Consider the following 218,373-nt stretch of genomic DNA (forward strand, 5'->3'; position numbering starts at 1 on the left):
GGTGTTGATCACGCCGACTATCTGGGCAATACCCGCGAGTCTGTGGCCTATGAAAAGGCCGGGATCTTCCGCCAGAGCAGGCCTGCGCTGTGTGGCGACCTGGATCCGCCGCAACCTTTGCTGGACAAGGTGCGCGAGCTGGATTGCCCGTTCTACCTGCGCGGTCGTGAATTCAATCTCGACATCGGTGCAACCCATTGGCAATGGCGCGGGCGTGATGCCCGTGGCAAGGTGGTAGAGCTGCTTGATTTGCCGCTGCTGAACCTGCCGATGGAAAACGCTGCGCTCGCGCTGCAAGCCTATTTGCTGCTGGATCTGCCGTGGGATGCCGAGCAGATCGGCGCAACCCTGCGAGCGACGAAAGTGGTGGGGCGCCTGGATCGCCGGGTGCTGGACTGGCAAGGCAAGCGCCTGAACCTGTTGCTGGATGTGGGGCATAACCCCCATGCAGCTCACTATCTGGCTCAGCGCCTGGCGCGCACACCACCGGCCGGCCGCCGCCTGGCGGTGTTCGGGTTGCTGGCCGACAAGGATCTGGATGGCGTAGTAGCGCCGTTGCTTGGCAGCGTACAGTCGTGGGCCGTTGCGCCGCTGGATACGCCGCGCAGCCGGCCGGCGGTTGAGCTGCAAGCCGCCTTGCAGAACCTTGGCGCACCCGTGACGTCGTATGCAAGCATCACTGCCGCCCTTGAGGCGCAATGTGCGCTGGCTACGGCCGAAGACGAAATCCTGTTGTTCGGATCATTTTATTGTGTTGCCGAGGCGCTCGAATGGCTGGCCCGGCGCTCCACGGAGGAAGCTGCACATGGCATTACTGGATAGCGCATACAAGCAGCGAATGGTTGGAGCCCTGGTGTTGGTGGCGTTGGCAGTCATCTTCCTGCCGATGCTGTTTTCCCGTCAGGACGAGCAGCGCCAGGTGGTGGTTGAAGCTCCCGCTGCGCCCCAGGCGCCGGTGGTGCCCCAGGTTCAAGTCGAACCGGTGGTGGTGCCTGAGCCTCAGGTGTTGCCGGAAGAACCTGTGCCCGTCGAGGAGGAGGTCATCACCCAACAGGCACCTTCGCAGGCTCCTTCGATGCCGGTGCAGCCAAGTGTGCCGGTGGTCAAGCCAGCGCCGGCCCCGGCTGTCGCCGCCAAACCGGCTGCACCGGCGCCAGCGCCCAAGCCTGTGGCCCCGCAGCCTGCCGCACCGGGTAAGCCGGATGTGGGTCAGAGCCGCATCGACCCCAATGGTCTGCCGATCAGTTGGTCGATCCAGCTGGCCAGCCTGGCCAATCGCGAAAGCGCCGACGCCTTGCAGAAAAAGCTGCGTGCCCAGGGGTATAACGCCTACATCCGCAGTGCCGATGGCAAGAACCGTGTGTTTGTCGGGCCCTTGATCGAGCGTGCCGAGGCTGATCGCCTGCGGGACTTGTTGGGCCGCCAGCAAAACCTCAATGGGTTTGTGGTGCGCTTCCAGCCGGAGCGCGGCTGAACTGGCAATACGCTCTAAATGTGGGAGCTGGCTTGCCTGCGATGGCGGTGGTTCAATCGACAGCGATGTCGAACGTGCCGCCCTCATCGCAGGCAAGCCAGCTCCCACATTGGTTTATGGTGGGCTTGAAATGGCGTTCACACCGCCCAATCTATTGATTTGCAAAGCAGCCGCAATCATCGCTTACCGATAGCCCGACGCTCTGCTAAAATGCGCCGCCTTATCCGTACGTAGGCTGCACTGTGCCATTTACCTGGGTTGATTGGGCGATCGTTGCAATCGTCGCCATCTCCGCTTTGATCAGTCTGAGCCGCGGCTTCGTAAAAGAAGCACTGTCGTTGCTGACCTGGATCATCGCAGGAGTCGTAGCCTGGATGTTCGGTGGTTCACTGTCGGTCTACCTGGCCGGGTACATAGAGACACCTTCGGCTCGCGTCATCGCGGGCTGCGCCATCATGTTCATCGCCACGCTGCTGGTGGGGGCAATGGTCAATTATCTTATTGGCGAGTTGATACGTGTCACCGGCCTCTCCGGAACCGATCGATTTCTCGGCATGGCCTTCGGCGCCGCGCGTGGCGCGTTGCTGGTGGTCGTGGCGGTCGGGCTGTTGAGCCTGGGGCCGGTACAGCAGGATTCGTGGTGGCAAGAGTCGGTACTCGTGCCAAAATTTCTATTGGTTGCAGATTGGTCCAAGAACCTCATATTGGGGTGGAGCAGTCAGTGGCTGGCCAGCGGAATCAGCGTACCCGCTGATCTTCCGTTCAAGGAACACCTCTTGCCGGCGCAAACGCCTCAGTAAGCTGTGTTCAGTCAAGATTCATTAAGTAGGGGTTGCGTCGCATGTGTGGCATCGTCGGTATCGTCGGTAAGTCGAACGTCAATCAGGCGCTGTATGACGCGCTAACCGTCCTCCAGCACCGCGGCCAGGACGCTGCCGGTATTGTGACCAGCCACGACGGCCGGTTATTCCTGCGCAAGGACAATGGTCTGGTGCGTGACGTGTTCCATCAGCGTCACATGCAGCGCCTCGTCGGGCACATGGGCATTGGTCATGTGCGTTACCCGACTGCCGGTAGCTCGACCTCGGCCGAAGCTCAACCGTTCTACGTCAACTCGCCTTACGGCATCACCCTGGCGCACAACGGTAACCTGACCAACGTTGAACAGCTGGCCAAGGAGATCTACGAATCTGATCTGCGCCACGTCAACACCAGTTCCGACTCGGAAGTGCTGCTCAACGTGTTCGCCCACGAGCTGGCCCAGCGCGGCAAGCTGCAGCCGACCGAAGAAGACGTGTTTGCTGCCGTGATCGACGTGCACAACCGTTGCGTCGGTGGTTATGCGGTGGTGGCGATGATCACTGGTTACGGCATCGTCGGTTTCCGCGACCCCCACGGCATCCGCCCGATCGTGTTCGGCCAGCGTCACACCGACGAAGGCGTCGAGTACATGATCGCGTCCGAAAGCGTGTCCCTGGATGTACTGGGCTTCACCCTTATCCGCGACCTGGCCCCGGGCGAGGCTGTTTACATCACTGAAGACGGCAAGCTGCACACCCGCCAGTGCGCCGTGGCGCCGAAACTGACCCCATGCATCTTCGAACACGTCTACCTGGCGCGTCCGGATTCGATCATCGACGGCGTCTCGGTCTACAAGGCGCGTCTGCGCATGGGCGAGAAGCTGGCCGAGAAGATCCTGCGCGAGCGCCCCGAGCACGATATCGATGTGGTTATCCCGATTCCGGACACCAGCCGTACCGCTGCGCTGGAACTGGCCAACCACCTGGGCGTCAAGTTCCGCGAAGGCTTCGTCAAGAACCGTTACATCGGCCGTACCTTCATCATGCCCGGCCAGGCCGCGCGCAAGAAATCGGTGCGCCAGAAGCTCAACGCCATCGAACTGGAGTTCCGCGGCAAGAACGTGATGCTGGTGGACGACTCCATCGTGCGCGGCACCACCTGCAAGCAGATCATCCAGATGGCCCGCGAAGCCGGGGCGAAGAACGTGTACTTCTGTTCCGCTGCGCCTGCGGTGCGTTACCCGAACGTGTACGGTATCGACATGCCGAGCGCCCATGAGCTGATCGCGCATAATCGTTCGACCCAGGACGTGGCCGACCTGATCGGCGCCGACTGGCTGATCTACCAGGACCTGCCGGACCTGATCGAAGCGGTTGGCGGAGGCAAGATCAAGATCGAGCAGTTCGACTGCGCCGTGTTCGACGGCAAGTACGTGACCGGGGATGTCGACGAGGCCTACCTGAACAAGATCGAGCAGGCGCGTAACGACTCGTCCAAGATCAAGACCCAGGCGGTCAGTGCGATTATCGACCTGTACAACAACTGAGTAGACACCGGCCCTGAGGGGCCGGTTTTGTATCTTAAATAATGATTGAGTAAGGAGTCGCAGCATGAGTCAGGAATGGGATGCCGGTCGGTTGGACAGCGACCTCGATGGCGTAGCTTTCGATACCCTGGCTGTGCGCGCCGGCCAGCACCGCACCCCGGAAGGGGAGCACGGTGACCCGATGTTCTTCACTTCAAGCTACGTGTTCCGCACGGCGGCCGACGCTGCGGCGCGTTTTGCCGGTGAAGTGCCGGGCAACGTCTACTCGCGCTACACCAACCCGACCGTGCGGGCGTTCGAAGAGCGCATCGCGGCGCTGGAAGGTGCCGAGCAGGCCGTGGCGACCGCGACCGGCATGGCGGCCATCCTGGCGGTGGTGATGAGCCTGTGCAGTGCTGGCGACCATGTACTGGTGTCGCGCAGTGTGTTCGGTTCGACCATCAGCCTGTTTGAGAAGTACTTCAAGCGCTTCGGTATCGAAGTGGATTACGTGCCCCTGGCGGATTTGTCCGGCTGGGATGCGGCGATCAAAGCCAATACCAAACTGCTGTTCGTCGAATCACCGTCCAACCCATTGGCCGAGCTGGTTGATATTGCTGCGTTGTCCGAAGTCGCTCACGCCAAGGGTGCAATGCTGGTGGTGGATAACTGCTTCTGCACCCCGGCCTTGCAGCAACCGCTGAAGCTGGGTGCGGACATCGTGGTGCACTCGGCGACCAAGTTCATCGACGGCCAGGGCCGTTGCATGGGCGGCGTGGTGGCTGGACGCAGCGAGCAGATGAAGGAAGTGGTGGGCTTCCTGCGCACCGCCGGCCCGACCCTGAGCCCGTTCAACGCCTGGATCTTCCTCAAAGGCCTGGAAACCCTCAGCCTGCGTATGAAAGCCCATTGTGCCAACGCCCAGGCCCTGGCCGAGTGGCTGGAGCAGCAGGACGGTATCGAGAAGGTGCATTACGCCGGCCTCAAAAGCCACCCGCAACACGCCTTGGCCCAGCGTCAGCAGCGTGGCTTCGGCGCGGTGGTGAGTTTCGAAGTCAAGGGCGGCAAAGACGGTGCCTGGCGCTTTATCGATGCGACGCGGTTGATCTCCATTACCGCCAACCTGGGTGACAGCAAAACCACCATCACCCACCCGAGCACCACCTCCCACGGGCGCCTGGCGCCGCAGGAGCGTGAAGCGGCCGGTATCCGTGACAGCCTGATCCGCATCGCGGTGGGCCTGGAAGATGTAGCAGACTTGCAGGCAGACCTGGCCCGCGGGCTGGCGGCCTTGTGATCGAGTGGTCCATGGAGGCCGCAGCGGCCGGTAACGGGCGCGTTGCGCTGGTGACGGGGGCGGCGCGAGGCATCGGCCTCGGGATTGCCGCGTGGCTGATCAGCGAAGGCTGGCAGGTGGTGTTGACCGACCTTGACCGCGAGCGCGGCGCCAAGGTGTCCAAGGTGCTGGGTGATAACGCCTGGTTCATCACCATGGACGTGGCCGACGAGAAGCAAGTGGCCCAGGGGGTTGCAGAGGTGTTGGGGCAGTTCGGGCGACTCGACGCGCTGGTTTGCAATGCTGCCGTGGCTGACCCGCGCAATATCACCCTGGAAAGCCTCGACCTGGCGTACTGGAATCGCGTGCTGGCGGTGAACCTCGGCGGGCCGATGCTGTTGGCCAAGCATTGCGCGCCGTACCTGCGCGCCCACGGCGGTGCGATCGTCAACCTGGCCTCGACTCGGGCGCGACAATCCGAACCCGACACCGAAGCCTATGCAGCCAGCAAGGGCGGGTTGTTGGCCCTGACTCACGCCTTGGCCATGAGCCTGGGGCCAGAGGTTCGGGTCAATGCGGTCAGCCCTGGCTGGATTGATGCGCGTGATCCTGCTGCACGGCGTGCTGAGCCGCTCACCGATGCTGATCATGCCCAGCATCCGGCGGGCAGGGTCGGTACGGTAGAGGACGTGGCGGCAATGGTGGCCTGGTTGCTGTCGCGTCAGGCCGGGTTCGTCACCGGGCAAGAGTTTGTCGTGGACGGTGGCATGAGCAAGAAGATGATTTACAGCGAGTAGGGCAAGCAGCCGCGTTGAAGTCATTTTGTCTTTTTCAGAAAAACTTCAAGCGGGCTATTGACTTAGGTCCGCTACCTGCGTAAATTTCGCGGCCTCAACGAAGCAAAGGGTGATTAGCTCAGCTGGGAGAGCATCTGCCTTACAAGCAGAGGGTCGGCGGTTCGATCCCGTCATCACCCACCACTTCTTGAGAGTTTTGCCCTTGTGGCAAGACGCAACGTTAAAGGTTGCACCGACGCGCAGCGGTAGTTCAGTCGGTTAGAATACCGGCCTGTCACGCCGGGGGTCGCGGGTTCGAGTCCCGTCCGCTGCGCCATATTTTCCAGGTTCGATAAGTCGGGCTTGAGATTGAACAACCCAGGTTGATCGATCAGATGTTTAAAGGTGGTTGAGGGTTTATGCTCAATCAGCCAAGCGATACGCAGCGGTAGTTCAGTCGGTTAGAATACCGGCCTGTCACGCCGGGGGTCGCGGGTTCGAGTCCCGTCCGCTGCGCCATATCTGCCTCAAGGCCCACTGAACGCCTTGAAGCACAAGGAAAGCCACTGGCTGACTTGATCCGATAGCAAAGACCCTGGTCGAAAGACCGGGGTTTTTTGTGTCTGGCGTTTGAAAAAACGTCGTGGCGTTCGTGGTAGCGGACGCTCAACATCGCCCTCATTAATAGGCAAACGGCCGACAAATCGTCTCGATCTTGTCGGCCGTTTTGCGTTGTTGTGTCAAAAAATTTCAATGTGGTTATTTGCCGCAGGCGCAGAAACCTTTAAAGTTAACCCTTCGGTCAACTTTGCACTGTCAACATGGCCTTTTGATTCGTCGAAAAAGGCTTCTGCAAGTCTCGATATTCGGTGTACTTAACCATAAGGGCGGATTTATAACCGCTCAGAGGATGATCCATGTCCAACCGTGAAATAACCCGGCGCTCGTTCCTCCAGGGCGGCCTGGTGGCGGGTGTGAGCGTTACGCTGACACCGCTGAGCACTCAGGCGCTGGCCGCCCTGATGGAAAACAGCGTGACCGTGCCGTCTGAAAAATGGCTGGGCAATAACGGCAAGGCGCGCCAGCGTAACGATGCGTTGTCCAAAGTGTGCGGCAGCAAAGTCTTCGCCCGCGACATCCGCTCCAGGGACATGCCCGGCTGGCCTGCGCAGCAAGGCCACGCCATGCTGCTCAAAACCATCAAGGCCGACCATATTTATGCGGGCTACGACCTGTCGTGGCTGGGCGCCGAGTTGCAGCCGGATCGTATCGTCACCGCTGCCGACCTGGACAAGGACGGTATCGTGTTTCCCGAGGAGCATGCGCCGGATCCGCTGCTGCCTGAAGGCAAGGTGCCGATGTTTATCGGTCACCCGGTGGCGATCCTGATCTGGAACGATTTCGAGCGTTTCCGCCAGGCCAAGAACAAACTCAAATTCAACGACAAAGCGATTCGTTACGGCGCCAAAGTGCCGTACTACGAAGGCGACCCTTACGGTAGCTTCCGCTATGTGCGCGTTGGCGGCCCGACCTCGGCGGATGCAGACGAATTTGCCAGCCTCAAGGACTCGATTCTGTTTCCGATGCTGAAAAACCGTCGCCCGGTATGGAATTCCCAACCGAACCTGCACGGCAACCTGACCGAGCGCGGGCTGTTCTACGCCGACCGTATGAAGAGCCAGATCAGCACGCCGCCGGACAACTGGCTGGTGTTCGACGAGCGCTACAAGACCCCGTCGATCGAGCCCGCGGCCATGGAGCCGGACAACGGCAACGGTTGGTACGATCCGGCAACCAAGACCCTGCACTTCGTGGTGGCCACTCAGTGCCCATTGGAGGTTGCGACCGAGACCGCGAAAATGATCTCGCCGTCGCGCTTCGGCCTGGCCAACCTGAACATGCATCCGGGTTACACCGTGGGTTACGGCTCCAAAGACCACAACATCTTTGTTTACTACGCTGCCCTCGCTGCGTTGTACGGCGCCGGCGTGCCGGTGCGTCTGGCCAATGACCGTTACGAGCAGTTCCAGAGCGGTATCAAGCGTCACCCGTTCGACATTCGCTACCAACTGGCTGTCGACAAAAACGATCACAGCTTCAAAATCTTCCTCGCGGACATGAGCGTCGACGGTGGTGGCCGGATCAACTACAGCCCCTCGGTAGCCGCCGTCGGCGCCACGGCCGCGCAGTCGATCTACTACATGCCGCAGAACGACCTGCAAGTCACCGCGTATCACTCCCGTGGCGTCGAGGCGGGTTCGATGCGTGGCTACGGCACCCTGCAAAGCATGGCCGCCACCGAAATGATGGTCGATGAAATCGCCGATCGCCTGGGCATTGATGCCATTGAGCTGCGCCGCAAGAACGCACTGCGTTCGGGCATGAAAAACACCCAGGGCGCCATTCCTGCCGGTGCGTTGCGCCTGCACGAAATTCTCGACAAGGCCGCGGTGCACGACGTGTGGAAAAACCGCGATGCGATCAAGCAGCAGCGTGAAGCCGCAGACCCGGATAACTGGTACGGCGTGGGTTTCGCTATCTGCCAGAAAGACTTCGGCACTGGTTCCGAAGCACCGATGGCCAGTATCGAATTCAGCGCTGACGGTCGCATCAGCCTGCGTCATATCGGTATCGAAATCGGCACCGGTATGTCTACCTCGCAATCGCTGGTCGTCGCCGATTTCCTTGGCAGCCCGGCACACGAAGTGAAGACCGGCGAAACAGAGTGGAAGGAAATGCAGCTGATCACCAGCAGCAACCCTTACACCATGAGTCAGGCCGAGCAGGACAACCTGCTGCGCAACCCGCGTTGGGTGGGCAAGCTCGCTTCGGCGTCTTCGGCGACCAACTCGGCTTACTACTTTAGCCACGCCACCCGTGAAGCGGCGCGCGTGCTGTTCAACCACGGCCTGTGGCCGGCGGCGCTGGAGATCTGGCGTCAGGGCCCGTTCGGCGGCCAGGCCAACCCATATGTGGTGCGCCGCGAAGATGCGCACTGGGTCGATGGCAAGCTCACCGCCAACGGTATGCAGCCGCTGAGCTTTGAAGAACTGGCCAAGCACGCCCACGCACGCGGTCTGGTCACTGCGGCCACTGTGCACGGTTTCAACCGCTGGAGTTGGGCCGAGGCTGAATACAGCATTGACGGCGTACGCGAGCGCCTGCCGCTTGACGGCCTGGCCGTGAAGTACGGCGACGGCGCGCCGAAAGCCAAGCAGGCGCTGATGAGCACTGCCGGCTTCCATCTGCTGGATCGGCAGAACATCAGCTACCCCGCGACGCAGTTGAACAACGCTGCCGTGACGTATTACAGCCCGGTCGCCACCTTGGTCGAGCTGAAGGTCAACAAGGGCTCGGCGCAGGTGGAGGTGCTCAATCACCATTCCTGGGTCGAGTGCGGTCGCGTGTTGGTTGAGGAGTTGGTCAAAGGCCAGCTTGAGGGCGGTGTCGCTATGGGCATCGGCCACGCCTTGATGGAGGAAATGCCGCTGTACGAAGGTGGGCCGGGGGAGGGTGACTGGAACTTCAACCGTTACCGTCTGCCGATGGCGCGTCATGTTGCCGTGTGGAAACAGACTTCGGAAATTTTGCCGGCGCTGTCGCCAAGCGATCCATCCAAGGGTATCGCCGAAGTGGTGATGATCCCGATCGTCGGGGCCATCGGTAATGCCGTGGCGCACGCCATCGGTAAACGTGTTCGCGACCTGCCAATCACGGCTGCCCGCATCAAGGAGGCCCTCAATGGCTAACCGTCCGCTTCAACTGACCCTTAATGGTCAATCCGTCGGCCCGGTGGACATCCCTGATGACCTGCCGATGATCGACTACCTGCACGAGTACAAGAACCTCACCGGCTCGCGGTTGGGCTGCGGCCAAGGCATTTGCCACGCTTGCGTGGTGATCGTCGACAACCCGGACGGCACCAGCGAAGAAGTGCGCACCTGCATCACCGGCGCGCATTACTTTGAAGGCAAGCAAGTGCGCACCATCGAAGGCCACGCCAAGCGCGATGAGTCGGGCCAGCTCACTGAGCTCAACCCGATCCAGCAGCGCTTCGTGGATGAGTTCGCGTTTCAGTGCAGTTACTGCGCGCCGGGCTTCGTCAATGCGGCCACCGTGTTGGTGGAGAAACTGCAACGCCAGCCGACCGTGCACAGCAAGCTGGAACAAGTCATTGAGGACAGCCTCGGGCATCACGTTTGCCGTTGCACCGGGTACGTGCGTTATTACAACGCTACCCGCAACGTGCTGACCGATCTCGGCCTGGTCAAGGAGGGTTGAGCATGAAGCTATTTCTGACCCGTCTGGCCCTGGCGGTCGGCCTGGCTGCGCCGGTGGCATTTGCCCAAGCTGACGATCAGGTCAAACGCGGCGAATACCTCGCCCGCGCCGCTGACTGCATGGCGTGCCACACGGCACCGGGCGGCGCGCCGTTTGCGGGCGGTCTGCCGATTGTCTCGCCGTTCGGCACCATCTATGGCACCAATATCACGCCAAGCAAAGAACACGGCATCGGCTTGTACAACGATGACGAGTTCTTCGCTGCGCTGACGCAAGGCAAGCGTCGCGACGGGGCGAACCTGTACCCGGCGATGCCGTACACCTCCTATCACCTGATGCCGCGCGAAGACTCGGATGCGATTCATGCGTACCTCAAAACCATCGAGCCAATCGAACGCGCAGCGCCGGTCACGAGCCTGAGCTTTCCGTTCAACGTGCGCCTGGGCCTGATGGGCTGGAATGTGCTGTACGGCAAAGCGCTGAAACTGGAACCGGCCCAAGGCAAAAGCGAAGCCTGGAAGCGCGGCCAGTACATGGTCGAAGTGCTCGGCCACTGCGGCGAATGCCACACGCCACGCGGCCTGCCGGGTGCGATGGAACTGGACAAGCGCCTGACCGGCGGCATCCTCAATGGTTACCTGGCGCCCAGCCTGCTCGCCACTGACCTGGCAGCCCGCGGCTGGAATGAGCAAGACCTGGCCACGTTCCTCAAGCACGGCATGAGCGCCCAAGGCACGATGTTCAATGAGATGTTCCCGGTGTTCCATAACAGCACCCAGGGCCTGAGCGATCCGGATCTGGCTGCGATGGCCACGTTTTTGCTGGGCGATAACCCGCCGACAGCCAAGGCGCTGGTTGAAGTGCCGGTGGATCAACTTAGCCAGAGCGCTCAGCGCGGCCGTCAGGAATACCTGAACGTCTGTGCCGGTTGCCACGCCGTGGGTGGCGAAGGCAAGCCGCACATCGCGGTGGCCATGCGCGGCAACACCACGCTGCGACTGGAAGACTCGCGCAACCTGCTGCGCGTGATCGAGGACGGTATTGGTGAGCAGAAATTTTCCGGGTTCGAGCACATGCAGCCGATGCCGGGTTTTTCCGACAAGCTCAGTGCGCAACAGCTGACGGATTTGCTTAATTACCTGCGTCAAGGCTGGGGCGGTCAATCGGCTGAGCTGGCCGTAAGCGACGTGCAAAAGCTGCAAGCCGAGGCGCCGTCCGTCGAACATAAGGCGCATTGACGGCAGCGTATGAAGAGCACAGCCCAAGTGGGAACGAGCAATTCGCTCCCACTCGGGTATGTGTTTACATGCCGAATTTATCGCGCAATCCGTAGTACCAAGCCCCCAGCGCCGCAAACGGCGTGCGCAACATTTGCCCACCCGGGAACGGGTAATGCGGCAAATCCGCAAACGCATCAAAACGCTCAGCCTGCCCTCGCAATGCCTCAGCCAGTACTTTGCCTGCCAGGTGCGTGTACGTCACGCCATGGCCGCTACAGCCTTGCGAGTAGTAGATGTTGTCGCCAAGACGGCCGACTTGAGGCAGTCGCGACAGGGTCAGCAGGAAATTGCCGGTCCAGGCGTAGTCGATCTTCACGTCTTTGAGTTGTGGAAATGCCTTGAGCATTTTCGGCCGGATGATCGCTTCGATATTCGCCGGGTCTCGTGCGCCATACACCACGCCGCCGCCGAAGATCAGGCGCTTGTCGCTGGTGAGGCGGTAGTAGTCGAGCAGGTAGTTGCAATCCTCGACGCAGTAATCCTGCGGCAACAGCGTCTTGGCCAGATCATCGCCCAGTGGTGCGGTAGTGATCACTTGGGTGCCACACGGCATCGACTTGGCCGCCAGCTCTGGTACCAGGTTCCCCAAGTAAGCGTTACCGGCAACGATAATGAATTTGGCCCGGACCCTGCCTTCGGCGGTGTGTACCACAGGGTTGGCGCCGCGCTCGATGCGCACCGCTGCCGATTGCTCATAAATCGTACCGCCCAGGGATTCCACCGCCGCCGCTTCGCCCAGTGCCAGGTTGAGGGGGTGGATATGCCCGCCGCTCATGTCCAGCAAGCCGCCGACATAGTTGTCACAGGCCACCACCTCGCGGATGCGGCGCTCGTCGAGCAACTCCAGCTGCGTATGGCCGTAGCGCTCCCACAGGCGCTTCTGCGATTCCAGATGACCCATGTGCTTGCTGTTGAGTGCGGCAAACACACCGCCGTCCTTCAAGTCGCACTGGATCTGGTATTTCGCCACGCGCTCACGAATGATCTTGCCGCCCTCAAAGGCCATTTGCCCCAGCAACTGAGCTTGTTTGGGGCCGACACTGCGCTCGATCACATCGATATCGCGGCTATAGCTGTTGACGATCTGCCCGCCATTACGCCCCGACGCACCGAAACCCACCTTGGCGGCTTCCAGCACCGTGACGCGAAAGCCGTTCTCCAACAAAAACAGCGCGCTGGAAAGCCCGGTATAGCCGGCGCCAATCACACACACATCGGTTTCGACTTCACCTTGCAGGGTTGGACGGAGTGGGGCTGCATTCGCGGACGCGGCGTAATACGACTGGGGGTAGGGGGTGTTCGCCATCCTGGAACCTCTGTTTTATATTTTTTACGAGTGCGGCGATCCTACCTGAGTTGAAAATTGCCTGCCAGCCACCCGAAACTCCCAGGTGTACCCGGCACAAATAAAAAATTCGCATATTCATAGGGTTAGCTGCAAAAAAGATGTTGACACCCCTTCGGAATTCCGTAGAATGCCGCCTCACAGCAGGCACGTAGCTCAGTTGGTTAGAGCACCACCTTGACATGGTGGGGGTCGTTGGTTCGAGTCCAATCGCGCCTACCAAACAAAATCCGCTCTGCTGGGCGGTCTAGAGGGGTCATCGGAAACGGTGACCCCTTTTTGCTTTCTGAGATTTGCAAAACTTTTGCAAAACTTTTGCAAAACCCCCACCTCAAAACGCCAACTCGGCGCCCACCTCGACATACTCGATCTTCTTTTCGTCGTGCCCCTCCTGATAATGCTTCGTCATCTTCTCGTCCGCGTGGCCCATGAGCGCCTGGATGTACTCCTGTGGGAAGTTCTGCTGCTCGTACAGCCACGCGCCCAATGCGCGGATCTCGTGAAAAGTGGGGCGCTCACCAGCCGGCACATGGTCGTAGGCGTGCGCGGCGTCCCTGGCCTTGCTGAACTCTTTGGTCAAGTAGTCCGGCGTCACGGATGTCCAGTGATCCTTGGCGTCTATCTGTTCCCGCCGGCGGGCCTTGGGCTTGTAGTGGATCAGGTAGGGCGAGGCGAGCGGCGACCGCAGGCACTCCCCAACCACCTCCCGCAGCGCAGCGCCCATGGTGATTTTTAGGTGCACAGGGTTTTCATAACCCTGGGTCTTTCCGGGGGAGACGGTCAGCGTGTTCTTTTCCATGTCGGCTGCTGATTTTAGCCAAGTGACGATGTCGTCCCGGCGCTGAAGACTGGCCAAAGCCAGGCGGATTGCGCGCTTCAGCCATGGCGGCGTTGTCGCGGCATCGATGATCAGCTTCAATCCGTCGAGCGTGTGGCGCTGGCGCTTCTTCTCGGCCTCCTTCTTGATCAGGGTCAGCTCTGCGTTGTTGCGCTCGGCCAGGCCCTTGGCCACCGCAAAGGCGAAGATCTGCACCCATAGCCCGCGGTGCTTCGTGTAGGCGTTGTTGCTGAAGTTGTCGAGATACTCGGCCATCGCCAGCACGTCCAGTTGACCTATCAGTCGGTCGCCCAGGTCCTGCCGGTACCGCTCAAGCTTGAACTTGATTTCCTCCAGTGTGCGGGCCGCGTATGACCGGTCAGGTAGCCATTCCTCTTCGAAGCGCGTCAGCAGGTTGCTCACCATGGGAAGCCGGTCTCCGGTCAGCACGGCCAGTAGCGAGCCGTCATCGACTACCAACTCGGCGAACTTGAGGTTGGCCGCCCGGGCCAGCTTAATTGCTTCCTCCAGTGGGCGGTTGATGCTGGTCATCACGCCGGTGACCGGGTTGCGGTACCGCCAATACTTACCGTTCGGGTAAAGGTTTGGGGGCAGCTTTCTGTTTTGCAGCGTGCGGGGGCGGGCAGCCATCACCCAATCTCCAGCATCTTGGCCAGCAGCGGGTCACTTGATCCCATGACCGCCGCCTGCACGTCGACGAAATACATCCCGCCCTTTACCTCTCCAATCACTTCGCCTTCCTCAATCCATTTCTTCAACTGCTGCAGGCTCGGCTTTCCACCGACGTACCGCAACTTCCTGTATTCCCCCGCCTCCATGAGGCGCGGCAGCTTGACCGTAATTTGCGCCAGGACTTTTGCCATAGCTACCTCCCGCCCACCGTGGGCCGCGCTGTCTTGATTATGTGAATTGCCAGGCCGAAGCTGATCAGCAGCCAAGCGCATGTGCCGGCGAAGGCGTAGAGCAGTGCCTCGGTGGTGCCCGTGCCGACGAGCCCGGGCCCGACCCAGAAGAACCAGCCGAGTGTTCCTACCAGGTACAGCAAAGCGCCCAGCAGTATCAGGGTGAGTTTCATAGCGAACATGGGGTGTCCTTGCCGCGCTGGGCGGCAGAAGGTGGGTTAGATGGCCATCTCGGCCTGAGTCTCTCGTTGCCAGATCGGCGAACTGTTGTGCGATTCGATGCGATCGGCGATTACGTTGGCGCGCTGGCCGGCAGTTGGCGGGGCGTACATGCCGAACCTGCTGATGCTTCCGCCGTTCACAGCGGCGTTCGTGCTGTCGGCTGATGCGAATGGCAGATGCTGGAATATCGCGGGGTCTAGCATTCGAAGGCCGTGAAGCTTGCATGCAGGGCGGCCTTGGTCATCACAGATCGCGTCCATCGCGACGCCCATCCGCTTCCACCATGCTCCTGTGCCTGGAGAAGCCCATTGTCCAGAACTGCCTAGAGCAACCGTACGCCAGCACCTGGCCAGCCTCTGCAGCCTCTCTAGCGATTCGTGCAAGTGCCAGACCGGCACCCCGCGAAGCTCCTCTGGCCACTGCCGAACGAGGTCATCGTTGGCCTCTTCGTCGCCATCGATGACATCCGGGATGAGCGCCCAAGTGAATCCGGGGTGTCGGTGCCAGTCTTCTACCCAGCGTGTGTAGCCCTCTACGTCTACTTGCCCTCCCTTTTTCCACACCGTGAACGCGCCGTTATCGAAAACAAACGATTTGCATACATCGGCGACAATCCCAAGATCGTCCTTGCGTGGGAATGGAACCAGTGCGTGCCGGCCGGCCAGGAACTTTGCTGCATCCTCTCGCTTACCTCCAACAGGCGTGCCGTGGTAGTGGATCATCCGCTAAGCCTCGTTGTTTCGATCTCGATGCCCTGGTGCGTGGCGATGATGGTTTGATCGCCGCCCAGGGATTCAGCTAGGCGGTCGGCGATCTGCTCATGCCAGCCCTTTTTGATCAGTGCCGTCGCCGCCTTGATGTGCTCGACGTGAATCATGGCGTTCGACCGCAACTCAAGCCGGTAGATGATCGTTTCGCCGTCGGACGGGCAGACGGCCGCGAAGGTGTGTCGATAAATATTCACGCGCATACCTCGCCCGCCGCTCACCGGCAGGCATGTAGGGGGATTGGGGTTAGGCTGTTGCTTTGAAGGGGATGCCGAGCTCAGTAAGTGCATTGCGTACATCAATCACCGGCACCAGCCCGATTGCACAATCCGCCGTGTCGTCTTTCTCGCGGTCCAGGCGCCCGTCGTTGTCCCAGGCCTCGACGGCTGGCAGCTCAACCACCAGCGTCTCGCGGGATGCGCTCCAGCCAATCCAGCACATGCCTACGTACAGATTGATGTACTCACCATTTGTCCGTTTCGACAGACTTGCTCCCGGGTACCGGGTCAAATGCCACGCCTCGAACTTTTCCTGCGCTGTCTGCATCATGGCTTGGGCCCTCGGTAGATGAAGACGTAGGCGAACCATAGGGTGGCGATCATGGCGTCACCGCCTGCTGTTCCTGGCGCAATGCCTGCTGCACGGATTCGACAATCCGCCGTAGGTAGGTGAACTTGTGGTTTTCTTCCACAGCCTTACCTTCGAGCGGGTAATGCCATTCATCACCGAATAACTCGGTCAGCAGCCTGCTCTGATGCCAGCACTCATTCGAGCTCTCGATACCGCGCAATGAGTCGATGTCATGCCAAAGCTCGCGGGCCTCGTCCTTGCTCAGCTCGCCCAGCTCCCAGTCGTGTCGCCCTGTCTGTTGCCGGCGGCGCTGGACGATGCACTTCTTGGCCAAGGTATGCAGCGCGTTTCCGCTGAAAACCGTGGGGCTGATGCCGCGATCCAAGCAATTCAGGACATAGTCCCAACCGCAGTTCGTGACGAACTCGGCGACGGTACGTGGGCCCATGCCGCCCCAGTACGCATTCCAGCTGTTGTCCCAGCAGGTGATGGTGATCTTGCCCTGGGCCGTCTGGTAGTTCGGATCGGATTCGGTAGGGCAGTCGCGCCGCCCGAAGTCCTCAAGGAACACGGTAATCGGATCGAGGTGTGGGGCACCGGTGATCACCAGTTTCGTTACTGTCGATCGCTCCACCTGGAGAGGCTTGGCGACTTGGCTTTCTTCAGGCATGCCGGGTTCCTTGCCGCTATAGCGGCTGACTTTGAAGGGGGAGGGGTTACAGGTTTTGCGGGTGGAGTACGAATGTACTCCTATGCGGCTGGCGCTGAATTTTGCTCATGCTCCAGCTCAGAGGTTATCGATTCAATCTCGGCGAACAGCTTCTGCTGCTTCAGGTTTCGTTCTTGGTAGATCGCCTTCAAGTTGCGACTCAAGGCCGCCAGCGCCGATGCGCGTGAGATGTAAACCTGGCTTGCGTGGAGCATGTACGTCCGGCCTGGTCCTTGGTAGCACTTCGGCCCATTCAGCCGCGCCAGGTTCGCCCGGGCATGCAGCTCAATTTCCTCAACTCGTCGCATCCGGATGTTGATCATCCATAATCCGTTCACGATTCCCGCTCGCTCTCTGGTTGATCCTCGTCCACCACCAGAGCCATCCCGCAGGAGTGGCAGAAGTGCATGCCGTTTTCAGCCGGCAACCCGCCATCGGTGAACTGCCATTCTTTGCCGCAGCCGGTGTGCCAGGAGAATCCGCCTTCAGTCCAGGTGCAGGTTGGTGGCTTGGTGCGCTTTAGTGCTTCAAAAACTCTTCCGCGCATCGCATCAATCGACGAAGACGGCACCGCACCCGGGTCACCCTGGATCGCATAGAGCAGATCGTTGGTCCGGAACAACAGCCCCTCCAGCACATCCGCTCGCTCATCTGTCACGGTTAGGCGTTGTTGCAGCTCATCTGCACGTCGCCAGTCGTTAAAGTTCGGCACGGGCTTGCCCGCCATGCGGTGCTCAATCATGGCCCAGACAAGGTGGTACTCCGGCCAGTCGTGCTCCACCACCACGCACTCGATCTGGGGAACACGGTTTTCCCTTAGGAAGTTGCGCAACGGTGCCTGCTGAAGGCCTGCCAGGTGCTTCAGCTTGACGACGATGTAGCGGTCTTCGCGCTTGAAGTCGCTCATACAGCCTCCCTCGTTACCAGATCATGGGCATCCAAAACGGTCATGCCGAGTTTCTCGGCGATCAGTACTTCCAGCTTTGCGCCCTTTGAATTCTCCCAGCCGGGCAGGGTGGCCACGGTGTCGCAGTCCATCAGGGCGGCAATGTCGCGGCGCATACAGTCGGTCCAGGTTCCGCCTTCTGGGTTTATCTCGGCGGGGTTGGTGACTGTGTGGCCGCTGGCGCGGAGGCTGGCGGTCATGCTGTGGAAGGTGGGGAAGTTCAGCCCGGGCAAGCCGCTCATGGGCCCGCTGAGGTAGATGCGCTTCATGCTGCCACCTTCGGTGTGTAGGTCAGCGTGCCGGCAATGATCGCTTCCTTGATGGCTTCGAACTCCCAGGCGTAATACTGCGACTCCACGTAGACGCGCATCTCGCCGTAGTCGTGCTGCTTGCGGCGGATGAATGCCTCGGCCGCGTCTTTCGTGAAATGGCTGTTCACGATCTCCCAGCGCTTGTTCCAGCCAGTGACGGTGTGATCGTCAAGCTCTCCGATCAACTCCCACTGATCGTCGACACTGAGCTCCAGGAAGTCGCACTCGAAGTCTTGTTGCACCCTGGCGTTCAGTTCGGCCTGGTCTTCCTCGTCGCAGTCCTCCCAGTATTCTTCAGGGCTGAACCACGAGCAGTCCTCGCGGCAAACCACCAGGCCTTCCGCGTAGTCCGGCTCATAGCCGTAATCAATGCGCTTGGTCTGCACGGTGAACAGCGCTGCCGCTGTGTGGTGCCATTTAACGCCGGCGCCGTTGCAGTCATGGCGAAGACGGGTCACGAAATCGGCCCAGGTAGCGGCGTCCAGGCCGTGGCCGCTTGCCAAGCTCGGCGCGGGCTCAGCGTTTTGGTTTTCTGTAGGCATGGGGAGTCCTTGCCGGGCCATGCCCGGGCGGTGGAGTGGGGGAGTTGGAAAGAACCCAAGAGGAAGGGCAGGCCGAGCTTTGAATTAATTGGGCACTTATAGACTACGAAGCCATATCGTTGGCTTTGAGTCTTCCAAGGAAGCTCAAGATGAAAAAACTTACCAAAGTGATAGACCTGGTCATCGCCATTATTCGGCTGGTCGATTTGATTATCCGTACGGGCTGGTTTTGAGTTGCATCAGGAGGCGCCGCCCGATCCAGCGAACCACGGTGACGGCCTTGCTGTTGCCGATCGCCTTGTAGCGGGGACCGTCCGGGCATTCGCTGGCAGGCTTGCCCCGCCAGGGGATCAGCGTGTAGTCGTCGGCCATGCCCTGGAGGCGTTCGCACTCGACGGGAACCAGACGCCGAACCTGGGTGGGCGCAAGCAGGGCAGGTGGCGGGCTGCAGGCATCCAGAGACGCCGTGTATTCTTCGTACCACTTTCCAGCACCGAGAGCCGCAGTGTGGTGCAGCTTCGTGCTGTAAACCGCAAAAGTCTCGCTCTCAACATCCAGCCGGCTGTCCTTTGCGGTGAGCGTCGCCGCTCGCTCGATCGATCCTCCCAGGCTGTGGCCGCCGAATGCAGGAATGCCCCCGAACATATCGACCGCCGGACCTTCATCGCCTTCGCAGTTCGGGCAACCGTACTGCCCTAAGGATTCGGCGTAGACATATCCACATCCACACTGGAGCGCAGGGCCGAAAGGAGCTGTTCCGGTAACATCTTGCCCCTCACCTCGGCGCGGCGCAGTATCCCGGCGCACGCCTTCTCGCTCAAAAAGTACCTCGGTGGGATCGAATCCGTCACGAGCACTTGCGACAACGAACACACGACGGCGTCGTTGGGCCAGGCCGAAATATTGGGCGTCCAAGACCCGCCACGCGATTGTTCTTTTGGGTCCATACACACAACCAGCGTCCTGCCATTTTTTCCCTGGAGGCTGCAGCTCGCAGTCTTCCCCAGCAAGCGCGCCAAGAAAGCATCCGAAGGCGTTCCCTTTGTCACTGAGGACGCCAGGGACGTTCTCCCAGACGATGACGCTGGCGGGCTTTCGCTGACCGGCGCGAACATAGTCAACTGCATCTGCAAGCTCCACGTATTTGATGGTGAGGGCGCCGCGCGGGTCGGTGAGGCCTTCCCGCATACCGGCGACCGAGAAGGCCTGGCATGGTGTGCCGCCGACCAGCACGTCGGGCGCTGGGATCTTGCCGGCCAGCACCAGCGCTGCCAGCTTGGTCATGTCGCCGTGGTTCGGCACTTCGGGGTAGTGGTGAGCCAGGACCGACGAGGGGAACGGCTCAATCTCGGCGAACCAGGCGGCCTTCATGCCCAGCGGGTGCCACGCTTGTGTCGCGGCCTCGATGCCGCTGCACACGCTTCCATAAGTGATGGGCATGATGGCTCCTCGCCGGTATATTGAATTTTTGTTAAGCCGGAAATATTTCGATGTCGTTCAAAGAACCAGTGGATGATGATTTGCAAAATAGCTTGAAGGTCGCTTGGTGCTTGATCGCATTGGCTATCCTCGCCCCCGTGCTCTCTTTGATAGCTCCCTACCCACCACTTCCCGGGGTTGATCTTGGGGGGTGGTTTAGCAGAAGCGGGGCAGTTACCACCGTGTTTGCTCTTTTGGCCGAAGCCGTATTGGTCAGAGCAAGACTGTCAATAACGCCTGCTGGTTTTGGCTGGGAAGGCCTGAATGAACAGAGAGATAAGTTCGTGCCTTATTTCAACAAGTCCGATAGGGCACTGTTTAGTTTAGTAATTGCGGGGACGCTGATCTGGGCCTATGGCGATCTGCCTTTCAAGATTTTCGGCATTTAGGTTCTGGCTGGCGCTGTCCAGTGATATGGGGTATTACGGGTGACCGGCATGGGCCGGAAGGTCGAAAACTTTTTGAGGTGACGCTTGGAAGCATGGATAGCTGGGTTGATTGGTACGCTTGTTGGCGCAACGGGATCCGTGGCGGGTGTCTGGATTCAGAGTTACTTTCAAACTCGGCGCGAACGCCTGAAGCTTGTGATGGACATCGCCGTCCAGGACCGTAACGATACAATTCGTTTGGCAAAAGAACTGGGCCAGGCCCAGGGCGCCATCGCACCGATTGCGCTTTTTGCTCACTATCATGCCGAGCTTTTTCGACTGATTGAGAGCGGAGATCTAACCGAGAAAACCATGACAGATCTATATCGTTCTAACACCATCCTGGGAGGGATCATTAAGGATGTAGATCGCAAGAGAAAGACCACAGGGCTATGAGCTCTGCAAGATTTCGTCGTCGGGCTCGGGCGGGTCGTCGGCGAGCGACTTCAGGCCGGCTGCCTGAATAATGCGCGACACCTTTTCAGTAACGACAAAAGGTGTCGTGACACACGTGAGCATCTGCGCCGCAGTTTCGAAGTCGGCGGCGATTACGTTGCGCAGCAGTGTCTGGTGTACCTCCTGCTGGTTGTTGAAGCCGTGCTGCTTCATCAGGCGTTTGAGGTCGGCCTTGAAGATGCCGGCCAACTCAATCGTAAATTTCTCGACGCCCAATGCAGCATCCTTCGCTGCCGCTTTCTCGCGCTTGCGGCGTTGCTTCAAGGCTTCCGCCGTCGGCTGCTGCTCTTCCTCGGCCATGGCCTACCTCTTCGATTTCATGTGCTGGCAAATCAAGCCATGCCTGGCGCCGGCGTTGTCGCACCTGGTTGTTGATCCGCCTCATGGGTTGCTGGGCAGCTTGAAGTTGTTTTCGCTGGCAATGAGCCTGGCGCGCTTGTAGTCAACGCCGGCTTCCAGGCAAGCCTCGTGCAGCGAATACCCCTCATCGACAAGGCGCTTTAACCGCGGCGCTATCTTGTCCCGCACGGCGCGCAGCTTCTCGCTACGAGTGCTTTTGATTGGTCCGCCTTTCTCGCCTGATACGCCGCTGGCGATCTCTTCAACTGACTTGCCCGCGCCGAAGAATGCATCCATCTGGCGGTTAAGGTCGGCAATCACAGCGTCTTTCGGGTTTGGCATCGGTACGCCGATCATTGAGCACCGCCTGACAGCGTCACCTTCACGCCGTCTGCACGAGATTCCAGGGCCTGGGCGAAGTTGCTGGCCTCTTTCCATGTCCAGCGGAAGCCCTTCACCTTGTCGGTGGCAATCTCCACGATGTGGTAAGCGTTGCCGACATTGCGGATCTGGAATCGAATTTTCTGCGCCGGCGGCTCTTTGCCGATTATGGCGTAGAGCTCGGCAGTGGCCAGACGAGAGCGCATGTGCAGGGCCGCAACCCCGTCTACGCGCTGTTGAATTGATGCGTGCATGGTGGATACCTCAGTGGGTTGCGTTTATTCGTCAGCACCCTGACCGCCTGGTATGTGCAGGTGGGCCCAGGGGAGGGTGCTGACGGGTAAAGGCAAGGCGTAAAAAAGCCCAATCGAAACTGGGCTTTCAGTGCGCTTCGTAGACCTCCCTACGTCACGCGGTCGACGCTGTAGCGTCTAGGGTTCGTTGTGGTTCACATAGCTGCCAATCCTCCGTGCTGGGTGGGTTAAGGCTCCCGGCCAAGTCACCACTGCCCAGGTGACGGGCTTTGCGATAGGCTGATCGCTCTCACACAACGCAGCCTGCAAAGGAGGGCGATCTAATGCCGACTTACAGCATCAAATACGATCGAGACATGGGTGATGGTCTGCCAAAAGCTTACGAGGCCGCACGCGCAGTATCAGAAGGAGATGTGATCGAGCTAGAAAACGGGATGTGGCACGGTGTCAGGCAGATTCGAAAAACTCAGAAAGGTAATCAGCTAGTTCTTTCTGAATCTGGCCAGAGCGCTCAGCAGGCAGAGCTTCTACTAAGGCAGCAATTGTCCGAGTAAGAACTATCGTCGCGAACTTATTGCACCCTGACGAGCCAAGCTCTGGGCTGGGGTGCATTAAAGACATTTTTGTCGCTAGCCCAGGGTTTCCTTGACACGCCAGTGTCATCAAAGCTGCTTCGATTCTGCCTACAAGGCTTGGCGCACTAACCGTCGGCTTGCCAGGTGAGTTGGGGTGTGGGTGGTGCATGTTAATACTCCTTTTTTCCAACCTGCTAAATGATGCTCTGTTTAGGCGGTAAGGCTTGGCCGTTCCGCCTGGCGAAGCACTCGAACCTGGGCGGTGCGCCGCTCTGGTGCCCGGCGATCACGGCGCATTGCGTCATCACCGATCATTGCGTGTATGGCGATCAGGCTCGCCAGGACGAAGCACATCGGCGAGATGATGTGCCGGCGCATGGCTTCGGCGACCGCCGCTGTCTGGCGGGTCACGCCAAGCTTGAACATGGCGCAGGAAAGACGCTTGGCCACTGTGCAGGCCGCCACGTCGAACTGGCGGGCTATCTCTTTTGCTGTCTTGCCCTGGGCGGTGCCCAGCAGGTACTGAACTTCCTTTGGCGCAAGGCCGCGTCCGAGATGACCCTTCCATGCGCCGCTGACGATTGTTGCTTCCATCAATGTGACTCCCGGTTGGTTTCCCGTTAGGCCCTGCTGCCAAGGCCTATCGGTGAAACCCCCGGTCACGCTACTGGCGTCAGACCGGGGTTGTTGCGTCATCGGTGTTGGCCAGTTACCCGCCGCTGATTGCAGGGCTGGCCGTTCGTCTTCGTGGGTGGGCTTCGAGCTTCCTACGCACAGCGTCAAACAGCATCTTTTCGCCGTGGATCACAGGTCCTTACAACATGCACGCTACAGCTCTGAATGCCCTGATTGAGTGGGGCAGGGTGCATGAGGTCCGGCGCGCCCAGCCGAAGCTATCGGGCCCGCTAATTCAAATCGTTTGGAGCTGGCCGTGACCCGCTACTGGCGTCGGTCACCGGCTCAATCAAGTTGTTACTCCAGCCGCGGGCCTTTCGGCTTGTTCTCCCGCTGGATAACTCGTTTCGGTGTTTTACGCTGCACACCCGGGTCAGTTGCCAACCCTCTGAACCGTTGAGGCCGATTCATCGCTGCCTTCCATCTGGCCGGTTGTTATCCGGCGACGGAGCAAATATGTACCAATGGTTCATATTGGTCAAGTACCAAAAGTACATATTTTGTTTGGAGGCAACAAAAAGCCCGCTCGGTGGCGGGCTATGCGTTCAGATCGATGAGGTAAGAAAAAAGCCCATCTTGGGCCGGGCCTACTATGGCGGCTTAATGATCAGTGGATCAGCCGCGCCACTCCAAAGGCGACCGCAGAAAGCGCGGCCGCAGTGCCTACAAACCACTTAAGTAGCCTGGTTTCAAGCGATTGAATGTCTGTTCTGAAATTGGCTATGGCTTGGTTCAGCCCGCCAGTCTCTTCCAGAAGGTCGGCCTTGGTAACCATATGCTTTTCAATCGAATCAATTTTTGTCTCGACGCGCGCCAACCGCTCCTTTATTTCAGGGAGTGACTTCTCAATAGACTCAATTCTCTTTTCCATAAAATCACCGCCACCAGTACCGCTGCCCCCTCCGCCGCTCCCGCCATGCTTGTCTGGATGGGGAAGAAATTTTTCGGCATTTTTGAAGCGCTCTTCTAGGTAATGAATATTGTCACTCATTTTTTTGCGCTCCAGCATTCAAGAGTATACGACCTTTGGTATCCCCGTACGTTTTCAGCAACTCAATGACACCTTTAAGCTCCTCAAACGCGGACTCGCCCAGGGCTTGTATTTGCTCGTCATCTGAGTGATTTCTATGGACGACCGCAAGGTCTAACGCGGCGCTCGTTAGCTTAACGATTGCATCCTCCAATGGGCTGAAAAGCTCGAACAGTTCGCCATGGGTAACATTCTTACTGGCGATTTCGGGTGGTAGCTGTTTCATCGTTACTCCGTTTGAGTCAGGAATGCCTCTTGGCGCCACTATCCAAAGTTCGAGAATTTACGCATCAAAGCATCCCGCCACGCCAAACCACACGTCCAATTACTCGAACCTCGTGAATCTCACCGTCCCGGAGCGTCTCGTCGCCATAGCGCGCTTTGTCCGGGTTGTCACTACGGACAATCCATCCATCAAAGTCTGACTTCACCAGGCGCTTCACGATGGTACCTTTCGATTCGCTCTGCATAGCGAATATCTGGCCGTCCTTCGGTTCAATCTTCGACTCATCCACCAGCAGTACGTCGCCGTCATTGATCGTCGGCTCCATGCTATTGCCGCTAGCGTAGATCACGTCCAGATGCTTCTGGTTGAGGTTATTGGCTCGCAGCCACGCCGACTTGAACGCCATGACGCCGCGTATCTCAACATGCGGATTGTCATCACCGTCACCTGTTGAGCCGCGCGCTGTGAGTTGCAGGACGCCCGTGTAGCCGGGCTCATTGTTTAAATCGAAGCCTCGCGGTGGGGCGCGAGGATCTTCAGGCGTGAGGGCTGCTGATTCACGCATTTCACCCCGACCGTATTCCAGCCACTCAACTCTCACGTTCAGCGCGGCAGCTAAGGCAAGCATCTTGGCTCCCCCAGGCATTGATTCTCCGTTGAGCCACTTACTACAAGCCTTCGGAGTCACTTTTGCCATTTTTGCCAAGCGCACTCCCGCCCCCCACTCAGGAATCCCTGCATCGGCGAGGGATTGCTTTAAGCGAGCCACGAAAGAATTGCGGATTTCTTCTATTTGAACCATGGGTTCATGTTCTCACGGGCTTGCATGTACTTTCAGTTCCGAATTAAGATGTACCGTAAGTTCATATTTGAATTGGAGGCCAAATGCGGCCGCTCAAGAAAACGATCGACGACGCAGGTGGCGTTCCAAGCGTGGCTTTGGCGTGCGGAAAAACCCCTCGCGCCATTTACAAGTGGCTGGCTGCCGACGCGTTACCACGTACCGAGTACACGGGCGAAACAAATTACGCCAAGAAGATTGCTGAGCTTGCCGCGGCCAGAGGTAGGCCCTTCGATCCAGCATGGCTGCTTACCGAGGCTCATCCCAACAAATCTGCCGCTTAACCGTTCGATGTGGCCATTTTCCGCTGAAGCGGGGAGGGCGAATAGAGATTTTGGATCAGCTGTTAATTCATACAGTGCATAGGAAGGGAATAGAGATGGCAGACGAGAACACCTTGATCAAGACGGACGTGCGGAGCCGTGCTGAGTTTTACGTGGCAATGCTCTGCCAGGGCGTCCTCGATTCGCGGAGATTCAAATGATTTCCTCCGGAGTCCTGATCGCTTGTGCCGTCTTCGGCGCAGGTGCGTTTGGCTTTTTCGTAGGGTTTTTCACTTCCAGCGCGAAGGCACCTCGAGCTGAAGTTTTCCCGCTGACACATGTGTCTTTCGACTCCGGAATGTCCAGGCTGGAAAAACTTCGATTTCTCGATATGGCTGCTGAATTGGTGCGGAAGGGTGCCTTAGGCCAGCCCGACAAGCTTGGTGATAACGCCACCAGCAATGACAAGGAATAGCCAAATGAATGCCTTCTTGATGCTTGGTCCGTGCTTTTCCCAGAACGCTCTCAGCGGAGGGCTGTTGAACCCAAGCATCCCGAAGTCACCGCCATCGTACGTGTACACGCTCTTGTCCCAATGCTTGACCTTCCAGCGCGCCCAGAGCGCTTTGATCTTTTTCATGTCCGGTCTCCGTGACCTTTTCGTGTGGAAGCAAAAAGCTACCACGGATGCGCCGGACACCCATAACGCCTGAATCGCAGGCATAAAAAAACCGCCTGGCAGGGCGGTCCTTTCAACAACTTGTAAAACACAGTGGGGCCATTATGAACACCAATACCGCTCCAGGCAATACCCCCCATGTCGCGACACTTTTTCGGCATGAACAAAACGTGTCGCGACACTTCAATCATGCGCATGTGGCTCGTCCACTCCCTGCGAACTACCGGGAGGAGGCGTAATGGCCCGCGCTCGTAATGTGAAACCTGGGCTGTTCAGCAATGAACTTCTCGTAGAGCTCCCTGCGTTCGACCGGCTGATGTTTATCGGGTTGTGGTGCCTTGCGGATCGCGAGGGGCGCCTCGAAGATCGTGTGAAGCGTATCAAGATCGAGCTGCTTCCATGCGACGATTATGACGTTGATGCCGGGCTGAACCGGCTGGCTTCTGCGGGCTTCATTTCCCGCTATCAAGTAGCTGGTCAGTCAGTAATCGAGATCGTCAACTTCCAAAAGCACCAGAGTCCTCATGGTTCGGAGAAGGACAGCACGTTGCCAGATGTTAACGGCTATCTGACTGTTAACGAACGGAAAAAGAACGTTGTAGTCGCAGGTGCGCAACGCAAAGTCCATGTATCTGAACACGGTTTTAACGTTAAGCCACCGTTAGAGCCTGTTAACACACCAAACGATAACGCCCTGATTCCTGATTGTGGATTCCTGATTCCTGATTCACTGAATCAAGATCAACACCACTCTCTCTCAGCGGGCGAGGGCAATTCGGATTCAGCCGAGCAGATTCTGGAAAACGTCCCAAGCCCAGCGGTTGATCCTGTCGACCCAAAGGCACCTGTGGAGATGACGCTGGACTGGGTGCCTGACGTCAATCTCCTGAAAACCTATTGCGTGCACTTCGGCGTTTCGCCGGACCTATTCACGCACGAAGCCATGGCCTCGTTCACAGCTCACCACGAGTCCATCGGTGGCCTGAACACCCAAGCCAAATGGGTATCGCTGCTGGTCGGCTGGGTGAAGTCGGACAGGGCCAAGGCCAGCAACGTTCGTCAACTGAAACCTCTTCAGCCTTCGCGACACAGCGGGTTCGCCGAACGTAACTACACCGCTGGCCTGACCATGCGAGAGGACGGTACCTATGGCATCTGAAAACGTAATCACCATGCCTAGCGGGTCCCCGGCGCCGCACAAGTCAACAGGAATCTGCGACGAGCACGGTCAGTACCCTCAGACCATCAATGTCATCTTTGGTCGTGAATTCAAGACCGCGTGCCCTCAGTGCCAGGTCATTGCGAAGGCAGAAGAGCAGGAGCGCATCAGGGCTCAGGCGCGGCAGGAGCTGGCGCTCAAACTTGGGTCTGCGCTGATCCCCAAGCGGTTCTCCGGGAAAACCCTCGCTGGGTATCGCGCTACTTCCCCGGCTCAAAAGGAGGCGCTCAGGATCTGCACGAAGTACGCAGACAAGTTTTCCGAGATCGCCCCAACGGGCCGCTGTTTGTTGCTGCTGGGGAAGCCGGGCACGGGCAAGACGCACCTGGGCGTCGCTATCGCTGCCGAAATCATGAAGAAAACAGACGCGACAGCCGTATACCGAACCCTCGGCACCGTGTTGCAGGAGATCCGCTCAACCTACTCGAAGGGCAGCGAGCGCACCGAAAGCCAGATTCTTTCTGGGCTGATCGGTCCATCGTTGTTGATCCTTGACGAAATTGGCGTGAGCAAGGAAACCCCAAGCGATTTCGAGTTGACGACTTTGTTCTCGATCATCAACGGCCGGTACGAGCAGATGCGCCCCACGGTAGTCATTTCAAACCTCGACGCCGCCATGCTCCCAGGGGCTATGGGTGAACGTTGCTTTGATCGACTGAGGGAAGGCGGCGCGATTGCCGTCCCATTTGAATGGGAATCCCAGCGCGGCAAGGAGGGTTTCTGATGGCTGACCGGCGCCTGGCTGTTCCCGAGATCGATACCTACCGATTCGCGGTGTTCTGCTGCTCGTTCAAGGTTGATTTGAGCTCTCCACCTGATCACGCACTGGCGCTGTTCGCCGACGAGGCTATGGCCAGACGTTATGGGGCGTGGATGTGGCCGGGTACCTACGAAGTCGTCGACGTCCTCACGGGGCAGCCGGTATGCGCGTGACCTCAAAGAAACTCCGAGCTTCGGCCAATGGCCAAGAGTGCACGGTCCGGATCCCGGCCATCTGTAACCACAATCCAGAAACCACTGTTCTCGCGCATCTGCCGTGCGGGCAAAAGGGCATTGGCATGAAGGGCTTCGACACCGTTGCGGTGTACGCCTGCAGCGCCTGCCACGACGTCATCGACGGCCGCGCCGCCGGCGACATCGACTGGCAGGACATGCCGCGCGCCATTGCTGAAACCCATGAAGGCCTGATTCGGGCTGGAATTCTGACCGTGAAGGGGGCTGCATGATCGACATGACGCTGCCATGGCCGCCGAAGGAGTTGAGTCCAAACGCGCGCGTGCACTGGCGGCAAAAGCACAAACACGCGAAGGCGTACCGCCGCACCTGCGGCCTTATCGCGCTGGCGCTGGATGCACCGCACCTCAGCGGCAAGAAGTACTTCTGGGTGACGTTCTGCCCGCCGAATCGCCGCTCATACGACGATGACAACCTGCTGGCGCGCTTCAAGGCCGGCCGGGATGGTATCGCCGATGGCTTGGGCATCGACGACAAGAACTTCGTCACCACCATCAACGTCGGAGAGCCGGTCCCGGGCGGTGCGGTGCACGTGCACATCCGGGATTATCCCATCGACGCCCAACCGGCAGCGGTGGGCAAATGACTACCGCCGCAGTGAAGATCACCGAAGCTGAGATCAAGCGTCAGGCCGTCGGCACCGTGCAGGACGTGCGTGACCTCGAAAACAAGGGCCTGTATCTGCGCTTCAACAAGGCCCGAACCGGTGGCTCGTGGTACCTGGTACTAAAAGGCGAGTGGAACCAGATCGGCACCTTCCCCGAGCTGACGCATAAGCAGGTGGTGGCGGCGCTTCCGTCGATTCGCCTGCGCCTGTCCGCTGGCGAAGGCGCGAGCTTGTCGAAGTGGATCACCGTGGGCGAGCTGCTTGAGTGGTTCGCGGATCGCATGTCGCGCGATCGCAATCTGTCGACTAAGCGCAAGAACACCGGCGCATCGATCATCAAGTGCCACCTGAAACCGCGACTCGGCGAACTGCCGCTGATCGGCATCAACAAGGCTGCCCTCGACACACTGCTGATGTGGCCGCTCCAGGAGACGGTTTCCATCGACTACGTGCGTTCGGCGTTCCAGTTGCTGGCCCTGGCATTCCGGCAGGCGGCCAAGCTAGGGATGATCACGTCCAATCCGATGGCGACGATCCGATTCAACGACTTCTCCAAGGCGAAGGTCGGCATCAAGCCGTCACGGCTGCGCGGCGTTCAGTTGGAAGGCCTGCTTGCACAACTCGCCGATGTGATGGCCAAGGCGCCGATGGATTCGATGCTCGCGCTGATGATGCTCTGTCATGGCACGCGGATCGGCGAGACCCGGATGGCGCGCTGGTCGCACATCAGCCTGGCCGAACGGGAGTGGTTCATCCCGGCTGAGAACACGAAAACCGGCGTTGAGCATCAACTGCCACTGACCGAGCAGGTTTGTACGCTGCTGGCCCGGTACCGCGAAGGCCAGTTCGCCCGAGGCTATGAGGGTCAATACCTGTTCCCGGCGCGCAACGGCAAGGCGCTGGGCGAGGCTCAAGGTTGCGCCGTGTTCCGTCGGTTGGGTCAGGGCGAGTGGACCAGCCACGACCTGCGCAAGGTGGCTCGCACTGGCTGGGCAGACCTCGGCATTGACCACCTGATTGGCGAGCTGCTGATCAACCACGCGATGGGCCACAACGTGAAGGTGTACATCCAGTCGGACGTGATGAGTCGCAAGCGTGATGCCCTCGAACAGTGGCACGCACATCTAGATCGGAAAGGCTTTACAGCGATTCACGGATTGACCGGCTTTAGATTTGAAGATTCCGGTACTTCGCTGAAAGCCACAGAGCATAAGGCCTGCGAGGCCAATCAATATTCAACCATAGGCGAGGTTTAAAAATGGACAATCAAGCGCAAATTCTCGATCTGGCCCGCCTGCAACAGTTGGCCGAAGCGGCCAATGCCAGCGGATGCGAGCTTCGCGAAATCCTCGGTGATACATGCGCTATGTACACCGCCGAGGGCTCACTGATCGAGTTCTTCGAGGCTGCTACTCCTGCCGTGGTTCTGAAGCTGATCGCTGAAGCCCAGGCTTTTCGGAAGGATTCCGCGCGCTATCGGTGTCTGCGCAACCCGCGCCGCGGCCAAATCGAGGTTGTGGAGTGGATTGGCCCGCACGCGACAGCTATGACTGGTGAAGACCTGGACGAACTGCTCGACGCCGAAATGGGAAGGGGTGAGCAGTAATGAAAGGTCACCTCAAGAAGTCCCACGGCCCCGCATTTCGAGCAGCCCAGCTCGACCTGGCCAAGTGCCTGACATGTCGCGGCAAGGCGGTGATCGAAGGCGTTTTCCATCAGCTGCCATGCGTGCAGTGCAATGCGTCGGGCTGGGTCACTGCCGAAAACGGCGAGGCGCTGCCGCTGGAGGTGCTGGTGACGCAGCTGAGCATCCGTCTCCAGGCTGCCGAGCAACAGATCGCGCAGCTCAACTGCTTCAAGCCTGGGGGTGCTGAAGCGCAGTACAACGAGAACAACCGCCGCGGCGCCGGCGGCACCAACTACACAGGGGATTGAGCCATGGCTATGTATAAGGACGTGATGGGCACCCTGGTGCGGGTGCTGGCAGCAGACAACATCGACAACAGCACCAAGCAGTCATGGCAGAAGCTGATCGACGCTGATCTGCGCCAGGGCGGAACGGGTAGCACGCTGTCGGTCCGGGACAAGTTCGATTACGACTGCTGCCTCTACGCACTGTTGCATCGTCAGCTCGACCCAGCGCAGTGGGATGTGCTGGTGGCCAAGTACTCCACGCACAAGGCCAACAAGGTCGGTGCCATAGGCAGACTGGTGGCTCGCATGGTGTCACCGGCCCCACAGCTGTTCATCTATAAGGCGCTGACTGCCTGGGCTATACCGAAGCTGAAGGGTGTACAGGTTGGCAAGCGTTCCACCGACATGATCGTGCTGCCAGCTGAGTTCTACGACATGAATACCTGGGACTTGGCCGGCTCTCCGGAGCGCACGCGCCGCAACTGGAGAGGCGGAATCCACAAGCGCTTGGAGAAACTCGAAGAGCAGGCCGTGATCCATGCGACCGAGATATTCGACAGCGAACAAATCTTTGTAGATGCCGCTTGACCTGTTGGCCGACTGGCCGTAAATTAATCCCATCATGTCGATCTTGCGCGTTATGAGAGACAGTAAGCAATAAAGAAGCCCCGCCAATGTGCGGGGCTTTTTAGTTTCTGTACTACTCAATCAGATGCGAGTCGCTATCTCTCCTGTGGCTACAATTTCGAACTCTGTTGTGCTTTTCTTGTTCGCATGGCCACCACCGGACACCCGATATTCCTTCATGCCATCCGCCCAGCCGTTGTCGGCAGAGTTTAGAAGCTCCTGATACATCTGTTCTGTGAACTCAGTTATGCCATAGACCTTCCCGGATTCGGTTTTAACTTGGAAAGCATCAGTCTGTTGTTGCCGAGTTTTCATTGGTTCTTCCTTGTTGGTTGAGATTGCGAGACAACGATAGCACGCAGCTACTGCCCGCCCTGAGCGGGCATTTTTATTCATCACTCCCCTAAAGGGAGGAACCTGAGATGCCGAACATGCCAGATAAGCCAGACACCTGGGCGTTGATGCTTGCGTGGCTGAGCCAGCATTCGCCAATCATCTATGCGGCTCTGCTGTCCTGCGCTATGGCTGTCCTGCGTATCACCTACGGCGGAGGTACGCGGCGCCAGATGTTGGTGGAGGGCGCGATCTGCGGCGGCCTGACGCTAACCATCATCAGCGGTCTGGACTTCTTCGGGTTGCCTCAGAGCATGGCCACCTTCGCAGGTGGCTGGGTTGGCTTCCTGGGTGTCGAGAAGATCCGAAACATCGCGGATCGGGTCACTGACTTCAAGCTGCCCAGCCGTAAGGTGGAGTGATGGCTAGCACGTCTGCCTGGCACCACCTCTACAAGACGAAGGAATGGTACCGGCTCAGATGGAGCCAGCTCCAGGCAGAGCCGCTGTGCCGCCGCTGCGCTTCACAGGGCCGCGTGGTAGCCGCCAACATCGCTGACCACATCAAGCCACACCGTGGTGACGTGACGCTGTTCTTTGACGCGATGAACCTGCAAAGCCTCTGCAAGCTTTGCCATGACAGCGCGAAGCAGCGAGAGGAGAAGTCGGGCGTAGTGGTCGGGTGTGACGTCAATGGGCTGCCCATCGATCCGAACCATCACTGGAATCGTTCGAAGTCTCGGAAATGAGAATGGTTTTCACGATCCTTGCGTCGTTCTGGTGTGGCACGCCATTGCCCCTAGGGGGAGGGTCAAAAGTTCGGGAATCCGCTGTATAGGACCGCCCTCGACCCTCTTTACGCATAAAGCCAGAATTGGAGAGTTTTTTTTGAAGGGAAGAACCCCCGCCCCGACGACCCAGAAAAGGGTCACCGGCACATTGCGTGCCAGTCGGGAAAATAAGCGGGAGCCTCAGCTCGCGGTCGCATCGTACCAGTCGGCGCCCGCATCGATGACAGCCGAAGGTAAGGCAGTGTGGAAAATATTCTGCCCGCTCGCTGCATCGATGGGCGTACTCACTGAGGCCGATCTGCAAACGCTTGAGCGTCTATGCGAGGTCGCCGCCGAGGTTCGCCGCTTGACCAAAGTTATTTCCGAAGAGGGCCATACCTATTCGACCGATGCCGGGCTGATAAAAGCGCACCCGGCCGTCGCGATGGCGGCTGACGCCGACCGCCGGTTGCTCTCTTACCTTACCCATTTCGGCATGACACCCGCCGCCCGATCCAAGGTCCAGGCCATTGGCGAACCTCCAAGCAAAGACCCGGAAGACGAGTTCTTCAATTGAGGTCAAGAAGGTTTCCTATGCGGTCGACCCAGTAACGGCCTGGGCTCAAGAGGTTTACTCCGGCAAGGTGCTGGCCGGTCCCGATATTCGAAACGCCTGCGGTCGCCATTTGCGAGACCTGGAAGACGGGCCGAAGCGCGGGCTTACCTGGGATCTCGACAAAGCCAACCGGGCGATCCGATATTTCAAGACCGTGCTCAAACTCAACGGTGGCGAGCACGAAGGCCTGCCGTTCGTTCTTCTGCCCTGGCAGGCGTTCATCGTCGGATCGATCTTTGGCTGGATGGCCCCGGATGGGTTCCGTCGTTTCCGTACCGTGTACATCGAGTCGGGTAAGGGCTCCGGCAAGTCGCCTCTGGCGGCTGGCATAGGCCTCTATTGCCTGACCTCTGACAATGAGCCGCGGGCTGAGGTGTATGCCGCAGCGACGAAGCGTGACCAGGCAATGATCCTGTTCCGCGATGCGGTGGCGATGGTTGATCAGTCGCCCACGCTGAAGAAGAAAATCAAGAAGTCGGGCCGCGATGAGAAGGTCTGGAACCTGGCCTACCTGGCAACCGGTTCGTTCTTCCGCCCGATCAGTTCCGACGATGGGCAGTCTGGCCCGCGGCCCCACTGCGCACTGATCGACGAAGTTCACGAACACAAGAACAACAAGACCGTCGAGTTCATGCGGGCTGGCACCAAAGGTCGCCGCCAGGCGCTGATCCTGATGATCACCAACAGCGGTCACGATCGTAACTCGGTCTGCTACAGCTATCACCAACTCGGTGTGAACGTCTGTGAGGCCGGCGCCAAGGGCGTGACAAAACGGCACCGCCACTTCAACGACGGTTTCTTCTCGTTTATCTGCTCCTTGGATAAGGGCGATGACCCGTTCAAGGATGAGAAGTGCTGGGGCAAGGCCAACCCATCGCTGGGCCATACGTTCCAGCCGAAGTATCTGCGGGAGCAGGTCACTGACGCGAAGGGGATGCCGGCGAAGGCGAGCACTGTTCGCCGCCTGAACTTCTGTCAGTGGGTGGATGCGGCAAACCCATGGGTTGATATCGATACCTGGCTGTCTTGCTGCGCGAAGTTTGACCCCGAGAAACTGGCCGGTCAGATCTGCTATGGGGGGCTCGACCTTTCAGGCAAGCGAGACCTCACCGCGTTAAATCTGTACTTCCCCGAGCAGGGCAAATCAATTGCTGAGTTCTGGACGCCCAAGGACACGCTACTCGACCGCGCTGCGATTGATGGCGTGCCGTATGACATCTGGCTTGAGGATGGCCACATCCACGCGCCGCCAGGGAAGGCGATCAACTATGCCTTCGTCGCAAAGCGTCTGGGCGAACTGGCTGCGAAATACGAAATAAAGGCGTTGGCCTTTGACCCGTATCACATGACCTACCTGGAAGTTGAGCTTGAGGCTCAGGGCATCGAGTTGAACCTGGTACCCCACGGCCAAGGCTTCCGCCCGGCGCGCGAGTCGAATCTCTGGATGACTCATTCCATTGACCTGGTGGAGGACTTGATCCTCACCGGCCAGATTCAGGTTCTGGCAAACCCATGCCTTACCTGGAACGTCGCTTCCGCTGTGATGGAGGCCGACGCCCAGGAGAACAGGATCTTTTCTAAGCGCAAGAAGACGGGCCGTATCGACGGCGCTGTCGCCATGGCTATGGCTGTGGGGGCTGCAAACGCGACAGAAAAGGTTGCCGAAAGTCTTTCTGATCACATCACAAAACACGGAATTCGAACCCTATGACCGAAGAAATCAAGCAGCCAAAGCTGGAGGCGCTGAAAGAGGCCTTGCCCGATCTCGTCGGCGTGCTTGGCCTGGCCTTGCTGACTCGAGGGTTGTGGGTGTGGATGGGTGAGCCTTTGGCATTGACTGTATGTGGGGCGCTACTGATCACCCTGTCTGTGTACTCAATCGTGCGAGGTGGACGCTGATGCTTCGTTCACTTCTTGGGAGGAAAAACGACACACAGGTCATTGATACGCCGGAGAAGCTTGCCCAGGCGCTGGGCGCTGGCTATGAAAGCAATGCCGGCCAACGGGTAACAACCACCAGCGCTATGCAGCAACTTGTTGTATTCAACTGCGTGCGGGTGCTGGCCGAGTCGATGGGGATGCTGCCTTGTAGGCTTTTGAAGCAAACGGGCCGCGTCCGATTGCCTGCTACAGGGCACCGGCTCTACCCCCTGATCACCATGGCTCCCAACAGCTACATGACCGCCCAGGAGTTCTGGGAGATGTTGGTGGCGTGCCTTTGTCTTCGCGGTAATTTCTACGCCTATAAGGTGAAGGCGCTGGGCAACGTGGTTGAGCTTCTACCGCTCAACCCGGACATCGCTACGCCAAAGCTCAAGGATGACTGGACAGTTGAATATAAGGTCAATTTCAAATCGGGCGTTCAAACGCTAACCCAGGATGAGATTTGGCATGTTCGTTTGTTCACGCTGGATGGGCTCAACGGGCTGAATCCGATTGCCTATGCGCGTCAGGCGCTGGGGCTGGGCCAGGCGATGGACGCTCACGCCGCCAAGCTGTTCACCAACGGCGCCGTAACTAGTGGTGTCCTGCGGACCGAGCAACAGCTTACAGACGAGGCGTTCGGTCGACTGAAAGAGGATTTCCAGGGACAACACATGGGGGTGGCAAACGCCTACAAGCCCATGATCCTGGAGATGGGGTTGGACTGGAAGCCGATCAGCCTCAATGCCCAAGACACCCAGTTCATCGAATCCAAGAAGCTAACCGAGGCGCAGATCTGTGGCTTGTTTCGCGTGCCACCGCACCTGGTGGCCAGCATGGAAAAGATGACGCTTAACAACATTGAGCATATGGGCATGAGCTTCGTGAACTACTCGCTGGTTCCGATCATGACCCGCATTGAGCATCGCATTCAGGTCGGACTGCTCAACGAGAAAGATCGCCTAACTCACTACGCCAAGTTCAATGCCGGCGCCCTGATGCGCGGCGACCTGAAGGGGCGGTACGAGTCTTACGGCAAGGGCATCCAGTGGGGGATTTTGAGCCCCAACGACTGTCGAGAACTGGAAGACGAAAACCCCCGCGAAGGCGGCGACATATACCTCACCCCAATGAATATGACCACCAACCCAGAGGCTGCCGACGATGCAGACAAAACAGCGTCTTGATCTGCCGCTGACCATTAAATCAGTCAGCGACAGCGGTGAGTTCGAAGGCTATGGCTCGGTGTTCGGAGTCGAAGACAGCTACGGCGACGTGGTAATTCGCGGCGCATTCGCAGCCAGTTTGGCCAAATGGAAAGAGAAGGGGCGTCTCCCGGCGATGCTCTGGCAGCACAACATGAGCGAGCCGATCGGCATCTACACCGAGATGCGCGAGGACGACGTTGGCCTGTACGTCAAAGGTCAGTTACTCGTTGATGCGGACCCGCTGGCCAAGCGAGCCCACGGCCATATGAAGGCCGGCAGCCTGACCGGCATGTCCATCGGCTACATGCTCGATGACTACGAATACGACAAGGAAAAGGGCGTCTGGATCTTGAAGGCAATCGACCTGTGGGAAGTATCCCTGGTCACCTTTCCGGCGAACGACGAGGCCCGTATTACTGATGTGAAATCTCTGCTGGCTCGCGGCGAAACACCGCCGCCCAGCAAAGTGGAGCGAGCCCTTCGAGAGGTTGGGTTTTCTGGCTCACAAGCCAAGGCCTTTATGGCTAAGGGCTACGGCGCAGTGTCACCGCGAGAGGCGGATGCCGACGATGCAATGCAATCCCTCAAATCACTATTGACCCGCATTTAAGGAGCCTCTCATGGCTGTTGAAAAGAAAGATATCGATGACGTCGCTGAAGCCCTGGGCAAGAAGTTCGACGAATTCAAAAAGACCAATGACAAACGCATTGATGGCCTGGAAGAAGAAAAGGGCAAGCTGTCCGGACAGGTCGACACCCTCAATGAAAAGTTGAGCGAACTGGATGAGCTGAAAAGCAATCTGGAAAAAGAGCTGCTGGCCCTCAAGCGTCCAGACGGTACCGGCACCAAAGCTGCCAGCGAGCACAAGGCTGCTTTCATGCAGTTCGTGCGCAAGGGTATCGAAACCGGCCTTGGCGAACTGCAGGCCAAGGCATTGCAAGTAGGCGTTGATGCCGATGGCGGTTTCGCGGTTCCTGAAGAGCTGGATCGCAGCATCATTGAGCTGCTGCGCGATACGTCTCCGATGCGCCAAGTGTGCAACCAAATCACCGTTGGCAGCCCGGACTACAAGCGCCTGGTAAACCTCGGCGGTAACGGTGCTGGCTGGGTTGGTGAAACCGATCCGCGCCCAGCTACCAATACTCCGAAGCTGGGTAACATCTCTGCCTTTATGGGTGAGCTGTACGCCAACCCACAAGCGACTCAGACCAGCCTTGACGACATCTTCTTCGATGCCGAGGGCTGGCTGAATGGCGAGGTTGCCCGCGACTTCGCCGAGAAAGAAGGGAATGCCTTCCTGGTGGGCGATGGCGTTAACAAACCCAAAGGTCTGCTGGCTTACGGTCTGGATTTGAAGGCCGACGACGAACGTGCGTTCGGTGTTCTGCAAAAGCTCGTATCTGGCACCGCTGGCGCGATCACTGGCGACAGCCTGATCAACCTGATTCACGCCCTCAAGGCAGGCTACCGCGCTAACGGCACCTGGATGATGGGCAACCTGACCGTTGCTTATGTCCGCAAGCTGAAGGACAGCGAGGGCAACTACCTGTGGCGCCCAGGCCTGGAAGCGGGCGCTCCTTCGGTCCTTCTGGGCTACGGCATCACCGAAAACGAAGACATGCCGGATGTCGCCGCCGATGCCAATGCCATTGCATTTGGCGACTTCAAGCGGGCTTACACTGTTGTCGACCGTATCGGCACCCGCGTGCTGCGCGACCCCTACACCAACAAGCCGTTTGTTGGCTTCTACACCACCAAGCGCGTCGGCGGCATGCTGGTCGACTCCCAGGCCGTGAAGATTCTCACCCTGAGCGCCGCTGCCTAAATCGGCGGGCGCCTACGGGCGCCCAGCCTACCGGAGGATTTATGCCGATTATTCTTGTGAAGAAGCCGTTCCCATTCTCTGCGGACGGCAACCATGTGGTTGAGGTTCCTGCTGGCGAGCAGGAAGTCTCGGATCGGTGCGCGCTGGTGGCGGTCGAGCACCTGGGGGTGGCGTCTTACCCCAATCAACTGGACGCCAATGGTCTGAAACTGGACGGCCCGACCATTGCTGATTTTTTAGCAGCCGGCTACCTGGCAGTGAATTACCCGCCCGAGGGTTACGCATCGCGCAGCTCTCAGGAAGAAATCGACGCTGCGATCGATGCGCAGAAAGAAACCGATCCGCTCAAGATGAAGGTTGCCGATCTTAAGGCCTGGCTCGCTGGTAAAGGGATCGAGTTCGATCCATCTGCCAACAAAGAGGCACTTCAGGCGCTGGTGCCAAAGAGTGATTGATCTTCCCATCGTCAAGGCTCACTTAAAGGTCGACCATGACGATGAGGATGCGTTGATTCAGGGCTACACGGATGCAGCCTTCAGCGCGTTTGAGACCTGGACCAATCGCACGCTAGTCGATCCTGAGACGGCTTTGCCAGATCCAGTCGGCAATGCGCTGTTGATGACCAAGGCGATTAAGCAAGGAGCGCTATTGCTGATCGGGCACTGGTATAGCAGTCGCGAGACGGTGGTGATCGGAACGATCACTGCGGAACTGCCAATGGCAACGAATGCCCTCTGGAAGCCGCATCGCTGGGTGAATATATGAGAGCAGGTCCAATGCGTCACCGCTGCACTATGCAGAAGCCAGAGCGAGCGCCAAACGGTTCTGGAGGTTTCACCGTCACCTGGCCCGAGGTAGGCAAGCTGTGGGCAGAGATCACGATGCCCACCGGCCGGGTTGCTCCGGTTGCTGAGAAGCTCACCAGGGTCGTAACCGCCGAGATCCGCATCCGCCCGCGGGTGGACGCGATCGCCGGTAATCGCCTGGTGCACGTTTCGAAAGGGGTCAGCACCACTTACCTGATCGAGGCGGCGCTGGTCGACAACGAGAACACTATGCTCCGGTTGCTGTGTTCGAACGTACCCAATCCATAGAGGTGAATCATGAAAGTAATTGCCCTGGGAACCCTTTCCGGCGCCACAGGCGATCGGGAGAAAGGTGAAGACTTTGTGGTCGACGCCAAGCTTGGCGCTGACCTGGTGGCGCGCGGCCTGGTAGAGGAAGTGTCTGTTCCCGCCCCAGCTGCTGAAAAGGCCGCCAAGGCCAAGGAGTAGGCCATGGCTGCGCGCCGCTCGCGCATGTCCGGCGACTTCAAACTGCGGCGGACGCTACGCAACATCCACGCGACCATGGATAACGAGCTGGCGCCGGTGATGCGCGACAGTGCTGAACGTATTCTTTCCACCATGAAGACCCTTATCCCGAAAGACACGGGTGCGGCTGCTGCTGCTCTGAAGGTGTTTGTGTCCAAAAGCGGGCTTGATGCGCAGATCGGCATCCGTGGGAAGAAGGACAGCAACCGGTTTTTCTACCTGAAGTTCGTTGAATACGGCACCAAGGGATATTCAGGCACCAAGCGGTCTGGCGGGAGAAACCGGCGGTCGACCAACAAAAGCGATGGTGCCGACTTCTTCGGCAAATATCCGGATATCCCGGCACGCCCGGCACATCCATGGCTTCGGCCCGCGAAGGACGTGAACCGGGAATATGTAATCGCCAACATCCAGGCCGCAATAAGTCGGACACTCAGCAAGGCAAGCAAGGGGCTATCCAATGGCTGATCCATCTGTTGCGCTGCAGGAGGCGCTGTTCACCAGGCTTGCGGCTGAGGTTTCATGCCCAATCTACGATGGTGCCCCCTTGGATTCTCCAATGCCTTACGTCTCTATTGACCGGGAGATATCCGTCAACGCCTCGCCCATCTCGGGCAGGAAGCGCGAGCAGCGCCTGGTCTACCTGTCGGTCTGGTCAGATGCCCACGGCCAGGCCGAGGTAAAACGCATCCTCGGCGAGGTTGTGGCCGCCCTGGACGAGCGCCGCTTGCCGATGACAGTCGGACGCGCTGTGTCGGTCAGGGTCGAGCAAGCAGACGCCCAGCGCGAGCCTGACGGCGTCACGTATCAAGGATCGCTCACGGTCCGCGTTATTACCACCCACTAAACCCAACACCCGGCCGCACCGCGGCTTTATCCAATGTGCCCTTGGAGGAACCCCCATGGCCGAAGACAACCTCAATACAGCCGCCGGCTGCCGGATCGGTATCGGCAGCAAGAACGGCGCGGACACTGAAGCGCTCTACAAGGCGGACACCTATGTCGATATTGGCGAGGTGGAAGACCTGGGCGAGTTTGGCGACACGTTCAGCTCTGTGACCTTCACGTCGTTGCGCGATGGCCGCGTGCGCAAATACAAGGGCACCGCTGACGCCGGCGACCTGACCCTGGCTGTCGGCCTGGACAACGGCGACCTGGGCCAGGCCAAGCTGAAGATCGCTCACCGGGATCGCAGCAAGGGCGATTACAACATCAAGATCACCTTGAACGATGGCGATCCAGATGCCGCCCCGGCCGTGCTGCCGACCACGTTCTACCTGCGCGGCAAGGTGATGAACAACACCGTCGCCGCCGGCGCTGCTGACAACGTGGTTCGCCGCAACGTCACCATCGGCATCAACTCCGATATCCTGGAAATCCTCCCGGCGCCCGTCACCCCTTAAACATAGGGGCTCCGGCCCCGAACCCAAAGGATTCGCCACATGAGCAAAACCCTTTACGGAACCGTCGACATCAAGCTTGGCGACGAGACCTATACCCTGACACCCACGCTCGGCGCCGTGCGTGCGATTGAGGCCCACTTCGGCGGCCTGCGTGGTGCGTCCCAGGCCATCAATGCATTGAGCATCGACGGTTGCGCCGTGATCATCGCCGGCGGCGCTGGCTTGAATGGCAAGGCGGCCGAGGCCGTGGCTGAGCAGGTGTGGCAGGCGGGCGTGCTGGATGTGTCCGTGCAGCTGAACGCCTACCTGGTGGCGCTGTACAACCCGAAAGGCCCCGATGCGGGAAAGGAAAAGCCGGCGGCGGCGTAAGTGCTGTCGAGGACGGCAGCTACGTCGACCGGCTTTACGCGGTGGCCACGGGCTGGCTCGGTTGGCCCCCTGATATGGCTTGGCGCACGCCGATGCCTGAACTGTTCCTGGCCATGGACGCCAAGATCGAATGGGCGCAGATGACCAACCCGTTCGGCACCGGCAAGACAAAAACCAAGGCCGAGAAGCCTTCGCCGTCGACCGTGGCGGATAAGCTGCGCCAGGCGCTTACGGGACGCCAGGTGAGTTAGCTTGATATAGTTTTGGATTTCCTAGGAGGAAATCTGATGAGAATGTATGCAGTGATGGTGCTCGCTATTTTCGTAATGGGCTGCGAGAAAGAAAAGGATCAGGATGTGCTTGCCGGGTTGCCATACTGGAAGTGGACTCACTTTGAAAGCAAAGATGAACTCACCGATGCGATTTCTAGATCCTCTGTTCTTAATTCAGGCCCGATTTCGGATGGTAACGCCGCTCCGGTCGAGATGCACTTCAGGTGTTCTGCGGGTAAAATGGACTTCTACCTAAGCTGGAATCGGCGTATAGATCCAAATTCATTGGTCGATACCAGAGTAGATAGCGATTCACATGAGCCGAACAAGTGGGGATCGTCAGGAGATAGAACGTCATCCTTTTATCCTTTTTTGACTTCCGCCTTTCTCGATAGATTGGCAGCCAGCAAGTCTTATGTCGCCAGGACTTCAACATCATCCGGTGAGATCACCGCTAAGTTTGATACGTCTCAAGTTTTGAAGGAAACGCAGAAACTTCGCGCCGACTGCAAGATTTAGATCACCTACCAACATTTAAAGCCGCCTCCTGGCGGTTTTTTGCTTTCTGGAGAAAAACATGGCCGACACTGACGTACAGGGGATGCTTGTTCGCATTGAGGCGACCACCGCCCAGTTGCGTCAGGAAATGGCGCGAGCCGACTCCAGCGTAGGTCAGGCATCAGGAAAGATTGATAAGAGCCTTGGGCGTATCGACACTGCTTTTGATCGTGCGGGGGAGCGGGCGCTTCACGCATCCGGGCTGATCAAGAGCGCATTGGCCGGAGCTATTGGCGCGGTCGGTATCGGGAAGATCATTGAGGCGGCCGACTCATACGGGCAGATGTCCGACCGTATCGGCATGGCCACATCCAGCGTTGGTGAATACGATCTAGTTCAGCAGCGCTTACTGGATACCGCCAAGCGCACGTATCGCCCACTTGCTGAAGCACAAGAACTCTACATCCGGACCTCTGGCAGCCTGAAGTCCATGGGCTATAACACCAGCCAGGCGCTGGATGTTATGGACAGCTTCAGTTTCCTGTTGGTGACCAACTCGGCATCCGCTGACAGAGCTAAATCGGCGATTGATGGTTATTCAAAGGCCTTGCAAACGGGGAAGGTCGATGCTGATGGTTGGCAGGCAATGCTTGCCGCAATGCCTTCTATTGTCGAGACCGTAGCTAAAGCCACCGGCAAGACCGCCGAAGAAATTCGGGCGCTTGGTGCCGAGGGTAAGCTTGGTCTCGATGTGCTTACCAAAGGCTTGCAGAACACCGCCGAGGCCAATGGAAAGCTCGCCGACAGCATGACAGTCGCTGTCCGTGATGCTCTGCAAAACTTGACCAACGCTTTCGATGTTTATGTCGGTCGTCTGGACGAGAGCACCAGTTTTACTGGCGCTCTAGGGAAGGCTATCGGCGCGGTTGGCGACAACTTCTCTACCTTGGCGGATGTATCGATCATCGCTGCCGTGGCTGCGCTTTCTCGATACGGTGCAATGGCTGCCTCATCGGGTGCGACGGCTGCTTATTCGGCGCTCAAAGATGTGGCGGCAAGAAAAACCCAAGCGACGTCGGTTTTGCTGGTCGCGCAGGCAGAGCTACAGAAGGCCCAAACATCTGTTTTCCTAGCCGAGAAGGAGGCCATTGCGGCTCGCGGTACAGCAGTTCAGACGCAGATGTCGCTTCAGCTTGCAGAGGCTCGAATGGTCGAGGCTCGCGCGACCAATGCTGTGGCTGTCGCGCAGGTCGGCGTGAGCCGTGCTGGTGTTGGTCTCATCGGGATGATGGGCGGCCCCTTGGGTATTGCAGCTTTAGCAATTGGTGCCGCTACAGCATTCCTAACATTGCGAGACAACACGAGCGTCCTTGAAGAAAAACTTGGCGATTTGTCAAAGCCGATTACTGAGCTGATCAAGAAGTTCAACGAGCTTGGACGTGCAACCCAGTCTGTAACACTTCGCGAGCTGAGGTCTCAAGTCGAGGATCTGCAATCAGATCTTGGGCAAATGTCCGGAGCAATTGCCGATAAGTTTGAAAGCGACTTGCGCGGAATGGGTGCGGCCGGTGCCGACGGCCTCATGGCGGGGCTTGCCCCGTTGCCGGCTGAAGCTCAGAAAGCACTGGATCTGGTTCGCAAAGCCTCGAAAGAACAGTCGTCGGGTATAACGGTTGACTGGCAAGCGGTGGCCGACCAGTTGCGCCTTATTCCTGGCGTCACAGAGGCAATGGCCCAGTCCATAGAGCAGAGTGAGAAGTCTGTTTCGAAGCTGTCTGGCGAGCTGGTTAAGCAGAAGGAAGTCATTGCAGCCCTTACGGGCGAGACGGATGCCAATACCAAGGCCCAGCGTGAGAACGCATCAGCGAAGGCAAGCGCTGCTCAGGATGGGAAAAAGTATCTTGACCAGCTCCTGAAGGAGCTTGCTTCTGCCCAAGACAAGACAAGTCTCGCGGCCGCGAATCGATATATCGCCGAGCACAAGTTGCTTACAGAGGCTGATATTGTCGCGATCCGTTCAGCTGCTGCAGCAAAGGACGCGCAAAAAGAGGCCGATGAGGCTGCCACCAAGGCCACGCGGAAGAATGCCAGCGAAGGACAGTCCGCCGCTAAGCAACAGCTAAAGTCGTTCGATACCGCCGAGGAAGGCTATAAGCGCCAGATCGAGCTGATCAACACCACTGGCGACAAGCAGAAAGACGCGACCGAGGTGATGAAGCTTTCCTTTGAGCTGCAAGAGGGGAAGCTCGGCAAGCTGAGCGAGGCTCAAAAGAAAAAGCTTATGGGCATGGCTGCCGAGCTGGATGCGCTGAACAAGCTGAAGAAAGCCAACGAGGACGATCTAAAGCTGACGGCGTTTAGGAATGCCCAGGGCGTCGGTACTCAAACCATGAAAGATGGGTTTGACCAGGAGCTGAAAGGCGTAGGAATGGGCGATAAAGCCCGGGACCGTATGCGCGCTGATTTGGCGCTTCAGCAAAAGTACGCTGCCGATGTCGCCAGCCTCAACGAACAGTTGCAGGCGAAAAGCATTGATAAGTCGCTTTACGATCAAGAAACGACTGTCCTCGAGGAGGCGCTGGCCGAGCGGATCGTTGCGCAAGAGCTGTATTACCAGGCTGTCGATGAGCAACAAGCCAACTGGATGAACGGCGTCAATGAGGCGTGGGCGAACTACGCCGACGCCGCCCGTGATTATTCGGCCCAGGCCGCAGACTTCACCAACACGGCTTTGAGCGAAGCCACCAGTGGGCTGGGCACGTTCTTCTCTGACGTGGCCAGCGGCGCCGAGGATGCCGACGACGCTCTCGGCGACATGGTCGGCAACTTCGCCAAGTCGATGCTCAAGACGCTGGGTGACATGGCGGCGCAATGGTTGATCTACCAGGGCGTACAGTTGCTTGTGGGCAAGACCACTCAGGCGAGCGCTGCCGGAACTTTGGGTGCCAATGCGCAAGCCATGTCCCTGACGGCAGGCCTTAACGCCTATGCCGCCACTGCGGGCATTCCCATCATTGGCCCTGCGGCCGCGCCGGCGGCAATGGCCACTGCCATGGCTGTTACCGGGCCTTTGGCTTCGGCTGTTGGTATGACTGCGCTTGCTGGTATGGCGCACGACGGTATCGACTCGGTGCCAGAGGACGGGAGTTGGTTCCTGCAAAAGGGCGAGCGGGTCACCACTGCTCAAACCAGTGCGAAGCTTGATGCAATGCTGTCTAGGATCGACAACAGCCTGAGCGGCGCGCAGCCCGAAGCGCGCATAGGTGTCGGTAGCCTGGAGTCGGCTGGCAATGGCCGTGCTGCACTGGTGGGTTCTTCAACTGATTCGTCGCCGAGCGGACCTTCACAAATCATCTTCAGCGCACCCGTCACTGTTCAGGCCCAGCCGGGCATGAGCAGCCAGGAGGCGCAGATGCAGGGTGATTCCATCGGATCGGCACTGGAGGCTCGTATGGGTAAGTTCCTGGATGCAGAGATGCGGCAGGGCGGCCGGCTGTGGAGGCGTTGATGGCTGAGACATTTACGTTTGACGTTGAGGTCGGCGCCGACGGTGACGTCAGCCAGCGGACTTGGGAGAACGAGTTCGGGGACGGCATGGTTCAGGCCGGGGGCATTGGCATCAACACCAAGAGCCAGGTGTGGAACCTGGTGCACACCGGTGAGGATCTGCCGGGCGAGGAGTTGCCCGAGTTGCTAGCGTTCCTGGATCGGCACGAAGGCTACAAGGCCTTTCGATATGCGCCGCCAGGCGAGCCGGAAGGCTGGTACCGGGCGAACGGCTACAAAAAGAAGGCGCTCGGCGAGGAAATCTACACCGTCACCTTCACCGTTAAGCAGGTGTTCAACCCCCGACCTTAACCGTCACCAAGCCCCGCCAAGTGCGGGATTTCTTGTTTTTGGGGCCCTATGAATTACAACACTGATCTTCAAAAGCTCGAGCCCGGTAACCAGATCAGGCTCTACGAGTTGGACGCTACACGCCTCGGCGCTACGGTCTGGCGCTTCCATGGTCACGCCCATGAGGGTGACATCATCTGGCAGGGGCAGCTCTACTCGCCGCTGCAGATTGAGGCCAAGGGCTTTGACATCCGTGGCGACGGCCGCCCAGCTACGCCAACGCTGCAGGTAGATGATGAGCTCGGCGGCGTGCGCGGTGCGATCACCGCTCTGTGCTTCCAGTTCCGCGACCTGGCTGGCGCCCGGGTCAAAGTGATCGAGACGTTTCGCCACTTCCTGGATGCCGCCAACTTTCCCGACGGCAACCCGGAGGCCAGCGACCAGTCGAAAACGAACCTCTGGTTTATCGAGCAAAAAACCGAGGCGTTGCCCAGCATCTCGGTCACGTTCTCGCTGTCGAGCCCTACTGACATGGAGGGGCAAATGCTACCTGGTCAGCAGATCACCAAGCTCTGCCGGTGGGCCTGCCGTGGCGGCTACCGGCAGGAGGCCTGCGCCTACACAGGGGCCGCGATGTTCGACAAGAAGAACCAACCCACGGACAGCCCCGCGCTCGACCGCTGCGGGGGCTGGTGGAGCAGCTGCAAGATCAGGGGTAACACCCGCCGGTTCGGTGGGTCCATGGGCGCAAGCCTCATCGCAAGTTCGAGGTAGTCATGCGCATCAATCAGAAATTGCAGGACGAGATCCGCGCACACGCCGAGCGCGCTTACCCGGCCGAGGCTTGCGGGGTTTTAATCAAATCTGCCGAGGGCCGCGAGTACGTGCCGTGTGCGAACTTGGCGACTACACCGCGAGAACACTTCCAGATCGATCACAAGGATATGGCCCGCGCCGAAGATCGCGGGGAAGTGCTGGCGATTATCCACAGCCATCCGGATAAAGCACCGGCGCCAAGCATGGCCGACCGGGTCAGCTGCGAACTGCACGAACTGCCCTGGGGCATCGTCGGCTGGCCCGGCGGCGACATCGAGTGGTTCAAGCCGTCCGGCTTCCAGGCGCCGCTGCTGGGCCGCGACTTTTCCCATGGGTTGCTTGATTGTTGGGCAGCTTGTCGGGATTGGTACGCACGCGAGGCCGGCCTGCAGTTACCGAACTTTGAACGTGCCGACTTATGGTGGGAGTGCAAGGACGGCCCGAGCCTCTACGAGGACAACTTTGCAGCCACCGGCTTCTACCAGGTCAACGAGGCAAGGCGCGGCGACATGCTCGTGTTGCAGATCCCTACGCCAGGGCGGGAGTGCTATTTCCCGAACCACGCGGTGATTTATCTGGGTGATGAACCCGCGCTGCTCAGCGAGCCGACACCGAAGCTCGGCGGGTCAGGCCCGTTCATTTACCACCACATGCCCGGCCGCCTGGCTGCCCGTGAAATCTACGGCTGGTCAATGGCCAACCGGGTCAAGCTGATCCTCCGGCACAAGGACTACCGCCCATGACGATGCGCACCATCAAGCTCGGCGGGGTGCTGGGCAAGAAGTTCGGCAAAGAGTATTGCCTTGATCTGAATGGTATTCATGATGCCACCGCAGCGCTGTGCGCTATGAAGCCAGGCTTTGAGAAGTTCATGCGAACCGCGCACGAGCGGGGCCTCGTGTTCGCCGTGTTTGTTGATGAGCGGAACATCAGTGCACAGGAGCTTGAGCTTGTTGGGCGTGCCGAAGGCGACATCCGGATACAGCCGATTATCCAGGGCAGCAAGCAGGCGGGTATGTTTCAGACATTGCTCGGCGTGGTGCTGATCGTGGCCGGCTTGTTCACCGGCGGCACCACCTCGACCCTGGGTATGGGCTTGCTCGCCGCCGGCGCAGCTGTGGGCCTGGGCGGGGTGGTGCAGATGCTTTCCCCAACCACAAAGGCTACTGCCGAAGGGAAGAACGACGACGGCAACAACCCGAGCTACGGCTTCGGCAGTGCGGTAACCACCATTGCCCAGGGCAACCCTTACCCGCTGCTTTACGGTGAGCGTGAGGTGGGCGGCGCCGTCGAATCTGGCGGGGTGTACACGCAAGACAACATCTGATTCAGCTTAAACAATGAACCCGCTCAGGCGGGTTTTTGCATTCTGGAGGGCGCATGAGCGCAGTAGCAAAGAAGACGTCCCGCGCCGCAGCTCGCACCCGCCGCGCCGTGATCGGCAGCAAAGGCGGCCAGGCCAAAGAGAAAAAGCCAAGTATTGCGCAGAATAGCGTTCCGTCGATTTCTACAGCGCGCATCCTCTACATGTGGAGCTGGGGGCCAATCGTTGGGCCGGTTGACGGTTTGCGCTCGATCAAGCTGGACGGCACGCCTATTCAGGGGCCGGACGGCACGTTGAACTACCCTGGCGTCAAATGGCAGTTCCGTAACGGTGAGCTGAATCAGGCTCGTCTGGAGGGCAATACCGAGTCCAGCAACGAGATCGACGTCAAGCAAGAGCTGATCTTTGGCACTCCCTGGCTGCACAGCATCACCAACCCGGTTCTGGACGCGGTGCGGCTGCGCCTGAGTTGGCCAACGCTTCGCAGCCAGGATTCCGCTGGCAACATCAACGGCGTGCGCATTGATTACGCCGTGGACATCTCCACGGACAATGGCCCATATGTGGAGGCTCTGGTCTCATTTGTCGATCGGAAGAACGTTACCGAGTACGAACGAGCCCATCGCCTTGAATTGCCCGCCGGCACCCGGTGGACGGTTCGTGTCCGCCGGTTGACCCCGAATGCCAACTCCGACCTGGTGGCCGACCAGATGGTGGTCAAGGCTATCGCAGAGGTGGTCGATAGCGATCAGGAATACCCGCTCACTGCAGTCAGCAGCATCGAGTACGACGCCCAGACCTTCGGCGGCGACATCGCCAAGATTGCCGTGCTGATGCGCGGTCGCATCATTCGAGTTCCCGCCAACTACAACCCGGAGACACGCACGTACTCAACATCTGGCGCGGGTACAAGCAACGGTATTTGGGATGGCACATTCAAAGAGGCCTATACCAACAACCCGGCCTGGATCTTCTATGACCTGGTGCTGCACCCATACTACGGCCTCGGCGACCGCATCGACGCAACAATGGTTGATCGCTGGTCGCTCTATCGAATCGCGCAGTACTGCGACCAGATGGTGCCGGACGGAAAGGGGGGCATGGAGCCACGCTTTACCTGCAACTTGTACTTCCAGAAGCAAGCCGAAGCTTATGCAGTGCTCCAGGACCTGGCCTCTATCTTCCACGGCCTGGCCTACTGGGACGGCAGCCAGATCGTGGTCAACGCCGATATGCCGGGCGACCCGGTGTTCACCTACAACCAGACGCAGATCCTGAACAACGGCGCAATCAAGTACGAAGGCACCCGAGCGCGTGATCGGCACACGCTATACATGGTCGGCTGGGACAACCCAGACCAGGGCTTTGAAACGGACAAGGAGCCTGTCTTCGACGATGAGGCCATGATCGAGCTGGGCGGTATCGTTCGGGAAACCTCGGTCGGCGCCATTGGCTGCACATCCCTGGGCCAGGCACAGCGTGCAGGTCAGTGGGCGGCGCTCACCGAGAAGCTACAAACCCAGGGCGGAGTGTTTCGTGTTGGCCTTGATGGTGACATTCCCAAGCCTGGGCAGGTCATCGCTGTGGCCGATCCAATGTTGGTGGGCCGAAAAAACGGCGGACGTATTGCCGCAGCGGCTGGCCGGGTGGTCAGTCTGGATCGCGACACAGTGGTGCCGGTTGGCGCGCGCTTGATGGTCAACCTTCCCAGCGGCAAGTCCGAAGGGCGCGTGGTCAAATCTGTGGCAGGGCGAGACGTGACCGTCATGGCTGACTTCAGCGAGCAGCCGCAGGCGGAGTGCGGGTGGATTCTCGACTACGAAGACCTGAAACTGATGCAGTTTTACGTCCGCAACGTCACGCGCCCGGAGTGGCACCAGTTCCAGCTCGAGGTGATCCAGCACGACCCGAGCAAGTTTGACGCTATCGACAACGGCGCCGTAGTGGATCCTCGTCCAATCACTGGTATACCGATTGGCAGCCAGGACGCACCGGCCCGCGTCATGCTCAGTCAGCACGTCGTGATTGAGCAGGGCATAGCCGTCACGGTGATGTCGATCGCCTGGGACGCAGCGCCAAACGCTGTCGCTTATGACGTGGAATGGAAGTGGGGCGCCCGGGAGTGGATCAGGGTTCCGCGCACCGCCGAGCAGATGGTCGACGTCCGCGGTATTTACTCGGGCCAGTACATGGCCCGGGTGCGGGCTGTGAGTGCGCTCAACGTTTCGTCGATCCCGGTAACCTCTGCGCTGACCAGCCTGGAAGGCAAGACCGGCCTGCCGCCGGCGGTGTCGTTCCTGACCACCACCAGCGAACTGTTCGGCATCGGCATCAAGTGGGGCTTCCCTGCTGGCGCCGAGGACACCCAGCGCACCGAGCTTTGGTACGGTCCGGCGAACAACCTGCCGGCCGCGACGAAGCTGGCCGACCTGGCATACCCGCAGGCCGACTATCGGATGCAGTCTCTCCTGGCGGGCGCAACGCTGTTCTTCTGGGCGCGCCTGGTGGACCGTACCGGCAACATCGGTCCGTTCTATCCGGTGGTGAGTGGGGTGATGGGCCAGGCCAGCTCGGATGCCGGGCCGATCCTTGAGCAGATCAAGGGGCAGATTGACGAGACGTCCCTGGGGCAACTGCTGAAGGAGCGCATTGACCTTATCGACGGCAACGGCCCTGGCTCGGTCAATGGGCGCATCGAAGCGGCCAAGGATGAGCTGGAAGGGCTGATTGATCAGATCGTCGACGCGCTTGAGTACGACCCTGCGAAGGCGTACGCGCTTAACGAGATCGTGCGCATGGGCCAGCACCTGTATCAGGCGAAAGGCCCGGTACCGGCGAATAATCCTCCACCGAACGCGACCTACTGGACCGATATCGGCACTGTAGCCCAGACGGTGGATGCGTTGGCCATCCAGGTACAGCAAAACAGCGCGACCATTACGCAGCACGGCCAGGACATCACCGCTCAGGCGCAACAGCTCAATGCGGTGAAGGTGACGGTCAACGACCCAGTCACCGGCGTGAACGCTACAGCCAGCGGGTTAAGCACCCTCAAAGCCACGGTAACCACGCTCGACGGCAAGGTCACCACCACGGCGCAGCGGGTTGACGGCATCTACTTGCAGGTCAACCCGCCGCTCCAAGGGGATGACAGTGCGCTGATGGGTTCTGAGGCCAGCTATGTAGGTGTCTGGTCCACTCAGTCTGCCCTGATCGAGGGTGACCTGGTACAGGGACAGCGAACCGACACAGTTGAAGTGAAGGTGGCCAACAACGCCGCCGCGGTCGCTGCTGAGCAAACCGCCCGCATCAATGCCGTTGGCGCTCTGTCGTCCAGTATTGAAACCGTCAAGAACTCGGTCAACGGCAACACCCTGGCCATTCAGACCAACACCACGGCCATTCAAACGGTCGATGGAAAGGTAACGGCGAACTGGTCGGTTCGGATGCAGTACGAAACCGCCACCGGGCTATACAAGTATGCCGGTATCGGCCTTGGGTTAGAAAACGGCCCTGGCGGGCTGCAGACTCAGTTCATCATCGATGCGGACAGGTTCGCCATCGGGCAGGCTGGATCTGTGCCGTTCGCAGTGCAGGGTGGGCAGACGTTTATCAATGCTGCATTCATCCAAGACGGCACTATCACCAACGCCAAGATCGGGGCTTACATCAGCTCTACAGACTACATCGCTGGTCAACAAGGTTGGATTCTAAAAAAGGACGGCACCTTTGAAATTAACGGCGTCGTTCCAGGGCAAGGGCGCTCGATAATGACGAATCGATCTTTGCGGTTCTGGGATGTGAACAACGTCAAACGCGTTCAAATCGGAGATCTTACCGAATGAGTTCCGGAATAAGAATTTGGGGGGCTGCGGGCAATCTACAGATGGACGAAAACTCGTTCACTGTGAGGGTCGTCTATTCGGCCCTGGTAACTTCTGTTGGGGCTGCTTCGAGAAGTATATATATCGCAATACCCGGAGTGGCTATTGGTACTCATGTTGGTGTGTGTCTCCCCAATGAGCCATGGCGGTTTTCTCAAGATCCTAGGAACTCGCAATTTGATGTACAAATTATGAGTGATGGAGTTACTGTGTGGTTTGGGAATAGAAACATGCCGGATGGTAAAATGGGGTTCTCCACGCAGCGACTTTTAGTGTTCAGGTACAAATAATGGCATACGGACTCGTATTTAAAAATAACTCTGATGTTGTTGCTTTGGACTCTGAATTTGCTAGGTTGGTGGTGCTGCATTCGGCAAGATATACACAATCAGGTGCAATGTTCCCAGCTCCAATTACCTCACAAGAACCGCCACTAATTTTTGCAAGGCCAGATGCTACTGCTACTTTTCAAGAAGTCCAGTTGTTAGGGGGGCCCGGTAATTGGACCGGTTGGCAAAATGGATCTTCTGTAAATGTGCCAGGAACATATTTCCTAGCCGCTTATGAGGCCAAACCCTCAGAAAGTTACGGGCTCAGGTTATGGGGTGCAAATTCAAAGCTACTCTTTGATAATGGCAATCCCTGTGCTCAGTTTACAACTGTGATTACACAATGGACATTTTTGGGAGTAGTGAATACATCTCCTGGCAGATGGCAGTATTCTTGGTCCTCGCCAGCTCCGATTCTTGAGGGTGGCTATATATTGGTTAACAATGTTGCAATGGATATGCCTGCAAGGAATAGCTACTCATGGCTTACCTGTGGATGGAGTTATGAAACAAATACAGTTTCAATTGGGCTTCAAAATATAGGCGACTTCAATCAAAATAATTTCTTCTTTTCGCTGCTCTTCGGAAAGCCGATGCTCTGAATAACTAATAGTTTGAGGATATAAAATGCCTAGACAGGAAATTAACATCGGCACAGCGCCAACAGGTGCTGGAGGCGATACTACCCGAAGCACCGCTGTAAAAATCAACGCGATGACGGCTGAGCTTTATGCAAAGACAAATAGTCTGGGCAGTGCGGCAACTCGGAATGTAGGCATCGCATCGGGAAACTTAATGGAGATTTCACCATCGCAACTGGTCGATGGAAACTCAGCGTTTATTGTTGAGGGTAGTCGGTTCCTATCCTACGGGGAAGGGACCACAGGTGGCCCACCTGGCGTTACCTATGCCTCCGGCATCCGTTCAAGATTCTACGATGGCTCTTTTTTTGCTGTTGATATTGTCGGGAATATTCTGAACGGCAACCTTTACTGGCGAACAGTTAACTCAGTGGGAGTGCAGAACGGCTGGAGAACCATTTACGACACCGGAAACACCACCCGTGCCCAAGATGGCACATTGAAGGCTATCTAATCATGGCAAGAGCAGCAATCAACATCGTGGGCGAAACCGGCGCCCTGTTTGACATTACATCGCTCGGAGGTAAGGACGTAGATAGTTACCGTTCTGGTGTCGGCGTGTACTGCGTCACGGGCACCCAGGGCATGGTTCCTTTTCCCCCGGTAGATCAGGGCTGGGGCTACTCGCTTCATCCGTCCGAGAACACCGCCAAGGTAGATATCGCTTTCGCTGATGATCTGCTGACCGTGACGGTCACAATGAGCGGCGAACCCTACGATCTGAAAACGATGGTCACGCTTCACATCCTGGTGCCCGATATTCCGCTGGAGGAAGTGCCGGAGCTTCCGTCGATTGTCGTTGATCCTCTGGAGGCTGCCCAGGCCGAGATCATCCGTCTTCGGGCCATCGCAGATTACGCCGTTGCGCCACTACAGGATGCGGTGGACGTCGACGAGGCCACAGATTCAGAGGTTGCCCAGCTTAAGGGCTGGAAGAAGTACCGCGTTGCGCTGAGCCGAGTGCCCGAGCAAGAGCATTACCCGGACGCTATCGAGTGGCCCGTCGTTCCGGCCTGACCGCCGATCTGGAAACCATCACCGCCTTGTGCGGTTTTTTTTCGTCTGGAGAAAAGCATGAACGCAACCGAGAAAGACCGGGACATCCTGGCGCGCACGCTGTACGGCGAAGCCCGCGGTGAGGGGCTGGACGGGCAGATCGCCGTGGCCTGGACCATCCGCAACCGTGTGTTCGACGGCAAGGCCAAGTCGTGGTGGGGCGAGGGCTACGCCGGTGTGTGCCTGAAACCCTGGCAGTTCAGCTGTTGGAACCAGAACGACCCGAACTACGCCTACCTGAGCGGTGCCAAGCAGATCCCGGCCGCGCAGTTCGCCCAGGCCCAGCGTGCGGCTGACCAGGTGATGTCTGGTGCGGTACCGGATCCAACTGGCGGTGCCACGCACTATTACGCAACCACAATGCCCAAGGCCCCAGCCTGGGCCGCAAAGGCCACGCAGACGCTGCGCCTGGGCCACCATGTCTTCTTCAAGGATGTGCCGTGATGACGTCGGTACAGAAGCTGATCGGCCTGGCGCTGACAATCCTGCTGGCGCTGGGCATCGGCTTTGGCGGGGCATGGCAGGTTCAGGACTGGCGCCTGGGCAAGGAGATGGCTGAGCGTATCGCGGAGCAGGGCGCCCGCCACCAGAAGGAACTGGATGCAATCACTGGAGAGGCCTGGCGTCAGCAATCGGCCGAGCGGGACAAGCGCCTGGCCACCGAGGAAAAGCTCGCGCGCCAGGACCAAAAGCACACCGAGGAATTATCCGATGAGAAACGCAAGCAGGCTGTTATCCGTGATCGCCTTGCCACTTCTGATCTGCGGCTGTCAGTCCTCCTTGCCGAGGATCCAGCCAGTGGCTGCAACCTGCCTGCCACCTCCAGCACCGTCGGCGTGGTTCATGCAGCCCGTCGAGCCCAACTTGACCCAGCGCATTCTCAACGAATTATCCGCATCACCGACGACGGGGATAACGCCATAATTGCCCTGCGTGCGTGCCAGGCGTACGTCAGGGCTGTAACTCCTTCAGCGCCCTGAGTTCCGCCAGCAGCCGTTGGTTCTCCCTGAACAGGTGGTCACGCTGACCGGTAACTAGATCGATGCTTCGAAAACTACCGGTCTCATCGGGCTCTTGATTCATACCTGACATGCGTTCGAGGGCGCCCTTGAGCGCCGCTTCTGCGCGAGCCTTGCCTATCAAAAGCGCGTCATTCATCTGAACCAGGCCAGCTATGTTCGCTCGCGCTCGACTCAACATGCGCTCGGTTTCAGCCAGTTCATCTACGAGGATTGAGCACTGGTGCTGATACATCTCAAGTGGGGTAGGGCAGCCGAGCCAATCATCGGTGTCCATGTCAACGTTCATAGCGTGAATCTCAGATACTGTATGTGTGTACAGTAATCTGAATGCAACGATGCCTGGACTGAAGACCGACGAAATGCAGGTTCACCCGACGATCAGTCGGGAGCGCTCAGGACGGCCAAGGTCAGCTTGATGAACTCCTCGTTATCGTCGATAGCTTGAAGAGCGCCGCGAACATTTTCTGCTACATCGGCGGAGCCACGCTGCTCCACCCAGTTGGACAATTCCAGGATGGACGCTTCGAGGGCGAGCTGGTTTTCGTAGAGCTTAGAAAGCAGGGAAGGGAGTAGATCTGAATTCGGCATCGGTGTTCCTCCGGAGAGTGAACAGAGTAGTAGCGGGTGTGTTTTTTGGGTAGTTGTGTTCGTTTGGCAGGACGCCGGGGAGGGTGACTACTGTAGGAATATACAACGCTAAGTTATTGATTCTTATAGGGTGAAACGCTGGTTTTAGCACCTCCGTAAATTGGTGTGTTTGCTTTATACATCAATAGGTTACGAGTGTTCCGGGGTCACCTTGACATGGTGGGGGTCGTTGGTTCGAGTCCAATCGCGCCTACCAAACAAAATCCGCTCTGCTGGGCGGTCTAGAAGGGCTCACCGAAAGGTGGGCCCTTTTTTGTTGTCTTGGATTTTTGCAGAACGTTCAGACACTATCGAGTTCGCTCACAGAGGGCAATGTGAACGCCGAACGCGTCTCTTCATGTAATAGGCCCCATCGATGACCAATAAATAACGATAGTTCTCTGGGGATTACAGATCTCTCCTGCATACAGCAAGGCCTTTACCGGCTAAATAAGCTGCTTGAAAATTATTGATGGTATTTTCTGTGCGTCTTTTTATCTGGTGTGGGGTGATCCTGTCGCCGCTACTTTCGATTATGGCTGCCCAAGCCAGTAGCAAATACTTTGATATCCCGGCTTGGCCTGGTGATGAAGAGTCATGCCCTGCCCCTGGAAACATACACAGCAGCCATGGGGTGTTTAGGGCACCGTCCAAATCCGAGGGTGTTGATTGGGTGGGCATGTCGCAGGGCGACGTGGGCGAGAATGTCTTGGCGTTTACAAAAGCGATTTTTGTTCTTGCTGAACAAAACTCCGAATCCCGAGGTTTTCTGGCTAGCTGTATTTATCGCACTTCTGCGGGTAGATACCTGAGCATGAGGCTTGATGGTAACGAATATAGTCACATCATGTGGATTGCCCGGTCAGCGTCATGGCGGCAGTCACAAGACTTCTCATCGAAAACCATTTTGGAGTGCACAGACAAAGGCACGCGAGCATGTGGTTTTTTCATCAAGTAACAACTGCGGGATGAACAGCTCAAGCCCTTTGTTCAATACCAGCATCGGTTGGAAGCACCAACCTTTTTTGATGACACTGAAGTTTGGGCAATACCTATCCAAACATGCCTCCCGGCACGCTTTTCAGGTTCGAATGCTCGATCAGCAGAACAGCGTAGCCACCGACAGCAGGCAAATTATTTGCACGAACACCTGGCAGCGTATCTCGCCAAACGTGGTCGCCATATCAGTCATTTGTCCGGCATACATAGCGCGAGCCCTCATTATCGGCATATCACCGTGAACGAACTGCAGGTACACACAGCTGCATGATGGAGTATAGGTTCTGATCGGGAATCCACACGCCTGCATCGATTTTGAGCTTTTCGGCAAGCTACCTGCGCTCTTTCTCCCATAAAGCCTGGACTATCTCCCCATGGTGCCCGACCGTGGGCGCCATCCCCCCACAAAATTTATTGGTTTGCAGCAACAATTTTTCTTGTTGGACACCCTCGGTCTCCAGACAGCAAAGTTGCCGCCACTGACGCTCGACCTTCCAGGTCAACAATAAAAAACCGAGCCGACTGCACGCCACTTTCAAGCTGTGAGCCCTTGGCCCACATCCTGCTGTTATGGCGCCGCAGCGCGCACTAAAGGACCTCTTCGCCATGCAAACAGTTGTGAACCTATGGCCGTTGATCGGCGTACTTGTCATCGTGGTCGGCTTTGTATTGCGCTTCAATCCGCTGTTGGTGGTCACCGCCGCCGCCATCGCCACCGGACTTGCCGCTCAGTTCCCGCTGGAAAAAATTCTGGCCACCATGGGCGATGGCTTCCTTCAGACCCGTGCCCTGCAATTGATTCTGTTGTTGCCGCTGGCGGTGATTGGCCTGTTGGAGCGCCATGGCCTGCGCTTGCATGCGCAGAACTGGATCGCGCGCTTTGAGCGGGCCACGGTGGGGCGCTTGCTGATCATTTATCTGTTTGTGCGTGAGTCCACGGCAGCCATGGGGCTGACCAGCCTGGGTGGGCATCCGCAAATGGTACGACCACTGTTGGCGCCGATGGCCGAAGGTGCTGCGGAAAAACGCTACGGCAAGCTGCCCGACAAGCTGCGCCACAAGGTCTTGGCCATGTGTGCGGCCACCGATAACGTCGGGCTGTTTTTTGGTGAGGATATTTTCGTTGCTTTCGGTGCGATTGCGTTGATGCACACCTTCCTGCTCGGCTCGGGGATTGATGTGGAGCCGCTGCACATTGCGGTGTGGGGCATCCCGACGGCAATCTGTGCCTTCATCATTCACGCTATCCGGCTGCATCGTTTCGACCGGCGCTTAACCCGCGAAATGAGCTCGGCCACCACCCCGGTGGAGGCTGCTCAATGATTATTTCCATTCAATACCTTTACTGGCTGGCGGGCGTGCTGTTGCTGATCACCGCGGGCATGATCCTGCTTGATCGAACCCATCCCAAACGCTGGTCCAGCGCGCTGTTCTGGTTGTTGTTCGCCATTCCGTTCCTGGTGGGCGAGCGTCTGCCCTCGGTGGCCATCGGCATCGGTGTGGTGGTGATGGCGTTGATCGCCGGCCTGGGCGGCGTTGGGCGCGGCCAGCACGCCGAGTTGCATGACAAGGCGTCCCGCGCCAGTGCCGGGCGTCTGGGCCACAAATTGTTTATCCCGGCATTGGCGATTCCGCTGACTACGGTGATTGGCTCGGTAGTGCTCAAACACACCGAAATCGGCGGTGTACCGTTGCTGGACCCGAAGAACACCACCTTCGTCTCCCTCGGCATCGGCTGCCTGATTGCGTTGGGCCTGGCCTGCTGGTTGACCCGCGATACGCCAGTACAAGCCCTGCGCGAATCCCGTCGCCTGACCGAAGCCCTGGGCTGGGCCATGGTGTTACCGCAGATGCTGGCGATGCTCGGGTTGTTGTTCAACGAGGCGGGGGTGGGCACGGCGGTTGCCCATGTCACCACCACCTATATCAACCTGGACTACAAGTTGGTGGCGGTGATGGTCTATGTGCTGGGCATGGCCTTGTTTACCGTGATCATGGGCAATGGTTTTGCGGCGTTCCCTGTAATGACCGGCGGCGTCGGCGTGCCGGTACTGGTGGGGATCTACGGCGGCAACCCTGCGGTGATGGCGGCGATCGGTATGTTTTCCGGTTACTGCGGCACGTTGATGACGCCGATGGCGGCTAATTTTAATATCGTACCGGCGGCGTTGCTGGAGTTGCCCGACAAGAACGCGGTGATCAAGGCGCAAATCCCCACGGCGCTGATGATGTTGGTGGTCAATATCGTGCTGCTTTACCTGTTGATGTGAGGTCATTATGCAAACCGTACTGCTGACGGGTTTCGAGCCCTTTGATAACGCTCTGATTAACCCCTCGTGGGAGGCGGCTCGCCAGTTGGAGGGTGTGCCACTGGGCGAGGGTGCACGTATTGTCGCGCGTTGCCTGCCCTGTGCATTTGCCACAGCAGGCGAACACCTGACCCGATTGATCAGCGAGTTAAACCCGGCGATGGTGATTGCCACCGGCCTGGCGCCAGGGCGCAGCGAGGTGTCTATCGAGCGGGTAGCGATCAATATCAATGACGCACGCATCCCCGACAACCTCGGGCAGCAACCGATTGATACGCCAGTGGCAGTCGATGGCCCTGCGGCCTATTTTTCGACGTTGCCGATCAAGGCCATGGTCAAGGCGCTGCGTGACGCGGGCGTGGCGGCTGCCGTTTCGCAAACCGCGGGCACGTTCGTGTGCAATCAGGTGTTCTACCTTTTGCAGCACCGGCTCGCCGGGTCCGAAGTGCGCAGTGGGTTTATTCATGTGCCGAGTTCGCCACCGGCCGACCAGCCGTCTCTGGTTGAGGCCTTGCGCCTGGCGGTCTTTACGGCCTGGCTAACTCACGCAGATGTGGTAGAAACAGGCGGGCAGGTGAGCTGACAGCCGGGATGCGAATGGGGTCATTCCTGGGACATCTTCGACTATAGTTCACAAGCGTATCAACCTTGGAAAACCATCATGATCAAGTACCCGAAGTTCGTGTCTGTCGCGTTGTCCCTCGCGCTGTTTGCAGGTAGCGGTCTTGCCCTGGCTGATCCTGGTAATGGCAAGGGCCAGGGTAATAACCAGGGAGGGCAGGGTCAGGGTAATAACAAAGGTAATCAGGGCGGGCAGGGCAATAACAAAGGCAATAACCCCGCAGGGCAGGGCTACGACAAGCCCAAAGGCAAGGGCGGCTCAGGTGGTCACGGCCCCAGCGTTGACCGAGGGAGCGTATTGAATGTGCTCGGCGGTTATCGCGATTACTGGAGCCCAGGGCCTGCATTGCCGCCGGGCATCCAGAAGAACCTGGCACGCGGCAAGCCGCTGCCGCCCGGTATCGCCAAGAAGCTTGACGGTCGCCTGTTGGGGCGGCTGCCTCACTACGACGGTTATGAGTGGCAGCAAGCGGGAACTGATTTGATATTGGTCGCTATCGCCAGCGGCATCATCTACGAAGTACTCAACGGGGTTCTTGATTGAGGCGTTACTTTTTAAGTAGACCCCAAAGTGCGGTTGATTGGGGCCGGGAGTTTCCCGCCTGACTTGCCGATAGGTGTGGTTGTCCTAAATGGGTCGAGAAGCTCAGCGCGTTACCGGACGAAAATTTTGCCAAGCCGAATGCCAGGTTCGAGCAGTACTCGTAGCTAAAAAACATGGAGTTAAAGCCACCCAAAAAAATTGCGTTGTGCTGAAGATCAATATGCCTGGTAGCAAGAAAGCCGCGGTGATTATTAAAAGCCCGTGTCTATATACTTGGGGTGCTCGTGCCAAATGCGCGAAGATGATCAGGGATGCGTGGTTAAGAATGCTGAGCGCCAGGATAATCATCCATAACGCCTGCATTTTCGGGTGCACAGCTGCGGCAATTGAAACCAGCGCAAATGTCAGTAGGAAAGGCCAGACCTGCCTTGCAACTCCGGTAATCGTAACCAGTCGATAAACAGCCGCGCCCAGAATCGCGGTGCTGATAACGAAAAGTAGCGCTTCGATCCCTGAGACGTACTCAACTATTTGATATGAAAGAATATTGATCTCCGGGAGCAGGCAGGCAAGCATGTAGAATGCACTGAAGAAAACCCCCTCTACCGGCCCTATTCTGGGTAGGTTAAGTTGACCTGTCATGTACTGTTCGCCCCACAGAGTCACTGTAGCTATTCCGAGGCTACTAATGAAGTAGACAGAGTATTGGGGGGCAATATCCTTCGCGGGGCCACTTATTAATACGGCTGACGCGACCAGACCGACGACTCCCGCGTCGACGCCGTGATCGAGAAACTCTCCCCATGGCGTGCTCTGTTTGAGTCTGCGTGCCCTTTGACCGTCGACATGGTCCAGGATGCAATAAGTCATTATCAGGAATGCACCACTGGGGAGTGCTGCGATCGACCAATCTGAGGGCGCCAGGAAGAGGATGACGGTCATGGCTATTGCCAAGGATGCGGCGCTGGCAGTGATTTGATTTGGTGTGATTGTGGACGGTATCCAAGCGTCAACGTGAGGCGCTATCTTCACCGATATCCAGCGTGCGAGTGCTGATCGATCATTGCAGTGATAAGTGTAGTGTTCAATTATAGAGTTGTAGTGAGCCAGCATCATTCACCATCCTTGTCTGAGCGCTGAGATACGATCCTTGGGACGCTACTGCGTCTTTGCGACCTCCACTTATTTATGGCGCAAACGACGATTTCCTTCGACTGTCAAAACTGACAGTTTTTTAGAGCTTTTTTGGCTGCTTTTCTCAGTTTTAAGGATGAAAATTTGAGCAGAGCCCGGTTTTTACGTATTAGTACCGCGGAAAGAACAACTCAAAGCACGTCACGCCGTCTGCACTGCTGACGCCATACCGACCGTTATGCAGCTGCATGATGGTCGCCACGATCGACAATCCCAGCCCATTGGACTGGGATGAACATTCACGGGATTCATCCACCCGGTAAAAGCGTTCGAACAGCCGGGGCAAATGCTCTGCGGCAATGGTTGCCCCCTGGTTGATGACCTTGATGCAAGTGCCTTCGGGCGCCGGGATGGCCTGGATACTCAGCTCGGTGTTCGGCGCGCCATACTTGATGGCATTGGCGCAGAGGTTCGCCAGGGCCCGGCGCAGCAGCATCGGTTCCGCCCAGATGACACCTTCGCCCGTGCCAACAATGTGCATGCCCACGTCACCGGCCAAGCCCTCGAAATAATCGGCGATGCGCTCCACTTCATCTGCGGCGTCCAGTTCCTGGCGCTGACGCAGGGCGCTGGCAGGATCGGTGCGGGCCAGGAACAGCATGTTGTCGAGCATCCGCGCCAAGCGTTCTAGCTCTTCAACATTGGAGGCCAGCAGCTGCTGATAGTCTTCAATAGTGCGGCTCTGTTGCAGCGCGACCTGGGTTTCACCGAGCAAATTATTGATGGGGGTCCGCAGTTCATGGGCCATATCGGTGGACACCTGGCCCAATTGAATAAAGCCTTTGGCCAGCCGTTCAAGCATGGTGTTGAACGCATCAATCATCGGCAGCAACTCTTTGGGCGCCCCTTGACTGTCCAGACGCTCGGCCAGGTTGTTCACGCCGATGCCCTGTGCGTGGCCGGCCAGGCGCCGCAAGGGCACCAGCCCACGGTGTACCAGCACATAACCGACCAACGCGAGAATGACCGCCGCAATGCTGGCCAGGATAAAAACACTTAAGCGATAACTGGCGAGCATGGCTGTGCGTTCGGCCATCAGGCGCCCGACGGTGACTTGCAGGCTGCCCAGGTCACCGGTGTCGATGGAGGCCGCCACCGTGGCGAAGGGCACGCCATTCACGCCGGGCAAATGGTGGACATCGGCGAGCCCAAGGGCATGATCTTTTGCCACGGCAGGTACGGCCGGAATTTGAATATTGCTCGGGTTGACCAGCAATAAAGGCGTCTGCCCAGGTGCTGCGATGCTCAGTACCGACTCACTGTTGCCCAACATGTTCTGGAACAGCTGCGGCTTGGTTTTGATCAGCTCCAGGGTATTGCCATCATTGAGCACGTTGCGCAGTTGGTTGGCGCGCGAGATCAGTGCGGCGTCGTCACGCTTGATCAGCTCACGCTCCAGCTCGTGGTACAGGGTTACGCCCAACGTTGCCAGCAGGGCGAAGGCGAGCAGGGCAAAGATCAATGCCAGGCGCAGGGTCAGGGAATAATGGCGATCTCGCTTCATGGTTGGGTATCGAAGCGGTAGCCAATGCCGCGCACGCTATGGATCAGCTTGAGCTGGAACGGGTCGTCGATTTTCAGGCGCAGGCGGCGTACGGCGACATCCACCACATTGGTGTCGCTGTCGAAGTTCATGTCCCACACCCGTGAAGCGATCAGCGAGCGGGACAGCACCTGATCCTGGTGGGTGGCAAACAGGTGCAGCAAGGCGAATTCCTTGTTGGTCAGGGTAATGCGCGTACCGGCGCGGGTTACACGGCGCTTGAGTACGTCAATGTGCAGGTCGGCGATGTGCAGTTGTTCTTCTTCGCGGCTCGGGCCACGGCGGTTGAGGGTGCGCAGGCGTGCGACCAGTTCGGCGAAGGAGAAGGGTTTGATCAGGTAGTCGTCAGCTCCCAGTTCAAGGCCCTTGATGCGGTCGGCGATGTCATCGCGCGCGGTGAGGAACAACACCGGTGTGTCGGCCTCTTTGCGCAGGCGGCGCAGCACTTCCCAGCCATCCATTTTCGGCATCATGACGTCCAATACGATCACGTCGAATGGCGTTTCCAGGGCCAGGTGCAAACCCTCTACGCCGTCGCGTGCCAGGCTCACCGAATGGCCCAGCTCCTGCAAGCCATTGAGCAGGTAATTGCCGGCCTTGGGTTCGTCTTCGACTACGAGGATGTTCATGGAAAGTGTCCTGCTTCAATAAGTGGCGCAAGTGTAGCCCGATCAATTGTCACTGGCGCAACCGATGCCCTGGACCTGGTAATCGAGTAGGTGTTCGCGGCCCTGATGGTCCAGGTAGCGCAATTGCGCCGGGACGATCCCGCATTGGCCGCAGATGTCGGTGCTCGACAGCACCTTGGCCACATCCAGGTGCACGAAGAAGCCGGTTTTGTCATGGATGACGTGACTGGAGGCTGCGTCGGCAGCGAAGGCCGAACCGGTGGCGAGCAAGGCGGCAAAGCCGAGGGCAAACAGTTTCATGGTGGTCTGTCTCGTGATTGGGTGGCTGCCGGGATGGCAGTGAGTTCACAGTAACCAGGCGACCCCAACAGCCAACCAACAGGATCATGACAAGTTCGTCATTCTTGGTTCGAGCCTGGTGCGTGGGCGATGAGAATCCGTTCGAGGTGGGCTCTACGTTTACAAGCGTCGAGGTGATCCGTAGATTGCACGGGTCCAGCTCATGAGGAAGCCGCGCAGTGTCCATATCAACTTCATCCGTGTTTAACCGGCGCTACGGCGCTTTCCTGTTCGATATGGACGGGACCCTGCTCAACTCCATCGCTGCGGCCGAACGTGTATGGAGTATCTGGGCTGAGCGCCATGGTTTGGATGTGGACGCGTTTCTGCCTACCATTCATGGCGCGCGTGCCGTTGATACGATCACCCGCCAGGCGTTGCCAGGTGTCGATCCAGAAGTTGAAGCCCAGTGGATTACCGACGCGGAACTCAACGATGTCGATGGCGTTGTAGCGATTCCCGGCGCAGTGGAGTTTTTGAAAGGCTTGCCCACTGATCAATGGGCGCTGGTCACGTCTGCCCCCAAGGCGCTGGCGTTACGTCGACTGCAAGCTGCAGGCATTCCCGTGCCGGCCGTGTGGGTGACGGCCGAAGATGTGGCCAACGGTAAGCCCGATCCGGCGTGCTATTTATTGGGCGCGAAACGCCTGGGGGTGTCGATCGAGGACTGCCTGGTATTTGAGGACGCCACGGTGGGCATTCGAGCGGGTGAAGCAGCGGGTGCGGATGTTGTAGTTGTCACCTCGGCACACCTGGAACCCATGGTAACTGCGCACGCTTGCATCAAGGACTACGGCGATTTATACGCCGAGCGTGGCGCTGATGGTTTGTTGTCTTTGCACAAACTGGCGCTGTGATACGCGGTGGGCCTTCAGCGTGTGGTTTTATGCCGTTCGCGATGCGCTGCGCGCTGGCACAGCTTGCGCAAGATAACTTTCTGGATGGGTTTGAGGCAGAACACCAGTAGATAGGCGCAAAGAAGGAGCGCCAGGTCCAGCCAGGAATGGGCGTCGGAATCGGCCGCCTCCACTTCGACTCTCAGCCCATACCCGAGCGCCAGGAAGGCCACCCCGATCAGCAGGGCGATCATCCAGGATCTGGAAACAAGAGGTGGCGTCGCGGCTGGCCTCATCGACGTATCCCTGAATGCACTCGGATGGCAGGAGAAAGTGTCAAAAATTGGGCTGCGAATACTTCAACAAGTTCCAGGTGCCCAGACAGTTTCATCTTGCAGCGAAGAGGCGTGCTCAAAGCGCACTGGTCAGTCTGGAAGACACGAGCAGGCCGATTGGGTTTTCGCCAGCCATTACAGTGAACGAAAAGGCTGGCTACTGGAGGCGTTTCAAGGCGTCTGGTTTTTGTCGGGTGCAGTCAGACCAGCCTGGATGCGCTGGTAAATCTCCTCGCGATGCACGGCAACGTCCTTGGGTGCGTTGATGCCGATTCGTACTTGCTGGCCGCTAACGCCCAGAATGGTGATCGTAATGTCATCACCGATGTTTATGCTTTCACCAACTTTGCGGGTGAGTATAAGCATGGACTTCTCCTTGATTACTTTTAAGGACACATGTTTCAGACAGGGCAGGTGTCGGATGTGTGTAGCTTACTGCGAAGCGCTTCCCTGTGGCTGCCTCTTTTAGGACGCATAGAGGCGACATTAATTCCCATGGCGGCATCATACAGGTCGCGATACATGATTCGCATTGTTTAAGCCAACGTTTATGACGGCCAGAATAGACAGTGAATGGTAAAGTCGCCTCTTTATCCTCAAAGGAGCAGGGCAGTGCGTAAAGTAGCGATGGCAATTGTGGTGTTGGCGTTGGCCGGATGCGGTGAAGGCAAGTCGGTCGATGCGCCCAAGGCCAAGCCTGCCGTGACCGAAAGCCTGCCACAAACCGGCGCGATTGCCGCTCAGGAATGGGACGTGCGCGTCGGCCCGCCAGACCACAAGCTGCAGGCGATCACCGACCTGACCGCCTGGTTGCTGGAGCATGGTTTCAATTTTTATATCGTGAAGGTCGACGGCAAGGATGAGGTGCTGTTGGGGCCGTTCGCAACCAGGGCAGAGGCCGAGGCCAGGCAGGCTTTGCTCAACGAAAAGATGGCCCGCGCAAAGAAAACCGACACCGTGTCTGAAATTATCGAACACAACGCCGCGCAGTGACGTGCCAAGTGGGCGGCAACCCCGCCCACGTTCAGCCGCAGGCTTTGAGATTCACCGGGCCGACAAACTCGTTGCCCCGCCCCATCACACAGGCCACGGTCTGGTTGCGCTGACGCTCCCAGGTCTGCACCGGGTAGGTCTTGTTCCAGGCTTCATACAGCTGCCGGTCCTGTTTTGACAGGCGCAGGCCGTATTGCTTGCTCATATAAAAATACGTCCGTGCGATCATTCCTCGAATGGACGGGCGCGGCATGACCTTTTTTGCCTTGAAATCCACTTGAGTCAGGCATGAGCCGTACTGCCCGCTTTGCACGGGCAGCCAGCCAAAGCTGAAATTGTTACGGTCACCGTTCACTTCACCGATGCTCGGCACCAGATTGTGCAGGTCGGCCTCGGCGCGCTTGAACACATCGTCATGGCGTGTGCAGTTTTTTCGCCCGCCGTTCTGCCAGCATTGGCGCTGATGCCCGATTTGCCAGGCCGGCACGATGTGTTCCCACTCGATGCGCGCGGCGCGGTTGGCGTTCTTGCGCGGGATGTAACCGCAGGCTTTCAAATTCACGCGGTTACCGGTGTATTTGCAGCCGCAATAGAATTCGGTCGATTGCGGCGCGTAAAGCTTCCAGGCGATTTTCTTGGCTTCGCTGAAGGTGCGAGGGGCTTGGGCATTGGCGGTTACGCTTAAAAACAGACAGCACACAGCAATAAAACGGGCACTCACAATCAATCTTCCTTCGGCACAACCCAAAAAATCTGCACGCCACCGTCATCCCGATAGGCGAGGGTGACGTTGTCGTTTTCTGCAATTTCTTCCAGTAGACGTTGCCACTCGTCTTCCGGCTCATCGGGTAAACGGAAGATCAAGGCTGCTTTGGCTTTCTGTGCGTTGGTCGAATTGATGATCTTTTGCACGCGAATGGCCAGGCGCTGATAGGCGTCAGGCGCTTCAGGTGCTGCGGAAGAGGGCTTTGCCACGGAGCATTCCTTAATTTGCTGTACGCACATACAGTATTTAACTGTAGGCGATTTCGCAACTGCTTAAATTTCAAGAAGTTCGTCTGACAGCGATTCAGGAAGTTTGTTAAGGGCGGGAAAAAGGAACTGTAGGAGCGAGCTTGCTCGCGAAAAACCTGATAGCGCCGCAGTGAGTCAGGCTTTGCGCTTTATCGTTAGCGTTCTTCGCGAGCAAGCTCGCACCTACAGGTAGATCAACAGGTATCAGTATTCCCAGAACATGCGTTGCAGCTCTTTGCTGTCCTGAGTCTTGGTCAGGGCGACCATGGCCAGGATGCGAGCTTTCTGCGGGTTCAGGTCATGGGCGGCAACCCAGTCGTATTTGTCGTCCGGTTGTTCCGCGTTACGCAGAACGAAACCGCCGGCATTGACGTGGGAAGAACGAATGATCTGCACACCTTGCTTGCGCAGTTCCTGCAGGGCCGGGACCACCTTGGCCGATACCGAACCATTGCCAGTGCCGGCATGGATGATGGCTTTGGCGCCAGCTTGGGCCAGTGCCTTGACGGCAGTGTCGCTCACGTTGCCATAGCCGTAGGCAATTTCAACGTCAGGCAGGCTCTTGATGGTCTTGATGTCGAATTCAGAATCCATGGTGTGACGCTTGGCAGGCAGGCGGAACCAGTAGGATTTGCCTTCAACGACCATGCCCAGCGGCCCCCACGGGCTCTTGAATGCTTCGGTCTTGATGTTGATCATCTTGCTGACGTCGCGACCCGACTGGATCTCGTCGTTCATGGTCACCAGCACGCCTTTGCCCCGTGCATCCTTGCTGCCTGCTACGGCGACTGCGTTGTACAGGTTGAGCATGCCGTCGGCCGACATGGCGGTACCCGGACGCATGGAGCCGACCACGACGATAGGCTTGTCGGTTTTTTCTACCAGGTTCAGGAAGTAGGCCGTTTCTTCAAGGGTGTCGGTGCCGTGAGTGATCACGATGCCGTCCACGTCCTTGCTGTCTGCCAGATCGGCGACGCGGCGACCCAGTTGCAGCAGGTTTTCGTTATTGATGCTTTCCGAAGCAATTTGCATCACTTGTTCGCCGCGTACATTGGCGATCTGGCTAAGCTCAGGAACGCCGGCGATCAGTTGTTCGATGCCGACTTTGGCTGCCTGGTACGTAGCACTGTTGGCCGCACTGGCGCCGGCGCCAGCAATGGTGCCGCCGGTGGCAAGGATCACCACGTTGGACAGTTTGGTTTTGTTTTCGACTTCTTTTGCCTGAGCGGCAAGGGGAAACAGCAGCAGCAGGGCCATGGCGCCCGGGACAAAGTTCTTCAATGCAGATTTCATTATTTTTCTCTCTGGTTTTTGATGAGTGCTGTAGCAGGTTCATCTAGAACACCCGGGCGGTTCTGAACGCCGCGAGGTGCTGAGAAAGAGCAGGATTTGTACCAGGCTGAGTGTGTTGGTTTTTTTAAATTAACTTATTGATTTAAAACAATTTAAATGAGGGTCTCAATCTGTTTGGGCTGCACGCTGTCCGGCTTTCCGAACGGGACGGGGTGTGGCGTTCGGTTGTCCGAAAGCCATCACGAATTGTCCGGGCTCCTCCGTGTGACGTTCGCAATGCGGCCTGTCGTTTCGGTGAGCGCCAGAGCAGGCCTGTTTGCTTAAACGTATCAGCGGTCGATAGCAGATTGGGGTGCTTGGACGGCGTCCATGAAAGGCTGCTTTCTACCGTTGACAAATCCCGACAAGGTTCTCATAGTTTGCTCAACGCAAACGTTTGCGAGATGTTTCACGTGCACTCCTTGAGTCTCGTGACAGCTCGTATGAGCCGCCCGGGTGGGAAGGCTGCCGAAGATGCCTTCGGTGCAAGCGTTGCTCACAATAATCATAAGATCGGAGTGAACCCATGAAGCTGCCATTCGCTGGACGCCTTCTTGCTGTCGCTGTGCTTGCCGCATCCGCCGCTTTGCCTCTCTCTTCTGCATTTGCTGATGACGCTGCCAAAACACCTACCGTGGGTTTGGTCATGAAGTCCCTGGCCAATGAGTTCTTCGTCACCATGACCGACGGTGCCAAGGATTACCAAAAAGCGCACCCCACAGAATTCAAGTTGATCTCCAACGGGATCAAGAACGAAACCGACACCAGCGCCCAGATCGCCATTGTCAACGAAATGATCAACGCCAAGGTTGACGCGCTTGTCATTGCGCCCGCCGACTCCAAGGCACTCGCCAGTGTGCTGAAGAAGGCTTCCGATGCCGGTATCAAGGTGGTCAACATCGACAACCGTCTGGACCCGGATGTACTCAAAAGCAAAAACCTCGATATCCCGTTTGTAGGTCCGGACAACCGCAAAGGCTCCAAACTGGTGGGCGACTACCTGGCCAAGCAACTGGCCGCCGGTGACAAGGTTGGCATCATCGAAGGTGTACCCACCACCACCAATGCCCAGCAGCGCACCGCAGGTTTCAAGGATGCGATGGACGCCGCAGGCATGAAGATTGTTTCCACCCAATCCGGTAACTGGGAAATCGACCAGGGCAACAAGATTGCCGCGGCGATGCTGAGCGAAACGCCGGATATCAAGGCGCTGTTGGCCGGTAACGACAACATGGCGCTGGGCGCTGTCTCCGCCGTGCGTGCGGCAGGCAAGGCCGGCAAGGTACTGGTAGTGGGCTACGACAACATTGATGCGATCAAGCCAATGTTAAAAGACGGTCGTGTGTTGGCCACTGCTGACCAGGCGGCCGCGCAACAAGCGGTATTCGGCATCCAGAACGCGTTGAAGCTGGTCAAGGGTGAGAAGGTCGATGCCAAAGATGGCGTGATCGAAACACCGGTCGAACTCGTCATCAAGCAGTAATCCCGCAGTACCCAACAGCGCTCGCTCGTCCTGAGCGGGCGCCTGGAGATTTTCCTATGTCATCTTCCGCCCCGAACGCTGTCCTCTCGGTCAGCGGTATCGGCAAGACCTATGCCCAGCCGGTTCTGTCCGACATCACCCTGACGCTCAATCGTGGGGAAGTGCTCGCGCTGACCGGTGAGAACGGCGCAGGCAAAAGTACCTTGTCGAAGATTATCGGCGGCCTGGTCACACCGACTACCGGGCACATGCAGTTCAATGGTCAGGATTACTGTCCCGCCAGCCGCACCCAGGCCGAAGCTTTGGGCGTGCGCATGGTTATGCAGGAACTCAACCTGCTGCCGACCCTGACGGTGGCTGAAAACCTGTTTCTGGATAACCTGCCGAGCAGCTGCGGCTGGATCAGCCGCAAGCAACTGCGCAAAGCTGCGATCGAGGCCATGGCCCAGGTTGGCCTGGACGCGATCGACCCCGACACCCTGGTTGGCAGCCTGGGCATTGGCCACCAGCAAATGGTCGAGATTGCGCGCAACCTGATCGGCGACTGTCACGTCCTGATTCTCGACGAACCCACCGCCATGCTCACCGCCCGTGAAGTCGAGATGCTGTTTGAGCAAATCACCCGCCTGCAGGCCAGGGGCGTGGCGATCATTTATATTTCACACCGGCTCGAAGAGCTGGCCCGTGTCGCCCAGCGCATTGCGGTATTGCGCGATGGCAAGCTGGTCTGCGTCGAGCCGATGGCCAATTACAACAGCGAGCAACTGGTGACCTTGATGGTCGGCCGCGAGCTGGGCGAACACATTGACCTGGGCCCGCGCACCATCGGCGAACCGGCCTTGACGGTGAGGGGCCTCTGTCGTTCGGACAAGGTTCGCGATGTGTCCTTTGAAGTGCGCGCCGGTGAGATCTACGGTATTTCCGGGCTGATCGGCGCTGGCCGCACTGAGTTGCTGCGCCTGATCTTCGGCGCCGACCAGGCCGACAGCGGCACCGTTGCCCTGGGTTCGCCGGCGAGGGTGGTCAGCATTCGTTCGCCAGTGGATGCGGTGGGTCATGGCATCGCCCTGATCACCGAAGACCGCAAGGGCGAGGGCCTGCTGCTGACCCAATCGATCAGCGCCAATATCGCCTTGGGCAACATGCCGGAAATTTCCGCAGGCGGCGTCGTTAATAGCCACAACGAAACCGCCCTGGCCAAACGCCAGATCGATGCGATGCGTATCCGCAGTTCCAGCCCGGGGCAATTGGTGTCCGAGTTGTCGGGCGGCAACCAGCAGAAAGTGGTGATTGGCCGCTGGCTGGAACGTGATTGTGCCGTGATGCTGTTCGATGAGCCCACTCGCGGGATCGACGTCGGCGCAAAGTTCGACATCTATGCCTTGCTCGGAGAATTGACTCGCCAGGGCAAAGCCTTGGTGGTGGTGTCCAGCGACCTGCGTGAACTGATGCTGATCTGTGATCGCATCGGGGTGTTGTCCGCGGGGCGCCTGATCGAGACCTTTGAGCGTGACAGCTGGACCCAGGACGAATTGCTCGCCGCCGCCTTTGCCGGCTATCAGAAACGTGATGCGCTGCTCAATGAGGCAGCGCCTAGGAATACCCCATGAAAACAAACATTTCCCCCGGTAAAACTGGCGGCAACTTCTATGGCCTGGGTACTTACCTCGGGCTGGCAGGTGCCTTGCTGGCGATGATTGCGCTGTTCTCGGTGCTCAGCGACCACTTCCTGTCCTACGACACCTTCAGCACCCTGGCCAACCAGATTCCGGACCTGATGGTGCTGGCGGTGGGCATGACCTTCATCCTGATCATCGGCGGCATCGACCTGTCGGTAGGTTCGGTGCTGGCACTGGCGGCATCGGCGGTCAGCGTGGCCATTCTGGGTTGGGGCTGGAGTGTGCTGCCGGCTGCGCTGCTGGGCATGGGCTGCGCCGCATTGGCAGGGACCATCACCGGCTCCATCACCGTGGCGTGGCGCATTCCTTCATTTATCGTGTCGTTGGGTGTGCTGGAGATGGCCCGGGGCGTGGCCTATCAAATGACTGGCTCGCGTACCGCTTATATCGGTGACTCGTTTGCCTGGCTGTCCAACCCGATTGCTTTTGGTATTTCCCCGTCGTTCATCATTGCGCTGCTGGTGATTATTGCGGCCCAGTTGGTGCTGACCCGTACCGTGTTCGGGCGTTACCTGATCGGCATCGGCACCAACGAAGAAGCGGTGCGCCTGGCGGGTATCAACCCCAAGCCATACAAGATTCTGGTGTTCAGCCTGATGGGCCTGTTGGCCGGTGTAGCTGCGCTGTTCCAGATCTCGCGCCTGGAGGCGGCAGACCCGAATGCCGGTTCGGGCCTGGAGCTGCAAGTAATCGCCGCGGTGGTGATCGGCGGCACCAGCCTGATGGGCGGGCGCGGTTCGGTCATCAGCACGTTCTTCGGCGTGTTGATCATTTCGGTATTGGCAGCGGGGCTTGCACAGATCGGCGCTACGGAACCGACCAAACGCATCATTACCGGTGCCGTGATCGTGATCGCCGTGGTCCTTGATACTTACCGCAGCCAGCGCGCCAGTCGGCGGGGCTGAACCATGGCAACGATCAAGGATGTGGCAGCGCTTGCAGGTATTTCCTACACCACCGTGTCCCATGTGGTGAACAAGACGCGCCCGGTCAGCGAGCCGGTCCGCATCAAGGTCGAGGCGGCGATCAAGCAACTGGACTACGTGCCCAGCGCCGTGGCGCGCTCGCTCAAGGCCAAGACCACGGCCACCATCGGCCTGCTGGTGCCCAATAGTCTCAACCCGTATTTTGCCGAACTGGCACGGGGCATCGAGGATTACTGCGAGCGTAATGGCTACTGTGTGATCCTTTGCAACTCCGACGACGACGCGGAAAAACAGCGCAGTTATTTGCGCGTGTTGCTCGAAAAGCGCGTCGACGGCTTGATCGTGACATCGGTAGGCGGCGATGACAGTGGCCTGGCCGCTGGCTTGAGTGCGGTGCGCACGCCCATGGTGATTGTCGACCGGGCCCTGGATGGCATCGATGTCGACCTGGTGCGCATCGATCACGAACAGGGCGCCTACCTCGCGACCCGGCACTTGCTGGAGTTGGGCCATCGGGACATCGCCTGTATCGGCGGCCCGGGGCATACCCGCGTGGCACAAATGCGCCTGGCGGGTTACCAGCGTGCCTTGCGCGAGGCGGGTGTCGAGGTGTTGGCCAGTCGTATCCTGGAAAGCGACTTCACCAGCACAGGAGGGTACGCCGCAGCGGTGCAGTTGTTGGCGCAAAACCCGCCCAGCGCGATTTTCGCCAGCAACGATATGATTGGTTTCGGTGTGCTGCGCGCAGCCGCGGAACGTAGTATTCGCGTACCGGGCGAGTTGTCGGTGATCGGTTTCGATGACATTCAGATGGGGCGCTACGTTTATCCTGCGCTAACCACGGTCGGGCAATCGATCCTGCAATTAGGCGAGACGGCGGCCGAATTATTATTGCAACGAATAGCAACACCCCAACGGTCGATCGATCAACGCATCGTGACGCCAAGTATCGTTTTGCGTGAGTCGACGGCGCCATTGGCCGGTGTGTTCGCCCAATACCGCTGAACCGAATTGATGAGTACTGATGTATGCCAGCAAAAGTAGTGGTAATAGGCAGCTTGAACATGGACCTGGTCACCCGGGCCAGTCGCTTGCCGCGTGCCGGTGAGACCTTGATCGGCCAGAGCTTTTCCACCGTTCCCGGTGGCAAGGGCGCCAATCAGGCGGTGGCGTCGGCGCGCCTGGGCGCCGGCGTTGCGATGATCGGATGCGTGGGCGCCGATGCTTACGGCACTCAGTTACGTGATGCGCTGCTGGTGGAGGGGATCGATTGCCAGGCGGTGAGCACCGTAGAGGGCTCCAGCGGTGTGGCTTTGATCGTGGTGGATGACAGCAGCCAGAATGCGATTGTCATTGTGGCCGGCAGCAACGGCGAGCTGACACCTGCATCGCTGCAAACCTGTGACGCTGTGCTGCAGGCGGCAGACGTGATCATCTGCCAGCTGGAAGTGCCGATGGACACCGTTGGCCATGCGCTCAAGCGCGGCCGCGAACTGGGCAAGACGGTCATCCTCAATCCGGCGCCCGCCAGTGGGCCTTTGCCCGCTCAATGGTATGCCTCGATCGATTACCTGATCCCCAATGAAAGTGAAGCCACCGCACTGAGCGGCATAACAGTCGATTCGCTCGACAGCGCCAAGGTTGCCGCAACCGCGTTGATCAAGGCGGGGGCGGGTAAAGTCATCATCACGCTTGGCGCTCAGGGGGCCCTGTTTGCCGACGGCAGCAGCTTCGAGCATCTGTTGGCGCCGAAGGTCAAGGCAGTGGACACCACCGCCGCTGGCGATACCTTTGTCGGTGGCTTTGCCGCTGCACTGGCCGCAGGCAAGAGCGAAGCCGAGGCGATCCGTTTTGGCCAGGTGGCGGCGGCGTTGTCGGTAACCCGCGCCGGTGCTCAGCCTTCCATTCCTACGCTGCACGACGTCCAAGGTTTTGTGCCCTCATGAAAAAGACACCTTTGCTCAATATCGCCCTGTCCCGCGTGATCGCGTCCCTCGGCCATGGTGATGTGCTGGTCATCGGCGATGCCGGCCTGCCGGTACCTCCCGGCGTCGAGTTGATTGACCTGGCGCTGACCCAGGGCATTCCGGATTTCATCAGCACGTTGCGCATTGTGCTCAGCGAGATGCAGGTTGAAAGCCACGTGCTCGCCGAAGAAATCCTGCTCAAGCAACCGCCGGCGCTGAGCGCGCTCAATGCGCTCACAGATCAGGCTGCGTTGGGCGAGCGGCGCTTGCTCAGTCACGACCAGTTCAAGCAACTGAGCCGCACAGCCCGCGCGGTTGTGCGCACCGGCGAGTGTCAGCCTTACTGCAATATCGCGCTGGTATCCGGCGTAACGTTCTAGCGTCCCCCCAATGACAAGGAGTGCTTTATGCAACGTGGTCTACCTACCCTGAAAAACCTGTTCCGGAGTGTTCTGCTTTTGTCCGCACTCACAGCTGCAAGCGCCCAGGCGGCGGAAAAAATCGACCTGATCATCGATACCGACCCTGGGGCCGATGACGTGGTGGCGCTGTTGTTCGCCATGGCCTCGCCAGAAGAGTTGAGTATTCGTGCGCTGACCACCGTCGCCGGTAACGTGCGCCTGGACAAAACCTCCCGCAATGCGCGCCTGGCGCGCGAGTGGGCAGGGCGTGAGGATATTCCTGTGTACGCAGGTGCGCCCGCTCCTCTGCTGCGCAAGCCGATCTACGCCGAGAATATCCATGGCAAAGAGGGCATCTCCGGCGTCACCGTGCACGAGCCGAAAAAAGGCCTGGCCGAAGGCAATGCCGTTGACTACCTGATCAAGACCCTGAGCACCGCCAAACCGCACAGCATCACCATCGCCATGCTCGGCCCGCAGACAAACCTGGCGCTGGCACTGACCCAGGCACCCGAAATCACTCAGGGCATCAAGGAAGTGGTGGTCATGGGCGGTGCGCACTTCAATGGCGGCAATATCACGCCAGTGGCCGAGTTCAACCTGTTCGCCGATCCGGTGGCGGCTGAGATCGTGCTCAAAAGTGGTGTGAAGTTGACCTACCTGCCGTTGGACGTGACTCATAAAGTCCTCACCAGCGACGCCCGCCTGAAAAAGATTGCGGACCTGAACAACAACGCGAGCAAGGTCGTCAGCAGTATTCTGAATGAGTACGTCAAAGGCGACATGGAGCATTACGGCATTCCAGGCGGCCCGGTTCACGACGCGACCGTGGTTGCCTACCTGCTCAAGCCATCGCTGTTCAGCGGGCGTCAGGCCAATATGGTTGTCGACAGCCGCGAGGGCCCAACCTTCGGCCAGACCATCGTCGACTGGTACGACGGCCTCAAGCAGGAGAAGAATGTGTTCTGGGTTGAGAACGGCGACGCTCAGGGCTTCTTCGATCTGCTGACCGAGCGCCTGGCGCGTTTGAAGTAATACGGTTTACCGGTCGGCGTTCGTCGGCCGGTTCTTATTCTTGTGCGCCCATGTAGTCGGCCGGGTATTTCTCGAATATCTGGCCGATGAACGCTTGTGCCGCCTGGGTCCCCAGTTCCTTGACCAGCAGGTCGATACCAATGATCGCCAGTTCTTCGGGACTGCCGGGGCTGTAGGAGCTTTGCCCCTGGGGCCACTTGGCTTTGATATCGGCTTGAAGCGTTACGGTGGTCATGGAAATCTCACGGCTGAAAGTACTGGGCAATGCACTGGAATGCGGTTCCAGCGGCGCAGTTAACCATTTTGCGCGGCATTTGGCACTGCTACTTAGGCATGGGGGAGGGGGTGTGCGACACTGTTGGCTTGTTTAACAGCCGGGAAACACCGCGTGCAGATTGATCTGAACAAGCCTGAGAACCTGACGCTGGATGCCGTGCGCCAACTGCTCGCTGGCGCCAGTGACGATGAACACACCCAATTGCGGGTATCCAGGGCCGGTATTGCCTATATTTCTTCCGGCGTAGTCGGGGGCGTTGAAATCGATGGCCTGCTGTTTCGGCTGGAGACCTGGGCCAAGGGGGCTGGCTATGTCGGAATTGTGGCGGCCAGCGATGAGGTCTGGGTCATGCAGATTTTCAACGCGTTGAAACAGAACTGGCCACGCCCATCATCTGACTACATTGACATCTACTGAGTGCGTTCATATCTAGTCACGATTGACCGGGCGATAGCCCCGCGCGAGTCAGGCAGACTTGCGCGCAGGCGATTAACGTCTTGAAACCAATCGTTCATATCGCTGTCGCACGATCTCTGTCCATTTTTAATCATAGGAGGCTTCATGCCTTGGAAGCTCGCTTCATTCGGTACTTTGTTGGCAGCACTCGCATTGGCGGGTTGCAGCACCCCGGGTGCCTCTGAGCCAGGCAAAGACGCCACCGTGACCGATGCCGGTCATAGCCGCTGTGAGTCGAAGGCCGCCGAGTTCGCAATCGGCCAGAAAGCCTCGCCTCAGCTGCTGGAACAGGCTCGTACCCGTGCTGGCGCGCAGAATGCACGCATTCTCAAGCCCAACGATATGATTACCCTGGAATATCGTTCTGACCGCCTGAACCTCAACACTGACAACAACCTGGTGATCACGCGGGTCAATTGCGGCTGACAGCGTTGTGCTTTTGCATCGCCCATAAAAAACCCCGTCACATGGACGGGGTTTTTTTAGCTCAGCGGAGAATTACTCGCCGCGAACCTGTGCAGCTTGCATACCCTTTTGGCCTTTCTCAGCCACGAAGGAAACGGTTTGGCCTTCTTTCAGGCTTTTGAAACCGTCGCTTTCGATAGCTTTGAAGTGTACGAACAGGTCGTCACCGCCACCTTGAGGAGTGATGAAGCCGAAGCCTTTTTCATCGTTGAACCATTTAACGGTGCCGGTTTGGCGATTAGACATGGTGTATCTCCAAGAAACATATATTTTCAGTAGTGCTGTGCTGCTCAGGCCAACTGGGCACACTGGGCTATCATAGTCGAAATGTTCGACTTGGGAGCCCCCCCAAGGCATTGTTTGCTAATCAATCGCGTTGCATCTGGTCCCTGGTTCGGCGCAAAGCCCCGATCTACGGGGCTTTGCGCCGAAATATCAGCTGTTAAAAAAAGCCGAAAAACCTGCATAATTTGTGTGAAATGGCAGTTTTCAGGCCGTTTTTCCAGCGATATGGCCGTCGGATCAGTGGTCAAACTTACTTTTTCTTCACCACTTTGCAGGACGAAATAGCCGCTACCGCTTTGTTCTTAAGCTCGGGGCTGGCGTTCTGATTGGTCATCAGTTCCTTGATCTCGGCAGTGCTCAATTCGGCATTGATCTTGTCGGCACCACATTCGCAATGGGCCTTGGCAGTCTTGACGTCCACGTTCTGGCTGGCGGCCGCACTGCAGTCATTGACGAAAGCGTCACGGGCACCGGCTGGCCAGTTGGAAGGGGCTGCAGCCTGCGCGCCGAGGGAAAGGAGGCTCAGGGTAGCGGCGACAGCGAGGGTAGAGGTAAAACGCATCATGGGATGCTCCTTTGGGTCGAGGACGAACGGCGATTCTCAGTGGGTTGGAGGCCTGACGTACAGCTCAAGTTCACTTTCGCAGCTATAAAGCCTTGAATTGCGCTATACACAGAGCTTCGTCGGCGCGATGACCGTTCATCTGTGCTAGCATCCTGGGCTTGGCTAATTTCAGGCGCGTCAACTACCGCCTTGCCAGGTTTCTTTTTAGCTCAATCCAGTCACTCTGGTTCGATTATCGGTTGGCCGAAAGGCTCCTGCCGCTGTAAGGCAGGCGTTCATCGCTGAACGGCCTGGTGTTGGATCTTGTACTGGCTCATCCCAACCCACGTGACCTTTGGTAGGGGTCACCACTAGGAGAGGAGGCGCCATGCCAACTATTACTCTACCCGACGGCAGTCAACGTTCATTCGATCATTCGGTTTCCGTAGCCGAGGTCGCCGCATCCATTGGTGCAGGCCTGGCCAAGGCCACTGTGGCCGGCAAGGTCGACGGCAAACTGGTCGACGCCAGTGATCTGATCACTCGCGATGCCAGCCTGCAAATCATCACGCCCAAGGATCAAGAGGGGCTGGAGATCATTCGCCACTCTTGTGCGCACCTGATTGGCCACGCGGTCAAGCAGCTGTACCCAACCGCCAAGATGGTGATCGGCCCGGTAATCGAAGAAGGCTTCTATTACGACATCGCCTATGAGCGTCCTTTTACTCCGGACGACCTGGCGGCCATCGAGCAGCGCATGCACGCGCTGATTGAAAAAGATTACGACGTCATCAAGAAGGTCACCCCGCGTGCCGAAGTGATCGACGTGTTTACTGCGCGTGGCGAAGACTACAAGCTGCGTCTGGTGGAAGACATGCCGGACGAGCAGGCCATGGGCCTGTATTACCATGAAGAATACGTCGACATGTGCCGTGGCCCGCACGTGCCGAACACGCGCTTCCTCAAGTCGTTCAAGCTGACCAAGCTGTCCGGTGCCTACTGGCGCGGTGATGCCAAGAACGAACAGCTGCAACGGATCTACGGCACGGCGTGGGCTGACAAAAAACAGCTGGCCGCCTACATCCAACGCATCGAAGAAGCCGAAAAACGCGACCACCGCAAGATCGGCAAGCGCCTGAACCTGTTCCATCTCCAGGAAGAAGCGCCGGGCATGGTGTTCTGGCACCCCAACGGCTGGACGTTGTACCAGGTGCTTGAGCAGTACATGCGCAAGGTTCAGCGCGACAACGGTTACCTGGAGATCAAGACCCCTCAGGTCGTTGATCGCAGCCTGTGGGAGAAATCCGGGCACTGGGCCAACTACGCCGACAACATGTTCACCACCCAGTCGGAAAACCGCGACTACGCTATCAAGCCGATGAACTGCCCATGCCACGTGCAGGTGTTCAACCAGGGCCTGAAGAGCTACCGCGAGTTGCCGATGCGCCTGGCCGAATTCGGCGCCTGCCACCGCAACGAGCCATCCGGTGCACTGCACGGCATCATGCGTGTGCGCGGTTTTACCCAGGACGACGCCCATATCTTCTGCACTGAAGAGCAGATGCAGGCTGAATCCGCTGCGTTCATCAAGCTGACCATGGATGTTTATCGCGATTTCGGCTTCACCGAAGTCGAAATGAAGCTGTCCACTCGTCCGGAAAAACGCGTTGGTTCCGACGAACTGTGGGATCGCGCCGAAGCGGCACTGGCCGCAGCGCTGGACAGTGCGGGCCTTGCGTACGATCTGCAGCCGGGGGAGGGCGCGTTCTACGGTCCGAAGATCGAGTTCTCGCTCAAAGATTGCCTTGGCCGCGTCTGGCAGTGTGGTACCCTGCAGCTCGATTTTAACCTGCCGATCCGTCTGGGAGCCGAATACGTCTCCGAAGACAACAGCCGTAAACACCCGGTTATGTTGCACCGGGCGATCCTCGGTTCGTTCGAGCGGTTCGTCGGTATCCTGATCGAGCACTACGAGGGCGCGTTCCCTGCGTGGCTGGCTCCGACCCAGGCAGTGATCATGAATATCACTGATAAACAGGCAGATTTTGCCGCCGAAGTTGAAAAAACTCTCAACGAAAGCGGATTTCGTGCCAAGTCCGACTTGAGAAATGAAAAGATCGGCTTTAAAATCCGCGAGCATACTTTGCTCAAGGTTCCCTATCTTTTGGTTATCGGAGATCGGGAAGTCGAGATGCAGACTGTCGCTGTGCGTACTCGTGAAGGTGCTGACCTGGGCTCGATGCCCGTCGCCCAGTTCGCGGAGTTCCTCGCGCAAGCGGTTTCCCGGCGTGGTCGCCCAGATTCGGAGTAATTATTATTAAGCGTGAAATGAGACAAGATAAACGAGCTGCACCGAAAGCCCCGATCAACGAGAATATCTCGGCACGCGAGGTTCGGTTAATTGGGGCTGAGGGTGAGCAGCTTGGGATTGTGTCAATTGAAGACGCGCTTCTTAAGGCTGAAGAAGCCAAGCTCGATTTGGTGGAAATTTCCGCCGATGCTGTACCACCTGTCTGCAAGCTGATGGACTACGGCAAATCGATCTTCGAGAAGAAGAAGCAGATTGCCGCAGCCAAGAAAAACCAGAAGCAGATCCAGGTTAAAGAAATCAAGTTTCGTCCAGGGACGGAGGAAGGGGATTACCAGGTAAAACTGCGCAACCTGGTACGTTTCCTGAGTGATGGGGACAGGGCCAAGGTATCCTTGCGATTCCGCGGCCGTGAGATGGCCCACCAGGAGTTGGGGATGGAACTCCTCAAGCGGGTTGAAGCTGACCTGCTCGAGTACGGTTCGGTCGAACAGCATCCTAAGATGGAAGGACGCCAACTGATCATGGTCATCGCCCCGAAAAAGAAGAAGTAATCAACAGGGCACGGCAGGCCTTCTGATTATGTTTATCAACTGAATGCGGAGTATCCGAACATGCCAAAGATGAAGACTAAAAGTGGTGCTGCTAAGCGGTTTCTGAAAACCGCTAACGGTATCAAGCACAAGCACGCTTTCAAGAGCCACATTCTGACCAAAATGTCGACCAAGCGTAAGCGTCAACTGCGCGGTAGCAGCTTGCTGCATCCGTCTGACGTGGCAAAAGTCGAGCGCATGCTGCGCCTTCGTTAATTTTGGATCAAGAATAGAGGAAGTAACTCATGGCTCGTGTTAAGCGTGGCGTCATGGCCCGTAAGCGTCACAAAAAAATTCTGAAACTTGCTAAAGGTTACTACGGCGCGCGTTCACGCGTATTCCGTGTTGCCAAGCAAGCGGTAATCAAGGCAGGCCAATACGCCTACCGTGACCGTCGTCAGAAAAAACGTCAGTTCCGCGCTCTGTGGATCGCTCGTATCAACGCTGGTGCACGTGTTAACGGTCTGTCCTACAGCCGTTTCATCGCTGGCCTGAAGAAAGCGTCCATCGAAATCGACCGTAAGGTTCTGGCTGAACTGGCCGTGAACGAAAAAGCGGTGTTTGCTGCGATTGTCGAGAAAGCTAAAGCCTCCTTGGCTTAAGTACCCCCGACAGTCACCCTGGGTTACTCCTGTAGCCCAAGGTGGTAAACGTCATAAATAGGGGAAGAGCCTTCAAGCTCTTCCCCTATTTTGTATCTGGAGTCTGTACATGGAAAACCTGGACGCGCTCGTTGCCCAAGCCCTTGAGGCCGTGCAAAGCGCTGAAGATGTAAATGCCCTGGAGCAAATCCGGGTTCACTACCTTGGCAAAAAAGGTGAATTGACTCAGGTGATGAAGACCCTGGGGAATTTACCGGCTGAAGAGCGTCCGCAAGTCGGTGCGCTGATCAACGTTGCCAAGGAGCGTGTCACAGAGGTGCTCAATGCGCGCAAGGCGTCGCTCGAGGAGGCCGATCTAGCGGCCAAGCTCGCCGCCGAGTCCATTGACGTGACCTTGCCTGGCCGTGGCCAGGCCTCGGGCGGTCTGCATCCGATCACCCGGACTCTGGAACGTATCGAACAGTTCTTCACTCACATCGGCTACGGCATTGCCGAAGGCCCTGAGGTCGAAGACGACTATCACAACTTTGAGGCGCTCAACATCCCAGGCCATCACCCGGCCCGGTCGATGCACGACACCTTCTATTTCAACGCGAACATGCTGCTGCGCACCCATACCTCGCCGGTACAGGTCCGCACCATGGAAGCGAACAAGCCGCCGATCCGCATCGTCTGCCCAGGCCGTGTGTACCGCAGCGACTCGGATATCACCCACTCGCCGATGTTCCACCAGGTCGAAGGCCTGCTGGTGGATCGCGATATCAATTTCGCCGACCTCAAGGGCACCATCGAAGAGTTCCTGCGGGTGTTCTTCGAGAAAGAATTGGCCGTGCGTTTCCGTCCTTCGTTCTTCCCGTTCACCGAGCCATCGGCTGAAGTCGACATGGAATGCGTGATGTGCAGCGGTAAAGGCTGCCGCGTCTGCAAGCAGACCGGTTGGCTGGAAGTCATGGGTTGCGGCATGGTCCACCCTAACGTGCTGCGCATGTCCGGCATCGACCCGGAAGAGTTCTCGGGCTTTGCCTTCGGCATGGGCGTTGAGCGTCTGGCCATGCTGCGTTACGGCGTGAACGACTTGCGTCTGTTCTTCGACAACGACTTGCGGTTCCTCGCGCAATTTCGCTAGTCGTAACGAATCTTTAGGAGAGCAGGATGAAATTCAGCGAACAATGGCTGCGTGGCTGGGTAAGCCCGCAGGTAGATCGCGACGCGCTGGTTGCGCGTCTGTCGATGGCCGGTCTTGAGGTCGATAGCGTTACCCCGGCCGCCGGTGTTTTCAGCGGTGTGGTTGTGGGCGAGGTGCTGAACACCGAGCAACACCCGGATGCCGATAAATTGCGTGTGTGCCAAGTCAGCAATGGCGCGGAAACCTTTCAGGTCGTGTGCGGAGCGCCCAATGTGCGCCCGGGCCTGAAGATCCCGTTTGCCATGATTGGTGCCCAACTGCCTGGCGACTTCAAGATCAAGAAGGCCAAGCTGCGTGGTGTTGAGTCCAACGGCATGTTGTGCTCTCAGGCTGAGTTGCAGGTAGGTGAGGGCAATGATGGCCTGATGGAGTTGCCGGCTGACGCGCCTGTGGGTCAGGACATCCGTGTTTACCTGGAGCTGGAAGACGCCAGCATCGAGGTCGACCTGACCCCCAACCGCGGCGACTGCCTGTCCCTGGCTGGCCTGGCCCGTGAAGTGGGTGCGCTGTACAACGCGCCTGTCACTCGTCCAGTGGTTGCTGCCGTGCCGGCGGTACACGACGAAGTCCGCTCGATTGAAGTATTGGCGCCCAACGCTTGCCCGCGTTACCTGGGGCGTGTGATCCGTAACGTCGACCTGTCCAAGCCAACCCCGCTGTGGATGGTCGAGCGCCTGCGTCGCGCTGACGTGCGCAGCATCGACGCCGCCGTCGACATCACCAACTACGTGATGCTGGAACTCGGCCAGCCGTTGCACGCCTTCGATCTCGCCGAAATCAACGGCGGCATCCGCGTGCGTATGGCCGAAGAAGGCGAGAAGCTGGTGCTGCTCGATGGCCAGGAAGTCAGCCTGCGTGCCGACACCTTGGTGATCGCCGACCACGCTCGCGCCCTGGCGATTGCCGGCGTGATGGGGGGCGAGCACAGCGGTGTATCCGCGACCACCCGTGATGTATTCCTTGAAAGCGCGTTCTTCGACCAGATCGCGATCGCTGGCAAGGCCCGTTCCTATGGCCTGCACACCGATGCGTCGCACCGCTACGAGCGTGGCGTAGACTGGAAGCTCGCCCGTGAAGCCATGGAGCGCGCCACCGGCCTGCTGCTGGACATCACCGGCGGCGAAGCCGGCCCGATCACCGAAACCGTCAGCGAACAGTACCTGCCGTCGATTGCGCCGATCACCTTGCGTGCCAAAAGCGTTGAGCAAATGCTCGGCCTGGTCATCGAGCCGGCTGAAATCGAGCAACTGCTGTCCGCTCTTGGACTGGGTATTTCCTCGAATGGGGAAGGGCAGTGGCAGGTTGCAGTACCTAGCCATCGCTTCGACATCAGCCTGGAAGTCGACCTGATCGAAGAGCTGGCACGCCTGTATGGCTACAACCGCTTACCGGTTCGCTACCCGCAAGCGCGCCTGGCGCCGCAACCCAAGGCTGAAGCGCGTGCGCATTTGCCTGAGCTGCGCCGCCTGCTGGTGGCCCGTGGGTACCAGGAAGCCGTGACTTACAGCTTCATCGATCCAAAGCAGTTCGAGTTGTTCAACCCAGGTGTTGAACCGTTGCTGCTGGCCAACCCGATTTCCAACGACATGGCCGCCATGCGTTCGTCGTTGTGGCCGGGCCTGGTGAAGGCGCTTTCCCACAACCTGAACCGCCAGCAAGACCGCGTGCGCCTGTTCGAAAGCGGCCTGCGTTTTGTCGGTCAACTCGATGGCCTCAAGCAAGAGCCGATGCTGGCTGGCGTGGTTTGCGGTAGTCGCTTGCCGGAAGGTTGGGCACAGGGCCGCGACGTGGTGGACTTCTTCGACGTCAAGGCTGATGTGGAAGCAATACTGGGCTTTGCCGGCGCGTTGGATGCCTTTACCTTTATGCCGGGCAGCCACCCAGCCTTGCATCCGGGCCAGACTGCGCGCATCGAGCGTGAAGGTCGCCTGGTAGGTTTTGTCGGCGCCATTCACCCGGAACTGTCGAAAACGTTGGGGCTGGACCGTCCAGTCTTCGTATTTGAGCTAGTCTTGGCTGAAGTTGCGTCGGGCAAGATGCCTAAATTCAGCGAGTTGTCGCGCTTCCCTGAAGTGCGCCGCGACCTGGCCCTGATCGCCGACCGTGACGTCGCCGCCACTGCCGTTCTGGATGTAATCCGTGAAAATGCAGGGGAATGGCTGACAGACCTCAGGCTATTTGACGTCTATCAGGGTAAAGGCATTGATCCGCATAGAAAAAGCCTTGCAGTCGGCTTGACCTGGCAGCATCCATCGCGCACTCTTAATGACGATGAGGTGAATACCACGACGCAAAATATCCTCACCTCGCTCGAACAAAGGTTGAACGCCACGTTAAGGAAGTGACGTATGGGGGCTTTGACGAAAGCTGAGATGGCGGAACGTCTGTACGAAGAGTTGGGTCTGAACAAGCGCGAGGCCAAGGAATTGGTCGAGCTGTTTTTTGAAGAGATCCGCCACGCTCTGGAAGACAACGAACAGGTCAAATTGTCCGGTTTCGGCAATTTTGACCTGCGAGACAAACGCCAGCGGCCTGGCCGCAATCCAAAAACGGGAGAAGAAATCCCGATCACGGCTCGCCGTGTGGTCACCTTTCGTCCAGGGCAGAAGTTGAAGGCCCGAGTTGAGGCTTATGCTGGAACCAAGTCATAACGACGAGCTACCCGTCATCCCAGGCAAGCGCTACTTCACCATTGGTGAAGTCAGCGAGCTGTGTGCGGTCAAACCGCACGTGCTGCGCTATTGGGAGCAGGAGTTTCCTCAACTCAACCCCGTCAAACGCACCGGGAACCGTCGGTATTATCAGCGCCAGGACGTGCTGATGATCCGACAGATCCGCGCGTTGCTCTACGACCAGGGGTTCACCATCAGCGGCGCACGCCAGCGTATGTCCGGTGATGAAGCCAAAGACGACACCACCCAGTACAAGCAACTGATCCGCCAGATGATCTCCGAATTGGAAGATGTACTGGTGGTGCTGAAGAAATGATTCAAGCTTTAAAAATACTTCCACATTTCAAAAGCTTGCGGTATATTCCGGTTCGCTTCGTTAAGAAGCGAACCCAGTAACACGCCTAGTCGGGGCGTAGCGCAGTCCGGTAGCGCACTAGCATGGGGTGCTAGGGGTCGAGTGTTCGAATCACTCCGTCCCGACCATTATTCCTGAGTAAAATCAGACACTTAAGCCGATCAGATGGATCGGCTTTTTTGTGCCTGCGCAAAACCCGCGCAATACTTGCGCAAAACTACCCGGTGATTTTGTAAGGAAGCGTCGGATTTGGCACCGCCTTGCAGGATGTTTGGCACAGGGTGTCTGTCTTAGGAGCGCGGGATTTCTCCGAATTTTTGGCACCGCAATGGTGTCACTCAGATTCGGGTTTCGATGGCCGAGGAAACTGTGCATTTGATTACCAAGAATTCGAGCCGGTTTTTGCCGCATTTAATAGTGGATTGAGCACGTCTGTGGGGAACGGCCTGGGCGCAGGCTTGATTTTCAATGGCCAGCAGGGCTGGCCATTGACTGTTCAGCGAGTCTGAGCCGGCTTTGCGTTGATTTTCACTCGTAGCAGACTGTAGGGTTTTTCCCGCAGGTCTCTGCCTCGATGAAACCCCGCTTGGCGATGCACCTGGTTAGCGATGAAGTAGAGATAGCCGTCTGGCCCTACGGACAGAGTATCCGGCCAAAGTATCCGTGGGTCGTGAACTACGGTCTGCCAGGTCCCGTCTGGGAGTCGCTTACGAATACTGTTGTCTTCGTAATCGCCAGCATAGATCGCGCCTTCAGCATCAGCCTCTAACCCATCGGACGCCCCTTTTTCACCAAGGTCCTGAACCGCCGCAGCAAGCTGATCTTCGGAAACGGTCGGATCACGCAACAGCTTTGTAGGCACTGAGTACAGGTGTCGACTGGACAGTGGGCAGAAGTATAGGGTTTGGCGATCCGCCGATAGAGCGATACCGTCAGAAGCGACGGTAAATGGTTTACTGCTACCGTCGGCATTGCGGAACATGAGCATCTGACCTTCAACCTTCGGTATGAAGTCCCGATCTGCTGAAGTCGAGGTGGCGCCATTCAGTCGACGTACAGCTTTTCCAGTAGCGATATCCATGACAATGATTGCGCCCGGCCCGTTGAGAGAAGAGTCGGTGATATAGATCACGCCCTTCTCGCCCGCGCCGAAGTCAAAACGCATATCGTTGACGTAGGTACTAGGCAAAATGACATTGTCTGGAAAAACCAGTGTCTTGACTACTTTGTTCGTCTTCAGGTCAACCGCCACCAACTTGGCGCCGCCAGCAATCGGTGTGGAGAAGCTAGGCGAAGCTGTATCCAGGATCCATAACTTCCCTAAACCATCGGCCACGATGCTCTGAACGCTGATAAAACCTTTGCCTGGGTGCTTGGGATCTGCCTGGTTCACCTCAAGGTTGGGGTAGGGGAATACCCTATTCTCGCGTATTTCCCCGACAGTGAATGGAACCTTGTCGCCCCAGCGAGGGAAGTTGACAAAAACTCGGCCTTTTTCGCTGACGCTTACGCCCGTCGGCATGGCGTCGTGGAAGGCAAAAACCTGCTCAATTTCTCCCAGGGACTTATCTTTTGGGAGATTTTCAGGCGCGGCCGCTTGAACAGCTTGAACGCTGAGCGCTGCCATTAAGGCCAAGAAGGCCCATGAGATTGAGGTTTTGACGTGCATGAAAGATCTCCTTGCCCTCCCGTCAGGCGGACCTTAGGTGAAGGCGGATGGTGAGCGTCTTGTAAAGGTCCAGGTCACGGCGGTGGCAAAAGGTATCTGCCGCGGATCTTGGCCTCAAACCCGGTAAATGCGTTAGCACTGTTGCTGAAAGTAGAAAATATCTTGCTGCTGATTGACTTGACACCCTATGGGCGGGCTTTAAGTGATCACGCAACGACGCCTGATGAGCTCGCCGGATCAGGCAGCAGATGCATAATGGGAGCTGAAAGCGAGAACCGATATGCTTGGAACGCCGGACTTTGTTCGTCATCGTCCAAGCGTTTTGAGTGAGTGAATTACTTTTAAGGCGTTACCTTTTCCAAAAAGTGACGCCCCGAAATGGTAGTTGCGATTGCGCTTCCAGAGACTGTGTTAACGTGACTTTGAACGCCTGAGCGGTCGCCGACAGAGGCGTGTTTGGCAATATGAAGCCAATATCTCTTATTATGACCGGGTCGCACATCGGGCGATGATGGAATTTTTCCGACGCGCCAGGATAAGCAAACGCCAGCGCTGGCAAAACTGAAACGCAGTCACTTTGCTCCAATATTTCCAGAATTGAAGGTATTCGGGAGACTTCGTAGGTTGAGTGCGAAAATACTCCTCCAGTGGGGAATTGCCTATCTATCAGCCTCCGAATGCCTGATCCTTGGGCCAACGCAACCACGTCAAATGATGCAATATCAGACCATTCAACTTTCTCTTTTTGAGCAAGTGGGTGATCAGCTCTGCATACAAAATGTAAAACGTCCTGTATTACAGGCTCAAACACGACGCCGCCATCCTCTTCAAACATCGCTGAAAATGCGAAATCAACCGCTCCAGATTTCACACGACTAATAATGCCATCTGGATCCTCATCACGAACCCTGACCACTGCCCCTGGAAATGATTTTCGAAATAATGACACTGCTCGTGGCAACAGCCGAGTGGCAACGGAAGAAAGGCATGCGACGTCAACACGCCCGTTGCGCGGGTCACTGTCTTTGGATAATTCAGTGAGCGCCTCGCCAAGCTCATTAAGTATTGCATCCACTCGGATTAAAAATCTTTGGCCAGCAGGCGTAATGCTTACAGCCCGTTTGGTTCTTACAAATAACGCCGTGCCAATTACGATTTCCATCTGACTAACCGCTTGGCTAAGTGCTGGTTGTGACATGTGCAAAGCTTCGGCGGCACGTGAAAAATTTTGAGTGCGCCCAAGGGTCCGAAAAATTTCCAGTTGTCGCAGTGTGGGAGTTATTGGCATGGCTTATTATTCTATTCAATTAATCCATTGGACGAATATAGCGCCGTTCTTTTAGGTTACACAACCCCCCCCCGGTACTTTTGTCGGGGCGGCAAGGTAACCGGAGAAAATATGTCAGCTACAGCATTTGCGTGGCCGGATGGAAATCGCATTGCAGTCATCGTTACTGTATTACTTGAGAATTGGTCTGAAGGAAAGGCGCCGCCTTACGGTCCAATGACAACCTCACTCAAGCCGGGGACTTATGACCGTGCAGGTGTTACCTGGTCCCAATACGGCGGTAGAGAAGGCATTTGGCGATTGGTTCGAATCCTCCATGACCACGGGATCAACGCGACAGTCTGCGCCAACATCAAGTCGATTGAAATGTACCCAGAGGCGATGAAGACAGTTCTGGAGTACGGCCATGAAATTGCAGCTCATTCATATACGCAGGATAAAGTTCACGCTTATATGGAGCCTGCGGAAGAGGAGCAAAACATTCGCGACTGTAAGCGAATATTTGAAGAACAGTTGGGGCATTCTCCGTTAGGGTGGTTATCTCCTGTGGTCGCGGCAACCGATCGAACCGCAGAATTCTTGGCTCAGGAGGGGTTTCTTTGGCATGGGGATTACAATGATGCCGACCTTCCTCGTATGGTTGAAACGCCCAAAGGCTCCATTGTCGGGCTGCCCCATACTGATTTTGCCGACAACCGTGTATTACGGCAAAGTCCATCGGATTATCTTAATGCCTACCAGGAAACATTTGATTATTTATATCGGCACGAGCCCGGCTCACTTATAAATCTGACGCTTCATTGCCAATTTGGTGCGCGTCCATTAATTGCGTCGGTCTTCAATAAGATACTTCACCATTTTAAGCAGTTTCCGGATGTCTGGTATCCCCGACATGATGAGTTGGCATCCTGGTTCAAGAAGCGCGGCTTCAGCGAGATTACCTATGCTGAGCGCTTCTTTTCTGAATAAGGCGATCCGTGTGGCGTAGTGCTGGAGACATGCGAGAAGCCAGCATTCAAGCATTTAGCGGGAGGGAATATGTCATTAATACAAGAAGTGAGCACCCCTGCACAGCAAAATATTACTGATGAAATAGAAAAGAAGCTATTCGCAAAAATCGCGTGGCGGTTTCTTCCGATTCTCATGATTTCTTATGTTTTCAACTATATAGATCGCACCAGTATTTCAGTCGCAGCGTTAACCATGAATGAAGATATCGGGTTAACGTCATCTCAATTCGGTTATGGCGCGGGCATTCTATTTTTGGGATATTGTCTCTTTGAGGTGCCCAGTAACCTAATTCTCTATCGCGTAGGGGCCAGGCTGTGGATCTCCAGGATAATGATATCCTGGGGTCTGGTATCTGCCGCCATGGTATTTGCATCAGGGCCAATGAGTTTTTATATACTGCGTTTTATGCTGGGGGTCGCCGAAGCTGGATTCTTTCCCGGTGTTGCATATTATCTGTCATGTTGGTTTCCATCGAAATACCGTGCTCAAATCATTGGCTGGTTTTTAATCGCTATCCCTGCGTCTTCTTTTATAGGCGCACCCGTCTCCGCTTTGTTGCTCAATCTTGATGGTGTATTGGGTCTCGCGGGGTGGAAGTGGATGTTTTTAATAGAGTCACTCCCTTGCGTTGTACTTGGATTCTTCGTCGCAAAACTACTGGCAGACTCTCCCGGCAAAGCGTCATGGCTCAAGCCCCACGAGCGGGAACTCGTAGTCAGGCTGGTAGCTAACGAGCAACGTGTAAAGCCCGCAACCAATATGCGATCTGTACTTTCCGATATTCGTGTCTGGATACTCAGCGGTATATATCTGGGGTTCTCTATCGGATCATACGGCGTGCAAGTTTGGTTGCCACAGATTATCAAGCAGGAGAATTTTTCGAACGTCGCTGTCGGCTTCCTGACCGCCATCCCCTATCTATGTGCTGTCGTTGTAATGATCGCCTGGGCTGCGTACGTCGACAAGAACGGCCGTCGGATCAAAAATGTAATGCTCACCTGCGTGATCGCGGGCTTAGGGTTCTTTGTTTCTTTCCTCACTCAGTCGTTTGTATTTTCATTAGCGGGGTTGACGATTGCATTGGTAGGCGTGAACGCCGCCCGCGCCGTTTTTTGGGCAATCCCATCGCGCTATCTCGTAGGCGTTGCGGCGGCGGGCGGGCTCGCGTTAATCAATTCGATTGGCACTCTTGGCGGGTTTTTAGGCCCGTGGATTATGGGATGGTTGAAAGAGGAAACGGGAAACTTCACGGCGGGTCTCGCAGTGATGGCGGCGTGTCTATTTATTGCAGGCCTCTTGGCGCTAATTCTGCAAAAAATTGCGAGCGAAGATTGAGGCACGCCTTATTCCATTCGACGGACAGCCAATAGTAAAAAATCAATGAATGCTGTCATTTGATAGTGTGTTTTCAATTTGAATGGGAGATTAACATGCTGAGCGAAATAGAACGCCATAGCGCCGCCGTTCAACTTATGCAAGCAGAGATTGAACGAAAGCCAATTGCGCAATTGAGCAAGACCTTCCCACATATAGAAATCGAGGATGCCTATCAAATACAAGCGCTTTGGACGGACTTCAGGATAGCTAAAGGTGCCCGCGTAATCGGGCACAAGATCGGTTTGACATCCAGGGCTATGCAGCAGGCATCAAACATGACCGAGCCGGATTACGGCCGCATTCTTGACGATGCTCTTTACAACGATGGTGCCTGCATCGACGCTGCCGGATTCTTGAAACCACGTCTTGAAGTTGAGCTGGCATTCATTATGGGCGAGGATCTCGAAGGGCCAGGCATCCGAATTCACGATGTCTTGCGTGCTACCGAATTCGTTACACCTGCCATGGAAATAATTGATTATCGGACCGAGGTGCCGCGGGCGATCACCGACACTATTGCCGACAATGCCGCCTTTGGAGCGATAGTCATTGGCGGACGCACAATTCGCCCAATGGATGTTGATATCCGGTGGATAGGCGCCACGCTTTCGAAGAATGGCATCATCGAAGAGTCTGGTGTATCAGCCGCAATCATGGGGCACCCGGCGGCTGGCATCGCATGGCTGGTGAATAAACTTCATGCCGTTGGCGGGAAACTGGAGAAGGGCCAGATTGTGCTCTGCGGCTCGTTTACGCGACCAGTCGATATTTCTAAAGGAGATGTGATTCATGCGGATTTCGGTCCACTTGGGGCTATTGGCGTATCATTTAAATAGAGAGGCGCCACATGCAAATTCCGGTCAATCACTTCAAGTATGCTATTGCGCAAAGACGCAAACAGATTGGATTATGGTGCAGCCTGCCCGGAAGTTACGCGGCGGAGATTGTTGCCGCAACAGGGTTTGACTGGCTTCTTTTAGATACAGAACATTCACCGTCTGACGTATTGAGTGTTCTTCCTCAACTGCAGACGCTGGCGCCTTACCAAGTAAATCCGATTGTCAGGCCTGCGAGCAATGATCCGGTTTTAATCAAGCGTTTTCTGGATATTGGTGCTCAGACCTTGTTGATTCCTTACGTCCAAAATGAGGTAGAGGCTGAACGTGCTGTCGCGGCCATGCATTATCCGCCTGCAGGTATCCGAGGTGTTTCTGGCCTGACGCGCGCGACCCGGTTTGGTCGGATTGACAATTATGCAAAGCGTGCGCATGAGGAGCTTTGTCTGTTGGTGCAAGTAGAAACGGCAGAGTCTCTCGAAAGATTGGAAAAAATCGCCTTGATTGAAGGCGTGGATGGCGTATTTATCGGGCCAGCGGATCTTGCTGCCAGCCTTGGTTTCCCCGGAGAGCCCAATTGTGCTGTGGTTGTTAATGCAATTGAAGATGCAATCAAGCGCTTGGAGCGAGTTGGAAAGCCATCAGGCATTTTGACACTCGATGTTAACTTTGCCCGAAGATGCCTTATGCTGGGGGCTACATTCGTGGCGGTTGGAGTCGATGTTGGCATCTTGGCCCGTAATGCAGAGACGTTGGCGAGAGAGTTTTCGCCGGTATCAGAGGGCAGTGGTGAGCGTCAGCTAAGCTGACTAAGTCGTTTGTGCTGATCGGATGTATTCCAGGTATTAAAAAGCCGGTTTGCGATACGCCCATTTACTGATGTTAAACAGTAGATAAAGTACTCCCACAGACAAACACATGAGGGTAGTAAGATGAACACTATCTCAGGAAAAGTCGTTGTGATCACCGGCGCAAGCAGCGGTCTTGGAGAAGCCACCGCAAGGCATCTGGCGGCGAAGGGGGCCAAGGTGGTCGTCGCAGCGCGTAGAAAAGCTCGTCTTGACGATTTAATCCGGGAAATCGTTGATGCCGGGGGGATTGGATTGGCGCTGCAGGCGGATGTGACGAACCGCCAGGATGTCGAAGCGATCATCGCTATGGCTGTTAGGCAATTTGGTAAGATCGATGTATTGATCAACAACGCGGGGCTGATGTCGATTGCTCCGCTCAATGCCGTGAAGGTTGATGAGTGGGAGCGGATGATCGATATCAATGTTAAAGGGGTGCTTTACGGCATCGCCGCGACGTTGCAGCTGTTCGAAAAACAGCAATTCGGTCATTACATCACTATTTCCTCTATCGCCGGCAAGAAAGTGTTTAGTCCCGGAGGGACGGTCTATAGCGGCACAAAATTCGCAGTAAGCGCTATAACCGAAGGTTTACGCCATGAGGTCGGCGGGAAGATCAGAACCACGATCATTTCTCCGGGCCTGATAGATACCGAACTGAAGATGGGCAGCTCGCACGCGGAGAGTTCGAAGGCCGTTAGCGAGCTTTACCAGAGCCAGGCAATTTCTGCCGATGCGATCGCGCGTGCCATAGCGTATGCGATCGAGCAGCCTTTGGACGTTGACGTGAGTGAAATCGTTATCAGGCCGACAGTGCAGGAGTTCTAATTGATTAGAGGGATATTCTTAGTTCATGTCCCTTGTTACATAGAATTTTTAGGTATTTCCTTCTTCAATCTACGAGGTTCTCTATGCGTCGCAATATACTCATTGGCGCGTTTCTCGCCATTTTTTCTACCGCTTCAACCGCCGCAGCGCCTTTTTCTAAAATAGAAAATCCGGGTTTCTACAGGATAATGCTTGGCGATTTCGAAGTGACGGCGTTATCTGACGGAATAAGTCCCATGCCCGCAGATAAAATATTGATCAATACTCAGCTGAAGCAGCTTGAAAAGGCGATGGAGGTCAATAACCTATCGTTACCGCTGCCGACATCGGTGAATGCCTATCTTATTAACACCGGAGAAAAGTTAGTTTTAGTCGATGTCGGCACCGGCGCGCTGCATGGTGAAACGCTGGGCAAGATGATGAAAAACTTGAATGCTTCGGGCTATAAGGCGGAGCAGGTGGATGAGATTTATTTAACCCATTTGCACCCCGATCATGTGGGGGGGCTGGTGGCGCAGAATAAAATCGCTTTCCCGAACGCCATTGTCAGAGTGGAAAAAGAAGAAGTCGCTTTTTGGCTTAATGAAGAAACAAAACGGCAGGCGGAAGAGAAAGATAAGCGCTTCTTCGATGCCGCGATCGCCTCATTGAAACCCTATGAAACGGCGGGGAAACTGAAGACGTTCGAGGGCGAAAAGGAACTAACCCCGGGTATTTCGGCTATCGAAACGCGCGGCCACACGCCAGGACACAGCGTGTTTGCCGTCGAAAGCAAAGGGAAAAAGATGGTGATACTGGGGGATATGATCCACGTCGCCTCCGTGCAATTCCCTGACCCGAATGTCGCCATCGCCTATGATATTGACGCCTCTGCCGCCGTTGCGCAGCGCAAGAGGCTGTTTGATGACCTTGCACAGCAAAGAGCGCTTGTCGCGGGCGCCCATTTGTCCTTCCCTGGCCTGGGCTACATCAGTAAAAAGGGAGATGGCTATGACTGGCACCCTTTGAACTACGGTGTGATTAATAAACATTAATCTGCATGCTAGTTAACAAGGAACGAATGCCAACATAATGTTATGGGGCCCAGCGGCCCCTTTTTTAAGTTGCTGCGCAAGCATTTTCAATGCTGAGCTGCGGGCTTTCACGCTGCGTGTTGTGTGTTATTTTGGCCTACGGTGGCAACGATTGTTCGGGTAAAAATGTAATGGGAAATTCGGCATTCATGCATCGTTTTGACGCGTTGGGCGGTCTTGAGTTGCTGATAGCGGACTTTTCGGACCAACGATTTGACGTGCACTGGCATGATACCTGGTCGATTGGCGTTGTCCTGCGTGGCGCCAATAACAACAGCGCCAAAGGAGACTCCGACGGTATCGTCCGCCGTGGGCAAATCAGCATCATCTCGCCAGGGCAGATGCATGCCGGGACACCTCTGGGTGAGGAGGGCTGCCACTATTTTATGTTTTATCCCAGCAACGAGATGCTGCTCGGCGCAGCGGAAAGCATGGCAATGCATTTACCGGCTATTAAGGGGAAGCACATCGAACATGCGGCTTTCGCCAGAAAGTTGTGTGAAACCGCTTCGGTACTGATTGAAACGCAATCCAGTCATTTTGACCGTGAAGTGGTATGGAGCGACTGTGTGGCGGAGCTGCTCCAGGTGTTTTCTCCGTGGCAATCATTAACTGAGGCCAGCGACATCACGCCAAGCTTGCGAAGAGCAAGAGAATATCTGCACGATCATAATACCCAGGAAGTGCGTCTGGATATGCTGGCACGGGAAGTCGGCATATCGAAGTTCCACCTTTGCCGTCAATTCTCGGCGAAATTCGGTTTATCACCGAGTCGCTATCAGCGGCAGCTTAGATTGCAGCAGGCTAAGGTATTGCTTTCCCGGGGCGGAGATATCGCGGAAATCGCTATCGCTTGCGGGTTTGCCGATCAGTCGCACATGGGCAGGGTATTTAAGTCAACTTACGGCGTCACGCCATGTAGCTATCGCAACCGACGCATGTGAGCAATATCGTTCTATCTCGCCGACTAAGAGGGGCCGACTATGTGCCTTTTTGACGAGGAGATGAAAACGTGTTCATCGATATTTCTACGCTGGGTTTATTTGCTATTTCGGCTGCTGCGTTAACGTTGATCCCTGGTGCCGACATGCTTTGCGCATTGTCTAATGCCATAACCCAGGGAACGAAAGCGGGGCTGATTACGGTATTGGGCGCTGTCACTGGGGTGATGTGTCACATCGGTCTTGCGATTGCCGGCGTTACGGCACTGATCGCCTCTTCGCCTGTGTTATATGAGTTTTTCGTCATCGGTGGCGCGCTCTATATCATGTGGGTAGGCCTTGGCATTTTTAACAACAAAAACACGATTAGCCTTCAAAACAACAGCGAGCAGAAAAGCCTTAGTGAACTTTATTCGCAAGGATTACTGACCAACGTGCTGAACCCTAAGGCCATCATTTTTACATTGGTATTTATCCCGCAGTTTATTCAGGTTGAAGCGGGTATGCCGGGTATGCAGATGCTGATTTTGGGCGTTGAGCTAATCTTCATTATGTTCTTGATTGAAACTCCTCTGATGTTTCTGGCTGGTGAAATTGCAATGAAAATAAAAAGGCGTCCGGCCATAGGGGTCTCTATTAATAAATTTTTTGGCGCTGTTATTCTGCTATTGGCCATTGCCATTCTGGCTGCGCGGTTATTCTAGGGGCTTAAATAAACACAGGGTAAGGCAGTTTTTGATAGATATGGTTTTTTTGTTCCATTGTCCAGTATGGCGTGAAATTGAAGTTGACTACTACAATACGACTACTGGCTCAGAACGCTTTGGGCAGGTTAAGGCCTTGAAAGGCGACCTTCTCGTCGTCGAAAGCAATCAGAGTGCGGGTGTTACTTGGGAAGTCGAAGAAAAACTCTGTTTTCCAGATTAAGCTGCTGAATTCGACCGAGTCGGTCTTGAGCTGAGAGGATCAAGCCCGTCTTGCTGAATTCTTCCAGCTGTCGCGGCTGCTTTTCTGTTATCTCGAAACTCGGTCGCGACATGATTACGAGGCGTGCAGTCTCTTCGGCAGGTGCTGCCGCTAAGTTGATCAGGAAGGTTACTGTCTCATGCCATTCCTCGAAATCGTGGCGCACGCCCAGCAGTGCATCATCGAGCGCTTTCGAGACAATCAACGAGCGCTTCTCGGCCCCGATCTTGTCGAGCAGCGCCTTCTCTTTCGGGCGCTTTTCCCGCTGGATCTGCGCGTTGTCCTTGGCCCTGGCCTGATTCCTCTATTCCACTTGCCGGCAACGCCAGCCAGGTCGGTCTGCGCCGTGCGGCAGCTCTCTTGCTGATGCGCCTCATGGGGTGTCGGCAAACTTGAAGCCGTTCTCCTGGGCGATCAGCGTCACGCGCTTGATGTGCATACCCAGGTTCTTCGCTGCCGCGCTGGCTACGACGCTCTTAGCTACTTCGGCGAGCACGGACGGTGCGAGCTTGTCGCGTTCTTTGCGCAGGCGTTCGGGATGAACTGGGCTTTCTTGCCAGAGCCGAAGAACACTTCCATCTGCTGGTTCAGCTCGTCGATGATCGAGCGCCGTGGATCCAGTATTGGTTCGTCGATCCTGGGGTAAGGGTGGAGCAGATTGACGCCCTGATTCCAGAGACCTGTGGCTACCAGCAGCTTATCGAGCTACTGACTGAGGCAGATCGCCATGCGTAAAACTAACACCGAAGACTCCAGTCTACTGGCCGATTTCTTCAGTAGCGCCTCCTACGTGACCAAACGTGAAGTTTTCCAGGAGGTGCTTCACAAGGCAAGCGCTTCCCAGCGTGAAGTGGTCGCGCACGCGGCAAAAATCAAATGCTCACTCTCCGCTGGTGATTCTGGCAGGAATAAAACGGCTGACGCCTAGTTTGGAGTAGCCGGTAAAAGTCCGGTTTGTCTGCTGGGCTTTTTCGTTTTGCGCATCCGTTGACGTAAAGCTGAAAAGTGAGGTGGGAATTGAAACGCAGCCTGTTTGCCGAGCTGGTGCAAGGTGTGGAGGATATGAGCGAGCACCGAAAGGGAAATATTACTCTTCGTCAGTACGAAATTAGCAAAGTCAGGGTTTGTCTGGCGGATCAGGATGAATCTGGGCACGCTGAAGCGCTTGGAATAATCGAAGTCCAAGCCAACTGCCCAGGCAGCGCTGCTCATTAAGTTGATTGGCAGGGGCTGAGGCTTCAATACGTGACCATCGGAGCGTTTACTGGGTGAATCAGGGCGTAACGTGGATGGGGCGTGCATGGCACGCCCCTTTCATTACAGAGTTTTCAGTGGGTTGCCTTTGAGCTTTATGTACTCATCACCAAGGGCAGCAGCGCCAGGGGCGTTTAGATGAGAGCCATCAAGCCTGAATATGATTTTTCCGTCCACGACCGATGTGCACGTCTCGTTGCAAATCACCTCATTAGGGTCAATCAGAACGACTTGCGGGTAAGCCTCTTTTATTTTGTACTCAATACGGTCTGCATTTTTTTCTACTGGCGGCAGCGTTACTTCGGATGCGTCAGCGTGCCTCAACTTCATGCCGCGTAGTTTGCTGACTGTGGTTCTGCCAATTTCAGCAAATGGCTGAACGATCACGACTACCTTTACACCGGCATCAAGGTACGCTTTGACTGTTTGCATTTGCAGGCTGTCGGCTTCGCTTGTGACGTCTTCCATTCTTTCATTATGAATTCTGAACCTGACTTGCCAGTCGGCGTAGTTGTTCCAGAAGTTGGAAAGGATCACCATCTTTTGCTTTTTCGCCAACTCAAACCGTGCGGTGTTGTAGTTCGAAATCTTCATTGCTTCTTCGGTGGAGATTTTGTTTTGCATGTCCATCATGAATACGCCAGGTATGGCCGGGGTTGAGCCCGCTGTGGTGTCGTGGATCATCAACCCGGCATCCTTGGCCAGCTCAGCAACGAACGGGGCATAGGCGTTAGCAAAGGAGTCGCCTACCAACATACCGTCCATAGCGGGCTTATCAACGCCAAGGTGGCATTCCTCCACGTTGCCCACCATCATCGAGCCGATGCATTGCGCACGCTGTACGTGCGACGTGTTGGCTTCATCCAGTTCGGCAACCAGTGCACCAGACTGAGCGCGATAGCCGTCGTTCTCGATGACCACATACGTGAAGACAGCAATAACGGCGAGCGGCGCCAGGTACATGCTGGCGAAGATAGGAGCGAAACGCTTTTGGCGAACATTGCGAAACGGTGTTTCCACAAGGTGATAGCTGATCGCCGATGCAGCAAAGGCGATAACCATCAAGATCGCAGCGTTAGTGTGGGTCAGCTCTATGCCGCGATACGCCGCCAACACCAGTACCGGCCAGTGCCACAGATAAAAGGAATAGGACACTTTGCCCACGTAGCGGACAGGGGCGAACCCCAGTAGCTTGGTTCCTATGCCTGATTGAGACCGGAAGCCCGCGGCGATTACCAAGGCAGTGCCCAGGCAAACCGGCAGGGCATTCAGGCCAGGAAAGGCAAACGATTCATCAAGCAACAATGCGCTGCCGATGATGAGCGCGATACCCGCCACAGACATGACACCTGGCAACTTGGCGTATCGGGTGATGCGGTGCTGGTACAGAGCAAGGATGCAGCCAATCATCAATTCGAAGAACCGGAACGGCAGCAGTAGATAAGCAGCGTTTTTATGGTTTACCGCGTAATACTCGGATGCCACCAGCGACACAACGAACAGGCCCGCGATGACGTAGCGAGCGATCTTGTTGTTGCTGATCCAGGCCAGGCCCAGCAATACAACCGGCCAAACAATATAGAACTGTTCTTCGACTGCAATTGACCAGGTATGCAGCAAAGGCTCGGTGCTGGCTGACCCAAAGTAGCCTGTCCCTGAAAAGAAATAGATGTTGCTGACGGCGACGAGCGAGTAAACGGCGCTTTTGGCAAACGATATCAAGTCGTCCGGCATGAGGTAGTTGTAGCAGTAGAGAGCCAGTCAAATCATCATGAATGCATAGGCTGGCAACAGGCGCTTGATGCGGCGGACATAAAACGATTTGAACGAAAACTTATCAGCCAGTATTTCCCGGCGCAGAATCGACGTAATCAAGTAGCCGGAAATAACAAAGAACACGTCTACGCCGACGAATCCGCCCAAGACGGGAAACTTCGCGTGGTAGAGGACGACGAGCAGCACAGCGATAGCTCGTAGGCCGTCGATGTCGGGCCTGTAGGCTTGAGTTTTGACTTGCATGACTTCCCTTTCTCCGGGTGACCGGGGGCAAATTGATAACGGCCCGGATTCTACAAGCGAACTCCGGTCTGTGTCAGGTTTGTGGATTGGTTTCGGTCAACAGGAGGGCTCTCTGGTCAATGGTAGCTGGGTGGCCCCCGTTGCGGTTCGGCGGGGGAATCCAGTTTGTCTCGGTCAAGACTCCCCCACCGCGCATTACCTACGGCAGTGCTCGGCTTAAGTCATTAAAGGTTGCTGAGGATAGCTCGCTACCTCAACTGGCATGACCCTGCGAGTAAACCGTTGCGTCGTTGATCACGTTAGTGCAATGTCCGACGGTTGCCCGGCGTTGTCGCGTGCATAGCTGCATAGCGTGATCGGCAGCTCTGCGATATCAAGGGAATACCGTCAATGGCCAGGGCGTGGTGATCGTCGTCAGTATTGCCACAGGTGGTGCTGATCGCCGAGTTCACGCTGTAGTAGGACTGCTGGCTAAAACCATTGTTCTGGTTTTCCCAGGCGATGTGATAGCGGTGCTTGAGCTGCGGTGTCGGTTTTTGGCTTCCTGCTGCGCGTTAGCTGATAAGCAACGGCCAGCCATATGAACCATCCCGGCATGACCATCAAGGCAACGCGGGTGTCAGGTCTCAATGCCAGCAGGCACAGAACGAAGCCCATAAAAGCCAGGGAAAGCGATGCCATTGGCACGCCGCCTGGCATCTTGTAAGCAGATTTTGCGTGAAGCTCAGGACGTTTTTTGCGATAGGCAATGTAGGACACGAGGATGGTCGACCACGTGAAGATCACCAGAATCGCTGACACTGTAGAAACGATGGTGAAGGCCGTCATGACTTCCGGAACGATAAACAGCACGAGTACACCCAGCAGCATCAACAGCGTGGTGAAGGCCAGGCTCAGTAAAGGCACGCTGTTGCTCGACAGTCGCCGAAAAATACCCGGTGCGTTGTCCTGATTCGCCAGCCCGAACAGCATACGGCTGGAGGAGAATACGCCACTGTTGGCTGATGAAGCGGCGGATGTCAGGACCACGAAGTTAACGATGCCGGCAGCTGCGGGAAAGCCGGCGACGAGGAAAAGTTCGACAAAAGGACTTTTTACAGGTGACACCTGTTGCCAGGACGTCACGGCAATAATGCAGCCCAATGCCAATACGTAGAACAGGATGATTCGCAACGGAATCGAGTTGATTGCCTTGGGTAAGGTCCTCTCCGGAGAGCGGGTTTCTGCCGCAGCGGTGCCGATCAGCTCGGTGCCGGCAAATGAGAATATCGCCATCTGAAAACCGGCAAAAAAACCAAACAAACCGTTAGGGAATGCAGCCTGCTTATCCACCAGATGGCTCAGGGACGCGGTAACGCCATTGGGGGATACGAACGAGCTGGCAATCAGCACGAGGCTGACCCCAATAAGCGTCACGACGGCGATGATCTTAATGATCGCGAACCAGAATTCGACTTCACCGAAAAGCCTGACCGTCAGCACGTTCAAGGCAAACAGTGTCGCCAGCATCCCGATAGCCGGTATCCACGCAGGCAGATCGGGGAACCAGTACTGGAAAAAGCCACCAACGACGACGGCATCGCCGATCACTGCAACGCTCCAGCTCAGCCAATACGACCAACCGAGAAAAAATGCGGCGCGAGGCCCGAGGTAAGCGCCGGCAAAATCGGCAAAGGTTTTGAAATTCAAATTGGAAAGCAGCATTTCGCCCATGGCACGCATGACGAAGTAAACGAACAGGCCAATGATCATGTAGATGAGGATGATCGAGGTGCCGGAGAGGGCGATGATCTTTCCGGAGCCCATGAACAAACCTGTACCAATGGCACCGCCCATGGCCATTAACTGGATGTGACGATTGCTGAGCGTACGCTGCAGCGCAGGCTGTTCAACCCGCTCTGATGAATTCGATTTCATTTCAAAACCTCTTGATCTTATGTTTTTGAGTTTTGGCAGAAAAGTGGGTATCCAGCGCCACTGTCAGGACGCAATGGCGGATGATGGTATTGGCTCAGGTCAACTGGCCGTGCGCAGATGGGCTGCCTGGGTCGGTTGCTGATCAAGCATCAGGAACAGGTTTTTATATTTTCAGGCGTTAGCACCCGGTGGATGTGCGGCCGACCTGATGTTCGTGCGCCATCGCAGGCAGGTAGCGAAGCGACGAGAAATCCTCCAGGGCAAAGCCCACGGAATCGAATACCGTCAGGCGCGCTTGCTCTCGAAGCCATGCAATACGTTCACCGCATTGATTCCGATTTCATCGACCATGTAGCCGCCTTCCATCACGAAGAGGGTGGGGCAACCAACGCTCGCTATCAGCTCGCCAATCCCGATGAAATCCTCGCTTTCCAACAGGAAATGACTGATGGGGTCGTCCTTGAAGGTGTCGACGCCCAATGAGATCACCAATACGTCTGGCGCGAATTGCTGAAGTTTTCTGCAGGCGTGAAGCAGGGCGTCGCGGTAGCTTTCCCAGGCGGTGTTTTTCGGCAACGGGTAATTGAGGTTGTACCCTTCGCCACGGCCGGCGCCGACCTCACCGCTGAACCCTGAGTAGTACGGATAGGACACGCTCGGCTCGCCGTGCAGCGAGACGAACATGACGTCATTGCGCGGGTAAAAAATATTCTGGGTGCCGTTGCCGTGATGAAAATCGACGTCGAGGACCGCGGCACGTTTGGCGCCCCGGGTGATCGCCTGCTGTGCGGCAATGGCCGCATTGTTGAGATAGCAGTAACCCCCCATGTATTCACGCGCCGCGTGATGGCCCGGCGGACGGCAAAGGGCAAACGCACTGTCGTGGCCTTCATCGATAAGTGCCAGACCTGTCAGTGCGATATCGGCACTGGTCTTGACCGCCTGCCAGGTGGTGGCGCTGATGGGGGAACCGGCATCCATCGCATAAAAGCCGAGTTTGCCGTCAATAAACGTTGGCACCTGGTCGTTGGCCAAATCGCGCACAGGCCATACCAGTGGCAAGGCATCATGAGTGCGCCCTGTCGCGCACCATTCTGACCAGGCGCTTTCCAGGAAGCTCACGTAGCGCTCGCTGTGCGCGTTGACATAGCACGACCGGTCAAACACGCGCGGTTCGACTATCTGGCCAAGGCCTACTTGCTTGACACGGTTGTGAACGGTGTCCGCCCGACTGGGCTGTTCGAACGACGGCTTGAGCACGCCATCCTTCAATTCGGTGCCATGGTGCAGACGGTGGGAATCACTGAAAACTGTAAACATTCTGCGCATCCGTTAATGTGAGCCAGTGGAAATATTCTGTTCTGGTCGGGGTGCGATTTCTTTGCTTTGTTTTCGTGCTTTTCTATATTTATCGGGCGATTTAACTCGGAAGCGGCGTAATGAAGAAAAATATATCCAGGCGCATCAGCCTCGATGAGACCGATCTGGCCATTCTTGAGTTATTGCAGGAAGACGCGAGCATTTCCAACGCCGAACTCAGTGAGCGGCTTTCGTTGAGCCTTACGCCTTGCTGGCGACGGCGCAAGAGAATGGAGGAGGCGGGGGTGATAAAGGGGTATCAGGCAACCCTTGATCGAAGAATGCTGGGGCTGGATATCATGGCATTCGTGCACATCCGCTTTTCTACCCACGCCGATCACGCTCCTGACGCCTTCGAGGCAGTGATTGCGCAATTGCCAGAGGTATTGGCCTGCCACAAGATCACCGGTGACGCTGACTACGTGCTCCAGGTGTTGGCAGAGGATCTTGATAGCTACAGCGACTTTATCGAGCAAGTGCTGAGGCGGCAGGTGGGTATCGCGTCTATTCAGTCGAGCCTGGCTTTGCGCGAAATCAAGGCCGGTAGCCGCATCGCCATACCTCAATTGAGCAAGGGGTAATGGAAGTGGAGCGCCGCGAAAATGATCGATGTCCGGAGCATTCCGCTTACTGTAGGAGCGAGCTCGCTCGCGAAAAACGTCAACGATAACGCGTGTTTCCTGATTGAACACGGCGCCTGTGAGTTTTTCACGAGCAAGCTTGCTCCTACAACATTAGGCATGTCTGCTGGGCTTTTCTGCTTTGGCTTCTCAAGCGGGGCGACTATGCCCTCGCTCGCTCGTCAATGCGAATGCCGCGGCTCACCACTGCGGGCAATCACGCGCAGATGCAGCGTTGCAGGCTCCAGGCACCCACCTGTAGAAAGCTGTCCCACCAGTTGCCGGTACAGTTCCTGCCAGGGTGTCTGGGAGGGTGGGATGTTCGGCGTCCACTCGCCTCGACGTCGGCTCATCTCGGCCTCGTCTATCAGCAGATTCACCGTGCGGGTGTTCAGGTCCACCTTCAGGCGGTCGTTGGTTTTGAGCAACGCCAAGCCACCGCCTACTGCTGCTTCGGGGGACATGTTGAGAATTGACGGGCTTGCCGACGTGCCACTTTGGCGCCCATCACCCAGGCAGGGCAGGGAGTCGATGCCTTGTTTGATCAGCGCAGCCGGAGGCGCCATGTTCACCACTTCTGCACTGCCGGGGTAGCCCACGGTGCCCACCCCGCGGATGACCAGGATGCAACGCTCGTCGATATCCAGCGCCGGGTCGTCGATGCGGGCGTGATAGTCCTCTGGACCTTCAAACACAATCGCCTGGGCCTCGAAGCTGTTCTCTGCGCCGGGTTCGGACAGGTAGGTCTTGCGAAACGCTTCGCCTACCACCGACATTTTCATGATGGCGCTGTCGAAGAAGTTGCCGCTGAGCACGATGAAACCGGCGCGGTGCTTGAGCGGGGTTTCAAAGGGGTAGATCACGTCGGGGTTACTGGTCAGGGTACTGCTAACGATTTCGCCGATGGTCTTGCCGCTGACCGTCGCGCAGTCTTGATGCAGGCGCCCGGCTTTTTGCAGTTCGTGCATCACGGCCGGCACGCCGCCGGCGCGGTGAAAGCCTTCGCCGAGGTACTTGCCCGCCGGCATACAATTGACCAGCAGCGGCACGTCCTCGCCAATCCGTTGCCAGTCATCCAGGCTCAGTTCGACGCCCATGTGCCGGGCAATCGCAATCAGGTGCGGAGGGCAATTGCTGGATGCACCGAGTGCCGAGGCGACGGCGATCGCGTTCTCGAATGCCTCACGCGTCATGATCTGCGACGGCCTTATGTCTTGCAGGACCAGTTCGCAAATGCGCTTGCCGGTGGCGTAAGCCATTTGCCCACGCTCACGGTAGGGCGCCGGAATGCTCGCACAGCCCGGCAATGACATCCCCAGTGCTTCGGCCAGCGCATTCATCGACAGCGCGGTGCCCATGGTGTTGCAGTGCCCCACGGATGGCGAGGCCGCTGTGGTCATCTCCATGAAGCCTTCGTAATCGATCTCGCCGGCGGCCATCAGGTTGCGTGCGTGCCACAGCACAGTGCCGGAGCCGATCAATTCACCCTTGTGGTGGCCGTCGAGCATCGGGCCGCCGGACAGGACAATGGCCGGCAGGTCGGTGGTTGCGGCAGCCATCAGGCAGGCGGGGGTGGTTTTGTCGCAACCGGTGGTGAGGACTACGCCGTCCAACGGGTAGCCGTGGAGGATCTCCACCAACCCCAGATACGCCAGGTTACGGTCCAATGCCGCGGTGGGCCGACGCGATTGCTCGGCGATCGGATGCACCGGGAACTCCATGGGTATACCGCCAGCATCCCGAATACCGGCCTTGACGCGTTGCGCCAACTCCAGGTGATGACGGTTGCAGGGGGTCAGGTCGCTGCCGGTCTGGGCGATGCCGATGATCGGGCGGCCCGATTGCAGTTCTTCACGGGTCATCCCGTAGTTCATGTAGCGTTCGACGTACAGGGCAGTCATGTCCGCGTGGGCAGGGTCATTGAACCATTGCTCGCTGCGCAGGCGACGTTTTGGCATTTCACTCATGATGCTTTTCTCTCTTGTCATTATTGGCAGAATCGACAATCGGTTGGGATTCAGCGGGCGAGCAGGCCACGGGACGCCAGATTGCGCAACAAGGCGCCTACCCCAAATGTCCAGGGGGTGGCGGCACAGCTGTGGGTCACCTGGTTATGCAGGCTACCGAGCAACGGGCTGCTGATGCGAACGCGGTCACCCAGCTTGTGGGTGAAACCGCTGCCGGCCTGATCGCGGTCTTCAGTGGGGGCGAACAGCGTACCGAGAAACAGCAGAAAACCATCGGGGTATTGGTGATTGGCGTTGAGCGTCTGACCCACAAGGTCCTGAGGGTCGCGGCTGATCTGACTCATGGAGCTTGAGCCGTGCAGCCGATAACCGTCTTCGCCTTGTACCTCTAGATCGACCACGCAGGCCCGCACATCATCCAGGTCGAAGTGTTCGTCGAACAGGCGAATAAACGGCCCAATGGCGCAGGAGGCATTGTTGTCCTTGGCCTTGCTCAGCAACAGCGCGCTGCGGCCTTCGAAATCGCGCAGGTTGACGTCGTTGCCCAGGGTGGCACCGTGGATCTGGCCACGGCTGTTCACCGCCAGCACCACTTCGGGCTCCGGGTTGTTCCATTGCGAGCCGGGGTGAATGCCGATGTGGCTGGCGCTTCCCACCGCCGCAAGGATAGGCGCCTTGGTGAAGATCTCCGCATCCGGGCCAATGCCGACTTCCAGGTATTGCGACCACATCCCCCGTTCAATCAGCAAAGCCTTGAGGCGCATGGCTTGCTCCGAGCCCGGTACGATCGAGCGCAGGTTGTCGCCAATTACGCTGCGGACGGTGGCGCGCACAGCTTCGGCTTTTGCCATGTCACCGCCGGCCTGCTCCTCGATCACGCGCTCGATCATGCTGGCGGCGAACGTGACCCCGGCGGCCTTGATCACTTGCAAGTCCAGGGGCGGCAGCAAGTAGGGTTTGGACGGATCAGGAGTGGGGCCCGTGTTGGCGAGCAGCGCTTCGACACTGGCGATGAAGGTGCCGGGCGTCTGCCTTACGGCCTGCAATGGAGATTGCGTTTCCAGCAGGTCGCTCAGGGTCGAAAAACGCTCCGACAGATCAAACACGCCGTCGCTGCGCAGCACTATCGGCGAGGGCCCGGCGATACTGCCTGGCACCCACGCGCGGCCGATCAGGGTGGCGGCCATACCATCGACCGGAAGGGTGTTTTCGGGAGTCAGCAATAACGGCATGGCGAATTTTCCTGGTTCGTAAAGCCTTCACGCTAGGGCGGCGAGTCGATAAACTCCAATGAGATATATTCAGTATTTGATAACGCCAGGTTATTGGTCGCCCAGGGAATAGTCATGTCCGATCTGTCCTTCTCCAGCTTCTGCAGCTGGCTGAAATTCCGTCATCTTGTGTTGATCGATACGTTGGGACGCACGCGCAACATGCACTTGGCGGCGCAACAGATGAACCTCAGTCAGCCGGCCATCAGCAAGATGCTCAAGGAAATCGAAAGCCTGCTCGGCTTCGCCTTGTTCGAACGATTGCCGCGCAGCATGCCGCCGACGGCCCTTGGTGAGCATGTGCTGCGTTATGCGCAGATAGCCTTGAACGACGCGCGTTCGTTTGTCGAGCAAATCAGCAGCCTGCGTGAGGGCGGTCACGGCTCCCTCAAGGTCGGCGGGATTTTTGCCGCAACGGCGGCGGCTTTGCCCGAAGCGGTCCTGCAAATCAAACAGCGCTGGCCGCTGCTTTCGATTGAAGTGGTGGAGCAGACCAGTAACCGCCTGATGGAGATGCTTGAAGAGAAGCAGTTGGATCTGGCGGTGGCCCGGTTTACCGATCAAAGCCAGCAGCGACGCTATGACTTCGAGGCCTTGGCCCCCGAACCGTTCTCGATCGTGGTCAACGGTCGTCATCCGCTGGCGGACGCCGGCCCGCTCTCGTTGCAGCAATTGGTGGACTTGCCGTGGATTCTCTATCCGGTCGGCACGCCGATTCGTGGCCGCATGGAACATGCCTTTGCCGAAGCCGGTGTCGGGATGCCACGTAACACCATCGACACCATTTCCATGCAAACCTTCCTTCAGGTTTTGCAGCGCGGGCCCATGATCGGGATGCTGCCCAGCGCCATGGTCAACCCGCTGCTCGAAAGCGGCCAATTGAAGACGCTCGATACCCCGCTGCATTTGGTGCCGCAGGACTACGGCATCCTCACGCGCAAAGGCGAACCACTGATAGGGGCGGCGCTGGAGTTCGCCGAAATACTCAAGGAAAACGCACGTCTGGCCAGGGATCAGCCCGATTGAGCGGCACAAATTGATGATTGCTGCGATAACGTATCGTTATCGGATAATCAACAAATGCCATTGGGAAAGAATCGATTGGCGGCAGTAGAGTACCGACCAGATTCCCATCTGGGTCAGGAGACTGTCATGCCCAAACTGTCCGGACACAACTTTATCGCCGGTGGTCGCAGCGCAGCCGGGTCGGTGTTGCTGCACAGCGTGGACGCTACAACCGGGCAACCACTGCCCACAGGTTTCGTCCAGGCCACGGTCGAAGAGGTGGATGCCGCAGCCGTGGCGGCCGCCCAGGCTTATCCCGCCTTTCGCAACTTGTCGGCCCTGCGTCGCGCGCACTTTCTGGAGGCCATCGCCAGTGAACTGGACGCCTTGGGCGATGACTTTGTGGCCCTTGTCTGTCAGGAGACTGCGTTGCCGGCGGCACGTATTCAGGGTGAACGATCCCGTACCAGTGGTCAGATGCGCCTGTTCGCCAAGGCCCTGCGTCACGGCAGCTTTTACGGCGCGCGTATCGACTTGCCGCTGCCTGCCCGCCAGCCCCTGCCCCGTAGCGACCTGCGCCAGTGCCGCTTGGGCCTGGGCCCGGTAGCGGTGTTCGGCGCGAGTAATTTTCCGCTGGCATTCTCCACCGCAGGCGGCGATACCGCTGCCGCGCTCGCCGCAGGCTGCCCTGTTGTGTTCAAGGCCCACAGCGGGCACATGGCGACTGCAGAACGGGTGGCCGAAGCCATTATCCGGGCCGCCGAGCAGACCGACATGCCCAAAGGCGTGTTCAACATGATCTTCGGTGCCGGTGTGGGTGAAGCCCTGGTCAAGCACCCCATGATTCAAGCCGTCGGCTTTACCGGTTCGCTCAAGGGCGGCAGGGCGCTGTGTGACATGGCGGCCGCGCGCCCGCAACCGATCCCGGTGTTTGCCGAGATGAGCAGCATCAATCCGGTAGTGGTGTTGCCAGAAGCCTTGCAGGTACGTGGCGAGCGTGTCGCGACCGAGCTGGCGGCTTCGGTGGTCATGGGGGCAGGTCAGTTCTGTACCAATCCTGGCTTGGTCATCGGTATTCGCTCGGCGGCATTCAGCCGCTTCGTGCAAGCGCTCAGTACATTGCTGGCCGATCAGCCGGGGCAAACCATGCTCAATGCCAATGGCCTGCGCAGCTATGTCCAGGGCTGTGAAGCCTTGTTGGAGCATCCGCAGATCACTCATTTGGCCGGGAACGTACAGCAGGGTAATCAGGCCCGGGCGCAGTTGTTCCAGGCCGATGTCGAGCTGCTTCTGACAGGCAGCGTCTTGCTGCAGGAAGAAATCTTCGGTCCGGCCACTGTGGTGGTGGAAGTGGCTGATCGGGCCGAGCTGTTGGCGGCCTTGCAGGGGTTGCGGGGCCAACTGACAGCCACCCTGATCGGTGAGCCGGCTGAACTTGAGCAGTGCGCCGACCTGGTGGCCGTGCTTGAGCAAAAAGTTGGGCGAGTGCTGATCAACGGTTACCCGACCGGGGTAGAGGTTTGCGATGCCATGGTCCATGGCGGGCCTTGGCCGGCGACGTCCGATGCCCGTGGCACCTCGGTAGGCACCTTGGCCATCGATCGGTTCCTGCGGCCGGTGTGCTACCAGAACTTCCCCGATGGCTCGCTTCCCGATGCCTTGAAGAACAGCAATCCCTTGGGGCTGATGCGCCTGGTCAACGGAGAGCACACGGCCCAGCCACTGTAATAACGGCAGCACTGCCGGATGAGTGCTCATTCGGCTTGACCCATTCGATAAAAATAATCAGGCATATCCATATGCCCAGGGGTTACCTCATGCAAACCATATCCGAGCATTTGCCCGCACAGGCGTCATCTCGCGAACTCGACTTTGAAAACCAGACCTACCGCAAAGTCATCCGGCGCATCCTTCCCGTCCTGCTCTTGTGCTACGTGGCGGCCTACCTGGACCGGGTCAACATCGGCTTTGCCAAGCTGGATATGCTCAATGAGCTGCAGTTCAGCAATACGGTCTATGCGTTGGGCGCCAGTATGTTTTTCTGGGGGTATTTCCTCTTCGAAGTCCCCAGCAATCTGCTGCTGCATCGCTTCGGGGCACGGTTCTGGATCGCCCGCATCATGCTCAGTTGGGCAGTGATCTCCATGGCGGTGGCCTACACCGTGCCACTGGCTGGGTTCTTCGGTATCCAGTCAAGCAGCATGTTTTATGTGTTGCGCTTTCTTCTGGGGGTGTGTGAGGCCGGCTTCTTCCCCGGCGTGATTCTGTACCTCAATTATTGGTTCCCAACGCACCGGCAAAGTCGCGTGATGTCCGGCTTCCTGATGGCCATGCCGATCAGCCTGACACTGGGCGGCATGTTGTCCGGTTGGCTGATGAACAGTATGCAGGGCGTGCACGGCCTGTCGGGCTGGCAGTGGATGCTGATCATCGAGGGGCTTCCGTCGATCATCATGGCCTTCATCGTGATCGTTTGCCTGGCCGACAACATCGACAAGGCCAAGTGGCTTTCAGCGGCGGAAAAAGCCCTGCTCAAGGCCAACCTGCAAACCGATAACCACGGCAAGGCAACGCGCTTGAGCGAGGTGTTCTTCAACCCGAAGGTGTGGTTGCTGGTGTTGATTTTGCTGACTTTCAACACCGGCTTCTACGGCCTGGCGTTCTGGATGCCCTCGATTATCAAGAGCAGCGGTATCACCAACAGTTTGCACATCGGCTTCCTGACCGCCATACCCTATGCGGTCGCCACGGTGGTGATGCTGCTCAACGCTCGACACTCCAACCGTACCGGCGAGCGGCGCTTGCACGCGGCCATTCCTGCCTTTATCGGTGGGGTCGGCTTGATCTTCAGCGCCTTCTTTGCCGACAACCTGGTGTTGTCCGTACTCTTTTTGAGCGTCGCCGCCTCCGGGATTCTCAGCCTGATGCCGATTTTCTGGACCCTGCCGGGGACCTTGTTGTCGGGCGTAGCGGCTGCAGCCGGCATCGGCATGATCAACGCCATCGGCAACCTGTCGGGGTTCACCGGGGCGATGATCACTGCCGTGGCCGAGAACCTCACCGGCAACATCAACAATGGCACCTATGTGTTGGCCCTGTGTCTGTTCGTCAGTGGTGGGCTGATCCTGGCGATCCCTGTGTCTATGCTCGGCAGAACGCCGAAAGCGGCAGCTACCACAGGGGCGCTGGAAACCGCCTAGATATGCACAGGGGAGAGTGCCTTGCTGGCGCGTGTTCATATGTGACATGCGCTAAGGAAATTTCCCACATCCAAGACCCATGCCCGGTTGTTAGGCTCCAACTCTTCGACCTTATTTCAAGGAGTTTCCTGATGACAAAACGTCTAGCCGCCGAGTTCTTCGGCACGTTCTGGCTGGTTCTGGGCGGTTGTGGCAGTGCCGTTCTGGCTGCCGCTTTCCCTGAGCTGGGCATTGGCTTTGTCGGCGTGGCATTGGCATTTGGCTTGACGGTATTAACCATGGCCTACGCCGTCGGCCATATTTCCGGCGGTCATTTCAATCCGGCGGTCACTCTGGGTTTGCTCGCCGCGGGGCGTATGGGTGGCAAGGACGTACTGCCCTACATCCTCACTCAGGTTCTGGGTGCGATTGCAGCGGCCGGGGTGTTGTACCTCATCGCCAGCGGCAAGGCCGGGTTTGATGTGTCGGCGGGGTTTGCCACTAATGGTTATGGCGAGCACTCTCCAGGTGGCTTCTCGTTTCTGTCAGTGGTGGTGAGCGAGTTTGTACTCACGGCGTTTTTCCTGCTGATTATCCTGGGTGTTACCGATAAAAAGGCGCCGGCCGGTTTTGCGCCGCTGGCCATTGGGTTTGCGCTGGTCTTGATTCACCTGATCAGTATTCCGGTGAGCAACACATCGGTTAACCCGGCGCGCAGTACGGGCGTAGCACTGTTTCAAGGCGATTGGGCGATGGCTCAGTTGTGGGTGTTCTGGGTGGTGCCTTTACTCGGTGGTGTGTTTGGTGGGCTCGTGCACCGGTTCGTGTTGGCGACAAAACAGTAATCGCCCAGGCCACCTTTGCTCGGCGCGCGCACCGTGTTCTTCATGATTGAGCCGTCTTGTAGCGGCTGACCGGGCGCGCCAACCCGAGGTTTTCACGCAGTGTGGTGCCTGTGTATTCGCGCCGAAACAAGCCACGCCGCTGTAGCTCGGGAACGATGAGGCGGGCAAAATCCTCAAGCCCGCCCGGCAGGTGCGGCACCAGAATATTGAAGCCATCCGCCGCGCCTTCTTCGAACCAGCGCTGCAACTCATCGGCGATCTGCGTGGGCGTGCCGATCACGCTGTAATGACCGCGTCCACCGGCAATGCGTCGGCCCAGTTGCGCCAGCGTCAGTTGTTCGCGCTGGGCCAGTTCGCTCAGCAGTTGCTGGCGGCTGCGTTGCCCGCTGTCGGTCAAGGGTAATTCGGGTAGCGGCCCATCCAGCGGGTAGCCGGACAGGTCGAAATTACCCAACATGCGTCCCAGCAACGCGACGCCCACCTCGGGTTCCACCAGCGCCTGGAACGCTTCGAATTTGGCTTGGGCCAAGGCTTCGGTTTGCCCGACCACCACGAACATGCCCGGCATGATTTTCAGCGAATCGGCCTCGCGTCCGTATTGGCCCAGACGCCCCTTGAGGTCGCGGTAAAACGCTTGAGCCTCGGCCAGCGAAGTCTGTGCGGTAAACACCACCTCGGCAGTCTGCGCCGCCAGTTCGCGGCCGGTCTGCGAAGAGCCGGCCTGTACGATCACCGGCTGGCCCTGGGGCGAGCGCGCCACGTTCAGGGGGCCTTTGACCTGGAAATGCTCGCCAACATGATCCAGCACATGGCGTTTATGCGGGTCGTAATAACGGCCGCTGGCCTTGTCGCGCACGAACGCGTCGTCGTCCCAGCTGTCCCACAGGCCCGTCACCACCTGATGAAACTCCCGTGCGCGGCTGTAGCGTTCGGCGTGGCCCAGGTGTTCGTCGCGGCCGAAATTCAGCGCCTCGGCGGCATTGTCCGAGGTCACCAGATTCCAGCCTGCACGGCCACCGGACAGATGATCCAGCGAGGCAAATTTGCGCGCCACATGGTAGGGCTCGTTGTAGCTGGTGGTGGCGGTGGCGATCAGGCCGATATGCTCGGTCACCGCACTGAGTGCCGAGAGCAGGGTGAGCGGCTCGAAATGATCCGAGCGCGCCATCTGGCTGGCGACCTCACCGGTGGCGGCGGCAATGCTGTCGGCCACGAACAGTGCGTCGAACTTCGCCGCCTCCGCCACCCGTGCCACATGCTTGTAGTGGGCGAAATCCAGCCCGGCATTCGCCGGTACATCGGGGTGGCGCCAGGCGGCCACGTGGTGCCCGGTAGCCATCAGGAACGCGCCGAGTTTGAGTTGACGGCTCATGTTAGAAATCCTTGCGCAGTTGCACGCCGAAGTAACGTTCATCGTCACGGGGCACGGCGCGGTAGATGTAATTGCCGCCGCTGGCCAGCAGCGGTGAGTAGGATTTGTCGGCGAGGTTCTTCGCCAACAGCGCCACGCGCCAGCCGTTGGTGTAATCGGCCAGGGCCACGCTGGCGTTCCAGATGCCGTAGGCGCCTTGCTTGGTGTCCAGGTTCTGGCTGATGTCGTACTGCACTTCGCTCTGCCAGCTGTAGTCGGTGCCCAGTTCGACATCCAGGCCGTTATCCAGGGGGATGCTGTAGTCGGCGCGCACGTAGCTTTTCCAGTCCGGGCTGAATGGCAGTGGCTTGCCATTGACATTGCAGGTCGCCGCCGCGCCCGCCGGGCAGGAAAATTCATCGATACGCGCTCGGGTATAGGCCAGGGCGCCGGAGAGCTTGAGTTGCCGGGTGGCCTGCAACGCATAATCGAGCTCGACGCCTTCGGTGCTGACGCTGCCGGCGTTGATCAGGCGCGTCACCACCTGGCCGGCGACGGTGTCAAAAAAGTTGGCCTGGTAATTGTCGTAATCACTGTGGAACACCGCCAGGTTGGTGGTCAGGCGGTTGTTCCACGCGGTGGCCTTGATCCCGGCTTCCCAGGTGTTGGAAGTCTCCGGCTTGAGCGCCTCGGTGTCGCGCGGCTGCATGTTGAAGAACACGTTGTAGGCCGGGCCTTTATAGCCCCGCGAGTAGGTGAGGTAGCTGGTGACGGTGTCGCTGATGTCGTATTGCACGCCCAGCCGACCGGACCAACCGTCCTCGTCTACCGAGCCGGAACTCGACGTCCCCGGTTGAATGCCGCTGACGGTGGTGGCAGAGGTGGACACGCGGCGGTGGTCGTACTTCAAATCGTCATGGGTATAACGCAAGCCGGCGATGCCACGAAAGCGCGAGGTGAAGTTGAGTGTGGTCTCGCCGAACGCCGCGTAGCTGTCGCTGGTGGTGCTGTAGTCGGCGATGCCACGGTCGGTGCGCGTGGTGGAAGTGAGGGTGCGCTGATAGGTTTCTTCGTCCTTGCCATGCATGTAGAACAGGCCACCGACGTACTCAAGCAATTCACCTTTGGGCGATGCCAGGCGCAGCTCCTGGGAATACTGGTCGAACGCCAGGTCGCCTTTGTCGGCGGTGCCGGGGAAGGCGGCGGTGACGGTGCCGAGGCGGTCGCCGTCCTGGTATTGGGTGTTGTCCCAGCCGCGCCAGGCGGTGATCGAGGTCAGGGTGTAGTCGCCCAGGTTCCAGTCCAACTGTGCCGACAGGCCCTTGTTGGTGTCTTGCACATGGCTGCGGGTATCGGTGTTGATATCGCGGTTGTCGCTTGAGGCGCGCACCGGCCTCAAGGCATTGCTGAACGCCGGGTTCAGGGACTTGCTGACCACACCATTGGGCGCGTCATCGTGGGACTGCATGTAATCGGCGATCAGGGTCAGCTTCACGTCGTCGTTGGGCGTGAACTCCAGCTTGCCGCGAACGCCCTTGTGGTTGTAGCCATTGACCTCCTGGCCGTTATGGCGGTTGTCGACGTTGCCGTCGTAGCTGCCGAACAAGGTGCTGATCGAGCCCTTGAGTACCTCCGGTACCAGGCTGCCGCCGATGCCGAAGCGCGTGCGGCTTTCATTGCCGCTGTAGAACGATTGATCGATAAACCCGTGGGTCTGGGCCGTCGGCGCCTTGCTGGTGATATTCAGCACGCCGGCCGAGGCGTTCTTGCCGAACAGCGTGCCTTGCGGGCCGCGCAGTACTTCGATGCGCTCAAGGTCCAGCAGGTCGAGGGTGGCCTGGCCGGGGCGTGCATAGACCACGCCGTCGATCACCGTGGCCACAGTGGGCTCCACCCCAGGCGAGGTAGAAATGGTGCCCACGCCGCGCACGAACAGTGAGGTGTCCTTGTTCGACGCGCCGGTGCGAAAGTTCAGTGACGGTACCTGCTGCGCGATGCTCGCCAAACCGTTGCGGTTATCGCGCTCCAATTGTTCGCCATCAAGCACCGAGACGGCCACCGGGACTTTTTGCAGCGACTCTTCGCGGCGGGTAGCGGTAACCGTTACGGATTGGAGCGTGGGCTCTTGCTCGTCAGCTGCAACCGCGCCGCACACGGGCAAGACGCAGAGGCCAGCCAGGAGCAACAAAGGGGTGTGCCGTGGAAAGTTATGCATGCTGTGCCCGCTCGAAAAAATACCCTGGTCCGCTGCGGTTCTGCGACCGTCAGCGCTAGTGAAAATGTCTTGGGCATTCGCTCGAGCGAGTAGCAGACACTGCGCCTTGTTAGCGCTAACATCGGCATTATTGAAGGCACGGCTTTAGAGCGTCAAATACTAAAAAATTAGTTTTATATTCCTTTTTCATAGGTCTATTTCGTGAGCGAACTCCCACCGCGCAAACGCCGGGGCGCCGGACGCGTCACCCTAAGTACCGTGGCACGCCAGGCCGGGGTGTCGGCGATTACTGTGTCGCGTTACTTCAACCAGCCGGAGCAGGTCTCGCCCGAGCGCCGCGAGCGTATCGCCGAGGTGGTGGCGCAATTGGGGTATGTGCCCAATCTGGTGGCTGGTGGCTTGGCCTCTGCGCGAGGCAAAATCGTCGCGATGGTGATTCCGAATATCTCGGGGCCGATCTTTGCCAATACCTTGCAGGGCTTCAGCGACACCCTCAGTCGCCATGGCTACCAGCTGCTGCTGGCGTCCAGCTATTTCAGCGTCGAGCAAGAGGAAAGCGCAGTGCGCGCCTTTCTCGGTTGGTCGCCGGCCGCGCTGGTGCTGACCAGCCGCTTCCATAGCCCAGGCACGGAAAAGATGATCGCCGAAGTGGATATCCCAGTGGTGGAAACCTGGGACTACGTGCCGGAGCGCGAGCCGCTACAAGTGGGGTTTTCCCATTACCAAGTCGGGGTCACTGCTGGGCGCTACCTGCATGGCAAGGGCTATCGGCGTATCGCCTTCGTGCAGAACAGCGCGGCGGGCGACTTCAGCGCGCTGGAGCGCCGTGATGGTTTTACTGCGACCCTCAGAGAGCTAGGTGTGCAGCCGTGGGTCTTCGTCCCCGACGCCGACCGTGCGCCTTTCGAGGCGGGCAAGCAGGCCATGGAGGCGCTGATGGGGGAGGTGATCAGGCCCGACGCGATTTTCTTTGCCAACGACAACCTGGCTGCCGGCGGCTTGCTCGCCGGCCAACGCGCCGGGCTAAGCATCCCCCGGGACTGCGCCGTATTAGGCTTTGGCGATTACCCCTTCGCACAGATGTTGCTGCCCAGCCTCAGCACGATCCAGCCACCGGCCCTGCAGATTGGTGTATTAGCCGCCACCCGCGTTCTGCAAAGTCTGGGTGTATTACCGATTGAGGGCGAAGTTGCACGCTTGAATCTTTTGCACTGTCAGTTAATTGAAAGGGAAAGTACCTAGTCATTACGGAGTATGGCTAAGTGCAACTAGTGGCTATTGGCTGCTAACGCTATAAATCAATGTATTTGGCAATGTTTTGTATTTAATTTCCCGCCAGCCGGAACTAGAGCTATAACTTCCAGTCGATACCCCCGGCTAACTCCTGCATCGGCTGTGGCGAACTAATGGCATTGTTCGGTAGTTCCAAATAGCCATACTTTTCGCAACGTTAGATATTCCTCAATGATGTCGCCAGCCCCCATTGATGCTTGCAAGATGCACATCCCGCACACCGACCAGGTGTGCGCGTGGCTGATGCAGCACGCCGGGCTGAAAACGCTGGATCTGGAACGCGCCCGACGCTTATCCCGGGACCCTCTCGACCTGCTGGGTTTACTCACGCGCCTGGGGCTGGTGTCGGAAATCGAACTGGCCCGCGCCTGGGCCGATCTGCTGGCTGCGCCATTGCTGCCGGTCGACGCTGCGCCGCCGTTGCTTGACCCGTTGCCCGTCGTGACTGAGCGCTTCCTGCGTCACTACCACCTGGTGCCCATGGGCTGGGACGAGGGCGGCCTGCGCGTGCTGGCTGCCAACCCGACGCAGTTGTATCCGTTTCAGGCCCTGGCCTATGCCTGCCAAGCGCCTGTCTGGCTGGCCATCGGCGCGCATACCGATGTCGAGAGCCTGATCGAGCGTTACTACGGCCAGGGCCGTTCGGCCATGGGCACGCTGATCGAAAACCTTGATGAGCAGGGCGGCGCCCTCGAAGATATCGAGCACCTCAAAGACATGGCTTCCGAAGCGCCGGTGATTCGCCTGGTCAACCTGATCCTGCAACGCGCCGTGGAACAACGCGCGTCGGATATTCATATCGAACCTTTCGAAAACCAGCTCAAGGTGCGCTACCGCATCGACGGCGTGCTGTACGACGCCGAAGCGCCGCCCGCCAGTTCGTCGGCGGCGGTGATCTCGCGGGTGAAGATCATGGCGCGCCTGGATATCGCCGAGCGGCGCCTGCCCCAGGATGGGCGCATCATGCTGCGCATTCAGGGCAAGGCTTTGGATTTGCGGGTGTCCACGGTGCCCACCAGCTTCGGTGAGTCGGTGGTGATGCGCCTGTTGGACCGGCAAACCGTGCAGTTCGACTTTCCCTGCCTGGGTTTTGACGGCGAGCGCCTGGCAGCCTTCCTTGATCTGCTGGAGCGGCCCCACGGCATCCTGCTGGTCACCGGGCCCACCGGTTCGGGCAAAACCACCACGCTTTACACCGCCTTGTCGCGGCTCAATACCGCTGAACGCAAGATCATCACCGTGGAAGACCCGGTGGAATACCAGCTTGAAGGCATCAACCAGATCCAGGTCAAGCCCGCCATCGGCCTGGACTTTACCGCAGCGCTGCGCGCCATCGTGCGTCAGGACCCGGACGTGATCATGATCGGTGAAATCCGCGACCTGGAAACGTGCCGCATTGCCGTTCAGTCTTCACTCACCGGCCATTTGGTGCTCTCAACCCTGCACACCAACAGCGCCGCCGCGAGCATCACGCGCTTACTGGACATGGGCGTGGAAAGCTACCTGATCGCCTCCACCGTCAGCGGCATTCTCGCCCAGCGCCTGGTGCGGCGCCTGGACCCGGCCACGCGGGTTGCGTTCCAGGCGCCGCCTGCGCTGATCAAGGAGCATGGCCTGGATCGCCTGACCGAGCAGCGCCCGATTTTGCTGTATCACGGCGACTACCATGGCCGTAGCGCCCTCACCGAATTGCTGGTGATGAACGACGAGTTGCGCGGCCTGCTGATGGCCCACGCCGACGCCGCCACCCTTGAGCAGGCCGCGCGCCGCGGCGGTTTGCGCACCTTGTATGAAGACGGCTTGCGTCAGGCGCTGGCAGGTGTCACGTCCCTGGAAGAAGTGCTGCGTGTTACCCGTGGAGAGGACGCGTGAGGTTGTTCAAGTTCCGTGCTCTGGACAGCCAGGGCGCCGCTCAGAGCGGTACGCTGCAAGCTGCCGACCAGGCTGCCGCTGTCGCCGTCTTGCACCAGCGTGGCTGGTTGCTGTTGCATATCGAAACGGCGGGCAGTGCCTCGCTACGTCGGGTCCGCGGGCCGTTGAAGGGCGCAGCGCTGGTGAGTTTCACCCAGCAACTGGCGACGCTGCTCGGCGCCGGTCAGCCCCTTGAACGCTCGTTGAACCTGCTGCTCAAACAACCCGGCCAACCTCAGGTACAGGCCTTGATCGAGCGTGTCCGCGACCAAGTCAAGGCCGGCAAACCGCTGTCGGCGGCGCTTGAGCAAGAGGGCGACACGTTTTCACCGCTGTACCTGAGCATGGTGCGCGCCGGTGAAGCCGGTGGTGCGCTGGAAGACACCCTGCGCCAACTCAGCGACTACCTGGAGCGCAGCCAGCGACTGCGCGGCGAAGTAATCAACGCGTTGATCTACCCGGCGTTTCTGGTGGTGGGCGTACTGGGTTCCCTGGCGCTGTTGCTGGCCTATGTGGTGCCGCAATTTGTGCCGATTTTTCAGGATCTGGGCGTGCCGATTCCGTTGATCACCCAAGTGATCCTGGGGTTTGGCGAATTTTTGTCGGCTTACGGCCTGGTGCTGTTGGCCGGGTTGGCGATCAGTGCAGGGATCCTGACGGCGCGCCTGCGCGAGCCCGGCCGCCGCGAACGCTACGACCGCCACCTGCTGGGCATCCGTGTGGTCGGCCCGCTGCTGCAACGGGTGCAGGCCGCACGCCTGACCCGCACCCTCGGCACCTTGCTCAGCAATGGCGTGGCATTGCTGCCCGCGCTGGTGATCGCTCGGCAGGTCTGCAGCAACCATGCATTGCAGGCGCAAGTGGCGTCGGCGGCGCAACAGGTCAAAGGCGGCGGCACCCTGGCGGAGGCGTTTGGCAGCCAACCGCTGTTGCCGCAACTGGCTCTGCAAATGATCGAAGTCGGCGAACACGCCGGTGAACTGCCGGGCATGTTGCTCAAGGTCGCCGACATTTTCGACGTCGAGGCCAAGCGTGCTATCGACCGCCTGCTCGCTGCGCTGGTGCCGAGCCTGACCGTGATCATGGCGGTGCTGGTGGCGATCATCATGCTCGCGATCATGCTGCCGCTGATGAGCCTTACCAGCCATATATGAACCTTCATGGAGTGGAATCAATGAGAACCAGGCACCGCCAAAACGGCTTTACCCTGCTGGAAATGCTCGCGGTAATCGTGCTGCTGGGCATTGTCGCAACCATTGTGGTGCGCCAGGTCGGCGGCAATGTGGACAAGGGCAAATACGGCGCGGGCAAGGCGCAGTTGGCGAGCTTGAGTATGAAGATCGACAGCTACGCCCTGGATGTGGGAGCGCCGCCCAACACCCTGCAACAGTTGCTTGAAAAGCCCGCCAATGCGGCCAGTTGGGCGGGCCCCTATGCCAAGCCTTCGGAGTTGAAAGACCCGTTCGGCCACGGGTTCGGTTATCGCTTCCCCGGCCAGCACGGCGCCTTCGACCTGATCTTCTACGGCCAGGATGGTCAACCGGGCGGCGAGGGCTACAGTGCCGACTTGGGTAACTGGGAATAACCCGCCCATGAGCCAGCGCGGCTTTACCTTGCTGGAAATGCTGGTGGTCATTGTATTGATCGGCATTACGGCCGCGTTGTTGGGGCTGGGTGTGCGCCAGGGGCTGCAAGTGGCCCAGGAGCGGCGCGTGGTGGGGCAGATGGTCGAGGCACTGCACGCCACGCGGGCGGGTGCGATCGTCAACGGCCAGGCGGCGCGTACCGAATTCGACCTGCAACGCCTGACATTTCGCGCCCCGGGGCGCGCGCCGCAACACTGGCAGGCACCGTTGCAGGTAACGTTGCACAGTGCCGAGCAGGCGGGCGCCGCCGTGGTGTTCTACCCCGATGGCAGTTCCACCGGCGGCAACCTGCTGCTGGCCAGCGGCGCCCGGCGTTGGCGTATCGACATCGGCTGGCTCACCGGTAGTGTGCAGTTCAGGGCGCTGCCATGAAGCATCAGGCCGGTTTTACCCTGCTGGAAATGCTCGCGGCCCTGACACTGATGGCGGTGTGCAGCAGTGTGTTGCTGGTTGCCTTCGGCCAGAGTGCGCGCTCGCTGGCCCAGGTCGCCCACAGTGACCGGCTGACCCAGGCCGCGCTCACGCTGTTGGACCAGGAAACGGCCGGCCCATTCAGCGAAGGCGCCTGGCAGGGCGAACTCGATGGTATCCATTGGCAATTGACCAGCACCCGGCAACAGCCCCATCTGTTTCGTCTGGACCTGAGCCTGCGCGAAGGCGCGCATCAGGCCCGCTTCAGCACCTTGAAGGCCCGCCTGTGAAGCGCCGCGAGCAGGGCTTCACCTTGCTGGAAATCCTCGTGGTGCTCAGCTTGCTTTCGATGTTGTTGCTGCTGGTTAGCGCCGCTTTGCTGGGTGCCAATCGTGCGGTGGCCAAAGCCCAGGGTTACACCGCCAGCCTGGATGAAATGCGCGCCGCTCAACAGTTTTTACGCACCGCGATCAGCGAGGCGTTGCCCCTGGACATCACTGAAGACGACAGCCAGGCCGAGGGGTTTTTTATCGGCACGGCTGAACGCGTGCAGTTTGTGGCGACCTTGCCCGGGGTGCTCGGCGGTGGCATCCAGCGCTTTACTCTGCAACGGGTAGAGCAGGATGTTCAGGTGACTTTTTCGCAATCCGAGTCAGTTGCCAACGCCCAGCTCGCTGAACCGCAGGTGTTGCTGCGTGACGTCCAAGCGCTGCAATTGAGCTATCGCGGTGTATCGCCCTTGGGTCAGCCCACCGGCTGGTTGGGCGCATGGCCCTGGCCCAGGCGCTTGCCCGCCGCAGTACGCATCAACGCCAGCGTCAACGGGCCGGTGCCGTGGCTGACCCAAGTGATTGCCCTGCGCCTGAACCTCGGCAGCGCGAGCAGTGACCAGTGAAGCGCCAACGCGGAGCTGCGCTGTTGCTGGTGCTATGGGCACTGGCCTTGCTCAGCCTGTTGCTCGGCGGCTTGGCTGGCTGGGTGCAACTGCAAAGTCGCCAGGCCCTGTGGTATCGCCAGCACACCCAGACGCTCCTGGCCGCCGAAGCCGGTATTGCCCAGGTCATGGCTGATCGGCACTGGGTGGCGGACGGACGTGTCATCAGGCTGACCTTCGACGACGCCCGCCTGCAGGTGCGCCTGCGCAGTGAGCGCGGCAAGCTGTACCTGGTTAACGCCGACCCCGAAGACTGGCTGCGCCTGGCCCTGGCTTGCGGCGCTGATCCGGCCCAGGCCCGGCAACTGGTGCAGGCGCTTGAGGCTCGGCGCCATCAGGGCCTGGCGCCGTTTCGGGTGCTGGAAGAAGTGCGGCAACTGCCCGGTATGACCCAGGCGCTGTATAGCCAATTGCTGCCGGAAATCACCTTGTGGAGCGACCTGGATCGACCCGATCCGGCATTTGCCAGCCCCTTGATGCGCAAGGCGTTAAACCTGCCACGTCAAAACGCCGAGGGTGCCGACCCCGGCCAGGTGCTGGAAATCGACAGCCGCGCCGAGCGCCCCGGCGGCTATCAGGCACGCCTGCAACTCACCGTCTTATTAAGCCCAGCGGAGGACCGTGCACAGCCCTATCGGGTGGTGCGGTGGCAAGAATGAATCGACTTGAACCTATCGCCCGCCAGTGGCGCGGCAGTCTGTTGCAACAAGGCTGGCGCCTGTGGCTCACGGAGCTGCGCGGCTGTGTGCCGAGTTGGCTGGCCCTGCAAGAGGCGCCTGAACAGGTGCATCACTGGCCGTTGACGGCGCCGGTTGTCCCCGGCAACGCCCGCCAGGTGCTGATGCTCGGCCCTGATGTGGTGCTGCAGCAACGCTTGCAATTGCCCCTGGCTGCCGCGCGCAACCTCACGGTGGTGGTCGGCTATGAACTGGACCGCTACACCCCGTTCGATGCCGAGCAGTTGTACTTCGTGGCGCGGCAGGAGCAACGCACATCCACCCATCTTGAGGTCACGCTGGTGGCGATCCTGCGCGAGCGTCTGGATCGGATTCTCAGCGACTGCGCTGCCCTCGGGCTGCACCCCCATCGCGTCGATGTGGCGGGCCTGGGCGTTGACCTGCTGCCGGCACCCTTACGCCCGCGCCAACGCCGCACCGGCAAGGATTTGCAGCGCAGCCTGCCATGGCTATGCGGCGCTTTGCTGATCGCCGCCATGTTGCTGTGGCTCAACGACCGCCAACGCGTACTCGACGCCATGCACACCACCGTGCAGGAGCAAAAAGCCCAGGTCGCCCAGGTGCACGCCCTGCGCCAGCAACTGCTCAATACCCGCGGCGCGGCGCAGTACCTGACCCAGCGCAAACTCGCGCAACCGCCCCTGGCTGCGCTGCTCAATGACTTGACCACCTGCCTGCCCGCCGACACCTGGCTCGACCAATTGGACGTCAAGGGCACTGAGGTGACGCTCTCTGGCCAAAGCGCCAAGGCCAGCGGCCTGATTACTCGCATCAAAGGCTGCCGACGATTGGACAATGCCCAATTCGAAGGGGTCATTCAACCCGATGCGCGCACCGGCAAGGACCAGTTTGCCCTGCGCGCCCATTTACGCCCGGAGGCCGCCGATGCACCGACCCCTGACGCCCCGTGAACGTCGCGGCGCAGCCTTGTTGCTCCTGGCTGTGGTGCTCGGCGCGGCCTACTGGCTGTTGATCGACAGCTGGTTCGCCGGCCCGCTGCGCACCATGGGCGAACAGGCCCAACAGTTGCGTGAACAGCAGCAACGCTACGCCAGCGTGTTGCGCCAGGGCGATGCATTGCGCGAGCAGCTTGCGCAGGCGCGGCAAGACCCGGCCAGCAGCGCCAGCCTGTTGCCAGGCGATGACCCCGATGTGGTCGCCGCCGACCTGATGCAGCGCCTGGCCGACCTGATCAACAGCCACGCCAACCTTGGCGGCGGCTGCACCCTCACCCAGCGCAAGCCCATCACCACCGAACAGGACGACAGCGAGCCCTATCGGCAGGTCAAGGTCAGCCTCACGCTCAACTGCGCCATCGAACCGCTGACCGCAATCTTGCACGCGCTGGAATACCAGCCGCCGTTTCTGTTTGTTGATGAGTTGCGCATTCGCCGCAGCAAACAGGCACCGGCCACGGGTGGTGCGGGCAAGCTGGCGGTCCAACTGCTGGTGCGTGGCTACCTGCAACCGGCGCGGGTGGCGCCATGATCGGTGCACTGCGCCCCCTGGAGTGGGGCTTGCTCGGCTTGGCCGGGCTATTGGGCGTGCTGATGGCGGTGATCCTCAGCAGCATCGGTGATCAACCACGATGGTTGCCGCAAGCGCCTGTGACGTCGCAGCCTGCCGTCACTGTGCAGACCGCACCGGTGCCAGCGTTGCAAGCACTCGCCAGCACCTGGCAGACGCCGCTGTTCAGTCCCGATCGACGCCCGGACAGCGTGGTCGGCAAGACCCAGGTGGCGAGCCTGGCCAACCTGACCCTCAGCGGCATCATGATCACCGGCAACCTGCAAATGGCCATGCTCAAACAAGCTGGCGGCCCACCCCTGACGGTGCGCCTGGGCCAGACGCTGCCCAACGGCTGGCGCCTGGAACACCTGACCCCGCAATACGCCCGTTTCGCCCTCAACGGGCGCACCCAGACCCTGAGCCTCTATGGCAAGCGGTTACCCCTGATTTCCCATCCCCGCGAGCCCCTCCCTTGATCGATATGCGCACTTCGCTGTTTTGCCTGGCCACTGCCGTTTCTCTGGGCGGCTGTGGATCCTTACCCGACCGCCTTGATCCGGACGACCAACTGCTGAACGAGGCGCTGCAAGGCACTGGTTCGCAACGCCCGCTCAATGAGGAGCCTGCGATGCAAAGCCCTTTGCCCGCGGCGAAGTCGCCACCGCAGCGCCAGTTGATTCGTGGCAATCAGACGTTCGTACGTAAACCTGACGCGCCGGTGAAATCCGGTGAGGAGGGCGGCGACATTGTCTTCAACTTTCAGGGCCAGCCCATCGAAGCGGTGATCAACAGCGTGATGGGCGACCTGCTGCACGAGAACTACAGCATCGCCGAGGGCGTGAAGGGCAATGTCAGCTTCTCCACCTCCAAACCGGTGGACAAGCAGCAGGCCCTGTCGATTCTCGAAACCCTACTGTCCTGGACCGACAACGCCATGATCAAGCAGGGCAACCGCTACGTGATCCTGCCGGCCAGCCAGGCGGTAGCGGGCAAGCTGGTGCCGCAGATGCGCGTGGCGCAGCCCTCCAGCGGCCTCTCGGCGCGACTCTTCCCGCTGCGCTACATCTCGGCCACCGAGATGCAGAAACTGCTCAAGCCCTTTGCCCGAGAGAACGCGTTTCTGCTGGTCGACCCGGCGCGCAATGTACTGAGCCTGGCCGGCACCGCAGAAGAGCTGGCCAACTACCAGGACACCATCGACACCTTCGATGTGGACTGGCTCAAGGGCATGTCGGTGGCGGTCTTCGGCCTGCAACGCGCCTCGGTAGCCGAACTGATGCCAGAACTGCAAGCCATGTTCGGCGCCGACAGCGGCACCCCCCTGGCGGGCATGTTGCGGTTTTTGCCGGTCGAGCGCACCAACTCGGTAGTCGCGATTTCGTCTCAGCCCGAGTACCTCAGCGAGGTGGGTGACTGGATCCGCACCATCGACGAAGGCGGCGGCAATGAGCCGCAGATGTATGTGTACGACGTGCGCAATATGAAGGCCGCCGACCTGGCCAAATACCTGCGGCAGATCTACGGCAATGGCGCGATCAAGGACGACGCACCGGCCAAGGTCGCGCCAGGGTTGCGTACCACCACCTTGTCCTCGTCTACCAGCGCAGGGTTGCAGGCCAATGTCCCAGCGCCAGCCCCCGACGAAGCCGAATCCGAACCCGCCGACAACACCCAGACGCCCGCCACCAGCGATCTCGAAGCCGGCACCCGCATCACCGCGCAAAAGAGCAGCAACCAACTGCTGGTACGCACTCGCCCGGCGCAATGGAAAGAGATCGAAGCGGCGATCAAACGCTTGGATAACCCACCGCTGCAAGTGCAGATCGAGACCCGCATCCTGGAGGTCAAGCTCACCGGTGAGCTGGACCTGGGCGTGCAGTGGTACCTCGGCCGCCTGGCCGGCAATTCCACCAGCACCACGGTGGCCAACGCCTCCGGCAGCCAGGGCGCCCTGGGCGGTGGTGGGGCAGGGCTGGGGGCGGCGGACTCGTTGTTCTACTCCTTTGTCAGCTCCAACCTGCAAGTGGCCCTGCACGCCCTGGAAACCAACGGCCGTACCCAGGTGCTGTCGGCGCCGTCGCTGGTGGTGATGAATAACCAGCCGGCGCAGATCCAGGTGGGGGATAACATTCCCATCAGCCAGACCACCGTCAACACCGGTGACGCCGACACCACCTTGAGCAGTGTCGAATATGTACAGACCGGGGTGATCCTGGATGTGGTGCCGCGCATCAATCCGGGCGGGCTGGTGTACATGGATATCCAGCAGCAGGTCAGTGATGCCCAGAACCCGGCGGGCAGCAGTGAGACGCCGGTGAACCCGCGCATTTCCACGCGTTCGGTATCGACCCAGGTGGCGGTGCAGAGTGGGCAGACGGTGTTGCTCGGGGGGTTGATCAAGCAAGACAATGCCGAGAGCGTCAGTGCCGTGCCTTACCTGGCGAAGATACCGGGGTTGCGGTGGCTGTTTGGCAACACTGGCAAGTCCAGGGACCGTACGGAGTTGATTGTATTGATCACGCCGAGGGTGATTACCAGCAGCAGCCAGGCACGGCAGGTGACGGATGACTATCGCCAGCAGATGCAGTTGTTGCGACCCGGCCAATAAGCCCTCTCCCACATTTTTATCCAGCACTGAAGTACAGACGGTTTCAGTGGCTGGCGTCGGTGAACGTGGAGGTGATTGCTCCCCGGGCGCTGAGATGACAAGCGTTACTCTGCGGCGTGAAGCCTTTGCTCTGTCGCCCGGTCGATCAACGCCCGCAGTGCTTCGAACAAGGGTTCGGCATCCGTGTGTTTTTTGCCGTAGGCCAGGTTGAAGGCGTAATCGAAGTCGGGCGGGTTCAGCCCCTGGGTGTGCTGCAGCAGAGTCTCAAGTTTGTCCATGGCCTTGACGGCTTTTGCTTCCGGCGAAAGCGCGTTCTCATAGTCATCCCACAACGTCAGGATCTCGGCTTTCAGGGGGCTGTCCAGGGACTGCGCCAAGAGCAGCAGATCGCGCCGTTCCTGTTCGCCCTTGTTGGGGAAGGCCGCCTGGCTAACTGCCGGAATATCCCCGTGGATGGCTTCGCCCAAATCATGGATAACGCACATCTTGAGGATTTTCAGCAGGTCCAGGCCGGGCAATTGATCGGCGAACACCATCGCCATCAGACACAGGCGCCAGCTGTGTTCGGCCGTGCTTTCAGTGCGGCCCGAAGCCGTGTGGGCACTTCTGAGCACATCCTTGAGTTTTTCCGCCTCGCGCAGAAAATCGAGACGGCCTTTGATTTTTTCCATGTCCATGCTGCTGCCCCGCAAGGTCGATTGTGCAGGTAAGCCTAGGTGCGGGAGTGCAGATCGTCCACGCATAAAATATGCGCGGCGGGCTTTAGAGTGTTTCGACCAGGCGTGCTGCGCTGCCATCGCTCAGGGTCATGCGTGTCCAGCGACAGATGCTGGGGCGTATGGGCACGAGGTTGGAATCGTTGCTTCCAGTGGCGAACTCAAGAGCCGGTGGCGCCTGGGTTTCGCGCCAGCCGGTGTGCTCCAGGCTGGCTTCGATCAGTTGGATTTGCGGCGTTGCGAAGCGCCACAAAGACTGGCCCATAAGCTCGGCGAGCGGGCTGCTGAACTGGCGTGCGCGGGAGGGCGAGCACGCGAGCAGGCGGTGCGTCAGGTCGCACACCAGATGCATGGCTTGCGAGCTCTCACTGACCAGCCGAGCCAATGCCTGATCGGCGGCTGCATCAAGCCGGGCTGCCAACAACTGCTCAAGCTGCTGGTGCGCGGCCGGATCCATCGCTTGTACGCTACTTTCCCAGCGCGAAACAGTCGACTGCGTGACGTTGAACAACTGCGCCGCATGACTTTGCTTGATGCGATGCAGCAAACGCCATCGCCGCAGCGCAACGCCGGGCAAGGCAGGCTTGAGCAACGAGTGAGGCATTCGTGATTCCTGAGTCGGCGGCTGGATGACGAGTGTGATGACAAGAGGGCCATGGTGCAAATGAGTGGGATGAACGGCTCTCGGTTTTCTAATGTGGGAGGGGGCTACTCTCTATTCCTGCAACAACAATGCCTGCTGCTTGAGCCTGCGCTTTTGCGCAAACGGCAGGGTTTCATCGTCTCCGTATGGTGCGCTGTACCAGTTGCCGTAGCTCGGGTTGGGCAGCAGGAACCAGCGCTGCCCCAGCCAGTTCACATAGGGTTCGACGGCCTTGCGCTGCGCAGCCAGGGTGTTGTGTTCGGCCTGCACGAAATCTCCCAGCGAGTCACCGGCCATCAACAACACGCGGGCTTGGCTGGCGACCCACTGGCGACGGCAGTTCTTGCCATAGCCAGCGCTTTCGCAATGGCCGATGGGGGTGCTGGCCGCCAGGATCTGTGCGTCGCTCTCTATCGGAAAGCCGCGCAAACGCAGGTTTTTGGCGGTGGCCGCGACCTGGCTGTGCTCGCGGTTGGTGAGGTAATACACCGTGATGCCTTTTTGCCTGGCCGCTTGCAGGAACGCCACGGAACCCGGCAGTGCCTGAGCCTTGGCCTGCTCGACCCAGGTGTTCCAGCGGTCATAGGAATAGACCTGATTGTTGATGATGTCGCGGGCGTTGAGGGGCACGTTGTCCAACAGCGTCTCGTCGATGTCCACTACCACCGCCGGGGGCAAGCCGGCCAGGTTGCGTGGGGCATAGGGCAGGGCGTCCCAGTTCGGGTCGGCCAGCGCGACATCGAGTTGGCGAGTGGCATTGGCGAATAGCTGACGGTAGATCAGCTCGTGTTCTATGGACGTCTGGGTCCACAGCACGGCGTCGAGTTGGTCGTTGGCCGGTGGGTGTTGCTGGCAGCCCGCAAGGGCCGTGGTAAGCAAGCAGAGGCTGGCGAAGAACAGGGTGCGCATGGGGCTGGGTCTCGAAGATCGTGGGGGCGTGGTCAGCACAGTAGTCTAATTCACAGCGCGCAATTCATTACGATTTCAGAATCTTCTTAGAGCCACGCCTTACCCTGGGCGGGTAGTGTGTGCTGCGTTGAGTGATCCACGTTGATGCCCACCTGCCAGGTTTGCCTATGCCTAATAAAGCGTTACGTTTTTTGATCGCCGATGGTGAGCATCTGGAGCGCAACAAGATCGAGAAAATGCTCAATCAGTTGGGTTATTACCGGATCGCCCCCTTGAGTTCGTTCGACGAGGTTCAGGCGTTGACGCGCGCAGGCGGCGTGACATTCGACTTATTGATCATCAACACCACACTGGTACGCTCGCGGCAGATCGACCTGCTCAACTACTGCCGTGACAACCCCATGATCCGCCACGCGCTGATCTATGACGGGCAATGTGCACAGCGCTCGGTGGTGTCCGTATCGGCCAGGCAGACGCTGCATCTGCCCCTGTCGCAATCACCGGACTTCATCTCGCTGTGCCGCTGCCTGGAGATGCTCGACCCGGCGGCCATGGCGCGTGCCGCCGGGATGTCGCGCGAACATTGATCTGCGTGTCACGTACCAACACATGAAAGATCATGTCGGCCATGAACGGCGGCAGCGCACGATTGCAAATCAACCTTGCCCATCGCCCTTGCGCGCATCCATGGTCTTTTGATGCTCGGCCAGGAACGGCTGCTCGGCCGGATCAAAACGATCGATCCCGGCCGTAAAGCGATGCCAGTAGGGATACAACGGCTGACGACGGGTGACCGCCTCGATACGTGATGACTGTGCCTCGGTCAGCTTCAGCTCAGTCGCGGCGAGGTTGTCACGCAGGTGCTCTTCGGTACGCGCACCGACGATCAACGAGGTGATCCCCGGGCGATCCTTGAGCCAGGCCAGGCAGGTGCGGGCGACCGAGACGCCGTGCTCGTCACCGACGGCGGCGAGGGTTTCGATAATGTCCAGAGCGCGCTCACGGTCATGCACATAGGGCTCCGGCCAGCCGCTGCCCTGGCGCGTATTGGCCGGCGGCTGGTGCCCGCGGCGAGTCGAGCCGGTCAGCAAGCCTTCGCCCATCGGGCCCCACACCAACGTGCCGACCTGCTGGTCCAGGGCCAGCGGCAGCAACTCATACTCGGCTTCGCGGGACTCCGGCGTGTAATAGATCTGCTGGGTGATGGGCTTGAGCATGCCGTGCAGTTCGGCCTTGCCCAGGGTTTTCATCATCTGCCAGGCGGTAAAGTTGCTGGTGCCGAAGTAGCGGATCTTGCCCGAGCCGACCAACAGGCGCAGCGCTTCGAGGGTTTCTTCGATCGGCGTCATGCCGTCCCAGTTATGCAGTTGGTACAGGTCGATATGGTCGGTGCCCAAGCGCTTCAGGCTGGCCTCACAGGCGCGAATCAGGTGGTAGCGCGATGAGCCGGAATTGTTCGGGTTCTGGTCCACCGGGCTGCGGCCCTTGGTCGCCAGCAGAATGTCGTTGCGCTTGTCGCCAAGGGCCTTGCCGACCACTTCTTCGGCCAGGCCATGGGAATAAAGGTCGGCCGTGTCGACCATATTCACCCCGGCATCGAACGCGATATCGAACATTCGCCTGGCCAAGGGCACGTCCACCGCGCCGCACTTTTCGAACTCTGCCCGACCGCCAAAGGGCACGGTCCCCAGGATGATTTCCGAGACCAGCAGGCCGGAATGACCCAGTTGTCGGTATTGCATATCGCCTCCTACTTAACGTTGCACGTGAAGGTGTGAACGATGGGGAGGGCGATAGTTTGAATTTTTTTATGAACGCATTCGCTCCCAGCGTGATGCGGCTTCAATGAAGGATTGTTTCATTGGGTGAAATGCTGGATTGTTGTTTCTGGTCATTCCGCCGAATAAGGCAGCAGTGGAACATGCCTGGCGTCGCTACCTTTTCCTTTGGAGCTTTACATGACCCAGTCCGCGATCAAACTCTACGGTTTTCCCTTATCCGGTCACTCCCACCGAGTCGAGCTGATGCTGTCTCTGCTGGGCTTGCCGAGCGAATTCATCCTCGTGGACCTCAAACAGGGCGCCCATAAAGCACCTGAGTTCCTCGCCAACCTCAACAGCTTCGGCCAGGTGCCGGTGATCGACGACGGCGGCACGGTGCTGGCCGACTCCAACGCGATCCTGGTTTATCTCGCCAACGTCTATGGCAACGGCGAATGGTTGCCCAGCGATCCGACTGGCCAAGCGCGGGTACAACGCTGGCTGTCGGCCGCCGCCGGTCAACTCCATGCCGGGCCTGCCACGGCGCGCTTGGCCACGGTGTTTGGCGCCGAGGTGGACACTGTCAGCGCAATCAAGCGTGCCCATGCCTTGCTGAGCGTGATGGAGCAGCAACTGAAGCAGAGCCGTTTTCTCGCCAGTGAGCAGCCCAGCATTGCCGACATCGCGTTCTACACCTACGTGGCCCATGCGCCGGAAGGCAATGTGGCGCTGGCCGACTACCCTAAGGTGCGTGCCTGGCTCGCCAGCATCGAAGCCTTGCCGGGGTTTGTCGGTATGCCGCGCACGGCAGTGGGGCTGCAATCGCAATAACAACCGAGGGGCGCCGATGGATCGATTTCATGAGATGCAGGTGTTTCTGGCCGTGGCCGAGGAGGAGGGTTTTGCCGCTGCTGCGCGCCGCCTGAAAACCTCGCCCCCCAGCGTGACTCGCGCCATTGCCGCTATGGAGCAACGCATCGGCACCCAACTGCTGGCGCGCACCACTCGCAGCCTGCACTTGACCGAAGCTGGCCAGCGTTACCTGGAAGACTGCCGACGCATCCTTGCCGAGCTGGACGAGGCCGAGGAAGCGGCGGCGGGCAGTTACTCCATCCCGGGCGGTCAGTTGACGGTGACCGCACCGGTGTTGTTTGGCGAACTGTATGTGGCGCCGGTGCTGGGGGATTATCTGGACCGTTTTCCCTTGGTAAATATCAACGCCTTGCTGGTTGATCGGGTGGTCAATATGACCGACGAAGGTGTCGACGTGGCGGTGCGCATCGGCCACCTGCAGTAATCCGGTCAGCAAGCGATCAAGGTCGGCGAAGTGCGACGGGTGGTGTGCGCATCGCCGGCGTACCTCGACCAGCACGGGCGCCCCCAGCGGCCTGAGCAGTTGTGTGAGGCTAAGCTCGTCACCTCATCCTCCAGCCAACTGGTCAGTGAGTGGGCATTCATTGACGCCGGCCAGCCGCTGAAGGTACCGATCGAGCCACGCCTGGTGGTCACGGCCAACAATGCCGCGATCAACCTGGCGCGTCTGGGCTGGGGGATGACGCGGGTGCTGTCTTACCAAGTCGCGGCAGCGGTGGCGGCGGGTGAGCTGGAGCTGGTGCTGGAAGATTTCGAACCAGCGCCGCTGCCGATCCACGTGGTGTTCCAGCAAAGCGGCCGCGTACCGGCGAAGGTCAATACCTTTGTGGACTTCCTCAGTCAGCGCCTCGGGCAGGACGCGGCCCTGAACCCGGCGACGAAGCAGCGCGCCTGATGGAGCGTTATCGCGATATGCAGCTGTTTGCCGCGCTGGCCGGGCAACCCAGCCTGGCGTCGGCGGCGCGCCATGCGCAGGTCTCCGGCCCGACCCTGGTTCGTGCGGTTGCGCGCCTGGAGGCACGCCTGCGTGTGGTGTTGCTGCATCGCAGTACCCGCGGCGTCAGCCTGAGCGACGCAGGCCAGGCTTACCTTGCCGACTGTGTGCGCCTGCTGGCAGCGGTGGACGCGGCCGAGGCCTCGGCCAACGGTTTGCATGTGCAGGCCCAGGGCGACCTGCGGATATTTGTGCCGTTACTGTTCAGTCGCTATGTCATGGCGCCGCTGTTGGCCGATTATGCGGATCGCTACCCGGCGGTGCGTGTTATCGCTCATTACCACGACTATTATCCGAACCTGCACGTAGAGGGGTTGGACGTAGCGGTGCTGATCGGTGAGTTGCCCAACTCGTCACTCATTGCGCGGCAAGTCGGGCAGGTGCGCACTGTCGTCTATGCCAGCCCCGCTTACTTGGCGACCCGGGGCGAACCTCGCCACCCGGCCGAACTCAAGCAGCATCATCTGATCGCCAGCGCCTACCCGGTGCACTGGGATTTTGCGCACTACGCCCTCAAGGCTCGCGCCCGGCTGAGTTGCGCCACCGTCCAGGGCGCGATCAATGCGGCGGTGCAGGGGGCGGGCGTGATTCGAACCTTAAGTTACCCGGTGCACGAACACCTGGCGAACGGCCAGTTGCAGCGCCTGTTGCCGGCCTTCGAATTGCCGCCGCAGCCGGTGCATGTGGTCTACCGCGAAGGCCGTCATGCGCCGATGCGCGTGCGCAGTTTTGTCGACTACTGCGTCACTGCGTTGCGCGAGCATCCGGCATTTCAGTTGGCGTAATAGTGGATTGCCCGGGGTGGGCATTCTCTCTATCGCGGCATGGGCGCAGCATCTTCAGTCTCTAACCGGAGGTGAGCGCCATGCATTCGAATGAACCAACCCCTTGGCATGTCGGCGAACGACAGATGCAGGAAAGTGCCGGCGTTTCTGAACGCATGGCGATGATTGGGCCCAAGGTCATTCGTGATCATTTGCCTGAGCAGCACCGCGATTTCTATCCTCTGTTGCCGTACTTGATCGCGGGCGTGGTGGACGAACAAGGCATCCCCTGGGCGACGATGCTGGAAGGCGCACCCGGGTTCGCGCATTCACCGGATCCACACACGCTGCAGATCGACAGCCTGCCCGCCAAAAGCGATCCTGCCTGGGCAGGGGTAACGGATGGCGCGGCGATCGGCCTGCTGGGCATCGACCTTAACACCCGCCGCCGCAACCGCATGAATGGCCGGATTGGAATGCTTGATCAGGAAGGCTTGGCGGTCGAGGTGGTGCACACCTTTGGCAATTGCCCCAAGTACATCCAACTGCGCCCCGTCGCCGGGATTGCACGCAAACCCGGCAACGCTGCCGAGCGCAGCAATGGCCTGGACGCTGCTGCACAAGCGCTGATCCGCAACGCTGACACCTTCTTCGTCGCCAGCTACGTGGACCAGCACGGCGAACGCGCGGTGGACGTTTCCCATCGCGGCGGCAATACGGGGTTTGTGCGGGTGGAGGGTAACGTGCTGACCATCCCGGATTTTGCCGGCAACCTGTTCTTCAACACCCTTGGCAACCTGCACGCCAATCCGGTGGCAGGGTTATTGTTTGTGGATTTTGAGACCGGCGACGTGCTGCAAGTGGCCGGGCGTACTTCGTTGATCCTGAGCGGGCCGCAAGTGGCTGAGTTTGCAGGCGCGCAGCGCTTGTGGACGGTGACGGTGGAGCATGTGGTCCGCCGTCCGGCAGCGTTGGCCTTGCGTTGGCAATTCGCGGAGTTTTCGCCGCACAGCCTGGCGATGGGCATCGGGTAGCCTGTCACGCGCTCCCTGGCACAGCCAGATCAAATGTGGGAGGGGGCTTGCCCCCGATGAGGCAGTGTCAGCCAACACATCTGTGACTGACCCACCGCAATCGGGGGCAAGCCCCCTCCCACAGGGGAACGTCATTGCCTGTTGAGTTTGCGTTTGCTCATCAGGCCGCCGGGCATTCCCGGTTCAGCGCTTCATCGACCAGCAACTGCGCAATTTCGATCATCTGCACCACCGCCAGCACGTGCTTGCGGCGCTGACCGTCAAGCTGTTCGGCACAGTCGTAGGCGCAGACAGTCGCTGACTCCAGCATTTCGCTGGCATTGCTCAAGGCGGCTTCAGTGCTGAGTCCGGGGCGGACGGTGAAGATGACATCGGGAGGCAGTTGCGGGTTGTCATCCGAGGGGGATGGCGGGGGATTGGGTGTGACTTTTTTCATACGGTTGCTCCTGGAGTTAGAGGAGCCGCCACAATCACTTCCACATGATGGGGTGGCGACTGTACGCAGGTGTGGAAGACCGGACTCCAGGACCCCGGCGCACTCGAAAGTGCCCCGCGCACAGCCGCCATAACACTTTATAGCGAGCATGAAAAAAGCGCCCGCTAAGGCTATGGGCGCTTATACGCCTGGAGAGTTCGGGCTTCCACACCCGTTCGCTGATTTTGCAGCGACCCGCGAAGGTTAGCGGCGAGGCTCATCGGACGCAACCCGAAGTTTGTGTAAGAGCCGTCTGACGAATTCAGTCTATGGAAGGCGGTTAGCCTGACCCGCAGTTTTGCCGTAGTCAGTGTGGGGAAACAGTTGGTTGGTCATCTCGATGATCTTGCTTTGTGCGTCAATGAACTTACCCATTCGGGCGCCGCCCGAGGTCGAGTCATACAGTGCCTGTCCGATCCGCCGACCGTTCTCGAACACCTGAATGTCGGCGAAGCTCATATACAACGCCATGTCCCAGCTCCATGTACCGATGTAAGTGGTCGAAAGCGCGCAATTGGCGGGCGGGGTGCCTGGCGGTAACTCGCGGGTTTGAAAGCCTTTGCTGCGCAATTGGGCTGTGTAGGTGGTGTTGAAGCCTTCACGCAAGCCTGCAGCGGGGATCATGCAGATTTCAGGGGAGTGAACAGTAGAAGCGGGAACAGGCGTGACGGTTTGCGTGATGCTGCAGCCGGTGAGGGCGCTGCAGGCCAGTACGAAAGCGAGGGCTGTTATCCGGCGCATAGCGACCTCCATGTCATGAGTAGTGGCTGAATGATAGCAGTGATCGTCCAGCGCCGAACACGGTGGTTCGGGTGCATCAGATCAAATGTGGGAGGGGGCTTGCTCCCGATGGCGGTGGGTCAGTCACATATGTGTTGGCTGACACTACCTCATCGGGAGCAAGCCCCCTCCCACAGTGGGATGTCATTGCTTGTTGAATTTGCGTTTATTCATCAGGCCAGCGCTTCACCCATGAACATGTTGCTGGATGTTGAACCGTCAGCGTGGGCAGTTTCTCTAGGTTAGCCTTGTCTTCCTACTGACAAACAAGGATTGGTCATGCAACGAAAGGTCATTAATCCCACGACGGTATTCAACTCCCTGCAATACGGCTTCAGCCAGGGCATGGAAGTGCCGCAGGGACGGCGGATCATGCTGTCCGGGCAGGTGGGCGTGGATGCTCAAGAACGTACGGTGGGCCCAGGCATTGCCGAGCAGACGGCCATGGCGTTGGACAATGTCGAAAAGGTGCTGGCCGCGGTGGACGGTGATCTGTCTCATGTGATCATGCTGCGCTTGTATATTGTCGAATCTGCCCGAGAGCAGCAGGAGCCGATTGCCGAGGCTCTGCGCCAGCGCTTTGCGCACAACCCGCCGCCGTCTTCGTGGATTATCGTCAGTGGGTTGTCGTTGCCTGAGTGGTTGATCGAGGTTGAGGCAGAGGCGGTGGTTCCGCTCAGTTAGGGCTTTTGTAGGCGCGAGCTTGCTCGCGAAAAAACCATAGCCGCCGCATTTATTCAGGATGCACGCGTTATCGTTGACGTTTTTCGCGAGCAAGCTCGCTCCTACAGCCATTCAATACCGAATCATCACCGATTTAAGCTCGGTGTAATCCTCGATAAACGCACTGCCAAACTCCCGCCCAACCCCCGAAGACCGGCTGCCGCCAAACGGCACCGCCGGGTCGAGCAGGGTGTGCATGTTCACCCACAAGGTGCCTGCCTTGATCGCCGGGATCATGCGCAGGGCCTTGCCCAGGTCGTTGGTCCACAGGCTGGCACTCAACCCGTAGGGCCCGTGGTTCATCAGCGCCAGCAGTTCGTCTTCGTCGTCGTAGGGCAGGAAGGTGGCGATGGGGCCGAAGGTTTCTTCGTTGAGCAGGGTGTCGTGCAGGTGGTTGGCAAGGATTACGGTGGGTTCGACGTAGCAGCCGGGGCGGTCGAGGAGGTGGCCGCCGTAGATGATCGTGTTGTTTTCGGCGCGGGCCTGGTTGAAGTAGCCGAGCAGTTTTTGCTGGTGCTGCTGATGGGTCACCGGGCCGAATTCGGTGCGTTCGTCCAGGGGCGAGCCGATGTTCAGGCGGCTCAGGCGCGCGGTGAGTTTTTCCAGCACGGCGTCGATTTGTGAGCGGTGCACGAAGAAGCGTTCGGCCGCCGCGCAGATCTGCCCGGAGTGCAAGAAACCGGCTTCGATGATGCCGCCCACTGCCTTGTCTACATCCATATCCGGCAGGAAGCCGGCGGCGTTCTTGCCGCCCAGTTCCAGGGTCGCACGGGTGAGCCCGGCGCCCATGGCGCTGCGGCCGACGGCGATGCCGGTGGGCACTGAGCCGGTGAAAGACACCTTGTGCGTGCCGGGGTGTTCCACCAGGCCCTTGCCGACATGGCCGCCGCCGGTCAGCACGTTGAGCACACCCGCCGGCAGCCCGGCGTCGATGGCCAGTTCGGCGATGCGCAGCAGGGTCAGGGGTGTGAATTCGCTGGGCTTGATGATAATGCTGCAGCCGGTCACCAGCGCCGAGGCGAGTTTCCAGATGGCGATCATGGTCGAAAAATTCCACGGCACGATGCCCACCACCACGCCCACCGGCTCGCGCAGGGTGAAGGCGGTGTAGCGCTCGCCATTGAATGACGGCAGAGAGGGGGCCAAGGTCTGGCCGCTGAGCTTGGTGGCCCAGCCGGCGTAGTAACGCAGGAAGTGCGCAGCCTGGTCGACCTCGAAGGCGCGGGAAATCTGGATGATCTTGCCCGACTGGCAGGTTTCGATCTGTGCCAGTTCTTCGCGGTGCTGTTCCAGCAGATCGGCCAACTTGAGCAGTACGTTGCCACGGATGGCGGGCGCGGCCTGGGACCATTGCTGGAAACCACGGTTGGCGGAAGCGACCGCGGCGTCGATATCCGCCAGGTCAGCGTCGGCCACTTCGGCGATTACCTGGCCGTTGGCGGGGTTGATGATGTTCAGGGTTTGATCGGCGTGGCTGCGCACGCTGACACCGTCGATAAACAGCCCATGGCGGCGACGTAAAAAGGCTTCGACTTGAGGCAACAGCGGGGTATCGCTCATGGCAGGTTCCTGGCAGTTCACAAAAGAAAACCCGAGGGTAACCAACGCACCGATAAGCGGCTTGACTGTGCCTGCCAGGTTTTATGCCTGTGCCTGCCGCGCCTGTGAAAAGTACAAGCTTGCCTGCCGAACATGCATTTCCCGCCTGTACCGCCCGTTCGATACTGGCCCTGCATCCAGCGCCGTTCCGCACTTCGGAGCGCCTGTCGGACTTCCAATAATAAGCAGGGCCGTCCATGAAAAAGCCAAACCCGCTCCTTGAAGACCTCAAACCCCTTTTACCGGCCATTGCCGCGAATGCCAGCCGTGCCGAGCAACTGCGCCAGGTACCGGATGAAAATATCGCACGGCTCAAAAGCATCGGCCTGCACCGTGCCTTTCAGCCCAAGGCCTTCGGCGGCCTGGAGCTGTCGCTGCCCGAATTCGCCGACTGCATCGCTTTGCTCGCCGGCAGTTGTGCGAGTACCGCTTGGGCCATGAGTTTGTTGTGCACACACAGCCACCAACTGGCGCTGTTTTCGGCCCAGTTGCAGGAGGAAATCTGGGGCGCCAACCCGGATGCCACGGCCAGCAGCAGTATTGCGCCGTTCGGGCGCATCACTGAAGGCGAGGGCGGCGTGCACTTGAGCGGCGAAATGGGCTGGAGCAGCGGCTGCGACCATGGCGAGTGGGCGATTGTCGGCTGCCGTCGCCAGAACGCCGAGGGCACCCAGGATTACTGCTTTGCCGTGTTGCCGCGCAGTGACTATCAGATTCGTGACGACTGGTTCGCAGCGGGCATGAAAGGCAGCGGCACCAAAACCCTGATCATCGACAACGCCTGGGTGCCCGAGCACCGTATTCAGAAGGCCAGGGACATGATGGAAGGCAAGTCCGCAGGTTTTGGCCTCTACCCCGACAGCCAGATTTTCTATGCACCCTATCGGCCGTATTTCGCCAGTGGCTTCTCCACCGTCAGCCTCGGTGTGGCCGAGCGTATGCTGGAGGTGTTCCGCGAAAAAACCAGGACCCGAGTGCGCGCCTACACCGGTGCCGCCGTCGGCGCCGCCACTCCGGCGTTGATGCGCCTGGCCGAGTCCACCCACCAGGTGGCCGCCGCCCGGGCGTTCCTGGAAAAAACCTGGCAGGAACACGCCGAACACAGCGCCGCCCACCGTTACCCCACGCGAGAAACCCTGGCGTTCTGGCGCACCAACCAGGGTTATGCCACCAAGATGTGCATCGAAGCAGTAGACCGGTTGTTCGCCGCTGCGGGCGGCAATGCCTGGTTCGAGCACAACGAAATGCAGCGCCTGTTCCGCGATTCCCATATGACCGGCGCCCATGCCTACACCGACTACGACGTGTGCGCGCAGATCCTCGGCCGTGAGCTGATGGGCCTGGAGCCCGACCCGAGCATGGTGTAGCCGCGTTGATCACCCGATAACAATAAGGGCGGCCACTGACGGCCACCCGGGAGTCTTGCATGTCTGACGTTTTCGACCCACGGGCCTTTCGCCGCGCCCTCGGCAACTTCGCCACCGGTGTAACCGTTGTCACCGCCGCCACCGCTTCCGGGCGCAAGGTCGGTGTGACCGCCAACAGTTTCAACTCGGTATCCCTCGACCCGCCGCTGGTGCTGTGGAGCATCGACAAACGCTCCAACAGCCATGAAGTGTTCGAGGAGGCCAGCCATTTTGCGGTGAATGTGTTGGCGGCGGACCAGGTGCACCTGTCCAACAACTTTGCGCGCCCCCGCGAAGACCGTTTCGCCCTGATCGAGTACGAGCCGGGGCAGGGCGGCTCGCCGGTATTCGCCGATTGCTCGGCGCGCTTTCACTGCGAGAAATACCAGCAGATCGATGGCGGCGACCACTGGATCATGATCGGCAAGGTGGTGGCGTTCGATGACTTCGGGCGTGCGCCGTTGTTGTATCACCAGGGGGCTTACGCCCAGGTGCAGGCGCTGCGTCCATGCGCGCCCGAAGCGGTTCAGAACGGTACGGCCACCACCAACTGACTGTAGACATTGGTGCCGTTGCCGCCGACCTGGTTACCGCCGGTGTCGGCCGCTTTATCGGGTTTGTACAGGCCCAGCAGCGGCGTGATGATCAGGTGGTCGTTCACGGCCCATTCGGCGTACAGGTCCAGTTCGCGGCCATCCAGGTTGGGTTGGTCGCGGGTACTGACGGTGCTGTAGTCAAAGAACAGCGCGCCGAGGGTGACGTTTTCCAGCGGCTTGACCTTGAGCGCCACGTGCTGCACCGCCGTATTACTGTTGAATGGGCCTGAATAGTTGCCCGCCACTTCGCCCTGCACCCAGGTGCCGTAGCCACGGTTGAAGCCGGAGAACAGGCTGTCCCAGTTTTTCGAATAACGTGCGTAGCGGTAGGTCAGGTCGGGCGACCAGGGCAGGTCGGCAAAGGTGTAGCCAGCTTCGGCGTAACCGGCATTTTGCTGGCTGTCGCGCCGGTCCTGACGGGCCAGTTCAAAGGCGAAGTGCGCGTTGTCGATGCCTGCATTGCCCGCGCCACGCAGGCTATAGAGGTTCATGCCGTTGCGCTGGCGCTGCAGGTCGGTGGCAAAGCGCTCATCCACATCAATACCGTGTAGGTAAGTCAGCCCGAGGGTGCCCGCTGCGGTGCTGTACTCCAGGGTCCCGGCGGCCATTTCGGTCAGGGCCTGGGCGCGGTTGTCGGACTTGATCCACATCAGGCTGCCATGCACGCCGTCCTTGCCGCCCAGGCGAATCACCGCAGTCTTGTCGAACGCGTGGCGCGCAGCGATGTAGTAGGCGCCGCCACGATTGAACTCGCCGTCGCCTACGCCATTGCCGAGGTTGGGGCCGTCGTCGTTGATGATGAAACCGTCGCCCAGCATGATGATCTGGCGGCCAAACGACAGGTCTACGCCATCCGTGCCCAGCGCCGGGAACAGCTCGCCGGAGCGCCAGCCTGCGAAGGCTTCATCGAACTTGGTGGTGCGCTCGGTGCCGTTGGTCAACCCCGCCGCATCACCGTCGCCCCAGGTGCCGGAGCTCACCAGGTTCGCCGTGCCGTACACGCCGCCCAGGTTGCCCAGGCGCTGCTCGACGCTCAGGCCGTACTTGATGAAGCCCTCGCGCCAGGTGGAGCCGCCGCTGCGGCCATCATAGTTCTTCGGGCTATTGAACAGGCCGTACACGGCGAGGAAGTTGCCGGTGACCTGGGTGTCGGGATCGGCATACAACTCGATGGCCTGGGCCTGGCCGACCAGCAGCGCAATGCCCACCACGACCGCCTGGCGCAGGCGGCGGTTTTTCACTGTGTGCTCCATTGTTATTGTCCCCATCTTGGTTAAGAGTGAGGGCGCATTAGGGCGAGCGGTCGCGGGCCAAGTCTTTCATATGCGTGCCAGGCAGTTGACCCTGGCCGCCAGGCGATGCGCCGTGGCAGGCAGCAACAAAACCTTCGGCAGACAGGGGCAAGACGATCGAGCCAGGTGGGGCGCAGAGTGCCGACACACTAAAAAAACCGCTTTCGAGGACCCCACCATGTCGATCAACGACCGACTCACCGCGCACCTCAACCGGGGCACGGTAGGTTTCCCCACCGCGTTGGCCAGTACCATCGGCCTGATCATGGCAAGCCCGGTGATCCTTACCGCCACCATGGGTTTCGGTATCGGCGGCAGCGCTTTTGCCCTGGCGATGCTGATCGCCGTGGTGATGATGCTGGCCCAGGCGACCACTTTCGCCGAGGCCGCCTCGATGCTGCCCACCACCGGCTCGGTGTACGACTACATCAACTGCGGCATGGGCCGATTCTTTGCAATCACTGGCACCTTGTCGGCGTACCTGATCGTGCATGTGTTCGCCGGCACCGCTGAAACCATCCTCGCCGGGGTCATGGCCCTGGTGAACTTCGAACACCTCAATACCCTGGCAGAATCGGCCGGCGGCTCATGGCTGCTGGGCGTGGGGTTCGTGCTGGTGTTCGGCGTGCTGAATGCCTTTGGGGTCAGCGCGTTTGGCCGGGCGGAGATCATCCTCACGTTCGGCATGTGGACCACCCTGATGGTGTTTGGCGTACTGGGCCTGATCGCCGCACCGGCGGTGCAGTTGAATGGCTGGTTCGGTGAGTCGCTGGTGGGCTCCGACCTGGTCACCGTGCTGTCGCTGGTGGGCATGGCGATGTTCATGTTCGTCGGCTGCGAGTTCGTGACCCCGTTGGCACCAGACCTGCGCCAATCGGCCAAGGTCATGCCTCGGGCAATGATGCTCGGGCTGATGGGCGTGGCGACGTGCATGTTCATCTATGGCGCCGCGATGAAACGCCAGGTGGAGAACGTGGTGCTCGACGCAGCTTCAGGGGTGCACCTGTTGGACACACCCATGGCCATCCCTCGGTTTGCCGAGCAAGTGATGGGGCAGATCGGGCCGCTGTGGCTGGGTATCGGATTTCTTTTCGCCGGTGCTGCGACCATTAATACCTTGATGGCTGGTGTGCCGCGCATCCTCTACGGCATGGCGGTGGATGGTGCGTTGCCGAAGGTGTTCACCTACCTGCACCCGCGCTTCAAGACGCCGCTGCTGTGCATTCTGGTAGCGATGCTGATCCCGTGCCTGCACGCGCTGTACCTGGGCGGCAATACCGACAACATCATGCACCTGGTGCTGGCCGCGGTGTGCGCGTGGAGTTTTGCTTACCTGCTGGTGACACTGTCGGTGGTGATCCTGCGCATTCGGCGTCCGGACTTGCCCCGGGCCTATCGCTCGCCGTGGTTCCCGCTGCCGCAGATCGTCTCCAGCATCGGCATCCTGCTGGGCATGTGGTTTATCACCCCGCCAGGCATGAACCCGGCCGACATTTATGTGCCGTTTGGGGTGATGCTCGGCGTGACGGCTACCTATGCGTTGTTCTGGACCCTGGTGGTACAGAAGGTCAACCCCTTCAAGCCCGCCTGCGTTGAGGAGGTGTTGGCCAAGGAATTCAGCCACGAACCGGGGCCTGTCCATGACGGTTATAACGACTTTGCGGCAAAAACTGTGTGAGCTGTTCAGCGCAGACCGTGCACCGAGCGGCTATCGACCCGGGGTGACCCTGGCGCGCTTGCGGAGGGATCTGGGCCTGACGACACTCGATGTGAATGGCCTGGTGTTTGAGCTTTTCGAGCGCACCGAGTCGCAGTTGCTGATGCATGTAGTGATGACTGAATTCGTCTTGCATGTACCCACGTCCACCGAAGGGGCGGGCAGCTTCGATGTGCACCACGGTGGCGCTGTTCGGCGCAACGGTATCCGCGTGCGCCGGCGTTCCGGCAGCCAGGCCATCGCTTGCGAGCTACAGGCGCGTTTGCTGGCCGACAACGGATTGTTCGAAGCGCTGATGCCCCTGGATTTCAAGCGCCTGCGCATTGATCTCAAGGACCGGCAATGGTGCGTGCGCCTGGAGCATATGGGCGGCAGCGAGGTGGTCAACCGGATGCCAGCGTTTCGGCGTTACATTGCTGTAAGCCCTGAGCAACGCAACCATCTACTGGCGGCCTTGGCGGGAATCAAGCGGGCGCTGTCGACGCTGTGATTGGCATCATTAGTGCTTCTGCAAAGGGCAAACAGGTTGTTGTTGCGTGCATATAGATAACATGTTAACTATTGCATCAGAACAACAAAAAGAACGCCACTGCGGAGACACCCCCATGAGCATCCCACAGCATGCACCCGACGGGCTCGACAGCTGGAACCGCGAACTGCGCGCCGCGTGCGGCCACTTCGATACGGAACTGGCCTTCAACCGTTCGCTGTTTATTGGCCAGATCCACAACTTGCCCCGAGGCCTGGCGATCCTGCGCACCAATGCCGGGCTGATCAAACGCCCGACGCACCACGCCGATCATGATAATGACCAGGAGTGCTTCCTGGTCAGCCAGCGCAGCGGCTATTCGCAGATCACCCAAAACGAGCAGACCGTGCAACTGGCGCCCGGCGAGATGCTGTTGATGGACTCGGTGGGCTCCATCGAAATCACCCCCTTTGGTTTGATCGAACATGCGTCGCTGTCTTTGTCGCGCACCGAAGTGTGCAAGCACCTGGGCGGTCAGACGCGGGCGTTCGGCAAGATCTCCTCGACCAAAGCCTGCGGGCGCATGTTGCATGTGTTGATGGATCAACTGTGCAAGGACGACACTGACGACGACGCCACGCAAGTGGACGCACTGCAGGCGGCCTTTGTGTCGCTGCTGGGCTCGGCGCTGGAGCAGGGCGATGAACGCTGTGAAGGCGTCGCCTCGTTGCAGGGCAATAACCTGCGCAGCTACGTGCAAAAGGTTATTGATGAGTCGCTTGGCCAGCCTGGCCTGAGCCCGATTGGCCTGGCCAACCGCCTGAATATCTCGGTACGGCACCTGTACCGCTTGTTCGAGGAACAGGATGACAGCGTCTGCCGCTACATCCAGCGCGCACGGCTCAAGCGCAGCGCAGACGACTTGACCAACCCCTTCCTGCGCAGTGAATCGATCACCTCGATTGCCTACAAGTGGGGCTTTACCGACTCGGCGCACTTCAGCCGATCGTTCAAGAAGCAGTTCGAGGTATCACCCAAGGATTTTCGTTCCAGCCGGTTGCAGGCGGTGGGGGCATAAACAGCTTCTTCAAGCTGCATGAGATCCACTGTGGGAACAGGCAAGGCATTTTGTAGGAGCGAGCTTGCTCGCGAAAGACCCCCAGGCGACGCGTTCATTCAGGACGCACGCGTTATCGTTGACGTTTTTCGCGAGCAAGCTCGCTCCTACAGTTAGTTCGGGTTTCAGGTTTCGGGTAGGGTAGACCCACCATCCACCACCAGCGTCTGCCCGGTGATATAGCCCGCCAGGTCAGAGGCCAGAAACACCATCGCCCCGGCAATATCCGCCGCCGCGCCCAGGCGTCCCAGCGGCACACGGCTGGCGATGCTCTCATTCACTGCCGCATCGCCCAGGTTACCCATCGCCGGGGTGGCGATCATGCCAGGCTCTACGCCGTTGACCCGCACATTCAACGGCGCCAGTTCCAGCGCCGCATTGCGGATAAAACCATTCACCCCCGCCTTGGACGCCGCATAGTGGCTCAGCCCCGGATAACCGACCCGGTTGCCGGTAACCGAAGACGTCACCAGCACACAACCCCGGCGTTGCTTGCGAAACATCGGCAACGCTGCCTGGGTCAGCCAGAACAGCGCCGACAGGTTCACCGCCAACGTACGCTCAAGGATCTGCGGCGTGATATCGGCAAACGCGGTCAGCGGAAAATACCCCGCGTTGTGCACCACAATATCCAGCTGCGCCAAGCCCTGGACGCAGGCAAACACCGCCTCGGCGTGCGCCAGGTCCACACCCACGGCCTCGACTGAGTAACCCTGCGCGCACAGCTCTGCCGCTATGACTTCGGCTTGTTCCAGCAAACGATCGGCAATCACCACCCGCGCGCCGCGTTGGGCAAAGGCCTGGACGATGCCCAGGCCAATCCCCTGGGCGCCGCCGGTGACCAGCACGACTTGGCCGCTGAAATCCAGATCATTGGGCATGGGCAGGCTCCAGGCGCGTAAACGCCAGCGTCGGCACGTCGACGATGCTGGACCCACCGTCCGCTACCAACGTGGCGCCGGTAATGATCGAGGCGTCGTCGCTGGCCAGGAAGCGGCATACCTTGGCGATCTCTTCGGCGCGAGCGGCGCGGCGCAGCGGCACATCGGCACACACGCGTTCGTACGCCTGCTGCAAGGTGTCACCATGGGCCTGCATCAACGGCTGCATCTCGGCATCGGCCATCGGTGTGTGCACCCAGCCTGGGCACACTGCGTTCACGCGCACGCCGTGGGGGCCATAGTCGCGTGCCAGCGAGCGATTGAGCCCCAGTAGCGCATGTTTGGCCGTGGTGTAGCCGCACACCTCGGGCCCCGCCGCGAGCGAGGCAATGGAGCCGATCAGCACGACACTGCCGGCGCTTGCCTGCAACAGCGGCAGGCAGGCGCGAGCACTGTAGAACGCGCTGTCCAGGTTACTGCGCAGCGCCGCTTCCCACGTTGCCGGGCTGGTCTGGGTCGCGCTGCCCAGACCATGGCCGCCGGCACAGGCCAGCAGCACATCGAGGCGCCCGAAGTGGCTGCGGATTTGTTGGATGAAGCCGTCCCAGGTGTTCGGGCAGGCGGCATCGCCCACCAGGATCAGCCCGCCGGTGTCCTGCGCCACCTGTTCCAGTGGCTCACGGCGCCGACCGATCAGCACCAGATGCGCGCCTTCCTGCGCGTATAGCTGGGCACAGGCAGCGCCGATGCCGGTGCCGGCCCCGGTGATCACCACCGTGCGCGGCTCAGTCACGGGGGTACTCCGTGCGGTTGAGCACCTGGCAATAGGAACTGATCGGGAAGTTCGACAGCGCGTCGAAGGACGCCCCGGCATAGCCGAAGATCTTGCCGTCGCTGCGGTGCTGTTGCAGGTCGATCAGCACCAGGCCGAGGGTGGGCACGATTTTCTCCTGCCAGACGAACAGGTACAGCTGTTCGGCGATCTTGTAGTAATGGCAGCGGTCGGTGTCGCACAAGCCTTTTTCCACGCCCTCAAGGCATTGCCAGGCGTAGAACTGCGGGTTGAGGTAGATGTGCTCGTAAACCTCACTGGGGCTGTAGCGGTAGTGGTTGCGCAGGCCCACCAGTTCGTCGGTCGGTGCGTGCAGGCAATGACCGGCCTGCCATGGCCGGTCGAGGCTGCCGTGCAGAAACTCGACTTGCACCGAAGTCAGCGGTTTGCCGGCCAGGGCACGGTGGTAAAGGCCTTCGTGGGTCTCTGCCGGTTCCGGCATCCGGCCAATCACCGCGGTAAAGGAAGCATTTGGCGTGTCCAGCACCAGGCTGATCGACCAGCTTTGCCCGGCCTCGTGCTTGATAAAGTCCACCAGGTACAGGCCCGGGCGAATCGAACTGGCGCGGTAGGCGGCGCTGCCGCTGGAGTGACCGTCGGCAGCGTGCCAGGCCAGGCGCTCCTGTTCGAAGCGATGCTCGATCTGCCAGCCATTGGCAAAGTGCAGGGTGAAGGTCTGGCCCGCCAGGTCGGCAAGGTTGGGCAGGATGAACGCCTCGGGTGCAAAACCGTCGGCCAGGGCGCCCACGGTGATCCAGTCGGAAGAAGTGGTCATGGCAGCGCTCCTTAAACGACGGCGAAGTAGTGTTTGACGAAACTCTCGCTGACCACTTCCCACAGCACCGGCGTGCCCTTGGTCACGAACCAGCTGTCACCGGCCTTGTAGCGGGTGGACTGGCCGGTGGACTCATCGGTGAGCACCACCTCGCCGGTAACCACGGTGGCCTGTTCGGCAAAGGGGTAGACCATGCGGAATTTGCCCTGGGTGGTGCCGAAGTAAGCGCTGCTGACCGCATCGGTCGGCGCGCCGAAGGTCATCTTGCCGAAGGCGCGTACGTCGCCTTCAAGGATTTGCGAGCCGAGGTCGGCCACGGTGCCCCAGGCGTCGAGTTCCGACAGCTGGACGTTATGTTTGAGGGTGGTAAGTGTCATGGCAGATGCTCCGATAAGTACGAGATTTTTGTAGGAGCGAGCTTGCTCGCGAAAAACGTCAAGGCAGCGCGGTTCACCTGAACGCCCGCGTTATCGTTGATGTTTTTCGCGGGCAAGCCCGCTCCCACAGGGGTTAGCGGCGCCCGTTCCAGTAGCCGGACAGTTGGTGCCAGGATTTGCCTGCCGTCAGCAGCAGCGGGCGGATCGCGTCCTTGCCGATGATGGTCGGGCGGCGAATCGAGCTGACCAGGTCATAGCGCGTCGAGCCTTCGCTCATGCCTTCGGCCAGGACCTTGCAGATGATGTGGCTGGGGGTGACGCCAAAGCCTGAATAGCCCTGCACGAAGAACGCATTGCTGCGCCCCGGCAAGGTGCCGATCTGCGGGAACAGATTCGGGCTGCACGCCATCGGGCCGCCCCAGGCCAAATCAATTTTCACGTCCTTGAGGTAGGGGAAAATCTTCAGCATCAGGTGGCGGTTCCAGGCTTTTAAATCGCCCGGAATATGTTCAACCAATGGCGTCGCGGCGCCGAACAGCAGGCGGTTTTCATTGGTGACGCGGTAGTAGTCGATCACCGGGCGGATGTCGCTGTAGGCGCCACGGATCGGGCTGATGCGCTGGATCAATTCTTCGGACAATGGCTCGGTCATCATCTGGAACGCATAGGTGTTAATGGTCGAGCGGTGCAGTTCCGGCTCCAGCTTGTTGAGGAAACTGTCACAAGCCCACAGCAACTTGCTGGCGCGCACCGAACCGCGCCCGGTGCGCACGGTGATGCGCTCGCCGTAGCTGACTTCCAGGGCCGGGCTGTTCTCGAAGATTTTCACACCATGGCCGGCCAGCGCGGTGGCTTCGCCCAGCAGCAGGTTCAGCGAGTGCACATGCCCGCCGCCCATGTGCAGCAGGGCGCTGGTGTAGGCGTTGGAGCCGATGATCTGCTGCACGTCGGAGCCACCGAGAAAGCGGATCTCGTGCTGGCTGTTGACCGATTTGAAGTCTTTCTCCCAGGCACGCAGGGTTTTTTCCTGGCGGGCGTTGAAACCCATATAGCCGTAGCCGTGGCAGAAATCGGCATCGATGTTGTACTTGGCGATGCGGTTCTTGATGATGTCGGCGCCCAGGTCGCTGATCTCGAACACTTGGCGCAGGCCGTCTTCACCTACGTCCTTTTTGATCTTCTCCAGGTCATGGCCGATGCCCGCCATGATCTGCCCACCGTTGCGGCCGGTGCCGCCAAAGCCTAGATAGCGCGCTTCAAGCACCACGATGTTGGTGATGCCTTTTTCCGCCAGTTCCAGCGCGGTGTTGATCCCGGAAAAGCCGCCGCCGATCACCACGACGTCCGCGTCGATGTCCTGCTCCAGGGTGGGGAAGCTGAGGTTGTATTTCTTGGTGGCGGTGTAATACGTGGGGGTTTCGATGTTGATCATGGCGCAGCCTGAAAAAGTGAAAGAAGGCGCTAAAGCGGATGCCTCCATTAGGGCCTCTGACGGGGTGGAAGTCTTGATCCTGCGTGCCTGGGTTTTTGATTCAGCGCGCCACGGGCACTGCCACACACAAGTTATAGCGCGCTCGCGGGCGGGGAATGTTAGAGTTTCGTTAAATTATTAACTAAATACTTCGTGACCCTGATCCCTATGCCTACACCTCGACAATCCTTGACCCTGGCCCTGCTGCAAGCCCGCGAAGCCGCGATGAGTTTTTTCCGCCCGTCCCTGAATGAACACGGCCTGACCGAACAGCAATGGCGCATCATCCGCATCCTTGAACAGCATGGTGAGTTGGAGATCTACCAACTGGCGGAACTGGCGTGCATCCTCAAACCGAGCATGACCGGCGTGCTGGTGCGCATGGAAGCGGCCGGCATGGTGCACCGGCGCAAGGCCGAACAGGACCAGCGGCGGGTGCTTATCACTCTGGCGGACAAGGGCAAGGCCAGTTTCGAGTCCATGAGCCAGTGCATGGAGGCCAACTACCAGCGCTTGCAGGATCAGTTTGGCGAAGAGAAATTCCAGACCTTGTTGGGGTTGCTGGATGACTTGAAGAACATCAAGCGATAAACCAACAGCTGAATCACCACCGATCAACTGTGGGAGCTGGCTTGCCTGCGATAGCGCCGGGTCAGCTGGCTTATCTGTCGCTGACACACCGCTATCGCAGGCAAGCCAGCTCCCACATGGATTTCAGTAGACACCTCCGGTATTGGCAGCCACAGGTACGCCTTTGAACTTCCCGGCCAGGCTTTGCAACCCGCGCATCAACACCGTGGTATCCACCCCCACCGCCACGAACGTTGCTCCCAGCTCGATATAGCGCCGTGCGAGATTTTCATCGGCGCTGAGAATCCCCGCCGCCTTACCCGCTCGAACAATACGCACGATGGCATCCTCAATCGCCGCCTGCACTTCAGGGTGCCCCGGGTTACCGCGATGCCCCATGGCCGCGCTCAAATCCGCAGGGCCAATGAACACACCGTCCACGCCTTCGACGGCGGCGATGGCGTCCAGTTTGGCCAGGCCCTCGCGGTTCTCAATCTGCACCAGCAGGCACATCTGCGCGTCGGCCTGGTCGAGGTAATCGGCGATGCTGTTCCAGCGCGAGGCGCGGGCCAGGGCGCTGCCGACGCCGCGAATACCCTGGGGCGGGTAGTGCAGGGCGCGCACCAGTTCCCGGGCCTGGGCAGCGCTTTCGACCATGGGCACCAGCAGCGTCTGCGCGCCGATATCCAGCAGTTGCTTGATCAGCGCCGTGTCGCCGATCACCGGGCGGATCAGCGCCTGGCTGGGGTAGGGCGCGATGGCCTGCAATTGCGCCAGCATCCCCGGCAGCTGGTTGGGCGCGTGTTCGCCGTCGATCAGCAGCCAGTCGAAGCCGGCATTGGCGGCCAGCTCGGCGCTATAGGCATTGGCAAGGCCGAGCCACAGGCCGATCTGCACCTCGCCGTTGTGCAGGCGTTGTTTGAAGCGGTTGACGGGCATGTCCATGACAATCCTCCAGTGTTCAGACGAAGCGGCAGGCGATCGAACCGAGCAGGTCGTAGTCAACGTGAAAGGTATCGCCAGGGCGTGCTGCGACCGGGCGGGTAAACGAACCACCGAGAATGACCTGGCCCGGCAGCAACGTTACGTCATACGCCGCCAGCTTGTTGGCCAGCCACGCCACGCCCTTGGCCGGGTGGTTGAGCACTGCCGCCGAGACGCCGGACTCTTCGATCACACCATTGCGATACAGCACCGCCGGCACTTTGCGCAGGTCGATCTCGGTGGGGCGCACCGCACGGCCGCCGAGCACCACACCGGCGTTGGCGGCGTTGTCGGAGATGGTGTCGAATACCTTGCGCGTGGCGTTGGTGTGCGGGTCGACCTGCTGGATGCGGGCGTCGATGATTTCCAGCGCCGGTATCACCCATTCGGTCGCGTCGAGCACATCGAACACCGTGCAATTGGGGCCCTTGAGCGGTTTGCCGAGGATGAAGGCCAGTTCCACCTCCACCCGTGGCACGATGAAACGCTCGAAGGGAATGTCGCTGCCTTCGTCGAAAAACATGTCGTCGAGCAGGGCGCCGTAATCGGGTTCGGTGATATTCGACGACACCTGCATGGCCCGTGACGTGAGGCCGATCTTGTGGCCCTTGAGCGTGCGCCCGTCCTTGATCTTTTGCGCGACCCATTCACGCTGGATGGCGTAGGCGTCCTCGATCGTCATATCGGGGTAGTCGAGGGAAAACTGACGCACCTGTTCGCGGCTGCGTTCGGCGCGGTCCAGGTGGGCGGCGGCCGCGAGGATTTGCTGGGAGTCGAGCATGGCAACGGTCTCTAGTGTGGGTTGACGATGGCAGCCTGAGTGCGCAGCACCAGCAGGCCACCGAGGGCGATAAACAGGGCAAGGACGTACAGGGCCAGGCTGGCGCTTTGGGTGGCGTCGCGCATCCAGCCGATCAGGTAGGGCGCGAGGAACGCGGCGATGCTGCCGAACGAACTGATCATGGCGATGCCCGCCGCTTGAGTGGTGTTGGAAAGAAACGCCGGCGGCAATTGCCAGAACATCGGCAGCGCCGCGCTGGCGCCCATGCCGGCCACCACCAACCCGCTCATCACCAAAAGCGCATTGCCAGGCGCAAGGCCTGCGACGGCAATACCGACAGCGGCCATCAGCAGGGGGATGCATAAATGCCAGCGACGTTCGCGGTGGCGATCGGACGAGCGCCCGCAGCCGAGCATGAAGAAGCAACCGGCCAGGTACGGCACGGCGCTGAGCAAGCCGACCTGGCTGTCGCGGCCGATGCCGGCCCCGTGGATCAGGGTGGGCATCCAGAACGCCAGGGTATTGACCGCCAGCATCACCGCAAAGTACACGGCCACCAGCAGCCACACCTGGGGGTCACGCAGGATGCCGCTGAACGAGGTGATGGTCTTGCGTTGCTCTTCGTTGCTCAACTGTGTGCGCAGTTGTTGTTTTTGCTCGCGGCTCAACCAGTGCACCGCTTCGAAACTGTCCGGCAGCCACTTGAGTACCACCAGCCCCAGCAGCACCACGGGCGCGCCTTCGATCAGGAACATCCACTGCCAGCCGCGCAGGCTGCCGACGTCGTGGAAGTTCTCCAGGATCGCCCCGGAAATCGGCCCGCCCAGCACTCCGGCCATGGGCACCGCAATGGCAAACAAGGCAGTGACCTGGGCGCGACGGCGTGCCGGGTACCAACGGTTGAGGAATACCAGGATCCCCGGGAAAAAACCGGCCTCGGCCACACCCAGCAGAAAGCGCAGCACGTAGAACCCGCGCGCGCTCTCCACCCACAACATGCCGGTGGAGAGCAGACCCCACACCACCATCAGGCAGGCGATCCAGCGTCGTGGCCCGACGCGGTCCAGGGCAATGTTGCTTGGCACGCCGAACAGTGCGTAGGCGATGAAGAACAGGCCGGCGCCGAAGCCATACACGGTGTCGCTGAAGTGCAGGTCGCTGCTCATCTGCATCTTGGCAAAACCGATGTTGATACGGTCCAGATGGGCGAACAGGTAACACACCAGCAACAATGGCATCAGGCGCCAGGTCACCAAACGATGGGTACGGTCGTGCTCGGCAAGCCGCAGGCTTGCAGTGGAATGGGCTGTGCTCATGAGGGTGTTCTTCTTGTTGTTGTAGGAGCGAGCTTGCTCGCGAAAAACGTCAACGAAAACGCAGTGCTGTGGGTGACCCGCGGTGCCTGTGAGTTTATTCGCGAGCGAGCTCGCTCCTACAGGAGCCGGGGGCGTTTCAGTTCGCCGGGTTGTTCAGAAACGCATGCACATTGTTCTGCTTGAAGTTGAGCTGCGGGTGCAGCTCGATCATCTCGAACGACAGCGCCAACAAGCGTTGCGCTTGCAGTTCGGCGAAGTGCGCGGTGATCACCGCGAACAGCGCTTCGGCCACTGCCTGGCGCGTAGGCAGGTCGCGGCCGTGGCCGACCTTGAGGGTCATGTGCACAAAGGCGTAGTCATGCTTGCCGTCAGCCATGCGCCAGGTGTCCAGGCGCACGCCGCGACTGCGAATGCCGCCCAACGGAAACACACCGCTGTCGCCCAGCACGCGGTGGACTTTTTCAAACAGGCCGGGCAAATCGGCCTGTGGTTCAAGGTTGTCGGTGTATTCGGCGATAAAGTGCGGCATAGGTTTCTCCCAATCTATAGCGGGAAAATCGCGTTGATCTGGCCGGTGCCCGAACTGCCGAACGGCGGCGTGATGATCTCGGCCGGCTGGGCATAATCAGGCCCACCGAACAGGCCCAGAAGCATGGCGGTGTCGTGCATCTTGCCTTCGCCAAAGCAGTGTTCGGCGTAGTCGGGCAGCATGGCGCAGAACTCTTTGAAGCGGCCTTGCTTCCACATCTCCACGACATGCAGGTCCATTTGCTTGTCGAATTCGCGGGTCCAGTTATGGATATTCGCTTCAGCCTGACGGTCATCGGAGAACCGATGGGACAGCGAGCCGGACGCCAGCACCAGCACCTTGCGGTCACTCTTTTCGATGGCCCGGCGCACGGCTGCGCCGAAGGTGAAGCTGTCTTCCAGGCGATGCCAGGCGCACCAGGCTGCGATGGAAATGACTTGGAGTTTTTGATCCTCGGGTACGCCCATATGCATGTAACGCATGGGCACCAGGGTGCCGTATTCCAGCTCCAGGCTCGGGATGTTATGGGCCATGCTGCGCACGCCGGCCAGGTTGGCTTCGGCGGCGATCAGCTCGCCCAGCTCGGGGCAACCGGGGTAGGCGTAGTCCATGTTCTTGATAAAGTGCGGCAGCTCGTTGCTGGTGTAAGTGCCCTGGAACTGTTCACCGCAATTGACGTGATAACCGCTGTTGACCAGCCAGTGCACGTCGAACACCACCGCGGTGTCGGCCCCCAGTTCACGGGCGCGGCGACCGATTTCCTTGTGCCCGGCAATCGCCGCTTCGCGACAGCCGTGATGTTTGCCGGGCAGTTCCGACAGGTACATCGACGGTACGTGGCAGATCTTCGCTGCCAGAACCACTTCGCCCATGATGACTCTCCTGAATAATTATTCTTGTATGGCCTGTGAGGTCCCTGTGGGAGCTGGCTTGCCTGCGATGGCATCGACTCGGTACGGCTGAAGGACCGCGGTGTCTGCATCGCGGGCAAGCCCGGCTCCCACAGGAGGCTTGTTTGAGCCTGGGCTACACGCCCCAGCGCGGAATGTGATGACTGCCCATGGAAATACACACGTTCTTGATCTCGGCAAATACTTCAAAGCTGTACTGGCCACCCTCACGCCCGGTGCCCGAGCCTTTGACCCCGCCAAAGGGCTGGCGCAGATCCCGTACGTTCTGGCTGTTGATAAATACCATGCCCGCTTCAATACCGCGCGCCAGGCGATGGGCCTTGCCGATGTCCTGGGTCCAGATATAGGACGCCAGGCCGTATTCGGTGTCGTTGGCCAATTGCAGCGCCTCGGTTTCATCCTTGAATGGGATCAGGCACACCACCGGGCCGAAGATTTCTTCCTGGGCGATGCGCATCTGGTTGTTCACGTCGGCAAACACCGTGGGCTGGATAAACTGGCCGCGGCTCAAGTGCGCAGGCAAGTTGGCCGGGCGCTCCAGGCCGCCGGCCAGCAGCGTGGCGCCTTCCTCCAGGCCGATCTTGATGTAGCCGGTGACCTTGTCGTAATGGGCCTGGGTGATCATCGAGCCCACTTGGGTCTTGGGATCCTGCGGGTCGCCGACGATCAGACGCTTGGCCCGCGCCGCGAACTCGGCGACAAATTGCGGGTAGACACTTTCCTGGATAAAGATCCGGCTACCGGCAGTGCAACGCTCGCCGTTCAGGGAGAAGATCGTGAACAGTGCGGCGTCGAGGGCGCGTTCCAGATCGGCGTCTTCAAAAATCAGCACCGGCGATTTGCCGCCCAGCTCCATGGAGTACTTTTTCAGGCCAGCGGTCTGCATGATTTTCTTGCCGGTGGCGGTGCCGCCGGTAAAGGAAATCGCTCGTACATCCGGGTGGCGTACCAGGGCATCACCGGCGGTGGCGCCATAGCCCTGGATCACATTGAGCACGCCATTGGGAATCCCGGCCTCCACCGCCAGGCGCCCCAGTTCATTGGCGGTCAGCGGCGACAGCTCCGACATTTTCAACACGGCGGTATTGCCCAGCGCCAGGCACGGCGCGGTTTTCCAGGTGGCGGTCATGAACGGCACGTTCCATGGCGACACCAACCCGCACACGCCTACCGGCTGGTAGAGGGTGTAGTTGAGCATCTGGTCGTCCACCGGGTAGGTGTGGCCGTCCATGCGGGTGCAGACTTCCGCAAAAAAGTCGAAGTTGTGCGAGGCACGCGGGATCAACACGTTTTTGGTCTGGTGGATCGGCAAACCGGTGTCCAGGGTTTCCAGCTCGGCCAGGCGTGGCACGTTCTGTTCAATCAATTCGCCGAGCTTGCGCATCAAGCGTGCGCGCTCTTTGGCCGGGGTGTTGGCCCACTTGGGAAACGCCTCCTTGGCCGCAGCCACGGCTTGCGCGACCTCTTCGGCGCCGCCGCTGGCCACCTCACCGATAGCCTCGCCGGTGGCCGGGTTGTAGTTGATAAAGGTGTCTTTGCTTTCGACCTCACGGCCGTTGATCCAGTGTTTGATCATGGTGCTCAAGCCTCTTTGCGCGCGGAGAATAACTCCGTCTCACTGACAATACGGTTGACCAGGCGGCCCACACCTTCGACTTCCACCACGACCTCATCCCCCGGCACCACATCGGCCAGCCCCTCGGGCGTGCCGGTGGCGATCATGTCGCCCGGTTGCAGGGTCATGAAGCTGGACAGGTATTCGATGAGGTAGGGGATATCGAAAATCATGTCTTGGGTGCTGCCTTCCTGGCGCAGCTCGCCGTTGATCCATGTACGCAATTTCAGGTTGCCGGGGTCGGGCACATCGGCCACGTCGACAATCCACGGGCCCACCGGGGTGGTGGCGTCGCGGTTTTTAACCCGCAGGTTGGGGCGGTAGTAGTTTTCCAGGTAGTCGCGGATTGCATAGTCGTTGCACACCGTGTAACCGGCCAGGTAGTCCAGGGCGTCGGCGCGCTTGACGTTGCGCGCGGTCTTGCCGATCACCGCCACCAGTTCGCACTCGTAGTGCATGTAGGCGACGCCATCCGGGCGCCAGGTGACTTGGCGGTGGCCGGTGTAGGTGCCGACCGACTTGATAAAGGCCAGCGGTTCGGTCGGCGGCGTAAAGGCCAGTTCGGCGGCGTGGTCGGCGTAGTTCAAGCCCAGGGCGAACATGTTGCCGGTGGCAGGCGGCAGCCATTGCACCTGATCCTCGGCAAGCCGCCGGCCATCGCCAAGGCGCACGCTGTGATCGTCGTCTACCTGCACGGCGTGGATTTGGCCTTCAAAACGGATACGTGCGCGCTTCATGCCGATGCCTCTGCCTGAACGATATTGAGCAAACGGCCAACGCCGGTGATGTCAACTTCAACGCGATCCCCCGGCTGCACATCCACGCGGCCCTCCGGTGTGCCGGTGATCAGCACATCACCGGGATGCAGGGTCATGAACTCGCTGATCTCGGCGATCAATTGCGGGATGTCGCGCACCCAATGTGCGGTGCAGTTTTGTTGGCGCAGCTCGCCATTGACGAAGAGCTTGAGGTCCAGCTGATTGGGGTTGGTCACGTGGTCCCGTGCGATCACTTGCGGACCCAGGGCGCAAAACCCATCGCGGCATTTGGCCTTGACGGCAGGGCGGTAGTAGCTGTCTTCCGGCAGGCTGAATTCGTTGACCACCACATACCCGGCCACATGGGCCATGGCATTGTTGAGGCTGACGCGGCTGGCGCGCTGGCCTATCACCACGCCCAGCGCCGGGCCCGCTTGCAGGCGCTCGCCCGCAGGCTGCAGCACCACACCGCCATGAGCATTGCGGGTGTTGGGCGTCTTGATAAACAACACCGGCTTGGTCGGCGGCTGCTGGTAGGGCGCCTGCTCGAAGGCGGCGAGATGCTGGTCCAGCAGGCCCTGGTAGTTCAGCGCAACGCCGAACAGGGTGCCGCTGGCAACATCATGCAGGGTACGGCTCATGCGTTTCTCCTGGCGGTGACGACGGCTGCGTAGGCAGTTCGTTAAGTTGTTAACGTTATAATTAATATGTTAACTACCGTCAAGCGTGGCAAACTCCGAAGGCATCACAACAACAAGAGGAGGGCCCCGTGCAGCCGATTCCCAACATCAACCTCGGGCAGGTCTACGACCAGCGTTACAGCGACGCCGAGGTGCATTACGACAAGCTGGGCAACCTGGCAGGTTTTTTCGGGCGCAATATGGCCGTGCATCGGCATGACCGGTTTTTCCAGGTGCATTACGTCAAGAGTGGCGCGGTGCGGGTGTATCTGGACGACCGCCAGTACGTCGAGGCGGGGCCGATGTTTTTTCTCACGCCGCCCACGGTGGCCCATGCCTTCGTCACCGAAGCCGATGCCGACGGGCATGTGCTGACGGTGCGCCAGCAGCTTGTGTGGGGCTTGATCGACGCCGACCCGAGCCTCGCCTCTGGTGCGGCGTGTGTGGCACTGGGGGACGATGCTGAGGGGCTGGAGCAACTTTTCGAAGAACTGTGCAGCGAGATCAACGCCGAGCGGGCAGGGCGCGCGGCCGCCCTCGACAGCCTGACGCGCCTGATCATGATCCGCCTGCTGCGCCTGTGCGCCCACGCCCTGCCGGCACGCCCGACGGCCCATGAAGACCTGCGCATTTTTCATCGCTTCAACGAACTGATCGAAGCCCATTACCTGGAGCATTGGCCGCTGGCGCGTTATGCCCAGGCCATCGGCGTGACCCAGGCGCGCCTCAATGAGGTGTGCCGACGCATTGCCGACCTGCCTTCCAAGCGCTTGATTCTTGAGCGCCTGATGCAAGAGGCCAAACGCCTGCTGTTGTTTACCGGCAGCTCCGCAAATGAAATCTGCTACCAGCTGGGGTTCAAGGACCCGGCGTATTTCAGCCGGTTTTTCCTGCGGTATGCGCAGATGACGCCGGGGGAGTATCGGCTGCGGCAGTCGGCGTTGCGTTGACGCGCCACGCGCCACCCAACGCGGTATACAAGTTCACCTCCGCTACCAGCTGCGCCAGCCTGTCCACGATCAACGCCTGTTGCGAGCTGAACAGCGCACGCTGCGCATCCAGGAACGTCAGGTTGCTGTCCACGCCGCTGCGGTAGCGGTGCTGGGCCAGGTCGTAATAGGTCTGGTTGGCGGCGACGAAGTCCCGTTGGGCATCCAGTTGGTCGTTGAAGGTCTGGCGGGCGGCAAGGCCGTCGGCGACTTCCTGGAAGGCGGTCTGGATGGATTTTTCGTACTGGGCCACCGTGATGTCCTTCTGCAATCTGGCGTAATCGAGGCTGGCACGCAGGCTGCCGGCGTTGAAGATCGGCAGGTTGATTTGCGGCTGGAAGGTCCAGGTGCCCGAGCCGCCGTTGAACAAGCCCGACAGTTCCTTGCTGGTGCTGCCGGCGTTGGCGGTGAGGGTTACCGACGGAAAGAACGCAGCACGAGCGGCCCCGATATTGGCATTGGCCGCCTGCAACTGGTATTCGGCCTGGAGGATATCCGGGCGGCGCTGCAGCAGGTCGGAGGGCAAACCGGCGGGGACCCGTGCGACCAGGTCATCGGCCAGCGGTCGGGCGGGCAGATGCTCGTCCACCGGGCCGCCCACCAGCAACACGAGGTTATTAAGGTCCTGGGCAACCTGGCGTTCATAGCGAGCGACGCTGGCGCGGGTGCTTTCCACCGCTGTACGGGCTTGCACCACCTCCAGCGCCGAGGCTTTGCCTGCGCTTTTGCTGCGGCTGGTCAACTGCCAGCTGTGGTCGTTGGCCACCAGGGTTTGCTCGGCCAGGGCCAACAGCTCCTGATCAGCGCGCCAGGTCAGGTAGGCGTTGGCCACGTTTGCCACCAGGCTCAATTGCGCACTGCGCCGGGCTTCTTCGCTGCCCAGGTAAGTCAGCAACGCCTGTTCGCTGAGGCTGCGCACGCGGCCGAACAGATCCAGCTCATAGGCGCTCAGGCCCAAAGTGGCGGAATAATTGGAGGTAATCGCCGACTTGCCGGTGCCCGTCACTTCACCTGGCAATTTCTGGCGCTTGCCGGCGCCGCTGGCGGAGATCGCCGGGAACAGGTCTGCACGCTGAATACGATACTGCGCCTGAAACGCCTCAACATTCAGGGCCGCCACCCGCAGGTCGCGGTTGTTGACCAGGGCATCGGCAATCAACCGTTGCAGCGCCGGGTCGTGGAACAGCTGCTGCCAATCCGGGTTTGGCGACAGCGTGCCGGCCTGCGTCTGGCTGTACACGCCGCCTTGGGGATACTGCGCAGGCGTCGGCGCAGCGGGCCGCTGATACTCGGGGATCAGTGAGCAACCACCGAGCATCCAGGCCGCGCCGACGCAGCAAAGCAACCGTTTGTTCATCAGGAACCCACCATCCATTTGGCCAGGCCATGCCGACCACTCACGCCCAGCTTGGCGGCGGCGCGCTTGAGGTAGGTTTCGATGGAGCTGTTTTTTACACTGAGTTTTTCTGCGATCTGCGGCACGGTGCCGCCAGTCAGCAGGCCCAGGCACACTTCCTGCTCACGCGCCGAAAGGGTGATATCGCTCAGAGCCAGGCGTTTGTAGAACTCGCGCTGCAATTGCGATTGTTCCAGCAGGGTGTGGGCCGGCTCAGCCTCGGTGTGCGGCACCTGGCGCAGCAGTTGCGCGTGCCGCTCCATCAATGGCAACAGGGTGTCCGACAAACACTTGAGAAACGACAACTCAGCCAGGGAAAACCCACGCTGCGTCGGTGGGCGGTAGAACGAAATCACACAACGCCGGTTCCCTTGGCGTGATACCAGGTTGCATTGGTGCGAACTGCCCAGCGGGTGCGCACTGTTGGCCTTGGCTTTCATCTGGATCAACAGCGGGTCTTGCATGCGCAGCATTTCGCGCATCAGCGGATGGTCGTTCAACGGGTGCAGTGTCTGGGGTACAGACAACTCCTTTTTCAGCCCGGCGCTGCCCAGTAGCTTGATGTCCAGCACGCTGTCGCGCAGCTCATCGAGCGTCCATTCGCTGAGGTCCACCAGGTGAATCGGCACCCATTTGTCCACCAGGTGCAACATGTCAGCGGCAAAACGTTCGTGGCCGCTGTTTGAAATCAACTCGCCCATTTCGGCATAAAAATGCGGGCCCTGTGTCTCGCCAATACTACGGGTCAGATTCATAGCCATCTCATCCTTGATGTCGAAAACCGTCTGCGCAAGCCCCGGGCTGTGGCGGAGCGATGCGTACTGCTTGAACGTGACTCGGCGTTCGAGATTTTATTTAGCCATATGGATTTGTCCTACGTATGTAGCGGAAACGAGGGACACAAGCTGCCATAGAATCTGCGCCATTATTCCGACGTCTGTGATCAATAAAACCGGCAACGAACGCGCGCCAGGTATTTTTAAATTTTATTAACTAGATGATATTTAAAGTAAAAGTATTAATGCTCGCAGAATTCCAAAGTGCCAGCATCGGTGAGATATAGCCAATCTCCTACAGCGCTTTAATCGTTTCAGCAGTGAACGCCCCGCCAAGCTCGTTCCATCCATTTGAATGTCCGGGTTTCAGGTGACAGACACCTGCGGCCCTCCATGCTCCAATCCGGCAAATTCGGCGTAATGGGCCACCTTGCGCGGCCAGTGCCTGACCCCCATGAGAAGGATCTTATGCAGTATTCCTCCCGCCAGCCGGCCAGCTTCCCCCTCACTGCCGCCCAACAGGACATCTGGCTTGATCAGATACGCGTGGGCGATTCGCCGCTGTACAACATCGGTGGCTATCTGGATGTTACCGGCCCGGTGATGCCCGAGCGCATCCAGCAAGCCGTAGCGCAATTGGTGGCCAGGCACGATGCGTTGCGTATTCAACTGCATACCGATGCCGAGGGGCTGGCGCGGCAAACCTTCGCCTCGGCACTGACGGTGGACGTGGCCTTGCATGACTGTACGGCGTTACCCGACCCGTGCACCGCAAGCCAGGCCCTGATGCAGGCGCAAATGGCCCGACCGTTCATGATGAGCGGCGTGCCGCTGGTACGCGTCCTGTTGGTCAAACTCGACGACGACCACTACCACCTCGGTATCCAGGCCCACCACCTGATTCTCGATGGCTGGGGCTTCGGCCAGTTGGTGCAATCCCTCGCGCAGCTGTACACCGCCCTGGAGCAGGACCGGCATGTGGAGCTGTTGGCACCGTCCTATATCGACTTTATCGACGCCGACCAGCACTACCTGCACTCGGCCCGTTACGCCCGTGACCGCGATTATTGGCTGGACAAATTCCAGTTGCTGCCCGAGCCGCTGCTGACGCCCAAGCAAACCCCCAAGGTGTCGAGCAACACCTTCCTGGAAGCGTTCCCGGTGGCGCTGCTCAACCGTATGGAACAGGTGGCCAACCGCTGCCAGGCATCGGCCTTTCATGTGTTGCTGGCGGCGATGTATGTGTATTTCACCCGTACCAGCCAACGGCAGGAATGGGTAGTGGGGCTGCCGATTCTCAACCGCTCCAACGCACGTTTTCGCGCTACTGTCGGCATGTTTGCTCAGGTCAGTGCGGTGCGTTTCCAGTTCAGCGAGCGGTTGCCTTTTGGTGAACTGGTGCGTGGCGTACGCGATCAGCTCAAACAGGACTTTCGCCATCAGCGTTTCCCGTTAAGCGAGATGAACCGCGAGCTGGGCCTGCTTCGAAGCGATCGCGGGCAGTTGTTCGACCTGTCAGTGTCGTTCGAGCAGGACGACCATGACCTGCGCTTCGGTCAGGTGCAGGCGCGTGCAATCAAGGTGTCCAACCACCATGAGGCATTGCCGATCGCCATTCACCTGCGCAGCAACCGCTACCAGGACAGCGCGTGGCTGCACTGCGTCTACAACGAGGCGTACTTCCAGCACGACGAAGTCCAGGCGATGGCGCGCGGCTTCACCTGGCTGGTGGAGCAAGGGCTGGAAGACACCGGCTTGCCAGTGGGTGAGTTTTCCATGCTGGCGCCTGAAGCGCAGGCTCGGCTGCTGCACTGGAACGCCACCGCACAACCCAACACACTGCCGCAAACCTTGCACCAGCGGATTGAAGCGCAAGCCGCACGCATGCCCGACGCCATTGCCGCGGTGTACCAGGGCCATCAACTGACCTACGCCCAACTTAACCGCCAGGCCAATGCCCTGGCGCATCAACTGTTGGCACACGGCGTACAGCCGGATGATCGCGTGGCCGTGCTGGCCCGACGCGGCCTGGACACGCTGGCGGGGTTGTTGGCGGTGCTCAAATCCGGCGCCTGTTACGTGCCGCTGGATCCGGCCCATCCTGCTGAACGCCTGGACTACCTGCTGCAGGACAGTGCGCCTGTGGCAATCCTGACCCAACAGGATTTGCGCCAGCGTTTGCCCGTATCGGCGGTGCCGGTGCTCGCGCTGGAGCCTGCCAGTGCCAGCATCGACAGCAACCCCGAGGTCGCGGTCTCGTCGTCAAACCTGGCCTATGTGATTTACACCTCCGGCTCCACCGGCTTGCCCAAGGGCGTGATGGTGGAGCACCACAGCGTCTCGAACCTGGTGGACTGGCACTGCCGGGCGTTCGGCCTGCACGCGGGCGGCCATACCGCCAGCGTCGCCGGCTTTGGTTTTGACGCCATGGCCTGGGAAGTCTGGCCGGCGCTGTGTGTGGGGGCGACGCTGCACCTGCCACCGGCCCACGACGGTGCGGAAGATATCGATGGGCTGCTCGACTGGTGGCGCGCACAGCCATTGGACGTGTGTTTCCTGCCCACGCCTGTGGCCGAGTACGCCTTCAGCCAGCAGCTTGGGCATCCCACCTTGCGTACCTTGCTGATTGGTGGCGATCGCCTGCGCACGTTCACCCAGGCGCAGACGTTTGCGGTGATCAACAACTACGGCCCCACCGAAGCCACCGTGGTTGCCACCTCGGGCGCTGTCGAGGTGGGCCAGCCGCTGCATATCGGCGCGCCGGTCGCCAACGCCCAGGCTTATCTGCTGGATGCGCAACAACGCCCGGTGCCGATTGGCGCAGTGGGGGAGTTGTATGTGGGCGGCAAGGGCGTGGCGCGGGGGTATCTGAACCGTCCTGAACTGAATGCCGAGCGCTTTTTGGACGACCCTTTCAACGGCGCGCGTATGTACCGCACCGGCGACCTGGCGCGCTGGCTGCCGGACGGTAATCTTGAGTACCTGGGGCGCAACGACGATCAGGTCAAAATCCGTGGTGTACGTATCGAGCTGGGGGAAATCGAGTCGGCTCTGGCCGCACACCCGGCCGTCAAGGACGCGGTACTGCAATTTCGCGACGGGCAATTGCTGGCCTGGTTTATCCCCCGCGAGCCAGTCGATATCCAGGCCCTGCGCACCCATCTGCAAGCCTCGTTGCCCGATTACATGGTGCCGGCGGCCTATGTTCGTCTTGAAGCGTTGCCCCTGACCGCCAATGGCAAGCTCGACCGCAAAGCCTTGCCCGCACCGACCCAGGAAGCCTTTGTCACTCGCCGCTTCGAAGCCCCACAGGGCGGGGTGGAAACCACCCTGGCGCAAATCTGGGCGCAGTTGCTGAACGTGCAGCCAGTAGGGCGCCACGACCACTTCTTCGAACTGGGCGGGCATTCGCTGCTGGCGGTGCAACTGGTGCAACGTATGCGCGAGGCCGGCCTGCACGCGGATGTGCAGGTGTTGTTCGGCCAGCCGACGTTGGCGGCGCTGGCGGCGGCGTGTGGCGGTACTGAAATGACGGTGCCAGACAATCGAATCCCGCCGGGCTGTTTGCATATCACCACCGACCTGCTCGTCTTGGCCGAGCTGGATCAACCCAGCCTTGACCGCATCGTTGCAAGCATCCCCGGCGGCGCTGCCAACGTGCAGGACATCTACCCGCTGGCGCCGTTGCAGGAAGGCTTGCTTTATCACCACATCACCGATGCACACGACCCATACCAGCAACAAGCGCTGTTCAGCTTTGAGCGCCGCGAGCAGCTGGATGCCTTCGCCCACGCCCTGCAACAGGTGATCGACCGCCATGACATCCTGCGTACCAGCCTGGTGTGGGATGCCCTTGAACAACCGATGCAGGTGGTATGGCGCGAAGCGCGATTGCGAGTCGAACCGCTGTGTGAGCCGGCTCAACCGCTGGACTTGCGCCAGGCGCCGCTGATGGCCCTGGACTACGCCCAAGAGCCTCACCATCAGCGCTGGGTCGCCAGGCTGCGCTTTCACCACCTGGTTAACGACGCCACCTCGACCACACTGTTGGTGGACGAGATCCGCGCCCATCTACTGGGCCAACAGACGCAACTGCCCGTGCCGGTGCCGTACCGCCATGTGGTGGCGCAAGCCCGATCAGCCGTGCGCCAGGCGGCACACGAGGCGTTCTTTCGCGAGCAGTTGGCGGCGGTGGATGGGCCGACCCTGGCGTTCGGCTTGCAGGAGCGTCAGGCCAAGCGTGCCGAGACCGAAGACGCTGAACGCCCGCTCAGCGACGCGCTCAACCTGCGCCTGCGCCGCCAGGCCCGCGCTTTTGGCGTGAGCGCCGCGAGCCTGTTCCACCTGGCCTGGGCCCAGGTGCTCAGCCGTGTGGCGAGTCACGACGATGTGGTGTTCGGCACCGTATTGCTTGGCCGCTTGCAAGCCGGCGAGGGGGCCGAGCGGGCGCTGGGCATGTTCATCAATACCTTGGCGCTGCGCTTGCGCCTGGCCGGGCAAAGCGTGGTGGATGCGCTGCATCACACCCATACACAACTGAGCGCCTTGCTCGCCCATGAACAAGCCTCCCTGGCGTTGGCCCAGCGTTGCAGTGGCGTGTCTCCGTTGTTCAACAGCCTGCTCAATTACCGCCACACCTCGGCCGATCCGGAACTTAAGCTGGTGCCGGGAATGGCCTTGCTCAGCAGTGAAGACATCCTCAGTTACCCACTGATGTTGACGGTGGACGACGTGGCCAGCGGCTTCCGGCTCAAGGCCAAGGCGCCGCGTTCAGTGAGTGCCGAGCGGGCGCTTGGCTACCTGGACACGGTGCTCAACGGCCTGGTGGATGCCCTTGAACAGGCGCCGAAAATGCTGCTGCGTGATGTACAGGTGCTGCCGGCCAGCGAGTTGCACACTCAGTTGGTGCACTTCAACGCCACCGTCACGGACTACCCGCAAACCCTCACCGTCCAGGCGTTGTTCGAAGCCCATGCGCGCGCGATTCCCGATGCCATCGCGGTGCAGGCCGGCGAACAGCAACTGACCTACCGCGAACTCAACGAACGCGCCAACCAGTTGGCCTTTCACTTGCGCAAGCATGGCGTACAGCCCGACGCGCGGGTGGCGTTGTGTGTGGAGCGCGGGCTGGAACTGGTGGTGGGGTTATTGGCCATTCTCAAGGCGGGCGGTGCCTACGTGCCCCTCGACCCGGGCTACCCTCGCGAACGCCTGGCCTACATGCTTGCCGACAGCCAGCCGGTGGCGCTGCTGGTACACGGTGCTACCCGCGAAGTGCCGGGCGAGGTTGCAATCCCGGTGATTGACTTCGACCACTGCACCTGGAGCCAGGCGCCGACCGACAATCCGTCGATACCGGGTTTGAGCGTCGCCAATTTGGCCTACGTGATGTACACCTCGGGCTCCACCGGCACCCCCAAGGGCGTGATGATCGAACATCGCGGCCTGGGTAACCTGCTGCACTGGAGCTCGCAATTGTGCCCCGACGCCGCAGGCGGCGCCTTGTTGCAGCGCGCGCCGTTCAGCTTTGACGGTTCGGTGTGGGAGCTGTTCTGGCCATTGAGCAACGGTATGCGCCTGGTGCTGGCGCGGCCCGAGGGGCATCGTGAACCTGCGTACCTGGCCCAGTTGATTCGCGAGCAGCAGATCCGCGTGATCAAGTTTGTGCCGGCGATGTTGCAGCAGTTTCTTGAGCTGGACGAGTCGGCGCTGTGCACCAGCCTCACCGATGTGTTGTGCGGCGGCGGCGAACTGACCGAAGCCCTGGCGCGTGGCGTGCAGGCGCGCTTGCCCAAGGTGCGCTTGCACAACGTCTACGGCCCTACCGAAGCCACGGTCGACAGCAGCGCCTGGACCCTCGAACCCGGCGCGCCGGTGCCCGCAGTGCAACTGCCCATTGGCCGCCCGATCAACAACACCCGCCTGTACGTGTTGGACGCCCATGACGCGCCGGTGCCCATAGGCATCAGCGGTCAACTGCATATCGGTGGTGTGGGCGTAGCCCGCGGCTACCTGGGGTTGGAGCAGATGACCGCCGAGCGCTTTATCGACAGCCCCTTCGTTGCCGGTGACCGCCTGTACCGCACGGGCGACCTGGTGCGCTACCTGCCGGACGGCAATCTGGAATTCCTCGGGCGCAATGACTTTCAGGTCAAATTGCGCGGCGTGCGCCTGGAACTGGGAGAGATCGAAGCACGCCTGAGCGCACACCCGGCGTTGCGGGAAGTGGCGGTACTGATCCGCGATGAGCGCCTGGTCGCCTACTTCACCCTGCGCGGCCAGGCGCCGAGCCTGGAGGCTTTGCGCGCCCATGTGCTGGAACAACTGCCGGAAATTATGGTGCCGGCCGCCTTCGTACAACTCGATGCACTGCCGCTGAACCCTGCCGGCAAACTCGACCGCAAGGCCCTGCCGGCGCCCGGCCTGGACGCCGTGCTCAGCCGTGCCTACGAAGCGCCTCAGGGGGAGGTGGAAACCTTGATGGCCGGCATCTGGGCCGACGTGTTGAAACTGGAGCGGGTAGGGCGTCACGACCACTTCTTCGAACTGGGCGGGCACTCGCTGCTGGCAGTCAACCTGGTAGCCCGCCTGCGCAAGGCCGGGCTGGAAGTGGATGCACGCACCTTGTTCAGCCAGCCAACCCTGGCGCAACTCGCCGCCAGGACCGTGGCGCAGGTCCAGCGCGTTGAAGTACCGCAAACCGCCATCCCCGCCCTCAACCGCCGCCGACGGATCTGAGTATTGGAATGCCTTCAATGTGTGTGGGGCGGCAGGCCATATGCCTGTAGGAGCGAGCTTGCTCGCGAAAAAACCATAAGCGCCGCGTTTATTCAGGAAACACGCGTTATCGTTGACGTTTTTCGCGAGCAAGCTCGCTCCTACAGACATTACGGCTTGCCCCCGACAGTGGGGTGTCAGCAGCAGATATATCAACTGACCTGGCACCATCGGGAGCAAGTCGAATCGTCGCACCGCCCCTCCCACATTTTGAGGTGTTGCCTTCAAGGGCTCATACACTCGATGGAGCCCTCCACGCTTCGCCTGCCGAAGCTGAAGCAAGGCATTGAAATGCGCCCAATGTGGGAGGGGCTACCTTCAAGGCCTTCATGCCCTCGATGGAGCGATCCACTGTGGTTCTGGCTATCTCCAGCAAATGCCACACGGCCAGAATCATCGTCCTGCAATTTAAAGAGAGATGGCTTGCTGGTCCTTTACAAACCATGAAAAAACGCCAGCAGTGACAGCTCATATTTTGGCGTAGGAAAAATCTGTCATGACGAGCGTTGATGGCTACCCTGATGAGGTTTCGCTTTTTCGGACAAGGTTGAGCTTAGTTAAATGGAGGCTCCTACTTACCACCGTAAAGGATTGCGATGAACATGGATGTCAGTCATTTTCGTCAAGAGGCAGCCAAAGTCAGGCTTTCAAAAGCCGCATTTGATGAGTTGTTGTGCGCAAAGAATATAGTCGAGTCCAGTGGCCAAAATCATCGCTTCGATACAACACCTGCCTGCATCAATCCTCTTCGCTCACCCATCCTGCATGCGGAATTAAACAATATTCGAAACATGATTGACCATGAAACTCATGTGTTGATCTTGGATGGTTTTAAAGTCGATAGCCTCGCAGTCTTCAAATCACTCATTTGGACATTTGGCTCTTTGCTGGGAAAGCCAATGGTGCAGAATCATCTCGGTCATAAGGTTATTGAAGTATACGATCGGGGCGGTAAGAGTATTGAAGAGGGTGCCAGATACCACCAAACCCGGCAGGGTGCTTACGTACACAACGATGGTGTGAGTGACCCGCTACCTATCGACTATTTGATCTTGGCGTGTGGTCAGAAAGCACTGCTGGGTGGTGAGAGCATTCTGATTGATGCGAGCGCGGTCTACGCAGAGCTGATGACGTTTCCAGATGTACTGACACAGCTGAAATACGATTTCTTTTTTGAGAATCGAGGCATGGCCGAGGATGAGACGCTGTTTAAAGCGCCCATCTTGAGTTTTTCAGACGCAGGCATTCCTTTGATCAGGTATTTTCGTGTTTACATTGAGTCGGCTCATCTGAAGGCTGGTGTCCCGTTGACCCTCGCACAAACTCAGGCGCTGAATATACTGGATGTTGTGCTCGACCAGTCTTCAGTCCAACATCGCATACTGCTTGAACCAGGGCAGGTATTGATTTCTGCCGACAACAAGTTCCTGCATACCCGCACGCATTTCATAGACAGGAATGTTCCCTGTGCGCAGATCAATGATGGTGAGCGGCTGAGCGATCTCAATCGCTACATGCTACGGATGTGGTTACGCAAGCCATGATGCCTGGCTTTGCCCTGCATAACTGATTCCTCCCTGTTTTCAGCAAAAGCCGAGCCCCATGGACAACTCCGATATCGCGATCACCCTGGTCTTGATCTCCGCCTTCATGCACGCCACTTGGAATGCCGTAGTACGCGCCGGAAGCAGTCGCTTCATGACTTTGGCAATGGTCGATGGCACCGCATTGCTGATCTGTTTGGCAGCGCTGCCGTTGGTTCATGTGCCAAGCCTTGAGGTGTGGGGCTATGTGCTGGTTTCCGTAGTGCTTAATACGATCTATCGATTGTTTCTGATCAAGGCTTACGAGACCGGCGATTTCGGTCAGGTTTACCCGGTTATGCGTGGTGTGCCGCCGGTACTGGTTGCGCTTTTTTCCTACTTCTTACTGCATGAGCAGCTGTCGTTTCAGGCGATGGCAGGAGTGCTGATGATTTGCGTGGGGATCATCAGCCTGACATTTGTGCGCAGGATGACGGCGCACATGTTCAAGCCGATCCTGATGGCGGTGTGCGCTGGAGCGTTCATTGCGTCCTATACGGTGGTGGACGCCAAAGGCGTGCGAGCCAGTGAGACGGTGCTGCAATACATCATTTATCTGACGGTATTCCAGAGCATCCCGATCCCGTTACTGGCGTTGATCAAGGCGCGTCCGGCATTCACCCAGGCCATCCGCTGCCACTGGCGGGTGGGAATGTTGGGAGGGGTGTTTTACCTGGCGTCCTACGGCCTGGTGTTGTTTGCGTTGTCCCTGGATGCGGTAGCCAAGGTGTCCGCGTTGCGGGAAACCAGTGTTATTATCGGCACCATTATTGCCGCACTGTTTTTTCGTGAACGGTTTGGCTGGCGGCGAATGCTGTCGGCATTCGTCATTGTTGGCGGGATCATCCTGATCAAAGTGAGCAACTGATGGCCCAACGTCCGCCCCCGACCCCTATGCTTCAAGCCTTCGTGAGTGCCGCGCAGACCGGCAGTTTTGCGCGTGCCGCATCCGACTTGAACCTCACAGCCAGCGCTATCAGTCATCAAATCGCAGGTCTGGAAGAGTGGTGGGGGGTGCAGTTGTTCGAGCGCCACTCACGGGGCGTCAAACTCACGGCGGCGGCGCAGGCACTGTTGCCGGTGGCCGAAGGTTTTTTCAAAGACCTGGATGCTGTGCTGCATTCGCTCAGTCCCGGTAAACCTCAACCGCTTTACCTCGCCTGTACGTCCTCTCTGTGCTCAACCTGGCTGATTCCCAGGATGCATGGCTCTCATGCTCACGCGTCGTTCAATCTGGATTTGGTGTTGACCAGCGTGGACATGAGCAGCAGCAGCTTGAGTGCGCATCAGTATGACGTCGCCGTGGTGATGGGGTACGGCGACTATCCGGACCACCATGTCGAGCTTTTGATGCGCGATGCGGTATTTCCTGTATGTTCGCCAGCGTTTGCGCATATACACGGCGATATTGCCCTGGCGGATATCGCCCAGTACCCATTGATTCATCGGGTGGATGATCAAGTGTGTCCAGGGTGGGAGAGCTGGTTTGCCTTCCAGGGGCTCCAAGCACCGCCCTATCACCATGGCCCACGCTTTCCTGATTCCAGTTTGGCTATCAGCCTGGCGGTAAAAGGCGGGGGAATTGCGCTGGGCAGAACTGCACTGGTACATGACGCGTTGAAGGAGGGAGCCTTGGTTGCGCTGGAAGCTCCTGTGATGATGTCGCCGGCTGCCTATTACATCATTTGCCGAGAGGGTCGTCAGTCGGAGCCGGATATCGCCCGGTTGTTTGATTGGCTCAAGGCGCAGGCTGACGAGTTTGTGTGCGAAGTTTAAATGCACCCCGTAGGGGGCTCACGCCAAGCCTTTGCAAACAGAGCCTCTTCGATTCTCAGCGTGGCATCGGAACAAACGCCACGCTCCCTCCCTCACGCTTCTGAAACAAGCGCTCGCCATTATCCGATTGCGTAGTGACCACTCGATGATCCACGCCCAGAAACGCCAGCGGCATCGGATCTTCTCGGGAGTACTGCGCGACGATAATCGTGTGTTGCGGATCGAACCTTTGGCCGCTGGTCTTTTCCAGCCAGGCCATGAACGCGGCGCTGTCGCCCTGGCGGGGGTAGTTCTGGGTTTCGCTGACGTAGTAGAAGGGTTTGCCGTGGTTTTGCAGGTACATGGGCAGCTTGTTATCGACCTCTACCAGCACCATTTGCCATTGGTTCCACGGTGCGCTTTTCACGGCTTGGGCTTGCACATCCTCGGCGAAGCGGGTCACGCCGCCGTTGCCGGTGGTCCAGGGGTAGATCACGCCCAATACCAGCAAGAGCACGCCTGCGCTGATGCCGAAGCCCTTTTGCCAGCGCGGCCAGCTCGCCGGTTTTTGTTGCAGGCGTTCGCTCAGCCACCAGGCAGCGAGCAGTTGTGCAAACGGCACCAGCGGCAGTACGTAATAGCTTCGGCGGCTGCCGCTGGCGGTGAAGAATACAAACAACAGGCCCAGGCCCCACACCAGCCAGCGCACGTTGGGCGGGGTGTGGCGCCAGTGCCGCACCGCCAACCACAAACCCGATAGCCAGCAGGGAGCCCAGGGCAGGGTGTAGACCGGCAGGTAGATCAGGTAGGTGTAGATCGGCCCCATGTGATCGAAGGGGTTGAAGAAACGCACCACGTTTTCCCTGAACACCAACTCCAGACCGCTCTGGCCATAGAACGGTGTGCTGTAGTGGTGGGACAGTACGAAGGGAATCGCGTAAAACGCCGCGGCGATCAGCATGGCCAACGGCAGGCGCAGATTGAGGTGGCGCTTGTAGCGCTGCTCGCTGAGCACGTGTGGCAACAGCACCAGCCCCGGCAGCACAAAACCGATCAAGCCCTTGAACAATGACGTCGCCGCCAGCAACAGAAAAAACACTGTGTAGCGACCCAGCCGGGTATCTTCCGGCCCGCGCCAATACCACCACACGGCGGCCAGCACGCCGCACACGGTCAGTATGTCGGCGGTGGCGACCCTGGCCCAGAACAGGAAGTAGAAGGTGGTGGCGAGCATCCAGCCGGCGATCAAGCCTGTGCCTTTGCGAAACAGCCGTTCGCCGATCAGGTACACCAGCCAGATGCTCAGCCACGCCGCAATCACCGATGACAGGCGCAATGACCACGGGCCAAGGCCGCCCATCAAATGGGCGAAGCCGGTGATCAGCCAGTAGGAGGGCAGGGGTTTATCGTAATACGGCGTGCCTTTGAGATACGGGTCGAAGTAATCACCGCTTTGCAGCATCTGCAAGGCGATGTTTGCCCAGCGCGTCTCCGGCCCCCACAGGTCTCGGCTGCCCAGGCCCAGCAGCAAAAGCAAGGCCGAGACGCCCAGCAGTAAGACCAGGGCGCCGCGTTCGGTTTTCCATAGGCTCATGGTCTGTTCCTGCAACGGCGATCAAGGGTGTTGGGGGTAAATCGTCAGTACCAGGTTGCCTTTGCGATAGCGCTTGCCGCCGGGCGGCAATTGTCCTTCTTCGCGGTGTTCGCTGGTGCTGTGCACTCGCATCAGCACGGCCACCGAACCTCGCTCGCGGGCCTCGGCCAACCAGGCTTGCACGTTGTCGAGCGTGACCTTGCGGTGCGCTGCCTCTTCGTAATGCAAGCCGTAGCGCAGCTCGCCCTCGGTGCCGTAAAACGCCACCTCTGGCTCGCGCAGGCGCCATGACAACGCCGACGCCAGGCCCAGTTCGTTGCTCAGCAAAGCACGTGTGTGTTGCAGTTCGTCCAGGTGCTCAAGCACGAACTGATCAGGCATTTCGTTATCGGCGATCAACTGCGGCATTCCCGCCGGCAGCAGGGCCACCAGCAAGCCAATGCCCAGCGCCGGCATCGCCCACAGCGTCAGCGGGCGCACCGCTTGCAACAGGTTGGCGAGGATCCAGCCCAGCAGCACGATAAACGCCAGGGACAGGCTGAACATCTCCGCGTGGCTGTTGCTGTACAGCGGGTCAGTGATTTGCAGGTAAATCAGCCCGACCATGGCGGCCATGCCGAGGACGAAATTGACCGCGCCGTTGATCACAATCGTACGGGCCTTGCCTTGCTTGATCAGGTCGATCAAGCCGTGGCCCATCAACAACGCCAGAGGCAACAGGCAGGGCATGATGTAGGTCGGCAGCTTGCCGTTGCTCAGGCTGAAAAAGCCCAGGGGCAGCAGCAACCACAGGCCGAGAAAGGCGATTGCCGGTTGGCGTTTTTCTTTCCAGGCCTTGCACAGTGTCGTCGGCAGCAGCGCGGCCCACGGCAGGCACGCCACCACCATGATCGGCAGGAAAAACCAGAAGGGCCGCGCATGTTGTGCGTTGTCGGAGGCGAAGCGGCGAATGTGCTCATGCCAGAAGAAAAAGCGCCAGTAATCCGGTTCCCGCACATGAATGGCCAATGCCCACGGCAGGCAAACCAGCACCGCGACCACAATCGCCAACGGTCCGTAGCGCAGCAGCTCGCCGACGCGGCGCTGCCAGATCAGGTAAGGCACCGCGACCAATACCGGCAGCAGCCACGCCAGAAACCCCTTGGTCATGAACCCCATGCCGCACGCCAGCCCCAATAAGGCCCAGCACCCCAATCGCCCGCGTAAGGAAGGGCTGTCGAGGGCAAACCACAGGGCGACCAGGCTCAGGTTGACCCATAAGGTGAACTGCGGATCCAGGTTGGAATAGCCCGCTTGCCCGGCCACCAGCCCAAAGCTCATGTAGAGCAGGGCGCAGGCGAAGCTTTTACGTGGGTCGTTCCACAGTCGCCGCGCGATCAGGTAGGCCAACAGCACACTCAACGCCGTGGCCAGCACCGAGGCGATGCGCACGCCGAACAGGTTCTCGCCAAACACCGCCTGGCCCAGCGCGATCAGCCAATAACCCGCAGCGGGCTTTTCGAAATAACGCACGCCCATAAAGTGCGGCGCTACCCAGTTGCCGCTCATCAGCATTTCCTGGCTGACCTGGGCGTAGCGGGTTTCATCCGGGATCCACAGGCCGTGAAAACCCAGGGGCAGCAAGAAGAAAACGGCAAAACCCAGAATTAACCAGGACAGGGGATTCAAGCGCGTCATGAGTACGTCGCTCCATGACGTTCTATCAGGGGCAGTGTGCGTATTAAGTTAATCGGGCCGAGCATCGGAATGTTCACTGAATCGAAATGAAGGGGTAGCCTAACTAAGAGGCGCAACTAAACATGCCAGAGCGGGGCTGTCGTTTTGCTGAACGTAATAGCTGATGGATATGTAAATAAGTGTAATTAAAGTTGTTTAAGTACTGCGGCCCATTCCTGGCTTTTCAGAGTGCCGATAACTTCCAGGCTGCCGTTGGGCAAAGCTTTGGCGAACAGCGCACTGCCGTATTCGGCGGCTGCAGCGTGGGGAAAGCCCAAGCTTGTCTGAAGGTCGCTGATGCAGCCGCTATGGGTGATCAGCATCAGGTTGCGCCCTGGGTGTTTGTGACTGAGGATTTCCTTTGCAATTGCATCCCCACACAGGGCAAGTGGCGCCGCGGAAAGCTCGGTCTTGCCAAACATGAACAGTGCGGTTTGGGCGGTACGTGTGGCAGAGCTGCTCAACACGTCGGTTGCCTCCATGCCTAATGAATCAAAGGCTTTGCCCATTTCTCTCGCGCGTTGCGTGCCCAGAATCGTGAGGCCGTGGGCCGGTCCAAAACAGGGGTTTTCCGAGCGGTCGCAGCGTTCTTCATGGCGCACCAGCACCACTACGTCGCCCTGGCGCCAGCTGGCGAGCACCCCGGAGGTGACCAGGCGATTGCCGACGCCCAGGTCGAGTGGTGAAGAGGGCCATAACAGAAAACCTGCCAGCAGCAGGCTGGTCATGGTGATGCCCAGCATGTGCAGGCGGTATTTTTTCAGGCGCTTTAACCTTGCCCATTTGGGTTTTGGGTTGGCCAGGATCATGTCTGCCACGCTGTTAACCCTCGGTGCTCTAGTTGTGTTTATAAAAGGTGCAGTTAGCCGGTTTTGGAGCAGCAGCCTGTCACAGTACTGCTGTCTTTTTGCTGAACATTTGCGTCGTGAAAAGTGTGAGGGCAGGCAACTAACAAGTTGGGACTTATCACCACTGTGAACGCACTTTAAAGTGCCGGGGATGGGCGGGCAGTGAAAACCATGTGAAAAATTTGCGTGGGCATTGCCCTCAGCCGTTATTCTCAACGGCAGTCTTTCAAGTGAGCGTTCCTATGTTGCAGGTGCAAGGGGTTATCAAACACTACGCCACTCCCCAAGGTCCGCTGGCCGTGCTGGCCGGTGTCGATCTGTCCCTGGGGGCGCGCAGCAGCCTGGCGCTGATGGGCGAGTCGGGCAGTGGCAAAAGTACCTTGCTGCACCTGGTGGCCGGCCTGGATCGGGTCGACGGCGGCAGCATCCGCATCGGCGAGCAGCGTTTGGACCAGCTCAACGAAGGGCAACTGGCCCATTGGCGCCGCACCGAAATCGGCCTGGTGTTCCAACAGTTCAACCTGATCGGCAGCTTGCGCGTGGAAGACAACCTCGCCTTCCAGGCGCGTCTGGCGGGGCGTTTCGATCCGCATTGGCAGGCGCAGCTGGTGGAGCGCCTTGGGCTGGGCGACTTGCTAAAGCGTTATCCGGAGCAACTGTCCGGCGGTCAGCAGCAGCGGGTGGCGGTAGGGCGGGCACTGGCCTCGCGCCCGGGTTTGCTGTTGGCTGATGAGCCCACCGGCAACCTGGACGAAACCACCAGTGATGAAGTGCTGCAGTTGCTGTTGGATCTGCTGCGCGACAGCCCCACCAGCTTGTTGATGGTCACCCACAGCCCACGCCTTGCCGCACGCCTGGACCAGCAAGTGGTGCTGCACCATGGCCGCGTCGTACCGATGGACGCGCGCTGAGATGGCGGTGTTCTATTGGGCGTTGCGTGCCTTGTTGAGCCACTGGCGACGCCACCCGGTGCAGTTTTTCAGCGTGCTGACCGGCCTGTGGCTGGCGACCGCATTATTGACGGGCGTGCAGGCCCTCAACAGCCAGGCGCGGGACGGCTACGCGCGCGCCAGCCAATTGATTGGCGGCGAACCGCAGGCCAGCTTGAGCGCACCGGACGGCGCCGCCTTCCCTCAGGCGCTGTTTGCACAGCTGCGCCGCGCCGGGTGGCCGGTGTCACCGGTGGTGCAGGGGCGAGTCGTACTCCAGGGGCATGAAGAGCAACGGCTGCAATTGATGGGCATCGAGCCGGTATCGTTACCCGGTAGCGGCAGCGTGGCGGGGCAGCGTTTGAGTCAGGCGCAAATGCTGGCGTTTTTCCAGGCGCCGGGGCATACCTGGATTGCCGCGCAAACCCTGGAAGCGCTCGGCTTGCGCGCAGGCGAACAACCGCTGACGGCCAACGGGCAGCGCTTGCCGCCGTTGCAGGTTCAGCCGGATATGGCTCCCGGTATGCTGCTCACCGATATCGGGTTTGCCCAACCCTTGCTGGACATGCAGGGGCGGCTGTCGCGCTTGCTGCTGGATAACGCTTTCGCCGCCCGCCATCCCCAGCCGCCCGCCGGTTTGCAACTCAAGCAGGGCGAGGACAACAACCTCTCACGCCTTACCGAAAGCTTTCACCTGAACCTCGATGCCTTGGGCTTTTTGTCCTTCGTGGTGGGGCTGTTCATCGTGCACGCAGCCATCGGCCTGGCCCTGGAACAACGTCGAGGCCTGCTGCGCACCCTGCGTGCCTGCGGGGTCAGTGCGCGGATGCTGATCCTCAGCCTGGGGGTTGAACTGGGATTTCTGGCGTTGCTGGGCGGCTTGCTCGGGGTTGCCAGTGGTTACCTGTTGGCCAGCCTGTTGCTGCCGGATGTCGCCGCCAGCTTGCGCGGCCTGTACGGGGCCGAGGTGGCAGGCCAACTGAGCTTGAGCCCGGGGTGGTGGCTGGCAGGGCTGGGGTTGAGCCTGCTCGGCGCCGTGCTCGCCGGGGCCAGCAGCCTGTGGCGTGCGGCGCGTTTGCCGTTGCTGGCGCTGGCCAATGCCCAGGCCTGGCATGAGGCCCATGGGCGCTGGTTGCGGCGCCAGGGTTGGGTTGCTGTCACAGCGCTGCTCATCGCGTTGCTGGCCCTGGGATTAGGCAACAGCCTGGCCGCCGGGTTCGTGCTGATGGCGGCCTTGCTGCTGGGCGCTGCACTGAGTTTGCCGGTGCTGCTCAATGCGCTGTTGAAAGGCGTTCTGGGGCGCAGTCGTTCGGTGCTGGGCCAATGGTTTCTCGCCGACTGTCGCCAGCAGCTGCCAGCCCTGAGCCTGGCCCTGATGGCGCTGCTGTTGGCGCTGGCGGCGAATATCGGCGCCGGCTCCATGACCTCGGGTTTTCGCCAGACCTTCAACCATTGGCTGGAACAACGTCTAACCGCCGAGCTTTACCTCAACCCGCAAAATCCGGCCCAGGCGCAGCAACTGCACAGCTGGTTGGCCCAGCAGCCCTTGGTGCAGGCGGTGCTGCCCAGCTGGCAGGTCGCGGTGCAGTTGCAAGGCTGGCCGGCAGAAGTGTTTGGTGTGGTCGACAACCCCACCTACCGTCAGCACTGGCCGCTGCTGGAGGCAGCGAGCACGCCCTGGGACCGCTTGCTGCAAGATGACAGCGTGATGCTCAGCGAGCAGTTGGCGCGGCGCTTGAACGTGCGCCTGGGCGACAGGGTTCAAGTCCCCACGCCCCAGGGCACATGGGCGCCGACAATCGTCGGGATCTACGCCGACTATGGCAACCCCAAGGGCCATCTGCTGGTCAACGCCAGGCACCTGCTGATTCACTGGCCGACGCTGTTACCGGTGCGTTTCAACCTGCGGGTGGCGCCGCAGGATGTGCAGCTCCTGATAGGTGAAGTGCAGCGTGAGTTTGCCCTGGAAGACAGCCGTATTGTCGATCAACAACAACTCAAGGGTTGGTCCAGCCAGGTCTTCGAGCGCACCTTCGCTGCCACCGCGGCGTTGAACAGCCTGACCCTGGGCGTGGCGGGCGTGGCGCTGTTCATCAGCCTGCTGACCCAGAGCCAGAGCCGCCTGGGGCAACTTGCGCCGCTGTGGGCGCTGGGGGTGACGCGTCGCCAACTGATGCTGCTCAACCTCGGCCAGACCTGGCTACTGGCGGTACTGACGCTGGTCCTGGCGTTGCCGTTGGGGCTGTTGCTGGCGTGGTGCCTGGATGCGGTGATCAACGTCCAGGCGTTCGGCTGGCGCCTGCCGTTGCAGGTATTCCCCGGGCAGCTTGCGCAGTTGATGGGGCTGGCGATGCTGGCGACATTGCTGGCCTCGGCCTGGCCGCTATGGCAGCTCTACCGCAGCCGCCCGGCGGATTTGTTGAGGACCTTTGCCCATGAAGATTAAAGCGTTGGGGTGGGTGGTGGTGTTGCTGTTGAGTGCTTGCGACAAGCCGCCCGCGCCCGAGGAAAGCTTCGCCGGGCTGGGCAGCGATGCGGCGCAGTTTGCCCAGGTGGTCCCCGGCAAAGTCTTCAGCTTCCCCGAAGATCACGGCCCGCACCCAGGCTTTCGCATCGAATGGTGGTACGTCACCGCCAACCTCAAGGACGCCCGGGGCAACGTCTTCGGCGTGCAATGGACCTTGTTTCGCAACGCTGTAAATGCCGGGGCGATGCCACCGGGCTGGCGCGACTCCACGATCTGGCTCGGCCACGCCGCCGTCACCAGCGCCACACGCCACTACGCCGCCGAACGCTTCGCCCGGGGTGGCGTCGGCCAGGCCGGGGCGCAGGCGCTGCCGTTCAATGCCTGGATCGATGACTGGAACTTCGCCACCCGCCCAGGCGCCACCAGCGCGCTGGCCGATATGCAACTCAAGGCCAATGGCGCGCAATTCGCCTACGACCTGCAACTGACCTCCAGTCGCCCGTTGGTGCTGCAAGGCGACAACGGCTACAGCCGCAAATCCGACCAGGGCCAGGCGTCTTACTACTACAGCCAGCCGTTTTTTACCGCCACCGGCAGCGTGAGCATCGACGGCCAGAGGTACGAAGTCAGCGGCCGGGCCTGGCTCGACCGCGAATGGAGCAGCCAACCCCTGGCCGCCAGCCAGACCGGCTGGGACTGGTTCTCCCTGCACCTGGACCGGGGCGAACAACTGATGCTCTTTCGCGTGCGGGACAAAGACGGCGGCGGGTATCTTACCGGCACCTGGATCGACGCCCAGGGCCGCACCGAGACCCTGCATAACGCAGATATACAACTTGCACCGCTGACCAGCACCGAGATCGACGGGCGCAGCATTCCCACGCGCTGGTCGCTGAAGATCCCCGGCAAACAATTGGACATCACCACCGAGGCGCTCAATCCGAAGGCGTGGATGAACCTGGGCATTCCCTACTGGGAAGGGCCGGTGAAGTTCGAGGGTGGGGTGGGGTATTTGGAGATGACGGGGTATTAGACTGTCTCATTGCCACCTTGGGAATGCGCAATAGACCTCAAAAAATACTGTACATAAATACAGTATTGTCCTACAGTCCATCCCAGGTGACCGGATGTCACCGGTCACCTGAGCTTCAATTTTTTAACTATGGATGGATAAAAAATGAAATCGAAAAAAGCCCTTATGCTAGGCGCGGCCATGATGGCCTCCTGCTTTGTTTCGGCCTTTGCCCTGGCCGAGCAAACCCCTCCCAAGCTCAGTGCGCAGACGGTCAAGCAGGCCGTGGACAAAGCGTTGAAACAAGGTGGCACAGTGGAGAAGGCCATTGTCTCGGACGCATTCAAGCAAAAGCTTGATGCAGCCAAGGCCGGCAAGCCCAAAGTGTCAGCCGCCAAGGCCGCCGCCAATAATGCGGTGGTTGATGCCAAGGTGGGTCAGTTGGTTAAGCCCGATCAGGCGAAACTCAAGGAAGCGGCGGTTGCTGCCTTCACTCCGCTGTTCCCAACCCTGGATATCAACACCCTCTACACGGTCACCGGGGTGGAGACTGGCGCGCAGATCGCCTACCACTTCAACCTGCCGAAGAATGCGCGAATTCAGGTGCAGTTGTTGAATCAGAGCGTCGGCACTGACATGTCGTTGACCCTGTTCCATGATGACGGCCAAGGTAATCTGACCCCGTTGGGCACCTCTGATAACGCTGGCAATGCCGACGAGTACCTCAACGGCGTATTGCCGGCCGGTGACTATTACTGGTTCATGGTGGCCAATGCCGCGAGCAACTCGCAGTTCAGCTTCGGCGTGGCGGTAGACAGCAACATCGATGCCTACGAGCCCAACGATACCGAGCAAACCGCGTTTGCCCTGCCGGATGCGCTGAACCAGGTGACCGGTAACCTCGACAGCGTCAATGATGTGGACTATTTCTCGTTCACGTCGCTGCGCGGGCAGGGTGTCGGCATGTTCCTGGGTGATGACGGTGCGGGCACGCGCAACCAGTGGATCTTCGAGCGTTTCGACGGTAATAACTGGGTAGTGATTCAGCCGGATTCCACCTCCACCTATCCGAACCTGACTCCTGGCTATACGGTCAAGGTACGTGTACGGGCGAACCCGGCGGTAGCGTTGAACCCTCAGGCGCAGTACCAATTGACACTGGGCTCGGCGCCTCGCTTGAACCAGCACAACGTGAACGGCGACAACGTAGTGCGCATTCCCAGCTCGATCTTCCAGCTGGCCACCCAGGCAGCCCGCAATCTGAGTTGGAGCACCCAATGGTCGGACAGCACCGGTGAGCCATTGCGCGGGGTCACACCAGTGCTGCGGGTCGACAAGCACTTTGGCGCCACTTATAACTGGGTCAACTATGAAGCCAAGACCGGCATCACGGGGGCAGCCTCGGGCAATGTCGCCCTGGGCACTTGCTCCGGCGACTACAAGGTGCGGTACCCGGACAGCTCGTCGGGCCAGACTTACAACTGGGAAACCTGGTTCAACGAAGGTGGCTGGCGCATCGAGCTCAAGGAGTTTCCGGGCGTGGGCGTAGGCGGCAATATCACCCAATACGTCAGCCTGGGTCACATTTGCAGCCAGACCATCGTGCGCTGATTGATCTACGAGTGTGAAGCAGGGGGCAGTCCATTTGGGCTGCTCCCTTTTTTTGTGGCCGGCTCCCAATGCAGCGTGCCAAACAGGTAGTCCATCAACGGCAGCACGATATTGAAATTACGCCCCTGCATCAGCTCGCGACGATGATGCAGGGCGTGCAGGCGATGCATGTGGCGAATCCACGGCAGGCGTGCCACCGGGTGTTCAGCGGGCAAGTGTTCGCAGGCGTGAAACACCTCGTAGAGCAGGTAGCCGAGGATCATGCACCCGGCAAACAACCCCGCCACGTTGGGGCTCAGTTGCTTGAGCAACCACCAGGCGGGGAGGGTGATGGCCAGGCTGTGAAGCATGATCAACCAGGCAGGGAACAGGATGACGCGCCAGTCCCGTGGGCTGTCGTACGTCATATGGCCGGGCGTGAAGAAGCTGTGATGGTCGCCGGTGTGGCGTGCGTAGAACAGCCGGGCGAATGGGTGTTTGTGATGGCCGAGGTGGCGGTGCACGAGGTAGATGCACAGGTTGAAGAACACCAGGGTCAAGGGCACCGTCAGCCACTGCAGCGCGGTGATGTCTGCGGTGGAAGACCAGGCCAGCGTGATACAGGTAATGCCGTAGCCGAGGACGAACGCGGCGTGTAACCAGGGGTTGTAATGGCGGCTCACATTGGCGCGGTAGCGGCTGCGGAACGTTTCGGTGAGATGGGGCATGGCGGGCTGCTCGTTGTTTTTGTTCGAGACTGAGCTTAGTGGGTGGAAAGGAATGTGCGAGTTTTTACCGGGGGCTTGCTCCCGATGGCGGCCTGATAGCTGACCAGGATGTTGGATCAGACCGAGTACATATCCGTTATTTGGGTCACGGCTGCTATTGGTTCCGCTTTTACAGCGGGTCACTTTCGAAAAGCGCGAAAGTAACCAAAGCGCTCTTGCCCCACCACTCGGCACCTCGCTTAGGCTCGGTGTGCCCGTAATTCGCCATGGATTTGGGGGGCCGCCGCCACGCGCCATCCATGGCGCGGGGCGGCTAAACCGGCATCCCTGCCGGTTTACCCCCCAAATCCCTGGCGAATTCCGGCCAGCGTGGTTTGACGGGGCGCTTAAGATCAAAAGCAGAGCAAGAGCAAGAGCGGCTCGCTTCGCATCGTGGTTACGGTTGGTAGTGGCTACAAAAGTTGTGTAGATACCCATGCCCCGATGGCGGCGAGTCAATCAGCTGTGCTGTGCAGACTGAAACGCCTTCATCGGGGGTAACCCTCCCACCGTTTTAATCGGTGGTGAATTTGAAGATGGTGTTTTGGGTATAGGTTTGCCCTGGATTCAAGCGAGTTGAGGCAAAGCCGGGTTGGTTAGGCGCATCCGGGAAGTGTTGGGTCTCCAGGGTAAACCCGCTCCAGTGCTGGTACGTCTTGCCCCCTTTGCCCTTCACCGAACCATCCAGGAAATTGCTGGTGTAGAACTGCACTCCAGGCTCACTGGTGTATAGCTGCAAGCGCCGCCCCGACTCAGGGTCATGCACCTGGGCAGCAAGCTGCTTCACGTCGCCCTTGGTATCCAGAGCCCAGTTGAAGTCGAACCCGCCTTGTTTCGGCTCGGCAAATTTGAGCTGCGGATGGTCCGCCTTGATGTGTTGGCCAATAGGCGTGGGCTTGAGGAAGTCCATCGGTGTGCCCTTCACCGGCGCCAGCTCACCGGTGGGGATCAAGGTGGCATTCACCGGCGTGTAGTGGCTGGCGTGCAAGGTGGCGACCTGCTTGAGAATGTCGCCGTTACCCGCGCCGGCGAGGTTGAAGTAGCTGTGGTTGGTGAGGTTGAGTACCGTCGGTTTGTCGGTGGTGGCCTTGTAGTCGATGTGCAGTTCGTTCTTATCGTTGAGGCGGTAAGTGACTTCGGTTTTCAGGTTGCCGGGAAATCCCATTTCACCGTCCCTGGACAGGTAGGTGAGGGTGACGCCCACCGAATCCTTGTCCTTGACCGGTTCGGCGTGCCACACCTGTTTGTCGAAGCCCTGAGCGCCGCCGTGCAGCGAGTTGGGGCCGTCGTTGAGCGGCACCTGGTAGCGTTTGCCGTCGAGTTCAAAGGCACCGCCGGCCAGGCGGTTGCCGAAGCGGCCGATGGTTGCGCCGAAAAATGCAGTACCGCCTTGATAGCCTTGCACATCATCGAAGCCCAGCACGACGTCGTCGAGCTTGCCGTTTTTGTCCGGCACCTTCAGCGACTGCAAGACACCGCCGTAGGTAATTACCGTGGCTTGCATGCCATGGCTATTGCGCAACACGTACTGTTCGACGGCGGTGCCGTCATTGGTTTTACCGAAGGGCTTGTGCTCGCTGGTAAGGCCGGCGGCGTGCGCGCCGCCGCTGGTGATCAGCATGGACAGCGCCAGACCGGACAACAGGTATCGAGGGTGCTTCATGGTCGAACATCCTTTTGTTGTTTTTGGGTTGAATAGTTCTACTAATGTGAGATATTTCACCGGCTACCCAGCGAATTTATAGCCTTTAACGCCGATTTCGTAAAATAAAATAAGACTAATTGATCGAGGCACTACGTTATGAGTACTGAGCACGCCATTTATCCTGACCTCAAGGGCAAGAGCGTATTGATCTCCGGCGGGGCGTCAGGGATTGGCGAATTCATGGTGCGGGCCTTTGCCGCCCAGGGTGCCAAAGTGGCGTTTGTGGATCGCGCGCAAAGCCAGGGTGAGCGCTTGGCGGCGCTGTTGAACTCCAAGGGCCACATCGTTGAGTTCGAGTGCTGCGATATTACCGATGAGATTGGCTACGGCGCGGCAATCCGGCGCTTCGAGCATTCCCTCGGGCCGATCACGGTGCTGGTAAATAACGCGGCAAATGATGTGCGCCACAGCCTGGAAGAAATCGACTCGCAAATGTTCGACCGGTTGATCGCTGTCAACCTCAAGCACGCCTTCTTTGCTGCGAAGGCGGTGGTGCCAATGATGAAAGAGGCGGGTGGCGGCTCAATCATCAACCTGGGTTCGGTCGGCTGGATGATGGCTTCTGCCGGCTACCCGGTGTACGCCGCCAGCAAGGCCGCCGCCCACGGCATGACCCGAGGCCTGGCGCGGGAGTTGGGGCCGAGCCATATCCGCGTCAACACGCTGGTGCCGGGCTGGGTGATGACGGAAAAACAACTGGCCATGTGGGTGGATGACGCGGCTCGAGAGTTGATCGCCCGTAGCCAGTGCCTGCCTGGCAGTGTGATGCCGGAACACATCGCCAATATGGCCCTGTTTCTGGCCTCTGATGCCTCGGCGATGTGCTCGGCGCAGAATTTCATCGTGGATGGTGGCTGGGTTTAAGCCGACATCGCCTGTGTAGGAGCGAGCTTGCTCGCGAAAGACGTCAACGATAACGCGTGTTTCCTGATTAAACGCGGCGCCTGTGCGTTTTTCGCGAGCAAGCTCGCTCCTACAAAAAGCTTTAATTGACTGGTATTAGGGCTGCGGTGCTTAGGCGATGGGGTAACGCCTGAACGCCGGGTGCTGTTCCAGGCGTTCAGCATGGCGCTTCAGGTTGGGGAACGCATCCGCCTTCACCACCGAGGCCACGGTGAACTGGCTGAACGACCAGGCGACCGCCGCTGTAATGGATGCCTGGGTCAGCGCTTGACTGTCTGCCAGTTGCTTGTCCAACAGGGTATAAGCCGCCAGCAATTGCCCACTGACGCGTTCGATCCACGGTGCATGCAACTTTTCGGCTGGGCGCAGGTTGTGTTCATAGACGATCTGCACACTCTTTTCACAGGCGGCCAGGGCCAGTCCGAGCAGTTGCAGGTTGTGGGCGCGTGCTGTCGGTTGCTGGGGGAGCAGCTTCTTGTCAGCCGGCGCCAGGGCTTCCAGGTAATCGAGGATCAGGCTCGAATCCATCAACACCGTCCCGTCGTCCAGCACCAGCGAGGGGGCTTTGACCACGGGGTTGATTTGGGCAAATTGCGCGTAGGTGCTGAACACCGACAGCGGTTCATGCGCAAAATCCACCCCGTACAAGTCCAGGGAAATCGCCACGCGGCGTACGTAAGGCGAGTCCAGCATTCCGATCAGTTTCATGCAGCCTCCATTGCCTACAGGATGTTTGGCTCAAGAGAGTAAGGGCGCCAGCAGGGGTTGGGCAACACCCACACCGCGGCGGCGCCCAGTGACTGCGGCTGCAAACCCCAGGCGATCTGGCGCTGGTCGCTCAACGCGCTATAGCCTGGTTTGCCCAGAAACGCCACGAAGCGCGGCGCACCGAGGGCGGCGGAGCCCTTGCCGGGGTTGATGCCGCAGAACACCACGTCAAGCTGGTCGGTGAGGATATCGTCGAGGCGGTCGGTCATAGGGGGTATCTGAATTTGAAACAGTCGGTAATATGCACTTTGAATGCGTTGATCCAAGCACCTCAGGAGCAGTGAGCATGACCGATTCGTCCACTTATGTCCCACCCAGAGTCTGGACCTGGGAAACCGAAAGCGGCGGCACCTTCGCCAGCATCAACCGGCCTGTCGCCGGTGCTACCCACGATAAAGAGCTGCCGATCGGCAAACATCCGCTGCAACTGTATTCCCTGGCTACGCCCAACGGGCAGAAGGTCACGATCCTGCTCGAAGAGTTGCTGGCCCTGGGGCACACCGGCGCCGAATACGATGCCTGGCTGATCAAGATTGGCGATGGCGACCAGTTCGGCAGTGGCTTCGTCGCGGTGAACCCCAACTCAAAGATTCCGGCCCTGATGGACCGCAGCGGCGCCACGCCGATCCGGGTATTCGAGTCGGGCGCGATCCTGCAGTACCTGGCCGAGAAATTCGGCGCGTTCTTGCCCACCGAACCTGCGGCTCGGGCTGAATGCCTGTCGTGGCTGTTCTGGCAAATGGGCAGCGCGCCATACCTGGGCGGTGGCTTCGGGCATTTCTATGCCTATGCACCCAGCAAAATGGAGTACCCGATCAACCGGTTTGCCATGGAAACCAAACGTCAGCTGGATGTGCTGGATAAACGCCTGGCGGTGAGTGAGTACATTGCCGGTGATGAGTACAGCATTGCCGATATCGCGATCTGGCCCTGGTACGGCGGGCTGGTCAAAGGCCGCTTGTATGGCGACTCGGCGGAGTTCCTGTCGGTGCATGAGTACAAGCACGTGCAGCGCTGGGCCGATGCGATTGACGCACGGCCTGCGGTGCAGCGCGGGCGGCGGGTGAATCGGGTGTCGGGCGAGCCCCATGAACAGTTGGCCGAGCGCCATGATGCGAGCGACTTGGACTGAAGGTTATGCGCTAAAGCGTGGGCGGAGCAGGAAATCAGGGGGGGCGGCGGGCCGAGGCGCTCAAGCTTAAAGCGCAGATGGGTCAAGTGTGGGCCAGTTACCACCGATGATCTGCTAATCTGCGCGGGTTCAAACCGCCCTCAGCCTGTGGAACTCCCTGATGAAAACCTGCCCCGTCCGGCCACCGCTTGAACCGCAATCGGTGTGCCACCCGATCACCAGCAGTGCGATTTTCATGGTCGCCACCCTGGCCCCCGATGCGGTCGAAAATGTGCGTGCCTGGTGCGCCGACATCGCAGGGTTGGTGCGCTCGGTGGGCAAGCGTGTGCCGTCGGGCAACCTGACCTGCGTTTGTGGGTTTGGCTCGGATGCCTGGGACCGCCTGTTCGGTGCGCCGCGCCCAGCGGCCTTGCATCCGTTTCGCGAGTTTGGCGTGGAGGGGCGCATGGCGGTGTCGACTCCCGGCGATATCCTGCTGCATATCCGCGCCGAGCAGATGGACCTGTGTTTCGAACTGGCGACCCACTTGATGGCCGCCCTGGGCGATAGCGTGAAGGTGGTCGATGAGGTCCAGGGGTTCCGTTACTTCGATATGCGCAGCATTATCGGTTTTGTCGACGGCACCGAGAACCCGGTGGGGCGCAAGGCTGAAGCCTTTACCCTGGTGGGTGACGAAGACCCGGAGTTCGAAGGCGGCAGCTATGTGTTGGTGCAGAAATACCTGCACAACATGACGGCGTGGAATGGCTTGACCGTAGAGGCCCAGGAGAAGGTGATCGGGCGTACCAAATTGTCGGACATCGAACTGGACGAAGACGCCAAGCCGAGCAATTCCCACAGCGCCCTGACCGTCATCACTGATCAGGACGGCGAGGAAGTGAAGATCCTGCGCGACAACATGCCCTTTGGCCGCCCAGGCGCCGGCGAGTTCGGCACCTATTTCATCGGCTACGCACGCTCGCCGCAGCCCCTGGAGCAAATGTTGGAAAACATGTTTGTCGGCCGCCCGGTCGGCAACTACGACCGCTTGCTCGACTTCAGCACGGCGGTGACCGGCGGCCTGTTTTTCGTGCCTTCGGCCGACCTGCTCGAAGAACTGGCCGACCGCGAACCGACGGCTTAACTCAACAACCCGGTGCTGACCGCCACAATCAGGAAGACTCCCAACAGCGCACGGTAGATCACGAACGGCCACGTGGAGAAGCGCTCCAGGAACTTCATCAGGCCCCAGATCGCAAAGAACGCCGAGATGCTTGCCACCACCAGGCCGAAGATCAAGTGCGGCCAGGCGTGGGCAGGCAGGTCGGCGCGCAGCAGCACCCACAGCTCTTTCAAACCGGCCAGGGCAATGGCCGGCAGGCCCAGCAGGAAAGAAAAGCGCGCCGCTTCCTCACGTTTGAAGTTCAGGAACAGCGCGGCGGTCAGTGTGGATCCCGAGCGCGATACACCGGGAATCAACGCGCCAATTTGCGCCACTCCCACGATCAATGCATCGCGCAAACGCATCTGGCTCACGTCGCGGGTATGGCGGGCGCGTACTTCGGCCAGCGCCAGCAACACCGCCATCACCACGCAGGAAATACCGATCACCATCAGCCCGCGCAAGGGTGAATTGCAGGCATTCAAGGTCGAAGACAGCGCCAGCCCGGCGATGCCAATCGGGATAGTCGCCAGCACGATGGCCACCGCCAGCTTGAACCACCGGTCGTTGTAGTCGCCGCGGCGCACCGCACTGATGCTGCCGGTGGTGACTTGGCGCACATCTCGCCAGAAGTAACTGACCACCGCCGCCAGCGCCGCCAATTGCATGGCCGCCGAAAACGCCGAGCCCGGGTCTTGCCAGCCGAGCAGGGCGGGCACCACACGCATGTGGGCGGTGGACGACACCGGCAGCAATTCGGTAATGCCCTGGACCACACCCAGGATAAAAATCTGCAGGTAATCCAGGGAAGCAAAGCCCACATCCAGGCCGGCGGTACAGACGTTGGTCACAATACGTGTCCTTGAGCGAAAGGTGGAAACCGGCGAAGTTTATTCTAAATGTTTCAGGAATTTGGCCAGGGCAACCGCTATTTGCAATCGGTTCAGCCAATAGAAAGGATTCGACAAGCCATTGGCCTGACAGGCACTTTTGTGAACAATGGCGCCCTGCGTTTTTCCACCGAGAGCCCCATGCCTGAAACCACCGTTGAATTGATCCAGACCGGCCCTGAAGATGCCGAGTTGATCCGCAATCTGTACCAGTACTACGCCTACGAGTCTTCGGACTGGGAACAGGAAGATGTCGAGGCCGATGGCCGTTTCTACATCCATGACGAGCACCTGGCCCGCTATTGGCAAGACCCGCAGTGGAGCGCCAACCTGTTGCTGGTCGATGGCTATATCGCCGGTTTCCTGCTGATCGAAGGCAGCGAACTGCCGTGCATCGACGCGTTGGAGCTGGCCGACCTGTTCATTCTCAAGCGCTACCGCCGCAAGGGCATCGGCCGCGCCATCGCCAGCCAGGTGCTGTGCAGCGGCGCGGCTAATTGGCTGGTGCGGTTTTATGATCAGGACGAGGTGTCTCAGGCGTTCTGGCGCACTGTGTTGGATAACCTGCCGCGTCCGGTGCAGATGATTGAGCTGGAGGATGAGCCGCAGTTGGTGAGCTACCTGATTACCCGGGCGTCATTGCACTGATGACCGGTGATCCGAATGAGGGAGGGGTAAATGTGGGAGGGGGCTTGCCCCCGATGGCGGCCTGATAGCCGACCAGGATGCTGGACTTTGATCGAGTGCATATCCGTTGTTTGGGTCACGGCTGCTATTGGTTCCGCTTTTACAGCGGGTCACTTTTGAAAGAGCCCAAAAGTAACCAAAAGGCTCTTGCCCCACCACTCGGCACCTCGCTTAGGCTCGGTGTGCCCGTAATCCGCCATGGATTTTGGGGGCCGCCGCCACGCGCCATCCATGGCGCGGGGCGGCTAAACCGGCATCCCTGCCGGTTTACCCCCCAAATCCCTGTCGAATTCCGGCCAGCGTGGTTTAACGGGGCGCCTAAGATCAAAAGCAGATCAAGATCAAGAGCGGCTCGCTTCGCATCGTAGTTACTGTTGGCAACTGCAAAGTTGTGTAGATATTTATGGGCTATCGGGGGCAAATCCCTTCCCATAGGGCCTAGCCTGGATTGAACAACACCTGTTGCATCGCCTGAGGAGGCTGTCCGAAGGCCCGCAGAAACGCCTGACGCATGCGTTCGCGATCACCGAACCCGGTTTCGCGGGCCACCACTTCCACCGGGTGGCGGCTGGTTTCCATCATCGCCCGTGCCGCTTCGACCCGTAGGGCTTCGATGGCCTTGGCCGGGGTTTGCCCGGTTTCTTCGCGAAACACTCGGCTGAACTGGCGCGGGCTGAGTCGGGCGACGTCGGCCAGGGCGTCCACCGATAAATCATGGGTGAGGTTTTCGCGGGCATAGGCCAGGGCCAGTTGCACGCGGTCGGATTTGGGGTCCAGTTCCAGCAAGGCCGACAATTGCGATTGCTCGCTGCCGCGGCGTTGGGCTATCACCAGCTTGCGTGCGATGCGGCGCGCGAGGTCGCTGCCCAGGTCGTTCTCCACCATCGCCAGGGCCAGGTCGACCCCGGCGCTCATGCCGGCGCCGGTCCACACCTGGCCGTCCACCACGAACAACTTGTCTTCCTCCAGACGGATATCCGGGTAGCGTTTGCGAAACGCCGGCGCGTGGATCCAGTGGGTCGTGGTGCGTTTGCCTTCCAGCAAACCGGCTTCGGCCAGCACAAAGATGCCCGTGCATAACGAGGCCACTCGCCGCGACTGCGCTGACGCTGCCTTGACCCGTTCGAGCAGGTTGGCCTCCGGCAGGCGAAACTCCAGATAGCCGCTGACGATCAGGGTGTCATAACCCTCAGGCCGTATAGCGCTGGTATTCACCGAAAACCCCTGGGAGGTCATCACCGCGCCACCGCCTTGCGAGACCAGGTGAAACTCGTAGGCCGGCTCACCTCGCAGCAGGTTGGCGCACTCGAACACCGAGCCAAGGCTAAGGCTCAACGACTGGAAATTCGGGTAAACCAGCAGCGCAACGCTGTGCATTGCATCTCTCCAACGGGCAGGGAAGAAGGGATTGTCGGCGTGTGCCACCTAAACGGCAACCGACTTTGGCCCATGTCCGAAATCCTTGCGGATATGACATTGTGAGCGATTGCCTCGCTGCCTAACATGGCCCCAACGAACTAGACGACTGGTCTAATCGCGCGGAGGCAAGCATGAGCAACGCAAGCAGCAGTGCACGGCAAGCGATTCTTGAACGTGCGCAATCCATTGTCGGCGCCAAGGGTTTTTCCGCGGTGGGCTTGAACGAGATCCTGCACGCCGCACACGTGCCCAAGGGTTCGTTTTATCACTACTTCGATTCCAAGGATGCGTTTGGCGTGGTGTTACTCGATACCTATTTCGACCAGTACGTCGATGGCATGCAGCAGCTGTTCGATCAGCCGGGTCTAACCCACCACGCCAGGTTGATGCGCTATTGGCAAAGCTGGATCGACAACCACACGGGCTGCACCGATACCGGCAAGTGCCTGGCCGTCAAGCTGGGGGCTGAAGTCTCCGATCTGTCGGAACCGATGCGACTGGCGTTGCAACGCGGTACTTCCCGAACCATCGAGGTACTCGCGCTGGCTCTGGAGCGCGGCGTTGAAGACGGTTCGCTCAGGTTCGAGCACGCCCCGCAAAGCCTGGCCAAGCGCTTGTACGCGCTGTGGCTGGGAACCAGCGTCATGGGCAAGATCACCCGTACCACCGCGCCGTTCTGCGAGGCGCTGTTGCTGACCCAACAGTTGTTGGGCGGCTCTGAAAACCCTGCTACTCACATCGATCGAGGCACTGGAAAATGAAAGTATTAATGGTACTGACCTCTCACGACCAGCTTGGCGATACCGGGCGCAAGACCGGCTTCTGGCTCGAAGAGTTTGCCGCCCCTTATTACGCGTTCAAGGATGCTGGCGCCGACGTGGTGCTGGCTTCCCCGGCCGGCGGCCAGCCGCCGTTGGACCCCAAGAGCGATGAGCCGGATGCGCAAACCGAGCAGACCGAGCGCTTCGCCGCCGACCCGGCTGCGCAGCAAGCCCTGGCTACCACGGTGAAGCTGGACACGGTCAACGCCGCCGACTTCGACACCGTGTTCTACCCAGGCGGCCACGGCCCGTTGTGGGACTTGGCGGAATCGCCTGTGTCCATCGCGCTGATCGAGGCGTTCGAGCGGGCCGGCAAGCCCATCGGTTTTGTCTGCCATGCACCGGGCGCCTTGCGCCACGTCAAGGCGGTCAACGGTGAGCCGTTGATCAAAGGGCGCCGTGTGACCGGGTTCTCCAACTCGGAGGAAGCCGCCGTGCAATTGACCGATGTTGTGCCGTTCCTGATTGAAGATGAATTCAAAAAGCTGGGCGGCAAGTATGAGAAGGGTGCCGACTGGCAATCCTTTGTGATCGTCGATGGCTTGCTGGTGACAGGGCAGAACCCCGGCAGCTCCAGCGAAGTGGCCAAGGCCCTGCTGACACTCAACGCTTAAATTAATCAACCGAGGTACACACTGGCGATTCTCAGGAGTCGTCAGGGTTTTCGTTCGTCCTGAATTTGGAATATCCCCATGCCTGACTGCATCCTCAACACCCCGATAAAGCTGGGGCATCACCGCTTGAACAATCGCGTTGTGCTGCCGCCGCTGACACGCCAGCGCAGCGCCCAGCCAGGCAATATCGCCACTGACCTGATGGCCGAGTATTACCGGCAGCGTGCCAGTGCCGGCTTCATGGTCAGCGAGGGCACGCAAATCGAGCCGCGCGGCCAGGGTTATGCATGGACGCCGGGTATCCATACACCGGCGCAGATCGAGGGTTGGCGCAAAGTCACCGCAGCGGTACATGCCGAGGGTGGGGTGATCTTTGCCCAGTTATGGCATGTGGGGCGGGTGTCCCATAACGCCTTGCAACCTGGCGGCGCTGCACCGGTAGGGCCGTCTGCACTGCCGGCGCTGCAGGCCAAAGCCTTTATCGAAACCGGCCCAGGTATGGGTGAACTGGTGCAGCCACCCGTGCCACGCGCCTTGAGCACGCTGGAAATCGATGAGTTGGTCGGGCATTACGCCCAGGCTGCTCGCAATGCCCTGGACGCCGGGTTTGATGGCGTGGAAATCCATGCGGCCAACGGCTATTTGATCAATCAGTTCATCTCGGCCCATTCCAACGTCCGTGAGGATGAATACGGTGGTTCGCTGGATAATCGCCTGCGCTTGCTGCGCGAGGTTGTCGAAGCGGTGTGCAAGGTGGTGGGGCCGGAACGCCTGGGCGTGCGCTTTTCGCCGCTGTTCAGTGGCACCGACCAGGACCGGGTCTACATTGGCCTGGTAGAAGAAGATCCGCACCACACCTATATCGAAGCGATCAAAGTGCTGGAAGCGTCGGGCATCGCCTATGTGTCGATCGCCGAAGCCGACTGGGAAAACGCGCCCGACTTGCCTGAGACATTCCGCCAGGCCGTGCGCCACACCTTCAGCGGCAGGATCATCTATGCCGGCCGGTACACCGCCGAGCGTGGTGCGCGGCTGGTAGAGGCAGGGCTGGCGGACCTGATCGCCTTCGGACGGCCGTTCATTGCCAACCCGGACCTGCCCCAGCGGATTTTCAATGGCTGGCCGCTGAATGCGTTGAAGGCAGAGGGTTTGTATGGGGGGACGCAGGCGGGGTATGTGGATTATCCGGTGTATGCCGAACCGGAATGACACACGCTATATGGGAGAGGGCTTGCCCCGATTCGCGGGCAAGCCCTAATGCCGGGCTTTTTGTAGGAGCGAGCTTGCTCGCGAAAAACTCACAGGCGCCGCATTCATTCAGCAAGCACGCGTGATCGTTGACGTTTTTCGCGAGCAAGCTCGCTCCTACAGAGGGCGATTTACGCTTAAGCCGGTCGCCAGGGATTGAGAACAGGCCTCACTCCACCCGCAACACAATCTTGCCAATATGATCCCCACCTTCCATGCGCGCATGGGCCAGGGCGGCGTCGGTGTAGGGGTAGACCTTGTCGATGATCGGCAGGCAGCGCCCGGCGCTGAGCACCGGCCACACGTAGTCGCGCAGTTGTTCGGCAATCGCGGCCTTTTCTTCGCGGGTGCGGGCGCGCAGCAGTGAGCCGGTGATCACCGCGCGTTTGGCGAGGATGGTCAGCAGGTCGACGTCATGGGCCTTGCCGCCACCGAGGAAACCGAGCATCACCAGGTGACCGTCCATGCCCAGGGCCTTGAGGTTGTTGTTCAGGTACGAGGCACCCATGATGTCGAGAATCACATCGACGCCTTTGCCATCGGTCTGCTTGGCTATGACCTCGGCAAACTCCTGTTCGCGGTAGTTGATCGGTTCGGCGCCCAGCTTGGCAATCGCGGCACATTTGTCGGCGCTGCCGGCGGTGGCGAATGCCTGGATACCGAACTCCTGGCAGAGCATCAACGCGGTGGTGCCGATGCCACTGGTGCCGCCGTGGATCAAAACGCGCTGGCCTTTATGGGCGCCGCCCAGGCCGAACAGGTTGGCCCAGACGGTGAAGAAAGTTTCCGGCACGGCAGCGGCCTGAATCCAGTCCATACCCGCCGGAACCGGCAGCGCCTGGCTGGCCGGCACCGCGCAAAACTGCGCATAGCCACCGCCATTGGTCAGGGCACACACCTTGTCGCCCAGGCTGTATTCAGTAACGCCAGTGCCCAACGCCACCACTTCACCGGCCACTTCCAGGCCTGGAATCGGGCTCATGCCGGGTTTCATCGGGTACTTGCCGGCGCGTTGCAAGGCGTCTGGGCGGTTGACCCCGGCGGCGTGCACGCGAATCAGAATCTCGCCAGGCCCGGCCACCGGCACGTCGGCGCGCCGTGGCTGCAAGACATCCGGACCGCCAGGGGTGGTGATTTCGATCAGGGTCATTTCTTGGGGGAGCGTCATGGAACAGTTCCTGTGGCGATGAGCGTATGGGTTGGGACCGTAGCGCGGGGTCGGCAGTTCAGCAAGATCATGCGGGGTTCTTAAGGTAATGCAAACGGCTGGGGGCAGCTGCGGGATTTGAGCACAAGCCTGCAAGTGCGTCGGCGCGGCTTCGGACACACTGGCCGCGCTCATTTTTTGACGGACACAGGTGGCATATGAACGAAGCAAGAAATCAGGCGGTCGGGCTGTTGTTTCTGCGGGTCAGCGGGGCGCTGTTCCTGCTGTGGGTACACGGGTTGCCCAAGTTGCTCCACTACAGCGAACAACTTAAGCAAATTGAAGATCCGTTTCACTTGGGCGCGCCGATCACCTTGCTGCTGGCGATTTTTGCCGAGGTGTTGTGCCCGCTGCTGATCATCGCAGGCGTGCTGGTGCGTCTGGCGTGCCTGCCGATCCTGGCGGTGCTGGTGATCGCCTTGCTGGTGGTGCATCCAGAGTGGACGTTGTTTGAAGGGCAGTTCGGCTGGTTGCTGCTGATTATCTTCAGCAGCATCCTCATCGCCGGGCCGGGGCGACTGGTGTTGGCGCAGCGTTTTGCCTGAGTAGGAACGAGCTTGCTCGCGAAAGACCTCAACGATAACGCGTGCGTGCTGACTAAACGCGGCGTCTGTGCGTTTTTCGCGAGCAAGAACCGCTCCTGCAAAGGGTCGACGGTTCAGCGGGTGAGGAAGGCCAACAGGTCTTCGTTGAGCTGCTGGGCGTGGGTTACGGCAAACCCGTGAGGTGCATCCTTGTAGACCTTCAGTTGCGCGCCCTTGATCATTTCGGCCGCCACCTTGCCGGTGGTTTCGAACGGCACGATCTGATCGCCGTCGCCGTGGATCACCAGGGTCGGCACCTCGATTGTGCCCATGTCCGGGCGGAAGTCGGTTTCGGAGAAGGCGCTGACGCAATCCACGGTCGACTTGAGCGAGGCAAGCATGGCGATCTGCAGGGTTTGGCTGAGCACACCCTCGGAGACTTGCTGGCCCTTGTTGATACCGAAGAACGGCGTATTGAAATCGCTGATGAATTGCGCGCGATCCTTCAACAGCCCGGCCTTGATACCATCGAACACCTCGGTAGGGACGCCCTGGGGATAGTCGGGTTTCTGGCCGAAGATCGGCGTCACGGCGCCCAGCAACACCAGGCCTGCGACCCGCGCATTGCCATGTCGCGCGATGTAGCGCGCCACATCACCGCCGCCCATGGAAAAGCCCACCAGGGTCACGTCCTTCAGGTCCAGATGTTCGATCAACTGCGCGATATCGTCAGCGAAGGTGTCGTAGTCGTTACCGGTCCAGGGTTGGTCTGAGCGGCCAAAGCCTCGGCGGTCGAACGCGATAGTGCGAAAGCCGCGGCTGCTCAGGTACTCCATCTGGTATTCCCACATGTCGGCATCCAGCGGCCAGCCGTGGCTGAACAGGACGGGCTTGCCGCTGCCCCAGTCCTTGAAGTAGATCTGGGTGCCGTCTTTGGCAACGAAGGTGCTCATCTGAATCTCCTTGCTTGAGTTAAAAAGGGCGGTGAAAAAACCGTATCACTATTGCCGTAAATCTGGACCCAGGCTTGTATGGGTGTGCTCGCTCAAGGTTACCAACTGAACTTGAGTTCCATGCCCAGGTAGTTGCTGTCGTGCCCGCCGGCATCGCGCAGGGTCTGGCCAGCCGCGTAGTGCACGGCCTCGATTGCGCCGCTGAGGTTGGAGGTAAACGCGTAGTCGGTGCGCACTTGGCCGTAGGCACCGGTCCAGCGCTCGCCTTGGCCAGCGGTGCCGGCGACGGCGAGGTTGGGTTGGGTGTAAACCGCGTCTGCGGTGGTCTGCCGCCACAACAGGCCGACAGCGGTTTGCACGCTCAGCTTGGCGAAGGGCTTGACGGTGATCGACGGCTTGACGTGGATCAGGTTGCTGTAGCCCGTATAACCGGCCAGGGAAAAGTAGTAGCCGTTGGGGAACAGCGGGTTGAAGGTGCCGACGCGGCCATCACCGCGCTTGCGGTCACCGGAGGCGACATCCACTTGCAGGCCCAGGCGCGGTGTCCAGGCCAGGGTGTCGAAGGTGTAGCCGGTACGGCTGCCGCCGGCCCAGGCGCGGATCGCCTGGCTGCCCACCGAACCCATTTGCAGCATGGCTTCGATATCCCAGTCAAAACCCCGGGCCGCGCCGCCCAGGCGTGCGTCGAGCAACTGGCGGGTCTCGTTGCCGTCGGCGTCCAGGTAATGGGCGGCACGGCGCTCGTAAACGCCGTAATAGGCCGACAGCTCATTGCTGCCGCCCACCAGTCGCTCGACCCGTAGCATATGGAAGCGCGCATCACGGTTGGATTTGTCGTCGAAGTGCCGGCCATCCTGGTACTGCACCGGTTGGCTGGCGATCCCGATAAAACGCCATTGGGGCGTTTCCCAATCGGCCCACAGCGCGTCGAAAGACTGGCGCACATTCGGGCCATCGCGCGACGAAATAAAGCGCTGCAAGTCGAAGGCAAAGTCCTGGCGACCCGCCCGAGCCTTGAAGGTGCCGGCGCTGAAGGTCTTTACGTATTCGGCAAAGGCCAGGCGCAGGTCGACGCGGTTCTGGTCGGCGCCGCCGAGGGTGGTTTTGTCATAGGCCCGCACATCTTCCAGCTGGGTGAACAGCCGCCAGTGTTCGTTGAGATGCAAGTCGGCGTGTACCTGAAAGCGCTGGATCAGGTAGCGATCACGCGCTACATCGCGCACGCCGAAGCCACTGGCATCGTTCATTTCGAAGCGTTCGCGCAGTGTCGCACCCAGGGACAGGTAAGTGAACGGGTTGGCGGCGGGCAGCGGGATGTACTTGAGGTTGTCCAACGGTTGCGTGCGCAATGCCGGATCCTTGAGCACAGACCAGTCTTCCTGCCAGCGATTGGCCTTGATGGCCGGGCGGGTCGGTTGATTGTCGGCATGTACGCTGCCCACCACCAGCGGCCACAGCACGGCCAGGCCCCAGCCTGTACGACGGATCATTTTGCCGCGATGAGTTGGTGAATTTCCGCGACGTAACCGCCGGGGAACTGCACCAACGCGCTGCGACGACCTTTGCTGTCGAAGCTCGGCACCAGTACGGTAGCACCCGAGCCCGTGGCTTTGGTCAGGGTGGCCGCCAGGTCGGCTACTTCGTAGCCGGTGGTTTCATGGCCAAAGGGGTAGGGCAGTTGGCCGTTGGTCACCAGTACCGCCATGCGCCCAAAGGGCGAGGTGATCTCGACGCGTCGGTAAGTGCCGCCGGCCTGACCCACCTCCACAGCGGGTGCGTGCTTGTCATCGGCGACCACTTTGCCGTGGGAGAAGCCCAGGAACGCCTTGATAAAGCGATCGGCACGATCGGCGCTGAGGTACACGCGGTTTTCCGGTACGGTCTGGAAGGCGGCGTAATCCGGGGTCTTGGTGTGCCAATACAGCTGCATGTTCACGCCGCCCGGCCACTGCACCACCGCATCGCGGCCGATGGGGTCGGGAAAGTCGCTGACGATCACCGCAGCGCCGTTATCCCTAGCGGCCTTCAGGGCCACGTCCATGTCCTTGACCAGATAACCATTGCGCTCCTGGCCAAATGGATGGGGGATGGGGGTGGTGAAGCCGAACAGCGACACCGTACCGGCCGGGGTCTGCAACAATTGCGAGGTGGTGCTGCTCGGCACCGGCAGCACATTGACCACCACCTGAGGCGTGCTCTTGCCCCCGAACGTGGCCAGGAAGCTTTGGGCAAAACGCTCTACATCACCGGGTGCTACATACACATGGCTGGTGTCGTATTGCGGCGCCACCGCCACCCCAGGCGTGGCCGCCCAGGCACTGCTCGCCATGGCCCCGGCCAGCAATGTCACCGCCAGGGTTACCGCCCTCACTTTTCTGTACATGCCTACTCTCCAGCGCTTTTAAGAAAGTCAAAAGCTTAGGGGGCGGGCGGTGACGCCGATTGTATGGGCGTGCTTGGTTGAACGGTTCAGCGTCAATGGCTTTGCCGACATTCATAGCGGTTCCTTGCTCGGCGATGTCCATTTCTGCGCCGAGTATGGCGTTGTCTCGGCGGTGAAAATGATGGATACCCAGGGCATCAACGAGGCGTATAGCTTATCTTTAGCTGATCCACTCCTATCCGGAGCAAGCAGCCTTGCACATTGATAGTGGGGTGTTCGTCTAGTCGCGCCAGCCAGGAGGAGTCATGTCGACCGTTGTTCGTCTCGCCCAAGCAGCCGATGCCCAGGGCATCAGTCAGGTGATTCTGGCGGCCTTGCACAGCAGCAACGCACGGGATTACCCAGTGGATGTGATTGCTCGCGTCGCCACTCACTTCACCCCCGATGCGGTTCTTGACCTGCTCAATCGTCGCATTGTGCTGGTGGCGATCCAGGATGAGTTAATCGTCGCCACCGCTGCCCTCGATGCCAACGTGGTGCGCTCGGTGTTCGTCAATCCCGAGCTGCAAGGGCAGGGCATCGGCCGTTTGTTGATGATCGAGATCGAACTGCGTGCCCGCGAAGCCGGGGTGACGGTGTTGAGTGTGCCGTCCTCACTGACCGCCGAGCCGTTTTACAGCAAGCTGGGTTTTCACACCGTACGCGATGTTTACCATGGCAATGAGCGCACGCTGGTGATGGAAAAGACGTTGTTGTCGCGGTATCCCATCGGCGCCTACCGCGACCGGCAGCATCGCGCCCAAGTGATTGAGTTATGGCAGCAGGCGTTTGGCTATGACACCGCGCATAACCTGCCGAGCCTGGCGATTGACAAGAAGCTGGCGGTCAACGATGGGTTGTTCTTCGTCGCCACCGACAAGAAAGCCGTGATCGGTACGATTCTCGCCGGCTATGACGGCCATCGTGGCTGGTTGTACTCGGTGGCGGTGCATGCCGACTATCGTCGCCATGGTTTGGGATCGTCGCTGGTGCGCCATGCCGAGCAGGCGCTGACGGCCCTGGGCTGCATGAAGATCAACCTGCAGATCACCGGCGGCAATGACGTCGTGGTGGGGTTTTATGAGGCGTTGGGGTACGGGGTGGAGCCGAGGATCAGTATGGGCAAGAAGATCGCCGGGAATATCCCTCAATCCTGAAAATACTGGAGATCAAAATGTGGGAGGGGCCTTGACCCCTCCCACAGGGTAGTGCGGTGTTGCTGGCTTAGACCTTGACGATCCAGCCCGCTGGTGCTTCAACGTCACCGGTCTGCACACCGGTCAGCTCTTTGTAGAGCTTCTGGGTGATCGGGCCGACTTCGGTTTCGCTGTGGAACACGTGCATCTTGCCGTTGTGCTGAATGCCGCCGATCGGTGAAATCACCGCAGCGGTACCGCAGGCGCCGGCTTCCTTGAACTGGTCCAGTTTGTCGATGAACACTTCGCCCTCGACCACGTCCAGGCCCAGGCGGGTCTGGGCCAGTTCCATCAGCGACAGGCGGGTGATGCCTGGCAGCACCGAAGGCGACTTCGGCGTGATGAACTGGTTGTCGTGGGTGATGCCGAAGAAGTTGGCCGAGCCGACTTCTTCGATTTTCGAGTGAGTCATCGGGTCCAGGTAGATCGCGTCGGCGAAGCCGGATTTCCTCGCTTCAGAGCCCGGCATCAGGCTGGCGGCGTAGTTGCCACCGACCTTGGCGGCACCGGTGCCCTGCGGCGCAGCACGGTCGAAGGTGGAGATCTGGAAGTTATGTGGCACCAGGCCGCCTTTGAAGTAGGCCCCGACCGGGATAGCGAACACCGAGAAGATGAACTCCGGCGCAGAGCGTACGCCGATATTCTCACCGGTGCCGATCACGAACGGGCGCAGGTACAGCGCGCCGCCACTGCCATACGGCGGGATGAAACGCTCGTTGGCCTTGACTACTTGTTTGCAGGCGTCGATGAAGTCTTCGGTCGACACATGCGGCATCAGCAGGCGGGCACAGCTGCGTTGCATACGTGCAGCGTTCTGGTCCGGGCGGAACAGGTTGATCGAACCGTCCTTGCAGCGATAGGCCTTCAGGCCTTCGAAGCATTGCTGGCCATAGTGCAGGGCGGTGGAGCCCTCGCTGATGTGCAGCACGTTGTCGTCGGTCAGGGTGCCTTCCTGCCATTCGCCGTTTTTCCAGACCTGGAGAAACCGCTTGTCGGTCTTGATGTAGTCAAAACCCAGCTTGTCCCAATTGATGCTTTCGTTACCCATGACACCCTCTATCTCTGGTCAAGTCGGATTTTTTTCTGGATGGGAGCAACAATACTGCATTCTTGGCTTGTGTGGGAGCGGGTGGGTGGACCATTGAGCCTTTGTACTGGCTGGTCCACCGTCATCGCGGGCAAGCCCGGCTCCCACATTTGACTGCATTCCAAATGTGGGAGCTGGCTTGCCTGCGATAGCGTCACCGCAGTTTCACAGATGCAACGCGTGCCCCAATGCCCGCAACGCCGCTTCCTGCACGGCTTCGCCCAGGGTCGGGTGAGCGTGAATGGTGCCGGCCACATCTTCCAGGCGCGAGCCCATTTCCAGGCTCAGGCCGAACGCGGTAGACAGTTCGGACACCCCAGCCCCCACCGCTTGCCAGCCGACAATCAGGTGGTTGTCGCGCCGCGCCACGACCCGCACGAAGCCAGCCTTGGACTCAAGCGTCATGGCCCGGCCATTGGCGGCGAACGGGAAGCTCGACACGATGCAATCCAGGCCCGCAGCCTTGGCTTCGTCCGGCGTCTTGCCGACCACTACCAGTTCCGGGTCGGTAAAGCACACCGCTGGAATCGCGGCCGGGTTGAATTCGCGGGTCTTGCCGCTGATCAGTTCAGCCACCATTTCGCCCTGGGCCATGGCCCGGTGCGCCAGCATCGGCTCGCCGCTGAGGTCGCCGATGGCATAGACGTTGCGCATGCTGGTCTGGCAGCGGCTGTCGATCTTGATCGCCGCGCCGTTCATCTCCAGGTTCAGCGCTTCGAGGTTCCAGCCCTGGGTGTTGGGTTTACGACCCACCGCCACCAGCACCTGGTCGGTGTCCAGCGCCAGGGTGTCGCCGTTGGGCGCGCGCACTTGCAGTTTGTGGTCGGCGAACCCGCTGACACTGTGCCCCAGGTACAGCTTCACCCCGAGCTTCTTCAAAGACTCAGCCACCGGCAGGGTCAGCTCGGCGTCGTAGGCCGGCAGGATATGTTCCTGGGCCTCGACCACACTGACCTCGGCGCCGAGCTTGCGGTAGGCGATACCCAACTCCAGGCCGATATAACCACCGCCGACCACGATCAAGCGCTTGGGTACGCGGGTCGGTGCCAGAGCTTCGGTGGAGGAGATGATCGGCCCGCCAATCGGCAGCATCGGCAGGTTGACGCTTTTCGAGCCGGTGGCCAGCAACAGGTGTTCGCACTGGATGCGCTGCTCGCCCACTTCAACCGTCTTGCCGTCGACAACCTTGGCCCAACCGTGGATCACCTGCACCTTGTGCTTCTTCAGCAGCGCAGCGACGCCAGTGGTCAGGCGATCGACGATGCCGTCTTTCCATTCCACGCTCTTGCGGATGTCCAGGGTCGGTACATCGACTTCAATGCCCAGTGGCGAGCCCTGACTGTGGTGCACGCTCTGCTGGAACTGCTCGGCCACATGGATCAGCGCCTTGGACGGAATGCAGCCGATGTTCAGGCAGGTGCCGCCCAGCGCCTGGCCTTCCACCAGGATGGTGGGGATGCCCAGCTGGCCGGCGCGAATCGCCGCCACATAGCCGCCGGGGCCGCCACCGATAATCAGCAGCGTGGTGTGCAATGTCTGAGTCATGCCTTTACTCCAGGAACAGGCTGGCGGGTTGTTCGAGCAGGCCGCGAATGGCCTGGATGAATTGCGCCGCGTCCATGCCGTCGACCACGCGGTGATCGAAGGAGCTGGAGAGGTTCATCATCTTGCGCACCACAATCTGGCCCTTGATCACCATGGGGCGTTCGACGATACGGTTAACGCCGACAATGGCCACCTCCGGCAGGTTCAGCACCGGCGTGCTGACGATGCCGCCCAGGGCGCCGAGGCTGGTCAGGGTAATGGTCGAACCGGACAGCTCTTCACGGCTGGCCTTGCCCGTGCGTGCGGCGTTGGCCAGGCGCACGATTTCTTCGGCAGTGCCCCACAGGCTGCGGGCTTCGGCGTGGCGTACCACCGGCACCATCAGGCCCACGTCGCTCTGGGTGGCGACGCCCACGTGCACGGCGCCGAGGCGGGTGATGATCTGGGCTTCGTCGTCGTAGCGCGCGTTGATCTGTGGGAAGTCGCGCAGTGCGACCACCATGGCCCGTACGATAAACGGCAGCAGGGTCAGCTTGCCGCGTGTCGCACCGTGCTTCTCGTTGAGATGCACGCGCAGCTCGTCGAGGGCGGTGACGTCGATTTCTTCGACGTAGCTGAAATGCGCGGCGCGCCGCGTGGCGTCCTGCATACGCTGGGCGATCTTGCGGCGCATACCGATCACCGGGATCTGGTGTTCGTCGCTGCGCTCGGCATACGGGTTGGCGGCGCTGGCGCCCGCTGCCGGGCCCTGGCGCAAGTATGCCTCCAGGTCTTCATGCAGAATCCGGCCCGCAGGCCCTGTGCCCTGGACCAGACGCAGTTGAATCCCGGCATCCAGCGCATGTTTGCGCACGGCCGGGGAGGCCAGCGGGCGCTCGCTGGCTTCGCGGGCCACGGGCGCTTGCGGGGCTTTGACTGCCGGAGCCGGTTTGCTTTCAATCGGTGCGTTGACGGGTTTGGCTTCGGCGACAGGCGCGACCTTCACCGGTTCGGCAGTCACCGGCACATCCTTGGTGTTGCCTGCGCCTTCGACTTCAATGCTGATCAAAATACTGCCCACCGCCATGACTTCACCCGGCTCGCCGCCTAGAGAAATCACCTTGCCGTGGACGGGCGAGGGAATATCCACCATCGCCTTGTCGGTCATCACATCCGCCAGCACCTGATCTTCAACCACCAGGTCGCCGACCTTCACATGCCACACCGACAGTTCAACTTCCGCGATGCCTTCGCCAATGTCCGGCATCTTGATAACGTGCGTGCCCATTCAGACCTCCATGACCCGTTTCAACGCCGCGCCCACTCGGGACGGCCCTGGGAAATACGCCCACTCCTGCGCGTGCGGGTAGGGAGTGTCCCAACCGGTGACGCGTTCGATCGGCGCTTCCAGGTGGTGGAAGCAGTGCTCTTGCACCAGCGATACCAGCTCGGCACCAAAGCCGCAGGTGCGCGTGGCTTCATGCACTACGACGCAACGGCCGGTCTTTTTCACCGACTTGACGATGGTCTCCAGATCCAGCGGCCACAGGCTGCGCAGGTCGATGACTTCGGCGTCGATGCCGGTTTCTTCGGCGGCAACTTGCGACACATACACGGTGGTGCCGTAGGTCAGCACTGTCACAGCCGAACCTGGGCGCACGATGGCGGCCACATCCAGCGGCACGGTGTAGTAACCATCCGGCACCTGGGCTTGCGGGTGTTTCGACCACGGCGTTACCGGGCGGTCGTGGTGGCCGTCGAACGGGCCGTTGTACAGGCGCTTGGGCTCCAGGAAGATCACCGGGTCATCGTTCTCGATGGAGGCGATCAGCAGGCCCTTGGCGTCGTAGGGGTTGGACGGCATCACCGTGCGCAGGCCACAGACCTGGGTGAACACCGCTTCGATACTCTGGCTGTGCGTCTGGCCGCCATAGATGCCGCCGCCGCAAGGCATACGCATGGTCAAGGGCGCGGTGAACTGGCCGGCCGAGCGATAACGCAGGCGCGCCGCTTCGGAAATGATCTGGTCGGTGGCGGGGTAGACGTAGTCGGCGAACTGGATTTCCGCTACCGGGCGCAGGCCGTAAGCGCCCATGCCCACGGCCACGCCGACGATGCCGCTTTCCGAGATGGGCGCGTCAAACACCCGCGAGCTGCCGTACTTGGTCTGCAAGCCTTCGGTGCAACGGAACACGCCGCCGAAGTAGCCGACGTCCTGGCCGAACACCACCACGTTGTCGTCACGCTCAAGCATCACATCCATGGCCGAGCGCAGGGCCTGGATCATGGTCATGGTGGTGGTGGTCATGGCGGTTTCCAGTTCGATACTGTTGTTGTGGTCGTTCATGTCACACCCCCAGCTCTTGACGCTGGCGCTTCAAGTGCTCCGGCATCTCTTTATAGACATCCTCGAACATGGTCGCGGCGCTTGGAATCTGGCCGCCGGCCAGGGTGCCGTACTGTTCGGCTTCCTTCTGCGCCTTGACCACTTCGGCTTCAAGTTCGGCACTGACCGCCGCGTGTTCCTCTTCGGACCACTGGCCAATCTTGATCAGGTGCTGCTTGAGGCGGGCAATCGGATCGCCCAACGGGAAGTGGCTCCAGTCGTCGGCGGGTCGATATTTGGATGGGTCATCGGAGGTGGAATGCGGGCCGGCGCGGTAGGTGACCCACTCGATCAGCGTTGGCCCCAGGTTGCGCCGTGCGCGTTCGGCAGCCCAGGCCGAGGCGGCGTACACCGCAATAAAGTCGTTGCCGTCCACGCGCAGGGAAGCGATGCCGCAACCGACGCCGCGTCCGGCGAAGGTGGTGGCTTCACCGCCAGCAATGGCCTGGAAGGTGGAAATCGCCCACTGGTTGTTGACCACGTTGAGGATCACCGGCGCGCGGTACACGTGGGCGAAGGTGAGGGCGGTGTGGAAGTCCGATTCAGCGGTGGCGCCGTCGCCGATCCAGGCCGAGGCGATTTTGGTATCGCCCTTGATCGCCGAGGCCATACCCCAGCCCACGCCCTGCACGAATTGGGTGGCAAGGTTGCCGGAAATAGTGAAGAAACCCGCCTCTTTGACCGAGTACATGATCGGCAACTGGCGACCCTTGAGCGGGTCGCGTTCGTTGGACAACAGTTGGCAGATCAGGTCCACCAGCGGCACGTCGCGGGCCATCAGGATGCTTTGCTGGCGATAGGTGGGGAAGCACATGTCGTCGATGTTCAAGGCCAGAGCCTGGGCGCTGCCGATGGCTTCTTCGCCAAGGCTTTGCATGTAGAACGACATTTTTTTCTGGCGTTGGGCGACCACCATGCGGTTGTCGAAGATGCGCGTCTTGAGCATGGCGCGCATGCCTTTGCGCATGATGTCTGCCGAGACACCCTCGGCCCACGGCCCGAGCGCCTGGCCCTGGTCGTCGAGCACGCGGATCAGGCCCTTGGCCAGGTCGGCGGTGTCGGCGGGTTCTACATCGATGGCGGGTTTGCGTACCAGGCCGGCGTCGGTCAGGCGCAGGTAGGTGAAGTCGGTCTTGCAGCCCGGGCGGCCCGAGGGTTCGGGAACGTGCAGGCGCAGCGGTGCATACGGCTGGGTCATGGCTTTCTACGCTCTATCTTGTGAATTTCTTGTAGTGGGCGCGCTAGCTGACAGTCAGTCTTCGGGTTGGAAGAAATCTTGTCCTACAACAATCATAGGCGTGGCGTAGAAGAATATTTATCTGTGTTTCATTGCGCTCACCGTCATTTGCGGATAAAAAAACTGCATAAACATAATAAACAGGTGATTTTGTCTCATGCGCAAACTGGACCGTACCGATATCGGCATTCTCAACGCCCTGCAGGAGAACGCCCGCATCACCAACGCCGACCTGGCCCGCTCGGTCAACCTGTCGCCCACGCCGTGTTTCAACCGGGTCAAGGCGATGGAAGAACTGGGCCTGATTCGTGACCAGGTCACGCTGCTGGATGCCGACCTGCTGGGGCTGCACGTCAATGTGTTCATCCATGTGAGCCTGGAAAAGCAGAACGAGCTGGCGTTGCAGCAGTTCGAAGGGGCGATCTCGGACCGGCCCGAGGTGATGGAGTGCTACCTGATGGCGGGAGATCCGGATTATTTGATCAGGGTGCTGGTGCCGACGATCCAGTCGCTGGAGCGTTTCATGATGGACTTTCTGACCAAGGTGCCGGGGGTGGCGAACATTCGCTCCAGCTTTGCCTTGAAGCAAGTGCGCTACAAGACGGCGCTGCCTCTGCCAGCCAACGGCATCAGCCTGGGCAACTGACTCAACGCGGTAAAAATGTGGGAGGGGGCTTGCCCCCGATGGCGGTGTGACAGTCAACTTATGTGTAGCTGATCCACTGCTATCGGGAGCAAGCCCCCTCCCACGTTTTTTTATGTATTTCAAAGCTGGTTGAGTGGGATCTTCAGATAGGTCACGCCGTTTTCTTCCGCCGGCGGCATATGCCCCGCCCGCACATTCACCTGAATCGCCGGCAACAACAGCGTCGGCATCCCCAATCCGGCATCACGGGTGGTGCGCATCGCTACAAACGCCGCTTCATCCACCCCATCATGCACATGAATATTGCCCGCCCGTTGTTCCGCCACGGTGGTCTGGTACCTGGCCTCACGGCCTTCAGGCGGATAGTCATGACACACATACAGCCTGGTATCGGAGGGGAACGCCAACAGCTTGCGCATCGACGCGTACAACTGCCGCGCATCGCCGCCGGGGAAGTCGCAACGGGCGGTGCCGACATCGGGCATGAACAGCGTGTCACCCACCAGGATCAAGCGGCCGTCGATCAGGTAAGCCATGTCCGCTGGAGTATGCCCCGGCACATGCAGGGCCTGGGCCTTCAAATTGCCGATGTGAAACAGCTCATCCGGCGCAAACAGGTGATCGAACTGCGAACCGTCGACGCGAAATTCCGGCTCCAGGTTGAACAGGTTTTTGAACACACCCTGCACCTTGCTGATCGATTCGCCTATCGCGATCTTGCCGCCCAAGGTGCGGCGCAGGTAGGGCGCGGCGGACAGATGGTCGGCATGAGCGTGGGTTTCCAGCAACCACTGCACCTGCAAGCCATGTTCGCGCACAAACGCAATGACCTTGTCGGCCTGGCGGGTATCGGTACGCCCCGACGCCGGGTCGTAATTGAGTACCGAGTCGACAATGGCGCAGGGGCCGCCATCGGCCTCATAAACGATGTAGGTATAGGTCGACGATGCGTCATCCAGAAAGGCTTGAATCAACGCTGGCATGGCGGCTGTCCCCGATGAAGAAAAAAGTGGTTACAATCAGTTTACGTTTACACATAATGTTTTGAGCTTAAGTGACATAAAGGACCCGAAGCAAATGGAATCTACCTTGAGTGAGGGCGAAGTCGCCCAGTTGCGTGCGTCGGCGTCCAAGGCCTGCTCCTTGCTCAAGGCCCTGGCCAACGAAGACCGGTTGCTGATCCTGTGCCAGTTGACCCAGGGCGAGCGCAACGTGGGTGAGCTGGAGGCTCTGACCGGTGTGCGTCAGCCCACGCTGTCGCAACAGTTGGGCATCCTGCGCGATGAAGGGCTGGTCGCCACCCGCCGTGAAGGCAAATACATTTTCTACGGGCTGGCCAGCCATGAAGTGATTCAAGTGATGAAGACCCTGTCCGGGCTGTATTGCGGCGCGGTCATAAAAAGCTGGGCGTGACGCCATCCGGCAGCGACCCTTGTGTGCATTGACTCAAAAAGGCAGTAGACAATGACCGAACAACACTGGGGACCCACCATCAGTGGCGATATCGTAGTCATCGGCGGCGGCTCGGCAGGCATCGGCCTGCTGGCCAGCCTGCTCAAGCGCGACCCGCAGCTGAACATCATCCTGATCGAACCCAACGACTATCACTGCTACCAACCGGCCTGGACCCTGGTCGGCGGCGGTGCCTACGACCTGCACAAGACCCGCCGGCCCCTGGCCGAGGTGCTGCCCAACGGCGTGAGCTGGGTGCAGGCCGCCGTCAGCGAAGTGCTGCCCGATGAAAACACGCTGGTGCTCGACAGCGGCCAGCGCGTCACCTGGAAAAACCTCATCGTCTGCCCCGGCCTGCGCCTGGCCTGGGAAAAAATCGAAGGCCTGCAAGACACCCTCGGCCAGCATGGCGTGACCTCCAACTACAGCTACGAGCACGCCGCGTATACCTGGCAGTTGGTACAGCAACTCAAGGGTGGCAAGGCGCTGTTCACCCAACCGGCCATGCCGATCAAATGCGCGGGCGCGCCGCAAAAAGCCCTGTACCTGTCCTGCGATCACTGGCTAAAACAGGGCGCACTGAAAAACATCGAGGTGGAGTTCAACCTGGCCGGCGCTGCGCTGTTCGGCGTGCCGACCTTCGTGCCGCCGTTGATGAAATACGTCGAGAAATACAACGCGCACCTGGCGTTCAATTCCAATCTGATAAAGGTCGACGGCCCGGCGCGCAAAGCCTGGTTTGAGATCAAAGACGCCGCGGGCCATGTGACGGTTGAAGAGAAAGCCTTCGATATGCTCCACGTCGTGCCGCCGCAGGTCGCGCCAGACTTCATTCGCGAAAGCGCGCTCGCCGATGCTGCGGGCTGGTGTGAAGTGAACCCCCACAGCCTGCAACACCTGCGCTACCCGCACGTCTTCGGCCTGGGTGATGTGTGCGGCACCACCAACGCCAAGACCGCGGCGGCGGTGCGCAAACAGATCGTGGTAGTGGCCGAGAACCTGCTGGCCCTGCGCAAACAAGCGCCGCTGCCGCTCAAGTACGACGGCTACGGCTCCTGCCCGCTGACGGTGGAGAAGGGCAAGGTGGTACTCGCCGAGTTCGGCTATGGCGGCAAGCTGCTGCCGACCTTTCCTCTGGACCCGACGCAGGCGCGCCGCTCGATGTGGTTCCTCAAGGCCACGTTGCTGCCGTGGTTCTACTGGAACGGCATGCTCAAGGGGCGCGAATGGTTGACCCGTCTGAGCAAGGTGGACTGAATGCTGCTGGCCAGTGTGTTGGGGGTATTGATGGGCCTGGTCATGGGCCTGACCGGCGCGGGCGGTGGCATCCTCGGGGTGCCGGCGTTGGTGCTGGGGCTGGGGTTGACGATGACCCAGGCCGCGCCGGTGTCATTGCTCGCGGTGGGCGCGGCGGCGGCGGTGGGGGCCATCGATGGCTTGCGCCACGGCTTGGTGCGTTACCGCGCGGCGTTGCTGATCGCTTTGCTGGGCGCGTTGTTTTCGCCGTTGGGGGTATTTGTTGCCCACCAATTGTCGGAACCGGTGCTGATGGGGCTGTTCAGCGCGCTGATGGTGCTGGTGGCCTGGCGCATGCTGCAACGTGAAAAGCGCGAGGCTGGGCCGAGTGACCACGGCGCCGCTTCATGGGGCCAAAAAAACTGCATGCTGGACCAACAGACCGGACGCTTTTCCTGGACCGCCAAATGCAGCGCCACCCTGGCCGCATTGGGCGCCGTGACCGGTGCTGTATCGGGTTTACTGGGCGTGGGCGGCGGCTTCCTGATCGTGCCGGCGTTCAAGCAACTGACCGATGTGCAAATGCGCGGGATCGTCGCGACGTCCTTAATGGTGGTCAGCCTGCTTTCGCTGATCGGCGTGGTGGGGGCGTTTCATGCAGGGGTGAGCATCGAACCAGTGGGCTGGGTGTTTATCGGCGCAAGTATCGTCGGCATGTTGGCGGGAAGACGGCTATGTTCGGTGATTCCCGCGCGCATCCTGCAAGTAGGGTTTGCCAGCCTGTGTGTGGTGGTGGCTGCCGGCATGATACTTAAGGCTGCGCTCTAGAATCATTCCAGCTCGCTCCTGCAAGGATCAATTGCGTCCCCAAGATGGCAAGATGAACGCCTCTCAGGTTACTGTTCCCTGGGTAACGGCTTCACCGGCCTTGCACGTCGGCTCATCAAGGTCACCGAATGGATAAATACACCCCTCACACCTGGCAGCCCCACGAGCGGCCGAGCCTGCCCGGTTCACCGTCGACGCCATTGCACCCCACCCACAAGCGCTGGCTGTTCGCGTTGGTGGGGGTGCTGGTGGCAATCACTGGCGGGTTGGGCAATGCCCTGGTCATCGCCAACCTGCAATACCTGCAAGGCGCCCTGGGCGCGACCACCGCGGAAATGGCCTGGCTGCCCGCCGCGTATGTCATGACCAACGTGTGCATGAACCTGCTGCTGGTGAAGTTTCGCCAGCAGTTCGGCCTGCGTGCGTTTACCGAAGTGTTCCTGGTGTTATATGCGCTGGTCACCTTCGGCCACTTGTTCGTCAACGACCTCAACTCGGCCATCGCGGTCAGGGCCGCCCACGGCATGGTCGGTGCGGCGCTGAGTTCGTTGGGTTTGTATTACATGATCCAGGCGTTCCCGGCCAAGTGGCGCTTGAAAGCCCTGGTACTGGGGCTGGGCACCGCGCAATTGGCGCTGCCCCTGGCGCGGCTGTTTTCCGAAGATTTGCTGCAAATTGCCGAGTGGCGCGGCTTGTACCTGTTTGAACTGGGCCTGGCGCTGATCTGCCTGGGCTGCGTGTTCCTGCTCAAGCTGCCGCCCGGTGATCGCTTCAAGACCTTTGAAAAACTCGACTTCCTCACCTTCGCCATCCTGGCCACTGGCGTGGCTTTACTGTGTGCGGTGCTGTCTCTGGGGCGTATCGACTGGTGGCTGGAAGCACCGTGGATCGGCGTAGCCTCGGCCTGCTCGCTGGTGCTGATCATGGCGGGGCTGGCCATCGAGCATAACCGCAGCAACCCGATGCTGATGACGCGCTGGCTGGGCAGCGGCGTGATGATTCGCCTGGCCTTGGCGGTGGTGCTGATTCGCATGGTGCTGTCGGAGCAATCCACCGGTGCGGTGGGGTTCATGCAGATGCTGAACATGAGCTACCAGCAGATGCACACTCTGTACATGGTGATGCTGGCCGGGGCGATTGCCGGGCTGGTGGTCAGCGCGTTGACGATCAACCCGGCACATCTGTTGATGCCGCTGGTGATTTCCCTGGCGCTGATGGCGACCGGTTCGGTCATGGACAGTTTTTCCAGCAACCTGACCCGCCCGCAAAACCTCTATATCAGCCAGTTCCTGCTAGGCTTTGGCGGCACGTTCTTCCTCGGGCCGACCATGGTGCTGGGCACCAAAAACGTGTTGACCAACCCGCGCAACCTGGTGAGCTTCTCGGTGATGTTCGGCATTTGCCAGAACCTCGGCGGCCTGATCGGCGCGGCGTTGCTGGGCACCTTCCAGACCGTGCGCGAGAAGTACCACTCCAGCATGATCGTCGAGCACCTGACCTTGATCGACCCACGCGTGGCCGCGCGGGTGCAGAGCGGCGGGTCGGCCTATGGCGGGATCGTCGCCGACCCGGAACTGCGCAACCTCATGGGTATTCGTAGCCTGGCCACGGCCGCGACCCGAGAGGCGAACGTAATGGCTTACAACGATGTCTTCATGCTGATCGCGATTATCGCGATTCTGACCATGCTGTGGATCTTTACCCGCAGCCTGTGGTTGATGAGCACCACCAAGGCAATCCCTCCTGTTCAACCCAGCGGCGCAACTTCATGACTGAACCTTCAACCACCACCACGACCGCCATCGCCGCCACGCCGGAAGGCAGCACGCCACCCGGCGCCGTGCCGACTGAGTTGCGGCCTTTGCGCGTACGCATCATGTCGTCGCTGGGCTTTGCCGCGATTGCCATCATCGGGGTGCTGATCGTGTTGTACGCCTGGCAATTGCCGCCGTTCAGCAGTGCGGTGGAAACCACCGAAAACGCCCTGGTGCGCGGGCAGGTGACGATTATCGGCCCGCAGCTTAGCGGCTATGTGTTCGAAGTACCGGTACAGGACTTCCAGTATGTGAAAGCGGGCGACCTGCTGGTACGCCTGGATGACCGCATCTACAAACAGCGCCTGGACCAGGCCCTGGCGCAACTGGCGGTGCAGAAAGCGTCGCTGGCCAATGTGGTGCAGCAACGCAACAGCGCCGAAGCGACCATCAAGCTGCGCCAGGCCGCGTTGGTCGACAGCCAGGCCCAGGCGCGCAAAAGCACCGCTGACTTGCGTCGCAACGAAGAACTGATCAGCGATGGCTCGGTGTCCAAGCGTGAGCTGGACGTGACCCGCGCCGCCAATGCCCAAACGGTCGCCGCCGTGGCCCAGGCCCAGGCCAGCCTGGAAATTGCCCGGCAAGACCTGCAAACCGTGATCGTCAATCGCGGCTCTCTGGAAGCCGCGGTCGCCAGTGCCGAAGCCGCGGTGGAACTGGCGCGGATCGATTTGTCCAACACCCGCATCACCGCGCCCCGCGATGGTCAGCTGGGGCAGATCGGCGTGCGTCTGGGGGCGTACGTTAACTCCGGCGCACAGTTGATGGCCCTGGTGCCCAAGCAACTGTGGGTGATCGCCAATATGAAAGAAACCCAGATGGACAATGTGCAGGTCGGCCAGCCGGTGACCTTTACCGTGGATGCGCTGAACCACCGCAAATTCCATGGCACGGTGCAGCATATTTCCCCGGCAACCGGCTCGGAGTTCAGCCTGTTGCAGGCGGACAACGCCACCGGCAACTTCGTCAAGATTGCCCAGCGGGTGCCGGTGAGGATTACCGTGGATCCGAACCAGGCCGAGAGCGAACGGTTGCGGCCGGGGTTGTCGGTGGTGGTGAGTATCGATACTGCCGGGCGCCTGAAAAACTCACCGCCCTGACACTGACACAACAGGGAGCAAAATGTGGGAGGGGGCTTGCCCCCTCCCACATTCAAGCGCATTTGTTCCTGAAATTGGATTTACAGCACCAAGCTCGGCAACCACAGCGACAACGCCGGGATGTAGGTCACGGCAATCAGCACCACAAACAGCACCGCATAAAAAGGCAGCAGCGCCTTCACGGTTTTCTCGATGCTGGTCTTGCCCACTGCCGCACCCACAAACAGTACCGCACCCACCGGCGGGGTGATCAGGCCGATGCCCAGATTGACCAGCATGATCATGCCGAAGTGCACCGGATCGACGCCGATGCCGAGAACCACCGGCAACAGGATCGGCGTCAGGATCAGAATCAGCGGCGCCATGTCCATCACCGTGCCGAGCAACAGCAGCATGACGTTGATGCACATCAGGATCACGTAGCGGTTGTCCGACAGGGTCAGGAACAGCGTGGTGATCTTCGCCGGGATCTGCATCAGGGTCATGATGTAGCCGAAGCTGGCGGCGAAGGCGATGAGGATCATCACGATGGAAATGGTGCGCACCGTACGATGCATCAGCTTGGGCAGCTCGCGCCATTTGTAGTCGCGGTAGATGAACATGGTCACGAAAAACGCCCACAGCACGGCGATCGCGGCGGATTCGGTGGCGGTGAAGATGCCCGAGAGAATGCCGCCGAGGATAATCACCATGGCCATCAGGCCCCAGAGCGCATCAGCGGCGATCTTCAGGGCCTGCTTCAAGGGGATGACTTCGCCTTTGGGGTAGTCGCGTTTTTTCGCGAAGATCAGGCACAGCACCATCAAACAGGCGCTCATCAACAGGCCCGGCACCACGCCGGCCATGAACAGCGAGGCGATGGACACCGTGCCGCCGGCCGCCAGAGAGTAGAGCACGGAGTTGTGGCTCGGTGGCGTCAGCAAAGCCTGCACCGAGCCGCTGACGGTGACCGCGGTGGCGAATTCGCGGGGGTAACCCCGGCGTTCCATTTCCGGGATCAGCACCGAACCGACGGACGCGGTATCGGCCACCGACGAGCCTGAGATCGCGCCGAAAAACGTCGAAGCCATGATGTTGACCAGCGACAGCCCGCCGCGCACGAAGCCCACCAGCACACCGGCAAACGCCACCAGCCGCCGCGACATGCCACCCTCGGCCATGATCGCCCCGGCCAGTACGAAAAATGGAATCGCCATCAGCGAAAACTTGTTCACCCCGCCCGCCACCTGGATCATCAGAGCCTGGAACGGAATGTCGATCCACCACGCGCCGATCAGCGCCGACAAGCCCAGGGCGTAGGCCACCGGCATACCGATCAGGATCAAGGCGATAAAGCTGCCCAGCAGAATCAATGCGTCCATATCAGGCAGCCCCTTCGCTTTCTTCCACCAGGTCAAAACGCACCACGCGCCGGTGGCTCTGGTCGCCCAGCAGGAGTTTTTCCAGCACGAATATCAGGGTCAGCAAGCCGCCAATCGGGATCGGCATATAGGTGATGCCCACGCGCAGGGTAGGGATGGCGCTCATGAACTGGTTCCAGGTGGACAGGCACAGCCTGGTGCCCCAGATGGCCATGAACAGGCAGATGGTCGCCATCAACAGTTGCGCGGCGATGCCGACCACGCGGCGTTGAGCGTCAGGCAAGCGATCGGTCACCGCCGCCACTGACATATGCGCCCCGGCGCGGTAGCTGGCGGCCGCGCCGATGAAGGTGAACACCAGCATCAGCAGGATGGCGGTGGGCTCCGGCCAGCTTGCGCCGGTGCCGAGGATGTAGCGGGCGAAGATGCCCCAGGGAATGATCAGGGCCACCCCCAATACCGAAAGGCCGGCGACCCAAATGCAAGTCATGTACAGGCGGTCATTGAAGCGCAGCAGTAAATTCTTCATGGCGTTCACCGTGACCGGGCGCGTCGATGTCGACAGCGCCGGGCCTTATGCAGGAAGCAGGAGAGGTTATTGAACGGCGTCGATACGCTTGATCATGTCGGCGTAGGGCGCGCCATATTTGGCGCGAACCGCTGCGGTGGCGTCATAGAAGGGCTTTTTGTCGACGGTGATGAACTCGACCCCGGCCTTTTTGAGTTTCTCCTCACTGCTGGCCGACTTGGCATCCCACAACACGCGCTCGTCAGCCTGGGCGGCCTTGGCGGCTTTCTTGACCATGTCTTGTTGCGCGGGGCTGAGCTTGTTCCAGGTGATTTTCGACATCACGATGGGCTCGGGCAGGATCAGGTGTTCGGTGAGGGTGTAGTACTTGGCGTTCTGGAAGTGGTTATGTTCCAGAAGCGTGGGCGGGTTGTTTTCTGCACCGTCGATCACGCCGGTCTGCAAGGCGCTGAAGATTTCACCGGTATCCATGGCGATGCCGTTGGCGCCCATCGCATTGAAGGCTTCGATGAAGATCGGGTTGCCTTGCACGCGAATCTTCATGCCTTTGAGGTCTTCGATCTTGCGCACCGGTTTCTTGGTGTAAAGGTTACGCGTGCCGCCGTCCATCCAGGCCAGGGCCACCAGGCCGAATTCGGAATCAGTGATCCTGGCGAGGATCTCATCGCCGATCTCGCCGTCAATCACCTTGCGCATATGCGCCTGATCGCGGAATACGAACGGCAGGTTGAACACGTTCACATCCGGCACCACCGGGCCGACGATGCCAAGGCTGACGCGGGTCATCTGCACGGCGCCGACCTGGGCCTGTTCGACGACTTCTTTCTCGGAGCCGAGCACACCGCCGGGAAAGTACTTGAAGGTCAGTTCGCCGTTGCTTTGCTGGGTCAGGGCCTTGCCCATGTTTTCTTCGGCGACCACGGTGGGGTAGCCGGCGGGGTGGATGTCGGCAAACTTGATTTCCAGCGCGTGGGCGGCGCTGCTGAGGGCCACGAGTGTGGCGGCGAGCAAGGTGCGTTTGAAGTCCATGGGCGGTATTCCTGTCTTGTTATTGTTGTATTCAAGGCACAGCGATGCAGCTAGAGGATGAACTGGGGTTCGGGCAAGCCCTTGACGCCGGGGTTGAGGGCAAACACGCCGCCGGACAGTGAACTGTCACGCTGATCGTCACGAATGGAGGTGACGTACAGGGTGTCCAGGCGACTGCCGCCAAAGGCGCACATGGTGGGTTTTTTTACCGGTACGGTGAGGGACTGGTCGAGTCGACCGTCCGGGGTAAAGCGGTGGACCAGGCCGGCATCGTTGGCGCAGATCCAGTAGCAGCCATCGGCGTCTACCGCTGCACCGTCGGGCCTGCCGAGAAAGTCATGCATGTCGACAAACACGCGACGGTTGGACGGCGTGCCGGTGTCGATGTCGTAGTCGAAGGCCCAGATCTGCTGCACCAACGGGTGGGAATCGGAGGCATACATCGTGCGGCCATCCGGGCTGAAGGCCAGGCCGTTGAGGGTCATAAACCCCTCCAGTTGCGCGTGGGGCGTGGCGCCAGACGCATAGCGATAAAGCACGCCTTCGGCCGCGTTCAAACCCATATTCAGCACCATGCTGCCGGCCCAGAAGCGGCCCTGGCGATCGCAGCGGCCGTCGTTCAAACGCATGTCCGCGCGCGAGTGTTCGATGTGGGCCAAGGGCGTCGTGTCGAGGCTGCCGTCAGTGTGGGGTGTGAGTTGGAAGAAGCCGGTTTGCATGCCGGCCACCCAATTACCTGCTTGGGTGCGTGCAATGCAGGCGAGCATCTGCGGGGCTTTCCAGGCGCTCAGGTGCCCGGTAGAGGCATCCCAACGTTGCAGGTCGCCGTTGGGGATGTCCACCCAATAGAGGGCGTTTTCTTCGGGCACCCACACCGGGCATTCGCCCACGGCGTTGCGGGCATCGACAATCAATTCTGCAGTCATGGCCACTCATTCCCTTGGGTTGCTGTACTCAGTCACCGAATGGGCCTGCCGCGCAGAACGCGCCGCCCTGATAAATCTTCGCCGGGTCATCATCTGCGACCGGCGGCTGGGCCTCGACCTGGGCGCGGAACACTTCGGAGCTGTCCTTGGGCGCAAAACCCAGGTGCGCGGCGTAGCGGTTATCCCACCAGGTGTCGAGGTTGGCCGACATGCCGTAGACCACGGTATGGCCGACGTCGGGCGTGTACAGCGCGCGTTCGAGCAATTGGGTCAGGTCATCGAAACTCAGCCAGGTGTGCATCATCCGGCGGTTCTGCGGCTGCGGGAACGAGGAGCCGATGCGGATGCTCACGGTCTGGATGCCATAACGGTCAAAGTAAAAACTTGCCATGTCTTCGCCGTAGGACTTGGACAGGCCGTAGTAGCTGTCCGGACGGCGCGGGGAGTGGGCGTCGAGTTGTTCACCCTGTTTATAGAAGCCAATCACGTGGTTGGAGCTGGCGAAGATCACACGCTTTACGCCATGGCGGCGGGCGGCCTCGTAGATATGGAAGATGCCGCTGATGTTGGCGCCGAGCACTTCTTCAAACGAGCGCTCTACCGACACACCGCCAAAATGCAGAATGGCGTCGACGCCTTCCACCAACTGGTGCACGGCTTGCTTGTCGGACAGGTCGCAGGTGTGCACTTCTTCGCGGGCATCAATGGCGGGGGCCATGTCGGCGATATCCGACAGGCGCAGGACCCTGGCGTAAGGGCGCATACGTTCGCGCAAGACTTTACCCAGCCCGCCGGCGGCACCAGTGAGCAGCAGGCGGTTGAAGGGAGCGGGGGTAGTAGTGGTCATGGGCTTTCCAGATTTTTGTTGTAGGTTGTCGTATGACTATAGGGAAATAGTGTTAGGGATTCCTTGTGTTGTCAACGTCCGGTCCTCTGTAGGAACGAGCTTGCTCGCGAAAAACGTCAACGATAACGCGTGTTCCTGATTAAACGCGGCGCCCATGGGTTTCTCGCGAGCAAGCTCGCTCCTACAAAAGCCCTCCCACACTTAGAGCAACGAAATCGGGTAGCTGATAAAAATCCGGTTCTCATCAAACTCGTTATTGCTGAAATCCCGGCGCATGGTCGAGTTGCGCCACTTCACATTGAGGTTTTTCAGTGCGCCGCTTTGCACCGTATAGGCCAATTCCGATTCACGCCCCCATTCCTTGCCGTCGGTGATCGCGCCGGTGTGCACGTTACTGCCGCTGATATAGCGGTTCATCAGGGTCAGCCCGGGTATGCCGAGTACCACGAAGTTGAAGTCATGGCGCACCTGCCAGGATTTTTCCCGGGCGTTGTCATAGCTGGAGTTGTAGCTGTCGTTGGCCAGCGTGCCGCCGCTGGTGCCGTTGATGCGCATCCATACACTGTCGCCGGTGAGCTTTTGCAGGCCCACGTAAAAGGTGTGGCCGTTGTATTTGGCCGAGAGCAGGGCGAACAGGGTCTTGTTGTCGAGGTCGCCGGCCAGGGCGCTGCCGTCTTCCTTGCCGTTGAAGAAACCGAGGTTGGCGCCCAGGGTCCAGTCGCCCACCGGCTGGCTGTGGGTGAGGTTCAGATACTGTTGCTGGTAGATATCAGTGAGTTCGGCGTACCACAGGCCGACCTGGGTGCGCTTGTCGTTGAAGGTATATTCGCCCCCGCCGAAGTTGAACCGGTCGGACGTGAATGCGGCTTTGCCGTTCATGAACATGTCTTCCATGCTCGCATCGTTGCGCGGACTGTTGCCGCGAAACTGGCCGCCGTAGAGGGTCAGGCCGGCGATCTCGCTGGACGTGACCTGACCGCCGCGAAAGGTCTGGGGCAGGGAGCGGCCATCGTCGGAACGCAGGATCGGCAGCACCGGCATCCACTCGCCAACTTTCAGCTCGGTCTTGGACAGCCTGGTTTTCAGCGCCACCCCAAGGCGCCCGAAATTGTCGGCGGGGCGGCCGTCGTCATGCACCGGCAGCAGTTGGGTGCCGGCCGTGCCTTTACCGCCATCGAGCTTTTGCGAATACAGGCCCAACACATCAATCCCGAACCCGACGGTGCCTTGGGTAAAGCCGGATTTGGCGTCGAGGATGAAGTTCTGGGTCCACTCTTCGGCCTTGCCCTGGGAGTTGGCGGGGTTGGTGAAGTTTCGATTGAAATAGGCGTTACGCAAGTTGAGCGTGGCCTTGGCATCATCGACAAAGCCTTCGGCGCTGGCGCCCAGAGGCAGGGTGATGGCGAGGCTGCCTAGACCGATAAGGCCAAGGCGCGAGCAGGAATGACGGGCGAGTTGACTCACAGTGAGGCTCCCTTTTCTTTTGTTGTTTTTATTATTTGTTATACGTCGTCGTACAACATTGAGCGGGATATTTGCGGGGTTTTCGGGGCATGTCAAGCATAAGTTATACGATGACCGGGTATGGCTTGCCCTAATGCCAGTCAGTCAAGCGATCATCGCCTACAGAGGGCAAGGCCTCTCCCACATTAATTGAATTGCAAAGTACTTTTCAGCCAGCCATGACCATTGGTGGCAAGGTGCCCAGCAGGGACACAGCGGCCACGGCTGCAATACCCAGCAGCCA

At 59.5% G+C, this 218,373-nt stretch carries 233 protein-coding genes, 5 tRNA genes and 5 pseudogenes (2 of these 243 only partly in view); 143 read left to right on the forward strand and 100 right to left on the reverse strand.

All coding sequences use genetic code 11. The features are described from left to right. The 12 genes from folC to JFT63_RS01320 form a co-directional block, all read left to right on the forward strand. On the forward strand, nt 1-822 hold the 3' portion of the coding sequence (gene folC / locus JFT63_RS01265) for a bifunctional tetrahydrofolate synthase/dihydrofolate synthase (protein ID WP_198843246.1). The gene continues 486 nt to the left of window position 1, outside the view; 822 of the gene's 1,308 nt are visible here — the last part of the coding sequence; the start codon falls outside the window, past its left edge; its stop codon occupies nt 820-822. Next, a complete protein-coding gene (locus JFT63_RS01270; protein ID WP_057700741.1) occupies nt 806-1,474 on the forward strand; it encodes an SPOR domain-containing protein in 669 nt (222 codons plus the stop codon). The genes folC and JFT63_RS01270 overlap by 17 nt, the downstream gene beginning before the upstream one ends. Nucleotides 1,475-1,716: 242 nt before the next feature. Beyond that, nucleotides 1,717-2,274: a CvpA family protein gene (locus tag JFT63_RS01275; protein ID WP_005789751.1), complete on the forward strand. Its 558-nt coding sequence runs from the start codon at nt 1,717-1,719 to the stop codon at nt 2,272-2,274. Nucleotides 2,275-2,315: 41 nt separating this feature from the next. After that, nucleotides 2,316-3,821 carry an amidophosphoribosyltransferase gene (purF, locus tag JFT63_RS01280; RefSeq protein ID WP_003192537.1) on the forward strand — a complete coding sequence of 502 codons (1,506 nt, stop codon included), beginning with the start codon at nt 2,316-2,318 and terminating at the stop codon, nt 3,819-3,821. Between the two features lie 64 nt (nt 3,822-3,885). Continuing rightward, nucleotides 3,886-5,097, forward strand: a complete 1,212-nt coding sequence (locus JFT63_RS01285) for an O-succinylhomoserine sulfhydrylase (RefSeq protein WP_017138747.1) — start codon at nt 3,886-3,888, stop codon at nt 5,095-5,097. Between the two features lie 11 nt (nt 5,098-5,108). Beyond that, a complete protein-coding gene (locus JFT63_RS01290) occupies nt 5,109-5,873 on the forward strand; it encodes an SDR family oxidoreductase (protein WP_198843247.1) in 765 nt (254 codons plus the stop codon). A gap of 107 nt (nt 5,874-5,980) precedes the next feature. Continuing rightward, nucleotides 5,981-6,056: transfer RNA gene (locus tag JFT63_RS01295), tRNA-Val, on the forward strand. Nucleotides 6,057-6,112: 56 nt separating this feature from the next. Beyond that, nucleotides 6,113-6,189 (forward strand) — tRNA-Asp (locus JFT63_RS01300). Nucleotides 6,190-6,294: 105 nt separating this feature from the next. After that, a tRNA-Asp gene (locus tag JFT63_RS01305) sits at nt 6,295-6,371 on the forward strand. Nucleotides 6,372-6,769: 398 nt separating this feature from the next. Further along, nucleotides 6,770-9,601, forward strand: a complete 2,832-nt coding sequence (locus JFT63_RS01310) for a xanthine dehydrogenase family protein molybdopterin-binding subunit (protein ID WP_198843248.1) — start codon at nt 6,770-6,772, stop codon at nt 9,599-9,601. Next, nucleotides 9,594-10,133, forward strand: coding sequence for a (2Fe-2S)-binding protein (locus JFT63_RS01315; protein ID WP_198708748.1), 540 nt, complete (start codon nt 9,594-9,596; stop codon nt 10,131-10,133). The genes JFT63_RS01310 and JFT63_RS01315 overlap by 8 nt, the downstream gene beginning before the upstream one ends. A gap of 2 nt (nt 10,134-10,135) precedes the next feature. After that, nucleotides 10,136-11,371, forward strand: a complete 1,236-nt coding sequence (locus tag JFT63_RS01320) for a cytochrome c (RefSeq protein ID WP_198843249.1) — start codon at nt 10,136-10,138, stop codon at nt 11,369-11,371. Nucleotides 11,372-11,435: 64 nt separating this feature from the next. Here JFT63_RS01320 and JFT63_RS01325 read toward each other — a convergent pair whose 3' ends face one another. After that, entirely contained in the window at nt 11,436-12,719 is a 1,284-nt protein-coding gene (locus JFT63_RS01325) for an NAD(P)/FAD-dependent oxidoreductase (protein ID WP_057700735.1), read from the reverse strand. 184 nt (nt 12,720-12,903) lie between these two features. Between JFT63_RS01325 and JFT63_RS01330 the strand changes: the two genes are divergently transcribed. Further along, nucleotides 12,904-12,980, forward strand: a tRNA-Val gene (locus JFT63_RS01330). Nucleotides 12,981-13,089: 109 nt separating this feature from the next. Here JFT63_RS01330 and JFT63_RS01335 read toward each other — a convergent pair. From JFT63_RS01335 to JFT63_RS01390, 12 genes are all read right to left on the reverse strand, one after another. Continuing rightward, on the reverse strand, nt 13,090-14,226 hold the full coding sequence (locus tag JFT63_RS01335; RefSeq protein WP_198843250.1) for a tyrosine-type recombinase/integrase: 1,137 nt from the start codon (nt 14,224-14,226) through the stop codon (nt 13,090-13,092). After that, complete coding sequence (locus tag JFT63_RS01340) at nt 14,226-14,459, reverse strand: hypothetical protein (RefSeq protein WP_034134173.1); 234 nt, start codon at nt 14,457-14,459, stop codon at nt 14,226-14,228. Before JFT63_RS01340 ends, JFT63_RS01335 begins: the two co-directional genes overlap by 1 nt. A gap of 2 nt (nt 14,460-14,461) precedes the next feature. After that, a complete protein-coding gene (locus JFT63_RS01345; RefSeq protein ID WP_198843251.1) occupies nt 14,462-14,680 on the reverse strand; it encodes a hypothetical protein in 219 nt (72 codons plus the stop codon). Nucleotides 14,681-14,716: 36 nt separating this feature from the next. After that, on the reverse strand, nt 14,717-15,442 hold the full coding sequence (locus JFT63_RS01350; RefSeq protein WP_198843252.1) for a hypothetical protein: 726 nt from the start codon (nt 15,440-15,442) through the stop codon (nt 14,717-14,719). Beyond that, nucleotides 15,439-15,690 carry a hypothetical protein gene (locus JFT63_RS01355; RefSeq protein ID WP_233102183.1) on the reverse strand — a complete coding sequence of 84 codons (252 nt, stop codon included), beginning with the start codon at nt 15,688-15,690 and terminating at the stop codon, nt 15,439-15,441. Before JFT63_RS01355 ends, JFT63_RS01350 begins: the two co-directional genes overlap by 4 nt. Before the next feature lie 43 nt (nt 15,691-15,733). Then, the gene (locus JFT63_RS01360) at nt 15,734-16,036 is read right to left on the reverse strand and encodes a hypothetical protein (protein WP_198843253.1); all 303 of its coding nucleotides are present in this window, start codon (nt 16,034-16,036) and stop codon (nt 15,734-15,736) included. A 49-nt stretch (nt 16,037-16,085) separates the two neighbouring features. Next, a complete protein-coding gene (locus JFT63_RS01365) occupies nt 16,086-16,727 on the reverse strand; it encodes a hypothetical protein (protein WP_198843254.1) in 642 nt (213 codons plus the stop codon). Nucleotides 16,728-16,807: 80 nt separating this feature from the next. Next, the gene (locus JFT63_RS01370; protein WP_198843255.1) at nt 16,808-17,089 is read right to left on the reverse strand and encodes a hypothetical protein; all 282 of its coding nucleotides are present in this window, start codon (nt 17,087-17,089) and stop codon (nt 16,808-16,810) included. An 11-nt stretch (nt 17,090-17,100) separates the two neighbouring features. Next, nucleotides 17,101-17,673, reverse strand: a complete 573-nt coding sequence (locus tag JFT63_RS01375; RefSeq protein WP_198843256.1) for a hypothetical protein — start codon at nt 17,671-17,673, stop codon at nt 17,101-17,103. Continuing rightward, complete coding sequence (locus JFT63_RS01380) at nt 17,670-17,981, reverse strand: DUF4406 domain-containing protein (protein WP_198843257.1); 312 nt, start codon at nt 17,979-17,981, stop codon at nt 17,670-17,672. The genes JFT63_RS01375 and JFT63_RS01380 overlap by 4 nt, the downstream gene beginning before the upstream one ends. Continuing rightward, a complete protein-coding gene (locus tag JFT63_RS01385) occupies nt 17,978-18,565 on the reverse strand; it encodes a hypothetical protein (RefSeq protein WP_198843258.1) in 588 nt (195 codons plus the stop codon). The genes JFT63_RS01380 and JFT63_RS01385 overlap by 4 nt, the downstream gene beginning before the upstream one ends. 210 nt (nt 18,566-18,775) lie before the next feature. Then, on the reverse strand, nt 18,776-20,005 hold the full coding sequence (locus JFT63_RS01390; RefSeq protein WP_198843259.1) for a DNA cytosine methyltransferase: 1,230 nt from the start codon (nt 20,003-20,005) through the stop codon (nt 18,776-18,778). Nucleotides 20,006-20,055: 50 nt separating this feature from the next. Between JFT63_RS01390 and JFT63_RS01395 the strand changes: the two genes are divergently transcribed. Together JFT63_RS01395 and JFT63_RS01400 are read left to right on the forward strand one after the other, a co-directional pair. Further along, the gene (locus JFT63_RS01395) at nt 20,056-20,433 is read left to right on the forward strand and encodes a hypothetical protein (RefSeq protein ID WP_094774212.1); all 378 of its coding nucleotides are present in this window, start codon (nt 20,056-20,058) and stop codon (nt 20,431-20,433) included. A gap of 84 nt (nt 20,434-20,517) precedes the next feature. After that, nucleotides 20,518-20,868, forward strand: a complete 351-nt coding sequence (locus JFT63_RS01400) for a hypothetical protein (RefSeq protein WP_198843260.1) — start codon at nt 20,518-20,520, stop codon at nt 20,866-20,868. Here the strand turns inward: JFT63_RS01400 and JFT63_RS01405 are convergent. From JFT63_RS01405 to JFT63_RS01415, 3 genes are all read right to left on the reverse strand, one after another. Beyond that, nucleotides 20,863-21,228, reverse strand: a complete 366-nt coding sequence (locus JFT63_RS01405; RefSeq protein ID WP_198843261.1) for a hypothetical protein — start codon at nt 21,226-21,228, stop codon at nt 20,863-20,865. The genes JFT63_RS01400 and JFT63_RS01405 overlap by 6 nt on opposite strands. Before the next feature lie 81 nt (nt 21,229-21,309). Continuing rightward, nucleotides 21,310-21,624, reverse strand: coding sequence for a hypothetical protein (locus JFT63_RS01410; RefSeq protein ID WP_198712434.1), 315 nt, complete (start codon nt 21,622-21,624; stop codon nt 21,310-21,312). Then, nucleotides 21,621-21,902 (reverse strand): hypothetical protein, encoded by a 282-nt coding sequence (locus tag JFT63_RS01415; protein ID WP_198843262.1) that lies wholly within the window; start codon nt 21,900-21,902, stop codon nt 21,621-21,623. Before JFT63_RS01415 ends, JFT63_RS01410 begins: the two co-directional genes overlap by 4 nt. Before the next feature lie 323 nt (nt 21,903-22,225). Between JFT63_RS01415 and JFT63_RS01420 the strand changes: the two genes are divergently transcribed. After that, nucleotides 22,226-22,456, forward strand: coding sequence for a hypothetical protein (locus JFT63_RS01420; protein ID WP_028619159.1), 231 nt, complete (start codon nt 22,226-22,228; stop codon nt 22,454-22,456). 231 nt (nt 22,457-22,687) lie between these two features. Here JFT63_RS01420 and JFT63_RS01425 read toward each other — a convergent pair whose 3' ends face one another. The 4 genes from JFT63_RS01425 to JFT63_RS01440 all read right to left on the reverse strand — a co-directional run bounded on the left by JFT63_RS01425 (nt 22,688) and on the right by JFT63_RS01440 (nt 25,210). Continuing rightward, on the reverse strand, nt 22,688-23,071 hold the full coding sequence (locus JFT63_RS01425) for a LuxR C-terminal-related transcriptional regulator (RefSeq protein WP_198843263.1): 384 nt from the start codon (nt 23,069-23,071) through the stop codon (nt 22,688-22,690). A gap of 688 nt (nt 23,072-23,759) precedes the next feature. After that, nucleotides 23,760-24,143: a hypothetical protein gene (locus JFT63_RS01430; RefSeq protein ID WP_198843264.1), complete on the reverse strand. Its 384-nt coding sequence runs from the start codon at nt 24,141-24,143 to the stop codon at nt 23,760-23,762. After that, complete coding sequence (locus JFT63_RS01435) at nt 24,136-24,408, reverse strand: hypothetical protein (RefSeq protein ID WP_070996017.1); 273 nt, start codon at nt 24,406-24,408, stop codon at nt 24,136-24,138. The genes JFT63_RS01430 and JFT63_RS01435 overlap by 8 nt, the downstream gene beginning before the upstream one ends. Before the next feature lie 64 nt (nt 24,409-24,472). Continuing rightward, nucleotides 24,473-25,210: a S24 family peptidase gene (locus tag JFT63_RS01440; RefSeq protein ID WP_198843265.1), complete on the reverse strand. Its 738-nt coding sequence runs from the start codon at nt 25,208-25,210 to the stop codon at nt 24,473-24,475. A gap of 83 nt (nt 25,211-25,293) precedes the next feature. Between JFT63_RS01440 and JFT63_RS01445 the strand changes: the two genes are divergently transcribed. Further along, nucleotides 25,294-25,533: a hypothetical protein gene (locus JFT63_RS01445; RefSeq protein ID WP_198843266.1), complete on the forward strand. Its 240-nt coding sequence runs from the start codon at nt 25,294-25,296 to the stop codon at nt 25,531-25,533. A 400-nt stretch (nt 25,534-25,933) separates the two neighbouring features. Here the strand turns inward: JFT63_RS01445 and JFT63_RS01450 are convergent, their stop codons facing one another. Next, entirely contained in the window at nt 25,934-26,152 is a 219-nt protein-coding gene (locus tag JFT63_RS01450; RefSeq protein ID WP_198843267.1) for a hypothetical protein, read from the reverse strand. Between the two features lie 277 nt (nt 26,153-26,429). Here JFT63_RS01450 and JFT63_RS01455 point away from each other — a divergent pair, with 277 nt between their 5' ends. The 9 genes from JFT63_RS01455 to JFT63_RS01495 are packed head-to-tail and all read left to right on the forward strand — an operon-like array spanning nt 26,430 to nt 31,533. Continuing rightward, nucleotides 26,430-27,350, forward strand: a complete 921-nt coding sequence (locus tag JFT63_RS01455) for a DnaT-like ssDNA-binding domain-containing protein (RefSeq protein WP_198843268.1) — start codon at nt 26,430-26,432, stop codon at nt 27,348-27,350. Next, complete coding sequence (locus tag JFT63_RS01460) at nt 27,340-28,134, forward strand: ATP-binding protein (RefSeq protein WP_198843269.1); 795 nt, start codon at nt 27,340-27,342, stop codon at nt 28,132-28,134. Before JFT63_RS01455 ends, JFT63_RS01460 begins: the two co-directional genes overlap by 11 nt. Beyond that, a complete protein-coding gene (locus JFT63_RS01465; RefSeq protein WP_198843270.1) occupies nt 28,134-28,343 on the forward strand; it encodes a hypothetical protein in 210 nt (69 codons plus the stop codon). Before JFT63_RS01460 ends, JFT63_RS01465 begins: the two co-directional genes overlap by 1 nt. Beyond that, on the forward strand, nt 28,334-28,636 hold the full coding sequence (locus JFT63_RS01470; protein ID WP_198843271.1) for a nuclease domain-containing protein: 303 nt from the start codon (nt 28,334-28,336) through the stop codon (nt 28,634-28,636). Before JFT63_RS01465 ends, JFT63_RS01470 begins: the two co-directional genes overlap by 10 nt. After that, nucleotides 28,633-29,010: an endodeoxyribonuclease RusA gene (locus tag JFT63_RS01475; protein ID WP_198843272.1), complete on the forward strand. Its 378-nt coding sequence runs from the start codon at nt 28,633-28,635 to the stop codon at nt 29,008-29,010. Before JFT63_RS01470 ends, JFT63_RS01475 begins: the two co-directional genes overlap by 4 nt. Further along, nucleotides 29,007-30,287, forward strand: a complete 1,281-nt coding sequence (locus JFT63_RS01480; RefSeq protein WP_198843273.1) for a tyrosine-type recombinase/integrase — start codon at nt 29,007-29,009, stop codon at nt 30,285-30,287. The genes JFT63_RS01475 and JFT63_RS01480 overlap by 4 nt, the downstream gene beginning before the upstream one ends. A 2-nt stretch (nt 30,288-30,289) precedes the next feature. Continuing rightward, complete coding sequence (locus JFT63_RS01485) at nt 30,290-30,637, forward strand: hypothetical protein (protein WP_198843274.1); 348 nt, start codon at nt 30,290-30,292, stop codon at nt 30,635-30,637. Continuing rightward, a complete protein-coding gene (locus tag JFT63_RS01490; protein ID WP_198843275.1) occupies nt 30,637-30,966 on the forward strand; it encodes a hypothetical protein in 330 nt (109 codons plus the stop codon). The genes JFT63_RS01485 and JFT63_RS01490 overlap by 1 nt, the downstream gene beginning before the upstream one ends. Nucleotides 30,967-30,969: 3 nt before the next feature. Further along, nucleotides 30,970-31,533 carry a hypothetical protein gene (locus JFT63_RS01495; protein WP_038449228.1) on the forward strand — a complete coding sequence of 188 codons (564 nt, stop codon included), beginning with the start codon at nt 30,970-30,972 and terminating at the stop codon, nt 31,531-31,533. 120 nt (nt 31,534-31,653) lie between these two features. Here JFT63_RS01495 and JFT63_RS01500 read toward each other — a convergent pair whose 3' ends face one another. Next, nucleotides 31,654-31,887, reverse strand: a complete 234-nt coding sequence (locus JFT63_RS01500; protein ID WP_198843276.1) for a hypothetical protein — start codon at nt 31,885-31,887, stop codon at nt 31,654-31,656. A 107-nt stretch (nt 31,888-31,994) separates the two neighbouring features. Between JFT63_RS01500 and JFT63_RS01505 the strand changes: the two genes are divergently transcribed. The 29 genes from JFT63_RS01505 (at nt 31,995) to JFT63_RS01645 (ending at nt 54,969) form a co-directional block, all read left to right on the forward strand. Next, nucleotides 31,995-32,327 carry a phage holin, lambda family gene (locus JFT63_RS01505; protein WP_198843277.1) on the forward strand — a complete coding sequence of 111 codons (333 nt, stop codon included), beginning with the start codon at nt 31,995-31,997 and terminating at the stop codon, nt 32,325-32,327. Then, the gene (locus JFT63_RS01510; protein ID WP_198843278.1) at nt 32,327-32,653 is read left to right on the forward strand and encodes an HNH endonuclease; all 327 of its coding nucleotides are present in this window, start codon (nt 32,327-32,329) and stop codon (nt 32,651-32,653) included. Before JFT63_RS01505 ends, JFT63_RS01510 begins: the two co-directional genes overlap by 1 nt. Before the next feature lie 139 nt (nt 32,654-32,792). Continuing rightward, on the forward strand, nt 32,793-33,251 hold the full coding sequence (locus JFT63_RS01515) for a phage terminase small subunit P27 family (RefSeq protein ID WP_233102184.1): 459 nt from the start codon (nt 32,793-32,795) through the stop codon (nt 33,249-33,251). After that, the gene (locus JFT63_RS01520; protein WP_233102185.1) at nt 33,205-35,001 is read left to right on the forward strand and encodes a terminase large subunit; all 1,797 of its coding nucleotides are present in this window, start codon (nt 33,205-33,207) and stop codon (nt 34,999-35,001) included. Before JFT63_RS01515 ends, JFT63_RS01520 begins: the two co-directional genes overlap by 47 nt. Then, entirely contained in the window at nt 34,998-35,189 is a 192-nt protein-coding gene (locus tag JFT63_RS01525; protein WP_060772826.1) for a hypothetical protein, read from the forward strand. Before JFT63_RS01520 ends, JFT63_RS01525 begins: the two co-directional genes overlap by 4 nt. Beyond that, the gene (locus tag JFT63_RS01530; protein ID WP_198843279.1) at nt 35,189-36,400 is read left to right on the forward strand and encodes a phage portal protein; all 1,212 of its coding nucleotides are present in this window, start codon (nt 35,189-35,191) and stop codon (nt 36,398-36,400) included. The genes JFT63_RS01525 and JFT63_RS01530 overlap by 1 nt, the downstream gene beginning before the upstream one ends. Beyond that, nucleotides 36,378-37,031, forward strand: coding sequence for an HK97 family phage prohead protease (locus tag JFT63_RS01535; RefSeq protein WP_198843280.1), 654 nt, complete (start codon nt 36,378-36,380; stop codon nt 37,029-37,031). The genes JFT63_RS01530 and JFT63_RS01535 overlap by 23 nt, the downstream gene beginning before the upstream one ends. A gap of 10 nt (nt 37,032-37,041) precedes the next feature. Next, nucleotides 37,042-38,247, forward strand: coding sequence for a phage major capsid protein (locus JFT63_RS01540; RefSeq protein WP_198843281.1), 1,206 nt, complete (start codon nt 37,042-37,044; stop codon nt 38,245-38,247). A 41-nt stretch (nt 38,248-38,288) separates the two neighbouring features. Beyond that, a complete protein-coding gene (locus JFT63_RS01545; RefSeq protein WP_198843490.1) occupies nt 38,289-38,702 on the forward strand; it encodes a HeH/LEM domain-containing protein in 414 nt (137 codons plus the stop codon). Then, nucleotides 38,695-39,012, forward strand: a complete 318-nt coding sequence (locus JFT63_RS29860; RefSeq protein ID WP_198843282.1) for a head-tail connector protein — start codon at nt 38,695-38,697, stop codon at nt 39,010-39,012. The genes JFT63_RS01545 and JFT63_RS29860 overlap by 8 nt, the downstream gene beginning before the upstream one ends. Beyond that, nucleotides 39,009-39,341, forward strand: coding sequence for a head-tail adaptor protein (locus tag JFT63_RS01555; RefSeq protein WP_198843283.1), 333 nt, complete (start codon nt 39,009-39,011; stop codon nt 39,339-39,341). The genes JFT63_RS29860 and JFT63_RS01555 overlap by 4 nt, the downstream gene beginning before the upstream one ends. A gap of 9 nt (nt 39,342-39,350) precedes the next feature. After that, nucleotides 39,351-39,521 carry a hypothetical protein gene (locus JFT63_RS01560; RefSeq protein WP_187432756.1) on the forward strand — a complete coding sequence of 57 codons (171 nt, stop codon included), beginning with the start codon at nt 39,351-39,353 and terminating at the stop codon, nt 39,519-39,521. 3 nt (nt 39,522-39,524) lie between these two features. Then, a complete protein-coding gene (locus JFT63_RS01565) occupies nt 39,525-40,028 on the forward strand; it encodes an HK97-gp10 family putative phage morphogenesis protein (RefSeq protein WP_148852437.1) in 504 nt (167 codons plus the stop codon). Further along, nucleotides 40,021-40,407 carry a DUF3168 domain-containing protein gene (locus JFT63_RS01570; RefSeq protein ID WP_198843284.1) on the forward strand — a complete coding sequence of 129 codons (387 nt, stop codon included), beginning with the start codon at nt 40,021-40,023 and terminating at the stop codon, nt 40,405-40,407. The genes JFT63_RS01565 and JFT63_RS01570 overlap by 8 nt, the downstream gene beginning before the upstream one ends. Nucleotides 40,408-40,462: 55 nt before the next feature. Next, nucleotides 40,463-40,963 carry a hypothetical protein gene (locus JFT63_RS01575; RefSeq protein WP_148852435.1) on the forward strand — a complete coding sequence of 167 codons (501 nt, stop codon included), beginning with the start codon at nt 40,463-40,465 and terminating at the stop codon, nt 40,961-40,963. A 39-nt stretch (nt 40,964-41,002) separates the two neighbouring features. After that, the gene (locus tag JFT63_RS01580; protein ID WP_198843285.1) at nt 41,003-41,332 is read left to right on the forward strand and encodes a hypothetical protein; all 330 of its coding nucleotides are present in this window, start codon (nt 41,003-41,005) and stop codon (nt 41,330-41,332) included. Nucleotides 41,333-41,373: 41 nt separating this feature from the next. Next, complete coding sequence (locus tag JFT63_RS01585) at nt 41,374-41,583, forward strand: hypothetical protein (protein WP_198843286.1); 210 nt, start codon at nt 41,374-41,376, stop codon at nt 41,581-41,583. Between the two features lie 36 nt (nt 41,584-41,619). Beyond that, on the forward strand, nt 41,620-42,123 hold the full coding sequence (locus tag JFT63_RS01590; protein WP_198843287.1) for a hypothetical protein: 504 nt from the start codon (nt 41,620-41,622) through the stop codon (nt 42,121-42,123). Nucleotides 42,124-42,181: 58 nt separating this feature from the next. Continuing rightward, nucleotides 42,182-45,610 carry a tape measure protein gene (locus JFT63_RS01595; protein ID WP_198843288.1) on the forward strand — a complete coding sequence of 1,143 codons (3,429 nt, stop codon included), beginning with the start codon at nt 42,182-42,184 and terminating at the stop codon, nt 45,608-45,610. Next, complete coding sequence (locus JFT63_RS01600; RefSeq protein WP_153870929.1) at nt 45,610-45,960, forward strand: phage tail protein; 351 nt, start codon at nt 45,610-45,612, stop codon at nt 45,958-45,960. Before JFT63_RS01595 ends, JFT63_RS01600 begins: the two co-directional genes overlap by 1 nt. A gap of 48 nt (nt 45,961-46,008) precedes the next feature. Then, a complete protein-coding gene (locus JFT63_RS01605; RefSeq protein WP_148852430.1) occupies nt 46,009-46,713 on the forward strand; it encodes a phage minor tail protein L in 705 nt (234 codons plus the stop codon). A 2-nt stretch (nt 46,714-46,715) separates the two neighbouring features. Further along, nucleotides 46,716-47,498, forward strand: coding sequence for a C40 family peptidase (locus JFT63_RS01610; RefSeq protein ID WP_198843289.1), 783 nt, complete (start codon nt 46,716-46,718; stop codon nt 47,496-47,498). Next, on the forward strand, nt 47,495-48,082 hold the full coding sequence (locus tag JFT63_RS01615) for a tail assembly protein (protein WP_198843290.1): 588 nt from the start codon (nt 47,495-47,497) through the stop codon (nt 48,080-48,082). The genes JFT63_RS01610 and JFT63_RS01615 overlap by 4 nt, the downstream gene beginning before the upstream one ends. Nucleotides 48,083-48,135: 53 nt before the next feature. After that, complete coding sequence (locus tag JFT63_RS01620) at nt 48,136-51,924, forward strand: phage tail tip fiber protein (protein WP_198843291.1); 3,789 nt, start codon at nt 48,136-48,138, stop codon at nt 51,922-51,924. Nucleotides 51,925-52,252: 328 nt separating this feature from the next. Further along, nucleotides 52,253-52,894, forward strand: a complete 642-nt coding sequence (locus JFT63_RS01625) for a hypothetical protein (protein WP_198843292.1) — start codon at nt 52,253-52,255, stop codon at nt 52,892-52,894. Between the two features lie 25 nt (nt 52,895-52,919). Further along, on the forward strand, nt 52,920-53,387 hold the full coding sequence (locus tag JFT63_RS01630) for a hypothetical protein (RefSeq protein ID WP_198843293.1): 468 nt from the start codon (nt 52,920-52,922) through the stop codon (nt 53,385-53,387). Between the two features lie 2 nt (nt 53,388-53,389). Further along, nucleotides 53,390-53,950: a tail fiber assembly protein gene (locus JFT63_RS29865; RefSeq protein ID WP_198843294.1), complete on the forward strand. Its 561-nt coding sequence runs from the start codon at nt 53,390-53,392 to the stop codon at nt 53,948-53,950. Between the two features lie 57 nt (nt 53,951-54,007). Continuing rightward, complete coding sequence (locus JFT63_RS01640; RefSeq protein WP_198843295.1) at nt 54,008-54,433, forward strand: cell wall hydrolase; 426 nt, start codon at nt 54,008-54,010, stop codon at nt 54,431-54,433. Next, entirely contained in the window at nt 54,433-54,969 is a 537-nt protein-coding gene (locus JFT63_RS01645; RefSeq protein ID WP_198843296.1) for a lysis system i-spanin subunit Rz, read from the forward strand. The genes JFT63_RS01640 and JFT63_RS01645 overlap by 1 nt, the downstream gene beginning before the upstream one ends. On the opposite strand, the gene JFT63_RS01650 is transcribed toward JFT63_RS01645, so the two are convergent. Continuing rightward, nucleotides 54,941-55,297, reverse strand: a complete 357-nt coding sequence (locus tag JFT63_RS01650; RefSeq protein WP_198843297.1) for a hypothetical protein — start codon at nt 55,295-55,297, stop codon at nt 54,941-54,943. The genes JFT63_RS01645 and JFT63_RS01650 overlap by 29 nt on opposite strands. 92 nt (nt 55,298-55,389) lie before the next feature. Beyond that, nucleotides 55,390-55,599, reverse strand: coding sequence for a hypothetical protein (locus JFT63_RS01655; RefSeq protein WP_198843298.1), 210 nt, complete (start codon nt 55,597-55,599; stop codon nt 55,390-55,392). Between the two features lie 511 nt (nt 55,600-56,110). Between JFT63_RS01655 and JFT63_RS01660 the strand changes: the two genes are divergently transcribed. The 5 genes from JFT63_RS01660 (at nt 56,111) to JFT63_RS01680 (ending at nt 60,111) form a co-directional block, all read left to right on the forward strand. Further along, nucleotides 56,111-56,596, forward strand: a complete 486-nt coding sequence (locus JFT63_RS01660; protein WP_198843299.1) for a DUF3757 domain-containing protein — start codon at nt 56,111-56,113, stop codon at nt 56,594-56,596. Nucleotides 56,597-57,243: 647 nt separating this feature from the next. After that, on the forward strand, nt 57,244-57,960 hold the full coding sequence (locus JFT63_RS01665; protein ID WP_032896171.1) for a DUF969 domain-containing protein: 717 nt from the start codon (nt 57,244-57,246) through the stop codon (nt 57,958-57,960). Next, the gene (locus JFT63_RS01670; protein WP_057700733.1) at nt 57,957-58,907 is read left to right on the forward strand and encodes a DUF979 domain-containing protein; all 951 of its coding nucleotides are present in this window, start codon (nt 57,957-57,959) and stop codon (nt 58,905-58,907) included. The genes JFT63_RS01665 and JFT63_RS01670 overlap by 4 nt, the downstream gene beginning before the upstream one ends. A gap of 7 nt (nt 58,908-58,914) precedes the next feature. After that, nucleotides 58,915-59,529, forward strand: coding sequence for a pyroglutamyl-peptidase I (gene pcp / locus JFT63_RS01675; protein ID WP_198843300.1), 615 nt, complete (start codon nt 58,915-58,917; stop codon nt 59,527-59,529). Between the two features lie 78 nt (nt 59,530-59,607). Further along, nucleotides 59,608-60,111 (forward strand): anti-virulence regulator CigR family protein, encoded by a 504-nt coding sequence (locus JFT63_RS01680; protein WP_198843301.1) that lies wholly within the window; start codon nt 59,608-59,610, stop codon nt 60,109-60,111. A gap of 102 nt (nt 60,112-60,213) precedes the next feature. Here JFT63_RS01680 and JFT63_RS01685 read toward each other — a convergent pair whose 3' ends face one another. The 4 genes from JFT63_RS01685 to JFT63_RS01700 form a co-directional block, all read right to left on the reverse strand. Beyond that, nucleotides 60,214-61,227, reverse strand: coding sequence for a CDP-alcohol phosphatidyltransferase family protein (locus JFT63_RS01685; RefSeq protein WP_198843302.1), 1,014 nt, complete (start codon nt 61,225-61,227; stop codon nt 60,214-60,216). A 187-nt stretch (nt 61,228-61,414) separates the two neighbouring features. Beyond that, on the reverse strand, nt 61,415-62,809 hold the full coding sequence (locus JFT63_RS01690; protein WP_198843303.1) for a heavy metal sensor histidine kinase: 1,395 nt from the start codon (nt 62,807-62,809) through the stop codon (nt 61,415-61,417). Next, the gene (locus JFT63_RS01695) at nt 62,806-63,477 is read right to left on the reverse strand and encodes a heavy metal response regulator transcription factor (RefSeq protein ID WP_032880272.1); all 672 of its coding nucleotides are present in this window, start codon (nt 63,475-63,477) and stop codon (nt 62,806-62,808) included. The genes JFT63_RS01690 and JFT63_RS01695 overlap by 4 nt, the downstream gene beginning before the upstream one ends. Nucleotides 63,478-63,519: 42 nt before the next feature. After that, nucleotides 63,520-63,777: a DUF2790 domain-containing protein gene (locus JFT63_RS01700; RefSeq protein ID WP_057700729.1), complete on the reverse strand. Its 258-nt coding sequence runs from the start codon at nt 63,775-63,777 to the stop codon at nt 63,520-63,522. 218 nt (nt 63,778-63,995) lie between these two features. On the opposite strand from JFT63_RS01700, the gene JFT63_RS01705 reads away from it, so the two are divergent. Then, complete coding sequence (locus JFT63_RS01705) at nt 63,996-64,673, forward strand: HAD-IA family hydrolase (protein WP_198843304.1); 678 nt, start codon at nt 63,996-63,998, stop codon at nt 64,671-64,673. A gap of 14 nt (nt 64,674-64,687) precedes the next feature. On the opposite strand, the gene JFT63_RS01710 is transcribed toward JFT63_RS01705, so the two are convergent. Together JFT63_RS01710 and csrA are read right to left on the reverse strand one after the other, a co-directional pair. Continuing rightward, a complete protein-coding gene (locus tag JFT63_RS01710; protein WP_057700727.1) occupies nt 64,688-64,948 on the reverse strand; it encodes a hypothetical protein in 261 nt (86 codons plus the stop codon). A 210-nt stretch (nt 64,949-65,158) separates the two neighbouring features. Beyond that, nucleotides 65,159-65,353 carry a carbon storage regulator CsrA gene (gene csrA / locus JFT63_RS01715; protein ID WP_003192511.1) on the reverse strand — a complete coding sequence of 65 codons (195 nt, stop codon included), beginning with the start codon at nt 65,351-65,353 and terminating at the stop codon, nt 65,159-65,161. A 261-nt stretch (nt 65,354-65,614) separates the two neighbouring features. Between csrA and JFT63_RS01720 the strand changes: the two genes are divergently transcribed. Further along, a complete protein-coding gene (locus JFT63_RS01720) occupies nt 65,615-65,980 on the forward strand; it encodes an SPOR domain-containing protein (protein WP_198708838.1) in 366 nt (121 codons plus the stop codon). A 31-nt stretch (nt 65,981-66,011) separates the two neighbouring features. On the opposite strand, the gene JFT63_RS01725 is transcribed toward JFT63_RS01720, so the two are convergent. The 3 genes from JFT63_RS01725 to JFT63_RS01735 all read right to left on the reverse strand — a co-directional run bounded on the left by JFT63_RS01725 (nt 66,012) and on the right by JFT63_RS01735 (nt 68,287). Then, entirely contained in the window at nt 66,012-66,701 is a 690-nt protein-coding gene (locus JFT63_RS01725; RefSeq protein WP_005789706.1) for an endonuclease, read from the reverse strand. 2 nt (nt 66,702-66,703) lie between these two features. Next, nucleotides 66,704-66,955: a DUF1654 domain-containing protein gene (locus JFT63_RS01730; protein ID WP_198843305.1), complete on the reverse strand. Its 252-nt coding sequence runs from the start codon at nt 66,953-66,955 to the stop codon at nt 66,704-66,706. 243 nt (nt 66,956-67,198) lie between these two features. Continuing rightward, a complete protein-coding gene (locus tag JFT63_RS01735; RefSeq protein WP_198843306.1) occupies nt 67,199-68,287 on the reverse strand; it encodes an asparaginase in 1,089 nt (362 codons plus the stop codon). Between the two features lie 565 nt (nt 68,288-68,852). Here JFT63_RS01735 and JFT63_RS01740 point away from each other — a divergent pair. From JFT63_RS01740 to JFT63_RS01770, 7 genes are read left to right on the forward strand one after another with little or no spacing between them, the layout of a single operon-like run. After that, nucleotides 68,853-69,809, forward strand: coding sequence for a sugar ABC transporter substrate-binding protein (locus JFT63_RS01740; protein ID WP_057700723.1), 957 nt, complete (start codon nt 68,853-68,855; stop codon nt 69,807-69,809). Nucleotides 69,810-69,865: 56 nt separating this feature from the next. Next, entirely contained in the window at nt 69,866-71,419 is a 1,554-nt protein-coding gene (locus tag JFT63_RS01745) for a sugar ABC transporter ATP-binding protein (protein WP_198843307.1), read from the forward strand. Beyond that, complete coding sequence (locus JFT63_RS01750; RefSeq protein ID WP_044275169.1) at nt 71,416-72,393, forward strand: ABC transporter permease; 978 nt, start codon at nt 71,416-71,418, stop codon at nt 72,391-72,393. The genes JFT63_RS01745 and JFT63_RS01750 overlap by 4 nt, the downstream gene beginning before the upstream one ends. Before the next feature lie 3 nt (nt 72,394-72,396). Beyond that, the gene (locus JFT63_RS01755; protein WP_057700722.1) at nt 72,397-73,419 is read left to right on the forward strand and encodes a LacI family DNA-binding transcriptional regulator; all 1,023 of its coding nucleotides are present in this window, start codon (nt 72,397-72,399) and stop codon (nt 73,417-73,419) included. 23 nt (nt 73,420-73,442) lie between these two features. Next, complete coding sequence (gene rbsK, locus JFT63_RS01760; protein WP_198843308.1) at nt 73,443-74,360, forward strand: ribokinase; 918 nt, start codon at nt 73,443-73,445, stop codon at nt 74,358-74,360. Then, the gene (gene rbsD, locus JFT63_RS01765) at nt 74,357-74,761 is read left to right on the forward strand and encodes a D-ribose pyranase (RefSeq protein ID WP_186560979.1); all 405 of its coding nucleotides are present in this window, start codon (nt 74,357-74,359) and stop codon (nt 74,759-74,761) included. Before rbsK ends, rbsD begins: the two co-directional genes overlap by 4 nt. Nucleotides 74,762-74,788: 27 nt before the next feature. Then, nucleotides 74,789-75,817 carry a nucleoside hydrolase gene (locus tag JFT63_RS01770; protein ID WP_198708832.1) on the forward strand — a complete coding sequence of 343 codons (1,029 nt, stop codon included), beginning with the start codon at nt 74,789-74,791 and terminating at the stop codon, nt 75,815-75,817. 34 nt (nt 75,818-75,851) lie between these two features. Here the strand turns inward: JFT63_RS01770 and JFT63_RS01775 are convergent, their stop codons facing one another. Beyond that, a complete protein-coding gene (locus JFT63_RS01775; RefSeq protein ID WP_057700718.1) occupies nt 75,852-76,052 on the reverse strand; it encodes a hypothetical protein in 201 nt (66 codons plus the stop codon). Nucleotides 76,053-76,205: 153 nt separating this feature from the next. On the opposite strand from JFT63_RS01775, the gene JFT63_RS01780 reads away from it, so the two are divergent. Together JFT63_RS01780 and JFT63_RS01785 are read left to right on the forward strand one after the other, a co-directional pair. Further along, a complete protein-coding gene (locus JFT63_RS01780; RefSeq protein WP_198843309.1) occupies nt 76,206-76,511 on the forward strand; it encodes a hypothetical protein in 306 nt (101 codons plus the stop codon). Between the two features lie 144 nt (nt 76,512-76,655). Further along, nucleotides 76,656-76,976, forward strand: coding sequence for an I78 family peptidase inhibitor (locus JFT63_RS01785; RefSeq protein ID WP_032880290.1), 321 nt, complete (start codon nt 76,656-76,658; stop codon nt 76,974-76,976). Between the two features lie 72 nt (nt 76,977-77,048). On the opposite strand, the gene JFT63_RS01790 is transcribed toward JFT63_RS01785, so the two are convergent. After that, nucleotides 77,049-77,261: a cold-shock protein gene (locus JFT63_RS01790; RefSeq protein ID WP_003234260.1), complete on the reverse strand. Its 213-nt coding sequence runs from the start codon at nt 77,259-77,261 to the stop codon at nt 77,049-77,051. Nucleotides 77,262-77,550: 289 nt separating this feature from the next. Beyond that, complete coding sequence (locus JFT63_RS01795) at nt 77,551-77,865, reverse strand: hypothetical protein (RefSeq protein ID WP_019820908.1); 315 nt, start codon at nt 77,863-77,865, stop codon at nt 77,551-77,553. 367 nt (nt 77,866-78,232) lie between these two features. On the opposite strand from JFT63_RS01795, the gene thrS reads away from it, so the two are divergent. The 9 genes from thrS to JFT63_RS01840 all read left to right on the forward strand — a co-directional run bounded on the left by thrS (nt 78,233) and on the right by JFT63_RS01840 (nt 85,688). Next, nucleotides 78,233-80,155 carry a threonine--tRNA ligase gene (thrS, locus tag JFT63_RS01800; protein WP_186560978.1) on the forward strand — a complete coding sequence of 641 codons (1,923 nt, stop codon included), beginning with the start codon at nt 78,233-78,235 and terminating at the stop codon, nt 80,153-80,155. After that, nucleotides 80,155-80,706 (forward strand): translation initiation factor IF-3, encoded by a 552-nt coding sequence (infC, locus tag JFT63_RS01805; protein ID WP_169851780.1) that lies wholly within the window; start codon nt 80,155-80,157, stop codon nt 80,704-80,706. The genes thrS and infC overlap by 1 nt, the downstream gene beginning before the upstream one ends. Nucleotides 80,707-80,766: 60 nt before the next feature. Beyond that, complete coding sequence (rpmI, locus tag JFT63_RS01810) at nt 80,767-80,961, forward strand: 50S ribosomal protein L35 (protein ID WP_002553160.1); 195 nt, start codon at nt 80,767-80,769, stop codon at nt 80,959-80,961. 29 nt (nt 80,962-80,990) lie between these two features. Beyond that, entirely contained in the window at nt 80,991-81,347 is a 357-nt protein-coding gene (gene rplT / locus JFT63_RS01815; RefSeq protein WP_003192488.1) for a 50S ribosomal protein L20, read from the forward strand. 109 nt (nt 81,348-81,456) lie between these two features. Next, the gene (gene pheS, locus JFT63_RS01820; RefSeq protein ID WP_003192486.1) at nt 81,457-82,473 is read left to right on the forward strand and encodes a phenylalanine--tRNA ligase subunit alpha; all 1,017 of its coding nucleotides are present in this window, start codon (nt 81,457-81,459) and stop codon (nt 82,471-82,473) included. A gap of 26 nt (nt 82,474-82,499) precedes the next feature. Next, the gene (gene pheT / locus JFT63_RS01825) at nt 82,500-84,878 is read left to right on the forward strand and encodes a phenylalanine--tRNA ligase subunit beta (protein WP_057700715.1); all 2,379 of its coding nucleotides are present in this window, start codon (nt 82,500-82,502) and stop codon (nt 84,876-84,878) included. A gap of 3 nt (nt 84,879-84,881) precedes the next feature. After that, the gene (gene ihfA / locus JFT63_RS01830) at nt 84,882-85,184 is read left to right on the forward strand and encodes an integration host factor subunit alpha (RefSeq protein ID WP_002553164.1); all 303 of its coding nucleotides are present in this window, start codon (nt 84,882-84,884) and stop codon (nt 85,182-85,184) included. Continuing rightward, nucleotides 85,165-85,521 (forward strand): MerR family transcriptional regulator, encoded by a 357-nt coding sequence (locus JFT63_RS01835; protein WP_003174972.1) that lies wholly within the window; start codon nt 85,165-85,167, stop codon nt 85,519-85,521. The genes ihfA and JFT63_RS01835 overlap by 20 nt, the downstream gene beginning before the upstream one ends. Nucleotides 85,522-85,611: 90 nt before the next feature. Then, nucleotides 85,612-85,688, forward strand: a tRNA-Pro gene (locus JFT63_RS01840). 368 nt (nt 85,689-86,056) lie between these two features. Here the strand turns inward: JFT63_RS01840 and JFT63_RS01845 are convergent. Continuing rightward, entirely contained in the window at nt 86,057-87,187 is a 1,131-nt protein-coding gene (locus JFT63_RS01845; protein ID WP_233102205.1) for a major royal jelly family protein, read from the reverse strand. Nucleotides 87,188-87,578: 391 nt separating this feature from the next. After that, the gene (locus JFT63_RS01850) at nt 87,579-88,517 is read right to left on the reverse strand and encodes a LysR family transcriptional regulator (RefSeq protein ID WP_082629537.1); all 939 of its coding nucleotides are present in this window, start codon (nt 88,515-88,517) and stop codon (nt 87,579-87,581) included. A 111-nt stretch (nt 88,518-88,628) separates the two neighbouring features. Here JFT63_RS01850 and JFT63_RS01855 point away from each other — a divergent pair, with 111 nt between their 5' ends. The 8 genes from JFT63_RS01855 (at nt 88,629) to JFT63_RS01890 (ending at nt 96,135) form a co-directional block, all read left to right on the forward strand. Next, the gene (locus JFT63_RS01855) at nt 88,629-89,486 is read left to right on the forward strand and encodes a polysaccharide deacetylase family protein (protein ID WP_198843311.1); all 858 of its coding nucleotides are present in this window, start codon (nt 88,629-88,631) and stop codon (nt 89,484-89,486) included. A 69-nt stretch (nt 89,487-89,555) separates the two neighbouring features. Further along, nucleotides 89,556-90,863 carry an MFS transporter gene (locus tag JFT63_RS01860; RefSeq protein ID WP_198843312.1) on the forward strand — a complete coding sequence of 436 codons (1,308 nt, stop codon included), beginning with the start codon at nt 89,556-89,558 and terminating at the stop codon, nt 90,861-90,863. A 95-nt stretch (nt 90,864-90,958) separates the two neighbouring features. After that, nucleotides 90,959-91,741 carry a 2-oxo-hept-4-ene-1,7-dioate hydratase gene (gene hpaH, locus JFT63_RS01865; protein ID WP_198843313.1) on the forward strand — a complete coding sequence of 261 codons (783 nt, stop codon included), beginning with the start codon at nt 90,959-90,961 and terminating at the stop codon, nt 91,739-91,741. 11 nt (nt 91,742-91,752) lie between these two features. Next, nucleotides 91,753-92,550, forward strand: a complete 798-nt coding sequence (locus tag JFT63_RS01870; protein WP_186560968.1) for an aldolase/citrate lyase family protein — start codon at nt 91,753-91,755, stop codon at nt 92,548-92,550. Between the two features lie 123 nt (nt 92,551-92,673). Further along, entirely contained in the window at nt 92,674-93,417 is a 744-nt protein-coding gene (locus JFT63_RS01875; RefSeq protein WP_198843314.1) for an SDR family oxidoreductase, read from the forward strand. An 83-nt stretch (nt 93,418-93,500) separates the two neighbouring features. Further along, nucleotides 93,501-94,451, forward strand: a complete 951-nt coding sequence (locus JFT63_RS01880; RefSeq protein WP_186560966.1) for an MBL fold metallo-hydrolase — start codon at nt 93,501-93,503, stop codon at nt 94,449-94,451. 188 nt (nt 94,452-94,639) lie between these two features. Then, a complete protein-coding gene (locus JFT63_RS01885; protein ID WP_186560965.1) occupies nt 94,640-95,434 on the forward strand; it encodes an AraC family transcriptional regulator in 795 nt (264 codons plus the stop codon). A gap of 68 nt (nt 95,435-95,502) precedes the next feature. Then, nucleotides 95,503-96,135, forward strand: coding sequence for a LysE family translocator (locus JFT63_RS01890; protein WP_057700657.1), 633 nt, complete (start codon nt 95,503-95,505; stop codon nt 96,133-96,135). A gap of 182 nt (nt 96,136-96,317) precedes the next feature. On the opposite strand, the gene JFT63_RS01895 is transcribed toward JFT63_RS01890, so the two are convergent. After that, nucleotides 96,318-96,602 (reverse strand): hypothetical protein, encoded by a 285-nt coding sequence (locus JFT63_RS01895; protein ID WP_233102188.1) that lies wholly within the window; start codon nt 96,600-96,602, stop codon nt 96,318-96,320. 168 nt (nt 96,603-96,770) lie between these two features. Continuing rightward, nucleotides 96,771-96,893, reverse strand: a complete 123-nt coding sequence (locus JFT63_RS29870; RefSeq protein ID WP_269835558.1) for a hypothetical protein — start codon at nt 96,891-96,893, stop codon at nt 96,771-96,773. Between the two features lie 231 nt (nt 96,894-97,124). Between JFT63_RS29870 and JFT63_RS01905 the strand changes: the two genes are divergently transcribed. Further along, nucleotides 97,125-97,325 (forward strand): hypothetical protein, encoded by a 201-nt coding sequence (locus JFT63_RS01905; RefSeq protein ID WP_186560964.1) that lies wholly within the window; start codon nt 97,125-97,127, stop codon nt 97,323-97,325. Here the strand turns inward: JFT63_RS01905 and JFT63_RS01910 are convergent. From JFT63_RS01910 to JFT63_RS01930, 6 genes and pseudogenes are all read right to left on the reverse strand, one after another. Beyond that, complete coding sequence (locus JFT63_RS01910) at nt 97,322-97,699, reverse strand: hypothetical protein (protein WP_198843316.1); 378 nt, start codon at nt 97,697-97,699, stop codon at nt 97,322-97,324. The two genes, JFT63_RS01905 and JFT63_RS01910, sit on opposite strands and share 4 nt — an antisense overlap. Nucleotides 97,700-97,714: 15 nt before the next feature. Further along, nucleotides 97,715-98,713 (reverse strand): SGNH hydrolase domain-containing protein, encoded by a 999-nt coding sequence (locus JFT63_RS29430; RefSeq protein ID WP_332875211.1) that lies wholly within the window; start codon nt 98,711-98,713, stop codon nt 97,715-97,717. Continuing rightward, nucleotides 98,690-99,670, reverse strand: a pseudogene (locus JFT63_RS29435) (acyltransferase family protein); the annotation flags it as partial. The gene JFT63_RS29430 and the pseudogene JFT63_RS29435, both read right to left, overlap by 24 nt. 471 nt (nt 99,671-100,141) lie before the next feature. Further along, a complete protein-coding gene (locus JFT63_RS01925; protein ID WP_198843319.1) occupies nt 100,142-101,587 on the reverse strand; it encodes an amino acid permease in 1,446 nt (481 codons plus the stop codon). A 99-nt stretch (nt 101,588-101,686) separates the two neighbouring features. Next, a pseudogene (locus tag JFT63_RS29440) lies at nt 101,687-101,882 on the reverse strand (ornithine cyclodeaminase); the annotation flags it as partial. Further along, a complete protein-coding gene (locus tag JFT63_RS01930; RefSeq protein ID WP_198843320.1) occupies nt 101,873-102,907 on the reverse strand; it encodes a histone deacetylase family protein in 1,035 nt (344 codons plus the stop codon). The gene JFT63_RS01930 and the pseudogene JFT63_RS29440, both read right to left, overlap by 10 nt. Nucleotides 102,908-103,026: 119 nt before the next feature. Here JFT63_RS01930 and JFT63_RS01935 point away from each other — a divergent pair, with 119 nt between their 5' ends. Beyond that, nucleotides 103,027-103,527, forward strand: coding sequence for an Lrp/AsnC family transcriptional regulator (locus JFT63_RS01935; RefSeq protein ID WP_186560956.1), 501 nt, complete (start codon nt 103,027-103,029; stop codon nt 103,525-103,527). A 221-nt stretch (nt 103,528-103,748) separates the two neighbouring features. Here JFT63_RS01935 and JFT63_RS01940 read toward each other — a convergent pair whose 3' ends face one another. Further along, nucleotides 103,749-105,533 carry an IlvD/Edd family dehydratase gene (locus tag JFT63_RS01940; protein WP_198843321.1) on the reverse strand — a complete coding sequence of 595 codons (1,785 nt, stop codon included), beginning with the start codon at nt 105,531-105,533 and terminating at the stop codon, nt 103,749-103,751. Between the two features lie 50 nt (nt 105,534-105,583). Beyond that, nucleotides 105,584-106,765: a fumarylacetoacetate hydrolase family protein gene (locus tag JFT63_RS01945; RefSeq protein WP_198843322.1), complete on the reverse strand. Its 1,182-nt coding sequence runs from the start codon at nt 106,763-106,765 to the stop codon at nt 105,584-105,586. A 114-nt stretch (nt 106,766-106,879) separates the two neighbouring features. Between JFT63_RS01945 and JFT63_RS01950 the strand changes: the two genes are divergently transcribed. From JFT63_RS01950 to aqpZ, 4 genes are all read left to right on the forward strand, one after another. Next, a complete protein-coding gene (locus JFT63_RS01950) occupies nt 106,880-107,830 on the forward strand; it encodes a LysR family transcriptional regulator (RefSeq protein WP_057700649.1) in 951 nt (316 codons plus the stop codon). A 126-nt stretch (nt 107,831-107,956) separates the two neighbouring features. Beyond that, entirely contained in the window at nt 107,957-109,537 is a 1,581-nt protein-coding gene (locus JFT63_RS01955) for an aldehyde dehydrogenase (NADP(+)) (protein ID WP_198843323.1), read from the forward strand. An 89-nt stretch (nt 109,538-109,626) separates the two neighbouring features. Further along, nucleotides 109,627-111,009 carry an MFS transporter gene (locus tag JFT63_RS01960; protein WP_198843324.1) on the forward strand — a complete coding sequence of 461 codons (1,383 nt, stop codon included), beginning with the start codon at nt 109,627-109,629 and terminating at the stop codon, nt 111,007-111,009. 131 nt (nt 111,010-111,140) lie between these two features. Next, a complete protein-coding gene (aqpZ, locus tag JFT63_RS01965) occupies nt 111,141-111,833 on the forward strand; it encodes an aquaporin Z (RefSeq protein WP_198843325.1) in 693 nt (230 codons plus the stop codon). 40 nt (nt 111,834-111,873) lie between these two features. Here aqpZ and JFT63_RS01970 read toward each other — a convergent pair whose 3' ends face one another. Further along, nucleotides 111,874-113,205: an LLM class flavin-dependent oxidoreductase gene (locus tag JFT63_RS01970; RefSeq protein ID WP_198843326.1), complete on the reverse strand. Its 1,332-nt coding sequence runs from the start codon at nt 113,203-113,205 to the stop codon at nt 111,874-111,876. A 1-nt stretch (nt 113,206) separates the two neighbouring features. Beyond that, on the reverse strand, nt 113,207-115,399 hold the full coding sequence (locus JFT63_RS01975; RefSeq protein WP_198843327.1) for a TonB-dependent receptor: 2,193 nt from the start codon (nt 115,397-115,399) through the stop codon (nt 113,207-113,209). 201 nt (nt 115,400-115,600) lie between these two features. Here JFT63_RS01975 and JFT63_RS01980 point away from each other — a divergent pair, with 201 nt between their 5' ends. The 12 genes from JFT63_RS01980 (at nt 115,601) to gspD (ending at nt 126,448) form a co-directional block, all read left to right on the forward strand. After that, a complete protein-coding gene (locus JFT63_RS01980; RefSeq protein WP_198843328.1) occupies nt 115,601-116,641 on the forward strand; it encodes a LacI family DNA-binding transcriptional regulator in 1,041 nt (346 codons plus the stop codon). A 255-nt stretch (nt 116,642-116,896) separates the two neighbouring features. Beyond that, nucleotides 116,897-118,564, forward strand: a complete 1,668-nt coding sequence (locus tag JFT63_RS01985; RefSeq protein WP_233102189.1) for a GspE/PulE family protein — start codon at nt 116,897-116,899, stop codon at nt 118,562-118,564. Continuing rightward, on the forward strand, nt 118,561-119,757 hold the full coding sequence (gene gspF / locus JFT63_RS01990; RefSeq protein ID WP_198843329.1) for a type II secretion system inner membrane protein GspF: 1,197 nt from the start codon (nt 118,561-118,563) through the stop codon (nt 119,755-119,757). Before JFT63_RS01985 ends, gspF begins: the two co-directional genes overlap by 4 nt. A 20-nt stretch (nt 119,758-119,777) precedes the next feature. Further along, nucleotides 119,778-120,188, forward strand: a complete 411-nt coding sequence (gene gspG / locus JFT63_RS01995; protein ID WP_186560940.1) for a type II secretion system major pseudopilin GspG — start codon at nt 119,778-119,780, stop codon at nt 120,186-120,188. Between the two features lie 7 nt (nt 120,189-120,195). Then, entirely contained in the window at nt 120,196-120,621 is a 426-nt protein-coding gene (locus tag JFT63_RS02000) for a type II secretion system protein (protein WP_198843330.1), read from the forward strand. Continuing rightward, nucleotides 120,618-120,950, forward strand: a complete 333-nt coding sequence (locus tag JFT63_RS02005; protein WP_198843331.1) for a type II secretion system protein — start codon at nt 120,618-120,620, stop codon at nt 120,948-120,950. The genes JFT63_RS02000 and JFT63_RS02005 overlap by 4 nt, the downstream gene beginning before the upstream one ends. Beyond that, on the forward strand, nt 120,947-121,555 hold the full coding sequence (locus tag JFT63_RS02010) for a prepilin-type N-terminal cleavage/methylation domain-containing protein (RefSeq protein WP_198843332.1): 609 nt from the start codon (nt 120,947-120,949) through the stop codon (nt 121,553-121,555). Before JFT63_RS02005 ends, JFT63_RS02010 begins: the two co-directional genes overlap by 4 nt. Beyond that, nucleotides 121,552-122,253: a general secretion pathway protein GspK gene (locus tag JFT63_RS02015; RefSeq protein ID WP_198843333.1), complete on the forward strand. Its 702-nt coding sequence runs from the start codon at nt 121,552-121,554 to the stop codon at nt 122,251-122,253. The genes JFT63_RS02010 and JFT63_RS02015 overlap by 4 nt, the downstream gene beginning before the upstream one ends. Continuing rightward, nucleotides 122,250-123,242 carry a type II secretion system protein GspL gene (locus tag JFT63_RS02020; RefSeq protein WP_198843334.1) on the forward strand — a complete coding sequence of 331 codons (993 nt, stop codon included), beginning with the start codon at nt 122,250-122,252 and terminating at the stop codon, nt 123,240-123,242. The genes JFT63_RS02015 and JFT63_RS02020 overlap by 4 nt, the downstream gene beginning before the upstream one ends. Then, nucleotides 123,217-123,819 (forward strand): type II secretion system protein GspM, encoded by a 603-nt coding sequence (gene gspM, locus JFT63_RS02025; RefSeq protein WP_186560932.1) that lies wholly within the window; start codon nt 123,217-123,219, stop codon nt 123,817-123,819. The genes JFT63_RS02020 and gspM overlap by 26 nt, the downstream gene beginning before the upstream one ends. Further along, nucleotides 123,816-124,316: a general secretion pathway protein GspN gene (locus tag JFT63_RS02030; RefSeq protein ID WP_198843335.1), complete on the forward strand. Its 501-nt coding sequence runs from the start codon at nt 123,816-123,818 to the stop codon at nt 124,314-124,316. The genes gspM and JFT63_RS02030 overlap by 4 nt, the downstream gene beginning before the upstream one ends. Nucleotides 124,317-124,321: 5 nt before the next feature. Beyond that, entirely contained in the window at nt 124,322-126,448 is a 2,127-nt protein-coding gene (gene gspD, locus JFT63_RS02035) for a type II secretion system secretin GspD (protein ID WP_198843336.1), read from the forward strand. Between the two features lie 104 nt (nt 126,449-126,552). Here the strand turns inward: gspD and JFT63_RS02040 are convergent, their stop codons facing one another. From JFT63_RS02040 to JFT63_RS02050, 3 genes are all read right to left on the reverse strand, one after another. Next, complete coding sequence (locus tag JFT63_RS02040) at nt 126,553-127,125, reverse strand: HD domain-containing protein (protein ID WP_057700632.1); 573 nt, start codon at nt 127,123-127,125, stop codon at nt 126,553-126,555. 85 nt (nt 127,126-127,210) lie between these two features. Next, nucleotides 127,211-127,768: a helix-turn-helix domain-containing protein gene (locus tag JFT63_RS02045; protein WP_198843337.1), complete on the reverse strand. Its 558-nt coding sequence runs from the start codon at nt 127,766-127,768 to the stop codon at nt 127,211-127,213. A 111-nt stretch (nt 127,769-127,879) separates the two neighbouring features. Then, nucleotides 127,880-128,716 (reverse strand): 5'-nucleotidase, lipoprotein e(P4) family, encoded by an 837-nt coding sequence (locus tag JFT63_RS02050; RefSeq protein WP_198843338.1) that lies wholly within the window; start codon nt 128,714-128,716, stop codon nt 127,880-127,882. Between the two features lie 167 nt (nt 128,717-128,883). On the opposite strand from JFT63_RS02050, the gene JFT63_RS02055 reads away from it, so the two are divergent. Further along, a complete protein-coding gene (locus tag JFT63_RS02055; protein WP_057700629.1) occupies nt 128,884-129,303 on the forward strand; it encodes a hypothetical protein in 420 nt (139 codons plus the stop codon). Nucleotides 129,304-129,372: 69 nt separating this feature from the next. Here JFT63_RS02055 and JFT63_RS02060 read toward each other — a convergent pair whose 3' ends face one another. Then, nucleotides 129,373-130,458 (reverse strand): aldo/keto reductase, encoded by a 1,086-nt coding sequence (locus tag JFT63_RS02060; protein WP_198843339.1) that lies wholly within the window; start codon nt 130,456-130,458, stop codon nt 129,373-129,375. A 216-nt stretch (nt 130,459-130,674) separates the two neighbouring features. Between JFT63_RS02060 and JFT63_RS02065 the strand changes: the two genes are divergently transcribed. The 4 genes and pseudogenes from JFT63_RS02065 (at nt 130,675) to JFT63_RS02080 (ending at nt 134,141) form a co-directional block, all read left to right on the forward strand. Beyond that, nucleotides 130,675-131,307, forward strand: coding sequence for a glutathione S-transferase family protein (locus JFT63_RS02065; protein ID WP_198843340.1), 633 nt, complete (start codon nt 130,675-130,677; stop codon nt 131,305-131,307). A gap of 16 nt (nt 131,308-131,323) precedes the next feature. Then, nucleotides 131,324-132,244, forward strand: a pseudogene (locus tag JFT63_RS02070) (LysR family transcriptional regulator). Further along, complete coding sequence (locus JFT63_RS02075; RefSeq protein WP_198843341.1) at nt 132,244-133,128, forward strand: LysR family transcriptional regulator; 885 nt, start codon at nt 132,244-132,246, stop codon at nt 133,126-133,128. Before JFT63_RS02070 ends, JFT63_RS02075 begins: the two are co-directional and overlap by 1 nt. Nucleotides 133,129-133,208: 80 nt before the next feature. Further along, nucleotides 133,209-134,141, forward strand: a complete 933-nt coding sequence (locus JFT63_RS02080; protein WP_198843342.1) for a pyridoxamine 5'-phosphate oxidase family protein — start codon at nt 133,209-133,211, stop codon at nt 134,139-134,141. Between the two features lie 160 nt (nt 134,142-134,301). Here JFT63_RS02080 and JFT63_RS02085 read toward each other — a convergent pair whose 3' ends face one another. Further along, nucleotides 134,302-134,577 carry a DUF6124 family protein gene (locus JFT63_RS02085; RefSeq protein WP_198843343.1) on the reverse strand — a complete coding sequence of 92 codons (276 nt, stop codon included), beginning with the start codon at nt 134,575-134,577 and terminating at the stop codon, nt 134,302-134,304. Nucleotides 134,578-134,883: 306 nt separating this feature from the next. Then, nucleotides 134,884-135,357 (reverse strand): Sbal_3080 family lipoprotein, encoded by a 474-nt coding sequence (locus JFT63_RS02090; RefSeq protein ID WP_186527074.1) that lies wholly within the window; start codon nt 135,355-135,357, stop codon nt 134,884-134,886. Nucleotides 135,358-135,675: 318 nt separating this feature from the next. Between JFT63_RS02090 and JFT63_RS02095 the strand changes: the two genes are divergently transcribed. After that, entirely contained in the window at nt 135,676-136,080 is a 405-nt protein-coding gene (locus JFT63_RS02095) for a RidA family protein (protein ID WP_198843344.1), read from the forward strand. Between the two features lie 111 nt (nt 136,081-136,191). Here the strand turns inward: JFT63_RS02095 and JFT63_RS02100 are convergent, their stop codons facing one another. Next, entirely contained in the window at nt 136,192-137,679 is a 1,488-nt protein-coding gene (locus JFT63_RS02100) for an aldehyde dehydrogenase family protein (protein ID WP_198843345.1), read from the reverse strand. A 236-nt stretch (nt 137,680-137,915) separates the two neighbouring features. Between JFT63_RS02100 and JFT63_RS02105 the strand changes: the two genes are divergently transcribed. Next, on the forward strand, nt 137,916-139,085 hold the full coding sequence (locus tag JFT63_RS02105) for a p-hydroxyphenylacetate 3-hydroxylase oxygenase component (protein WP_198843346.1): 1,170 nt from the start codon (nt 137,916-137,918) through the stop codon (nt 139,083-139,085). A 59-nt stretch (nt 139,086-139,144) separates the two neighbouring features. Then, nucleotides 139,145-139,618, forward strand: a pseudogene (locus JFT63_RS02110) (flavin reductase family protein); the annotation flags it as partial. Between the two features lie 32 nt (nt 139,619-139,650). Here the strand turns inward: JFT63_RS02110 and JFT63_RS02115 are convergent. Further along, entirely contained in the window at nt 139,651-140,973 is a 1,323-nt protein-coding gene (locus JFT63_RS02115) for a hypothetical protein (protein WP_186560909.1), read from the reverse strand. A 217-nt stretch (nt 140,974-141,190) separates the two neighbouring features. On the opposite strand from JFT63_RS02115, the gene JFT63_RS02120 reads away from it, so the two are divergent. The 3 genes from JFT63_RS02120 to feaR all read left to right on the forward strand — a co-directional run bounded on the left by JFT63_RS02120 (nt 141,191) and on the right by feaR (nt 144,276). After that, nucleotides 141,191-142,690: an APC family permease gene (locus tag JFT63_RS02120; RefSeq protein WP_198843347.1), complete on the forward strand. Its 1,500-nt coding sequence runs from the start codon at nt 141,191-141,193 to the stop codon at nt 142,688-142,690. Next, a complete protein-coding gene (locus JFT63_RS02125) occupies nt 142,653-143,219 on the forward strand; it encodes a DUF3156 family protein (RefSeq protein WP_198843348.1) in 567 nt (188 codons plus the stop codon). Before JFT63_RS02120 ends, JFT63_RS02125 begins: the two co-directional genes overlap by 38 nt. Nucleotides 143,220-143,334: 115 nt before the next feature. Further along, on the forward strand, nt 143,335-144,276 hold the full coding sequence (feaR, locus tag JFT63_RS02130) for a transcriptional regulator FeaR (RefSeq protein WP_057700615.1): 942 nt from the start codon (nt 143,335-143,337) through the stop codon (nt 144,274-144,276). 164 nt (nt 144,277-144,440) lie between these two features. On the opposite strand, the gene JFT63_RS02135 is transcribed toward feaR, so the two are convergent. The 5 genes from JFT63_RS02135 to JFT63_RS02155 form a co-directional block, all read right to left on the reverse strand. Then, nucleotides 144,441-145,196 (reverse strand): SDR family oxidoreductase, encoded by a 756-nt coding sequence (locus tag JFT63_RS02135; protein ID WP_198843349.1) that lies wholly within the window; start codon nt 145,194-145,196, stop codon nt 144,441-144,443. Further along, entirely contained in the window at nt 145,186-145,989 is an 804-nt protein-coding gene (locus JFT63_RS02140; RefSeq protein ID WP_198843350.1) for an SDR family NAD(P)-dependent oxidoreductase, read from the reverse strand. The genes JFT63_RS02135 and JFT63_RS02140 overlap by 11 nt, the downstream gene beginning before the upstream one ends. Next, nucleotides 145,982-146,803, reverse strand: a complete 822-nt coding sequence (locus JFT63_RS02145; protein ID WP_186560906.1) for a molybdenum cofactor biosynthesis F family protein — start codon at nt 146,801-146,803, stop codon at nt 145,982-145,984. Before JFT63_RS02145 ends, JFT63_RS02140 begins: the two co-directional genes overlap by 8 nt. An 11-nt stretch (nt 146,804-146,814) precedes the next feature. Then, a complete protein-coding gene (locus tag JFT63_RS02150; RefSeq protein WP_186560905.1) occupies nt 146,815-147,180 on the reverse strand; it encodes a cupin domain-containing protein in 366 nt (121 codons plus the stop codon). 133 nt (nt 147,181-147,313) lie between these two features. Next, complete coding sequence (locus JFT63_RS02155) at nt 147,314-148,612, reverse strand: NAD(P)/FAD-dependent oxidoreductase (protein ID WP_057700610.1); 1,299 nt, start codon at nt 148,610-148,612, stop codon at nt 147,314-147,316. Between the two features lie 207 nt (nt 148,613-148,819). Here JFT63_RS02155 and hpaR point away from each other — a divergent pair, with 207 nt between their 5' ends. Beyond that, nucleotides 148,820-149,242: a homoprotocatechuate degradation operon regulator HpaR gene (gene hpaR / locus JFT63_RS02160; RefSeq protein WP_057700609.1), complete on the forward strand. Its 423-nt coding sequence runs from the start codon at nt 148,820-148,822 to the stop codon at nt 149,240-149,242. Between the two features lie 123 nt (nt 149,243-149,365). Here the strand turns inward: hpaR and hpaI are convergent, their stop codons facing one another. From hpaI to JFT63_RS02200, 8 genes are all read right to left on the reverse strand, one after another. Beyond that, the gene (hpaI, locus tag JFT63_RS02165; protein WP_198843351.1) at nt 149,366-150,166 is read right to left on the reverse strand and encodes a 4-hydroxy-2-oxoheptanedioate aldolase; all 801 of its coding nucleotides are present in this window, start codon (nt 150,164-150,166) and stop codon (nt 149,366-149,368) included. 16 nt (nt 150,167-150,182) lie between these two features. Then, the gene (gene hpaH, locus JFT63_RS02170; protein WP_057700607.1) at nt 150,183-150,986 is read right to left on the reverse strand and encodes a 2-oxo-hept-4-ene-1,7-dioate hydratase; all 804 of its coding nucleotides are present in this window, start codon (nt 150,984-150,986) and stop codon (nt 150,183-150,185) included. 11 nt (nt 150,987-150,997) lie between these two features. Then, nucleotides 150,998-152,302 (reverse strand): MFS transporter, encoded by a 1,305-nt coding sequence (locus JFT63_RS02175; RefSeq protein ID WP_186560903.1) that lies wholly within the window; start codon nt 152,300-152,302, stop codon nt 150,998-151,000. A 136-nt stretch (nt 152,303-152,438) separates the two neighbouring features. Next, the gene (locus tag JFT63_RS02180) at nt 152,439-152,831 is read right to left on the reverse strand and encodes a 5-carboxymethyl-2-hydroxymuconate Delta-isomerase (protein ID WP_198843352.1); all 393 of its coding nucleotides are present in this window, start codon (nt 152,829-152,831) and stop codon (nt 152,439-152,441) included. Between the two features lie 14 nt (nt 152,832-152,845). Beyond that, nucleotides 152,846-153,703: a 3,4-dihydroxyphenylacetate 2,3-dioxygenase gene (gene hpaD, locus JFT63_RS02185; RefSeq protein ID WP_198843353.1), complete on the reverse strand. Its 858-nt coding sequence runs from the start codon at nt 153,701-153,703 to the stop codon at nt 152,846-152,848. Between the two features lie 154 nt (nt 153,704-153,857). Continuing rightward, on the reverse strand, nt 153,858-155,318 hold the full coding sequence (gene hpaE / locus JFT63_RS02190; protein ID WP_198707720.1) for a 5-carboxymethyl-2-hydroxymuconate semialdehyde dehydrogenase: 1,461 nt from the start codon (nt 155,316-155,318) through the stop codon (nt 153,858-153,860). A gap of 5 nt (nt 155,319-155,323) precedes the next feature. Continuing rightward, on the reverse strand, nt 155,324-156,094 hold the full coding sequence (locus tag JFT63_RS02195) for a fumarylacetoacetate hydrolase family protein (RefSeq protein WP_198843354.1): 771 nt from the start codon (nt 156,092-156,094) through the stop codon (nt 155,324-155,326). After that, nucleotides 156,091-156,756, reverse strand: coding sequence for a fumarylacetoacetate hydrolase family protein (locus JFT63_RS02200; protein WP_198843355.1), 666 nt, complete (start codon nt 156,754-156,756; stop codon nt 156,091-156,093). Before JFT63_RS02200 ends, JFT63_RS02195 begins: the two co-directional genes overlap by 4 nt. 128 nt (nt 156,757-156,884) lie before the next feature. Between JFT63_RS02200 and hpaA the strand changes: the two genes are divergently transcribed. Next, nucleotides 156,885-157,745, forward strand: a complete 861-nt coding sequence (gene hpaA / locus JFT63_RS02205; RefSeq protein WP_057700601.1) for a 4-hydroxyphenylacetate catabolism regulatory protein HpaA — start codon at nt 156,885-156,887, stop codon at nt 157,743-157,745. On the opposite strand, the gene JFT63_RS02210 is transcribed toward hpaA, so the two are convergent. Together JFT63_RS02210 and JFT63_RS02215 are read right to left on the reverse strand one after the other, a co-directional pair. Further along, nucleotides 157,672-159,141 (reverse strand): efflux transporter outer membrane subunit, encoded by a 1,470-nt coding sequence (locus JFT63_RS02210; RefSeq protein ID WP_198843356.1) that lies wholly within the window; start codon nt 159,139-159,141, stop codon nt 157,672-157,674. The genes hpaA and JFT63_RS02210 overlap by 74 nt on opposite strands. Then, the gene (locus JFT63_RS02215) at nt 159,141-159,935 is read right to left on the reverse strand and encodes a helix-turn-helix transcriptional regulator (protein ID WP_186560893.1); all 795 of its coding nucleotides are present in this window, start codon (nt 159,933-159,935) and stop codon (nt 159,141-159,143) included. Before JFT63_RS02215 ends, JFT63_RS02210 begins: the two co-directional genes overlap by 1 nt. Nucleotides 159,936-160,424: 489 nt before the next feature. Between JFT63_RS02215 and JFT63_RS02220 the strand changes: the two genes are divergently transcribed. Next, on the forward strand, nt 160,425-166,694 hold the full coding sequence (locus tag JFT63_RS02220; RefSeq protein ID WP_198843357.1) for a non-ribosomal peptide synthetase: 6,270 nt from the start codon (nt 160,425-160,427) through the stop codon (nt 166,692-166,694). A gap of 355 nt (nt 166,695-167,049) precedes the next feature. Here JFT63_RS02220 and JFT63_RS30000 read toward each other — a convergent pair. Continuing rightward, nucleotides 167,050-167,160 (reverse strand): annotated as a pseudogene (locus JFT63_RS30000) (DUF6124 family protein); the annotation flags it as partial. Nucleotides 167,161-167,335: 175 nt separating this feature from the next. Between JFT63_RS30000 and JFT63_RS02225 the strand changes: the two are divergent. From JFT63_RS02225 to JFT63_RS02235, 3 genes are read left to right on the forward strand one after another with little or no spacing between them, the layout of a single operon-like run. After that, the gene (locus tag JFT63_RS02225) at nt 167,336-168,277 is read left to right on the forward strand and encodes a TauD/TfdA family dioxygenase (protein WP_233102190.1); all 942 of its coding nucleotides are present in this window, start codon (nt 167,336-167,338) and stop codon (nt 168,275-168,277) included. A gap of 58 nt (nt 168,278-168,335) precedes the next feature. Further along, nucleotides 168,336-169,184, forward strand: coding sequence for an EamA family transporter (locus JFT63_RS02230; protein ID WP_198843359.1), 849 nt, complete (start codon nt 168,336-168,338; stop codon nt 169,182-169,184). Beyond that, complete coding sequence (locus JFT63_RS02235) at nt 169,184-170,092, forward strand: LysR substrate-binding domain-containing protein (RefSeq protein ID WP_198843360.1); 909 nt, start codon at nt 169,184-169,186, stop codon at nt 170,090-170,092. The genes JFT63_RS02230 and JFT63_RS02235 overlap by 1 nt, the downstream gene beginning before the upstream one ends. A gap of 55 nt (nt 170,093-170,147) precedes the next feature. On the opposite strand, the gene JFT63_RS02240 is transcribed toward JFT63_RS02235, so the two are convergent. The 3 genes from JFT63_RS02240 to JFT63_RS02250 all read right to left on the reverse strand — a co-directional run bounded on the left by JFT63_RS02240 (nt 170,148) and on the right by JFT63_RS02250 (nt 174,190). Then, entirely contained in the window at nt 170,148-171,665 is a 1,518-nt protein-coding gene (locus JFT63_RS02240; RefSeq protein WP_198843361.1) for an ArnT family glycosyltransferase, read from the reverse strand. 21 nt (nt 171,666-171,686) lie between these two features. Then, nucleotides 171,687-173,342: a lipid IV(A) 4-amino-4-deoxy-L-arabinosyltransferase gene (gene arnT, locus JFT63_RS02245; protein ID WP_198843362.1), complete on the reverse strand. Its 1,656-nt coding sequence runs from the start codon at nt 173,340-173,342 to the stop codon at nt 171,687-171,689. 185 nt (nt 173,343-173,527) lie between these two features. Beyond that, entirely contained in the window at nt 173,528-174,190 is a 663-nt protein-coding gene (locus JFT63_RS02250) for a histidine phosphatase family protein (RefSeq protein WP_198843479.1), read from the reverse strand. 281 nt (nt 174,191-174,471) lie between these two features. On the opposite strand from JFT63_RS02250, the gene JFT63_RS02255 reads away from it, so the two are divergent. The 4 genes from JFT63_RS02255 to JFT63_RS02270 all read left to right on the forward strand — a co-directional run bounded on the left by JFT63_RS02255 (nt 174,472) and on the right by JFT63_RS02270 (nt 180,248). Beyond that, entirely contained in the window at nt 174,472-175,140 is a 669-nt protein-coding gene (locus JFT63_RS02255) for an ABC transporter ATP-binding protein (protein ID WP_198843363.1), read from the forward strand. A 1-nt stretch (nt 175,141) separates the two neighbouring features. Beyond that, complete coding sequence (locus JFT63_RS02260; protein WP_198843480.1) at nt 175,142-177,604, forward strand: ABC transporter permease; 2,463 nt, start codon at nt 175,142-175,144, stop codon at nt 177,602-177,604. Further along, a complete protein-coding gene (locus tag JFT63_RS02265; RefSeq protein WP_198843364.1) occupies nt 177,594-178,658 on the forward strand; it encodes a lipocalin-like domain-containing protein in 1,065 nt (354 codons plus the stop codon). The genes JFT63_RS02260 and JFT63_RS02265 overlap by 11 nt, the downstream gene beginning before the upstream one ends. A 144-nt stretch (nt 178,659-178,802) precedes the next feature. Beyond that, entirely contained in the window at nt 178,803-180,248 is a 1,446-nt protein-coding gene (locus tag JFT63_RS02270; RefSeq protein ID WP_186560878.1) for a hypothetical protein, read from the forward strand. Between the two features lie 5 nt (nt 180,249-180,253). On the opposite strand, the gene JFT63_RS02275 is transcribed toward JFT63_RS02270, so the two are convergent. Together JFT63_RS02275 and JFT63_RS02280 are read right to left on the reverse strand one after the other, a co-directional pair. Further along, entirely contained in the window at nt 180,254-180,955 is a 702-nt protein-coding gene (locus JFT63_RS02275; protein WP_198843365.1) for a sterol desaturase family protein, read from the reverse strand. A gap of 553 nt (nt 180,956-181,508) precedes the next feature. Then, on the reverse strand, nt 181,509-182,657 hold the full coding sequence (locus tag JFT63_RS02280) for an aldose epimerase family protein (RefSeq protein ID WP_198843366.1): 1,149 nt from the start codon (nt 182,655-182,657) through the stop codon (nt 181,509-181,511). 138 nt (nt 182,658-182,795) lie between these two features. Here JFT63_RS02280 and JFT63_RS02285 point away from each other — a divergent pair, with 138 nt between their 5' ends. Next, nucleotides 182,796-183,563: an SDR family NAD(P)-dependent oxidoreductase gene (locus JFT63_RS02285; RefSeq protein ID WP_057700586.1), complete on the forward strand. Its 768-nt coding sequence runs from the start codon at nt 182,796-182,798 to the stop codon at nt 183,561-183,563. 150 nt (nt 183,564-183,713) lie between these two features. On the opposite strand, the gene JFT63_RS02290 is transcribed toward JFT63_RS02285, so the two are convergent. Then, nucleotides 183,714-184,310 (reverse strand): glutathione S-transferase family protein, encoded by a 597-nt coding sequence (locus JFT63_RS02290; RefSeq protein ID WP_198843367.1) that lies wholly within the window; start codon nt 184,308-184,310, stop codon nt 183,714-183,716. A 14-nt stretch (nt 184,311-184,324) separates the two neighbouring features. Then, complete coding sequence (locus JFT63_RS02295) at nt 184,325-184,579, reverse strand: hypothetical protein (RefSeq protein WP_198843368.1); 255 nt, start codon at nt 184,577-184,579, stop codon at nt 184,325-184,327. Between the two features lie 77 nt (nt 184,580-184,656). Between JFT63_RS02295 and yghU the strand changes: the two genes are divergently transcribed. Both yghU and JFT63_RS02305 read left to right on the forward strand, forming a co-directional pair. Continuing rightward, nucleotides 184,657-185,502, forward strand: a complete 846-nt coding sequence (yghU, locus tag JFT63_RS02300; protein ID WP_057700583.1) for a glutathione-dependent disulfide-bond oxidoreductase — start codon at nt 184,657-184,659, stop codon at nt 185,500-185,502. 160 nt (nt 185,503-185,662) lie between these two features. Next, entirely contained in the window at nt 185,663-186,625 is a 963-nt protein-coding gene (locus JFT63_RS02305) for a Dyp-type peroxidase (protein WP_057700582.1), read from the forward strand. Here the strand turns inward: JFT63_RS02305 and JFT63_RS02310 are convergent. Continuing rightward, entirely contained in the window at nt 186,622-187,494 is an 873-nt protein-coding gene (locus JFT63_RS02310) for an undecaprenyl-diphosphate phosphatase (protein WP_057700581.1), read from the reverse strand. The two genes, JFT63_RS02305 and JFT63_RS02310, sit on opposite strands and share 4 nt — an antisense overlap. Nucleotides 187,495-187,674: 180 nt before the next feature. Between JFT63_RS02310 and JFT63_RS02315 the strand changes: the two genes are divergently transcribed. Continuing rightward, nucleotides 187,675-188,181, forward strand: coding sequence for a GNAT family N-acetyltransferase (locus JFT63_RS02315; protein WP_233102191.1), 507 nt, complete (start codon nt 187,675-187,677; stop codon nt 188,179-188,181). Between the two features lie 477 nt (nt 188,182-188,658). Here JFT63_RS02315 and JFT63_RS02320 read toward each other — a convergent pair whose 3' ends face one another. Beyond that, nucleotides 188,659-189,597 (reverse strand): GlxA family transcriptional regulator, encoded by a 939-nt coding sequence (locus JFT63_RS02320; protein WP_198843369.1) that lies wholly within the window; start codon nt 189,595-189,597, stop codon nt 188,659-188,661. Between the two features lie 173 nt (nt 189,598-189,770). Here JFT63_RS02320 and JFT63_RS02325 point away from each other — a divergent pair, with 173 nt between their 5' ends. The 3 genes from JFT63_RS02325 to JFT63_RS02335 all read left to right on the forward strand — a co-directional run bounded on the left by JFT63_RS02325 (nt 189,771) and on the right by JFT63_RS02335 (nt 192,283). Next, the gene (locus JFT63_RS02325; protein WP_057700578.1) at nt 189,771-190,400 is read left to right on the forward strand and encodes a TetR/AcrR family transcriptional regulator; all 630 of its coding nucleotides are present in this window, start codon (nt 189,771-189,773) and stop codon (nt 190,398-190,400) included. Further along, nucleotides 190,397-191,074, forward strand: coding sequence for a type 1 glutamine amidotransferase domain-containing protein (locus tag JFT63_RS02330; protein WP_057700577.1), 678 nt, complete (start codon nt 190,397-190,399; stop codon nt 191,072-191,074). The genes JFT63_RS02325 and JFT63_RS02330 overlap by 4 nt, the downstream gene beginning before the upstream one ends. A 78-nt stretch (nt 191,075-191,152) precedes the next feature. After that, nucleotides 191,153-192,283, forward strand: a complete 1,131-nt coding sequence (locus tag JFT63_RS02335) for an alkene reductase (RefSeq protein ID WP_198843370.1) — start codon at nt 191,153-191,155, stop codon at nt 192,281-192,283. A 208-nt stretch (nt 192,284-192,491) separates the two neighbouring features. Here JFT63_RS02335 and JFT63_RS02340 read toward each other — a convergent pair whose 3' ends face one another. Then, complete coding sequence (locus tag JFT63_RS02340; RefSeq protein ID WP_186563273.1) at nt 192,492-193,490, reverse strand: NAD(P)H-quinone oxidoreductase; 999 nt, start codon at nt 193,488-193,490, stop codon at nt 192,492-192,494. A gap of 197 nt (nt 193,491-193,687) precedes the next feature. Here JFT63_RS02340 and JFT63_RS02345 point away from each other — a divergent pair, with 197 nt between their 5' ends. Beyond that, nucleotides 193,688-194,074, forward strand: a complete 387-nt coding sequence (locus JFT63_RS02345; protein WP_198707700.1) for a DoxX family protein — start codon at nt 193,688-193,690, stop codon at nt 194,072-194,074. Between the two features lie 113 nt (nt 194,075-194,187). Here the strand turns inward: JFT63_RS02345 and JFT63_RS02350 are convergent, their stop codons facing one another. The 3 genes from JFT63_RS02350 to JFT63_RS02360 all read right to left on the reverse strand — a co-directional run bounded on the left by JFT63_RS02350 (nt 194,188) and on the right by JFT63_RS02360 (nt 197,389). Then, a complete protein-coding gene (locus tag JFT63_RS02350; protein ID WP_198707699.1) occupies nt 194,188-195,006 on the reverse strand; it encodes an alpha/beta fold hydrolase in 819 nt (272 codons plus the stop codon). A 98-nt stretch (nt 195,007-195,104) separates the two neighbouring features. Further along, on the reverse strand, nt 195,105-196,496 hold the full coding sequence (locus JFT63_RS02355) for an alginate export family protein (RefSeq protein ID WP_198843371.1): 1,392 nt from the start codon (nt 196,494-196,496) through the stop codon (nt 195,105-195,107). Continuing rightward, nucleotides 196,493-197,389, reverse strand: coding sequence for a VOC family protein (locus JFT63_RS02360; protein ID WP_198843372.1), 897 nt, complete (start codon nt 197,387-197,389; stop codon nt 196,493-196,495). Before JFT63_RS02360 ends, JFT63_RS02355 begins: the two co-directional genes overlap by 4 nt. A 49-nt stretch (nt 197,390-197,438) precedes the next feature. Here JFT63_RS02360 and JFT63_RS02365 point away from each other — a divergent pair, with 49 nt between their 5' ends. Continuing rightward, complete coding sequence (locus JFT63_RS02365) at nt 197,439-197,654, forward strand: hypothetical protein (protein WP_198843373.1); 216 nt, start codon at nt 197,439-197,441, stop codon at nt 197,652-197,654. A gap of 40 nt (nt 197,655-197,694) precedes the next feature. After that, on the forward strand, nt 197,695-198,585 hold the full coding sequence (locus JFT63_RS02370) for a GNAT family acetyltransferase (protein ID WP_198843374.1): 891 nt from the start codon (nt 197,695-197,697) through the stop codon (nt 198,583-198,585). Nucleotides 198,586-198,652: 67 nt separating this feature from the next. Here the strand turns inward: JFT63_RS02370 and JFT63_RS02375 are convergent, their stop codons facing one another. The 5 genes from JFT63_RS02375 to JFT63_RS02395 form a co-directional block, all read right to left on the reverse strand. Continuing rightward, nucleotides 198,653-199,672: a branched-chain amino acid aminotransferase gene (locus tag JFT63_RS02375; RefSeq protein ID WP_057700570.1), complete on the reverse strand. Its 1,020-nt coding sequence runs from the start codon at nt 199,670-199,672 to the stop codon at nt 198,653-198,655. Between the two features lie 204 nt (nt 199,673-199,876). Further along, nucleotides 199,877-201,256 carry a dihydrolipoyl dehydrogenase gene (gene lpdA, locus JFT63_RS02380; protein ID WP_198843375.1) on the reverse strand — a complete coding sequence of 460 codons (1,380 nt, stop codon included), beginning with the start codon at nt 201,254-201,256 and terminating at the stop codon, nt 199,877-199,879. A 4-nt stretch (nt 201,257-201,260) separates the two neighbouring features. Then, on the reverse strand, nt 201,261-202,523 hold the full coding sequence (locus tag JFT63_RS02385) for a dihydrolipoamide acetyltransferase family protein (protein WP_198843376.1): 1,263 nt from the start codon (nt 202,521-202,523) through the stop codon (nt 201,261-201,263). Further along, nucleotides 202,524-203,582 (reverse strand): alpha-ketoacid dehydrogenase subunit beta, encoded by a 1,059-nt coding sequence (locus tag JFT63_RS02390; RefSeq protein WP_005789444.1) that lies wholly within the window; start codon nt 203,580-203,582, stop codon nt 202,524-202,526. Between the two features lies 1 nt (nt 203,583). Continuing rightward, nucleotides 203,584-204,819 (reverse strand): 3-methyl-2-oxobutanoate dehydrogenase (2-methylpropanoyl-transferring) subunit alpha, encoded by a 1,236-nt coding sequence (locus JFT63_RS02395; protein WP_057700568.1) that lies wholly within the window; start codon nt 204,817-204,819, stop codon nt 203,584-203,586. A gap of 196 nt (nt 204,820-205,015) precedes the next feature. Here JFT63_RS02395 and bkdR point away from each other — a divergent pair, with 196 nt between their 5' ends. Beyond that, nucleotides 205,016-205,504, forward strand: a complete 489-nt coding sequence (gene bkdR / locus JFT63_RS02400) for a Bkd operon transcriptional regulator BkdR (protein WP_056861361.1) — start codon at nt 205,016-205,018, stop codon at nt 205,502-205,504. Nucleotides 205,505-205,623: 119 nt separating this feature from the next. Here the strand turns inward: bkdR and JFT63_RS02405 are convergent, their stop codons facing one another. Further along, complete coding sequence (locus JFT63_RS02405; protein ID WP_198708803.1) at nt 205,624-206,487, reverse strand: MBL fold metallo-hydrolase; 864 nt, start codon at nt 206,485-206,487, stop codon at nt 205,624-205,626. A 94-nt stretch (nt 206,488-206,581) separates the two neighbouring features. Here JFT63_RS02405 and JFT63_RS02410 point away from each other — a divergent pair, with 94 nt between their 5' ends. From JFT63_RS02410 to JFT63_RS02430, 5 genes are all read left to right on the forward strand, one after another. Then, nucleotides 206,582-206,917, forward strand: a complete 336-nt coding sequence (locus JFT63_RS02410) for an ArsR/SmtB family transcription factor (protein WP_005789341.1) — start codon at nt 206,582-206,584, stop codon at nt 206,915-206,917. A 51-nt stretch (nt 206,918-206,968) separates the two neighbouring features. After that, nucleotides 206,969-208,213 (forward strand): NAD(P)/FAD-dependent oxidoreductase, encoded by a 1,245-nt coding sequence (locus JFT63_RS02415; RefSeq protein WP_198843377.1) that lies wholly within the window; start codon nt 206,969-206,971, stop codon nt 208,211-208,213. After that, a complete protein-coding gene (locus JFT63_RS02420) occupies nt 208,214-209,020 on the forward strand; it encodes a sulfite exporter TauE/SafE family protein (RefSeq protein ID WP_198843378.1) in 807 nt (268 codons plus the stop codon). A gap of 128 nt (nt 209,021-209,148) precedes the next feature. Beyond that, on the forward strand, nt 209,149-210,792 hold the full coding sequence (locus tag JFT63_RS02425) for an MFS transporter (RefSeq protein WP_057700560.1): 1,644 nt from the start codon (nt 209,149-209,151) through the stop codon (nt 210,790-210,792). Then, entirely contained in the window at nt 210,789-211,934 is a 1,146-nt protein-coding gene (locus JFT63_RS02430; protein ID WP_198708800.1) for an HlyD family secretion protein, read from the forward strand. The genes JFT63_RS02425 and JFT63_RS02430 overlap by 4 nt, the downstream gene beginning before the upstream one ends. A gap of 80 nt (nt 211,935-212,014) precedes the next feature. Here JFT63_RS02430 and JFT63_RS02435 read toward each other — a convergent pair whose 3' ends face one another. The 7 genes from JFT63_RS02435 to copD form a co-directional block, all read right to left on the reverse strand. After that, complete coding sequence (locus tag JFT63_RS02435; protein WP_186561749.1) at nt 212,015-213,295, reverse strand: TRAP transporter large permease; 1,281 nt, start codon at nt 213,293-213,295, stop codon at nt 212,015-212,017. Nucleotide 213,296: 1 nt separating this feature from the next. Then, complete coding sequence (locus JFT63_RS02440; protein ID WP_057700557.1) at nt 213,297-213,824, reverse strand: TRAP transporter small permease; 528 nt, start codon at nt 213,822-213,824, stop codon at nt 213,297-213,299. Nucleotides 213,825-213,890: 66 nt separating this feature from the next. Further along, on the reverse strand, nt 213,891-214,853 hold the full coding sequence (locus JFT63_RS02445; RefSeq protein WP_057700556.1) for a TRAP transporter substrate-binding protein: 963 nt from the start codon (nt 214,851-214,853) through the stop codon (nt 213,891-213,893). Nucleotides 214,854-214,903: 50 nt separating this feature from the next. Further along, a complete protein-coding gene (locus tag JFT63_RS02450; RefSeq protein WP_198843379.1) occupies nt 214,904-215,779 on the reverse strand; it encodes an SMP-30/gluconolactonase/LRE family protein in 876 nt (291 codons plus the stop codon). A gap of 28 nt (nt 215,780-215,807) precedes the next feature. Continuing rightward, nucleotides 215,808-216,626, reverse strand: coding sequence for an NAD-dependent epimerase/dehydratase family protein (locus tag JFT63_RS02455; protein WP_198708798.1), 819 nt, complete (start codon nt 216,624-216,626; stop codon nt 215,808-215,810). Nucleotides 216,627-216,827: 201 nt separating this feature from the next. Beyond that, the gene (locus JFT63_RS02460) at nt 216,828-218,090 is read right to left on the reverse strand and encodes an OprD family porin (RefSeq protein ID WP_186561743.1); all 1,263 of its coding nucleotides are present in this window, start codon (nt 218,088-218,090) and stop codon (nt 216,828-216,830) included. A gap of 208 nt (nt 218,091-218,298) precedes the next feature. Next, nucleotides 218,299-218,373 carry the 3' portion of a copper homeostasis membrane protein CopD gene (gene copD / locus JFT63_RS02465; RefSeq protein ID WP_186561741.1) on the reverse strand. Its footprint extends 783 nt past the window's final position, so the window shows 75 of its 858 coding nt (coding positions 784-858); the start codon falls outside the window, past its right edge — the gene reads right to left on this strand; its stop codon occupies nt 218,299-218,301.

This window comes from Pseudomonas sp. MF7453 (assembly GCF_016405455.1).
In the GTDB taxonomy this organism is placed as follows: Bacteria; Pseudomonadota; Gammaproteobacteria; order Pseudomonadales; family Pseudomonadaceae; genus Aquipseudomonas; species Aquipseudomonas paralactis.

What these genes read in the sequence shown, in the direction of transcription:
- JFT63_RS01270 (WP_057700741.1), top strand. Translation starts at nt 806, where the DNA reads ATGGCATTACTGGATAGCGCATACAAGCAGCGAATGGTTGGAGCCCTG.
- purF (WP_003192537.1), top strand. Translation starts at nt 2,316, where the DNA reads ATGTGTGGCATCGTCGGTATCGTCGGTAAGTCGAACGTCAATCAGGCG.
- JFT63_RS01285 (WP_017138747.1), top strand. Translation starts at nt 3,886, where the DNA reads ATGAGTCAGGAATGGGATGCCGGTCGGTTGGACAGCGACCTCGATGGC.
- JFT63_RS01290 (WP_198843247.1), top strand. Translation starts at nt 5,109, where the DNA reads ATGGAGGCCGCAGCGGCCGGTAACGGGCGCGTTGCGCTGGTGACGGGG.
- JFT63_RS01310 (WP_198843248.1), top strand. Translation starts at nt 6,770, where the DNA reads ATGTCCAACCGTGAAATAACCCGGCGCTCGTTCCTCCAGGGCGGCCTG.
- JFT63_RS01315 (WP_198708748.1), top strand. Translation starts at nt 9,594, where the DNA reads ATGGCTAACCGTCCGCTTCAACTGACCCTTAATGGTCAATCCGTCGGC.
- JFT63_RS01320 (WP_198843249.1), top strand. Translation starts at nt 10,136, where the DNA reads ATGAAGCTATTTCTGACCCGTCTGGCCCTGGCGGTCGGCCTGGCTGCG.
- JFT63_RS01325 (WP_057700735.1), bottom strand. Translation starts at nt 12,719, where the DNA reads ATGGCGAACACCCCCTACCCCCAGTCGTATTACGCCGCGTCCGCGAAT.
- JFT63_RS01335 (WP_198843250.1), bottom strand. Translation starts at nt 14,226, where the DNA reads ATGGCTGCCCGCCCCCGCACGCTGCAAAACAGAAAGCTGCCCCCAAAC.
- JFT63_RS01340 (WP_034134173.1), bottom strand. Translation starts at nt 14,459, where the DNA reads ATGGCAAAAGTCCTGGCGCAAATTACGGTCAAGCTGCCGCGCCTCATG.
- JFT63_RS01345 (WP_198843251.1), bottom strand. Translation starts at nt 14,680, where the DNA reads ATGTTCGCTATGAAACTCACCCTGATACTGCTGGGCGCTTTGCTGTAC.
- JFT63_RS01350 (WP_198843252.1), bottom strand. Translation starts at nt 15,442, where the DNA reads ATGATCCACTACCACGGCACGCCTGTTGGAGGTAAGCGAGAGGATGCA.
- JFT63_RS01355 (WP_233102183.1), bottom strand. Translation starts at nt 15,690, where the DNA reads ATGCGCGTGAATATTTATCGACACACCTTCGCGGCCGTCTGCCCGTCC.
- JFT63_RS01360 (WP_198843253.1), bottom strand. Translation starts at nt 16,036, where the DNA reads ATGATGCAGACAGCGCAGGAAAAGTTCGAGGCGTGGCATTTGACCCGG.
- JFT63_RS01365 (WP_198843254.1), bottom strand. Translation starts at nt 16,727, where the DNA reads ATGCCTGAAGAAAGCCAAGTCGCCAAGCCTCTCCAGGTGGAGCGATCG.
- JFT63_RS01370 (WP_198843255.1), bottom strand. Translation starts at nt 17,089, where the DNA reads ATGATCAACATCCGGATGCGACGAGTTGAGGAAATTGAGCTGCATGCC.
- JFT63_RS01375 (WP_198843256.1), bottom strand. Translation starts at nt 17,673, where the DNA reads ATGAGCGACTTCAAGCGCGAAGACCGCTACATCGTCGTCAAGCTGAAG.
- JFT63_RS01380 (WP_198843257.1), bottom strand. Translation starts at nt 17,981, where the DNA reads ATGAAGCGCATCTACCTCAGCGGGCCCATGAGCGGCTTGCCCGGGCTG.
- JFT63_RS01385 (WP_198843258.1), bottom strand. Translation starts at nt 18,565, where the DNA reads ATGCCTACAGAAAACCAAAACGCTGAGCCCGCGCCGAGCTTGGCAAGC.
- JFT63_RS01390 (WP_198843259.1), bottom strand. Translation starts at nt 20,005, where the DNA reads ATGCCCATCACTTATGGAAGCGTGTGCAGCGGCATCGAGGCCGCGACA.
- JFT63_RS01395 (WP_094774212.1), top strand. Translation starts at nt 20,056, where the DNA reads ATGTCGTTCAAAGAACCAGTGGATGATGATTTGCAAAATAGCTTGAAG.
- JFT63_RS01405 (WP_198843261.1), bottom strand. Translation starts at nt 21,228, where the DNA reads ATGGCCGAGGAAGAGCAGCAGCCGACGGCGGAAGCCTTGAAGCAACGC.
- JFT63_RS01410 (WP_198712434.1), bottom strand. Translation starts at nt 21,624, where the DNA reads ATGATCGGCGTACCGATGCCAAACCCGAAAGACGCTGTGATTGCCGAC.
- JFT63_RS01415 (WP_198843262.1), bottom strand. Translation starts at nt 21,902, where the DNA reads ATGCACGCATCAATTCAACAGCGCGTAGACGGGGTTGCGGCCCTGCAC.
- JFT63_RS01420 (WP_028619159.1), top strand. Translation starts at nt 22,226, where the DNA reads ATGCCGACTTACAGCATCAAATACGATCGAGACATGGGTGATGGTCTG.
- JFT63_RS01425 (WP_198843263.1), bottom strand. Translation starts at nt 23,071, where the DNA reads ATGGAAGCAACAATCGTCAGCGGCGCATGGAAGGGTCATCTCGGACGC.
- JFT63_RS01430 (WP_198843264.1), bottom strand. Translation starts at nt 24,143, where the DNA reads ATGAGTGACAATATTCATTACCTAGAAGAGCGCTTCAAAAATGCCGAA.
- JFT63_RS01435 (WP_070996017.1), bottom strand. Translation starts at nt 24,408, where the DNA reads ATGAAACAGCTACCACCCGAAATCGCCAGTAAGAATGTTACCCATGGC.
- JFT63_RS01440 (WP_198843265.1), bottom strand. Translation starts at nt 25,210, where the DNA reads ATGGTTCAAATAGAAGAAATCCGCAATTCTTTCGTGGCTCGCTTAAAG.
- JFT63_RS01445 (WP_198843266.1), top strand. Translation starts at nt 25,294, where the DNA reads ATGCGGCCGCTCAAGAAAACGATCGACGACGCAGGTGGCGTTCCAAGC.
- JFT63_RS01450 (WP_198843267.1), bottom strand. Translation starts at nt 26,152, where the DNA reads ATGAAAAAGATCAAAGCGCTCTGGGCGCGCTGGAAGGTCAAGCATTGG.
- JFT63_RS01455 (WP_198843268.1), top strand. Translation starts at nt 26,430, where the DNA reads ATGGCCCGCGCTCGTAATGTGAAACCTGGGCTGTTCAGCAATGAACTT.
- JFT63_RS01460 (WP_198843269.1), top strand. Translation starts at nt 27,340, where the DNA reads ATGGCATCTGAAAACGTAATCACCATGCCTAGCGGGTCCCCGGCGCCG.
- JFT63_RS01465 (WP_198843270.1), top strand. Translation starts at nt 28,134, where the DNA reads ATGGCTGACCGGCGCCTGGCTGTTCCCGAGATCGATACCTACCGATTC.
- JFT63_RS01470 (WP_198843271.1), top strand. Translation starts at nt 28,334, where the DNA reads ATGCGCGTGACCTCAAAGAAACTCCGAGCTTCGGCCAATGGCCAAGAG.
- JFT63_RS01475 (WP_198843272.1), top strand. Translation starts at nt 28,633, where the DNA reads ATGATCGACATGACGCTGCCATGGCCGCCGAAGGAGTTGAGTCCAAAC.
- JFT63_RS01480 (WP_198843273.1), top strand. Translation starts at nt 29,007, where the DNA reads ATGACTACCGCCGCAGTGAAGATCACCGAAGCTGAGATCAAGCGTCAG.
- JFT63_RS01485 (WP_198843274.1), top strand. Translation starts at nt 30,290, where the DNA reads ATGGACAATCAAGCGCAAATTCTCGATCTGGCCCGCCTGCAACAGTTG.
- JFT63_RS01490 (WP_198843275.1), top strand. Translation starts at nt 30,637, where the DNA reads ATGAAAGGTCACCTCAAGAAGTCCCACGGCCCCGCATTTCGAGCAGCC.
- JFT63_RS01495 (WP_038449228.1), top strand. Translation starts at nt 30,970, where the DNA reads ATGGCTATGTATAAGGACGTGATGGGCACCCTGGTGCGGGTGCTGGCA.
- JFT63_RS01500 (WP_198843276.1), bottom strand. Translation starts at nt 31,887, where the DNA reads ATGAAAACTCGGCAACAACAGACTGATGCTTTCCAAGTTAAAACCGAA.
- JFT63_RS01505 (WP_198843277.1), top strand. Translation starts at nt 31,995, where the DNA reads ATGCCGAACATGCCAGATAAGCCAGACACCTGGGCGTTGATGCTTGCG.
- JFT63_RS01510 (WP_198843278.1), top strand. Translation starts at nt 32,327, where the DNA reads ATGGCTAGCACGTCTGCCTGGCACCACCTCTACAAGACGAAGGAATGG.
- JFT63_RS01525 (WP_060772826.1), top strand. Translation starts at nt 34,998, where the DNA reads ATGACCGAAGAAATCAAGCAGCCAAAGCTGGAGGCGCTGAAAGAGGCC.
- JFT63_RS01530 (WP_198843279.1), top strand. Translation starts at nt 35,189, where the DNA reads ATGCTTCGTTCACTTCTTGGGAGGAAAAACGACACACAGGTCATTGAT.
- JFT63_RS01535 (WP_198843280.1), top strand. Translation starts at nt 36,378, where the DNA reads ATGCAGACAAAACAGCGTCTTGATCTGCCGCTGACCATTAAATCAGTC.
- JFT63_RS01540 (WP_198843281.1), top strand. Translation starts at nt 37,042, where the DNA reads ATGGCTGTTGAAAAGAAAGATATCGATGACGTCGCTGAAGCCCTGGGC.
- JFT63_RS01545 (WP_198843490.1), top strand. Translation starts at nt 38,289, where the DNA reads ATGCCGATTATTCTTGTGAAGAAGCCGTTCCCATTCTCTGCGGACGGC.
- JFT63_RS01555 (WP_198843283.1), top strand. Translation starts at nt 39,009, where the DNA reads ATGAGAGCAGGTCCAATGCGTCACCGCTGCACTATGCAGAAGCCAGAG.
- JFT63_RS01560 (WP_187432756.1), top strand. Translation starts at nt 39,351, where the DNA reads ATGAAAGTAATTGCCCTGGGAACCCTTTCCGGCGCCACAGGCGATCGG.
- JFT63_RS01565 (WP_148852437.1), top strand. Translation starts at nt 39,525, where the DNA reads ATGGCTGCGCGCCGCTCGCGCATGTCCGGCGACTTCAAACTGCGGCGG.
- JFT63_RS01570 (WP_198843284.1), top strand. Translation starts at nt 40,021, where the DNA reads ATGGCTGATCCATCTGTTGCGCTGCAGGAGGCGCTGTTCACCAGGCTT.
- JFT63_RS01575 (WP_148852435.1), top strand. Translation starts at nt 40,463, where the DNA reads ATGGCCGAAGACAACCTCAATACAGCCGCCGGCTGCCGGATCGGTATC.
- JFT63_RS01580 (WP_198843285.1), top strand. Translation starts at nt 41,003, where the DNA reads ATGAGCAAAACCCTTTACGGAACCGTCGACATCAAGCTTGGCGACGAG.
- JFT63_RS01590 (WP_198843287.1), top strand. Translation starts at nt 41,620, where the DNA reads ATGAGAATGTATGCAGTGATGGTGCTCGCTATTTTCGTAATGGGCTGC.
- JFT63_RS01595 (WP_198843288.1), top strand. Translation starts at nt 42,182, where the DNA reads ATGGCCGACACTGACGTACAGGGGATGCTTGTTCGCATTGAGGCGACC.
- JFT63_RS01600 (WP_153870929.1), top strand. Translation starts at nt 45,610, where the DNA reads ATGGCTGAGACATTTACGTTTGACGTTGAGGTCGGCGCCGACGGTGAC.
- JFT63_RS01605 (WP_148852430.1), top strand. Translation starts at nt 46,009, where the DNA reads ATGAATTACAACACTGATCTTCAAAAGCTCGAGCCCGGTAACCAGATC.
- JFT63_RS01610 (WP_198843289.1), top strand. Translation starts at nt 46,716, where the DNA reads ATGCGCATCAATCAGAAATTGCAGGACGAGATCCGCGCACACGCCGAG.
- JFT63_RS01615 (WP_198843290.1), top strand. Translation starts at nt 47,495, where the DNA reads ATGACGATGCGCACCATCAAGCTCGGCGGGGTGCTGGGCAAGAAGTTC.
- JFT63_RS01620 (WP_198843291.1), top strand. Translation starts at nt 48,136, where the DNA reads ATGAGCGCAGTAGCAAAGAAGACGTCCCGCGCCGCAGCTCGCACCCGC.
- JFT63_RS01625 (WP_198843292.1), top strand. Translation starts at nt 52,253, where the DNA reads ATGGCATACGGACTCGTATTTAAAAATAACTCTGATGTTGTTGCTTTG.
- JFT63_RS01630 (WP_198843293.1), top strand. Translation starts at nt 52,920, where the DNA reads ATGCCTAGACAGGAAATTAACATCGGCACAGCGCCAACAGGTGCTGGA.
- JFT63_RS29865 (WP_198843294.1), top strand. Translation starts at nt 53,390, where the DNA reads ATGGCAAGAGCAGCAATCAACATCGTGGGCGAAACCGGCGCCCTGTTT.
- JFT63_RS01640 (WP_198843295.1), top strand. Translation starts at nt 54,008, where the DNA reads ATGAACGCAACCGAGAAAGACCGGGACATCCTGGCGCGCACGCTGTAC.
- JFT63_RS01645 (WP_198843296.1), top strand. Translation starts at nt 54,433, where the DNA reads ATGACGTCGGTACAGAAGCTGATCGGCCTGGCGCTGACAATCCTGCTG.
- JFT63_RS01650 (WP_198843297.1), bottom strand. Translation starts at nt 55,297, where the DNA reads ATGAACGTTGACATGGACACCGATGATTGGCTCGGCTGCCCTACCCCA.
- JFT63_RS01655 (WP_198843298.1), bottom strand. Translation starts at nt 55,599, where the DNA reads ATGCCGAATTCAGATCTACTCCCTTCCCTGCTTTCTAAGCTCTACGAA.
- JFT63_RS01660 (WP_198843299.1), top strand. Translation starts at nt 56,111, where the DNA reads ATGGTATTTTCTGTGCGTCTTTTTATCTGGTGTGGGGTGATCCTGTCG.
- JFT63_RS01665 (WP_032896171.1), top strand. Translation starts at nt 57,244, where the DNA reads ATGCAAACAGTTGTGAACCTATGGCCGTTGATCGGCGTACTTGTCATC.
- JFT63_RS01670 (WP_057700733.1), top strand. Translation starts at nt 57,957, where the DNA reads ATGATTATTTCCATTCAATACCTTTACTGGCTGGCGGGCGTGCTGTTG.
- pcp (WP_198843300.1), top strand. Translation starts at nt 58,915, where the DNA reads ATGCAAACCGTACTGCTGACGGGTTTCGAGCCCTTTGATAACGCTCTG.
- JFT63_RS01680 (WP_198843301.1), top strand. Translation starts at nt 59,608, where the DNA reads ATGATCAAGTACCCGAAGTTCGTGTCTGTCGCGTTGTCCCTCGCGCTG.
- JFT63_RS01685 (WP_198843302.1), bottom strand. Translation starts at nt 61,227, where the DNA reads ATGATGCTGGCTCACTACAACTCTATAATTGAACACTACACTTATCAC.
- JFT63_RS01690 (WP_198843303.1), bottom strand. Translation starts at nt 62,809, where the DNA reads ATGAAGCGAGATCGCCATTATTCCCTGACCCTGCGCCTGGCATTGATC.
- JFT63_RS01695 (WP_032880272.1), bottom strand. Translation starts at nt 63,477, where the DNA reads ATGAACATCCTCGTAGTCGAAGACGAACCCAAGGCCGGCAATTACCTG.
- JFT63_RS01700 (WP_057700729.1), bottom strand. Translation starts at nt 63,777, where the DNA reads ATGAAACTGTTTGCCCTCGGCTTTGCCGCCTTGCTCGCCACCGGTTCG.
- JFT63_RS01710 (WP_057700727.1), bottom strand. Translation starts at nt 64,948, where the DNA reads ATGAGGCCAGCCGCGACGCCACCTCTTGTTTCCAGATCCTGGATGATC.
- csrA (WP_003192511.1), bottom strand. Translation starts at nt 65,353, where the DNA reads ATGCTTATACTCACCCGCAAAGTTGGTGAAAGCATAAACATCGGTGAT.
- JFT63_RS01720 (WP_198708838.1), top strand. Translation starts at nt 65,615, where the DNA reads ATGGCAATTGTGGTGTTGGCGTTGGCCGGATGCGGTGAAGGCAAGTCG.
- JFT63_RS01735 (WP_198843306.1), bottom strand. Translation starts at nt 68,287, where the DNA reads ATGAAATCTGCATTGAAGAACTTTGTCCCGGGCGCCATGGCCCTGCTG.
- JFT63_RS01740 (WP_057700723.1), top strand. Translation starts at nt 68,853, where the DNA reads ATGAAGCTGCCATTCGCTGGACGCCTTCTTGCTGTCGCTGTGCTTGCC.
- JFT63_RS01745 (WP_198843307.1), top strand. Translation starts at nt 69,866, where the DNA reads ATGTCATCTTCCGCCCCGAACGCTGTCCTCTCGGTCAGCGGTATCGGC.
- JFT63_RS01750 (WP_044275169.1), top strand. Translation starts at nt 71,416, where the DNA reads ATGAAAACAAACATTTCCCCCGGTAAAACTGGCGGCAACTTCTATGGC.
- JFT63_RS01755 (WP_057700722.1), top strand. Translation starts at nt 72,397, where the DNA reads ATGGCAACGATCAAGGATGTGGCAGCGCTTGCAGGTATTTCCTACACC.
- rbsK (WP_198843308.1), top strand. Translation starts at nt 73,443, where the DNA reads ATGCCAGCAAAAGTAGTGGTAATAGGCAGCTTGAACATGGACCTGGTC.
- rbsD (WP_186560979.1), top strand. Translation starts at nt 74,357, where the DNA reads ATGAAAAAGACACCTTTGCTCAATATCGCCCTGTCCCGCGTGATCGCG.
- JFT63_RS01770 (WP_198708832.1), top strand. Translation starts at nt 74,789, where the DNA reads ATGCAACGTGGTCTACCTACCCTGAAAAACCTGTTCCGGAGTGTTCTG.
- JFT63_RS01775 (WP_057700718.1), bottom strand. Translation starts at nt 76,052, where the DNA reads ATGACCACCGTAACGCTTCAAGCCGATATCAAAGCCAAGTGGCCCCAG.
- JFT63_RS01785 (WP_032880290.1), top strand. Translation starts at nt 76,656, where the DNA reads ATGCCTTGGAAGCTCGCTTCATTCGGTACTTTGTTGGCAGCACTCGCA.
- JFT63_RS01790 (WP_003234260.1), bottom strand. Translation starts at nt 77,261, where the DNA reads ATGTCTAATCGCCAAACCGGCACCGTTAAATGGTTCAACGATGAAAAA.
- JFT63_RS01795 (WP_019820908.1), bottom strand. Translation starts at nt 77,865, where the DNA reads ATGATGCGTTTTACCTCTACCCTCGCTGTCGCCGCTACCCTGAGCCTC.
- thrS (WP_186560978.1), top strand. Translation starts at nt 78,233, where the DNA reads ATGCCAACTATTACTCTACCCGACGGCAGTCAACGTTCATTCGATCAT.
- rpmI (WP_002553160.1), top strand. Translation starts at nt 80,767, where the DNA reads ATGCCAAAGATGAAGACTAAAAGTGGTGCTGCTAAGCGGTTTCTGAAA.
- rplT (WP_003192488.1), top strand. Translation starts at nt 80,991, where the DNA reads ATGGCTCGTGTTAAGCGTGGCGTCATGGCCCGTAAGCGTCACAAAAAA.
- pheS (WP_003192486.1), top strand. Translation starts at nt 81,457, where the DNA reads ATGGAAAACCTGGACGCGCTCGTTGCCCAAGCCCTTGAGGCCGTGCAA.
- pheT (WP_057700715.1), top strand. Translation starts at nt 82,500, where the DNA reads ATGAAATTCAGCGAACAATGGCTGCGTGGCTGGGTAAGCCCGCAGGTA.
- ihfA (WP_002553164.1), top strand. Translation starts at nt 84,882, where the DNA reads ATGGGGGCTTTGACGAAAGCTGAGATGGCGGAACGTCTGTACGAAGAG.
- JFT63_RS01835 (WP_003174972.1), top strand. Translation starts at nt 85,165, where the DNA reads ATGCTGGAACCAAGTCATAACGACGAGCTACCCGTCATCCCAGGCAAG.
- JFT63_RS01845 (WP_233102205.1), bottom strand. Translation starts at nt 87,187, where the DNA reads ATGGCAGCGCTCAGCGTTCAAGCTGTTCAAGCGGCCGCGCCTGAAAAT.
- JFT63_RS01850 (WP_082629537.1), bottom strand. Translation starts at nt 88,517, where the DNA reads ATGCCAATAACTCCCACACTGCGACAACTGGAAATTTTTCGGACCCTT.
- JFT63_RS01855 (WP_198843311.1), top strand. Translation starts at nt 88,629, where the DNA reads ATGTCAGCTACAGCATTTGCGTGGCCGGATGGAAATCGCATTGCAGTC.
- JFT63_RS01860 (WP_198843312.1), top strand. Translation starts at nt 89,556, where the DNA reads ATGTCATTAATACAAGAAGTGAGCACCCCTGCACAGCAAAATATTACT.
- hpaH (WP_198843313.1), top strand. Translation starts at nt 90,959, where the DNA reads ATGCTGAGCGAAATAGAACGCCATAGCGCCGCCGTTCAACTTATGCAA.
- JFT63_RS01870 (WP_186560968.1), top strand. Translation starts at nt 91,753, where the DNA reads ATGCAAATTCCGGTCAATCACTTCAAGTATGCTATTGCGCAAAGACGC.
- JFT63_RS01875 (WP_198843314.1), top strand. Translation starts at nt 92,674, where the DNA reads ATGAACACTATCTCAGGAAAAGTCGTTGTGATCACCGGCGCAAGCAGC.
- JFT63_RS01880 (WP_186560966.1), top strand. Translation starts at nt 93,501, where the DNA reads ATGCGTCGCAATATACTCATTGGCGCGTTTCTCGCCATTTTTTCTACC.
- JFT63_RS01885 (WP_186560965.1), top strand. Translation starts at nt 94,640, where the DNA reads ATGCATCGTTTTGACGCGTTGGGCGGTCTTGAGTTGCTGATAGCGGAC.
- JFT63_RS01905 (WP_186560964.1), top strand. Translation starts at nt 97,125, where the DNA reads ATGCGTAAAACTAACACCGAAGACTCCAGTCTACTGGCCGATTTCTTC.
- JFT63_RS01910 (WP_198843316.1), bottom strand. Translation starts at nt 97,699, where the DNA reads ATGCACGCCCCATCCACGTTACGCCCTGATTCACCCAGTAAACGCTCC.
- JFT63_RS29430 (WP_332875211.1), bottom strand. Translation starts at nt 98,713, where the DNA reads ATGGTTATCGCCTTTGCTGCATCGGCGATCAGCTATCACCTTGTGGAA.
- JFT63_RS01925 (WP_198843319.1), bottom strand. Translation starts at nt 101,587, where the DNA reads ATGAAATCGAATTCATCAGAGCGGGTTGAACAGCCTGCGCTGCAGCGT.
- JFT63_RS01930 (WP_198843320.1), bottom strand. Translation starts at nt 102,907, where the DNA reads ATGTTTACAGTTTTCAGTGATTCCCACCGTCTGCACCATGGCACCGAA.
- JFT63_RS01935 (WP_186560956.1), top strand. Translation starts at nt 103,027, where the DNA reads ATGAAGAAAAATATATCCAGGCGCATCAGCCTCGATGAGACCGATCTG.
- JFT63_RS01940 (WP_198843321.1), bottom strand. Translation starts at nt 105,533, where the DNA reads ATGAGTGAAATGCCAAAACGTCGCCTGCGCAGCGAGCAATGGTTCAAT.
- JFT63_RS01945 (WP_198843322.1), bottom strand. Translation starts at nt 106,765, where the DNA reads ATGCCGTTATTGCTGACTCCCGAAAACACCCTTCCGGTCGATGGTATG.
- JFT63_RS01950 (WP_057700649.1), top strand. Translation starts at nt 106,880, where the DNA reads ATGTCCGATCTGTCCTTCTCCAGCTTCTGCAGCTGGCTGAAATTCCGT.
- JFT63_RS01955 (WP_198843323.1), top strand. Translation starts at nt 107,957, where the DNA reads ATGCCCAAACTGTCCGGACACAACTTTATCGCCGGTGGTCGCAGCGCA.
- JFT63_RS01960 (WP_198843324.1), top strand. Translation starts at nt 109,627, where the DNA reads ATGCAAACCATATCCGAGCATTTGCCCGCACAGGCGTCATCTCGCGAA.
- aqpZ (WP_198843325.1), top strand. Translation starts at nt 111,141, where the DNA reads ATGACAAAACGTCTAGCCGCCGAGTTCTTCGGCACGTTCTGGCTGGTT.
- JFT63_RS01970 (WP_198843326.1), bottom strand. Translation starts at nt 113,205, where the DNA reads ATGAGCCGTCAACTCAAACTCGGCGCGTTCCTGATGGCTACCGGGCAC.
- JFT63_RS01975 (WP_198843327.1), bottom strand. Translation starts at nt 115,399, where the DNA reads ATGCATAACTTTCCACGGCACACCCCTTTGTTGCTCCTGGCTGGCCTC.
- JFT63_RS01985 (WP_233102189.1), top strand. Translation starts at nt 116,897, where the DNA reads ATGCACATCCCGCACACCGACCAGGTGTGCGCGTGGCTGATGCAGCAC.
- gspG (WP_186560940.1), top strand. Translation starts at nt 119,778, where the DNA reads ATGAGAACCAGGCACCGCCAAAACGGCTTTACCCTGCTGGAAATGCTC.
- JFT63_RS02000 (WP_198843330.1), top strand. Translation starts at nt 120,196, where the DNA reads ATGAGCCAGCGCGGCTTTACCTTGCTGGAAATGCTGGTGGTCATTGTA.
- JFT63_RS02005 (WP_198843331.1), top strand. Translation starts at nt 120,618, where the DNA reads ATGAAGCATCAGGCCGGTTTTACCCTGCTGGAAATGCTCGCGGCCCTG.
- JFT63_RS02020 (WP_198843334.1), top strand. Translation starts at nt 122,250, where the DNA reads ATGAATCGACTTGAACCTATCGCCCGCCAGTGGCGCGGCAGTCTGTTG.
- gspM (WP_186560932.1), top strand. Translation starts at nt 123,217, where the DNA reads ATGCACCGACCCCTGACGCCCCGTGAACGTCGCGGCGCAGCCTTGTTG.
- JFT63_RS02030 (WP_198843335.1), top strand. Translation starts at nt 123,816, where the DNA reads ATGATCGGTGCACTGCGCCCCCTGGAGTGGGGCTTGCTCGGCTTGGCC.
- gspD (WP_198843336.1), top strand. Translation starts at nt 124,322, where the DNA reads ATGCGCACTTCGCTGTTTTGCCTGGCCACTGCCGTTTCTCTGGGCGGC.
- JFT63_RS02040 (WP_057700632.1), bottom strand. Translation starts at nt 127,125, where the DNA reads ATGGACATGGAAAAAATCAAAGGCCGTCTCGATTTTCTGCGCGAGGCG.
- JFT63_RS02045 (WP_198843337.1), bottom strand. Translation starts at nt 127,768, where the DNA reads ATGCCTCACTCGTTGCTCAAGCCTGCCTTGCCCGGCGTTGCGCTGCGG.
- JFT63_RS02050 (WP_198843338.1), bottom strand. Translation starts at nt 128,716, where the DNA reads ATGCGCACCCTGTTCTTCGCCAGCCTCTGCTTGCTTACCACGGCCCTT.
- JFT63_RS02055 (WP_057700629.1), top strand. Translation starts at nt 128,884, where the DNA reads ATGCCTAATAAAGCGTTACGTTTTTTGATCGCCGATGGTGAGCATCTG.
- JFT63_RS02060 (WP_198843339.1), bottom strand. Translation starts at nt 130,458, where the DNA reads ATGCAATACCGACAACTGGGTCATTCCGGCCTGCTGGTCTCGGAAATC.
- JFT63_RS02065 (WP_198843340.1), top strand. Translation starts at nt 130,675, where the DNA reads ATGACCCAGTCCGCGATCAAACTCTACGGTTTTCCCTTATCCGGTCAC.
- JFT63_RS02075 (WP_198843341.1), top strand. Translation starts at nt 132,244, where the DNA reads ATGGAGCGTTATCGCGATATGCAGCTGTTTGCCGCGCTGGCCGGGCAA.
- JFT63_RS02080 (WP_198843342.1), top strand. Translation starts at nt 133,209, where the DNA reads ATGCATTCGAATGAACCAACCCCTTGGCATGTCGGCGAACGACAGATG.
- JFT63_RS02085 (WP_198843343.1), bottom strand. Translation starts at nt 134,577, where the DNA reads ATGAAAAAAGTCACACCCAATCCCCCGCCATCCCCCTCGGATGACAAC.
- JFT63_RS02090 (WP_186527074.1), bottom strand. Translation starts at nt 135,357, where the DNA reads ATGCGCCGGATAACAGCCCTCGCTTTCGTACTGGCCTGCAGCGCCCTC.
- JFT63_RS02095 (WP_198843344.1), top strand. Translation starts at nt 135,676, where the DNA reads ATGCAACGAAAGGTCATTAATCCCACGACGGTATTCAACTCCCTGCAA.
- JFT63_RS02100 (WP_198843345.1), bottom strand. Translation starts at nt 137,679, where the DNA reads ATGAGCGATACCCCGCTGTTGCCTCAAGTCGAAGCCTTTTTACGTCGC.
- JFT63_RS02105 (WP_198843346.1), top strand. Translation starts at nt 137,916, where the DNA reads ATGAAAAAGCCAAACCCGCTCCTTGAAGACCTCAAACCCCTTTTACCG.
- JFT63_RS02115 (WP_186560909.1), bottom strand. Translation starts at nt 140,973, where the DNA reads ATGGAGCACACAGTGAAAAACCGCCGCCTGCGCCAGGCGGTCGTGGTG.
- JFT63_RS02120 (WP_198843347.1), top strand. Translation starts at nt 141,191, where the DNA reads ATGTCGATCAACGACCGACTCACCGCGCACCTCAACCGGGGCACGGTA.
- JFT63_RS02125 (WP_198843348.1), top strand. Translation starts at nt 142,653, where the DNA reads ATGACGGTTATAACGACTTTGCGGCAAAAACTGTGTGAGCTGTTCAGC.
- feaR (WP_057700615.1), top strand. Translation starts at nt 143,335, where the DNA reads ATGAGCATCCCACAGCATGCACCCGACGGGCTCGACAGCTGGAACCGC.
- JFT63_RS02135 (WP_198843349.1), bottom strand. Translation starts at nt 145,196, where the DNA reads ATGCCCAATGATCTGGATTTCAGCGGCCAAGTCGTGCTGGTCACCGGC.
- JFT63_RS02145 (WP_186560906.1), bottom strand. Translation starts at nt 146,803, where the DNA reads ATGACCACTTCTTCCGACTGGATCACCGTGGGCGCCCTGGCCGACGGT.
- JFT63_RS02150 (WP_186560905.1), bottom strand. Translation starts at nt 147,180, where the DNA reads ATGACACTTACCACCCTCAAACATAACGTCCAGCTGTCGGAACTCGAC.
- JFT63_RS02155 (WP_057700610.1), bottom strand. Translation starts at nt 148,612, where the DNA reads ATGATCAACATCGAAACCCCCACGTATTACACCGCCACCAAGAAATAC.
- hpaR (WP_057700609.1), top strand. Translation starts at nt 148,820, where the DNA reads ATGCCTACACCTCGACAATCCTTGACCCTGGCCCTGCTGCAAGCCCGC.
- hpaI (WP_198843351.1), bottom strand. Translation starts at nt 150,166, where the DNA reads ATGGACATGCCCGTCAACCGCTTCAAACAACGCCTGCACAACGGCGAG.
- hpaH (WP_057700607.1), bottom strand. Translation starts at nt 150,986, where the DNA reads ATGCTCGACTCCCAGCAAATCCTCGCGGCCGCCGCCCACCTGGACCGC.
- JFT63_RS02175 (WP_186560903.1), bottom strand. Translation starts at nt 152,302, where the DNA reads ATGAGCACAGCCCATTCCACTGCAAGCCTGCGGCTTGCCGAGCACGAC.
- JFT63_RS02180 (WP_198843352.1), bottom strand. Translation starts at nt 152,831, where the DNA reads ATGCCGCACTTTATCGCCGAATACACCGACAACCTTGAACCACAGGCC.
- hpaD (WP_198843353.1), bottom strand. Translation starts at nt 153,703, where the DNA reads ATGGGCGAAGTGGTTCTGGCAGCGAAGATCTGCCACGTACCGTCGATG.
- hpaE (WP_198707720.1), bottom strand. Translation starts at nt 155,318, where the DNA reads ATGATCAAACACTGGATCAACGGCCGTGAGGTCGAAAGCAAAGACACC.
- JFT63_RS02195 (WP_198843354.1), bottom strand. Translation starts at nt 156,094, where the DNA reads ATGAAGCGCGCACGTATCCGTTTTGAAGGCCAAATCCACGCCGTGCAG.
- JFT63_RS02200 (WP_198843355.1), bottom strand. Translation starts at nt 156,756, where the DNA reads ATGAGCCGTACCCTGCATGATGTTGCCAGCGGCACCCTGTTCGGCGTT.
- JFT63_RS02210 (WP_198843356.1), bottom strand. Translation starts at nt 159,141, where the DNA reads ATGAACAAACGGTTGCTTTGCTGCGTCGGCGCGGCCTGGATGCTCGGT.
- JFT63_RS02215 (WP_186560893.1), bottom strand. Translation starts at nt 159,935, where the DNA reads ATGAATCTGACCCGTAGTATTGGCGAGACACAGGGCCCGCATTTTTAT.
- JFT63_RS02220 (WP_198843357.1), top strand. Translation starts at nt 160,425, where the DNA reads ATGCAGTATTCCTCCCGCCAGCCGGCCAGCTTCCCCCTCACTGCCGCC.
- JFT63_RS02225 (WP_233102190.1), top strand. Translation starts at nt 167,336, where the DNA reads ATGGATGTCAGTCATTTTCGTCAAGAGGCAGCCAAAGTCAGGCTTTCA.
- JFT63_RS02230 (WP_198843359.1), top strand. Translation starts at nt 168,336, where the DNA reads ATGGACAACTCCGATATCGCGATCACCCTGGTCTTGATCTCCGCCTTC.
- JFT63_RS02235 (WP_198843360.1), top strand. Translation starts at nt 169,184, where the DNA reads ATGGCCCAACGTCCGCCCCCGACCCCTATGCTTCAAGCCTTCGTGAGT.
- JFT63_RS02240 (WP_198843361.1), bottom strand. Translation starts at nt 171,665, where the DNA reads ATGAGCCTATGGAAAACCGAACGCGGCGCCCTGGTCTTACTGCTGGGC.
- arnT (WP_198843362.1), bottom strand. Translation starts at nt 173,342, where the DNA reads ATGACGCGCTTGAATCCCCTGTCCTGGTTAATTCTGGGTTTTGCCGTT.
- JFT63_RS02250 (WP_198843479.1), bottom strand. Translation starts at nt 174,190, where the DNA reads ATGATCCTGGCCAACCCAAAACCCAAATGGGCAAGGTTAAAGCGCCTG.
- JFT63_RS02255 (WP_198843363.1), top strand. Translation starts at nt 174,472, where the DNA reads ATGTTGCAGGTGCAAGGGGTTATCAAACACTACGCCACTCCCCAAGGT.
- JFT63_RS02260 (WP_198843480.1), top strand. Translation starts at nt 175,142, where the DNA reads ATGGCGGTGTTCTATTGGGCGTTGCGTGCCTTGTTGAGCCACTGGCGA.
- JFT63_RS02265 (WP_198843364.1), top strand. Translation starts at nt 177,594, where the DNA reads ATGAAGATTAAAGCGTTGGGGTGGGTGGTGGTGTTGCTGTTGAGTGCT.
- JFT63_RS02270 (WP_186560878.1), top strand. Translation starts at nt 178,803, where the DNA reads ATGAAATCGAAAAAAGCCCTTATGCTAGGCGCGGCCATGATGGCCTCC.
- JFT63_RS02275 (WP_198843365.1), bottom strand. Translation starts at nt 180,955, where the DNA reads ATGCCCCATCTCACCGAAACGTTCCGCAGCCGCTACCGCGCCAATGTG.
- JFT63_RS02280 (WP_198843366.1), bottom strand. Translation starts at nt 182,657, where the DNA reads ATGAAGCACCCTCGATACCTGTTGTCCGGTCTGGCGCTGTCCATGCTG.
- JFT63_RS02285 (WP_057700586.1), top strand. Translation starts at nt 182,796, where the DNA reads ATGAGTACTGAGCACGCCATTTATCCTGACCTCAAGGGCAAGAGCGTA.
- JFT63_RS02290 (WP_198843367.1), bottom strand. Translation starts at nt 184,310, where the DNA reads ATGAAACTGATCGGAATGCTGGACTCGCCTTACGTACGCCGCGTGGCG.
- JFT63_RS02295 (WP_198843368.1), bottom strand. Translation starts at nt 184,579, where the DNA reads ATGACCGACCGCCTCGACGATATCCTCACCGACCAGCTTGACGTGGTG.
- yghU (WP_057700583.1), top strand. Translation starts at nt 184,657, where the DNA reads ATGACCGATTCGTCCACTTATGTCCCACCCAGAGTCTGGACCTGGGAA.
- JFT63_RS02305 (WP_057700582.1), top strand. Translation starts at nt 185,663, where the DNA reads ATGAAAACCTGCCCCGTCCGGCCACCGCTTGAACCGCAATCGGTGTGC.
- JFT63_RS02315 (WP_233102191.1), top strand. Translation starts at nt 187,675, where the DNA reads ATGCCTGAAACCACCGTTGAATTGATCCAGACCGGCCCTGAAGATGCC.
- JFT63_RS02320 (WP_198843369.1), bottom strand. Translation starts at nt 189,597, where the DNA reads ATGCACAGCGTTGCGCTGCTGGTTTACCCGAATTTCCAGTCGTTGAGC.
- JFT63_RS02325 (WP_057700578.1), top strand. Translation starts at nt 189,771, where the DNA reads ATGAGCAACGCAAGCAGCAGTGCACGGCAAGCGATTCTTGAACGTGCG.
- JFT63_RS02330 (WP_057700577.1), top strand. Translation starts at nt 190,397, where the DNA reads ATGAAAGTATTAATGGTACTGACCTCTCACGACCAGCTTGGCGATACC.
- JFT63_RS02335 (WP_198843370.1), top strand. Translation starts at nt 191,153, where the DNA reads ATGCCTGACTGCATCCTCAACACCCCGATAAAGCTGGGGCATCACCGC.
- JFT63_RS02340 (WP_186563273.1), bottom strand. Translation starts at nt 193,490, where the DNA reads ATGACGCTCCCCCAAGAAATGACCCTGATCGAAATCACCACCCCTGGC.
- JFT63_RS02345 (WP_198707700.1), top strand. Translation starts at nt 193,688, where the DNA reads ATGAACGAAGCAAGAAATCAGGCGGTCGGGCTGTTGTTTCTGCGGGTC.
- JFT63_RS02350 (WP_198707699.1), bottom strand. Translation starts at nt 195,006, where the DNA reads ATGAGCACCTTCGTTGCCAAAGACGGCACCCAGATCTACTTCAAGGAC.
- JFT63_RS02355 (WP_198843371.1), bottom strand. Translation starts at nt 196,496, where the DNA reads ATGATCCGTCGTACAGGCTGGGGCCTGGCCGTGCTGTGGCCGCTGGTG.
- JFT63_RS02360 (WP_198843372.1), bottom strand. Translation starts at nt 197,389, where the DNA reads ATGTACAGAAAAGTGAGGGCGGTAACCCTGGCGGTGACATTGCTGGCC.
- JFT63_RS02370 (WP_198843374.1), top strand. Translation starts at nt 197,695, where the DNA reads ATGTCGACCGTTGTTCGTCTCGCCCAAGCAGCCGATGCCCAGGGCATC.
- JFT63_RS02375 (WP_057700570.1), bottom strand. Translation starts at nt 199,672, where the DNA reads ATGGGTAACGAAAGCATCAATTGGGACAAGCTGGGTTTTGACTACATC.
- lpdA (WP_198843375.1), bottom strand. Translation starts at nt 201,256, where the DNA reads ATGACTCAGACATTGCACACCACGCTGCTGATTATCGGTGGCGGCCCC.
- JFT63_RS02385 (WP_198843376.1), bottom strand. Translation starts at nt 202,523, where the DNA reads ATGGGCACGCACGTTATCAAGATGCCGGACATTGGCGAAGGCATCGCG.
- JFT63_RS02390 (WP_005789444.1), bottom strand. Translation starts at nt 203,582, where the DNA reads ATGAACGACCACAACAACAGTATCGAACTGGAAACCGCCATGACCACC.
- JFT63_RS02395 (WP_057700568.1), bottom strand. Translation starts at nt 204,819, where the DNA reads ATGACCCAGCCGTATGCACCGCTGCGCCTGCACGTTCCCGAACCCTCG.
- bkdR (WP_056861361.1), top strand. Translation starts at nt 205,016, where the DNA reads ATGCGCAAACTGGACCGTACCGATATCGGCATTCTCAACGCCCTGCAG.
- JFT63_RS02405 (WP_198708803.1), bottom strand. Translation starts at nt 206,487, where the DNA reads ATGCCAGCGTTGATTCAAGCCTTTCTGGATGACGCATCGTCGACCTAT.
- JFT63_RS02410 (WP_005789341.1), top strand. Translation starts at nt 206,582, where the DNA reads ATGGAATCTACCTTGAGTGAGGGCGAAGTCGCCCAGTTGCGTGCGTCG.
- JFT63_RS02415 (WP_198843377.1), top strand. Translation starts at nt 206,969, where the DNA reads ATGACCGAACAACACTGGGGACCCACCATCAGTGGCGATATCGTAGTC.
- JFT63_RS02420 (WP_198843378.1), top strand. Translation starts at nt 208,214, where the DNA reads ATGCTGCTGGCCAGTGTGTTGGGGGTATTGATGGGCCTGGTCATGGGC.
- JFT63_RS02425 (WP_057700560.1), top strand. Translation starts at nt 209,149, where the DNA reads ATGGATAAATACACCCCTCACACCTGGCAGCCCCACGAGCGGCCGAGC.
- JFT63_RS02430 (WP_198708800.1), top strand. Translation starts at nt 210,789, where the DNA reads ATGACTGAACCTTCAACCACCACCACGACCGCCATCGCCGCCACGCCG.
- JFT63_RS02435 (WP_186561749.1), bottom strand. Translation starts at nt 213,295, where the DNA reads ATGGACGCATTGATTCTGCTGGGCAGCTTTATCGCCTTGATCCTGATC.
- JFT63_RS02440 (WP_057700557.1), bottom strand. Translation starts at nt 213,824, where the DNA reads ATGAAGAATTTACTGCTGCGCTTCAATGACCGCCTGTACATGACTTGC.
- JFT63_RS02445 (WP_057700556.1), bottom strand. Translation starts at nt 214,853, where the DNA reads ATGGACTTCAAACGCACCTTGCTCGCCGCCACACTCGTGGCCCTCAGC.
- JFT63_RS02450 (WP_198843379.1), bottom strand. Translation starts at nt 215,779, where the DNA reads ATGACTGCAGAATTGATTGTCGATGCCCGCAACGCCGTGGGCGAATGC.
- JFT63_RS02455 (WP_198708798.1), bottom strand. Translation starts at nt 216,626, where the DNA reads ATGACCACTACTACCCCCGCTCCCTTCAACCGCCTGCTGCTCACTGGT.